Origin of the sequence: Tetragenococcus halophilus subsp. halophilus DSM 20339 (assembly GCF_003841405.1) — a bacterium.
GTDB classification, from domain to species: Bacteria; Bacillota; Bacilli; order Lactobacillales; family Enterococcaceae; genus Tetragenococcus; species Tetragenococcus halophilus.
This window is the reverse complement of record NZ_PXYA01000001.1, coordinates 807,400-1,038,085: the sequence shown is the minus strand read 5'-3', so window position 1 is coordinate 1,038,085 and position 230,686 is coordinate 807,400. Positions and strand designations below refer to the sequence as shown.

Genomic DNA, 230,686 nt, shown 5'->3' with positions numbered 1-230,686 from the left:
TTATGAAAGGAGAAACACAAAATGAGCGTTTTAACAGAAGAATATACTTTATCTAATGGAGTGAAAATTCCTAAAATTGGCTTTGGTACTTGGTTAGTAGACGATGACAAGGTGGTAGAACCGGTAAAAGATGCAATTAATGCTGGTTATCGTCATATCGATACGGCCCAAGCTTATGAAAATGAACATGGTGTAGGCGAAGGGATTCGTAATTCAGGCGTAGCGCGTGAAGATATTTTTGTCACAACAAAATTAGCAGCTGAAATTAAAAACTATGATGAAGCTGTAGAAGCCATTAATCAATCACTAGAAAGAATGGGCGTGGATTATATAGATATGATGATTATTCATAGTCCACAACCTTGGAGTGATTTTAAAAAGGGAGAACATTACTTTGAAGGTAACTTAGCAGCTTGGCGTGCAATGGAAGAAGCCTACAATGATGGTAAGATACGTGCTATTGGGGTTTCAAATTTTGATCAAGAAGATGTAGAAAACATTTTAGAAAATGGTACGGTAAAACCAATGGTCAACCAAGTTCTTGCACACGTAAGCAATACTCCTTTTAATTTAATCGAATATTGTCAAAAAAACGATATTCTAGTAGAAGCTTACTCTCCAGTAGCTCATGGAGAAATATTAAATAACCAAGAAATTAAAGATATGGCCGAAAAATACAATACGAGCGCAGCGCAATTGAGTATTCGCTATTGCTTACAATTAGGCCTATTACCTCTACCTAAGTCAGAAAATCCGGATCATATTCGCAGTAATGCTGATTTAGACTTTGAAATTTCTGCAGAAGACCTAAACAAACTAAAACAAATGGATCGTATTAAAGACTATGGCGATTCCAGCGGTTTTCCAGTATTTGAACAAGATCAAGACTAATTGATTTTTCATTTGAAAGGAGCTTTTTTATGAGTGCTTGGACAAAAGAAGAATTAGAAGCTATTTTTAAAGATGATAATCTCTATATATCGATTCCTAATGTAGACGGGTCAATGCACAAACCTACTTGGATTTGGATCGCTCAAGCTGGAGATGATCTATATTGTCGCGGATATGCTGGCACTTCTGCACGCTGGTATCAATCAGCCAAAAGAGCAGGAGAAGGGCATATTTCTGTAGGTGGTGTAGAAAAAGATGTGCGTTTTGAATTTCCTACAGATAAAGAAACGAATGATGAAGTAGATGAAGGTTACCGTCAAAAATACGAAGGTAGTCCTTATTTACCACCTATGATTAATGAACGAGCTCGCCAAGCAACGGTGCGGCTTATCCCGAAAGATTAAAATGTTTAATTAAAGTTAAAAGGAAGCTTCTTTCTAGGCCATTGCCTTTAAAAGAAGCTTCCTTTTTTATTCGTAGTAGTAACGAATTGTATTGTTCGTTTTGACGATACTATAAGGCGTTTGATCATTAAATTCATTATCAGTTTCTATATTTAATTGATCAGAAAACATCGACTCATACTCTTCAATCGACAATTTTGTCCGCTGGTCAAATTGTTTTTTATGCAAATCAGATAACAAATGTTGTTGATAACCTTCAACCAAACGCATACTAAAAAACTCTGCGACTGAACCCGACCCATAACTGAATAGTCCAATCCGTTCATTTGCTTGTAGATTTTGCTCATTTTCTAAAAGGGATATCAGTCCGAGATACAGTGAACCAGTATACATATTGCCCGTTTTTCTACTATAAGTTGTGCTTTGTTCATAACGTGTAAGCAAACGTTTCTTTTCCTCTTCAGAAACATCTTCTAAGATGGAACTTAAAGCTTTTTTTCCCATTTTTGTATAAGGAATATGGAAAACAAGAGCTGCATAGTCAGAAAGTAAAGCATGATTTTTTCGAATATTTTCCTTCCAAACTTTCTGAAAAGATTGGATATAAGTTTCATTTGAAAGCGGTCCGTCTACTAATGGGAAATCATAACCGATAGGACGCCAAAAGTCATAAATATCTTGAGTCAACATGACATTATCATTTTCAAAAGCTAAAATTTTAGGTTGCGCACTTACTAACATTGCTACAGCACCAGCGCCTTGTGTTGGTTCTCCTCCAGAAGCCAGACCATATTTTGCGATATCACTGGCAATGACTAGTACTTTTTTATCGGGATGTAGGCTAACATGTTCTTTGGCAAATTGTAGACCCGCTGTTGCTCCATAGCATGCTTCTTTAATTTCAAATGAACGAGCAAATGGTTGAATACCTAAAAGACGATGCAGTATGACCGCTGAAGCCTTAGATTCATCGATTCCAGATTCAGTAGCTACAATAATCATATCGATTTGAGCTAAATCATCAGCATTTAAAATATGCTGGGCTGCATTTGCAGCAAAAGTAACAATATCTTGTGTTTTAGGGTTTATAGCCATTTGGTCTTGGCCAATACCAATATGAAATTTGGCTGGATCGACTCCTCGCGCATTCGCAAGTTCAGTCATGTCAATGTAATAAGAGGGGATAAAAAAATTAAGTTTATCAATACCAACGTTCATCTTTGCTTCTCCTTTGTGTTATCTATATAATAATAAATTTAACACACTTTATATGAATTTAGATAGTTTAGATGTATAATTTAAAGTTTGTTAAAGAATGCTCAGTAGTTTATAAGACTCTAAAAGAACTATTTGTTTTTTTAACAAAGAATGCTATAGTTCATTTTGGAGGTGACGATGTGAAAGATGTTGTAATTATTGATGCTTTGAGAACGCCTGTTGGTAAATACCAAGGATCTTTAAGTCAATTATCAGCTGTAGACCTGGGGGCAGCTGTGTCTAAAAAACTTATAAATAATAACAAAAAAGCGGCTGCTGCAATCAAGCAAGTTATTTTTGGCAATGTGTTACAAGCAGGAAGCGGGCAAAACCCAGCCAGACAAATTACCTTAAATAGTGGATTATCGGAAAGTGTATATGCCTCTACGATTAATGAAGTTTGTGGCTCGGGAATGAAGGCCATTTCGCTAGCTTCACAAGCTATTTTATTAGATGAAGCAGAAGTGGTATTAGCTGGAGGTACTGAAAGTATGAGTCAGGCGCCTTATTTAAGCTATTATAACCAACAAGAAGATACATATTCACAACCTAAACCAGTCATGCTTTCTGATGGTTTAACCGATGTTTTTAGTGGCCAACATATGGGTCTTACTGCTGAAAATGTAGCAGAAAAATTTAATATCACAAGAAAAATGCAGGATGCATTTGCGCTACGTTCACAAGAAAGAGCTGCTAATGCTCAGGAAAAAGGGTATTTTTCTAATGAAATACTGCCTCTTGATATCGCTGGAAAAATGGTAGATAAAGATGAAGGTGTGAGAAAAGACACTTCTCTGGAAAAACTAGCAAAATTAAAAACGGTATTTAAGAAAGAAGGAACAGTAACAGCGGGGAATGCTTCTACGATTAATGATGGAGCGTCAGCTGTACTTCTTGCTTCCAAAAATTTTGCTTTAGCAAATGATCTTTCCTATTTAGCGGTTCTTAAAGATGTGGTGGAAGTAGGAGTTGATCCTAAAGTTATGGGAATTTCTCCTATCAAAGCTATTCGTCAGTTGTTAGAAAGAAATGCATTAGCAATAGAAAATATCGATCTTTTTGAGATCAACGAAGCTTTCGCATCCTCTTCTATTGCTGTGGAACAAGAATTAGAGATACCTGAAGATAAAGTCAATGTTTGTGGAAGTGGGATTTCTATAGGACATGCGATTGGAGCTAGCGGTGCTCGTATTATTACAACAGCTTGTCATCAGTTAGAACGTGTGGATGGCCGTTATGCTGTGGTGTCATTATGTGTAGGTGGAGGTCTTGGACTGGCGGCTTTAATTGAACGACCTAAAGCTAATAAATCTCATAAGTTTTATCAACTAACGAGAAAAGAAAGACTAGATTTCTTAGTCTCTCATAATAAAATAACTAGTAAAACCGTTGATGAACTAGAAAGAACCGTTTTGCCAGAAAGTATTGCGGGCAATTTAACGGAAAATCAAATGAGTGAAATTTCACTTCCTATGGGACTAGTTTCCAATATGTCTGTTAACCAAAAAGATTATTTTGTTCCTATGGCAACCGAAGAACCCTCGGTAGTAGCGGCTTGTAACAATGGTGTACAAATGGCTAAAAGTTCAGGTGGTTTTACCGCTGTAATGAAGAAAAAGGAAATCCGTGGACAAATTGTTTTAATGAATGTCACAGATAAGAGCACTGTTATTGAACAAATCGAAAAAAATGAAGCAGAGATTATTTCTACTGCGGAACAATCTTATCCTTCTATCGTGAAACGTGGTGGTGGAGTGAAAAGAGTTGTAGTTCGTGAGTTTGCGGAAGATCCCAATTTTTTAAGTGTGGATTTAATTGTAGATACTCAAGATGCCATGGGAGCAAATATGCTAAATACAATGTTAGAGGCTGTGGCCACGCTTTTTCGCCAATGGTTTTCTGAAGAAATTTTATTTAGTATTTTAAGTAACTATGCTACTGATGCTTTAGTAAGTGCTGAATGTTATATTTCATTTGCTAGCTTAGGAAAAGGCGATGCTGAAAAAGGAGAAAAGATAGCTGAAAAGATTGCTGCTGCTTCAAACTTTGCACAAATTGACCCTTTTCGCGCAGCTACACATAACAAGGGAATTATGAATGGTATCGATGCTGTGGTTCTTGCAACCGGAAATGACACCCGAAGTGTAAATAGCGCTGTTCATGCGTATGCGGCAAAAAATGGAAAATATCAGGGATTAAGCCAGTGGGAGATTGTAGATAATCAACTTAAAGGTAGCATTGAACTGCCACTTGCTGTAGCTACTGCTGGAGGTGCAACGAAAGTTTTACCTAAAGCCCAAGCAGCACTGCAAATATTGGATGTAAATGACGCAAAAGAATTGGCTGAAGTTATTGCTTCTGTTGGATTAGCCCAAAATTTAGCTGCTCTTAAAGCCTTGGTTACTGAAGGCATTCAAAAAGGGCACATGGCTTTACAAGCACGCACCTTAGCGCTAAGCGTTGGGGCGAAAGATTCCGAAGTCCAAAAAGTAGCTAACCGACTGAAAAGACAACAAATGAACGAAGAAAATGCTCGAAAAATTTTACAAGAACTGAGAAATAGATAAAATCCGAAAGTGTTTGCTTTCGGATTTTTTATAGATTGGAGGGACATCGTAAGAGTTGGCACCGATAATTTATAGATTGGAGGGACATCGTAAGAGTTGCCACCAATAATTTATAGATTGGAGGGACATCGTAAGAGTTGGCACCGATAATTTATAGATTGGAGGGACATCGTAAGAGTTGCCACCGATAATTTATAGATTGAAGGCACATCACAAAAGTTGCCACCAATAATTCGTTATTGAAGAACGAAATAGAAAAGCACTAATCAATAATATGATATTGGTTAACGAAAAGGTTATTCAATAAAACGATAAGTTCTCCCTCTAAAACAGTCTAACCTTTCATCTTTTAAAGAGCACTACATACGATTAATAATTTCTTCCACGTTTTTAATCGTAACAGAAATTGTGCCATCTGGATTGTTAATAAATTCAATAAGTTCAGGATCTCGATATACATCAAGTGGAACAACCAGTTCAATACCATTGGAGAGTTTTAATTTTTGCTTGCCATATTTTTTCTCAGAGACTTCACGTACTTCACGCATCATTGGTGTTTGACTGCTAAGTCCTTGTTCTTCAACTTCTTCTTCAAAAGACATTCTCGCTGTAACATTGTCTTTAAAAACTTGTTCGGCTACTTGTTTTGTATCGATTTGTCCATGTTCTTCGATTGTATCATAAACAGCCTCTTTAACGTCTGCTACTAGATCATAGCTTGGGGTATTGAATTTTTCGCCGATTTCTTCGGCCGTTTTTTTAATAACTTTAACATTGTCTTCTAAAGAAGGGGCAGGTTGGGATTCAATGACTTTATTAGAAAAGTAATTCATTTTCTCACCGGAAAAAGTATATTTTTTCTCAACGAGCTCATAAGTTAAATCTGTTAGATTGATCGTGATCCCTTCGTCCGCTTTTTGCGCTTTGCCTGCTAGTATTGCTCGGTTAATAATGAGATCATTTTGAATACCGTGTTCGTTAGTATCAACGTAATGCGTATAACCTTCAGTATATTTAACTTTCAAAAAAGCAATGTACATTGTAGTATCAAGTTCATATAACACGACAAAGACATCACTGTCAGGTGCGTCCTCACTTTGTTGATAGCTTTCATACCAGCGAGTTACAAAAGATTCGCTAAAACTGATGAAATTTTCCTCAGCTTGTTGACTTAATTGTGCAATTTCTGAATCTTCTGCTAAAGTTCCTGTTTTTGTTTGAGAACTGGTTAATTTTTGTATTTTTTTGATCAAATAATCTCGAATGTATTCCGTGCTTAGATCTAATTCTACTTGAGAAAAGACAGGATCGCCTGACTTTCTATCAATAATATGCATGATTGCTTGTTTTAAATAAATATCCATAAGTGATGTCTTCCTTTCATTTTCCATTTTATAGTGTACAAAAAAATTACCTGTAAAGAAAGACAAATTGCTAAAGCAAATCTACTTCTTAGTTATGAAATGGTTTTAATTGAATATTTTCAAAACTTTTTTTCAAAAGTCTCTGTTCAATGTGGTCTTTTTTTCTTATAATCAAATAGTATTTTTGAAAGGGGAACATTATGAAAAAGAAAAAATTAGCCAAATTACAACAACAATTTCAACCGTCTTTTAAATCTATACAGTCTAACCTATTTCATAAAATGCAAGAAAAGGTTACTGCTAAGTATGGTTTCAAAGTAAAAGCATTTACGCAAACAGATCGTCCGAATGTATTGATTGTTCGACGCTTAGATTTAGATGAGGATGCGCGAAACAAAGAAATAAATTTATCTTTAGATGAAAATTTCACGAATATGGTTCAACGAATCCAAAACGGAGAAAAAGATTTAGGAGAACTTTTTAGTGATAATTTAGCGCAAGAAGTTGCTAGCCATTGGACTTCTGTTAACGAAACAATTACGCAAAATGATAGTGTTGTAACTGAAAATGAAACAGAAACAAAAGATCAAATGACCTTAAGTGCTTTCGAAGATGAAGTGGCAAGTTACACTAACTTCTATGTAGAAACAACTGACGATCGCTATGAAGTTAAAGAACAAACGAAAACTGAATCTCGCCTTTTAGCAACAATTTCAACGCAAAGTGAAAATGAGTATACAATCGAAACTGCTTTAAAAAGAAAATATAAATTAAAACTAGCACTTATTCCAATTATTGAAGCATTTGCTAATACGCCAATTGAGAATCGTTAATACACTGAAATTAGAGATTTTATTACAGCAAAGTGTTATAAATTAATGACAAAGAAAGTCCAACCAAACAAATGTTAAAGGAATTCAAAGAAAGCTTACTTTTTATTAAAGATTATATTTTTTACGCTTGTTTTATAGACAGTTTTTTCAAGAAATAGTAGGCTAAGTTTTGATCTTAAAAAGGGTTGGATGACAAATTCATGAAAAAAAAGCAGAAGTCGATATTGAAAAAAGTACTATTGTTGATTTCGATAATAATACTTACCCTGGGTGGTTATTATTTCTATAGAAATTATCAAATTTTAAAACAGGTACATCAATATGAAGGTCAAGTCGCAAAAGCGGTACAAAAAGAAAATATTCCACAGCATAAGGATTTAGTACTGGGAATCATTTTTACAGAAACCAAAGGTGAACATGATGATCCTATGCAAAGTTCTGAAAGTAAAAGCGGCTATCCTAATCAAATTGATGAATCACAAGAAAGTATTGAACAAGGCGTGGCTTTTTTAGCAGAAGCGATTGAAAAAGCAGATGCTAAAGGTTGTGATTTGTGGACTGCTGTGCAAGCCTATAATTTTGGTTTAGATTATATTGATTATGTGGCGGAAAATGGGAAGAAACACAGCTTGGAACTTGCAGAACAATATTCAAAAGATACGCTATCACCTCAACTTGGAAATACCTCACAAACAAGATACCGCTATTTAAGTTTACATTCTGTGTTTTACAATGGTGGTTACTTATATCATAACGGAGGGAACTTCTTTTACTCAGAACTGGTAAAAGACAATGAGAAAAAAATAAAACAAACTGACTTTTTATTTTAAAATCAATTAGAAACAGGAGAAAAAGCTAATGAAAAATGAAACTCGGCCAGCGCAATTCGGTACTAAAGACTGGATTTTACGTTTTGTTAAAGGAATGTTTATTGGCTCTGGTTTTATTTTACCAGGTGTTTCTGGTGGTGCTTTAGCCGCAATATTTGGTATTTATGAACGAATTATTGGTTTTTTAGCTCATATTACAAGAAATTTCAAAGAAAATGTTTTATTTTTTCTTCCCGTTGGTTTAGGTGGACTTACTGGAATATTTATCTTATCTTTTGCCGTTAGTTTTTTATTAGGTAGTTATGCAAGTATTATTTTATGGTTTTTTGTTGGTTGCATCGTCGGAACCGTCCCAGCTCTATGGAATGAAGCAGGAAAAAAGGGACGTTCTAAGCGAGAAATTATTATCTTAACCATTAGTTTTATAGCAGCAACTATCTTTTTATGGAAAGGTGCTAGTTTATTTACAGAAGTTCCGCAAAACACATGGACCTGGATGCTTGCAGGTTTTCTGATTGCTTTAGGCGTAATTGTCCCTGGTTTAAGTCCGTCCAACTTTCTTATTTACATGGGTATGTATAAAGCGATGGCAGATGGTTTTAAAACTTTAGACCTTAGCGTCATTATTCCTATTGGCATTGGTGGTGTTATCACTGTTTTGAGTTTATCTAAGGTGATTGATTATATATTTAGTAAAGCTTACCCACAGCTGTTTCACTTTATTATGGGTGTCGTTTTTGCTTCCACGATTATGATTATACCCACAGATTATAATGATTTTGGTGTTTTAGACTATGGCGCTTGTGTATTAATGCTAGTGTTGGGAGCAGCTTTGGGTGCTTGGATGAGTCGGTTAGAAGAGCGGTATAAATAGTTGAAATCAAGCTAGCAACTGTGAGCAAAAGATTTGTAAAATGTGGAGAATATGATATAATAGTACATGTAGAAAACTGTCTATTTTTTAATCGCACTGATATAATGTTGGTGCGATTTTTTACCGATAGAACAGCTCATCGATTTCTATAGGAGGTGAGTAAATGTGGCGAGAATTCCGCAACAAGTGATTGATGACGTCCGTGAAAAAACGAATGTCGTTGATGTTATTGGACAATATGTGCAACTGAAAAAATCTGGCAGTAAAAATTACTCGGGGCTTTGTCCGTTTCATAATGAAAAAACGCCATCGTTTTCTGTTGCTGAGGATAAGCAGTTTTATTATTGTTTTGGTTGCGGTCGTGGTGGTAATGTTTTTTCTTTTATTCAAGAGATTGAAGGTCTTTCTTTTGTTGAATCAGTCATAAAAGTGGCTGAATTAGAAGGTATTGAAGTTGCGGAAAAGTATCAAGATGTTTCAGGTGAAAATGAGGTAAATTCCAAGCAACAACAATTGATTCAAATGCATGAAAAAGCAGCTGAAGTTTATCATCATATGTTGGTAAATACTGCTGCAGGTGAAGCGGCGCTCGATTATTTGCATAAAAGAGGCTTGGATGATCAGTTAATAGAAGAATTTAATATCGGTTTTGCTCCTAATCAACGTGATTTTTTGTCTCGTGTTTTTCAAAATGAGTCATTAAATACGGAGGCTTTCCCTGAAACTGGGTTATTTGTAGAACGCGAAAATGGAGATTTAGCCGATCGTTTTTATCAGCGAATTATGTTTCCTATTCGCAATTATCAAGGAAAGACTGTTGGGTTTTCGGGGCGTTTTTTTGCAACTGAAGATTTTGATGATAAAGAACAGCCAAAGTATTTAAATTCACCTGAAACAACGCTGTTTAACAAACGTGAAATTTTATTTAACTTTGATAAGGCACGTAGTAGTATACGTAAAAACGGCACAGTTTACTTGTTTGAAGGTTTTATGGATGTACTCGCAGCTTATCGTTCAGGAGCAACAAACGGGATTGCTTCAATGGGAACTAGTTTAACAAATGAGCAAATTGCTGCAGTGACCCGACTTGCGCAAGAGCTAGTTCTTTGTTATGACGGTGATGAAGCCGGTGTTGCTGCAACAGATCGAGCGATTGGTCATTTACAAGAATCAAGTCACATTGATCTATCAGTGATAAGTGTTCCAGAAAAACTTGACCCAGATGAATATGTAAAAAAATATGGGCAAGAGGCTTTTATGAAGTTACTTGAGCATGGAAAAGAAACTGTATTTTCTTTTAAAATGCGTTATCGACGTATGAATAAAAATATGTCAAACGAAAAAGAACAAGTTGACTATGTACAAGAATTACTCCATGACTTATTAAATGTAGATTCTTTGATTGAGCAAGACCGATATTTAACACAGTTGTCTACGGAGTTTCAGATTTCTAGAGAGACTTTACAACAGCAGTTACGTGATTTAAGGCAACAACAAAGAAGTAAAAAACAAACACCTAAGCAAGCAGATGTTCCTCCTGTGCAAGAAGCGTCTCAAAGTTCACAAAAAAAGACGCAAGTACAAAAAGCAGAGGAATTATTACTATATCGTTTGTTTAATGATGAAACACTTAATCAGCGTTTTAAACAGGCGCAAGTCACATTTGTTCACGAAATTTATCAAGAGTTATATATGCTTTTTGATGCTTATATAGAAAGCGAAGGTGAATTTGTTCTAGCAAAGTTTTTGGATTTTCTAAAAGATGATCAGCGTTTGCGCAATATTGTTAGTACAATCGCCAGTTTAGATGTGCCAGAAGAAGGAAGTCAACAAGAATTTGAAGACTTACTGACAGTTATACAGTCATCAAGTCTGGTAGAAGAAATTAAAGACAAAAGAATTAGACAGCAAGAAGCTAGCCAAAAAGGTAATCAACAATTAGAATTAGATTTAGCGGTTGAAATTATCAATCTTACTAAAAAGTTAAAGCAAGCCAAGTAGCAGCATCGAAGGAGGACTTCTTTTATGGCAGAAGAAACAAAAGTTAAATACGAAACAGCGGTTAAGGATTTTATTAAACAAAACAAAACAAAGGGACAAGTCGTTTATGATGAATTATCTAATGCCTTAGCTACTCCTTATTCATTGGGCGCTGAAGGTATGGATAAACTGATTCAACAAGTAGAAGATGCAGGAATCAGTGTAGTAGACGAAAATGGTGAACCTTCATTACGAAGCTTAAAAACTACTGAAAAAGTGGAAAAAGAAAAACCTAGAGATGATCTATCAGCTCCCACAGGTGTAAAAATTAATGACCCTGTTCGTATGTACTTGAAAGAAATTGGCCGTGTTTCATTATTAACAGCTGAAGAAGAAGTTGATCTAGCCCTAAAAATCGAAGAAGGCGATCAAGAAGCAAAACAACGCTTAGCAGAAGCCAACCTTCGTTTAGTCGTTAGTATTGCAAAACGTTATATAGGACGTGGCATGCAATTTCTTGATTTGATACAAGAAGGTAACATGGGCTTGATGAAAGCTGTAGAAAAATTTGATTATCGTAAAGGATTTAAATTTTCAACCTATGCAACTTGGTGGATTCGTCAAGCTATTACACGAGCAATCGCGGATCAAGCAAGAACAATTCGTATTCCAGTCCATATGGTAGAAACGATCAATAAATTGATCCGTATTCAACGTCAATTATTACAAGACTTAGGTCGCGAACCCACACCAGAAGAAATTGGCGCGGAAATGGATTTGCCAACGGAAAAAGTTCGAGAAATACTAAAAATTGCTCAAGAACCAGTTTCCTTGGAAACACCAATTGGTGAAGAAGACGATTCTCACTTGGGAGATTTTATCGAAGACCAAGAAGCAACAAGCCCTTCTGACCATGCGGCATATGAGTTGTTAAAAGAACAATTGGAAGACGTTTTAGATATGTTAACCGACCGAGAAGAAAATGTTTTGCGTTTGCGTTTTGGTATTGATGATGGACGTACACGTACATTAGAAGAAGTAGGCAGAGTATTTGGCGTAACACGCGAAAGAATTCGTCAAATCGAAGCAAAAGCTTTACGTAAATTACGTCATCCATCTCGTTCAAAACAGTTGAAAGATTTTCTAGAATAATAAGTAAAGACTTTTAAAAGCTTATCAGGCTTTTAAAAGTCTTTTTTTTATAAAAATAGGAAAGCTATGTTGAATAAGCGGCAATGTCTCATATAAAATGAAAACGGTAGGCTATCAGCGAGGTCCTTTTAACGTATTATAATTATTTGTTCTTCACTTAATGAAAATAAGCAGAAACCCTCTTGTTTATCCTCTTTAGTTTCGATATGATGTTAAGAAAATAAAGGGTAAAACTAGAAAGGGCATTTTTATGGAAGAAGTGAAATATGAAACGTTTGTAGATGGGATGAAAGCTTGTGTACCTACGATTTTGGGCTATCTGGGGATCGGATTTGCTTTAGGTGTTGTGGGTAAAGGTGTTGGTTTATCTGTTTTTGCTATTTTTTTAATGTCTGTCATTGTTTATGCTGGCAGTGCTCAATTTATCATTTGTGGTTTAATAGCGATTCAAGCCCCTATTACTTCCATTATTGCTACGGTCTTTTTAGTAAATCTTCGTCATTTTTTGATGAGTCTTTCGGTGGCTCCTTATTTTCGTCAAGCTTCATTATTGGAAAATGTAGGCATCGGTACATTACTAACAGATGAATCTTATGGTGTTTTGACAATGGCATTAAAAAGAATGGGAAAAGTAAGTGTTGCTTGGACAAATGGATTAAATATTTGTGCTTATTTGACGTGGATTGTCGCAACAGTATTGGGAGGTCTATTAGGAAACTTTATCCCGGAACCAGAGATTTTTGGATTAGACTTTGCTTTGGTGGCAATGTTTTTAGGGCTTTTTTTATTTCAAGTGGAACTACCATTAAAAACTAAAACTAGACAAACTTTGCTTGTTCTACTGAGTGTTATTCTAGTATTATATATATTGATGTGGCTGACAACTCCTGAAATTGCAGTGATTGTTTCGGCTCTTGTAGGCTGCTTGGTGGGGGTGATAACACATGATAAGTATTGAATATTTGTATTTGATGCTAGGTTGTTTTGTCGTTACCTGGATACCTCGAATTTTACCCTTTGCTTTTGCTAAAAAAATGCAATTTCCAGAAAAATTTCGTTTGTTTCTTGATTATCTACCATTGTGTATCTTGGCGGCTTTACTCGTTCAAAACTTATTAAGTGTCCCAACAGGTAAAGCGCCTATATTAAATATTCAAGAAACAATTGCATGTATCCCTGCTCTAATTGTGGGAATTTATACAAAAGATTTGATGAAAATCGTTGTCACAGGTATTATAGCAATAGCACTTATTCGTTTTTTTGTTTAAAGGAGAAAAAATTTTATGAATGAATTACTTGCAACTGTCTTTACTGGGATCGTTACTGATGAAAATGATCATCATTACTTTGTCCAAAAAAACGGTCAAACTTTTAAGTTAAATAAAGAAGAAGGAAACCACGCTTTAGGAGAAGCAGTTGAGGGTTTTGGTTATTTGAATCAAAAAAAGGAAGCTTCTTTTACTACTGAAATCCCTAAAATTAGAAAGGGTCACTACGCTTTTGCGCCAGTGACTGATGTGCGTCGTAATTTAGGGGTGTTTGTTGATATTGGCTTACCTGACAAGGATATTGCTGTTTCTTTAGATGAACTTCCTACAATGCACGAGCTATGGCCAAAAAAAGGTGATCGTTTGATGATTGCTTTAGTTGTTGATAAAAAAGAGCGTATTTGGGCATCTTTAGCAGAGGATAAGAATTTTCAATCATTGAAAAAAATAGCGAATGAAAATATGCATAATAAAGATATTTCAGGTACAGTTTATCGTCCCAAAATTGTGGGTACTTATCTGCTAACAGATGATTATTATATAGGCTTTGTTCATCCTTCTGAAAGATATATGGAACCTCGTTTAGGAGAACATGTTTCAGGGCGGGTCATTGGTGTGCGACCAGATGGTGTATTAAATATCTCGTTAAAACCTAGAGCCTACGAAGCGATTCCTGATGATGCGGCGATGATATATGCTTATTTAAAACAAAGACCTGGACAAGAAATGCCTTATACAAACAAAACGCCTCCAGAAGATATTAAGCAATTATTTGGTATTAGTAAAGCACAATTTAAACGTGCGTTAGGACATTTGATGAAACAAGGTTTAATTGTGCAAGAAGAGGGTCTAACAAAAATGGTACAAAATTCTAATTGAGAACGCTTGTTTATTTTCTCTTTCTATTTTATACTTATTTTAAAGTTTCACTAGCTATTCTATTTTTAGATTATAATAATTATAAATAGTGGAGGTTATTATGAGTACCGTAGAAACATTGAAAAAGACCAAAAAACAACTTCATGAATCAGGATTTAAACTGACACCGCAAAGAGAAGCGACTTTACTTGTTTTGTTAGAAAATGAAAAAGATCATTTATCAGCAGAAGAAATCTTTTTCTTTGTTAAACAAAAAAATTCAGATATCGGTTTAGCTACGGTATATCGAACACTAGATATCTTAGTTGATCTAAAGATCGTAGATAAAATTAGTTTTGACGATGGGGTTGCGCGTTATGATCTTAGAAAAGAAGGAGCTAAACATTTTCATCACCACTTGCTCTGCCTTGAATGTGGAAATATTGAGGAAATTAATGAAGATCTATTAGGGAATGTGGAAGAAATTGTTGAAAAGAATTTTCATTTTGTTGTAAAAGATCATCGCCTTACTTTTCACGGAATATGTCAAAACTGTCAAAATAAAGCCAAAGAAAGCTGACATTCAGCTTTCTTTTTTGCTGTGAATCACTACGATTTAGCGACCAAGGGGAGCTAAAAGTAGATGATGAACAGTACTAGGGCGAGCGAAAGCGAGGCGTAGTGTCCTTTATTTTAGAATAAGATTTATGTCTAATGTAATTTTATTTGAAGATGAAACATATAAAGTGATAATTTTTTGCTAAATTGATTGCAGTTTCGCTTTGTTTTGTGAGATAATTCAAAAGCAAACTGAGAAGGTGGGAAATCAATGGATGAACAAGTAACAGATTATTTACACTACCTTTTGATCGAACGAGGTCTTTCTAGTAATACTAGGAAGAGTTATCAGCGAGATTTAGAGCAGTATCTTGCATTTTTACATGAAAAAGAAATTACGGATTGGCAGAATGTGGATCGTTATACGATTGTTTCTTTTTTACAGCTTTTACAAAATGAAAAAAAATCTGCAGCGACTCTAACTCGTATGGTAACAAGCTTACGGCGTTTCCATCAATTTCTTAGACAAGAGCGCTATACTGATCATGATCCGATGCAACATATTGATTCACCTAAAAAAACACAGAAACTACCTGATACACTAAGCCTTAGTGAAGTGGAACGTTTAATTGAGACACCTGACACTAAAAAAGTACTAGGTATCAGGGATCGTACAATTTTAGAAGTAATGTATGCAACAGGACTACGTGTAAGTGAATTAATTGGTTTGAAATTAAATGATTTGCACTTGGCCATGGGATTAATGCAGACTACAGGAAAAGGCGATAAGGAGCGAATTGTCCCCTTAGGTGATATGGCGATTCATTGGTTGGAAACTTACTTGGAAGAAGCACGGCCAATATTGTGCCAAAAACATCCTGAAGAGGAATACTTATTTGTGAATGGGCATGGAACAAGTCTTTCTCGTCAAGGGATTTGGAAAAACTTAAAAGCCTTGGTCTTAAAGGCAGGGATTATGAAAAATGTTACGCCCCATACTTTGCGCCATAGTTTTGCTACTCATTTGTTGGAAAATGGTGCAGATCTTCGGACCGTTCAAGAACTTTTAGGTCATGCGGATATTTCCACAACCCAGATCTATACACATATCACCAAAAAACGAATGACTGATGTGTACAAACAATATTTTCCCCGTGCTTAAATAGTTAAATGTATAAAGATAACGGATGAGGAGCAATCATGGAAGAGATTAAAGTGAAATTGGATGTATTTGAGGGACCTTTGGATCTATTATTACATTTGATTAAAACATTAGAAATAGATATTTACGATATTCCGATTGCACAAGTTACTGATCAGTATATGAACTATATTCATGCAATGGAAAGTTCGCAACTGGAAGTGGCAGGAGATTATCTTGTGATGGCAGCTACATTAATGTCTATCAAAAGTCAGATGCTTTTGCCCAAACAAGAACTAGATGATGATGAGGATACTTATGAAGAAGATCCTCGAGAAAACTTAGTTGCGCAATTACTAGAATATCGAAAATACAAATATGCAGCAGGGGAACTTTTTGAAAAAGCTGAAGAACGAAGTCATTACTTTACCAAAGAACCCATGGATATGGATGAATATAAAGACGAGGATACATCGCTTGAGGCAAATCAATTTAATACGATCGATTTATATCTAGCTTTTCAATCTATGTTAGAAAAAAAGAAAAAAAGAAAAGTGCTAAAAACAACGATCGCTGCTGATGAAACGAGTATTGATGAAAAAATACGTACAATCGAGACACAACTTTATCAGCGAAAAAATGCGCGTGGCGGTTGTTTGCTGGATAGCTTTATGGATAATTTTGAAACCAGTGAAATTGTGGTAACATTTATTGCATTATTAGAATTAGTTAAGAGCCGAAAAGTTAATGTGACGCAAAATGTTAATTACAAAGACATCCTGCTTTATCCAGTGTATGAAGATGAAGGAGAGCGTTTAAATGGATAACATGGGGAAATTAGAAGCCTTGCTTTTTGCAGCAGGTGATGAAGGGGTACGTTTAGAAGAACTGAGTTTTCTGATTAATCAGCCTGCGGCTAAAGTCTATCAGTTAATTCAGACATTAAATGAAAAATATCAAGATGATCGCAGTTCTTCCTTAAACGTTCTTGAGCTAGGGAATCATTTTGTTTTAACGGCTAAAAAAGAGTATGCGCCAATTTTAAAAGAATATGCTAAATCTCCGATAGCCAATCGCCTTTCCCAGGCAGCACTTGAAACTTTGTCGATTATTGCTTATAAACAACCTATTACTCGCATGGAAGTAGATGATATAAGAGGTGTGCAATCTTCTGGATCTGTACAAAAATTAGCAACCAATCGTCTAATTGAAGAAAAAGGACGGGTAGAAGGTCCTGGTAGGGCTATTTTGTATGGAACTACGGAATATTTTATGGATTATTTTGGATTAAAATCTATGGAAGAATTACCAGATATTCAAGCGATGGAAGAAGAGTTATCAGCTGATATACCACTTGATTTATATGCCGATCGTTACGAAGAACCAACAGAAGAAAAAGGAGATAGTTAAATGCAACGATTACAAAAAGTGATTGCCCATGCTGGTATTGCTTCTAGAAGAAAAGCAGAGGAATATATCACACAAGGGCGTGTGAAAGTTAACGGAGAAGTGGTCAAAGAGTTGGGGGTTCAGGTAGCTAAAAAAGATCAAGTTGAAGTTGATCAAGTACCTATCTACCAAGAAGAACCTGTTTACTTTATGTTTTATAAACCACGGGGCGTTATTTCTGCGGCTTCAGATGATAAAAATCGTACGGTTGTCACAGATTATTTTACAGAAGTAAAAGAACGGATTTATCCGGTTGGCCGCTTGGACTATAATACTTCTGGATTGTTGCTTTTGACAAATGACGGTGATTTTTCTCAAAAGTTAATGCATCCCAAATATGAGATAGACAAAGTCTATATTGCTAAAGTAAGTGGCATTGCAACAAACAAAAAACTATCACCTCTTAGCAAAAAAATGCATATCGAGGGGAAAACATTAGCTCCAGCAAAATTTGAAATTTTATCAAGTGATAAAAAAGCACAAACGAGTATTGTTCAATTGACCATTCATGAAGGTCGCAATCACCAAGTAAAAAATATGCTAAAAGCTTGTGGTTTTCCAGTTGAAAAATTAAAGCGTGAACGTTATGGACATCTGACACTAGAAAACTTACAAGTTGGAAAATATCGCGAATTGAATAAAAATGATGTTAATCGTTTAATTGAAGAAACAAAAATAAAATAGTTGAAATTATTGTTCGTTCATGTATAATGAAGTTGAAAAAAATAATAAAGGTTCGTCTTCAGGGGCAGGGTGCAATTCCCGACCGGTGGTAAAAGTCCACGAACTGCTTGTTACAAGTGGTTGAATCGGTGCAAATCCGATACCGACAGTACAGTCTGGATAAAGAAGATAGAGCATATTTGGTTTAGCTGACTTTTGTTAGTACAAATACTCTATTCTCCCTTGGGAAAATAGAGTATTTTTTTATTAACAATATAAAAACCAATAGGTTCGATTGAAGATGAATCCTTGAAATAGGAGGATTTATATGCACAGTAACGCTCGAAAAATGGTGACAGTAGCGATGTTTGCAGCAATGGGTTTGGTGTTACAATATATTGCGTTTCCAGTTATGCCAGCTTTTGGATTTTTAAAGATAGATTTTAGTGATATCCCAGTGATTTTGAGTATGCTTTTATTTGGACCGGTTAGTGGAATCTTGACTGCTTTTCTTCGCTCGTTTTTGCACCTTATCACAACTGGTCTTGCGCCACAAAATATTGTAGGGGATGTTGCTAGCTTTTTAGCAACAACTGTTTATTGTCTGCCAGTTTATTACTTCTTTAATAAAGGAGCAAACTTACGAAACAAAATTTCAGGAACCCTTTTAGGTATACTTTCCATGACCTTGTTTATGAGTGTTGCTAACTACTTTGTTATTACACCTTTATACTTGAGGTTTTTCCAATTATCAGTAGATGAAATGCTGGGTATGCCATTGGCAAATTATGTAGTGTTAGGAATTTTACCATTTAATTTAGTAAAAGGTGGACTGGTAAGTGCTGTATTCTTAGTTCTGCACGCTAAGTTACTCCCATGGATCAGTAGAAAACAAAATCATTCAACGCCTCATTCCTCAACCATTAAATAGAAAAAATCTTATAAAACTAACTAGCCAGTTAAACAAAAACAATGTTTAGCTGGCTATTTCTATCTATTATCAACTTGTTTCATAATGAGTAGAGAAAGAAGGTATTACTAAAAAAGGGAGACACCCCCTTAAAAAATAAATAACTAAAGGAAAATTTACTTTGACTTTATTTCAGAGAAGAAAATTTTGTGTATAATAGATATAGGATTATTTTTCTAACAAAATTGCTCTTACTGGGCATCGCTTATAAGCTTTAATGACATCTTCTTGATCTTTAACAGCGATAAACTGTTGATAGGCTTTGGGCTCTTGAGAAAACAAGACAACACCGTTATCATCATAATCAAAAACTTCTGGTGCGTATAAGGCGCATAAGCCGCAAGCGATGCAGCGTTCTGGGACAATTTTACATAATCGTGACATTTGCTCACATTCTTTCTGGAGGATTATATGGATGAATTTATTTTATCGTTGTTTATAGCAGATAACAAGTTGAAAAAAACTACTCTTTACCAGCTGTTAGTGGGAAAACACACGACTTCTGTCTTATGTTATGCTTATTTTCACGACCTTTTGCCTTTTTTTTCAGTCTTTCCTAGTTTAAAAGAAGAAGAATTTTACCAAATATTAGCAAAAATAAATAAACAAGGCTACATAAAAGAAGAAAAGCAGCAAATAAGTCTAGTAAAAAATTTGTATTCGTCTAATTTGTTACAAACGCCTGCTTTTCAACCATTGAATTTTTTTAAATTTGGAAGAAAAGAAGAAGTATGCTGGCGTTCTGTACGTTTTCTATTACAGGCGGTATCATTTTTGGGAAAAGAAACAAACTATGTTCCTCTAGAAAACGCGCCTATTTATACGCAAAGAGTTCGGACAGTCATTCACCAGTATAATGGCAATTTAGCTGATACTTTGTATCAGGAAACAGCAGAAATACTAGAAGTTTTATCAGAAGAACATGCGGATTTATTAGCACAAACACTTTCAGGTTACCAGCAAGAAGGGGCGGCCTTTTTTCAATTAGTGGCGGATAAATACACACAATATCCATGGTTGGATCTATATAAATCGGCAGCGATCCATCATTTTTTAGCTCAAATGATTAAGCATCCAGAGTATTTATTATATAAGTTTTTACGTCCTTTTCTTTTGCAAAATTATAACCAAAGTATGTTAAAAACTCGCAAGTTAATTCAGCAAGGATGGTCTCTTGATAAAGTGATGCAACAGCGAAAATTAAAAAAAGGTACGATTCAAGATCATCTGATAGAATGGGCGCTAGCAGATTCAGCCTTTCCTTTTTCCAACTTTTTCTCACAAAAAACTCAAAAAGAGTTAGAAAAATTGCCCATAAATTCTTTTGCTTATCCCTTTAAAGAATTAAAAGGGGACTTTAATGCAAGTTTTTTGGAAATTCGACTCTATCAAATATGGAGGAAAAAAGAATCACTATGTTAGAAGAAACATTATATCGTTACTTTCGCTATAAAAGTTTTCGTCCTGGTCAAAAAGAAACGATAAATTCATTACTAGAAGGAAACGACAGTTTAGCTATACTTCCAACTGGTACAGGAAAGAGCCTTTGTTATCAGCTGCCTGCATATTTAAGAGAGGGCACAGTACTGATCGTTACTCCTTTAATTTCTTTGATGGAAGATCAACTGGCTTCTTTACAAAGAAATGGTGAAAAACGAGGCGTGCTTTTAAATGGTAATTTGAATGAACAAGAGAAAATGTATGTATTGGACCATTTTTCTAGTTATAAATTTGTTTTTTTAAGCCCGGAAATGCTTATGCAGGAAAAAATATTATCAAAATTACAACTTTATCATATTGCTTTATTTGTTGTTGACGAGGCCCATTGCATTTCGCAGTGGGGAATTGATTTTCGACCTGAATATAGGAATTTAAAACAAGCTAAAAAACGTCTACATAACCCTGTGACGCTAGCTTTGACAGCAACAGCTACTGATGAGGTAAAAACAGAAATAAAAAACTTATTGTTAAGTAAAAATACTGTAGAACACTGCTATTCTGTCGATCGTCCTAATGTCTCCTTGTCTGTCATACATACACAGGCAAAATTGACGGATTTGAAAAAACTGCTGGATAAAGCTTACGGTTCAGTACTTATTTATTGCGCAACAAGAAAAAAAGTAGAGGAAGTCTATGATCGCTTAAAAAACGATTATATTATCGGCTACTATCATGGTGGATTGGATAGCAGCCAGAGAAGACTTCTGCAGGAACAATTTATTAATGATCAGCTACAAATCTTAGTCTGTACAAATGCGTTTGGTATGGGCGTTGATAAATCTGATATTCGTTTAGTGATTCATTATGAACTACCTGATAGCTTAGAAAATTATATGCAAGAGATTGGTAGAAGTGGTCGCGATCAAAAACCTAGCAACGCAGTTCTTTTATATCAAGAAAAAGATGAAAAAATTCATCATTTTATGCAGCAACAAGCACAACAAGAGCGTCAATTTTTTGAATTTTATTTAGATCAGCAATTACTGAGCAAATTAACCGAGCTGCAAGAAAAATGGTTACAACAAATTAAAGTTTCAGACCAAGATAGTTTTCTTACACAATTGAGACAAAACGAAACAGAAAAGCAGAAAAAACTTAAACAAATGCTTGATTATATTTATTTTGATGGCTGTAGGCGAGAATTTTTATTGAGTTATTTTGGAGAAACATTAACAAAAATTCCTGAAAGGTGTTGTGATTTTCATGGAATAAAAGAAGTAATTGATGATAAAAAGGAATACTGTTTTTCGGTAAATAAAACACACTGGCAAGAAATTTTACTAAAAATGTTTAAAGAAGAAAATTCACAACAATTTAGGAAGACATAAAGAGACAACATATGGTATAATACAGCGGAAAGATAGTGAGTGGGAGGTCATTTAAAGTGAGTAGAAGAGATAGAAGAAATAAAGAATCACAAGGGCAAGAACCATGGGAACAACCCATCTATGATACAGAAAATGAGGATGAAAATTCATCGCGTTCTCAACAACGTCAACAAAAGAAAGGAAGTAGCGGCTTTTTAACGATTGTTGTCGTTTTATTGGTTTTAATTATTGCTGTACCAACTGTTGCTGGTTTATGGGTGATGAGTCGTAATAATGATACTGAAACTGTTGCTAACACCGAACAGACTTCGACAAGTACAACTGAGTCAACGACATCAACAACTACAGAAGAGTCTTCGACAGAAAGTAGTTCCACTGAGGAAAGTTCTTCTGAAGAGCCAGAAGAAAACGAAGATGAGCAAGTTGCTGAAGATGACCAACAAGCAGCTGGGAATCAAGATCAACAACAAGCTGCAGAAGATGACCAACAAGCCGCGCAAGATCAAGGGCAACAAGGCCAAGGGCAAGAAGGTCAAAATCAACAAGATCAAAATCAAGGACAAGGTCAACAGGGCCAAGGACAAGGTCAACAAGCTCAAAATCAAGGACAAGGTCAACAAGACCAAGGCCAAGATCAAGATCAACAAGGCCAACAAGATGATCAAGAAGGCGGCGAAGGTTATGCGACAGTTCAATCTGGGGATGGATTACAACAAGTAGCTGAAAGAAATGGAATGAGCGTAGAAGAACTTGCCGAATTAAACGGGATGGATCCAAGTAATTTCCATATAAATCCTGGACAAGAGTTAAGAACTAGATAAAAAAGCCGCTCATGCGGTTTTTTTATCTATCTATAAACTTTAAAATTTTCAAGTTTAGGCGAGGAGAAACGACATGCATGAAATCAATATAGCTATTGACGGTCCAGCATCTTCTGGAAAAAGTACAGTTGCTAAAATTATCGCACGAGATTTTGGGTTTATTTATACGGATACAGGGGCGATGTACCGCAGTGTTACTTATTTGGCTTTAAAATATCAAGTATCTTTTACAGATGAAATGGCCCTGGTTGAATTAATTAAAAATTATCCAATTACTTTTAAGCAAACAGAATACGGACAACTAGTATTTGCAAATGGTCAAGATATTACAAAAGCGATTCGTGAACCTGAAGTAACCAATAATGTTTCTGAGGTTTCAGCTTTTCCTAGCGTCCGCGCTCATTTAGTTAAAGCACAACAAGAGATTGCTAAACCAGGGGGTGTGGTGATGGATGGAAGAGATATTGGCACAACGGTCCTTCCAGAGGCTGAGGTAAAAATTTTTTTAGTTGCTTCAGCTCGTGAGCGAGCAAAAAGGCGCTATAAGGAGAACCAATCCAAAGGAATAGAAAGTGATTTTGAAACCTTAAAAAAAGAAATTGAACAACGTGATTATACTGATTCACACCGCAACGCTTCTCCATTGAGACAAGCTGAAGATGCCATTTTAGTTGATACAACTGGGATGTCCATCGATGAAGTGGTGACGGCGATCAAAAGCGTGGTAAAAGAAAAAAAGTGTAAGGGGGAATTTGGATGAAGAAAAAGTTTGTCGCAGGTATTGCTTTTTTCAGTGCTTTGTTTATCGTTGGTTGTTCAAACGAACAAGATGCAGCTGACACAAGTGAAGCCACAAGCCAAACAAGCCAAGCACAAGAAGAAATTACCGCGACAGTTGAGATCGAAGATGAAGATCAAACGGTCGATGAAAAAGAAATAGAGACAACAACAGATGAAACACTCATGGAAGTTATGCAAGATAATTTTGATATTGAAGAAGATAGTGGTATGATTACAACAATTGAAGACATCGAACAAGATGAGGGCGAAAACATGTATTGGACATACACTATCAATGATGAAATGGTCAATACTGGCGCTGATGAAACCACGCTAGAAGATAACGATCAAGTTGTCTTTACTTACGATAAAATGGAATAGTTATAAGTGATAAAATTATTTCAGATAAATGATGTGATTAATTTGTAAGAAGCCTGTGAAATGTAAATTCAGACTTTCAATAAAAATATACAGAAATCGCTTTATTTTTTTATTATTATAGCATAGACTAAAGAGTGAAGTGTTTTTTAAATCGTTGGTTAGGAGGACATAAGTTATGACAGAATTTGAAAATAATAACTTTGAAGAAAACGGTGGAACGATGGAAGATGCGTTAAATGCTGTTCACGATGTAAAAGTTGGGGACATTGTAAAAGGTGAAGTGCTTGCTTTAGAAGATAGACAAGCGATCATCGGAATTGAAGGTACAGGTGTTGAAGGTGTAGTTCCTGCTAAGGAATTATCGACTTTACCTGTCGAAGACATCAATGAGGTAGTAAAAGTTGGAGATGTGCTTGATCTTGTCGTTATTTCATCCATTGGAAAAGACAAGGAAAATGGTAGTTATTTACTTTCCAAACGTCGTCTTGATGCGAAAAAGGTTTGGGAAGAAATTGAAGAAAAATACCAAAATGGTGAAACAATTGAAGCCCCAGTAACAAACGTTGTTAAAGGTGGTCTTGTTGTTGACGTAGGTGTACGTGGTTTTGTGCCAGCTTCTATGGTTGAAGACTACTTTGTTGACGATTTTAATGAATATAAAGGAAAAACATTAGAATTCAAAATTATCGAAATTGAACCTTCAGAAAATCGCTTGATTTTATCACATAAGGCGATTGTCGAAGAAGAAAAAGAACAGAAGAAAGCAGAACTACTTGCTTCTATTTCAGAAGGTGATGTCATCGAAGGGACAGTGGCTCGCTTAACTGATTTTGGCGCCTTTATCGATCTAGGTGGCATTGATGGCTTAGTTCATGTTTCTGAAATTTCACACTCACATGTGGGTAAACCTAGTGATGTGTTGAGTGTTGGCGATAAGGTGAATGTAGCAGTTCTATCAGTCGATCCAACGACCGAACGTGTTTCTTTATCCATTAAAGATACATTACCTGGTCCTTGGACTGATATTGAAGAAAAAGCACCTAAAGGAGCTGTTTTAGAAGGCACTGTAAAACGTTTAACAAGTTTTGGTGCTTTTGTCGAAGTATTCCCAGGCGTAGAAGGCTTAGTTCATATTTCGCAAATTTCGCATAAGCATATTGCGACACCGCATGAAGTGTTATCAGAAGGCGATCAAATCCAAGTGAAAGTCTTAGATGTTAACCCTGAAGAACACCGTATTGCTTTAAGCATTAAGGCACTGGAAGAAAAACCGGAAGAAACAGAAGAATCATATGAACCTGAACCTGAAGATTATCAAGACACTGAAGATGGATCAGGATTTACTATGGGCGATATTTTGGGTGAAACATTAAAGGATGACGAAGAAGAGTAGCTATCACGCTCTTATAAAAAGGCTGTTTTAAACAGTCTTTTTTTTATGAAAAAATGAAATATTTAAGAATGCTTGCAACTTTAAGTTTCATTGGGTACACTGGTTAAGTTAAAAAAGTTATCGCATAACGAAAAAGGAAGTTGCGTATTTTTATCGTTTCGGCTATAAGTGCTAGCTATTTTCGTATACAAAATTCGTTGTGCAGTTCAAGATGGAGGGAAGAAAATGGCAAATCCAACGATAGCGATTGTTGGCCGACCAAATGTTGGAAAGTCAACAATTTTTAACCGAATTGCTGGAGAACGTATTTCGATAGTAGAAGATACACCAGGCGTAACTCGAGATCGTATTTATACAAAAGGTGAGTGGCTAAACCAGGAATTTAACATTATCGATACAGGTGGTATTGATTTAAGCGATGAACCGTTTAAAGATCAAATTAAACACCAAGCAGAGATTGCTATTGAAGAAGCTGATGTCATCCTTTTTGTCACGAGCGTTCGTGAAGGGGTAACAGATGCAGATGAAACAGTAGCGCGTATTTTATATCAAAGTAATACACCAGTAGTATTAGCAGTTAACAAAGCAGATAATCCTGAACTGCGTAACGATGTTTTTGATTTTTATACCTTAGGGCTAGGAGATCCCTATCCAATTTCAGGTAGTCATGGTATTGGTTTGGGCGATGTTTTAGATGAAGTTGTCAAGTATTTTCCTGAAGAAGAAAGCAACAAAGATGAATCAATGATTTATTTTAGTTTAATTGGTCGACCAAATGTGGGGAAATCTTCTTTGATCAATGCGTTATTAGGGGAAAATCGCGTTATTGTTTCAGAGATCGAAGGGACAACGCGTGATACGGTTGATACTCGCTTTGTCAGCGAAAGTGGCCAAGAATTCACTATGATAGATACTGCTGGCATGCGTAAACGCGGAAAAGTTTATGAAAAAACAGAAAAATACAGTGTAATGCGTGCGATGACAGCTATTGATCGTTCAGATGTGGTTTTAATGGTCTTAAATGCAGAAGAAGGGATACGAGAACAGGACAAGAAGGTTGCTGGCTATGCGCACGAAGCAGGCCGTGCGATTATAATTGTCGTAAATAAATGGGATTTATTAAAGAAAAAAACGGATACCATGCAGAAATTTGAAGAAAAGATTCGAAATGAATTTTTATATCTAGATTATGCGCCAATTATCTTTGTCTCAGCAGAAACAAAGCAAAGATTAAATCAGCTTCCTGATTTAATTGAACGCGTCGGGATGAATCAGAACCTTCGTGTCCCGTCGTCTATCTTAAATGACGTCATTATGGATGCTGTAGCAATTAATCCAACACCCACTGATAAAGGTAGGCGTTTGAAAATCTTTTATGCAACACAAGTGGCAGTGAAGCCACCAACTTTTGTGGTTTTTGTGAACGATGAAAATCTGATGCATTTTTCTTATGCTCGCTTTTTAGAAAATCAAATTCGTCGAGCATTTGAATTTGAAGGAACCCCTATACGGATTATTCCACGTAAGAGAAAGTAAAGATTCTACCACAGTTTTTGGCTTTTGGCAAAAGAATATCTTTTTTTCTAAATAAATAGCAAAAAAAGAAAAAAATAGCCTCAAAATGGCGAAAATCCTTGATATTAAAAGGTTCTTATGATAACTTTATAACAGAATATTGATCGAATATATCAATATTTGTCACGGGATTTTGAGTTATTCAAATGAACGTGATTTATACCGAAACATCATTATATTTTCAGGAGGTGATTCCATCCATGGCAAATAAAGCAGAATTAATCGAAAAAGTTGCAGAAGCGACTGATTTGACTAAAAAGGACGCAACTGCAGCAGTTGATGCTGTGTTCACAACGATTCAAGATTCTCTAGCTAGCGGCGAAAAAGTTCAATTGATCGGTTTTGGTAACTTCGAAGTACGTTCTCGCGCAGAACGCAAAGGACGTAACCCACAAACTGGTGAAGAAATTAAAATCCCAGCAAGCAAAGTACCAGCATTCAAACCTGGTAAAGCTTTAAAAGACGCTGTAAAATAAAACTTGTATCTTAAAAGACCCTTGATCTCTCAAGGGTCTTTTTGTTAACCAAATTTGCAGACTCAAGTCCTGCCAAAAAAAGGGTAAAACTTTGGCTTTTGTCCATCAATTAAGAAAATGAAGGTGTACCTTTTTTATCTAAGTTTCCCTGCCTTTTTGTTTAAATGATGAAATTTCTCAAACGAACTATATTCGTGATATAATAAATATACGTAAACAAAGGCGGGGAAGACCTATGCAATTAACCTACCAAAGACAAGATTTAACCACACAGATCACTTATGGCAAGCCTCTTGCAAGGAGTATCGATGATGTACTGCCAGATAATAGGCATGTGATTATTTTAACCAATCAACGTTATTATGATCAATTCTTTCAAAAGATTCAGCAGGCATTTCCTACAAATGATATTGATTGGTATATTGCACGCAATCAGCTATATTGTAATCATTTAGAAGAAATGACGGAATTCTTGCAGTTTTTAGGTAGGTTTCCTTCATCAGAAAGATACCTTTTCATTGCTTTTGGTAATGAAGGCGTTGTACAATTAACTGGCTTTTTACAGCGTACCGTAATGTTGTCGGGAGAATTTTGGGTTATTCCACCATCTTTTCGCTCTTTTTTCAGTGCATTGGTCGAAAATAAAATGATTTGTAAAGAGCCTTATAATGAGTTGTTACAACAAAAAAATTTACCAACACATATTTTTTTAGATCAAACGATTATGCAAAAACAAAATGATGGGAAACTGGTTGATTTACAAATGTTTATTCAAGCTGGCTTAGTTAGTGGTTATGCATTTTTACATCAATTGTTTAAAAATTTTCCGTCACAAAAACAATTACATACTGCCTCTTTTATGGCTTTTGTTGAACATATGACAAGATTATATGAAACGCAGGCTTTAGCCATAACTTCTTATGGCACTATATTTGAAAAAGCTTTTTATTTAACGGAAAATGGACATCTACTGTCGGCTTATATGAAACGCTTTTTAGGCTTGCTTTTGCAATTATTTTGGAATTTAGAAATTAATGACTCGACTTTTCGAGTAGAAAATTTTATGGTTTGGTTAAAAAAACTTGGGTATCCCATTGAGTTGCCTGAACAGTTGTCGATTAGTGAATATTTAGAAAATGTACTTACGTTACAAGAAGATCAGAAACTGTCCGTTCTATCGGAAATTGGGGAAACTGGTGCTTCTTGTTTTGCTAATGAAAAGACAATGATAAGGGCGGTAGAACGTTATCAGAAAATTATTTCAAAGATTTGAGGAGAATATATGACATATAGTGAAAAAATGTTAGATGCTTTAGATCAAGAGGACTTTGCTGAGGCACAGTTACAATTAAATCAAGCAATCAAAGAAGATAATGAGGATATTTTAGAAGAATTGGGAGAGTCATTACTTTCAATTGGATTTTTAGAAGAAGCAAAACAGGTTTTTGAAAATTTAAAATCACGCCATCCTGAGCAAAAAGAAAACAATCTGCCGCTAGCTGAAATTGCTGTTGAAAATAATGAGACAGATGCAGCGTTGGAACTATTAGAAGAAATTGGTTCTGATAGTGAATTATATCCGCAAGCTTTGTTGGTTACAGCAGATTTATATCAAGTTTTGGGCATTCCGGAAGTCAGTGAAAGCAAGTTAAAAGAAGCTTCTCGTATTCTTCCTGATGAACCACTGATTCAATTTGCTTTAGCAGAGCTATATCTATCTATGGATCGTTTTAACGAAGCAGCATTTATCTATCAACATTTATTAGAACTTGGTGAAGAAGAAATCAATAATGTGTCAATTAAAGAACGCTTGGGAACAACGCTTAGTTTAGAAGGAGATTTTGAAAATGCTGCTGAGTATTTGGAAGCTTCTCTAGAAGAAGGAGAAACTGACGAACGTCTTTTCCAAACGGCTTTTGTTTATCGGCAGTTAAAAGATAACGACAAATCGATACGTTATTTGCAAGAATTGCGTGAATTAAATCCGCAATATCGAGCTTTGTACCTTCCATTAGCTGAAAGCTTACAAGAAGAAGAATTGGTTGAAGAAGCACAAACGGTTATTGAAGAAGGCATTCAAGAAAATCCTTATCAAGTGGATTTATACCATTTTGCTTCTGAGAATAGTTATAGGTTACACGATGCTAAAAAAGCAGAAGATTATTTATTACAGGCTTTAGAACTAGGAGAAAAGACGGAAGAAACACTTTTAACGCTTAGTAATTTGTATATCAATGAAGAACGTTTTGAAGAAGCGATAAAAACAGTGAAGCAAATGGAAGACACGCAAAATCCATACGCTTTATGGAACTTAGCTCATGCTTATAATGAATTGGAAGATTTTGAGCAAGCTGGTCAGTATTACGAACAGGCTAGCGTTGAATTAAAGCACGAGCCTGATTTTATGAAAGAATACGGTATTTTCTTGCGTGAAGAAGGACGCTTAGAAGAAGCAAAATCTTATCTTTCACATTATCTTGAACATGAACCTGGAGATATGGAAGCTGAATCAATTTTGGATGATTTATCAGAAAGATGGTGAAAGTATGGAAATTCCTACACTAGATAAAAGACGTTTTTTAAATTGGCTAGTTTCTCATGAGTTTTTTGCAAAAAGAGAAGTTCCTTGGATATTAAACTACTTAGCCAATCACGAACCTATCTTAAAACATGTTCACTTTGTTGAAAAAGCTAGACGGACGCCTAGAGGAATCTCGATTTGTTCTCGTCATTTTTATGGTGAGCCTATCGCTTTATTTATTGATGGGGAAATGTTTAAAGATAGTGATCAGATTTTTCATGAAATACGTTTGAATTGGCAAGATCCCCTCTATCTTGAAATACAGTTTGATAATGCCTGGAACAATGAACTGTACTTAGGCGTGTTGGAAGACAATCCATATTACCGTTGGAATGATAATATGGACGATCAAACCTTGACTAGAATAAAACATTATTTTAGAGAAGAAACTATCCAAGCAGAAATAACAGAATTGTATCAGCAAATTGATCTAGCACTAGAAAGTGACGATCAAGCGACCTTTATGGAGCTTTCGCAAAAAGTAAATCATTTAATTGCACAAAAGCAAAAGGGAGTAAATAATCATTCATAGCAAATAAAGCTCTTGTCACGCTGGATAAAAGGTGGGAATGAGCTTTTTTTGTATTTTGATAGACTTTCCTTTTCTAGGAATTTTAAAGTACTTTTGCTAAAATAGAAAAGAAAACATTAAAAGGAGGCCTTCCATTGTCTGATAATTACACTTTAACAGCTATGCAAAAAGAAGTAGATCAATATATCCAACAATTCAAGTCAGGTTATTTTACCCCTTTAGCGCAAATGGCGCGTCTTACTGAAGAGGTTGGTGAACTGGCCAGAGAAGTGAACCATTATTATGGCCAAAAGCAAAAAAAGCTTTCGGAAGCACCGAATACTGTCGAAGAAGAATTGGGCGATATATTATTTGTTACAATGATTATGGCAAATTCATTAGATGTTGATTTAACTGAAGTGTTTGAAAAAAATATGGCAAAATTCAATCATCGAGATCATAATCGTTTTGAAAGAAAAGATGAAAAACAAGAATGAAAGTATGTAGGAAAGGGCTAAGAAATGAAACTAAGAGAAATTCCAACTGAGTATCAACAAGCATTACCGATTCTAAAAAAGATCGAAAAAGCGGGACATGAAGCTTATTTTGTGGGTGGTAGTGTGCGTGATGTTTTATTAAATCAGCCCATTCATGACGTTGATATCGCAACAAGTGCTTTTCCGGCCGAAATTAAACAAATTTTTCCTAAGACAATTGACGTAGGAATCGAACACGGGACAGTTTTGGTGTTAGAAAAAGCAGGACAATATGAAATCACAACTTTTAGAACAGAATCAGCTTATCAAGATTTTCGTCGTCCAGACCATGTTGAATTTGTTCGTTCGTTAAAAGAAGATTTGAAACGTCGTGATTTTACTATTAATGCTTTTGCTATCAGAGAAAATGGTGAAATCATTGATTTATTTGCTGGTCTAAAAGACTTAGACCAGCATGTTTTACGAGCAGTGGGCGATCCTCACGAGCGCTTTTTTGAAGATGCTTTACGTATGATGCGGGGGTTGCGCTTTGTCAGCCAATTAGGGTTTGATTTAGAAAACGAAACTTTTACTGCCATTAAAGAAAACCATCAACTATTAAAAAAAATATCTGTTGAACGTATTAATGTAGAATTTGTAAAGTTTTTACTAGGAGACTACAGAAAAAAAGGTTTACAAGCTCTTGTCAAAAGTCAATGTTTCGAATATTGTCCTGGTTTAGCAGGTATGGGCGAAAGACTGTTGGCTTTTTCCAAATTACCAGAAAAAGTTATAAAAAATGAGAGCCAAGCTTGGGTTTTGTTGATCGACCAATTAGCTATGGAAGAAAAAGATATCCGTCCTTTTTTGAAAAGCTGGAAATGCTCAAATGAATTAATTAAAACCGTTCAAGCGGTGTTTTATGGCTTACAAGCTCGAAAAAAAGCAAACTTTTCAGTTGATTTGTTATACGAGTTAGGTGAAAACTATGCTATCTTGGTAGAGGAATTACTTCCATTTTATGGTTTGACAGCAGATCTTGCAAAAGTACAAGCTGATTATCACATGCTAGCGATTCATTCTTTAAAGGATTTAGCTGTTAATGGAAATGACTTGATGAATTATTTTGCTAAAAAACCGGGAAGTTGGTTGAAAGAGCAGTTAACTTATCTAGAAAGTGCTGTCTTACACCGTCATGTTTCAAACACAAAAGAAGAATTATTACATTTAGCTAAAGAAAAAATGGAAAAATAGTAATGAATCAAGTAAAAGACTAGTTTTAGATAAACGTCTAGTCTTAACCGCTGTATTTACCTTGACTGAGCTTTGTGCTAAACTTAGATTGTAAGATTATTAACAAACAAGATAAGGGAGGATTTGGAAATGGCAAGACAAATGAAAGCTTTAAAATTATTCTTTCGTAATGGCGAAACTTGGACGATCGATCGTCGGCACATCGGAGATTTATGGATCAAGCAAGTAACGACTAGTTATGGGAGAATTAACGGTAGTGATTTTGTAGAAATTCATCCTTGTGCTGCTTTTAAAATGGAGGTTTACCAAGAAGGAGATCATGTTGCGACTTCTGATATCAACTTAGGTGGCCTAGAAATGGGAATGTTTTCTCGCGCATTAAAATATGAAGATATTGAATATATGCGAATTGTATATCAAAACGGCGAACCTGATACAGTATATTTCCCATATAAGGATAAAGATGAAGAAGGATTAGACAATGTAAATCAAACAACAAAAGTCAGTGAAACGACAAAAAATCTTTATGTTGTCATTGATCCTGAAAATACAGTGGATGATATCTACAGTGATTATTTAGTTTAAGTACTTTAAATGGCGAGAATCTATCAATAGATCCTCGCTGTTTCTTTGTAAAATATATTATGTTAATTGAAAGAGAACAAAAATGGCATACAAACGGAAAAAAACAAGACCTAAAACAGTTAAAGCACTGCTTAGCTCGCTAGTGCTTCTTCTATTATTTACGGCAACTGCTGGCAATGTTGACTTGTCAAAGATTGATTTTAACGATTTTGGTTCCGTAGTTGAAGCATTTGAAACGCAAAATAACACGGCTGATTATTCGCAATTAGAGAATTTACCTGAATATAATGGAGAAGACGAGCTTGTTACTTTAAATAAAGATCAACCATTTTTTACTGAAGAAGAGTTGTCGCTAGAAGAAGGCGCTTGGCAAAGTTTTTCTAATTTAGATAGGATGAACCGAGTTGGACCAGCAAACGCTATGCTACATAAGAAAATGATGCCTGAACAAGAGCGGGGCGATATTTCAGAAGTCTATCCTTCAGGTTGGAAGCAAAAGAAAATCGCTGGCGGACAGTGGTTGTATAATCGCTCGCATCTCATTGGTTTTCAGCTAACAGGAGAAGACGATAACTGGAAAAATTTATTTACCGGTACCCAACAAATGAATCAAGGGCCAATGAGAGAATATGAGAAAGAAGTAGCAGATTATTTAAAAGAAACGCAACATCATGTTCGTTATCGCGTAACACCTTTATTTAAAGAAAATGATCTGGTACCTAGAGGAATTGAGATGGAAGCACAAAGTATCGAAGATGATCAACTTCAATTTAATGTTTATATCTACAATATACAAGATAGCTACCAAATTAATTATGAAACAGGTACTTCTAAAAAAGATTCATAGTAATGCAATAAAAAAAGTTTCAAAAAGATAGTAAAAAAACATTTTTTTGAAACTTTTTTTATGATTAATGTTACAAGAAATATAATATAAAATATATAAATTAAAATAAAATTCCTTTAAGATTTTTTTATAAAAACATTAATTAATTAGCGTTTTATTGAATTATAATTGTTGAAAACAGTTCGGTAAAAATAACATAGTTATTTTTTAATTTATAGTTTTTGTCATCTTTTTTAACAAATTGTAATGAATTGTTACGATTTTTTTACACATGAAATACAAATCAATGGTAAATTATCAATTGTAGCGCAAAGCACAACATTAATTAAAAAAATTTTGGAGGACAATGAAAAATGAAATTTAGTAAGACTTTAGTTTTTAGTACAGTATTGGCAGCAGGAGCAACATTAGCATTTGGCGCAAGCGATGTAAATGCAGACGAAACTTACACTGTTAAACCAAACGATTCATTATCAAAAATTTCAATGAAGTTTGCTGGTGACAACAGTTTAGTGAATAAAATTGCAGAAGACAATGATATTGAAAACTCAAATATGATTTTTGTAGGGACTCAATTAACCATTGCAACAGATGGTTCTTCTAGCAATGAAGCTCCTGTACAACAAGAAGCTCCTAAGCAAGAATCAGCGCCTAAACAACAAGCTGCACCTAAACAAACATCAAGTTCAAAACAATCTTCAGGAGAATCATCTTCTGCAAAAGCTTGGATTGCAAATAAAGAATCTAGTAATTCCTACTCAGCTACTAATGGACGTTACATTGGTAAATATCAACTGGATTCATCTTACTTGAATGGTGACCACTCTCCAGCAAACCAAGAAAAAGTTGCTGATCAATATGTTAACAGTCGTTATGGTGGCTGGGATGCTGCTAAAACTTTCTGGCAAGCAAATGGCTGGTACTAATAAGTCGAATAAATAATCATTTTAAAGTCTTATCTTCGGGTAAGGCTTTTTTTATTACATAAAAATATGAAATATCCATAAGGGTTTATTACTTTTGTTAAATATATCCAGTTAATGTTGAATGAGAAGCAATAGGCATAGAAATAGAAAATCACTGTTGTATTAGAGGAAAAATATTACGTACTAGTTATCTATATTAAAAAAAAACTGCTAAATAACCAGGAGTGATTATTTAGCAGATGAATGTTTTTTTATTTTGTTTCGCGATGCAAAGTAACTTTTCTTTCACGTGGGCAATATTTTTTCTTTTCCAAACGGTCTGGATTATTGCGTTTGTTTTTACTTGTTAAATAATTGCGTTCTTTGCATGAAGTGCATTCTAATGTAATGTTTACACGCATGACATTTCCCTCCTATAAATAACTAGATACTCCATTTTTTTGGACTTAACTATCATATCATGTTTGTAGGTAAAATTCTAGAATTTTAGATAAAAATGTTAAGTAAGTTTGCTTGACGCAAAATTTTGTATATCTGTATCTATTTGAACATGGTAGAATAGAAACATATTGTCTTAAACAAGTAGAATAATTTTGAGATATTGGAGTGGAAACAATGGATAAAAGCATACTACGACAAGAAGGAAAAAAACAATTAGAAGAGTTAGCTAAACATATAGATAAGAAACGAAAAAAGGAACAACAAATTACCACACTTTTGTTCCATTCTAAATTATGGAAAGAGGCTCAAACAATTGGGATGGTCCGCGCGCAGTCGTTTGAACTCAATACTGAACCTATTATGAAAAAAGCTTTAAGTCAGGGGAAAAAAATAGTAGTACCTAAAACCTTACCTGAACGTCAGTTAAATTTTTATGAAGTAGATGAAAATACAACTTATCAGTTATCTGATTTTGGGATTGAAGAGCCTATGAATAACTTAGTTATAGCAAAAAAAGATATTGATTTAATATTGGTTCCTGGATTGATATTTTCGAAGAAAGGCTATCGTATTGGTTTTGGTAAAGGTTACTATGATCGTTTTTTGGAAGATTTTTCTGGCAAAACGTGTGGTTTGGCCTTTTCTGAACAGCTAAATGATGATTGGCAAGCAGAAGAGTTTGACCAAGCAGTGACGCGCATTTATACTGACACTCTTGAAGGGAGTTATGTCTATGAATAATATTCAACTTCGTCGGTGGCTTAATCAACCGATTATTACCTACTTCTTTTTGGGCATACAGATATTGGTGTTTATCATTTCCTATCTTTTTCCCGGGCTAATTGAATCACAAGGTGCGATGTTTGGTCCCTTTGTAGTGTATTATTCGCAATATTGGCGATTTATCACGCCTATATTTATACATTACGGGTTAATGCATTTTGCTGTAAATTCAATTGTGCTATATTTTATGGGGCAGCGCTTAGAAGCTATGTATGGCCATATGCGTTACTTTTTCATTTATCTTCTCAGTGGAGCTGCAGGAAACTTGTTAAGCTTTGCTTTTAATTCACCAGGGGTACAATCGGCCGGTTCCAGCACAGCACTATTTGGTTTATTTGGTGCTTTTGTTGTTTTAGGTGTGCACTACAAAAATAATTATGCCATCCAAGTTCTAGTACGGCAATTTACTTTATTCATTGGAATTAGTTTGCTTTTTAGTCTATTTGATCGTTCGATAGACATTTGGGGACACGTTGGAGGTTTACTTGGCGGCGCGTTGTTGGGTAACTTATTTGGTTTACCCCAACGCTTACGTGATTATTCAATCCATGTTCGCATAATTTCGGGTATTGCGCTAGTATTTTTACTAGGCTTTTGTTTGTTCTATGGTTTTAAAAAATATCAATTACTAGTATAATATTTAGGAAGTGTATATATGGATAGTTTATATGACGTGCAACAATTATTAAAACGTTTTGGCATATTTGTATATGTAGGCAAGCGGATCTATGATATCGAACTGATGAGTATTGAACTCAAAAAGCTCTTTGAAGCACGACTGATAGATCAAGAAACTTACCTAAAAGCTAGAAATATATTAATAAGAGAACATCGAATTGAAGAAAGCTGGGGGGGTAATTGAATGGCTGAAGAAAAAATTATGGGAATCGATTTAGGTGGTACGACTGTCAAATTTGCTATTTTGACAACTGAAGGTGAGATTCAGCAAAAATGGAGTATTCAAACGAACACTTTAGATGAAGGTTCGCATATTGTTCCTGATATTATTGCATCAATTAATTATCATTTGAATTTATATGATATGCAGCCTAAAGATTTTATTGGTATTGGTATGGGGACACCAGGTAGTGTTGACCGAAAAAAAGGAACAGTTATTGGTGCTTATAATTTAAACTGGAAGACAACTCAACCTGTCAAAGAACAAATTGAAAAAGAAACAGGAATTTCTTTTACACTAGATAATGATGCTAATGTTGCAGCGCTAGGTGAACGCTGGAAAGGAGCTGGTGATAATGAGCCCGATGTGGTTTTTATAACATTAGGAACTGGCGTTGGTGGCGGTATCGTTATGGAAGGTGAACTTTTACATGGAATTGCTGGATGTGCTGGTGAAATTGGGCATATTACCGTAGATCCTGATGGTTTTGAGTGTACTTGTGGTAAAAAAGGTTGTCTTGAAACTATTGCTAGTGCTACAGGAATTGTGCGGATTGCGCGTAAATTAGCTGAAGAGTATGCTGGTACTTCTGTATTAAAACAACGGTTGGATAATGGCGAAGAAATTACAAGTAAAGACATTTTTGAATTAGCCGAAGAAGATGACCGGTTAGCAATGATGGTTGTAGATCATATTTGTTATTATTTAGGTTTAGCATGTGGTAATATCGGTAATCTGTTAAATCCGTCTTCTTTAATACTTGGCGGTGGAGTATCTGCTGCCGGTGAATTTTTGCGTACAAAAGTGGTAAACTATTTTAAAGAATTTACATTTCCACAAGTAAGAGAAAGTACAAGAATTAAATTAGCACAGTTAGGTAACGATGCTGGAATTATTGGCGCGGCTTCGTTAGCTTTGAAACTAAAAGATTAGAAAGGTGACAGAACATGAATTTTTTGCAAACTTTGACGCTTATTTTAGCTGCTATATTAATTGCTATGGGGATTAATTGGTTATATTTTTATATACAAGGAAAGCGTTCAGCAAAGGTCATTGATCAAGAGACATTTCGTCAAGGAATGAGAAAGGCGCAAGTCATTGACGTTCGTGAGAAAAAAGAATTTGACGGCAACCATATTCTAGGTGCCAGAAATATTCCTTATACTTTGTTGAATAATTCAATAGGATCTATTCGTAAAGATCAACCAGTTTATTTATATGATACTGGAAAAACACTAAGCGTACGAGCTGCGAATAAATTACGTAAGAATGGCTATAAAGATATCTACATCTTAAAAGAAGGATTTAACGGCTGGGAAGGTAAGAAAAAGTCTAAGAAAGTAACCTAAAAAAAATAAGACCTTATGTATATCGAACTTTTCAATTGCTTTAAAAAGTTCATACATAAGGTCTTATCTTTTTTATCTAGCAAAACTTTTACGACGTGCTTTTTTGCGATTTTCATCAATCATCGCTTCTTTTTCTTCGATTGGTTCAATCACTTGTTTTTTTACTGATTGTACTAAACAAGCAGTTGCGGCAGTAGTCGCTAAAGAACCTACAATAAATCCAAGAGTAAACTTCTTCATTATTTTTCACCTCATTTATTTATCTTATCTTTATTATGAATGAAATGACTAGATTTGAAAAGAGATATACTTATATTTGTTAAAGAAACTTTTGTCTTTTAGTTTTATTATAATAAAAGACTGTTTCAAAATTTAGTTAACAGAATTCAATATGAAAGCATTTTAATAATAAATTGAAATTATTTACTAAATGTTTTATAATAGTTTTACTAAAAAATTATTTCTAAGGCTTAGTTTAAAGTAATTTATGTATTTATTTTAAAGGAGCGAAAAATATGGAAAACAAAGTAAAAAAAGTATTTTCTGAAATTTTTGATCATCCGGCACAAGGGACTTACTTTGCCCCAGGCAGGGTAAACTTAATTGGTGAACATACAGATTATAATGGCGGTTATGTATTTCCAGTACCAATTACGCTAGGTACATATGCTGCAGTTAGAAAACGTGAGGATCGTTTAGTTCGACTCTATTCGGAAAATTTTTCTGAAAAGGGAATAATTGAGTTTACCTTAGGAGATTTAACTTATAAAGAAATAGATGATTGGGCAAACTATCCTAAAGGCATGCTATTTTTCTTAAAAGAAGCAGGTTTTTCTATTAATTCAGGTTTAGATATTGCTTTTTATGGCAATATACCTAATAGTGCTGGACTTTCTTCTTCAGCTTCAATTGAATTGTTAATGGGTGTTATCCTACAAGATTTATTTGAGTTATCTATTACTACACTCGATTTAGTCAAGTTAGGACAAAAAACAGAGAATCAATTTATTGGAGTAAATTCAGGTATTATGGATCAGTTTGCTGTAGGGATGGGACAGTCAGATCATGCTTTATTGCTAGATACTAATACCTTGGATTATGAAGTGGTTCCAGCTGAATTTGGGGAATATGTCATTGCAATTATGAATACGAATAAATCACGAAAATTAGCAGATTCAAAATATAACGAGCGCCGTAAAGAATGCGAACAAGCTTTACAATATTTACAAAAGGAATTATCGATTCAATCATTAGGAGAACTGGAAAACAAAGACCTTGTGGCCAATGCAGCTTTGATTGAAGATGAGATATTATTTAAGCGTGCAAAACATGCAGTGACAGAAAATGAACGAACCAAAAAAGCAAAAATAGCCTTAGAAAAAGGGGACCTGGTTGAGTTTGGAGAATTGTTGAATGCTTCTCATACTTCGTTACAAAATGACTATGAAGTGACAGGAAAAGAACTGGATACGCTAGTGTTTGTGGCGCAACAACATCCTGCTGTCTTAGGGGCGCGAATGACTGGTGCTGGTTTTGGGGGTTGTGCCATTGCTCTGGTGAAAAAAACATTCTGGCAAGACTTTGTAAAAGATGTTTCTCAGACATATTTGGATAATATTGGATACGCAACCGATATTTATCAAGCGAGTATTGATGATGGCGCTAGAAAGCTATAAAATGAAACAGATAATATTTATAGAAAATGACCAATTTAAGGAGAGAATCGTATGACAATTTTAGTATTAGGCGGCGCGGGTTATATTGGCTCGCACGCCGTTGATCAGTTAATTAACCAGGAGTATAAAGTGGCTGTTATTGATAATTTATTAACAGGACATCAAGCTGCAATTCACCCTGAAGCTCACTTTTATCAAGGAGATATCCGCGATAAAGCTTTTGTCAGCGAAGTATTTGCAAAAGAAGATATTGAAGGAGTCATTCATTTTGCTGCTAGTTCTTTGGTAGGTGAATCTGTAGAAGATCCGTTAAAATATTTTAATAATAATGTTTCAGGAACTGAAATAGTATTAGAAGTTATGCAAGAATTTAATGTGAAAAATATTGTCTTTTCTTCAACAGCAGCAACTTATGGAGAACCAGAAGAAGATCCGATTACTGAAGAAACCCCAGCTAATCCTAAAAATCCTTACGGAGAAAGTAAATTAATGATGGAAAAAATGATGCGCTGGTGTGATGAAGCCTATGGAATAAAATTTGTTGCCTTGCGTTATTTTAACGTTGCTGGAGCTAAAAAAGATGCTTCTATCGGAGAAGATCATCGACCAGAGACGCACTTGATTCCTATTATTTTAGAAGTAGCTTTAGGACAAAGAGAGCAATTAGCCATTTTTGGTGATGACTATGACACTGCAGATGGAACTTGTGTGAGAGATTATGTCCATGTAGAAGATTTGATAGCAGCTCACATTTTAGCTTTGGAATACTTAAGAGCGGGAAATCCAAGTAATATCTTTAACCTAGGAAGTAATTCAGGTTATTCTGTAAAACAAATGCTAGAAGCGGCTAGAGAAGTAACAAACAAACAAATTCCGGCTAAAGTGGCCCCTAGACGTGCAGGTGATCCTGCTACTTTAGTTGCTGCTAGTGACAAAGCTAAAAGAATTTTAGGTTGGCAGCCACAATATACTAGTGTGAAAAAAATTATCGAAACTGCTTGGAATTGGCATGTAAATCATGCAAATGGATATGAAGAGGAGGAAGCGGAATGATCAGTCAAACAATTTCCGACTTTACAACCTTAGCTATTGCATCCGGTGGTTGGATGGAAATGGATCGCATCTATTTACAAAATCGTATTTTGGGTATGATTGGTGAAACGGAATTTGAAGAAGCTGAGAATCGTTTATCCTATAAAACCTCGACACAATTAATGGACGAGTTAGTCGAAGTAGCTAAAAATAACCATATAGTTGGGGAATCACTTTCGGAACAAGAAATCTTTGCCTCGCAATTAATGGATTTTTTAACGCCACCACCGTCAGTTGTGAATGCCTTTTTTGCACAATACTATGCCAAAGATCCTAAAGAGGCTACGGATTATTTTTACGATTTGTGTAAAACGAATGACTATGTAAAAACTCGTGCGATAGCTAAAAATATTGATTTTCCAGTAGAAACGGAGTACGGCAGCTTAGAAATCACTATTAATTTATCCAAACCTGAAAAAGATCCTAAACAAATTGCTTTAGAGAAAAATACGGAACAAGGGAACTATCCTCAGTGTCAATTATGTATGGAAAATGAAGGCTATAAAGGTCGCTCTAATTTTCCTGCCAGGGCTAATCATCGGATTATCCGGATGAATTTAGATGGAGAATCTTGGGGTTTTCAATATTCTCCTTATGCTTATTATAATGAACATTGTATTGTTTTGTCCGAAAAACATCGCCCGATGGAAATTACGAAACAGACCTTTGACCGATTGTTAAAAATTATTGAAGTATTACCTCATTATTTTATGGGTTCTAACGCTGATTTACCGATTGTAGGAGGTTCAATCCTCTCTCATGATCATTATCAAGGCGGCCGTCATACTTTTGCCATGGATAAAGCACCGATTGAATTTTCTTTTTCTTTAAATAAATTTCCTGATGTTACTGCTGGTGTTGTAAAGTGGCCGATGTCTGTGATTCGTTTGCAAAGTAAAAATAAAGCAGAACTGGCAAGAGCTGCTCATGAAATTTTTGCCAAGTGGGCGGTATATTCAGATGAACAATTAGATATCTCTGCTTATTCACAAGACGGTACACTACATCATACGGTAACACCTATTGCTAGAAAAAAAGATGATTTTTTTGAAATGGATATTGTATTGCGGGATAACAATGTTTCAAAAGAACATCCTGATGGTATTTTCCATCCACATAAAGATGTTCAACATATTAAAAAAGAAAATATTGGTTTAATTGAAGTGATGGGATTAGCTATACTACCGCCACGTTTGAAAACTGAACTAGAAGAAGTAGAAAAATATTTATTAGAAGAAGAAAATAAAATGGCTTCTTATCATAAAAAGTGGGCTGATTCTATTAAAATGAATCATCAGTTAACAAAGGAAAATGTCAATGAAGTCATTCAAAAAGAGCTTGGTCAAGTATTCAAACGGGTATTAGAAGATGCCGGTGTATTCAAAAGAGATGAACAAGGGCAAGCAGGTTTTAAACGTTTTATCGATACTCGTCTTATTAACTAATTTGGATGTTATCTACTCGAGGAGGAGGAACTTTGGCAACTATTAAAGATATAGCAGATAAAGCAGGAGTTTCTCCTGCTACAGTTTCACGAGTTTTAAATTATGATCCTCAGTTATCTGTAGGAGAATCTACGAAAAAAGAAATTTTTGAAGTGGCTGAAAGTTTAAACTATACAAAATATAAGCAAAAACAAAACGCACAACTAACGATACGCTTAGTACAGTGGTATAACAAGGAAGAGGAATTAGAAGACTTGTACTATTTAGCGATTCGCTTGGGAATTGAAAAAAAAGCAGAAGAATCAAATGTTCAATTGCTTAAAGAACCACTAGAGCAGTTATCTGAGACGAATGTACAAGCGACGATTGCACTGGGAAAATTTGACCAAAATCAAGTAAAGGAACTAGAAAAACATTCTGAAACATTGTTATTTGTAGATTCCACTGGAACAATTTCGGGACATAATGCGATTGTGATTGATTTTGAGCAAGGCGTCGAATTAGCCATTGATCATTTTATCCGTGAAAGGCACCAAAAGATTGGTATTCTTTCAGGAATTGAATATACTAAAGAAAGCCAACAACAGGTTAAGGATATTCGGTTGAAATTTTTTAAGGAACAATTGCAACAACTAAAAATGTATCAAGAAAAGTATCATGTTGAAGGTAGTTTTACTGTTGCGGGTGGTTATCAAGCGATGAAAGACTACTTGGTCTCAACACAGGATATACCAACAGCTTTATTTGTCTCTAGTGATGCATTAGCTATAGGGGCGATGCGTGCTATCAATGAACGAGGGCTTTTAGTTCCAGATGATATTTCGCTGATCGCATTTAACGATTTGAGCGTATCGAAATATGTGAATCCAGCGCTTTCTACTATCCGCGTTTATACAGAATGGATAGGAGAACTAGCGATAACGACTATGCTAGAACTAGCCAAAGAAACAGCGCCAGTTGCTCGTAAAATTACAGTTGAGACTGAATTGATATTACGAGAATCAACGATGATGGAACAGAAATGAACGAAAAACACCTAGTGATCGCACAATGATTACTAGGTATTTTTAAGAAAAAATAATAGCATAGTTTGAAACTTTTTTATGTAGTGTTATGAGGTGAAATAGGTGGACACAAATGAAATAAAAAGACGAATGAATTCTGGAGAAATTTATTATGAGAATGCAGAGATTGAAGAGGAAAGCTTAAAATACAGTATGATTCTTCATTCTTTCAATCAATTAGAACCAGAGAAATCACAGAAAAGAAGAGAATACCTGGAAAAACTATTTGGTGAAATCGGGGCAAATACCTATATTGAACAACCGCTTCACGCGAATTGGGGGAAAAATACATTTCTAGGAGATAATGTCTATGCTAATTTCAACCTAACATTAGTTGACGACACTCGGATCGAAATTCATGATGATACAATGATTGGTCCTAATGTAACAATCATCACAGGTACTCATCCTCTTGATTCTTCATTAAGAAGAAATAATGCGCAATACAATTTACCAGTAACAATAGAAGAAAATGTTTGGATCGGTGCAGGCGCTATTATACTGCCTGGGACTCATATAGGGAAAAACTCTATCATCGGTGCGGCTAGTTTGGTTACCCAAAACATTCCGGAAAATGTCTTAGCTTATGGATCTCCCTGCAAAGTAATAAAGACAATTAACTAATTAATCGAAAATCATGACAAAATAAAAACCGTAATAAGTTAGTAATAGCGTTAATAAGCAAATTTGATAAATTTTGTTTATTAGCGCTATTTTTAAGTAAAAACTATTCGATACTAGTGACTACATTTTTAAAGAACCCTCGCTTATCCCAGCAATAAAGTATTTTTGTAAAGAAATGAAGAGGAGAATCACTGGAATAATCGCCAATAATAAGCCGGTTAATGCTAGTTCCCACTGCGTGGTGAATTCACCGAAAAATGAATATAATTCTAACGGTAATGTACGCATTCCCTGCTGATTAACCACTAATGAAGGTAATAGATAGTCGTTCCATATTTTCATTCCATTTAAAATAATAACAGTTACAGTGGTAGGTTTTAAAATGGGTAAGATTACGCGAAAGAAAATACTTATACGATTTGCGCCGTCAATGTTTGCTGCATCATCCAAATCCGTTGAAATACTACGCATAGCGCCGTAATAAAGATAAACCGATAAACTGACCGAAAAGCCAATATTCATGATAGTTAAGCCTGTACGGTTCAATAAATTGATTTGTCCAAAAAGGTTGATTAAAGGAATCATGATCGCTTGAAAGGGGATCAACATTGTAACCCCACAAAAGTAGTAAATGAAGGTGCTTAATTTTGAGTCGCGACGATGCAATACATAAGCCGCCATGGCGCTAAATAATACTGTTAAACCTACACTAGCCACAGTGATAATCACTGAATTGCCAAAACCTGATACATAATTCATAGCCTGAAATGCATTGGGGTAGTTAGCAAGTGTGATTTCTTCAGGTAAACCAATAACGTTAGACAAAATCTCGGTACGTGTTTTAAATGAATTAATGAAAATTAAAAAGAAAGGATATAACCAACTAAGTGATAATACGATAGCTAAAATAATAACTAGTAATTTATTGAAATCGAGTTGTTTTTTCATATATCCATCTCTCGCTTTCTAGTTAAATTCAATTGAATCACTGTTACGATCGTTACAATAATAAAGAATATTACACCCTTTGCTTGGGCATATCCTTGGCTATATTCTTGAAAAGCTGTGTTATAAATGTTCATTGCTAACATTTCTGTGGAACCAAAAGGCCCACCATTTGTTAAAGTTAAGTTTAAGTCGTAAAGTCGAAAAGCATTTGTTAATGTTAAAATAGACTAATAGTAAAAGCGGGAGCTACTGTCGGAAATTTGATATACCAAAACATTTGCCAAGCATTGGCACCATCCATTTTGGCTGAATCAAGTACGGTTTGACTAATTGAAGTTAAAAATGAAATATAAATCAGCATGACATAGCCGCTCATTTGCCATACAAAGACAATGACTAGTGCCCAAAAGCCAGAAACGCTAGTTGCTAGCCAGTTGTCAAAAAAAGGGATACCAGTTGTACTTCCAATAGCAGAAAAAGCTTGGATGAAAATAAATTGCCAGATAAATCCTAAAATGACACCACCGATTAAATTAGGAACAAAGAAAGTGGTTCGTAAAAAGGTGGCAAATTTCCCCTGAATCGTTGTTACTAATAAGCCAAGACCTAGTCCGATAATGTTGACTAAAATAACTGAAAAAATCGAAAACCAAAAGGTAATATTCATACTCTCTAAAAAGCGTTGATCGCTAAATAACTGTTTATAGTTTGTCAGGCCAATAAAGGACATCGTTAAGCCATTAGAATTGGTAAATGAGGTATAAATACCGTAAATAAATGGCAGAACGATAACGAGAAATAAAGTAATTAACACGGGTGCTAAAAAAAGCCAATAAGTTTTTTTCATGTGCTTGTAATGGTTCATTGACATCATCTCCTGCAAAAATAATGAGTTAATCAACAGTTTGCACTTGTCTCATTTGTTTGAAATCAGCTGAGGTTCGCTTTGTTAATTCTTCCCAGGAAAGCTGACCGGCGAGATATTTTTGGAAATTAGGCGCTAAGGAGGCTCGTAAAAAACCATAAGGCTCTTGTTTGTAAGTCATAGGCGCAGCTGTATCGTCTAAAACTTCTTGATATAATTGGCGAGAGACTGGTGCAGAAATGTCATCAATATCCACATCTTTTGTCGGCGGAACTAATTGAAATTCGTCAGAGACGATTTCTTTTCCTTTTTCGCTTGTATATAAGAAATTCAAAAATTCAACCGCTGCTTGTGTTTCATCTTTAGATTTTGTTTTGTTAATACCGATCACCCAATTGGAACCAGCGACATTTCTTCCTGGTAAGTCATCATCAGCAAACACCGGTAAAATCCCTAATTTTTCTTGGACGAAGGAAGGGTCCATATCATCTAAAGCAGGAACAATCCAATTTCCCTGATGAATCATAGCGACTTCATCATTAAAAAATAAATCTTCTACAGAATGGGGATTAGTCATGGTAACTACTGGTTGTACGGTGTGTTGATTGATTAAATCGGTATATTCTTTCATACGATCGCCATTTTTCCAATTTAGTTCTTTGGCGTTAAAGGCGACATTGTTGTCATCGTCAAATTCCGAAGCTGCAAAGTTGGCAAAAAAATGGTTAGCTACATTTTCGTCTTCTCCTTCATAAGCAAATACTTCAGCTAAGCCCAGTTCTTCTTTTTTATCATCCAATGTCTCAACAACTTGCTTGAAATCAGCAAAATTCTGTATTTTTTTTTGGATCAATACCAGCTTTAGCAAAAATTTCTTTATTATACATAAAACCAAAACCTTCAATACCCATAGGTAATGCTAAAATCTCATCATCTAACGTTCCAGCTCCTAGAAGTTGTGGGAGCATTTCGTCTGTAAGTTTGAGATCGCTCATTTCAAGTAGATAATCTTTGTAAAAATCAATATCTGGTAAACCACCCAACATCATCATTGTGGGAGCATTCCCTGAGGTAAACTTTGACAATAATGCAGCACCACCATCTCTTGAGGTTACAGTAGTAATGGTGACTTTTACATTAGGATGCTCTTTTTCAAAAGACTTACCAGCATGGCGCAACCCTTCAGCAATTTCTGATTTTTGATTAAAAAATTCAATCTCTACTTTCTGCTTATCCTCGGAACGATTGAAAAAACTAAAACCACTTAAAAATAAAAAAATGAGACTGATAAAGATACTGAATAAAAATTTTTTCTTTTGTCTCATATTATTTTCCGCCTTTCTTTTTTTATAAGACTTTTTAACAAGCCAGGGTTACTAAATAAGAAAACTGATAAATTAAAAACAATGAGTTTATAATATAATTGTAAGGCCATCTTCTAATTAAACGCTAATGAATGCGCTTTATATTTAATTGAAAAATAACATATAAGTTTTGAAAAAGCCACTAAAACAGTTTCTGTTAATATATTAAAATTGCATTATGGAGAAATTGTTTTATTTTTTTAAGTCATTTGTGAGCAAAGGATGTTTTCTTTTTTTACTAGTTCAATAGGTTAATAGATAATAACAAAAAAAGTTCTACTATTTTTTACATTTCATTCTAAGTTGTCAATCCTAGTTTCTTTTACAAATTCGTGATAAGATATGTAAGGATTTTAAAAGAAGGGAACAGACAAATGAAAGTACTGGCAATGGACACATCTAATCCGACGATGGCAGTTGCTATTATGGAAGATCAGGAAATTTTAGGTCAATTACAAACGATGGTAAATAAAACACATAGTAAAACGTTGATGCCAGCGATAGATTTTTTAATGGAAAGTGTTGGTCTAGTACCTGCTGATTTGGACCGTATCGCAGTTGCTCAAGGACCGGGGTCTTACACAGGTTTACGCATTGGTGTAACAACAGCAAAAACATTAGCAAATACCTTGTCTATAGATCTGGTAGGTATTTCAAGCTTAAAAACGATTGCGGCCAATTGTATCAATGAGCAGGATTGGATTGTTCCACTTTTTGATGCTCGTAGAGAAAATGTTTACGCTGGCGTTTATCAATGGAAAAAACATAAACTAATAAATATTTTAGAAGATCAGCATATTTCCCTTGAGAACTTATTGGATCAGTTAAAAGATCAACCGTGTCGCTTTGTGGGAGCTGATGTAAAAAAATTTCAGCCGCAGATTTCTGAAAAACTTCCTTTAGCAAAGATTAATTCGATTGTACAATGGGATTATCCTAATGGCGTAGTGCTTAGCCAATTAGCTCAAGACGAAAGCCCTGTTCGTGATATTCATCAATTTTTACCGAATTATCTGAAACGTGTAGAAGCCGAAGAAAAATGGTTAAAAACGCATCAAAATGGGGTGCAAAATTATGTTGAAAAAATTTAGATCTGCGTTTTCAACTTTTCATCACAAAGAACGTTATGTCACGCATGAACAAGAAATTGCGGACAAAAAATTTATAATACGTGAAATGAGCACAGAAGATATTAAAGAACTACTCCAATTAGAGCGGACGGTTTATGCCGGCGAGCTTCCTTGGACACGTAGTGCTTTTTTAGCAGAATTGTATTCACGTTATGCTCATTTGTATTTGTGTGTCTTATATCAAAATAAGATTATTGGTTTTGTCGGTAGCCGAGCTTCTTTAGATGACTTACATATTACACATATAGCCATACATCCAGATTTTCAAAAAAAAGGTATTGCTTCATTTTTGCTAAAAGAAGTTGAGGCTTTTGGTTATAGACAGCATTGTCAGACAATTTCATTAGAAGTGCGGATAAGTAATATCGATGCCAAAAGATTGTATCGTAAACTAGGATATGAGGCTAAAAAAAGAATGGCAAATTATTATAGAATAGGAAATGAAGACGCACTTTTTATGGTAAAGAAGGTTAAGTGATGCGTTTAATTAATGAATGTTTTTTTCCGCCAAAAAAATTAGCGCAGCAGCTATTTGTGTTGTCTAGTAAAAGTTTTGCTGCAGGCTCTCCCTGGACAAAAGAACAATTTGAAGCAGAAATTCGCAATAAGCATTGTGGGTATCTGATCCTTGAAGATGAAGAGATTGTAGCCTATCTTTGTTATCATCAGTTTTTGGATGAAATGGAAGTCTTTAATCTGGCGATTTCACCCGATGAACAAGGAAAAGGTTATGGACATCTTTTATTGCATCATTTAAATCAAATAGCTTTAGCTGAACAGGTGGAGCAAATTTTCTTAGAAGTAAGAGTATCCAATCAGGCGGCTCAAAATTTGTATTTAAAAAATGGTTTTAATAAGACAGGCCATAGAACCGGATATTATTCAAAACCGGTAGAAGACGCGTTAGTAATGGTAAAAAAAGTGAGGCCAGAAAAAGATAATGAGCGAATTGATATTAGGTATTGAAAGTAGCTGTGATGAAACAAGTGTTGCTATTGTTAAAGATGGTAAGACGATTTTAAGCAATATTGTAGCTTCACAGATTAAAAGTCACAAACGTTTCGGTGGCGTGGTTCCAGAAGTTGCCAGCCGTCACCATGTAGAACAGATTACCCTGTGTATTGATGAAGCCCTGCAAGAAGCACAAATAGATAAAAAAGATTTAACAGCTGTGGCTGTAACTTATGGACCAGGTTTAGTGGGCGCTTTGTTAATTGGCGTACAGGCAGCTAAGGCTTTTGCTTGGGCTAATCATTTGCCCTTAATTCCAGTAAATCATATTGCAGGACATATTTATGCTGCGCGTTTTGAAGAAGAATTGCAGTTTCCTTTACTAGCTTTAGTTGTCAGTGGCGGGCACACAGAATTAGTTTATATGAAAGAAGACGCTTCTTATAAAATTATCGGAGAAACCAGAGATGATGCAGCAGGAGAGGCTTATGATAAAGTTGGAAGAGTGTTGAATTTGAGTTATCCAAGTGGTAAAGAAATTGACCAGTTAGCTCATTTAGGAAAAGACAATTATCATTTTCCTCGTGCGATGTTACAAGAAGATAACTTTGACTTTAGTTTTAGTGGACTAAAAAGTGCTTTTATTAATCTTGTCCACAATGCCCAGCAACGTCAGGAAACATTATCGCAAGAAGATTTAGCGGCTAGTTTTCAAGCAAGTGTGGTTGAAGTGTTGGTAAAAAAAACAATACATGCTGCTAAGGCTTATCCTGTTAAACAGTTGGTTCTAGCAGGAGGAGTAGCTGCAAATCAAGGATTGCGCGAAACAATGAAACAAAAAGTGGAAGAACAATTACCTCATTCTACTTTAATCATTCCAAGTTTACGTTTATGTGGGGATAATGCGGCGATGATCGCAGCAGCAGGACAAACTGAGTTTAATAAAAATAACCTAGCGGATTTAAGCCTAAATGCTTGTCCAGGCCTAAGTTTCTAGTTTTTCCACAAGCAATAGAAGATTAGCTAGTTTAAGAATAAAATAGTTGAAAATATAGTGAAATTATAGTATACTGCTTAAGGTTTCTGAAAAGAGACTAAATCCACATCTTATCGTGATCAGCGAAGTGGTGCTGATACTGTTCAGTTCTTCAATGAGACGATCGATAGGAGAGGAAAATAAAACCACATGGAGGAATTAAAATGGCAGTATTAAGTATGAAACAATTACTAGAAGCCGGCGTACATTTTGGTCACCAAACACGTCGCTGGAATCCGAAGATGAAGAAATACATCTTCACAGAAAGAAATGGTATCTACATCATTGACTTGCAAAAAACAGTTAAGTTAGTAGATGCGGCTTATGAATATATGAGAGAGGTTGCTGAAGAAGGTGGCGTTGCTCTATTTGTAGGTACTAAAAAACAAGCACAAGATTCAATAAAAGATGAAGCAATCCGTGCAGGTCAATACTACGTTAACCATCGTTGGTTAGGTGGAACTTTAACGAACTGGCAAACAATTCAAAAACGCGTGACACGCCTAAAAGATATCAATCGTATGGAAGAAGATGGTACTTTTGACGTACTTCCTAAAAAAGAAGTTGTAGGATTGAATAAAGAACGCGATCGTTTGGAAAAATTCTTGGGTGGTATTGCTGATATGCCTAGAATCCCAGATGTTATTTACATCGTAGATCCTAGAAAAGAACGTATTGCTGTTCAAGAAGCGCATAAATTGAGTATCCCAATTGTTGCAATGGTTGATACTAACTGTGACCCAGATGAAATTGATGTTGTTATCCCTTCTAATGATGATGCAATTCGTGCCGTTAAGTTGATTACTTCAAAAATGGCTGATGCATTGATTGAAGGTAATCAAGGTGAAGACGAAGTCGCAGAAGAAGATTTTGTAGACGAAGAAAATGTAACTGCAGAAAACGCTCCTTCACTTGAAGAAATGGTAGATGTAGTCGAAGGTAATAATCAATCAGCTGAATAAGATTGAATAGCGGAGCTGTTTCAAAGGCTGGGCGAAAAGCTGCACTCTCCTTTGAAACAGCTTTTTTTCAAAAATATTATACAAATGAAGCAGGAGGAATAAATAAATGGCTAATATTTCAGCAAAATTAGTAAAAGAATTACGTGATAAAACAGGCGTCGGTATGATGGATGCTAAAAAAGCACTAGTAGAAGTTGAAGGCGATATGGAAAAAGCTGTAGACTCTTTGCGTGAAAAAGGAATGGCTAAAGCGGCTAAAAAGAGTGACCGCGTGGCAGCTGAAGGACTAGCTTCTGTTGCTGTTGCAGGAAACACGGCTGCTATTGTCGAAGTAAACTCAGAAACTGACTTTGTTTCTAAAAACGAAAAATTCCAAAATCTAGTAAAAGAAATTGCCGAAGTTGTTGCAAAAAACAAACCAGCTGATATGGACGAAGCAATGAAATTAAAAACTTCTAATGGCAATATTGAAGCAGCTTTAATTGAAGCAACGCAAGTGATTGGTGAAAAAATCAGTTTCCGTCGTTTTGAAGTCCTTGAAAAAACAGACAACGCTGCGTTTGGTTCTTATTTGCATATGGGTGGTAGTATTGCTGTTTTATCTGTTGTTAATGGTACAACTGATGAGTCAGTTGCTAAAAACATAGCTATGCACGTAGCAGCAATCAATCCTCGTTATATCGATGAAAGTCAAATTCCACAAGATGAATTAGAACATGAAAAATCTATTTTAACCGAACAAGCACAACACGAAGGTAAACCTGAAAAAATTGTTGAAAAAATGGTTGAAGGTCGTTTGAACAAATATAAAGCAGAAATTTGCTTAGTTGACCAACCTTATGTAAAAGATCCTGATATGACAGTTGAAAAATATGTTAGTGGACAAAATGCTACAGTAAATACTTTTGTTCGCTATGAAGTAGGCGAAGGTATTGAGAAAAAAGAAGAAAACTTTGCAGACGAAGTAAAGAGTCAAGCTAACCAATAATCGTTAGTTCCTTAAAAATAGGAACGCATGCAGATGCGCTCCTATTTTTTGTGAGCCGTGTGTTAACATTTCACAAATAAAACAGTATATAAAATTATTCAAAAATAAAAAGTTATTATTTAAAGTAAAAAATAAACAAGCGCAATTTTTCAACTGCGCAAATACAATGAATATGCTACAATGATAACAGAGAATTTACGGAGGAATCGTGAGGATGAAACCAAAATATCAACGTGTGGTACTAAAATTGAGCGGTGAAGCATTAGCTGGCGAAGATGGCTTTGGCATCAATCCGCCAACGATCCAAAAAATCGCTGAGGAATTAAAAAAGGTTTATGAGTTAAATGTTGAATTAGCTATTATAGTTGGCGGTGGAAACATTTGGCGAGGACAAGTTGGTGCCCAAGTTGGCATGGAACGTGCGCAAGCCGATTATATGGGAATGCTAGCAACCGTGATGAATGCTTTAGCATTACAAGATACTTTGGAAAACGTGGGTGTACCAACACGGGTACAAACTTCTATTGAAATGCGTCAAGTGGCTGAACCTTATATTCGTCGTCGTGCTGAACGACATCTTGAAAAAGGAAGAGTTGTTATTTTCGCTGGTGGTACAGGCAACCCTTATTTTTCAACGGATACTACAGCTGCCTTGCGCGCTGCTGAGATTAAAGCAGATGTTATTTTGATGGCTAAAAATAATGTTGATGGTGTTTATTCAGCAGACCCTAAAGAAGATGAAACAGCTGTTAAATTTGAAGAATTAACGCATTTAGAAGTTATCTCAAAAGGGTTGGAAGTCATGGATTCAACCGCAAGTTCTTTAAGTATGGATAATGATATTCCAGTGGTAGTATTTAATTTAAATAAAGCTGGAAATATCGAGCGCGCCGTCATGGGTGAAAATATCGGAACAACTGTAAAGGGGAAATAACACATGGCAGATAAAGTTTTTCAACAAGCAAAAGAAAATATGGAAAAAGCTACAGACAATCTGCAATATCAACTTGGACAAATACGCGCAGGTCGTGCAAACGCAAGCTTATTAGATCGTGTGAATGTTGTCTATTATGGTGTGCCAACACCGTTGAATCAACTAGCTTCTATTACCATTCCTGAAGCACGAGTATTGATGATCAAACCATTTGATAAAACAATGCTGCAAGAAATTGAAAAATCGATTTTGGCTTCTGATGTTGGCATCACGCCAACTAACGATGGTTCAGTCGTTCGTTTAGTCATTCCTCAGCTGACTGAAGAACGTCGGAAAGAATTAGCAAAAGAAGTTGGTAAAGATGCAGAAACAGCAAAAGTGTCGGTAAGAAATGCTCGTCGTGAAGCAATGGATGAATATAAAAAGCAAGAAAAAAATAGCGACATTACCGAAGATGACTTGCGAACTGCTGAAAAAGATATACAAGATTTGACAGATCAAAATATCAAAAATATCGATGATATATCTTCTGATAAGGAAAACGAATTATTAGAAATGTAAATCTTACTTTAAAAAAACAGAACTCTAGCCGGTTCTGTTTTTATTTTGCTTTTTTATGAAAAATCGGAAATAAATACAAAGGAAATAGCAAATCGATGTCGAAAAAGAAACGATAGCATATAAAAACGGTAAACTTATGTTGAATAAGAACAGATAGCACATAGAAACGCTTATGTTGAATGAGAAGGAATAGCTCAAAAAAACAACAAACCTTTGTGCTAGCAAAAGAGCAAGGATTATAAAATTAGTGATGACCTTCTTTTATTTTCAGTGGATAGTAATTTTTAAAAAATTCTTTTGTTCTATTAATATTTTCAATCATATTTTCAATTATTATAGGCAATGAGTTTGTTTATTGTTATAATAAGAAAGATAAAATTTTGTTTCTTTCCCATACATCTAGGGATGAATGAAGTTAGGAGATAAAAACAATGTTGCGTTTTTTTCCAGAAAAAAATAAAACTTTTCAAGAAGAACAAGAGTACACTTTTGATTCAGAATTACCTGTGCCTAAACATATAGCAATTATTATGGATGGTAATGGACGTTGGGCACAAAATCGCAGATTGCCCAGGGTAGCTGGACACAAAGAAGGTATGGAAACAGTAAAAAAGATCACGAAGCATGCTTCTTATTTAGGCGTTAAAGTGTTAACACTTTATGCTTTTTCGACAGAAAATTGGAGAAGGCCTGAAGAAGAAGTCAATTTTTTGATGCAATTACCAGTTGACTTTTTTGATACTTTTGTGCCAGAGTTAATGAAAGAAAACGTTCGTGTAAATGTAATGGGAGAATATGATGTCTTACCAGCGCATACACAAGATGCAGTCAATCGAGCGGTAAAGCAAACAAGTGAAAATACAGGAATGATTCTAAACTTTGCTTTAAATTATGGCAGTCGTGCAGAAATGGTTTCGGCAGTAAAAAATATTGCAACAGATATTAGCGCAAAAAATATTGAAGTTGAGCAGATCGATGATGATTTTATCGCTGACTACTTGATGACAGGATTTTTGCCCAAAGAAATTCGTGATCCAGAAGTTCTCATACGCACCAGTGGCGAAGAACGTATCAGCAATTTTTTATTGTGGCAAATCGCTTATAGCGAGCTACTATTTACAAAAGAGTTATGGCCGGATTATAGCGAAGCCTCTCTTGAAAACTCGATTGCAATTTTTCAACATCGAAATCGTCGTTTTGGCGGTTTGAAAAACAAGGAGGAAAATAAATGAGACAACGGGTCATTACAGCTGTTATCGCTTTGGTACTTTTTTTGCCCATTATCTTTTTTGATTTCGGTGGAATTTCAGTACAATTATTAGGCGCTTTGCTAGCAGTCGTGGGTGTTTACGAACTCTTTAGAATGAAAGGCTTAGCAATTATCAGTTTTGAAGGGATTTTATCAATTATTGGGGCACTCGTGTTAGTATTACCCAATAATCCGTGGTTTTCGTATTTGCCTGATACAACGGATAAGTTAATCCTATTTTATTTCATTGTTATGCTTTTATTAGGGGTATCAGTGTTATCGAAAAATATGTATACTATTGATGAAGCGGGTTTTCCTGTATTAGTTAGTTTATATGTAGGCGTTGGGTTGCAAAATTTTGTAGAAGCAAGATCTACTGGTTTATTGCTACTTTTGTTCGGGCTTTTTATTGTATGGGCTACTGATATCGGTGCTTATATGGTAGGAAGAAAATATGGTAAACGAAGTCTTTGGCCAGCGATATCTCCTAATAAAACAGTTGAAGGTGCTATAGGCGGTATTTTAAGCGCACTTTTTATCGCAATTGTCTTTTTGATTATTTATCCAGGAAGCCTTTATTTTGAATACGGTTCTTTTATCATGCTTTTTTGGACAATCATTTTATCGGCGGTCGGTCAATTTGGCGATTTAGTCGAGTCAGCGATTAAAAGACATTATCAAGTGAAAGATTCAGGTAACATTTTACCAGGGCATGGTGGCGTTTTAGACCGCTTTGATAGTATGTTGTTTGTTTTCCCTATTATGCATCTGATTGGCTTATTCTAATATTAGAAAAGTTACTGAGCATTTTCGAAATGATCGGAAATGCTTTTTTAAATTCTTATTACAATCAATCTCATTGATTGTTAATTACATAAGATATGATAAAATAATGAGTAATCTTTGAGATACTTTGACGAAAGAGAGGAAACATACCATGAAGACATTGATTACATTTTTAATCGTCTTTTCAGTAGTTGTGGTAATACATGAATTTGGACATTTTTATTTTGCTAAGAAATCGGGCATTTTAGTCCGTGAATTTTCTATCGGCATGGGTCCTAAGCTATTCAGCCACCAAGCTAAAGACGGTACGACTTATACCATACGAGCCATACCGATGGGTGGTTATGTTCGGATGGCAGGCTATGAGGATGAAGAAGAACTAAAAGCTGGAATGCCGGTATCTTTGGAAGTAAATGAGAATAACGAAGTCATTAAAATCAATACAAGTTCAAAAGTACAGTTAGAAAATGCGATCCCTTTAGAAGTGACTCGTTATGATTTGACTGAGGCGCTTGAAATTACAGGATTTGTTAATGGAAATGAAGATAATGTAGCAAGCTATTCAGTAAATCATGAGGCAATGATTATTGAAGAAGACGGTACACAGCTGCGTATTGCACCTAGTGATGTACAGTTTCAGTCTGCTAAGTTATGGCAAAGAATGTTGACAAATTTCGCGGGACCTATGAATAATTTCTTATTAACGATTGTGTTATTCATTGCCATTGTATTTTTACAAGGTGGAGTTCCTAATGAAGACTCAACAGTACTTGGTGAAGTAGATTCTGAAGGTGTAGCAGCAACAGCCGGTTTAAGGTCGGGGGATGAAATTGTAGCGATCGACCAAGAAGAAGTATCAAGTTGGCCTGAACTGCAACAAACGATTCAACAACAACCTGATGAAGAGTTATCGCTTGAAGTTAACCGGGATGACCAAACTTTTTCTGTAGATGCAACGCCTGAAAGCGTAGAATCGGGTAATCAAGATATTGGGCAATTGGGCGTACAAGCATCGCTTAAAACTGGTTTTTGGGACAAAGTAGTAGGCGGTGTGAAAGAAAGTTGGGACATGCTTGTCCAAATTTTAGCTGCCTTAAGAAACTTGGTAACTAATTTTAGTTTGGATCAATTAGGCGGTCCAGTTGCTATTTTCCAAATGTCTGATCAAGCTGCTCAACAAGGCGCTATGACTGTCTTACTTTTGACCGCTATGATATCAGTCAATTTAGGTATCGTGAACTTACTACCCATTCCTGGTTTGGACGGTGGAAAATTACTACTTAATATAGTCGAAGCTATACGTGGAAAACCAATTAGTGAAGAAAAAGAAGGGATGATTACCTTAGTAGGTTTTGGTTTGTTGATGTTATTAATGGTATTAGTCACTTGGAATGATATCCAGCGCTTTTTCTTTTAAACCCAGGCCCTTAATTTAGACAGATTGGCCGTTATTTCAAATTCGTATAGTAAAGAAAAGTGTTGTTTAAATGAGGAGTGTATTATGAAACAATCAAAACTTTTAATTCCGACAATGCGAGAAATTCCCAACGATGCAGAAGCTAAGAATTTACAGCTGCTGTTAAGAGCTGGTTTTATTCGACAAGTATCAGGGGGGGTTTACGCTTATTTACCTTTAGCTACTCGTGTATTAAAAAAAATGTATGCGATCATTGGTGAAGAGTTTGAAAAAATTGGTTCAGTAGAAATCAAAATGCCAACATTGTTACCGTCATCTTTATTAGAAAATACTAGTGAAGTTAGTTATGACGATAAAGCTTATAATTTAAAAAATCGTACAGGAAAAGAGTTTGTCTTAGGCTCTGCTTATGAAGGGCTAATTAGTGAATTGATCGGTGATGAAATTTCTTCTTATAAACGATTGCCATTAACCCTTTTTCAAATCGCTACTAAATACCGTAATGATAAACGTTCACGCTTTGGCTTATTGCGCAGCCACGAATTTATCTTAAGCGATGCCTATTCTTTTCATGCAACAGAGGAAAGTTTAAATGAAATGTATCGTGCTTACCAAAATGCCTTTGAACATATTTTTGAACGTTTAGGCGTTAAAGTAAAAGGTTTATTGGGAGATAGTCAAATTGATGAACAAACCGATGCTTTTGAATATATGGCTCTTTCAGAGTCAGGAGATAAAATTGGCGCTTTTTCAACGGGAAGTAATTATGCATCTGACTTGCAGGCGGCAACAAGTGCTTTTATTTCAAAAAAATCTCACGAACCTAACAAGGAAATCGAAGAAGTTACTTTTGAAAAAAAAGAAAATCTAGAAGAAGCAGCACAAGCTTTATCTATTCCTTTGCAAAAAACAATTAAGACTCAACTTTATTTAGCAGATGATAAGCCAGTTCTTGTTTTAGTTCGGGCAGATCAGAAAGTAAATGAGCTAAAGATTAAGAAACATTTGGAAGTAGCACAATTAATTGCTGCTGATGAAACACAAAGCCAAGCGTATTTTCAAACATCTCTAAGTTATTTAGGTCCCGTCGATGTGCCAGATAAATGTAAGATCTATGCAGATTTACAAGTTCAAGATTTGGCAAATGCTTTAGCAGGCGCAAATAAAGAAAATGCTTATTTGAAAAATGTCAATCCGGACAAAGACTTTCCGGTGGACCAGTATGCTGATTTACGTTTAGTACAAGAAGGTGATACCTCACCTGATAATTTAGGAACTTTAGAACTAAAAAAAGGTGTCGAAGTCGGACGTATGATAAAAGTCGGTACTTATTTTAGTGAAAGATTGAAAACAGCTGTATTAGATGAAAATGGACAACATGTACCAGTACAAATGGGGTGTTATGAGCTGGGAATCAGCCGTTTATTAGCGACCATCGTGGAACAAAATAGCGATGAAGAGGGAATTAATTGGCCAGCAGAGATTGCGCCTTTTGACTTGCATATTGTACAAATGAATATGGAAGATGAAGAACAAACAGCGCTAACTAATAGCGTGGAAGAAATAATGTTAGCAGCTGGTTATCAAGTTTTAGTAGATGATAGACAAGAAAGAAGCGGCGTGAAATTTGCTGATGCGGATTTAATTGGTTGCCCAGTTCGTATTACTGTTGGGAATAAAGCCAATGAAGGAGCTGTCAGTATTAAATTTAAACAAACGCAAGCAAAAATTGAAGTGAAAAAAGAAGAATTAGTTTCAACACTTGCAATTTTATTGAATTCAGAAGGCTGATAAAGGGCTGTGACATAAGAAAAGAACCGAACTATATTTGATAAGTTTTGTTTAGCTTAAAATTACGATGTGTGTCTATTAGAGCGTAAAACAAACTTTTTATAGTTCGGTTGTTTTGTCAGCAAAAAATCTTATGAAGTAGTCACTTTCATTGTCTTTTTAAAACGCGTATACTAGTAAAGAAAGATTGTTACATTAAGGAGTGTATAAACTTGTCAAAGGAAGAAGAAACATTTGAAATTCTCTTAGATCAAATCCAACTTGATGAAACTATGCGAGAAAATCCTTTGATCAAACAAGGAAAAATCAAACAAGTTATTGTCCATAAGCAATCACAAAATTGGACCTTTGTTTTAAGCTTTGCAAAAATTTTACCAGCGATGATCTATCAAAGTTTTCGGCAAAATTTAGAAATGGCTTTTCAAGATATTGCTTCAGTTGATATGGTCATTGAAGCAGATGATAATCAATTTGATGAGCAGTTATTACAGGAATATTGGCCACTGATTCTGGCAGATCAAAAATGTGCAACACCTTTTGTACAGCAAGTATTAAAAAGCCAGCAACCCTTTATGAACGGTTCAAAAGTTATCTTGCCGATTTCTAATGAAGCAGTGATACCCAATTTGCAGCAACAGTATTTGCCTATGGTAGAAAAAATTTACCAATCTTTTGGTTTTGCTAAATTTCGTATTAAACCAGAATTTGATCAAAAACAAGCAACTGAAAATAAAGAACAGTTGGAAGCTTTTCAAAAAGAACAACAAGAAGCGTTTATGCAACAAGCAGCAGAATCGATTGCTTCACATAAACAACAAAAGAAAGAGAAAAAACAAGAAAGTCAGCCACTGGACGGTCCGATCGCACTAGGAAGAAATATTTCGCAAGATGAATTAGTTACACCTATGGATAATATTTTAGAAGAAGAGCGTCGGATGACGATTCAAGGTTATGTTTTTGACAAAGAAGTTCGTGAACTTCGCTCAGGTAGACAATTGTTGATTTTGAAAATTACTGACTACACTTCTTCTTTTGTTGCTAAAAAATTCTCAAATGGCGAAAAAGATGAACAAGTCTTTGAAGCGATCCAAGCAGGGAGTTGGCTAAAGGTTCGTGGTAGTATCCAAGAAGACACTTTTATGCGGGATCTAGTGATGAATGCGCAAGACCTAGTTGAAGTCAAACATGAAAGTAGAAAGGATTACGCTAAAGAAGATGAAAAACGAGTGGAGCTTCATTTACACTCTAATATGAGTACCATGGATGCCACAAACAGCGTTAGTGAATTAGTAGAACAAGCGGGAAAATGGGGACATAAAGCAGTTGCTGTGACTGATCATGGTGGTGCTCAATCATTTCCAGAAGCGCACCAAGCAGGCCAAGATAATGGCGTGAAAATTATTTATGGTGTTGAAGCCAATGTAGTAGACGATGGTGTTGCAGTTGTTTATAATCCTCAAGATGTTTCTTTGTCTGATGCAACTTATGTGGTCTTTGACGTGGAAACTACAGGATTATCGGCAGTTTATGATTCAATTATCGAACTAGCAGCGGTCAAGATGCATAAAGGAAATGTAGAAGATTCTTTTGAAGAGTTTATTGATCCAGGTCATTCACTATCTAGTACCACGGTTAATTTGACCGGTATTACTGATGAAATGGTGAAAGGTTCCAAGTCTGAAGAAGAAGTACTGCAAGCTTTTGAACAATTTTCTGAAGGTTGTGTTTTAGTCGCTCATAACGCTTCATTTGATATGGGATTTTTAAATATGAGCTATAAACGGAATAATATCGCTGAAGCTTCTAATCCGGTAATCGATACTTTAGAATTAGCACGTTATCTATACCCAGAATTTAAGCGTTTTGGCTTGGGCGTATTGACGAAAAAATTTGGCGTATCCTTAGAACAACATCATAGAGCGGTCTATGACGCTGAAGCCACGGGACACTTGGCTTGGATTTTTGTAAAAGAAGCGATGGAAAAACATGAAATGTATCTACATAAAGATTTGAATCGTCATGTAGGAAGCGCCAATTCAATCAAAGCTGCTCGTCCTTTTCATGCTTCGATTTTGGTTAAAAATCAAAAAGGGTTAAAAAACTTATTTAAATTAATTTCAATGTCGAATGTAAAATACTTTCACAATAAACAACCGCGCATTCCTCGTTCTGAACTTGTGAAGTTTCGTGAGGGTTTAATGATTGGAACGGCTTGTGACAAAAATGAGGTTTTTGTTGCGATGATGCAAAAAGGCTACGAAGAAGCCAAAGAACTAGCTAAGTTTTATGATTATATTGAAGTCATGCCTAAAGCTGTTTATGCTCCTTTAATCGAACAAGAATTAATTAAAAGTGAAAAAGATTTGGAAGATATCATTGCCAAATTGGTAAATATCGGTAAAGAATTGGACAAACCAGTTGTTGCTTCTGGAGATGTTCATTATATAAATGATGAAGAAGCGATCTACCGTAAAATTTTGATCAATTCAATGGGAGGCGCGAACCCATTAAATCGACATGCTTTACCTGATGTTCATTTTCGTACCACAGATGAGATGTTAACGGAATTCCAATTTTTAGGTAATGAAAAAGCTAAAGAAATAGTAGTAGATAGTCCTAATCAATTAAATGACAACTGTGAAGTTGTCATTCCAGTAAAAGATAAGTTGTATACGCCGAAAATTCCAGGCTCAGAAGAGGAGATTACCGACTTAAGTTACACACAAGCAAAAAAACTTTACGGTGACCCATTACCTGAAATCGTGGAAAAACGTTTAGAAAGAGAACTTGAATCGATTATTGGAAATGGCTTTTCTGTTATCTACTTAATTGCGCAAAAATTAGTGTTAAAAAGTAATAAAGATGGCTATCTGGTAGGTTCAAGAGGTTCTGTTGGATCTAGTTTAGTAGCGACAATGACGGGGATTACTGAAGTAAATCCATTATCTCCACATTATTATTGTCCAGAATGTCAGTATTCAGAATTCTATGAAGATGGCTCTTATGGTTCAGGCTTTGATATGCCGGAAAAAGATTGTCCGAAATGTGGGACTCGTTTGAAAAAAGATGGACACGATATTCCTTTTGAAACCTTTTTAGGGTTTAACGGTGATAAAGTGCCCGATATTGACTTGAACTTTGCTGGTGAATATCAACCTGAAGCTCATAATTATACTAAAGTATTGTTTGGTGAAGATTACGTTTATCGTGCTGGAACGATTAGTACGGTAGCTGATAAGACGGCTTTTGGTTTTGTTAAAGGTTATGAACGAGATTATAATTTAAACTTTAGAAACGCAGAAGTGGATCGTCTAGCCAAAGGTGCTAGTGGCGTCAAACGTACGACAGGGCAACACCCGGGTGGGATTATTGTTATTCCAGATGATATGGATGTTTATGACTTTACACCGATACAATACCCAGCTGATGATTTGAACGCAGAATGGCGTACAACTCACTTTGATTTCCACTCTATTCATGATAATGTTTTGAAATTAGATATTTTAGGACACGATGATCCTACAGTTATTCGGATGTTACAAGATTTGTCGGGGATCGATCCGCTAACTATTCCGACTGATGATCCTGAAGTGATGCGCATTTTTGAAGGCACGGAAGTATTAGGTGTAACTTCTGATCAAATTTATTCCAAAACAGGAACATTAGGAATTCCTGAATTTGGGACACGTTTTGTTAGAGGAATGCTTGAAGAGACCAATCCAACGACTTTTGCGGAATTGCTACAAATTTCTGGTTTATCCCATGGGACTGATGTTTGGTTAGGAAATGCTGACGAGCTGGTACGTCAAGGAATTGTTGATCTAGCGCATGTTATTGGTTGTCGGGACGATATTATGGTGTATTTAATGCATGCCGGTCTTGATGCTGGAATGGCTTTTCAAATTATGGAACATGTCCGTAAAGGTAAAGGAATTCCAGATGAATGGCAAGCGGAAATGAAAAAAAATGATGTTCCTGACTGGTACATTGATTCTTGCTTAAAAATTAAATACATGTTTCCTAAAGCCCATGCTGCAGCTTATGTGCTAATGGCCTTGCGGGTTGCTTATTTTAAAGTATATTTTCCTATTCTTTACTATTGTGCTTATTTTTCGGTTCGTGCAGATGATTTTGACTTAGTTACCATGTGTAAAGGAAAAAATGCGGTAAAAGAACGAATGAAAGAAATTACTGATAAAGGAATGGACGCTTCTGCTAAGGAAAAAAATCTATTAACAGTACTTGAGTTATGCAACGAAATGTTGGAACGTGGTTATGAGTTTGGCATGATTGATTTATACAAGTCTGATGCTGTTAACTTTGTTATTGAAGATAATAAATTGATCGCACCATTTCGTGCGGTGCCAAGTTTAGGAACAAACGTAGCCAAGCAAATTGTAAAAGCGCGAGAAGACGGACCATTTTTATCAAAAGAAGATCTTGCAAATCGTGCGAAGGTTTCAAAAACACTAATTGATTATATGTCTGATAATGGCGTTTTAAATGATTTACCAGATGAAAACCAATTATCTTTATTTGATATGATGTAATAAAAAAAGCTTTGACCGGTGGGTTAAAGCTTTTTTAGCATTAATTGTGCTTATGTGTTAAATTAGCTAGCATTTTATATACTGAGTGTTACTAAGCACACTAGATTTTAAAAGTAATGCGATTAATTTCTTTTAAGAACAGTAATTTTAAATAATAATGTGCTAATTTAACTTGTCCTTAAAATTCTAATATAAGATAGTTTTCTATGTTAAAATAAACGGGAAGTGTAAGAAGGAGTGAAAAGATGTTTACTGTCACAAGTATCCGTAAATTAAAGGGTATTTTTTATCAGGTAACGATTGATAACCAAGAGAAAATTAGAGTTTCGGAAGACTTATTAGTTCGTTTTCGTTTATTAAAAGGTAGCGAATTATCAGAGGAAAAGCTAGCTGACGTCAAGGAACAGGCTAGTTATGATTATGGCTTGCAAGAAGCTTTAAACTATATTAGTTATCAATTACGTACAGAAAAAGAAACACGGACTTACTTACAAAAAAAAGAAATACCATTAGAAGATCGTCATAAAATTGTCGCTCGTTTAAAAGAACTTGATGTTTTAAATGATCGAACATTTGCGATGAGTTATGTGCGTACGCAAATTCGTTTAAGTGATAAAGGGCCGTCTAATTTATATCAACAATTGCGTAAAAAAGGAGTACAAGATGATTTAATTGATGAGGCGTTGGAATTATATACGCCAGAATTACAGGAAGAAATTGCTGCACGCACTGCGGCAAAAGGTGTAAAGAAAATTCGCGGTAAGAGTTATCGCGAAACTTTACAGAAATTGCGAATGAATCTGACCAAAAAAGGATTTAATCAAGATATTATCCAGCAAGCTGTTGACCAACTTGACTATGAAATGGATGAGGCTCAAGAGTGGGAAATACTACAAAAAGAAGGACAGAAGTTATTACAGCGAGATCGTTCAAAAGATAATGGCAAGAAAAAGATGAAAATCAAGCAAAAGTTGTATCAGAAAGGATTTACGACTGACTTGATTCAACAATTTATTGATAAGGAAGAATTAAATGAAGAGTAAGATGTGGGATCATCAAAAGATCCAGGACTTTCAAACAAGCTTGTTGGATTGGTATTATAAAAACAAGAGAAATTTACCTTGGCGCGCGGATACCGATCCATATAAAGTATGGATTTCAGAAATTATGTTACAGCAAACGCGTGTAGATACAGTCATTGATTATTATTACCGATTCATGGAAGAATTTCCTACAATTCAGGATTTAGCAGAAGCTGATGAAGAAAAACTATTAAAAGTTTGGCAAGGTTTAGGCTACTACTCTAGAGCTAGGAATTTAAAGGTTGCTGCAAGTCAAATCCAAGAAGATTTTAATGGCAAATTCCCTGATACAGTTGCAGGAATTCGCAGTTTAAAAGGAATCGGGCCCTATACAGCAGGAGCGATTGCAAGTATTTCTTTTGGTTTAGCAGAACCAGCTATTGATGGTAACGTGATGCGAGTCATTAGTCGTCTTTTTGGCGTTGAAGAAGATATCGCCAAATCAAGTACGTATAAAATATTTGATGGAATTCTTCGTACCATTATTTCATACGAGCATCCTGGAGATATGAATCAAGCTTTGATGGAAGTTGGAGCGACAGTTTCCACGCCCTCGGCTACTGAATGTCCTCCATGGTTAAAGCCGTTTTGTTATGCTTGTGCGCATGACGCCCATGATAAGTTTCCGGTAAAAACTAAAAAGGCAAAGCCCAAAGATATCTATTATTTAGCCGCAGTTATTGAAAATAATGCGCATGAACATTTATTGATTCAACGTCCGGAAAATGGCCTGTTAGCAAAAATGTGGCATTATCCTTTAAAAGAGATTGACGTAAAAGAGTATCAAGCGTTAAAACAATATTGGCAAAAAGAAGACACAAATCAATTAACATTGGATTTAGTTTCTGAAGATGAAGCACCAGATATTTTTAGTGAATGGCCAGTAGTATGGCAAAAAAGACATCTTGGTGAAGTAACTCATACATTTACACATTTAAAATGGCATATTCTTATTTTTTACGGTCGTACACAAAATGATTTTTCACCGGAAAATGGTAAATGGTTAGATGAACAGTCTTTTTCAACCCTCGTTTTTCCAAAAGTGCAGCAAAAAATTATCCAACAGTTCAATAAAACTCATAAAGTTAGATAACATTTATAGCAAACAATCAAAATTATTGCTATAATAATTATGGTGCCGGTGTAAAACACCCAAGCAAATACGAGTTTCGTAAGGTGAGGGTTGCTATGAGAATGCCTAAAGAAGGCGAGTTTGTTAGTATTCAAAGTTACAAACATGATGGCAATTTGCATCGAACGTGGCGCGATACGATGGTATTGAAAACCAGTGAGCAGTCGTTGATCGGATTAAATGATCACACTTTAGTTACCGAATCAGACGGCAGACGCTGGGTCACCCGCGAACCAGCTATTGTTTATTTTCATAAAAAATACTGGTTCAATATAGTAGCAATGATACGAGAAAAGGGGGTTTCCTATTATTGTAATCTAGCTTCCCCGTTTATTTTAGACGAAGAAGCGCTGAAGTATATTGATTATGATTTGGATATCAAAGTTTTTCCCGATGGTGAAAAACGATTGTTGGATGTGGATGAATATGAACTACATGGTAAATTGATGCATTATCCAAACAATATTGATTATATTTTAAAAGAAAATGTCAAAATTTTAGTTGATTGGATCAATAATGGAAAAGGACCTTTCTCAGAAGGGTACGTCGATATTTGGTATGAACGCTACAAGCAATTGTCGCATAAATAAAAAGCTGCCGATTTTTCGGCAGCTTTTTAACGTTAAAGAAGATATATTCTGTTGACGGATATGGATAGCAGAATCAATTTTTAATGAACAACGATAGCACATAGAAACGAAAAACAATGAGCTATGAAGTGATCTGCTAAATTTTTAAATAGAAATTATAAAAAGCAGCCGTTTTCAGGCTGCTTTATCTACTTATTTATCTGGTATTACAGCTATAAATCAATAAGAGACAATTATATTTTTTAAAATAAATTTTTTGTCATTGTAATATGTTCAATACCTGCATCCAAAAAGATGTCTCCTTCTTCTTGATAGCCTAAATTTCGATAAAAGTTTCGCGCGCTGATTTGTGCGCCTAAAGTCATTTGTTGATAATCATGATTACTTGCGTAGTTTTCTGCTTCTTGCATAATAACTTTTCCATAATGATGACCTCTAGCTTGTCTTACAACAGCCATACGTTGTACTTTGACAATATTATTACCAGAAGGTAGTAAACGAACAGTGGCTAGGGGTTCATTCTGCTCATTATATAAAACAAAGTGAATGGCTTGTTGTTCGTTTTCATCAATTTCTCTTTCGACAGGAACCTCTTGTTCTTTTATAAAAACTTCTTTTCTAATAGCTAACGCGTCGGCATAAGTACGACTTTGCGTGTCTTTTGTATGAATTACATGCATTTTATCACCTCGATAAGATTATATCTTTTTGCTAAAAAATTAGCTAGTTAAAAATTCTGGAAACAAAAGATAAATATTTTTGTAATGTGAATCGGTTTTCATTGAAAAGAAAAAAGCTTTGTGGTAGCATTTTATTGTGGTTGAAAACCACGTTTTTTTTATAAAAATTGAAAATCTAAGGAGCGAATGCAACTATGAATGCTGACCCCGGGAGTCAGTCGCTGATAGCCCAGCTGTTGCTATTACTTGTTTTAACAATAGTGAATGCTTTTTTAGCAGCATCAGAAATTGCTGTGGTTTCGATCAACAAAAGTCGGATCGAACAACAAGCCGAAGAAGGAGATAAAAAATCTCAGAAACTTTTACACACGCTAAAAGACCCAACGAATTTTTTATCGACCATTCAAGTTGGAATCACATTAGTTAATATTTTATCTGGTGCTTCTCTTGCTTCACAATTAGCACAACGTCTTTCGCCTTATTTAGGTGGAGGAGCTGCTGCAACAAGTATTGCACACATCATTATGGTTATGCTTTTAACCTATATTTCGATTGTGTTTGGTGAATTATATCCAAAACGTATCGCCATGAGTAAGACCGAAGAGGTAGCGAAATTTGCTTCTGGAATTATTCGTGTTATCGGAATTGTTGCAAAACCATTTGTATGGTTGCTATCAGCATCGACAAATCTACTCGCACGAATTACCCCAATGGAATTTGATGACGAGGACAGTAAAATGACGCGTGATGAGATGCGTTATATGATGGAAACAGAAGGTGTCTTTGAAGATGAAGAGTTATCCATGCTTCAAGGTGTTTTTTCGTTAGATACTAAAGTAGCACGGGAAGTGATGGTACCTCGTACGGATGCTTACATGGTTGATATTAATGACAATGTAGGTGAAATCATCGAAGATATCTTAAAGAAAAATTATTCCCGAATTCCAATTTTTGATGAAGAAAAAGATAAAGTTATTGGCATTTTGCACACAAAAAATTTATTGAAAGGAGCTTATAAACAAGGTTTTGCTAATATTGATTTACTTACTTTATTACAAGAACCTTTATTTGTTCCAGAGACGATTTTTATTGATGATCTATTATACGAAATGAAAAAGACACAGAGCCAAATGGCAGTTTTATTAGATGAATACGGCGGTGTCGTTGGTATCGTAACACTAGAAGACTTGCTAGAGGAAATTGTAGGCGAAATTGACGATGAGTCGGATGAAGTCGAAACGCTTTATAAAAAAGTTTCGGATTCTGAATATATTATTCAAGGCGGTATGCTGATTGAAGAATTTAATGAAGCCTTTGATACCAACCTTCATATGTCTGATGTGGATACCATGGCAGGTTATTTAATTACAGCTTTAGGAGAAATTCCTGAAGAAGGTGAAAAATTAACTTTTGAAGTGGATAACTTAACCTTGGTATCAGAACAAACTGTTGGCCCACGTATTTTAAAGATTCGCGTCATCTTTCATGACCCAACAAAAAAAGATGAAGTAGAACCTGAAGAAGACCGGCGCTTTTTCCATAAGGAATTTGCAGATGATGAACCAAGGAGATGAGAAAAGTAGGATCTTAATGGGTCCTGCTTTTTTATTATCTTTATTTAATAGGGGGCCTTTAGCTATTTTTATTTATTTTTGCTCAGCAAGATGATATACTGGTCAAGTTCATACATAAAAAATTATTGATAAGAAAGTTTGAAACGAAAGGAGAGACTGTAAGAATAGCAGTCTTGCAGTATAAGAAATGGATAAACAAGAATTAAAAAAAGAAGTCGATTCTAGACGCACCTTTGCAATTATTTCTCACCCGGACGCAGGTAAGACGACCATTACTGAGCAACTTTTGCTTTTTGGTGGTGCGATTCGTCAAGCAGGTACGGTTAAAGGGAAAAAAACAGGAAATTATGCTAAATCTGATTGGATGGATATTGAAAAACAACGTGGGATTTCAGTAACCAGTTCGGTAATGCAATTTGACTATGAAGGAAAACGGGTAAATATCTTAGATACGCCGGGACACGAAGACTTTTCTGAAGATACTTATCGTACATTGATGGCTGTTGATAGCGCAGTTATGGTAATCGATAGTGCCAAAGGAATCGAAGCACAGACAAAAAAACTTTTTAAAGTTGTAAAACAAAGAGGAATTCCGATCTTTACTTTTATTAATAAAATGGATCGCGACGGTCGTGAACCGCTGGAATTATTAGAAGAACTAGAAGATTTACTCGATATTGAATCTTATCCTATGAATTGGCCTATTGGTATGGGAAGAGGATTAGAAGGAATTTATGACATTCATAATCAACGCGTAGAATTATCTCATCCCCAAAATTATGATGGGCAACGTTTCCTTTCATTAGATGATAATGGAGATATCGCTACTGAACATCCATTAAAACAAAATAGTGTTTATCAACAAGCACTCGAAAATGTTGAATTGCTACAAGAAGCCGGCGATGATTTTGATTTAGAAAAAGTGGAGCGAGGAGATCAAACGCCTGTATTTTTCGGTTCTGCATTGACTAATTTTGGTGTGCAAACCTTTTTAGAGTCCTTTTTAGAATATGCGCCTAAACCTCATGCCCATAAAACTAAAGAAGAAGAAAAATTAGATCCTTATGAAGAAGATTTTTCCGGATTTGTATTTAAAATCCAGGCCAATATGAATCCTGCCCATCGTGACCGTATTGCCTTTTTACGTATTTGTTCAGGAACTTTTACTCGTGGAATGGATGTTACCTTAGAACGAACCGGCAAGAAAACAAAATTAAGCAATGTCACCCAATTTATGGCCGATGCGCGGGAAAATATTCAAGAAGCAGTAGCTGGAGATATCATAGGTATTTATGATACTGGTACTTATCAAGTGGGTGATACCCTTTATGAAGGAAAACTTAAAGTTGCTTATGAAGACTTACCCGTTTTTACCCCAGAATTATTTATGCAGGTGAACGCTAAAAATGTAATGAAACAAAAATCGTTTTATAAAGGCATACGTCAGTTAGTGCAAGAAGGGGCGATTCAAATGTATCAAACCTATATGACGGATGATTTTATTATCGGTGCTGTTGGGCAACTACAATTTGAAGTTTTCCAATATCGTATGAGAAATGAATATAATTCTGAAGTGATTATGAAGCCATTGGGCCATAAGATTGCTCGCTGGATCGATCCGAAAGACTTAGATGAAAAGATGCATTCCAGCCGCAATATTTTAGCCAAAGATCGTTTTGGGCAACCGTTGTTTCTATTTGAAAATGAATTTGCTATGCGTTGGTTTAAAGACAAGTATCCCGATGTTGAATTGAAGAGTTTATTATAAAATACAAAAACAGCTTAAAAAGCACAGTTTAGGGTAAGGACAGTGCTTTTTAAGCTGTTTTTTAATATAAAAACTAAGGAGCTTCACTTATTATTTTTGGAATAGAGATCTCAACAATAGCGTCATCGTCATTGTCAATTTCTGTGATATCTTCTTCATTATAGGAATCCGGAGAAAGTTTTTTCAAGAAGTGTTCCTTAATTTCGGTAATTTCTTCAGAACGGATGGCTCTTTTTTTGTTTACTAATAAAAGTTCATTATGTGTAGGAGCCTCAGTGTATACAATCGAAATATCTCCAGCAGTGTAGACTTTTACTAACACCGCATCTGTATGTTCTAATTGTTGCCTGACCAGTCTTGAATGACTATTTGTAACGTTTACTAGCTTCATATTGATTCACCTCACAATCTTTAAAGCTGATTCTTCCTTCGTATCTATTATATTTTTAATTAAAAAAAAGATAAAGTATAAGGTGTTAAAAAACTGGAAAAGTACAGTAAAAGTACTTTTCCAGTAAAACAGTGGACTTATATTTATTTATTTTCATCTTCTTGTTTATTTTCTACATAGGCACTTTCTGCTGCTTCAATCTTAATTTGTCCATTGTCGTCAAGAACTGCCTTAAGTTCTGAACTTCCTGGATTATCGAGGTAGTATTCAGCGATGCTATCTTCAATTTGTTCTTGAATTGTGCGACGTAGTGGACGTGCACCCATTGCTGGATCGTATCCTAATTCAACCAGTTTTTCTTTTACATCTTGAGAAACATCAATATGAATTTTTTGATAAGAAAGCATATTGTTGACATCATCAAGCATCAAAGAAACGATTTTCATCAAGTTTTCTTTGCTTAATTCCTTAAATTCTACAATACCGTCAAAACGGTTTAAGAATTCAGGGTTAAAGAAGTCTTTTAGATGACTCATTACTGAATTTGTTACACCTTCACGGGCAGGGCCGAAACCAACATTGGCTTCAACATTACCAGTACCAGCGTTACTTGTCATGATAATGAGTGTATCTTTAAAGCTTACGGTACGTCCTTGAGCATCAGTTAAGCGTCCATCTTCAAGTATTTGCAAGAACATATGCAATACATCAGGATGTGCTTTTTCCACTTCATCTAATAAGATCAAGCTGTATGGGTTACGACGAACTTTTTCGGTCAATTGACCTGCTTCTTCATAACCAACATAGCCTGGCGGTGAACCGATTAGCTTGGATATACTGTGTTTTTCCATATATTCAGACATATCAAAGCGAATCATCGAATCAATAGAACCGAATAGTTCATAAGACAACTGTCTAGCAAGTTCTGTCTTACCAACACCCGTAGGTCCTACAAATAAGAAAGAACCAATTGGACGATTTTGTTTTCCTAATCCTACTCGATTACGTCGAATAGCTTTAGAAACTTTATCGATTGCTTCGTTTTGACCAATAACTTGTTTTTTCAAGTCGTCACTTAAGCTACGTAATTGATTTTGTTCTTTTTCTTTTAATTCACCTACAGGAATACCTGTTTGTTGTTCGACAATTTGTTCCATTGTTTTTTCAGTGATTACAGGCATTTGTTCATCATTGACTTGTTTTTCTTTCATTTTTTCAAGTTTATTGATTTGGTCTCTGTAGTAAGCAGCTTTTTCGTAATCTTCTTCTTTAGAAGCTTGGCTTTTTTCTTGTTGCGCATCTTCTAATTTTTTATCGATCGTCTTTGGATCAACGTATTGAATGGTCAAGTTTTCTTTAGAACCTGATTCATCCAACAAGTCGATTGCCTTGTCAGGTAGGAAACGATCTTGAATGTAACGATTTGATAAATCAGCTGCTGCTTGAATCGCCTCGTCGGTATATTTTACATGATGATAATCTTCATAGCGTGGTTGTAAACCTTTTAAAATCGAAACTGTCTCTTCGATTGTTGGTTCATCTACGCGTACTGATTGCAAACGACGTTCTAAAGCAGCGTCTTTTTCAATGGTGCGGAACTCATTTAAAGTTGTTGCGCCTACCATTTGCAAATCGCCGCGGGCTAATGCTGGTTTTAAGATATTGCCAGCATCCATGCTACCGTCGCCAGCTGTACCAGCACCTACAATTTCATGGACTTCATCGATAAACAGGATGATATTTTCTGCTTCTCTGATTTCGCTGATCAACTGTTGCATTCTTTCTTCAAATTGACCACGGATACCAGTTCCTTGTACAAGTGAAGCTACATCAAGTCGTACCACTTGTTTGTCCATCAATTTTTGAGGTACATCGCCATCGACGATTTTTTGTGCCAAACCTTCAACGACAGCTGTTTTACCAACACCAGCTTCGCCAATTAAAACTGGATTATTTTTTGTACGACGATTTAAAATTTCGATGACACGTTTAATTTCATCATCACGTCCTACAACGGGGTCGATTTGGCCATCTTTGGCTTGTTGGGTGATATTAATGCCATATTCACCTAAAAGACCAGATAGACCGGAATTGTTTGAGGATTGACCACCATTTCCGTTATTTCCGCCACCAGCTTGTGTTGGAGGCGTTTGTGAGTAATAGGAATTACCACCTTGCATTTGCGACATTTGACGGAAGAAATCATCTAAATTCCCAAAGCCAAATGGATCTTGTTGCATACCTTGCATGCCCCCCATTGGGTTTTCTTGTTGATTTTTTAATTTTTGATAACAATTTTGACAAAAGTCGATTTGTCGTCTTTGTCCACCTACATTTGCATATAAATGAATGGTTGCTTCATTTTTTCCACAGTTTTGACAAAGCATCAAATCTCACAACCTTTCTTTATGTTCAAGTTCTTTTATCTTTATAAAAGGTAAAGAAAAAAGTCAAAAAACATTGACCAACTTTGACCTTTCAAATTCTATTATACAATCTTTACTATATTTTTCAAGGATTTGAACTGGAAAAGCGAAATTTTCTTAAAAAGCTTTACCTTCTTATATTAGGAAAAATTTTTACTGGAAAATTGAGTAATGTCGAATAAAATAACTATTAAAAAAGAAATATCTGATAAATGGTTCTTATAAAGCTTGCAGAAATTTTTCTTTTTATTATAATTTTTTTAGGAAGATAAAGGAGAGAAAAAATGACACAAGAAACATTTGTTGAACTATTACAACAATTAAAAGAGGGTAAGATTGATAAGTTAACAGTTGAACAGCCAGACTTTTTAGAATTTCGTAAAGCTTGGTTATCTTTTTGCGACCGTACGTCTTTTGTAGGTAAAGCAGGCTTACAAGGGACGATCAGTTATAGATACGAGCCAAGTGAAAAAGAAGCTTGAATTTTCACCTAATTCTTCGATTTGTGGTGGAAAACGGTTGTCTAAACAGCAAAAAAATGGTAATCTTATCAATTGAAAGGGTTATTCGCTACTTTTTTTTGTTTATATTTAATTTTAGAAAACCCTCACAAAATTTGATAACTCAAAGGAGATCGATCGATATGGAAAAGAAAGATTTTAATGTAACTGCTGAGACAGGAATTCACGCACGTCCAGCAACTTTATTAGTACAAACTGCAAGCAAATTCAACTCTGATATTAATTTAGAGTATAAAGGTAAATCAGTAAACTTGAAATCTATTATGGGCGTTATGTCCTTAGGCGTAGGCCAAGGTTCTGATGTTACGATTTCAGTAGATGGTGCTGATGAATCAGATGCAATGGCAGCAATTGTAGAAACAATGAAAAAGGAAGGATTGTCTGAATAATGTCTGATATGCTAAAGGGAATCGCGGCAAGCGATGGAGTAGCTGTTGCAAAAGCCTACCTGTTAGTGGAACCAGATTTAACTTTTTCAAAAAAGAATGTCGATGATACTGAACATGAAAAAACACGCCTTGACGAGGCATTAAAAACTTCCGAAAAAGAATTGCAAAAAATTCGCGATAATGCTGCTGAAACTTTAGGTGAGTCAGAAGCACAAGTTTTTGATGCGCATTTAATGGTTGTTGATGACCCAGAAATGACGGGTCAAATCAAACAAAACATTTCAGATAACAGCGTAAACGCTGAACAAGCATTAAAAGATGTTACTGATATGTATATCGGTATGTTTGAAGCAATGGAAGATAATTCCTACATGCAAGAACGTGCAGCTGATGTTCGTGATGTATCAAAACGTATATTGGCTCATTTACTAGGTGTAACTTTACCTGATCCTTCAATGATTAACGAAGAAGTTGTCGTTGTTGCTCATGACTTGGCGCCTAGTGACACTGCACAGTTAGACCGTAAATATGTTAAAGCTTTTGTTACAGATGTCGGAGGACGTACGTCGCACTCCGCAATTATGGCTCGTTCTTTGGAAATCCCAGCAATTGTTGGGTCAAAACAAATTACTGATATAGCTCATGAAGGCGATATTATCGCTGTAAATGGTATTGAAGGAACGGCTGTTGTTAATCCTACAGAGGAGCAAAAATCAGAGTACAAAGAAGCAGGTCAAAAATTTGCTGAACAAAAGAAAGAATGGGAAAAGCTTAAAGATGCCAAAACCGTTACTGATGACGGCAAACATTTTGACTTAGCAGCAAATATCGGTACGCCAAAAGATTTAAGTGGTGTTCATAGCAATGGTGCTGAAGCTGTTGGTTTGTATCGTACTGAATTTTTATATATGGATTCTTCTGATTTTCCTACAGAAGAAGATCAATTTAACGCTTATAAGAAAGTGTTAGAAGGTATGGACGGCAAGCCTGTTGTCGTACGTACAATGGATATTGGCGGTGATAAGGAGCTTCCTTACCTAGATCTTCCTGATGAAATGAATCCATTCTTAGGTTATCGTGCATTGCGTATTAATCTTTCACAACTAGGTGAAGGAATGTTCCGTACGCAATTACGTGCTTTATTGCGTGCTTCAATATATGGTGAGTTGCGAATCATGTTCCCAATGGTAGCAACCTTGCAAGAATTCCGTTCTGCTAAGAAAATATATAATGAAGAACGTGAAAAGTTAATTAACGAAGGCTATGGTGTTTCTGACTCAGTTCAAGTAGGTATTATGATTGAAATTCCTGCTGCTGCAGTTTTAGCTGATCGTTTTGCTAAAGAAGTTGACTTCTTCAGTATTGGAACAAATGATTTGATTCAATACACAATGGCAGCCGATCGCATGAATGAACAAGTTTCTTATCTTTATCAACCATATAATCCTGCCATCCTACGTTTAGTTAAAAACGTAGTTGATTCAGCGCACAAAGAAGGCAAATGGGCTGGTATGTGTGGAGAAATGGCTGGAGATCAAACTGCGGTTCCATTATTAATGGGAATTGGTTTAGATGAGTTTTCAATGAGTTCATCTTCCATTTTGAAAACACGTAGCTTAATGAAGAAATTAGATACGACAAAAATGCAAGAACTTGCTGATCGTGCATTAAACGATTGTGATACAGCAGATGAAGTAATAGCGTTGGTTAATGAATACGCTGGTTAATTTCTTCGATTGAAAAGGACCAAGACATTTGATTGTCTTGGTCTTTTTTCTGTGAATCACTACGATTCAACAACCAAGAGGGGCGTTGAGCCAGTACTAGGGAGCGAAGCGAACGTAGTGTTCTTTATTTCCCGCTTTTCAATTAAGATGGGTGAAAACAGCAAGAGATGGATAAAGAAACAGACAAAACATTATCCAAGAATGCAAAGATGAATAAAGAAGAGTCAAAAACATTATCCGAAAATAGCAAGATGAACAAAGAAATAAAGCAAACATTATCCAAAAAGTATTCTCAAACCGATCTTTATAAAAAAACCGAGAAGTTTATCTCGGTTTGGGTGTTACTTATTCCTCTGCTAAGATGAGCTTTTTTTAAATTAGGAAATCTTGATAGAGACGTAAAATATTTTTGTTAAAAATTTGATCTACTTGTTCGCTAGAAAAGTCTGATTTTCTTAATGCATCATAAATTGTGGGTAAAATTGTTCCATCTGGTAAATCTTGATGAACAGTAATACCATCAAAATCAGAACCTAAAGCAACCGCTTCAATGCCGCCTACATTATAAAGATGTCGGGCATGACGACAAATGGCATTGATTAAAGAGCCTTTTTCCTTAGCATCTTGTAAAAAGCGATCGGAGAAGTTGATACCAATTACGCCACCACGTTCGGCTATTTTTTTAATAAGATCATCTGATAAGTTACGATAGTGGGAATGAACTTTGCGTGCATTAGAATGGCTAGCAACAAAAGGCCGATCAGTATATTGTAATACATCGTTAACCAATGCATCTGAACCGTGGGAAACGTCAATGATCATTCCAAGTTCATTCATCCGTTGAACGATTTCAATGCCTTTATGGGTTAACCCTCTTTGTGTTTTTTCCGTGAGCTGTTCATTACCATCAGCAAAAACGGCGTTAGGATATCCAATCTCATTTGGGTAATTCCAAGTTAAGGTCATCATACGCACACCCAAGTTGTAAAACTCTTCTAGTTTTTCAACACTACCTTCAATAGGCGCGCCTTCTTCCATAGTTAAAAGAGCGCTCATTCGTTCGTTTAAGCCGTTGTCTAAAATTTGCTCGTAACGAGTAACAGGACGAATTTCTTCTGCATTTTCGTCCATTTCATTATAGAAACAATCAATCATTGCCTTAGCTTCTTCATAAGGTGAATCAACAGCTTCTTTATCAAGAAAAATGGCGAAGTTTTGTAATAAATAATCACCTTGTTGCATTTTTGGAATATCTAATTGAAAATTATTTTTCTTTAAATGTCCTGGTTCATTTATTGGTGACTGATAAATTTTCATAATCGTATCACAGTGCATATCTACAACATTCATAAGCTAACCTCCATTTTTAAGCTTGTGTGCTACTCTAAAGATATCATTTTTTGTAAAAAGAAACTAGTAAAATAAAAGCGGTTTTTAGAAAGTTTATCTCATAACCACTTTAAATAATCCTTTGCAAATATAAAATAGCGTAGCGTTATTTATGCTAAATATTTAATCCAGCTTAATTTAAGCCCTTAGTTGGAGTTAAGAATAACGTAAAATATGATATACTATAATTGAAAAAAGAAAGGGGAATGAATCCTTGAAAGTGCTGCTTTATTTTGAAGGACAAAAAATGCTGGAAAAATCAGGGATTGGACGTGCATTCGAACATCAAAAAAAGGCATTAGAAAGTGCTGGAATTGATTATACGACTGATGCTAGAAGTAAGGATTATGATATCTTACACATCAATACCTACGGAATAAATAGCCGAAAAATGATAAAGCAAGCTAAAAAACAAGGAAAAAAAGTTATTTATCATGCGCATTCCAATGCGGAAGATTTTAAGAATTCATTCCTTGGAGCAAATACAATTACGCCATTATATAAAAAATATGTGGTCAGTCTATACTCCTTAGGGGATCATTTAATTACACCAACACCTTATGCTAAAAGGGTTTTACAAACATATGGTATTCAAAAACCTATTGATGCAGTATCTAATGGTATTAACCTGGAGCAATTTCAACCAGATGAAAAAAAAGAGGAAGCATTTCGTGAGTATTTTAAACTAGCAGCTGAGCAAAAAGTGATTATTTCTGTCGGACTTTATTTTCGTCGCAAGGGAATTATTGATTTTGTTGAAGTGGCCAGACGCTTTCCGCAATATAAGTTTATCTGGTTTGGGCATATCTCCTTATATTCAATTCCCAAAGATATTCGTCGTATTGTACAATACGATCATCCCGATAATGTAATCTTTCCTGGTTATATCAAAGGTGATATCATTGAAGGAGCTTATTCTAATGCCGATTTGTTTTTCTTCCCTTCTTATGAGGAAACAGAGGGAATTGTAGTATTAGAAGCTTTGGCAAGTTTACAAAACGTACTTGTTCGTGACATTCCTGTATATGACGGCTGGTTAAAAGATAGGAAAAACTGTTATATGGGAAATAACAATACAGAGTTCAGCCAATTACTAGAAGGTATTGTTGAAAAAAAGTTGCCTGATCTTTCTAAAAATGGTTGGCAAACAGCACAAGCAAAAAGTATCCCGCACATCGGAAAAAAATTACAAAATATATATGAAACGGTACTTTCTTAAAAAAAGATAGATTCGTAGTTTGGAGGGAATTTTGTGAAAATCGGGTTTTTCACAGATACTTACTTTCCTCAAGTAAGTGGAGTTGCTACATCAATCAAAACATTAAAAGATGAATTAATTAGGCGCGGGCATGAGGTTATTATTTTTACTACTACCGACCCTAATGCACCAGAATATGAAGAGGGAATTGTTCGCATGCCAAGTGTTCCTTTTATATCCTTTAAGGACCGCCGCGTTGTCGTACGTGGCATGTGGGATGCGTACATGATCGCTAGAAATTTTGAATTGGACTTAATTCATACACATACTGAATTCGGAGCCGGCTTTTTGGGAAAAGTAGTGGGAAAAAAACTGCATATCCCAGTGATTCACACTTATCATACGATGTATGAGGATTATCTACATTATATTGCCCGCGGAAAAGTGGTACGTCCAGCGCATGTAAAAGTTTTTTCGCGTGTTTTTGCCAATCATACATCCGGGGTCGTTTGTCCTAGTGAACGAGTGATTACTACTTTAAAAAAATATGGAGTAGTCTCGCCGATGTGTGTAATTCCAACAGGTATTCAAACGAAAAAATTTGAAGTGGGAGAAGATACAGCTGCTAAAAGTAAACAGTTACGTGCTCTTTTAGGAATACATGAAGATGAGATATTCTTACTTTCTTTAAGTCGAGTTTCTTATGAAAAAAATATACAAGCTTTGATAGAAAGGTTACCTGAGGTTTTACAAGTAAAACCTAACGTGCGCTTAGTCATCGTAGGAAAAGGGCCTTATGAAGAAGCATTAAAACAATTGGCTTATGATAAAAAAGTAAGAAATAAAGTCATATTTGTCGGAGAAGTTCCTAATGATCAAGTGGCTTTATATTATCAATCTGCTGACTATTTTGTTTGTACTTCTACTTCAGAAAGCCAGGGGTTAACTTATTTAGAAGCTATGGCTTCAGGTACACAACTTGTGGTTGAAGGCAATGAATATTTGGATCATTTAATAGATGATCCTTCGCTTGGGGTTACATTTCCAACAGATGACGATTTTGTACCCGCACTACTTTCTTATATGGCAGAAAACCCTCCCAAGAATCAAGCGATTTTAGATAAGAAAAAATATGAAATTTCGGTAGAAAACTTTGGAGAATCCATGCTAGCTTTTTATAATGAAACGATTGCTTATTATAAAAAAATACAAGCAACAGAAAAACAACGAAGCACTTTTGACGAAGATAGCAAAACAAAAAAGCATAGACGCCTATTTAAAGGAATCTTTCACTAAGTGTAAAATTTATTGAGATTTTCTAGTGGACAAATAAATAGTGAATAACGGATAAAAGTTCGACAATCTATTGTCTGAAAATGAAATCACGGATAATAATTTAGAAAACCCTTATCTGAGAATCCAAACATGAAGAGCGGAATGAAAAAGTTTTATCCGAAAAACAGAAATATAACCTTTATTTTTACTAAACCGGGAGCTCTTAATGTTTGATTCTCTATCTTTGCCCATAGCCTTAAATTGCTTAGCGTTTTCCCTTGAAGACTTTATAATCTTTCATTAATCATTTCATAAATCTGTATTTTCACGTATACTGAAAGTACAGACTTTTTTATTTAGGAGGTAATAAAATGAAGATTGGTTTTATTGGAACAGGTGTCATGGGACATGCAATTGTTGGACATTTAATGGATGCAGGACATGAGTTGTTTGTTTATAATCGGACGAAAAGTAAAACAGACGATTTAGTAGCAAATGGCGCAATTTGGAAAGATACGCCTAAAGAAATTACCGATGCAAGTGAAATCGTATTTACTATGGTGGGCTATCCACAAGATGTAGAAGAAGTCTACTATGGAGATGCAACAGGTATTTTTGCTAGCGATGTAAATGGAAAAATTTTAGTCGATTTAACGACCAGTGCGCCATCTTTAGCCGAAAAGATTAGTCAAACTGCAAGTGATAATGGTGCTGATAGTTTAGATGCTCCAGTTTCTGGTGGAGATTTAGGTGCAAAAAATGGCACATTAACCATTATGGTAGGCGGTGAAGAAGCTGTTTACGAAAAAGTGTTGCCACTTTTTGAAAAAATGGGAGAAAGTTATACCCTACACGGAGCAGCGGGTAAAGGACAACATACAAAAATGGCCAATCAAATTATGATCGCTGGAACAATGACGGGGATGACTGAAATGTTAGTTTATGCCGATAAGACTGGGCTGTCTTTACAAAAAGTGATGGATACACTAGCAGGCGGTGCTGCTGCGAACTGGTCTATGTCTAATTATGGTCCGCGGATCTTAAAAGAAGACTATTCCCCAGGCTTTTTTGTAAAACATTTTATTAAAGACTTGAAAATTGCTTTAGATGAAGCACAAAAATTGTCTCTGGAACTGCCTAACACACAATTAGCTACACAATTTTACGAAAAACTAGCTGATCAAGGAAATGAAAATGATGGTACGCAAGCTTTAATTAAACTTTGGTGGACAGACCAAACAAATTCTTAAAAAGCGAAAAAAATTGAAAAAAACATCCACAAGTCTTCTTCTTTTTGTTAGAATAAAACAGAAATGTGAATAATAGAGGAGGCACTTAGGATGCAAAATTCCCAATTAGTTGCTATCATTAAACGACTTGAAGCAATGATCGAAGCGCAAGATAGTGAAGTACAAGTACGTCGCTTTGAAAAAGAAGGCGTTGAAAAGTGTATAGTAACCTATGATAACGCCACTGAAACATTTGAGTTAACTGAAGCCCAAACAAATCAAGCTTACCAATTTGATAATATTGATATTGTAGCCATGGAAATTTACGATTTAATTCAATAAAAAAATTCGAGAAACAGTTATTTTAACTTGTTTCTCGTTTTTTTGTTGAGAGGGCTTCACATTATGGAAAATCTATTGTAAAATTTAAAAGGACTATAAACACTATATATTGCAAAATAAGATGCAAAAAATACTATATATTGTATATTTTGCATAAATTAAGGAAGGCGATCGAAATCGTGATAGTAATGGCAGGAATGATTGGTGCAGGAAAAACAACTTATACAACTAAAATAGCAGCTGAACTACAGACAGAACCTTTTTATGAAGCTGTGGACGAAAACCCTATTTTAAATAAATACTATGAGGATCCAGGAAAATACGGATTTGCTTTGCAGATATATTTTTTAAATAAACGTTTCAAAAGTATTAAAGAAGCTTTTTTTGATCAAAACAATGTTTTAGACCGTTCGATTTATGAGGATGCATTGTTTACCAAAATTAATGTAGAAAACGGTAATATCAGTGAGGAAGAATATCAACTTTATTTAGAACTATTAAATAATATGATGGAAGAACTATCAACATTACCTAAAAAAGCACCTGATTTAATGATTTATTTAGACGCTAGTTTTGATCATATATTATCCAATATACAAAAACGAGGCAGATCATTTGAACAACCAACAAAAGAAAATGGTTTGTTAGATTATTATAGACAATTACATACAGCTTACGGTGATTGGTTTGAACAGTATAACTATGGTCCCAAGTTAAAAATTGATGCAGATCGTTATGATGTGACCCAAAGAGCAGATTGGCAAGATGTATTTGCACAAATTCAGACAAAACTTAATGGAAAGGAAGTTATGGTTGGCTAAAGATAGACAAAGCAAGGCGCTTACCAAAATTTATTTAGGAACTCCTTATTTTAATGAAGAACAAAAACAAAGGGTCGAAAAAGCAAAAGACGCTTTAGAAGACAATGATACTGTAGCGGTGGTTCATTTTCCTTTTGACTTTCAATATCAAGAGGCTACTTTTGACGATCCAAAAGAAGTATTTGGTACACTTATTTGGCAAAACGCTACTTACCAAAATGATTTGTCTGCTATGAGCACCGCTGATTGTGGTGTGTTTTTATATGATTTAGATCAAATTGACGATGGTTCCGCCTTTGAAATGGGATTTATGCGAGCACTACACAAACCTGTTTTAGTACTACCTTTTAGTAAAAATTTGGATCAAAAACAATTAAACTTAATGATTGCCCAAGGCACGACAAGTTTTATTGAATCATTTGAGCAACTCAGCAGCTATGATTTTAATCATTTTCCAAGCGAACCCCAAACACCTATTGATGTTTTTTAGCTAAAAATATAGTAACGCTCGATTAAAGCAACCAGTTTATAAAAAAGCTGGTTGTTTTTTTATCAGGGAGTAAATCAATCATACGTTCCCCATGTTTTGAATATGAGGGATTATTATTCAAGTTTAACCCCTATCTTTTCAATCTCAGGGGTCAAATCGCTAAGAAGACTCCCCATGTTTATCTATTTTCTTTGAATTTTCTACAATTTTCTTAAAAGATAGGGACTCTTTTTATAATACATTCCCCATGTTTTGAATATGAGGGATTATTATTCAAGTTTAACCCCTATCTTTTCAATCTTAGGGGTTAAATCGCTAAGAAGACTCCCCATGTTTATCTACTTTCTTTGAATTTTCTACAATTTTCTTAAAAGATAGGGACTCTTTTTATAAGACGCTCCCCATGTTTTGAATCTCAGGGAGTGTAAACCAACTTTACTCTCTGTTTTTTATCCTGCTATGATTGATCAATAGTAAAGAAAATTAATAAAAATTAAAAGGGAGACTTAAAGCTATTTACACCACAGCTGATTATGTTAAAATTATTTGAAAATCAAAGTAAATTCGATTGTTTGATTTGTTATTTGAAAAGTAAATGAGTGAAAAAATGAAAAAATAAACTTGCATTTTTTCAGAGTTTCATTTATAGTTTGATTATCAAATCGTTTGATAATCAAACTATTCGGATGGTGTTAGTTAATGGAGCCCAATTTTGGACGGATCAATACATTATTAGTTGAGGCTTTTAATGATATTTTAGTGATCGAAGAATCAGAATTAAAAAAATCGCAGTTTAAAGATTTGTCGATTACTGAGATGCATACAATTGAAGCAATTGGTATGTATAAAAAAAAGACCACTTCTGAAGTGGCCAAAGAACTTTCGATCACTGTTGGGACATTGACGATCGCGATCAATCGATTGGTTAAAAAAGACTATGTTGAACGTCTTCGTAGCGAAGATGATCGACGAGTTGTCAAATTAGGTTTGACCAAAAAGGGGAGATTAATCTTCCGTGTCCACCAACGCTTCCATATGGAAATGGTAAAAAGCATTTTACAGGGCATGGATAACGAAGAATCTGTAGCCTTACAAAAGGCCTTAGAGAATCTTCACAGTTTCCTACAAGATTATAAGTGAGTGTAATGCAATGAATAATTTTGGACAAATCACACAAACTGCCAGCTTCGTTCCTGACAAAGCTGTGACCAACGATCAGCTTGCACAGATCATGGACACTAGTGATGAATGGATTCAATCTCGCACAGGGATTAAAGAACGTCGCATTACAACAACGGAAAATACGTCAGACCTTTGTATTAAAGTAGCAGAAAAATTGTTGGAAAAAAGCCAGTATTCTGCTGAAGAGTTAGACTTTATCATTGTTGCTACGATGTCTCCTGATTACTATAGTCCTTCAGTAGCTTGTTTAGTACAAGGTACAATTGGAGCAAATCATGCAATGTGCTTTGATTTAAGTGCTGCTTGTTCGGGTTTTGTTTATGCATTATCAGTGGCGGATAAGTTAGTACGCACGGGTGCAAAAAAAGGATTGGTCATCGGCGGCGAAGTTATCTCCAAAACCTTAGATTGGACAGACCGTTCGACGGCAGTGTTGTTTGGTGATGGTGCAGGCGGTGTTTTATTAGAAGCTTCAGAAACAGAGCATATTACGGCTGAAAACTTACAAGCAGATGGGAAGCGAGCGATGTCGTTAACATCTGGTTTTACTGCTGTAAATAGCCCTTATTCCGAAAATGAAACAAGTCAAAGTTCATACTTGTCTATGGAAGGGCGAGAAATTTTTGATTTTGCAGTTAGAGATGTCGTAGAGCAAATCAAAAAAGTGATGAACCAACAAAATAGAGAAATCGATTATTTCTTGCTTCATCAAGCAAATGCGCGAATTTTAGATAAGATCGCGAAAAAGGTCAATGTTTCTAGAGACAAATTTTTACAAAATATGGATAGATATGGTAATACTTCAGCGGCTTCTATTCCGATTTTATTGGATGAAGCGGTCGCTAGTAAAAAGATTGTCCTTGGAAACCAACAAAATGTGATACTTTCAGGTTTTGGTGGCGGATTAACTTGGGCAACCCTATCGGTCATTTTATAAATCTGTAGTGATAATAATAATAGAAAAAATATTGGAGGAATATATTTATGGTATTCGAAAAAATTCAAGAAATCGTAGCAGAAGAACTAGACAAGGAAAAAGACGACATTCAGTTGTCAACAAATATCCAAGAAGACTTGGAAGCAGATAGTTTAGATCTATTCCAAATCATTAACGAAATCGAAGATGAATTTGATGTAAAAATCGAAACAGATGAAAATATTAAAACTGTTGACGATTTAGTAAAATATGTAGAAAAACAACAAGCTTAATTTTCAAGTCTGGGCCAAAAGCCTAGCCTTTGCTTTTTGCTGTAAATCACTACGATTTAGCGACCAAAGGGAGCTAAAAGTAGATGATGAACAGTACTAGGGCGGGCGAAAGCGAGGCGTAGTGACCTTTACTTTCGAATCACTACGATTCAGCGACCAAAGGGAGCTGAGAGTAGCTGATGAACAGTACTAGGGCGAGCGGAAGCGAGGCGTAGTGTCTTTTACTTTCGAATTTTTTGCAGATAATGGCGTTACATACTTTTTTCAATTGTTATGTAGTTATTTGAAATCCATAAGTTTTAAAGGAGAAACGGATGAAAACAGCTTTTTTATTTAGTGGTCAAGGAGATCAATATCCTGGTATGGGAAAAGATCTTTATGATCAGTATGAGATTGTCCAAAAAACATTTGAACAAGCATCCAATGTCTTAAATTACGACATGGCAGAATTATGTTTTACTGAAAATGAACAACTGGATTTAACCGAATATACTCAACCAGCGATCTTAACGGTAAGTGTTGCTTTTTTACGTTTATTAAAAGAAAAAGGAATTCAGCCGGATGCAGCAGCCGGACTGAGCCTAGGCGAGTATTCCGCTTTAGTGGCGAGTCAGGCCCTGAGTTTTGAGACAGCTGTAGATTTAGTTGCAAGGCGTGGGAAATACATGGCAGAAGCTGCTCCTTCTGGTGTGGGGAAAATGGTTGCTGTAATGAATATGCCAGCTGATACAATTGAAAAAGCTTGTCAGCAAGCTAGTGAATATGGGATCATCTCACCAGCCAATTATAATACACCAAAACAGATTGTCATTGGCGGAGAAGAAAAAGCGGTTGATTACGCATTGGATTTATTAAGCCAAGCAGGCGCGCGCCGAATGATTCCTTTGAATGTCAGTGGTCCCTTTCACACAAAACTTTTAGAACCAGCTTCAAAACAATTAAAAGAAGTACTAAAAGAAACAACTTTTAATGAAATGCAGATCCCCGTTGTTAGTAATACGACAGCCAAAGTCATGAAACAAGATGAAATCAAACATTTATTGGAACTACAGGTTAAATCACCCGTTCGTTTTTATGAAAGTGTTGCAACACTAAAAGAGCTGGGAATTGAACGTATCATTGAAGTTGGGCCAGGAAAAACAATCAATGGATTTATGAAAAAAATTGATAAATCCATAAAAACAGACCGGATTTCGGACTTGAAAACTTTACAAGCAACGGAAGAAACGATTTAGTTAATGGAGGAATCTATGGAACTTCAAAATAAAAATGTATTTGTTACAGGGAGTACGCGTGGGATTGGTTTAGCGATCGCTAAAGCTTTTGCGCAAAATGGTGCAAATATTGTACTTAATGGACGTAAAGAAATTCCTGCTGAATTAATTGCTGAAATTGAAGCCTTTGGTGTGAAATGTATCGGAGTATCTGGAGATATTTCTGATTTTTCAAGTGCCAAAGAAATGATAAAAAGTGCGCAGGATCAATTAGGCGAAATTCAAGTTTTAGTAAATAATGCGGGTATGAATAATGATAAGTTATTACTTCGTATGAAAGAAGAAGATTTCGCAAGTGTTTTACAAGTGAATTTAACTGGAACATTTAATATGACACAACAAATTTTAAAGAAAATGATGAAACAAAAAGCAGGCGTCATTATTAACATCTCCAGTGTTTCTGGTTTGATTGGTAATGTTGGTCAAGCAAATTATGCTGCAAGTAAAGCGGGCGTTGTTGGTTTTACCAAAACAGTAGCCAAAGAAGCAGCCCCTCGCGGAATCACTTGTAATGCGATTGCGCCTGGTTTTATTGCGACTGATATGACAGATGTTTTGTCAGATAAAGTGAAAGCACAAATCAAAGAAACGATTCCACTCCAACACTTAGGAGATCCAGAAGATGTGGCTCAGACCGCAGTTTTCTTAGCCAAAAGTCCATATATTACAGGACAAGTGATTAGTGTGGATGGCGGGTTAGTCATGCAAGGATAATCAGATACGATTGATTTTTTGCAAAATGGAAGGAGAAGCAAGATGAATCGAGTAGTTATTACAGGTTATGGTGTCGTATCGCCAATTGGCAATGATCCAGAAACCTTCTTAGCAAGTTTAAAAAATGGAACAAACGGAATTGATAAAATTACAAAGTTTGATGCAGAAGATACTGGTGTTTCAGTAGCCGGTGAAGTGAAAGATTTTCCTAGAGAGAAATATTTTAAGAAAAAAGATACGAAACGAATGGATCTTTTTTCACTTTATGGCGTTTACGCTGCACTTGATGCTCTTGAAATGGCAAAATTAGATACAGAAAAAACGGACATGGATCGTTTCGGCGTTATGGTGGGTTCAGGTATCGGCGGATTACCGACAATCCAAGAACAAGTAACGCGTATGAACGAAAAAGGAGCAGATCGAGTTTCACCAATGTTTGTACCTATGTCGATTGTAAACATGGTGGCGGGAAATATCGCGATGCGCGTGGGCGCTAGAGGTATTTGTACATCTACCGTTACAGCGTGTGCTTCTGGTAACAACTCTATTGGAGAAGCTTTCCGCAATATCAAACACGGCTATCAAGATGTGATGCTTGCTGGTGGATCTGAATCAACCATTTGTGAAATCGGAATCGCTGGTTTTGCTTCTTTAACTGCTTTGAGCCGTAATGAAGATCCAGATCATGCTTCAACCCCATTTGATACGAATCGTTCTGGATTTGTTATGGGCGAAGGTGCAGGCGTTCTTTTGCTGGAATCATTAGAACATGCGCAAGCTCGTGGGGCAAATATTTTAGGTGAAGTTGTTGGCTATGGCGCAAATTGTGATGCTTACCATATGACAGCACCTAATTCGGATGGTTCTGGTGCTGGAAAAGCGATGAAATTGGCTATGGAAGAAGCACAAATAGCACCTGAACAAATTGACTATATTAATGCTCATGGTACAGCAACGCCAGCTAATGATGTTTCAGAAGCAACAGCTATCCATTATGGATTAGGTGAACGTGGTAAAGATATTTATGTTAGCAGTACAAAATCAATGACTGGACACTTATTAGGAGCGGCCGGTGGTATTGAATCAGTTGCTTCATTATTAGCACTACAACACCAATTTGTTCCTGCTAGTATTAATATTGAAGAAAAAGATCCGGAAATTGATTTAAATGTGGTGCAAAATCAAAGTATTGATGCTAACTTAGAATATGTATTGAGCAATTCAATGGGCTTTGGTGGCCATAATGCGGTATTATTGATGAAACGTTGGGAGGCATAAAGATGCAACAAGAAGAATTAAAAGAATTGCTTGCGATCTTTGATCAATCGACTTTGACAGAATTTGATTTAAAAGATGGAACTTTTGAGCTATACTTTAATAAAACAGCAGCGGCAAGAAGCCAAGCTGGGCAAGTAAATAATACAGGACAGACGCAGGCGGCTGAACCTACGGTAGAACCAACAGCTAACACACAAACAACAACACAACAAACAGTCCAATCTGTTCAAGCGCAAACAACAGAAACTGCAAAAGAAACAGTTGCAGGAACCGATATCGTTTCGCCAATTGTGGGTGTGGTTTACTTGCGACCTGCTCCAGAAAAAGAAGACTTTAAAAAAGTTGGCGATCACGTCGAAGCGGGTGAAGTCGTTTGTATTGTTGAAGCGATGAAAGTAATGAATGAAATCACTAGTGATGTGTCTGGTGAGATTGTTGAAGTATTAGTAGAAAATGAACAAGTGGTCGAGTTTGACCAACCGTTGTTCCGCGTGAAAGAAGGCTAAATATGTCAGTAATGAATATTCAAGAGATCAAAGAAATTATTCCTCATCGTTTTCCTATGCTTTTAATTGACCGTATAGAAGAACTCGAAGAAGGAGAACGAATTGTAGCTAAAAAAAATGTTACAGTGAATGAACCTTTTTTCCAAGGACATTTTCCGCATGAACCAGTAATGCCAGGGGTGCTTATTATTGAAGCTATGGCACAAGCGGGCGCTGTTTCTTTACTAAGTTTAGAACAGTTTCGAGGAAAAACTGCTTATTTTGGCGGAATTGACAAAGCGAAATTCCGTAAAAAAGTAACCCCCGGCGATACATTAATGCTAGAAGTTGAACTTTTGAAGGTAAAATCTTCTGCTGGTGTAGGTAAAGGTGTTGCTCGCGTCGATGGAAAAAAAGTGGCGGAAGCAGAATTAACGTTCATGATTGGATAGGTGGATTATGTTTTCAAAAATTTTAGTTGCAAACCGTGGAGAAATCGCGGTACGAATTATACGTGCTTGTCGTGAATTAGGTATTCATACAGTTGCTGTTTATTCAGAAGCTGATAAAGATGCACTACATGCAGAATTAGCGGATGAGGCGATCTGTATTGGTCCCGCTCGTTCTTCAGATTCTTATTTAAACGTTCAACAAATTCTTAGTGCAGCAATTGTTACTAAGGCCGAAGCAATCCACCCAGGGTTTGGTTTTCTTTCTGAAAATGCTCGTTTTGCTGCAATGTGTGAAGAAATGAATGTCGTTTTTATCGGGCCTAAAAGCAAAACGATCGATGATATGGGAAATAAAATCAATGCTAGAAAATTGATGCGAGAAGCTGGTGTACCGGTTGTGCCGGGAAGCCCAGGCGTCATTCATGATGTAGAAGAAGCCGTTCAGATTGCTGATGAAGTGGGCTTTCCAATTATGCTAAAAGCTGCCGCAGGTGGTGGCGGAAAAGGAATCCGCAAAGTTTATAATAAAGAAGATTTACCGCATCATTTTTCTTCGGCTCAACAAGAAGCCAAAGCAGCCTTTGGTGATGATTCAATGTATATTGAAAAGATTGTTTATCCTGCTCGTCATATAGAAATTCAAATTCTAGCCGATAATTTTGGACATGTGATACACTTAGGAGAAAGAGATTGTTCTTTACAACGTAATAATCAGAAAGTTATGGAAGAATCTCCTTCTGTAGTGATCGATGAGCAAAAAAGACAAGAGATTGGGATGACAGCTGTTAAAGCAGCACAGGCTGTTGATTATTGCAATGCAGGTACTATCGAATTTTTAATGGATGAAAAAGGCAATTTTTACTTCATGGAGATGAATACTCGTATTCAGGTTGAACATCCTATCACTGAAATGGTTACAGGAGTGGATATTGTTAAAAAACAATTGGAAATCGCTAGTGACCAAGAACTGACGATTGAACAAAAAGATGTGCAATTTAATGGGCACGCGATTGAATGTCGTATTAACGCTGAAAATCCAAGCTTTAACTTTGCTCCTTCACCTGGAAAAATCGAAAATTTATTATTACCAGCAGGTGGCATGGGTATTCGTGTAGAAAGTGCGATGTATTCAGGTTATACTATACCGCCTTACTATGATTCAATGATCGCTAAAGTGATTGCCTATGCAGACACACGCTTAGGTGCGTTAATGAAAATGCAGCGCGCATTAAGTGAACTTGTGACTGAAGGAATTGTCACTAACGCTGAATTTCAGTTAGACTTGATCAGTCATCCTAAAGTACTTTCTGGCGATTATAATACTGCCTTTTTGCAAGAAGAATTTTTACCAAACTGGACACCTGAAGATTAGGAGGCGCAGCAAATGGCATTGTTTAAAAAGAAAAAGGACTATATCAAAATTAATCCTAATCGAAATGCGACACCTATGAACGAACCCACTGTCCCTGATGACATGTGGGCAAAATGTCCAAGCTGCAAACATATTTTATATACTAAAGAAATTGGTGAAGAAAAAGTTTGTCCTAACTGTGGATATAACTTTCGAATCAGTGCTAGCCAACGTTTAGCACTGATCGCCGATGATGATACTTTTGAAGAATGGGATACAGACATAAGTACCAAAGATCCCTTGAATTTTCCTGGCTATAAAGAAAAAGTCAAAAAGATGCAAGAAAAAAATGACTTGCATGAGGCTGTTTTGACTGGTCTTGCAGACATATTCGGAGAGAAAGTAGCGCTTGGTATAATGGATTCTCATTTCATTATGGCAAGTATGGGTACAGTCGTAGGAGAAAAAATCACCCGTTTATTCGAAAAAGTGACGGAACAACAACTACCAGTGGTTTTATTTACCGCTTCAGGCGGCGCTCGTATGCAAGAAGGAATTTTTTCTTTGATGCAGATGGCCAAGGTCTCTGCAGCAGTCAAAAAACATAGTAATGCTGGACTTTTCTACCTAACCGTTTTAACAGATCCAACTACTGGTGGCGTCACTGCAAGTTTTGCGATGGAAGGAGATATTATTATCTCTGAACCACAAGCCTTGATTGGATTTGCAGGTAGACGTGTCATTGAAAACGCGATTAAACAAGAACTACCAGAAGATTTTCAACGAGCAGAATTTCTTTTGGAACATGGGTTTATCGACCAGATTGTTGCACGTAAAGATTTAAAAACGCGCATCTACGAACTGGTAAGCATGCATACAATGAAAGGGTGGCGTTAAGATGGAAAGATCTGCACATGAGATCGTTCAACTAGCTCGTGATCAAAAACGCCTCACTTCACTAGATTTTATTGAACAGATCTTTGATAATTTTCAAGAATTTCATGGAGACCGCTACTTTGCAGATGATCAAGCTGTGGTAGGTGGTGTTGCTTTGTTAGATGGCAAACCGGTGACTGTAATTGGTATCCAAAAAGGAAAAAATTTACCAGAAAATTTAAAACGTAATTTCGGTTCGGCTAATCCAGAAGGTTACCGAAAAGCATTACGTTTGATGAAACAAGCAGAAAAGTTCCAACGTCCGGTGGTAACTTTTATTAATACATCTGGCGCTTATTCTGGCATTAGTGCCGAAGAACGTGGCGAAGGAGAGGCTATCGCTAAAAATTTATATGAAATGGCTGATTTAAGCGTTCCTATTATCGCTACCATTATTGGTGAAGGCGGTAGTGGCGGTGCATTAGCACTGGCAGTCGCTGATGAAGTTTGGATGCTGGAAAATTCTATTTATGCGGTTTTGCCTCCAGAAGGCTTTGCTTCGATTTTGTGGAAAGATAGTAGTCGAGCAGATGAAGCCGCTGATTTGATGAAAATTACAGCGCAAGAATTAAAAGAATTGGATGTTATCGAACAGGTAATTCCTGAAACATTTAGAGGCGAATCTGTATCAGATGAAGCGATTTTACGCCGTGTCAAAGCTGACTTAACTTGGAAGTTAAAAGATCTTGCGAAAAAAGATCCTACTCAACTAGTTCAAGAACGCTATGAACGATTTCGTAAATTTTAATAAAAATCACCGGCTATTTGAAGCTCGGTGATTTTTTATTATGATATTACATTTTTTAAAAGTTAGTTATTTGAGATAAAAAGGGAAGTTATGTAAAAGTCCCTTCATTTTATAAAGAATAGAGGGAAGTTTAGAAGATGTCCCTTCTTTTTTTGGTATAATAAAAGGAACTTATGTGTAAAAAGCTTTATTTTTCGAACAAATTTGTTTAGTAATCGTAATTATTTGTTTGCTAATTGTTAAAATAGAAGAATTAATTTAGAAACAGAGGTAGAAAAACATGGAAGAATTTCGGTATTGTCGAGAATCAAAAGTGGTCCAAACTCATCGGATCTTTCCTTCAGATTTGAATCCTTTTGGCGCTTTATTCGGTGGAAAATTAATGACCTTTATTGATGATGCCTCATCAATTTCAATTACCAGACATTGCAGACGAGGCGCAGTCACAGCTTCTATCGATCAAATGAATTTTTTAAAGCCATTGGAAAATAATCATTCGGTTTGTGTAGAGTCGTATGTTTCAGGTACGCATCATAAATCTATGGAAGTTTTTGTGAAAGTCATTGGAGAAAATCTGGTCACAGGTGAGCGTTATCTAGCAGCGACTTGCTTTACGACATTTGTTGCTGTTCCTTCTCATATGAATGAGGAAAAAGAATTCACTGTGCCAAGAGTTTTCCCAGAAACAGAAGAAGAAAAATTAATTTGTCGTGATTATGAAAAAAGAAGGAGGCAACGACTTGCTGAGCGTAGTGAATATAAAGAATTTGCTGCTAAACTTTCAACAGAATTGCCATGGGGGCAATAATAAAGAAAGTGGAGAAACTAAGTTAGTTTCAATTATGAATGTTTTTATTGTTGATACGTGCTGCACGTGTTAACATATGGTTGTCAGGAGGTATAGTGCACATGCCGATGACATAAAAACAAATGGTCAAATATCTGACCAAAAATGGTTGGACAATTGTTCCTAAACAAGGAAAGGGATCACATGTTAAAATGTGCAAATCAAATAGTCGTCCAATCATTATTCCTCATGGTGAGTTGAACGAATATACCGAAAGAGGAATTTTAAAGCAAGCTGGGTTTTGTTAGCCCACTTGCTACTGACGAAAGGAGCATGCAATGATGTTAATCGTTTATCCTGCTTTATTTTATTACGACGCTGCAGCTCAAGCAAAATATTTTGTTACTTTTCCAGATTTTGAAAATAGCGCTACCCAAGGGAAAAATATCCAAGACGCACTTGAGATGGCTTCAGAATATCTAGGGATCATTGTTGCTGATTTGATTGATACACAGAATCATGTTCCAAGGCCCTCAGATATCAATATACTTGATTTAAAAGAAAACAATCCTTTTAAAAATGATGATGATTTCCAATTGGAATATGATCCAGAAAAGTCTTTTGTTACGTTGATATATGTAGACATAAATAACTATTTAGGTTCACAAAACCCTGTTAAAAAAACTCTAACGATCCCTAAATGGGCAGATGATTTAGGTAAGAAGCACTCTCTTAATTTCTCAAAAACGTTAGAGGATGCTATTGTAGAAAAAGTGAATCATTAGCATAGCAGCGATTTAACTATATTAACTACACAGTCCAGTAAACAATTTTTACATTTTTGTTTGCTGGATTTTTTTGTGCAAAAAAAATTTAATAAAAGCTGTGTCATTTTTATATGCAAGCTCGTTTATAGATTCCTTCAAAATAGATGGAAGTTAGAATATTTGCGGTCAGTAAATTCATTTAGTAAGCTTAATATATAAATAACAATTACTTGAGGTGATACTAAATGAACTTTCAAAATATTCAGCTTGATACAACAAATCATTCTTCGCTAGATATTTATCAAAGCAATACGGATACTTCCTTACCGGGGATTGTCGTTGTCGGTGGTGGAAGTTATAAACAATTACGCGAACGCGATACTGAACGAGTTGCGTTGCAATTTGCGACACAAGCCTTTCAATCTTTTGTCGTAAATTATCCGACGGAAGAACAAAAAAGTTATGTCGAAGCTAAAGAAGCCATTGTAGAGGCTTTTGATTATATAAAAAAACATGCTGATCAGTTAAAAGTAGATTTAAATAAGTTAGGAATCATTGGTTTTTCTGCCGGCGGGCAACTTGCTGCTGATTACTCTAACCAAATAGATACGCAAGCGAAATTTGCTTTGCTCGGTTATCCAGTGATCAAGCCTACTTTGGATGAAAAGATGGGTGTTCAAAGCACTGATGTTTCAAAGCTAGTTTCACCTAATACGCCGCCAACTTTTGTATGGGGTGCGATGAATGATGAACTAACGCCGTTTTTAGAACATATTGATGTTTATACGCAAGCTTTGGCACAAAATAGTGTACCATTTGAAGTGCACGAATTTAGTACAGGTAATCATGGAATGGCTCTGGCAAATAAGTGGACAGGCGTTGTAAATGATGGACGAGTCGATCATCATATGTCTCGTTGGTTTCCTTTAGCGGTAGAATGGCTAGATGAAATGATCGGCATTAAATAAAATAAACGAATAAGAAATAACTACTTAAGGATCTCTAACATCTATAACTGTTAGTGATCCTTTTTTTATATTAAAATAACAAAATTATCTATAACCAATTGCGATTTGTTATAAGGTAAGGTAACATTAAATGACACAATTGTTGTAAAAAGGGACTGGAAAGAAAAACGATAAAAGGAGTGAGAAAAGTGTTAGAAGTAAAAAATTTGTCAAAATCCTTTGGCGATTACAAAGCCTTAGACGACTTAACCTTTTCTATTAATGAAGGACAAATTATGGGGTTAATTGGACAAAATGGGGCTGGAAAAACAACGACCTTTCGTTTAATACTTGATTTTTTACAAGCAGATCAAGGTGAAATTTTATGGAAGGGACATTCATTAAGTGCAAAAGAGTACAATATTATCGGGTATTTACCCGAAGAGCGTGGCTTGTACCCGCGTATTACAGTACAAGATCAATTGATCTATTTTGCGCGATTAAGAGGAAGAAGCAAAAAAGAAATTGTTCCTAAGATTGACGAATGGATGGATAAATTTCAGGTGAAAGGTAAAAAGACAGATAAAGTAAAAACTTTATCTAAAGGAAATCAACAAAAAATTCAATTGATTGCGACGCTCATTCATGAACCAGAGCTTATTATCTTGGATGAGCCTTTTAGTGGCTTAGATCCAGTAAATGTAGAGTTACTGAAAGACGGCATTATGGAGCTCAAAGAAAAAGGTTCTTGTGTCATATTTTCGAGTCATAATATGGATAATGTGGAAAAGATATGTGACCATTTGATTATGTTAAACAATGGAAAAACTGTTTTACAAGGAGATGTACATGAAATTAGAGAAAAATTTGGACGAACCAAAGTTTTCTTAGAATCGGACTTGTCCCAAGATGAAGTGGCTCAAATACCTGATGTTTCAAGTGTTACAGTACAAGATCATCGTTATTTGGAAATCACATTAGAAAATCCAGAAGCAGGTAAAACCATTTTTGAACAAGCGACAGCACAAGGTTATATCCCGATGTTTAATCAGCAACCACCAACATTAGAAGAAATATTTAAAATGAAAGCAGGTGAAGACCATGAATAAATTTTGGGTTATTGCCGCTGATGTTTATAAGAAAAATGTTCGCTCCATTTCATTTTTAATTATGTTGCTTGTTCCTTTTATCTTAGGAGGCATTGTTTATGTGGCCGGCTATTTTGGAAGTCAAAGTGGTGAGGTCGATACGATCGGCATCACTTCTTCTTCAACGGAGTTGGCTGAAAGCATGAGCGAAGCTGCACCTGAGGACTATGAATTTCAAGTTGTCGATTCTCAATCGGCGGGAGAAGAAGATTTATCAGATGAAAAAATCGATGCTTTGTTTGTTGTAGATGTTGGAGATGATAACCAACTAAATGGCGCTTTATACAGTGAATCGAATATGGGACAGTCCGTTGAGCTAACCTTACAACAAACGCTTAATACGATACAAACGAATATGCGAGCCCAAGAGTTAGGTCTGACAACAGAGGAAGTTGGTAGCTTAAATCAACCAGCAAGTTTTGAACAACAATCTGTTAATTTCAACGACGCAGAAGAGATGGAGATGGGTGGAGACGATGAGGACTTCAACTATGCTATTAGTTTTGCTTCGACAATTATTCTCTTCGTCTTTATTATCACTTATGCAGGAATTATCTCGCAAGAAATTGCCTCAGAAAAAGGGACCCGAATTATGGAGGTTATTTTGTCCAGTACTCGTGCGCAAGTCCACTTTTACGGCAAACTTTTAGGAATACTACTTGTGGCTGTAACACAGATGGTTGTTTACGCTGCAGCTTTTGCGATTAGTTACCAATGGGTAAAAGATATTGATGTGATTAAAAACTTTATAGACTCGATTTCCTTGCAAGGGATCTTTGGAACTTTCTTGCTGTTTACTTTAGTTTTCTTAGTTTTGGGAGTATTTATCTATGCAGTTTTGGCTGCACTTTGCGGCTCATTAGTCACAAAGACAGAAGATACATCTAAAGTGATTTTACCTGTAACTTATTTGTCTTTAATCGGTTACTTACTAGGGATCTCTTTAGCGTCCTTTGATCCAAGCAATATTATCATCCGTATTACTTCTTATATCCCATTTCTATCTTCTTATCTAATGCCTATTCGATTGGCTAATGAAACGGCTAGTATACAAGATGCGATGATTTCATTAGGTATCTTAGTCGTTTCGACAGTTCTATTGACAATGGCTTCAGCTAAGATGTATAAATCAAATGTTTTAGTTTATAATGATAAAGGACTACTTGCGACATTGAAACAGTCATTTACTTTGATGAAGAATCAATAAGTGTAAACAGTTAAAACATGTAATTTATTTCGAAAATGCCGGAATAAATTGCATGTTTTTTTAGGTAGCCGCTATTTTCCATCCGTAAAAGTACGTTTTGAAGGAACGGCTACAAAAACGATGTTGAACAGGCAAGTTTTGCAACGTTTTAGAGATGAACCAAGTATTGAGTTGGTAGGTACGAAATTACACCTTACAGAAGATAAATAAAGCAAACATGATGTTTGCGCTTTAGTTGCTGACTATTATAACGTTAAGGTAGAGACAAATTTAACTTTATATTGGAGGCATATAAATGGTTCAACAAAAAGAAATGAAAACAATCGCAGTATTAGGTACAGGTATTATGGGAGGACCTATGGCTAGCAATTTAGCCAAAAGTGGTTTTGCTGTACATGTATGGAATCGAACACGAGCTAAAGCTGAAAAACTAATACCAGATGGCCTAAGCGTTTATGATACGCCGCAAGAAGCGGTCAAGGATACAGATGCTGTACTCACGGTTTTAAAAGATGCGCCAACTGTTTTAGAAGCCATGAACTCAGCGCAAGAAAATTTATCTAAAGATGCTATCTGGATTCAAATGACGACAGTGGGCAAAAAAATAGATGAGTTAATTCAATTTGCCGAAAAACACGAGTTAACTTTTTTCGATGCACCTGTACAAGGGACTAAAGCGCCAGCTGAAAGTGGTGAATTGACGGTTATGCCTTCAGGACCTAGCGAATATAAAGAAGTTCTTACACCTATTTTTGATGTTATTGGTAAAAAGACGATCTGGGTTTCTGAAGAAGCAGGAAAAAGTAGTCGCTTGAAACTAGCATTAAATAGTTGGGTATTTGCTTTAACGCACGGTGTAGCTGAAAGTTTAACAATCGCAAAAGAGCTAGGAGTGGATCCGCAACTTGTCATGGACGTGATTACTGGTGGCCCTATGGATACACCTTATTTCCAACAAAAAGGCAAAGCGATTTTAAATGATGATTATACCGCTAGCTTTGCAGTTAAAAATGCGGTAAAAGACGCGCAATTAATTGTAGATGCTATGGAAGACGAAGACTTGCAAATTGATATCACAGCTGCGGGCTTACAACGTTTCCAACGTGCGCTAGAAGAAGGACACGGAGATAAAGATATTGCGGCTTCAGGTTTAGCCGGGAAGAAGGAAGAATAAGTATTACGAAATAAACTGAAATTTTCATTTAATAGATAGAATTTACTAAAAAGCAAAGAAGTACTGACGCTTCTTTGCTTTTTTAGTATAAGAAAACTTTCTAAAAAAAATGGACAATTTGCTTATAGAGATCCGAAAAGACACTGTCTTTACGCCAAACAAAATAAAAATCATGGGTTTTTTGTAAGTCTTCGATCTCGATTCTGCATAATTGATTATCAGCCAGCTCTTGAGTGACTGCGGTTTTATAGAGCGTTGTAATCCCAAGATTGTTTATAACCAGTTTTTTTAAAACGTGAATATTTCCTATTTCAATCAGTTGTTTAAAATCACTTAATACGAAGTTTTGATTTTCTAAGTTCTTTTCTAAAATTGCCCGCGTGCCTGAACCTTTTTCTCTAATGATCAATCTTTCAGTTAACAAATCTTCCAGTAAATGTGGTGTTTGTTTGAAAGGGTAATCTGGTGTTGCGACGCAGATGTATTCTTCTCGTGCATATGGTAGGAAACTATATTCAGATTTTGGGAAATATCCTTCTAATAAAGCAAAGTCAATTTCACCCCTTTGTAATTTATCTAAGAGATAAGCAGTATTTTCTATAATCAACGATAATTGCATACTAGGGTTTTCGTTTAAAAATTGAGTTAACTTATCCGCTAAATAAAATTCACCAATCGTGCGAGTAGCGCCAAAGTTTAAATGCATGATAGACTTGTTATCTTGTAACATTCTTTTTCTTAAAGTTTGGTCATCATAAGCAATTGTTGAAAGTTTTTTATAAAATAATTCTCCTGCAGGTGTTAATGCTAATTTTTTTCCTTCATAGTAAAAAAGCTTTGCTTTATAGTCTGTTTCTAAAAATTTAATATGCTGGGAAACTGCAGGTTGAGTAATACATAGTTTTTCAGCTGCTTTAGTGTAATTCATATATTTACACACGGTTAAGAAAGTACGTGTTCTAAAATCAAGCATGTTTTTCTCCTTTGTCATAACATATTTTTATGTACATATAATAATAAATAATTTTTTGTTATATAAGTAGTATGATAATATATTTTTAACGATATTAACAAGGAGATTAAAAAATGAGTTTTGTAAAGAAAAATTATCAGGGAATTTTGTTATCTTTTTTTATTGCATTAATCGCCACTTTCTTAGGACAACGCTTTTCCATTATAGGAGGTCCTGTTTTTGGTATCCTTTTAGGGTTGATTATTGCTTTATTTCCACGAAAGCAGATGTTTGAACCAGGCATTGCTTTTACTTCTAAAAAAATTCTGCAATATGCGATCGTTTTATTGGGCTTTAGTATGAATCTTTTTCAAATTTTTGCGGTAGGGAGCCAATCCTTACTCATTATTATTACTACTATAGCTACAGCACTCATTGTTTCTTATTTTATCAGTAAATGGTTAAAAGTTCCGACCGATGTTTCTATTTTAGTAGGTGTAGGTTCTTCCATTTGTGGCGGTTCTGCGATTGCGGCAACCGCTCCTGTGATTAAAGCCAAAGGAGAAGATATCGCGACATCTATTTCTGTTATTTTTTTGTTTAATGTATTAGCGGCTTTCTTATTTCCTATCTTTGGAAATATCTTAGGGATGAATGATATTGGTTTTGGGATGTGGGCAGGAACGGCAATCAATGACACTTCTTCGGTAGTGGCTGCTGGGCAAACCTGGGCAGTCAGTCATGCCAGTGATGTGGCTTTAAATTATGCGACGATTGTTAAACTAACTAGAACACTGGCGATTATTCCTATTACCTTAATCTTGGCATTTTATCGTTCGAAAAAAAGTAGCGCAGTTTCCGTTCGGATGTCAGAAACATTTCCTTGGTTTATTCTCTTTTTCTTACTAGCGGCGATTTTTAGTACGGTTTTTCAACTCAATGAAAATATTGTTGATTTTTTAACAACATTGAGTAAGTTCTGTATTACAATGGCACTTACAGCAGTAGGTTTAAATACTAATTTGGTGCAGTTAGTTAAAAGTGGCGGCAAACCTATTTTGCTTGGCTTTAGTTGCTGGGTAAGTATTATGTTGGTTAGTCTTTTGATGCAACAAGTATTAGGCATTTGGTAATAAAAAAATATTTATATAATTAGTACAGAAAGAAATAGCTTTTACAACAGTTGCTGTAAAAGCTATTTCTTTATTTTATTTGGTATATCAATTATTTAACCGTTGACAACTTACTGATAGATAGTATAATAGCTTTAAAAGAGTGGAACAGATTTATTTTCTGTATTAATTTAGGAGGTCGGAAATGAAGAAAAGGCGTTTATTAGGAAAATTGACAGCATTAGCGGCTGTGTCCTTGGTATTTTTAACTGCTTGCCAAAACCAGGAAGCTTCAGAAGAAGATTCAGCGGCTACGGATTCTTCCTCAGATCAAGAGACTGAAGTCCTTCGATTTGGGATTACGGGTGGCTACCCACCAAGTAACTATCATGATGAAGATACCGAGGAGTTAGTGGGTTATGAAGTCGATATGGCTAAAGAGCTCGTCAAAGACTTAGATGGTGATGTAAAAGCAGAGTTTGTGGAGATGTCTTTTGGTTCCATTTTGGAAAGTTTAAATAGCGATCGTATTGATGTAGCGATGCATAGCTTAAGTGAAACACCTGAACGAGCAGAACAGTATGATTTCACTGTACCTTATTTTGACAAAGTGTGGGGCGTTATCGTCGCTGAAGATAGTGACATTCAAACATTGGACGATTTAGATGGCAAACGAGCAGCACAAAGTGTATCAACTTTCTCTGGACAAGAGGCAGAAAAACTTGGGGGCGAGCTTGTTCCTATTGATGATGTGGACGAAGCCATGAAATTAATTACAGAAGATCGGGCTGACTTTTATTTAGGTAGTGATGTCGGGCAACAAGATTATTTAGATAAACAACCGGAACCATTATCTGTGCGTGTGTTAGATGAGACCGTACCCGATGTACCTGCATCACTGGTTGTACCTAAAGGTTCGGATGAGTTAAGAGAAGACTTAAATGAAGTAATTATCGAAAATACGGAAGATGGCACCCTAGCTGAAATCTATGATGAATATCTAGGCATGGATAAATCTATCGAAGATTTTGATGAATATTTAGACGAAGATGAATAAGAACAATTCAAGCGAGGTTAAAAAATCTCGCTTGTTTATTTCATGAGGAGTAGACAGATGTATTTATTTGACCAAAAGCGTAACGGACAAGAGGTACGTGATCCCAAATATAATTATGCAATTGCCAGTTTTTTAGCTAATGAATTACAGCTAGATGAACCGATTATGCGTTTTTATATTAATCAGCCAGCCGTTATTATAGGCAAACATCAGAACGCTTTTGCAGAAGTTGATTTGAACTATTTGGAAGAACAACAAATTGATTTGGTTCGTCGTTCTTCAGGTGGAGGTTCTGTTTATCATGATCAAGGGACATTGATTTATGGTTTTATAGGAAAAAACGATCATGCTTCTTACCAAGATTTTTCCCGTTTTACTCAGCCTATTGTACGAGCGCTGCAGCACTTAGGTGTCAAAGAGGCGCAATTTGGGGGACGTAATGATTTATTAATTCATGGAAAGAAATTTTCTGGCACTTCAATGTTAGTTAATGATAGCAAGGTGATTGTTGGTGGAACTTTACTATTAGACGCTGATTATAAAACTTTGGAACAAGTATTAACGCCTAACAAAAAGAAGCTAGCTGCTAAAGGCGTAAAATCTGTTCAGAGCCGTGTCACTGCTTTAAGACCTTATTTAGCGAAAGAGCATCGAGATATTACGATTGAAGCTTTTCGCAAATTATTAATTAAAGAACTAAAACTTGAAACCTACTTTTCGATACGTATCCCTTGGTATACCAAGGATCTCATGCACAAAATTAACTTCAACCTGCTTGCTTGAGCTGTTTTTGTATAGAGGAAGGTAGTTTTTCAAGGAACTGTTCGATAATGTTATTTAATACGGCTTCATCCAAAACATATTCATCCGCAAAAGCTTCTTGGAATAAAACGAGTAATTGCAGAATGGCTTCCGATACAGAAAGCTCGGAAAGCTCATCAATGAGAAGATAAAATAACTCGCCAAGCGTTCGGTCGTCTTTACTTTCACGTTCTTGCACCGCTAGGATCATATAACCGATAGCTACCAGTGTCGTATGCGCAAAGATCCCGTCATAAGAAATCCCTTGGTACTTGGCTAATTTTAAGTATTGTTTGCACATCTTGAAGTAGACTTCCACCGACCAGCGTCTAGCATAGAGCTGAATGATCTCGTCTTCGGTCAGATCGATATCGGTCGAAGCTAAGACCAAATAGTCGTTTCGTTTATTGCGATTGCGAATATATACCAACTTAATGGGAAGGACTTCCCCTTCTACGACAGCTTCTACTTGGACACTCAAAAGATAGCGAGAACGACCGCGGCGTTTCTTGTTTCGTTTGAAGATTTCTTTGACATCCATCTTTTGGCCTTGATAACGGTAGTAGATCTTTTGACTACGTTTAACCATCGCTACGCAGTGGCATTTCAGGTCACGGATCTGTTGGAACATTTTGGGACTGGAAAACCAAGTATCGAATAAGACATAATCCGCATGGATCCCTTGGTTCAAAGCCGATCGAAGCAGTTCCAGTGTCACTTCCGTGCCTTTACGAAGCGCTTGAGCTTTACGTTTCCCCCTATTCGTGCGTTGATCCCCGATATCAAGGTCAGATTGGAGCTTTCTTTTCCCGGAGAGCAAGGAAAAAGCGACGGGGACAAAGCTGTTGCCATCACTCCAGCCTAATTGTAAATAACGAAATCCTTTGAAATATTTTTTCTTGGCATGGTCGTATTGTAAAGCGGCACACTCCACTTTTTTCGCATTCAAGCGAGAATACATGGAGTCATCCACGATAAACGTGGTCTTTCGGGCATCATCCGTCAATGGACGTAGGAAAGTAATGACGGATTCAGCCACTAAGATCAGTAATTTTTGCCAATGAGTGTGCGGATCATTCAAAACGTTGCGAAATGTTTTATCTGAAAATGATAGCTGTTCCTTTTGCTTTTGGTAAAACCGATAGGTAGAACCGTTGGTAAAGATCGAAGCTAATAGGAACGAAAAAATAACAGAAACGGAGAAACCCTTCCTGTGCACGGCATTCGATTTTTTAAGAGCAGAAGCTACATGGAACTGATGAAAAAAATCAGACACAGAGGTAGAAATTTTTTCTGAGTTTGGCGTTGTTTGTGTTATAATTGACATGGCATGAACACTCCTTGGTTAGTGGTTTTTCGTTGATTCTATTATACCAGGATTTGAGTGGTTCATGCTATTTTTGTATCAAAAAACGTTTATTTATCAAGGGATGAACTGTATTTTTGAACTTTCAAGTTTTAGTTTATAATATAAAACTCTAGAATTAATTATACATAATGTATAATTTAGGTTATACTTTATGTATAATTTATGCTATAATAAATAAAAGAGGTGAGCAATCATGGAAATTATGAGAAAACGCGGTAAAATTAAGAAGTGGGGAAATACTAAAGGAATTGTTTTACCTAAAGCGATTTTGTCTAATGCCGATTTAAAAAATATTGAAAATGTCAATATAACAGTGGAAACACAGCCTGATGGGAAAAAGCGAATTGTTATTGAAGATGTGACAGAAGATAAAAAAGAATTATTAGAAGATTTAGTAGGTACTGTTAGTTTACCTAAGGATTTAGATGTGAAAACAGAAAGAGCAGAAAGAAAACAGAAACGGTTGGTAAAACATGAATTGCATCATTGACATTAATGTAATATTAGATGTACTAGCAAAAAGAGAAGAATTTTATAAACAATCGAAAGAAGTTTATATGTTATCTGTCTATGGCGTGATTAAGGGATATATAACCGCAAATATGATCACAGATATCTATTATATTCTAGAAAAATATGGTTCGGAAAACGCAAAGAACGAAGTTAAAAAGTTATTACAATTAAATGAAGTGCTTTCTGTAACAGAATTGGATTGTATCAATGCGTTGGAATTAAGCGGGGAAGATTATGAAGATAATTTGATTATAGCTACGGCAACTCGTAACGGTGTAGAAAGCATTGTTACTAGAAATGTTGATGACTATCTTAACAGTGGATTAATTGTCTATACGCCTGAAGAATTAATTCATAAGTTTAAATAATATGCTTTATTAGAAGCGTTGTGCATTCTAAAAAGCATATTATTTTTTTAGTGTTGTTTTGTTAAAAAATTTAGATAAACTTCATTTAAAGTTCAGCGTGTGTTAAAACTGATTTGGGAGGTGTTGGCATGGTATTAACTTCTTTATATTTTACAGATGAGCAATATCGAGAAATTAAAGAATTAGCTGAGTTTGAGAGTGTTTATGTAACCGAATTCATGAAACAAACGATTTTAGATCGAGTACAAAATGAGAATGATTATTATGAAGCGGTTCAAAATTTAAAAGAGAGTCATGGTGAAACTGTATCTAGAGGTGAGGTTAAACGGAGATTAGATTTGATATGATATGAAGACATATAAACACTAGCCGAGGACTATTAAAGACTTATAGCTTATTAATAGTCTATTTTTTGAGTTGTTATTTAGTCTAATAAATTTATTAATGAATTTATCTTGAAAAAGAGTCTAAAAACGAAGGGAAGTCAATAAAAAGTCCCTTCATTTTGTGGTAAATGAATGTAAGTACATAGAACTTCCCTTCCTTTTATTTACAATAAAGGGAAGTTTGCTGAAGTTACCTTGGTTTGGACATTTTTGTTAAAATTCAGAGGAAAAAAGATTTCGGAGAATATGGTAAAATGGACGCAAAGGAGTGAGTGATAGTGATGGAAGAAGAAGCAAACGTTGAGGAGATAAAAAAGCAGAACAAACAGCTACTAGATGAATTTGAACAAGAGTTGATTGATAAAAAGCTTAGTGCGAAAACTATTTATAAACATGTGAATAATATTGATTTTTATATTAATACTTTTCTGCTTTACGATGAGTTCGTGGAAGCCAAAAAAGGAACTTTGTTTATTGGAGAGTTTCTGGGTTACTGGTTTATTAAAAAAGCGATGTGGTCAAGCGTTAAACAAATCAATGAAAATGCTACAAGTTTAAAAAAGTTCTATACTTTTCTGTATAAAAGAGGAGATATTAGGAAAGAAACGTTGGATTCACTTAAGGAAAGAATTAAATTGGAAAAACCGCAGTGGCATGTTGAGATGCGACGTTATGATTTTCCGTTTATATAAATTGTGGTTAAAAAATTTAGAAATTTTGTAGTCAATATTTGGATATCAAGGACATAAGGAGTGAAATTCATGGTAGAGAAATACGATACTGTTGTGATTGGTGCGGGCCCAGCTGGCACGGCGGCTGCTTCTTCTTTGAAAGCTCAGGGACAAAAAGTAGCTATTGTGGAAGAAGATCTGTGGGGCGGTACTTGTCCGAATCGTGGCTGTGATCCTAAAAAAATCTTATATGCTGCAGTAGAAGCAAAAGAAAAAGCGGATCTTTTAGCGGGGCAAGGATTAAATACGCAAAATTCAATCAATTGGTCAGATTTAATGGAAAATAAACGAGAGTATACAAAACAAATAAGTCCGGGTACCCATGATAGCCTTGCAAATAATGGCATTGAAACAATTACCGGTCACGCGTATTTTGTCGATCCCCATACATTAAAAGTTGGTCAACAAACAATTGAGACTCAAAACGTCATTATCGCTACTGGCTTGCGTCCACGAATTCTAGACATCAAAGGCAAAGAATTTTTACAAACAAGTACAGACTTTTTAGATTTAGATGAAATGCCAGAACGTATTACGATATTAGGTGGCGGATATGTTGCTTTTGAACTTGCCGGAATTGCCTCTTCTGCCGGAGCAAAAGTCACATTGATTCATCATAATAATCGTCCTTTGAAGGCTTTTCCAAAAAAATTAGTGAAGAAACTTTGTGATCAGTTGTCCGAAAATGGCGTGGAAATCGTTTTTGATAAAGAAATCACGGAAGTTCAAGAGGACAATGCAAGTTATCGAGTAATAGGCAATGATTTTGATAAGAAAACAGACAAGGTATTTGCTGCAGTGGGTCGGATTGCCAATGTGGATCAACTAGGGCTAGATCAGATCGGCGTTGACTATTCAAGTAAAGGCGTTAAGGTAAATGAACATTTACAGTCAGACGTGTCACATATTTACGCAGTCGGTGATTCGGCAGCTTCTCCCGTGCTTAAATTAACACCAGTTGCCGGATATGAGGCGAACTATGTAGTCGGACAAATTTTAGGAGACCACGCGGAAATTGAGTATCCATATATTCCAACCATCATCTTCTCCTTGCCGAAATTGGCTCAAGTAGGCGTAACGGTAAATCGAGCGCAAGAAGACACAGAGCGGTATGAAGTAAAAACTGTTCCTATGGAGGATTGGATTACCTATAAACGACAACATGAAAAACAACCTCTGGTACAATTAGTTATCGATCAAAAGAACGATCAAGTAGTAGGTGCTGCTTGTTTGAGCATGGAAGCTGATGAGATGATTAATTATCTAACGTTGTTAATTAAACACGGATATTCCGCAGAAGATGTCAGCCAAACGCCTTTTGCTTACCCAACAATAGCAAGTGACATTCAGTATTTGTATTGAATTATTTGAGATAAAGTATATAAAAAAGGTAAAGATAGGGGGAATGCTATGAAGCTTCCCTCTATTTTTTCATAGATAAAGAGAACTTCCGCCAGCCCTTATTATCCATAAATGTATTAATTAGACTGCTTGTATTTTTAAAATTACAATATAAAAACCAAATGATTAGAAATATATAGAAAAATTATAATATATTCGAATTAATTTGAAATACATGGTAAAATATATATGAGTTTCGAATTAATTCGAAAGTAGGTGGAAATATGATACAAAGAACGAGTTATTTAGAAAAATTAAATCGAGTCAAAGATAAGCAAATTATTAAAGTATTGACGGGTGTACGTCGTTGTGGAAAATCGACAATCTTACAAATGTTTCGACAACAATTGCTTGATGAAGGAGTTGAACAATCGCAGATCATTTTTATTAATTTTGAAGACTTAGCATATGAAAAATATTTAGACTATTACGAGTTATACCGATACTTAGATAGCTTAATGAATAAAACGCAAAAATACTATATTTTTTTGGATGAAATTCAAGCAGTGACTCATTTTGAAAAAGTATTGGATAGTTTCTTTATTCGTCCTAACGTGGACCTTTATGTTACTGGTTCTAATGCATTTATGTTGTCTGGGGAGTTAGCTACATTACTTTCTGGACGCTATATTGAAGTACGTGTTCATCCTTTATCCTTTAAAGAATATCATAGTGCCTTTAACGGAGACCTAACTACAGATTTTCAAAATTATCTTAACTTTGGAGGTTTTCCTTTTGCTGTCCAATTAGAAGATGAAAAAACATTTGAAGATTATGTTGATGGTATTGTCAATACTGTATTAATTAAGGATGTCCTACAACGTAAGCAACGCAGCGATAGCGCTTTGGTCGAACAAATCGCTCGTTTTTTAACAGATACCGCTGGCAACTTAGTTACTGTTAGAAAGATTGCGAGTACGTTAACTTCGATGGGAGAAAAAACAACTAGTGATACAGTTTTGTCTTACTTATCAGCATTTCTCGATGCCTATTTGTTTTATCGGTGTGATCGCTATGATATTTCCGGGAAAAAGTACCTATCCATTAATTCCAAATATTATCCTGTCGATATGGCTCTACGCTATGCACTTTTAGGAACAAAACGTGTAAACATTGGTAGTCGGTTAGAGACTGTTGTATTTTTAGAGTTATTACGTCGAGACTATGAAATTTATGTAGGAACGATTGAAAATGCTGAAGTTGATTTTGTGGCAATTAAGCAAGGTGTTAAGGAATACTATCAAGTTTCTTATACAGTAGTTGACGATGAAACGTATAATCGGGAAGTTTCTGCATTGAAGAAAATCAAAGATGATTACCGAAAAATTTTATTAACGGCTGACCAAGGCTATGCAAATGATGAAGGCATTGAACAAGTCAATGTTATTAATTGGCTTTTGGATGAAGAATAGTAAAAGAGTAAGAAATTTAATAGAACAGCAATCTTGTTAAAATTATTACAGAATAATCTAAACCTCTTTGCTAAAAAGTAAGTATAATTTCGGTTGTTTATTCAAAATCAATTGTATTTTCAGTCGTTTTATTTTACAATTGAAAGCGTTAAAATTATAACAGTTAAAAAAACTGTTTAAATATAAGGAGGGCAATTAGTGAAAAAGAACTTTATTGTTTTATTACTGCTTTTAGGAGGAGTATTAACCGCTTGTACTAACAACGAAGAAAATAGTGCAGAAGAGGATAACAGTTGGCAAAATGTGGAAGAAGAAGGTCAATTAACAGTAGCAACATCAGGAACCTTATACCCTTCTTCATTTTATAACGATGATAACGAGTTAGTAGGATACGATGTAGATGTTGCGAAAGAGGTAGCTGATCGGTTAGATGTTGATATTGAGTTTGAAGAATACAACGTTGATGGACAAATCTCATCTCTTCAAAATGAAAGTACCGATTTTGCAGCGAATGACTTTAGTTTAAACAGTGATAGGGAAGAAAATTTTCTTTTATCTTCACCAATAAAGTATTCATTTGCAAGTTTAATTGTGCGAGAAGAAGATGATTCAGGAATTGCTTCTTTAGAAGATTTAGAAGGAAAGAAAGCTGCGGGTGAGCCCAATACTAGTTATATGAGAGCAGCCGAGCAATACGGGGCTGAATTAGTTACTTATGATAATGCTACAAATGAGCAATATCTGACTGATGTTGCTAACGGACGAACTGATACGGTCGTTAATGATTATTATCTGCAAAAAATGACGACAGAAGCCTTACCTGACGTTCCAGTAAAAATTTTAGATGATGTTTATTTTAACTTAGACCATAATGGTTTTTTGTTTGAAAAAGAACATGAGGCTTTGCATGAAAAAGTAAATGAAGTATTGGCTGAAATGAAAGATGACGGCACACTTAAAGAAATTTCAGAAGAATATTTTGATGCGGATGTCTCGGAAAAGCCGGATGTAGAAAATATTGAACAGGTAGATGTTGAATAATGTATATTCCAGGACTTGATTTTGCGTTGATGTGGGAATCGCTCCCTTTTATCTTACAAGGTTTATCTTATACTTTGGGGATTGCTCTTATGTCGTTACTATTGGGAAACTTTTTTGGTCTTTTGCTAACATTACTTGGTTTAATTCCTAGTGAGATTTTACGAGGGATCGTTCGTTTGTGGCTTTCTTTTTTTAGGGGTGTGCCGGCTTTAGTGCTATTGTTTATCCTTTATTTTGGTTTACCTTATCAACTTCATCCCTTAACTGCTTCGATCATTTGTTTTACTTTGACAGGCAGTGCATTTATGGGGGAAATTTATCGGGGCTCTATTTTAGGAATTGACTCGGGCCAATGGGATGCTGCTTATGCTTTAGGTTTTAATTTCACGAAAACGATGCGTTTGATTATTATGCCACAAGCCTTCCGAATTTCAGTACCAGCGTTAAGCAATGTGGCAATGGATATATTAAAAGGAACTTCACTTGCTGCGATGATTACCATACCTGATATTTTTCAAAATGCTAAAATTGTTGGAGGACGTTCATTTGATTTTATGTCGATGTATGTCTTAGTGGCTATTATATATTGGGTTCTATGCTTGGTAATTCAGGCGATTCAACAACGTTTGGAAGGATATTTTGCTAAGCGATATGGGATGTCTTTTAGGGTGAAAAAAATGTAAAATAAACTTACTAATAAAGAGTGGGAAGACTGACAAAAGTTCCTTCACTTGATATGGTCAGTAGTGATATTTAAAAATAGCTCAGCTATGTTTCTTTTTTAGAAATAGTTGAGCTATTTGTTACATTTTGATAATTTTTTGTATCTTTATCAAATTAGTTTTATTTAAAAACTAGTTAAATGATTGATGATTAACAATAAAAGACGGCTACAAAACTTTATAATTTGGGGATTTTTATTAGTAAAAACTATTTTTGATAAACGTTTGACATTTTATATCGGGTATAGTATAAATATAAAAGCGATTTCGTTTTAACGAGAAATTTAGTAGATTACGTTATTTAATTTTATATAACAAAAAAGAGGAGGTATTAATAAAGCGCTTTAAAAAAGAGATTTAAGTGAATTTAGTAGCATGTTATAGGTTTATAGATAATAATTATTATAGTAATTTACACTAGTGGTGCATTAATATGATCAGAATATTCAGATTTTAACTTTTTTCTAAAAAATGACAAAAAAATCAAATGCTTGCGCAAAGGATGACTTTTCCAGAAAAAAATTTTCATTATTTATCTGAATACTATTGCAACAACGACAAATGCTATTTCGTCACGTAGGAACGAGCAACACCCATAATTCTTCAAAAGGTTGAAAAAGCAAGTGTTTCAATAGACGCTTGATTTGAAAAGGAGATTTCTTACTTCCTGTCTCCACTTTGAGTAAATACGTCAGTAGACTGGCAATCATGGCGAGAATGATTTGATTGCTTACCCCTTTTTCACTGTGGGAAAATAGCTTTTTTATCGTCATATGTTGCTTGATGTGCTTAAAAAATAGTTCAATTTGCCAACGAGCTTTGTACATGTCGGCCACTTCTTGGGCGGTCACATCAAAACGGTTAGTGACAAAACGTAATTGTTTTCCCTTTTCATCCTGAATCGTCACTAAGCGAAACGGGGAGGTTAAATAAACCTGCGTACCTAACACCACCATTTGGTCACGCAAAATGTTTTTACTCTGAGAAGTATCATAAGTTTCTCTGACATGGATTTTGGTGTTTTTCTTCACTCTTGTGACGAAAAAATAGCCATCGGCTTCCATTTCATCCAGTCGCTCGTAATCAATATAACCACGGTCAAAGATATAGGTCGCTTCCGGTTGATTGACAAAAACTTCTAAGTGATTGTCATCATGTTCAACCGCATTCGTGACTTCAAACTGATCCGGATACAAGTGTTCTTTATCCATAAAACAAAGTTTTAAGTGAAGCTTGATCCCCGCTTTGGTTGAGCGAAAGTCCGCCCAAGGATATCGAGTGGTATTTAACGGAAAGGTAGAAGAATCCACGAGATAGAGCGCATTTCGTTTAGTCACCGGTGTTTTTGACCGTGCTTTTTCCAGTAACTGTGCGAAAATCGCCCACAAAATTTCGTCATCCATCTGGGCGAGCTCACGGGAAAGCTGCGAATGGCTGATGGCATCTAACGCCATGGTCTGTTGTAGATCAGGGGAAACAAATGCCGTATCCATTTCACGTAAACTTTCACACTCATGATCGATGCCATAGAGAAACACCTTCAAAAAGTGTTCAAAAGCAAATTTTTTATGATACTTGTCGGCTTGAGAAATTTTCTCACGAATAGAAAAAGGTAATTTTTTGAAATTTATGTTCGAAAACCATTTATTAAAAGCTGAAATTGTTTTATACTTATCCATATTAAGTTCCTTTGTATTGGTCTTGGATAAGTCATCCAAGCTCAGTATAAAGGATTTTTTTATGAATGAAAATAGTGTGAAACATAAAGAGCTAATTTAAAATGTTTCATGCACCACTAGTGAGTAATTTATTATTTTAGCAGTGTTTATATGAGTTATTTGTTCAAATATATCGATCGCAATAAATTTTTGTTATTTATTGTACGAAAAAGGGAGTTAAATAAAAATGATGCAAAAGATTCAGCGTTTCGGAGGAGCAATGATCGCTCCAGTTTTATGATTTGCTTTTAATAGTATTGTATTAGCATTTGCTATTGTATTTCAGGATCCTGAAATTATGGGTGGATTAGCGGCTGAAGGGACTTTTTGGACGGATCTTTGGTCCGTTATTGAAGCTGGAGGTTGGGTTGTCTTTGACCACATGGAACTACTATTTGTTATAGGCTTACCTATAGGTTTAGCAAAAAAAGCCAACGCACGCGCGTCTTTAGAAGCTTTTATCATTTATATGACTTGGAATGCATTTATTAATGCTATATTACAAGTTTGGAACTTTGGTGTAGACCTTAATGATACTGAAGCTCTTGGTGTAAAAGCAATCGGAGGTATCGAAACATTAGATACCAATATTATTGGTGCCCTTTTAATTTCTGGTATGGTTATCTGGTTACATAATAAATTTTATGATACACCACTACCTGAATGGATTGGAATTTTCTCAGGATCTGCTTTTGTGGTTATCATAGGTTTCTTTGTGACACTGCCTTTAGCTTTTTTAACTGCTTGGTTATGGCCGATGTTACAAGGTTACATGTTCCAATTACAAGACTTGCTAGCAGGCAGTGGCACAGCTGGTGTTGGATCTTTTGTTTTTCTAGAAAGAATACTTATTCCAACGGGACTTCATCACTTTATTGCTCAACCGTTTAAATATGGGCCAGCTGTTGTTGATGGTGGACTCACCAATTTTTGGTTTGAAAATTTAGCTGATATTTCAGATTATAGCGGTACCTTAAGAGATCTTGTACCTCAAGCTGGTTTTGGTTTAAATAGTATGCCGAAAGTGTTTGCTCCGATTGGAATTGGCGCAGCATTTATTGCAACATCTAAACCTGAACAAAGAAAACAAACGATCGCTTTAGTTGTACCAACAGCAGTTACTGCTGTTTTAACTGGAATTACAGAGCCTTTTGAATTTACCTTCTTGTTCTTGGCACCGCAATTGTATGTTGTTTATTGCTTACTAGCCGCGGCAATGGCAATGACAGTATATGCTTTTGGTGTTTCATTAGTCTTAGGTGGTGGACTAATTCGTTTTTCCCAAGGTTCATTATACCTTTATCAACCAATCATATGGACGCTATTATTATATTCTTTATTGTTGGTTTAGCTTTTTCAGCGTTGTACTTTCTTATTTTCCGCTGGTCAATATTGAAGTTTGATATCAAGACGCCTGGCCGAGATGTCACTGGGGAAGTGAAGTTGCATACCAAAAAAGACTATAAAGCGAAAAAGGCTGCAGAAGCCAGTAACGATCAAGAACCAGTAGCTAGTGGAACATCGCCGGTAAGACAAAGTAATAACCCTAACGCTAAAAAAGCGACGCACTTTTTAGAAGGACTGGGCGGTTCGGAAAATGTCACAGATATTAATAATTGCGCAACTCGTCTTCGTGTATCAGTTGCTGATGAAAGTAAGATTTTGGATGACGCATTCTTTAAAAGTGGTGGTGCTCATGGCGTTGTTCGTAATGGTACGGCTATTCAGGTAATCGTGGGATTAGATGTGCCGAAAGTAAGAGAATTCTTTGACGAGATAGTTGAAGATGAAAGTTAATGAAATGAATTTTTATGATAGTATATACTTGAAAACAAAAATTAGAAAATTATCGTTGTTAGAGGTGCAATATGAAAATACTTTTGCTATCAGATATTCATAGCAATGCTGTTTCGTTACGTAAAGTTTTAGAAAACGAAAAAGATGTAGATAAAATTTTATGTGCTGGAGACCATGTGGATTATGGGCTTTATCCCAAGGAAGTATTGTCAATGGTTGCTGAGTACAATATTACCAGTGTTAGAGGGAACCATGATGATCATATGCTTAAAACTTGGGAAGAAATAAAACAAGGTGTAAAGCAAGATGAATTTAAATGGATTCATCATAACGCGGATATTTTAAATCAAGCAGATATTGACTTTTTAAGAAGTTTTCCTAAAACAATTTCTTTTGATTTAGGTAACATAGGTTACGTACTTCAACACCAATGGAAAGAAAATTCCTATGAAACCATTCAAAGCGAATATCATTTTGATCAATTTTGGGAAGAGCATTATACAGGAAGACTTCAGGGAAATTTCGAAAAAAGAATTATTTTTGGTCATACTCATAGACAAGGCATACATTACGTTAATAATAATAAGCTTTGGCTTAACCCTGGGAGCTTGTCGTACAGAAGACCTGATGATCCTACAAAAGATGCTCATTATATGATTCTGCAAGATGAAAATATTATATTTAAACAAACCCCTTACGAAAAAGCTGAATTGATGAATGAAGTAAACAAGTGGAAAGGAAAAATTAAGCAAAAAGATATGGACGTTGCTTTGTTTTTCTTTGGGGAAGATGAGAGATAAATTAAAAAGTTGAGATGGATCCTTAAAAATCCATCTCAACTTTTTTGTTAATTATTGATAAATAGTTTTTTAGGATTATCTTTGGTCTTTCTTCCAAGTACTAATAACGTTTGATATAATAGCGTTATTATATGAAAAAAATTAGGAGGGGACTAAGTGAAAACTTTATCTTCACCAGTAGTTTATGAATTTGATTATTCTAAACATGCTTTCGATGAAATTACAAAAGAAATTCCAAATAACAAATTGAAATACATATTAAACTACCCTACAGTTTATTTAATCAATGATAAAATAAATAAAGAAAACTTCTCTGTCTATGTTGGAGAAACAACAGATGTTAAACGTAGAACGATTGAGCATATTCATAGAGATGTTCAACAAAATAATAGCTGGGAGAAATTTGCAAGTTCTGAAACATCGAAAATGTTAGTGATCGGTCATGATCATTTTAATAAATCCCTTACATTAGACATTGAAAATAAATTAATGCAATACATGTCAAGTGTTAATGCTGTAAATTATATTTTTAATAGACGTTTAAACCAACAAAATGAATATTATACATCGGATGAAGTAGATGATATTTTTTCTAAAATATGGCAAAAACTTCATCATAAGAATAAAAAGCTGTTTCCTGCAGAAAATATTATTCGCGATTCAGCTATTTTTAAAGCTTCTCCATTTAACAAATTAAAAGAAGAACAATTGGATGCTAAAAATAAAATTATAATGAAAGTCGAAGAAGCGATGAATCGGCAAGAAACTGGTCAATTGATTTTAGTAGAAGGAGAAGCAGGGACTGGGAAAACAGTTTTAATGAGTAATTTATTTTATGAACTTGAGCAAATTTCCAATGGGGAAGAAGAAAATATTTTATTGAATCAAATTTCTTGCCATTTATTAGTAAACCACGAAGAGCAACTAAAAGTTTATAAACAGATCGCAAAAAAACTTGGTTTAATAAAAAAAGAAGACTCAGATATTGTTTCTAAACCAACACGATTTATTAATAATCATGAACCAAAGGAAAAAGTGGATGTGGTAGTGATTGACGAAGCGCATCTTCTTTGGACTCAAGGAAAACAGTCTTATCAAGGAAAAAACCAACTTGAAGATATTTTAGAAAGAGCTCGAGTAGTTGTAGCAGTCTTTGATAAAAACCAAATACTTTCTAGAGAGCAATTTTGGGAAGAAAAACAGCTTTTGGAAATGGCACATCAAGCTAATTTAAAGGGGAATTATATTGAATTACAAAATCAATTAAGAATAAACGCTAATCAGCATACTATTAATTGGATAAGAGAAATAATAGATAAACAAAAAGTAAAAAACATCCCTAATGATGATAATTATGACTTAAAAGTCTTTAATACTGTTGAAGAAATGTATGAAGCAATAAAAGAAAAAGCTAAGAATGAAGATTATGGTATTTCACGGATATTAGCGACTTTTGATTGGGATTATAAAGATAAGACAAAACCCGAAAATGAAGATTATTGGAGAGTTAAGGTCGGGAAATGGTCGTTACCGTGGAACTTACAATTAAAATCTGATAAGCGTAGAGGAATTCGTCATAAAGATTTATCTTGGGCAGAACAAGCTCAAACGATCAATGAGGTGGGTTCAACCTTTACTATTCAAGGTTTTGATTTGAACTATGCTGCTGTTATTATTGGTCCTTCAGTCAAATATAGAGATGGTCATCTTATATTTGATAAAAGTGCTAGTAAAAATAAAAAAGCAATACAACGACGTAAGTTAAATAATGAAATGCAAGATGTTTCAAAATCATTGCTAAATAACGAATTGAACGTGTTGTTAACTCGAGGAGTTAATGGTTTATATATTTATGCTGTTGATCCAGAATTGCAAAAAGCTCTATTAAAAGCACAAAAGGGAGAGATTTAAATGAACGATGATGAAAAAAGATTGAATAAAATTAATCAATTTAGGGACGATCGAAATTGGCGACAATTTCATAACGAAAAAGATTTAGCGATTTCAATTTCCTTGGAAGCATCGGAATTATTAGAACTATTTCAATGGAAAAGTTCATCTGAAGTAAAAGAAAATAAATTAGATAGAGTTCGAGAAGAATTGGCGGATGTTTTAATTTATGCATATATGATGGCAGATAATTTGGATTTAGATATTGATAACATTATTAATGAAAAATTGAAGCAAAATGAAGAAAAATATCCTATTAGTAAAGCTAAAAATAAAAATGACAAATATACAGAGTTGTAAAGAGCGTATTAAAAATTAATAGTTTCTATTGTTTAAAGGGTAATAGAGACCTTATGAAATAATAAAAAAATTATAATAAGTCGTAATAGGGAAGTGGGAGAAAAATGGACAATTTGTTTGTGTTGTTATTGTTGGTAAGTTTTATATGTTTAATACTTGGTTGTTATCGTCTAATAAGAGAGGTTATAAAAAAAGATGGGAAGTATTTAAATAATAAGCGGTTAATTCTTTGTTCTTTGTCTGCTGGAGTTATTGCGTTAGTTGGAGTAGGAATTACTGCACCTGAGGAAGTAGAAATTAGCTCTACCGAAAAAACTATAGAAACTACGAAAATGAGTACACAGTCGTCATCCGAAATACAAGCTTCGGAAGAAAAAAGGCAGGAAAAGTTAGCTGAAGAGAAAAAGCAAAAAGAAGAGGAAGAGAAACAGAAAAAGCTAGCTGAAGAGAAAAAGCAAAAAGAAGAGGAAGAGAAACAGAAAAAGCTAGCTGAAGAGAAAAAACAAAAAGAAGAGGAAGAGAAACAGAAAAAGTTAGCTGAAGAGAAAAAACAAAAAGAAGAGGAAGAGAAACAGAAAAAGTTAGCTGAAGAGAAAAAACAAAAAGAAGAGGAAGAGAAACAACAAAAACTAGCTGAAGAAAAACAAAGAAAAGAAGATGAGGAAAAGCAAAAGCAGGTTGAAGCACAACAAAAAGAAAATGAACAAGCTCAGCAAGTACAACAGGAAGATGACGTTGCAGAAATGGTTTATGTAACTCCAACTGGAGAGAAGTATCATACTCATCCACACGGCAATGGAGATTTTTCTCAAACTACTCTAGAAAACGCTAAGACGAGAGGGCTAGAACCTTGCAAGGTTTGTTATTAAGAGTGAAAGGAGGTATTAGTGTGAAATTTGGCGTTAGAAAACCTAATATTAAAAAATTAGTAGCCTCAAAGACTAGCGGCAAATCAAAGCTCAAAGCAAAGAAATCCATTACGCCTACATATGGCAAAAAAGGTACAGGAGCTATAAAAAGCCCAACACGTTCTACAAGAAATAGAATCTATAATAAAGGAACAAAAAATTTTTTTTAAATAAAAACTATGTGGATTTAATCTAATAGTAAATGTAATTAACAAAGAAAGGGTATTTAAAATGAAAAGGTTTATAAAAGGGTTATTGTTGGGTACGTTAGGTTTAACATTTCTAGTTGGTTGTAGTTCAAAGGTCTCTGAGGATGATTTAAAAGAAAATAACTGGTCTATTGAACCTGATGAAGAAGATGTACCCAATATGATCGCATCTTTTTCTGATCATGTGATGACGTTAAAAGTTGATGTTGACAGCATGGAATCAACGGCTACTGATGAATGGGAACAAATGGGTGAAGATTTTGCTAAAGAATTAGCTAGTGAGATGGATTTTAAATTTGAATATACATTAGATGATGATCAAATTACGTTGCAAGATACAGATAACGAAGATGAAAGTAATACATTTGACGTTTCTGAGGAAGACGATAATATTACTTTTACGCCGACAGATGGTTCAGACGAGGATGTTGAAACGATAACGTTGCAACCTAGAGAAAGCGAAGAGGATTAGGAGGTGAACGTGGGAAATATCGACGTAAAACCGCATAGGATATAAAGCAAAGTAAAAGAAGACCCAGTATTCTTTAGCTTTTTGTCAAATAGCTATATAAAATAGGCATCGATAGAGTCTTGAAGTGGAACTCTATCGATGCCTATTTTTATTGTAATTATTAACACAAAACAGAAAAAATAACCGTTTTAATTCTCTAAATAAACTCAAGACAATTTATAGTATACAAGCTAACAAATTTTCTTGTTTGACTAATTCAAACTCAATCATCATAAGTATCAAGAATTTCATTAAAAGCTTTTATCAAAGTTTCTTTTTTAGGATTGCGCTCAATTTTTTGAAGTAGCTCATTTGTTTGTTCATCATTTTGTTCAAAGGCTTGAAAAAGTGTTGTAAGGTTGACATCTAGTGCATTGGTAACCCTTATTAAAGTACCGAGCGTCCAATTACGTTGTCCTCTTTCTAATAACCCTATTTGGTCCGAGGTTAAGCCAGTTAAATCACCAATTTTTTGCTGGGTCAAGCCAGCTTTTTCTCGATAAGCTACAAGTTGTTTGCCGATTTCCCTTTCTTGTTTTAACTTCATCAAAATTCTCCTGTTATTTTATTTATAATGAGTGCTAAATAGTCACGTATATAATTAAGTTAATTATAGTTTTTTTAACTCAGTTGTTACACATATTAATAATACGTTTTTTTAAATATATATTGATTAATAATATATTTAAGGTTATAATTAGTTCGTAATTATATCGGTTAACTAATTATTAGTTCGTTTGCATATGAAAGCGGTAAAAATATTAATAAGGGGAGTAACTGAAATTAGCGGGCTTAACCAAGCTTTTTCTTTAGTTTTAGCTAGAGAAAGGTTTGGGTTTATTTTTTATGCAAAGACAATAAGTTAAGAATATATATATGAATTAATAGTCATTAACTGATAAATAAAACAAAAGGGGGGAAGGCGGAGACCATCATAGTTTAGGTTATATAACCTAATTTAATTTACGTGAACTAATATAAATTTTATAAAAAGGAGAAAAATTATGAACAAATTTAAAGTTGTAGCTACTACAGTTACTTTTGGAAAGTTTAACGATGCACCTGTAGAACGATTAAGAGAAGCAGGTTGTGAAATCACTACAAACAAGAAGGGCAGACCCCTAACTGAAGAGGAAATTATCCAACGATCAAAAGGAGCAGATGCTTTGATTGTTGGAACGGACAAGGTAACAAAAAATGTAATAAATAATCTGGATGATTCGGTTAAAATTATTGCAAAACATGGCGTTGGTTTTGACTCAATTGATTTAGAAGCTGCTAAACAGAGAAAGATATTTGTCACAAATGTTCCAGGTGCTAATAGTAATGAAGTTGCAGATTTAGCTATTGGTTTTCTTATTTCCTTAGCTAGAAATATACCAATTGGAAACAAAGAAGTTCGTGAAGGTATCTGGAATAAACGACCTGGAATAAGTATGAAAGGTAAAACAATCGGTGTGGTTGGTACGGGGGCTATTGGTTCAGAAGTAATTAAAAGAACTACAGGTTTTGACATGAAAGTACTTGCTTATGATTTAATACAAAATCCTGAAGTTATTGATTTGGGAGCGGAATATGTGGACAAAGAAAAATTACTAAAAGAATCTGATTTCATTACATTGCATATTCCTGATACGCCAGAAACACATCATTTTATTGGAAAACATGAATTAGAAGTAACGAAGGAAAATGTGCTTATTGTTAATGCTGCTCGCGCTGGATTAGTAGATCGTACAGCAATAGATAAAGCATTAACAGATGAAAAGATTAGAGGATATGCTATTGATGATTACGAAGAAGAACCAACGCCGTACTTAGAGATCTTTAACCATGATAATGTAATTGCTTCTCCGCATATTGGTGCGACTACAATTGACGCAAATTTAACTATGGGCAATGGAGCTGTTGATTGTGTCTTAGCAATAAAGGATGGGAAACGCCCTCCTGAAAAGAACATTAGAAACGGGATGTGATTAAGTATGAAATTTGACAAAAAAGATCTTTTTGAAATGAATAGATGTTACACGATCGCTCCTGTAAACATAGATAACAAAAATGGCTTTGCTTTTGCAAGTGACGGCAAAGATGCCAAAGGAATAGCGTTTTTAGGGGATAACTTTGAAGAAAGAGAAACGCTTTGGGAAAACGCTGGTGGTTGTATGAGCATTAAACAAATACCAGATAAACAAAACGAATTTTTAGCTATTCACGAATTTTATCTAAAGAAGTCTCCTAGTATATCTAAGATTGTATGGTTAAAAAAGATAAATGATGTTTGGATGAAAAAAGATTTAATCCATTTTCCCTTTATTCATAGGATGGATATTGTAGAAATAGATAGTACCAAATTTGTTATTTTTGCAACAATTTCTCATTTTAAAAAGAACAAAGAGGATTGGCAACTTCCAGGAGCTGTCTATGCATTTGAACTTCCTGATGACTACTCAAAGGATTTTTATATTAATCCAAGTTTGGTATTTGAAGGTTTATATAAAAATCACGGCTACTTTAATAATGGCATGGGAAAGTTATATTTTTCTGGTGTTCAAGGAGTAGTTGAATTAAACTTAATCGATTCTCGAATAGAAAATTGGCAAACTTCTATGATTTACAATGGGCCAACCAGTGATTTACTTTTGTATGACCTAGATAAAGACGGTAAAGAAGAGCTGGTTAAAATTGATGATTTTCATGGTAATACAGCAAGGATCCTTAAAAAAAATGGACAAAATGAATATAAAGAACAATTTTCATATTCCAACGGAGCAGAAATTATTCATGGTCTATCAGTAATAGAAATTAATGAAACTCCCACACTGATAATTAGTGCCAGGAAAGGCACAGCAGAGTTAATAATTATTCAATATCGGAAAGGAGAATATATAAAAGAAGTTGTCGATTCTGGATTAGGTCCAATTAATGTTGCTGCAGCAAACTTCAATGATGAAATCTACATTGGTGCAGCCAATCATACAACGAATAAAGCGACTGTTTATAAATTAGCTAAGGATTAAGCATCTACGTTTATTACTTAAAAATAAGGGAGGAAATATAATGTCATTAATTCCGTCTATCCTATTTAATAATGTCTTTGATCCTATTTCCAGAAATGAAGCAGAGATTATGAGTTATTATAGAGATTTATATGATATTTACGAATATAAATCTCTAGAAACAAGACTGATTTTTGATAAAGAAATTAGAAAAGAATTTGCTGAGTTTGTAAGTAGAAAAAATGTTAGCGTAACCATCTGGTCCACCAGTAATTTAAACAATAAAAAGCTATATCTGGCTGATCCAGATGAAGAAAAAAGACAAGAAGCTGTCCGGTATATGAAAGAGATTATTGACTTATCAGTTGAATCCAATGCAGAATTTATTGGTTTTACTAGTGGTAAGAAAATATTATCCAATTTAGAAATGAACAAACAGATTCAGAACTTTGAAAAATCAATCATAGAGTTAATAGATTATGTTGAGCAATATGAACAAATTGAACTTCTTCTGGAACCTCTAGATACGGATGCAGATAAAAAGTTTGTTGTAGGAAGTACAGATTATGTGCTGGATTTATTCGAACGATTAGAAGAACAAGATAAACTAAATAAGTTATCAGTTTGTATAGATACTGCACATATTGTTTTGAATAATGAATGCGTTATCAAAAGCATGAAAAAATTAAGTAAATACTCGCAAAGAATTCATCTAGCAAATGTTGTGTTAAATCAAGAGAGTGAACTGTTTGGTGATAAACATCTTCGGGTGGGTACCCCAGGTTTTTTAACTCAAAATTTTGCTACTCAAATGTTAGATGAAGCTGATGGATTAAAGTTTAGATCTGAAAAAGTATATGTAGCTATCGAAGTTCGAGGACAGGAAACTGATGATTTATTTAAGTTGGAAAAAGAAAATCGAAAATTCTTATTTCAAGCATTAACGAATAAAGCTAATAATAAATAATAGATGGAGTGAAAAACATGGCAAAAAGATTAGAAATTTTAGTAGTTTGTGGAAATGGAGCAGTAACATCTACTGTTGTATTGAATAAAATAAAGGACGCCTTACAAAAAGAAGGGATACAAGCAAAGATTACTCAAAAACGTGTAGCAGAAGGTGCACAAGCATTAGAATCAAAAAAATTTGATTTAGCAGTTTCTACCGCAGGACAAAATTTTGCTCAAGATTCTGATATTCCCGTATTGAACGGTGTGCCATTTTTGACGGGAGTAGGGCAAGAATCTGTAATTTCCCAAATTGTAGAATTAGCTAATGATTAAGTTAAAAGTTAAGGAGGATAATAATGGGATATTTTATGGACATATTTGAACAAATTATGGGGACATTTGGCGCAGCAATTATCCTACCAATTTTTATCTTTATAGTTGAACTTTTACTTAAAATTAAGCCTGGACAGGCATTTAAGTCAGCTATTTATATTGGGGTAGGGTTAAATGGGTTAATTTCAATATTGAATCCATACTTTTTAGGCGCCATGGGCGAAGCGCTTACCGAAATGATAACTACACAAGGTATACAGCTTCCTTATATTGATACAGGATGGGGCGTACTATCTGCTTTATCTTATTCCACAACGATTGGCGCAGCGATCATCCCGGTAGGCTTGATTGTAAATTTCATACTTATTCGGTTTAATCTCACGGATACACTCGATATTGATGTATGGAATTACTGGCAATGGGCGTTTATCGGTACATTAATTTTTTACCAAACAGGAAACTACCTAATGGGCATAACAGTTGCAGTTTTAATGGAACTTATTTGTATTGCTTTAGCAGATTTTGCGGCACCAAGGATGCAGGAATTTTTTGATTTACCTGGAATTTCATTTCCACACGGCTCACTTATTAGCGGTACACTGGTGGCTATGATTTTAAGGTGGCCTTTGGAAAAACTAGGTATTTTTAGAATTAAAATAAATTCTGAATCAATTCAAAGACGTTTTGGAGTTTTCGGTGATTCTGTAGTTGTAGGTTTTATTATTGCATGTGTCATTGGTTTAATTGCTTATGCTGGACAGTATGGCACGATGGAGACTTGGGCTAATATTTTAACAATGGGTATTGCAACAGGTTCTTTCATTTATTTATACCCTAAAGCAACTGGAGCGCTTTTAGAAGGATTTAACGTATTGAATGAGCGCGCACGAGATATTATTACAGCTAGAGGCGGAGATAGAGAATTAGACTTTGGTATGGACGGAGCTTTAGCTATCGGTCATCCAGATACGATCACTACTGGTTTACTTTCAATGGTCATTACTGTCGCAATGATTTTTTTCCTTCCGGGAAATGAGTTCCTAATGTTAGGCGATTTAGGAGTGACTCCATTTTTCCTAGCTGCAGGTACTGTCGCAGTGATGAATGGTAACCTTATTGCTTCAGTAATAACCAATATTGTTTCCCTCGGGATTACTTTTTACTTTTCCACTTGGATTTCTCCTGTCTTTAACGGTATAGCACGTCAAATTGGAGGAATTGATGTAGAAGCTGGGTCAGCTTTAGTAGGGGCCGATATTAGACCAGTTGCGGGAGTTGCTTATTATTTAGGACAAAATTGGATTCTAATTATAGTATCAATTATCGCCATAATAGTATTGATGAAATATGTACGAAATAACAACAAAGTTCGTGAAATTCTAACAGGACACAAATTTTCAAAAGAATAATAAAAATGAATAGAAAGGAAAACCGTATGGACACATTGAATCATTATATAAACAAAGATTTGTTGTTTTTAGATTTAGAGGTTAATAGTCAAGAAGATTTGTTACTTTATATGGCAAAAGAACTAAATAGACATGAAAACGTTAATGAAGAATTTATCAAAAAAGTTATAGAAAGAGAGAAGAAATTTCCAACAGGCTTACAAATAGAAGAAATAGGCGTAGCTATTCCTCATTCTGACGTAGAATATGTTAATGAGCCTGCTGTTGCACTAGCAGTACTGAAAAATCCAATAAATTTTTATAGTATGGAAGATGGTAAAAAAATTATTCCAATAAACGTAGTCTTTATGTTAGCGGTTGATGATGGTAATAAGCAATTAAAATTACTTCAAGAAATAATGGGTTTAATACAGTCAAAAGAAACATTAAAAAATATTATCGAAGCGGACACGAAAGAAGAAATATTAGAATTAATAGCTTCTTGACTTTATAAAATAAGGAGGAAGTGCATTTTTGAAAATCGTAGATTATAAAATTTATGCAGTAAAACCTCGCTGGATTTTTCTCAAACTTAAAACAGAAGATGGTTTAGAGGGTTGGGGAGAGATGGTATCTGGCACAAGGACAGAAACAGTGATCCAAGGCGCAAAGGAAATGTGTGAGCGAATTCTAGGGGCAAATTCAAATGAGATCGAGAGAATTTGGCAACGTTTATACAGGCACTTCTTTAGAGGCGGTCCTGTTTCCATGACCGTTATTTCTGCTATTGAAATTGCATTATGGGATATTAAGGGAAAAAGGCTCGGAGTTCCTATTTATGAATTACTAGGTGGAAAAGTACGTGATTCATTAAAAGTATATTCATGGATTGGAGGAGACCGGCCTAATGACATATTGAAAGAAGCAAAAACGAAATATGAGTCCGGTTTTAGCGCAATTAAAATGAATGGGACAGAAGAGCTACATTATATTGATACTTATAAAAAAGTTGATGAGGTGTTAGAAAGAGTAGAATTATTACGTAATCACTTTGGAAATGATTTAGATATAGCAGTAGATTTTCATGGAAGAGTTCATAAACCAATGGCTAAAGTGTTAATGGAAGAATTGCGTCCATATCGATTAATGTTCATAGAAGAACCCGTACTACCAGAACACAACGAAGCTTTAGAAAATTTGTATCAAATAGCTAGTATGCCTATCGCAACAGGCGAGAGGCTTTATACTAGATGGTCTTTTAAAGATATTATAAGTAAAGGAGTAGCAGATATCATTCAACCTGATGTCATTTTAACAGGAGGGATATTAGAAACAAGAAAAATAGCGGCAATGGCTGAAACTTATGATTTTGGTGTCGCGCCACATGCTCCTTATGGACCAATTGCACTTGCAGCAACTTTCCAAGTAGATGCTTGTACTCCGAATGTATTTATACAAGAGCAAAGTCTGAATATTCACTATAACCAAGGCAATATAGACCTGCTAGACTTTGTTAAAAATAAAGAGATTTTTAAATATAAAGATGGTTTTGCTGACGTACCGAAGCTTCCTGGATTAGGTTTAGAGCTGGAAGAAGATTTAATTTATGATGTTAGTAAGGAACCTTTAAATTGGCAAAATCCTTGGTGGAAAAACTATGATGGTACGATTGCTGAATGGTAAATCACTGCTGAATAAAAATATTTATAGGAATTTTTGAAGAGGCACCTTGTATAAAGGAGATAATAAAATGGATGATCAAGAAATAATATCAGTAATAAAAAAAGAAAAAATATGTTCAATAATTCGAGGGATAGAGGAAGAAAAAATTGATAATATTGCTCATGCTTTGGCTAAGGGTGGAATTAAAGTTGTTGAAGTAACATTTAATACAGCTGGAGCTAGTAATATGATATCCTATATGACAAAAAATTATAGTGAAGACTTTTTGATAGGGGCAGGAACAGTTCTAGATACTGAAACAGCAAAAATTGCAATTGATGCAGGGGCTAAATTTGTTTTAGCTCCCACATTGAACATAGAAGTAATTAAGCTATGTTTAAGGTATAATGTTCTTCCGGTCCCTGGTGTAGCAACAGCAACTGAAGCATTAATGGCATGGGAAAATGGGGCTCGGATGATCAAAATGTTTCCTGCTGGTGTTTTAGGAGCAAATTATATTAAACAATTAAAGGGGCCATTGTCACAATTATCAATTATGGCAGTAGGCGCTATTAACAAAGGTAATGTCCAAGAAATGCTCAATGCCGGCGCAGATAGTGTAGGCATAGGCAGTGAGATAGTTGATAAAAATAGTATAATGCATAATAAATTTGAAAATATTGTAGAAAAAGCGAAAGTAATAAAAAGTCAATTAGAAAAAAAGTGAGATGAATTATTTATTAGATACATAAAAAGCGTTAACTTTTGTTTTTTATGTCTATGATTTTAATTTGTCACCAATCAATAAAAAAATAGAAGAGTTGGTTCTTTCATTTTGGATTTAAGAAGTTTCTAATGAAATAGAAAAACAATTTTATAGTTTGAATAAAAGGGGCTACGTCATAAGCCTCTTTTTTTGAGTTGATTTAAAAAATAATCATTAATAAATAATTGCTTGAGACTCAATTCATTAAACTTACTTGTTCAAAAAAAAAACAGAAGCAATATAACAGCAACACAAGAAAGAACACACTTTACATATTTGTCGACACACTCTGTTATAACCCTGTATTTATTTTATTTTAAAAAATTGTGTACCTACGTAGCGACATTCTTTATAAGTCTTTTATTTGGCATAAACTTTGCTTTTAGTCAGTATAAGGAGGTGGAAAAATGATAGGAATTTTAATACTGACACATGGTGAATTAGCTAACGGATATCTCTCTGCTTTAAATTTAATTTCAGGAGAAGAAAAGCAAATGGATAGTATAGGGCTATATCACGAATCAAGCATTGAAGAGTATAAAAAAAATGTGACACATAAGATTAAAGAACTTGACGAAGGTGATGGGGTGCTAATTTTTTGCGATATATTTGGTGCTAGCCCTTATAGCGCGACAGCCCAGAGTTATAAAGAGCTTAAAGACTATGTCGATTATCGTTCAATAACTGGTGTAAATTTGGCTATGGTTATTGAAGCAGTGTACTGTAGGAAAAATATGTCACTTGATGACCTTTCACAACATGTTCAAAAAATTGGAAAAGAAGGAATTAAAGAATTATTTGATATAACAGAAAGGATTGATCAAAATGGGTGAGATTGTTTTGACAAGGATTGACGACCGATTGATTCATGGACAAGTAATGACAGCGTGGGTTAAAAAAACGAGAGCTAACCAAATTTTAATAGTTGATGACGAGGTTGCAAAAGATGAATTTATGAGAGAAGTTTTAAAAATGTCTGCTCCTAGTGGAATTAGCATTTTTGTAAAAGGCTTGGAAGATTCAGTCGCTTTTATAAAAGAGCAACTAGATGCTGATAGTCGTTTAATAATTTTGACTAAAGGACCTGAAACTATTGACGCATTAGTAAAAAGCGGTATTAAAATAGAAAAACTAATTGTCGGAGGAATGGGGGCGAGATCCGATAGAAAAGCTCTATATAAAAATATTTCTGCTTCTAAAGAGGAAAGAAGGATATTTAAAAATTTAATAGATCAAGGAATGGATATAACTATCCACATTATACCTGATCAAAAAGAAACAAATTTAGAAAAATACTTATAAAAGTAAGGAGGAGTAACAATGCTAATATCTGCAATATTAGTTGCTATTATATCAACTATTTGTAATTGGTGGCCCAACCATTTAATTACTCGTTCTTGGTTATATCCAGTATGGTCAGGGTTTTTAGTTGCGTTAGCCATGGGAGAACCAATGATAGGTATGCAAGCAGCTGCTTATATTAATTTAGCTTATCTAGGATGGATTACTGCTGGAGGAACTATGCCAGGTAATTTACCAGTAGCTGCGGTGTTTGGTACAGCTATGACAATTTTATCCGGTGCTGATCCAAGTTTGGCTGTTACATTTGCGGTACCATTTAGTTTATTTGGGATTTTAACTTTTCAACTAACTATGTCATTAAATGCTCTTTGGGTGCATAGAGCGGAGAAGTTTTTAGACAATGGGAATATAACAGCTATGCGAATGATGAATTATATCCCGTCAGGTATTCTTAATTTTATAGTCACAGGTATCCCTGCGTTTATTCTAGTCTACTTCGGAGCAGGTCCTATGCAACAATTACTAGATGCAATTCCAGATCCATTTGTTAGTGCGATGCAGGTTGTCGGTGCAATTATGCCCGCTTTAGGGATTGCGATGTTGATTAGTTTTATGGGAAGTAAAAAGATTATGCCCTTTTATTTTTTAGGATTTATTCTAGCTGTATACCTTAATTTAGACATTATGGCAGTTACGGCTATTGCAGCAGTGCTTGGAATTGTTTTTTATAATACAGGATTTTTAGATATGAAACCTAAAGGAAAGGAGACAAATTAAAATGGATGTAAAATTGACACGTAAAGAATTAATAAAAAACTGGGCGCTAACTTATTCCAGTGAATCTGCCTATAATTATGAAAGACTCCAAGCTTTGGGACAAGCGAATGCAATGGTTCCTGTCATCCGTAAATTATACGCAGATGATAAGGAAAGGCAAGTCCAAGAATTAAAAAAGTATTTTGTTTTTTATAATACTGAGCCTTCTTTTATAGGAACTATGATTCCTGGTGTTGCTTCAGCAATGGAAGAACAACGAGCAAATGGAGCTGAAGATATTACAGATGAAACAATAAATTCTTTAAGAACAGGGCTGATGGGGCCTGTAGCCGGCATTGGAGATACTGTTAGTCAAGGGATAGTATATCCAATTTTAGCTGGGATCGCGTGTTCTTTAGCTATTGATGGAAGTTATGTTGGTCCTATATTTTTTGAAATCGCTTATAAAATACTATTAATTGGCTTTGGCTGGAACATGTACCGGCTAGGTTATCAAAAAGGGAAAACATTTCTTTTAACAATGTTAAAAGAAGGTACTATTTCAAGGCTAACTGAAATTTTTAGTATGATCGGTTTAATGGTTGTAGGCTGTATGACGGCTGAGAGAGTTGATATCGAATCACCCTTTATTTTAAATATTAGAGGAGTTGAATTAAATATTCAAGAAGATGTACTTGATGCGTTAATGCCTGGACTCATCCCTTTAGGAATAACAATGCTTGTATACTGGTTAGTACGTAAAAAAGTCAATATAAATTTAATTATACTTACAATATTTGTATCAGGGATTTTATTGTCATACTTAAATATCTTGGGTGTACCAGCGGAATAACTTAAAGTAAGGAAGAGGATATTATGAAAGCAGTAGATTTACTTGAAATAGGTAATTTACAATTAGTAGAAAAACAAAGACCCACTCCAAGCGGAGGAGAAGTATTACTTCGTATCAAAGCTTGTGGAATTTGTGGTTCAGACATCCCGCGAGCGTTTATTAATGGATCTTATCATTTCCCGACAGTACTAGGGCACGAATTTTCTGGAAAAATTGTTGAATTAGGAAAGAATGTTTCTAAAGAATACTTGGGGAAAAAAGCAGCTGTCTTCCCATTAATACCTTGTGGGCAGTGCGAATACTGTGAAACAGGAAATTATGCTCAATGTAAAAATTATAACTACTTTGGTTCTCGAACAGACGGTGGTTTTGAGGAATATTTAGCAGTTCCTATATTTAACCTAGTGATGTTAAAAGATAATGTTCAGTTTGAAGAAGGAGCGATGCTTGAACCCGCAACTGTTGCTCAACATGTAATCAATAAAGCCCAAGTTGATATTGGAGATAATGTTGTCATATTTGGAGCAGGTCCGATTGGTATGTTAGTAGCTCAATGGGCTAAGATAAGTGGAGCTAATAGAGTAGTATTAATTGATATTGATGAGGAAAAAGTAAAATTTGCAAAAAAGATTGGCTACGAATTTGTTTATAATAGTTTAAATGAATCTGCGGAGGAGATTATTAGAATAAATTTTGGAGGAGAATTAGCTGACATTACCATAGAGGCAACAGGCTCAAGTAGCGGATTTAATAGTTGTGTAGAAGCTATGAAAACTTTTGGAAAAGTGGTTCTTTTGGGAAATCCGCATTCAGATATGACATTGGAAAAGAAAAGTTATGACCAATTTATGCGAAAAGAAGGAACGATTAAAGGAATGTTTAACAGCGTCTATGTATCTTATCCAAAAAATGAGTGGCAAGTGACAGCAGAAGCAATCGCACAGAGAAAACTAAATTTACAACCTTTAGTTACTCATCGTGTATCTATTGACGAATTAGTTGAGGCATTTCAAATGATTTATAATAAGAAAGAAAATTATTGTAAGGTGTTGATGGTTGATGACGACTTATTATAAGAATACAAGAAGTATTATAGAAGAGCTTTCTGACCTGCTTTTAAAAGTAAATCAGAAAGATGTGGAGAATTACATGACTGAAGTGACAAAAGCCGAAAAAATTTTCTTTGTTGGTGTAGGTAGAGTGGAATTAGCGTTAGAAGCAACAGTCAAAAGATTCTCACATCTCGGATTAAATTGTTATATGGTAGGCGCTTTGGATGAGCCTCCAATCGGCGATAAAGACTTACTAATCGTGGGAAGTGGCTCAGGTGAATCTATTTTTCCATTGGATATTACTGACAAAGCAAAACAATATGGTGCAAGAATTGTACATTTGACTTCTAGTCCTAATAGCTCTATTGCTCAAAATGCGGATATAATCGTACGTTTTGAAAGCCCGTCTAAATCAAATCCTGATATTAAATCTATTCAACCTATGACGACTGTTTTTGAACAAGGCTTATTCATTTTTCATGATATTTTAACTCTTGAGCTTATGCGAAAAATGGAACTGAGCTTTGAGGATTTAAAAAATAGACACGCAAACTTAGAATAGGAGGCTATCAATGTCTATGGAAAGAAAAATAGCTTTTGTAACAGGAGCTGCAGGAGGTCTAGGCAAGGCCGTAATTGATAAGCTAATAAGTGAAGACTATATTGTATTGATTAATGATAAAGATGATAAAGAACTTGAAAAAATTGCTAACCATTACTCAGCAGGAAGTGTATACCCGTATAGCTTTGATGTAACGTCTGAAGAAAATTGGAAGTTAGTCTCAAAAAAGGTTAAGAAAGATTTTGGCTCGCTTGATGTACTTTTAAATATTGCTGGTATATTTAAAATAAAAACAATTGAAGAGACCAGTTTGGATCTTTGGTATAGCACTATGGAGGTCAATGCTACTAGTGCATTTCTTGCTCTTAAAGAGATGCTGCCTGTATTAAAAAAGGGGAGTTCTATAGTCAATATAAGTTCAATCGCTTCTTTTCTGGGTTCCAAAAATAGAATTGCTTATGCAGCATCAAAAGGAGCAGTGGCTTCTTTAACAAAAGCCGCTGCAATAGAACTAGCTCCAAGACAAATACGAGTTAATTCAGTTCATCCAGCTTATATTCAGACACAGATGGCTGATCATGCTGCTGATGCGACTGATCGTACAACTGCAGAGATGGGAAGTCGAATACCATTGTATCAACGAATAAGTACGCCTGAAGAGGTAGCTGATGTAGTAGTTTTTGCAGCTTCAGAAAAGGCTCGATTTATGACTGGTGCAGAAATTGTTGTCGACGGTGGTCAATCAGTAAACTAGAAAGGACTGTTTTTATTGAAAGTATTACCATCTTTAATGTGTATGAATTTAAATAGATTTAGTGAGCAAATTAAATATTTAAATAATGTAGTTGATGGTTATCACATAGATATTATGGATGGCCATTATGTTCGAAATATGACTTTATCTCCATGGTTTATTGAACAATTACAAGAGGTTTCGGAAGCACCTATAGATGCCCATTTGATGGTAACTAATCCCTCAGAATACGTGGATGAATTACTAGATTTAGATGTGGAAAGTATAAGCATCCATGCTGAACTTTTAAATGGACAAGCATTTCGCATAAACCAAAAGATTAAAAAACAAGGAAAAAGGCTAGGTGTTGTGTTAAATCCTGAAAGTTCTATAGAGACTATCAAAGATTATATTCACCATATTGATGTAATAACAGTTATGACAGTTGATCCTGGTTTTGCAGGGCAACCGTTTATTGAAGAAAGTCTTACAAAAATACATTTACTAAATGAATATAAAATAAAAAATAATTTATTATATGAAATCCAAGTTGATGGTTCATGTAACAAAAATACTTACCGAAGTTTGGCAGAAGCGGGAGCGGATAGCTTTATAGTTGGTACTAGTGGACTATTTGGTTTAGATGAAGATATAAGTAAAGCATTTGAAAAAATGAAGATACAAATGGGGTCTGAGATATAGGTGAAAAGTAGTTATTCGATAAATAGAAGTTACATTTTTTTATTATCGAACAGGGTTAGCAAGTGACAGTTAGGGTTGGTTTTACAAAAAGAATCTTTCTTTTTGTAACCAACTTTTTTATTAATCATTTTATTAGAAATTACTCATAGCTTGAAAGAATTTAAAATTATAGGAATATTTTTATTCTTAGTTTTCAATAAAGCACAGATACTACATACAAAAACGAAATAAACCAGTAATTAAAAATATTCAGTCTGGAGAAAAATAACAAAAGATAATAAATAAAAAAAATAATTCAAGTTTATTTTACTAGATAACCGGCTTCCGTTATACTTAATTCAAAGTAGAAAGTGATTTAAAATAATCATATAATTGCATTAGGAGATGTTAAAGATCAAAAGAAAAGAATTAATATTAAAAACCTTAGATAAAAATACTAACGTTTTTTTGAATGATACTAAGACAATAAAGCTTGATGCCACGGAACTTTCTGTAGAGCTTGGGATAGCGCGATATAATGTTAGTAGAGATTTAAATCAGCTTTTTGAAGAAAATAAAGTAATTAAAATAACTGGCCGTCCAGTATTATTTATCTCTAGACAATTAGCGGAAGAAAAGTTAGAAGCAAGAATACCATTCCAACAATTTGCAAATTTAGAACAATTTATGGATATTTTTATTGGAGCGAAAAGGAAGTATTCTAAAGATTACCCTTTTAGTGAGCTGGTAGGTTATAGTGGTTCACTCGCTAATGCTGTTCGACAAGCAAAAGCTGCCTTACTTTATCCACCAAATGGGCTACATACATTGCTTTCAGGGCCCTCAGGATCAGGAAAGACTACTTTTGCACGGTTTATGTATCAGTACGCAGTACAAGTAGGACAGCTTTCTTCAAACGCGCCATATATTGTTTTTAATTGTGCAGATTATTCGAATAACCAACATTTACTTTTAGACCACCTTTTCGGACATTCTAAACATGCCTTTACAGGAGCCGAAGAAAGTAAAAATGGGCTAGTCGAAGCAGCTGATGGAGGGATATTGTTTCTTGATGAAATCCATCGTTTACCTCCGGAAGGCCAAGAAATGTTATTTTCGATTATAGATCGGGGCGAATTTTATCGTCTTGGAGAATCAGAGAAAACGCGAAAAGTAAATGTATTAATTGTTGGCGCAACGACAGAGAATATTCAAGATAATATTTTGACTACTTTTTTAAGGAGAATTCCTTTAACAATTAATTTACCCAGTATTAACGATAGAGATTTGAGTGAAAGGGTACAATTAATTTACTTTTGTTTTAAACAAGAAGCAAAAAACATTGATAAAACTCTTCAAGTAAACGAAGATGTTGTTCGTTTCTTTCTTCAATATGAACCCAAAGGGAATATTGGTGAATTAAAAAATGATATACAATTATTGTGTGCTAATGCTTTGGTAGATAATATTTCTCATAATGTAAAAATAATAAAAGTTAAATTATCTCATTTATCACCGTATTTAATTGATCAGTTCTACTTTAGCCATTCTGATGAAAAGTCAGATTCGGGAATGAGAAAAAAATTGAAATCTGTGAAAATTGGTGATTTAGAATTTACCCCCGATGAGAATAATAAAAAAGATCCCTTTTTATTGGTTAATGAAGACAACGATCTATCTACAAATATTCCAAATATATACCAAGAGTATATTGAAAATGAAGGAACTTTAGCTTCTCTGAAGGGACAAATTCAAAGGCAGGTACAACAAAGAAAAAAGAGCTCTGAGATAAATCAGCAACCTATATTTAAAATCGTTTCTAGACAGAATTTTGCAATTACCTTAAATATTTTAAAAAAAGTAGCACAACAAGAAAATTACTACTTTGATGATAACAACATAGAAAGCCTCGCCTTACATTTGGATACTCTAATAGAAAAAGTTAATGAAGGCTATTCTTTTCATGACGAAAGATTTCTTGAACATAAAAAGAAAAGTCAGGTAGAAAAAGAACAAGAGTTTCAAATTGCAAAAAAATTTATCGAGAAGTTTCTAGTAGTTTACAAGTAGAGTTACCAGAGAGTGAGACATACTTTATCTCACTTTATTTGAAGGCGATGAATGAAAAACATACAAAACAAAAAATAGGTGTATTAGTTTTAATGCACGGAGAAAGTGCGGCAAGTGATTTAGCCCAAACTGCTAATGAATTGTTAAATGTTAACCATGCGGTAGGGGTGAATATGCCTTTATCACAAACTGTAGGCGATACGCTTGAATCTGCAACAAAAATAGTAGAAGAAATTGATCAAGGAAAAGGTGTTATCTTACTGAGTGATATGGGATCGTTAAATATGTTTGGAGAAATAATAATGAGTAAATTGGGTATACAAACAAAAACAATTAAAATGGTGACAACTCCCATGGTGGTTGAAGCAACAAGAAAAGCAATGTTGCCTGAAATGACTTTAGCAAAATTAGAACAAGATATTATTGAACAAAGTACGTTTATAGGAAATAGTGTACAAGCATCAAATGAACAGAGTTCAACAAACATCGTAGTAGAATATGAAAATAGCCGAAGAGAAAAAATAATATATATTTTAGAGGAAAATTTAATTTTTTTAGATGGAACTACGATTTATGACTTATTAGAGGAGCAAGCTAAGATCATTGTTAGTCATTTCCCGATTGAAAGTTATGAGGATTTTTGGATTAAATTTTTATTTCATACAAGTAATATGGTAGAAAGAGCTATACGAAAAGAACAATTCGAACGAAAAAAGATATCCAGTATTATTGATCAATCTCCCGAATTATACCGCTTTTTAAAAAGTAGCTTTTCATCAATCGAAAATAGATTTGCAATCGATATCAAAGACAGTGAAATTAGTTATTTAATGGAATTAATAAATATTTGTATGAAAAGCACAGTTAAGTAGCACGTTTCAAATGTAGAATAACACACTAAGAAAGCCTTAATATGATAGTCAAGCTAATTACTGTCTTATTAGGCTTTTTTAATTGGTATAAATATTGCTAGTAATTCAATAAACGAAGAAAGAAATGTTTGCTATTTTTAGTAGAAAGAAGATAGTAATTTATAACGGTTAATAATCTTTAAATAGAGTTACTTTTCGACGTAAAGATTAAGTTTGGATGTTGTAAAAGGAAGGAGGGCAAGTTTTTATTGATGTTGAAAACATATTTGTTGTGAAACCAGTATTTTATAGTATTAATTTTTATTTGATAGTTAAAACTAGCTAGGTAATTTTTTATGAGGAGAGGAAATAATGGAAAATACATGTAAAGCAGCGGTATTCACCGGGAAAGAGAAAATTGAATTACAAAATATTAAAAAGCCTAAACCAAAATCGAATGAGGTTCTAGTTAAATTAAAAACATGTGCTTTATGTACATGGGAACAGAGAGTTTATCAAGGGATTAATAAGGTAGACTTTCCATTTATCGGCGGACACGAGCAGGCAGGAATAATTGTAGAAATAGGCTCGGATATTGATAAAACACTATGGGATGCTGGAGACAATGTGGTTGTTGGTCTTCTAACCTCTTGTGAGGAATGTGAAAAATGTAGAATCGGTGAAGAAGGTAATTGTGAAAATTTCAGTTATGAAAGTTTCGTTGGAGGCTTGGATATAAGAGGAATGGGAGGCCTGTCTCAGTATTTGGCTGTTCCTATCAGTAAAATATTTAAAATTGAAGGGGATTTGAGTTATCAAGAAGCAGCTTTGACAGAGCCTTTGTCTTGTGTTGTACACAGTATTGAAATTGCTGACATACAATTGGGGGAAACGGTAATCGTTATTGGGGCCGGAATTATGAGGGCGTTTCATGCGGTATTAGCCAGAAATAAAGGCGCACGAGTGATTATTAGTGAACCTAATCAAAGTAGAATTGATTTAATGAAGACTCTTGGCTTTGAAGAGTTCATAAAACCTGATTTTGAAGATGCGATCGACCAATCGTTAGAATTAACAGATGGAAAGGGTGCCGATGTTGTTTTAAGCACAGTCGGGATTTCAAAACTGGCAGAAGAAGCTGTTCAAATGAGTTCTCTTTATGGTCGAGTTGTTTTGTATAGTTCTTATCATCCAGATACTCCTATTTCAATTAGTCCTAATCGTATTCACAAAAGGATGACTAAACTGATGGGAAGTGCCAATTCTAACACTCGTGACTTTATTACCGCTATGAAGTTATTAAATGAAAGAGTGATCGGTGTCAAACCATTTATATATGGAACATACGAATTAGATGAAATTGAAGAAGCAATACAAAAAGCAATTGACCCTAATAATTATCGTGTTATTGTGCAAATGACGTAATTAATGTAGAAGAAAATATACAATCTCATCAAGTATTCAATCTAAATTTGGAGGTGCTATTATATGCTAGTGAATATGAAAGAACTTTTGGCGGAAGCAAAGAAGAACAAAAAAGCGGTAGGAGCTTTTAATGTTCCCACCTTGGAGAATATACGTGCCATCATTGAGGCAGCTGAAGAATTAGACTGTCCGGTGATTCTAGCACACGCGCAAGTGCACGAAAAACTGATTAGTTTACCAGATATTATACCTATTATGCTACATTACGCAAAAAAAGCGAAAGTACCCGTAGCTGTTCATTTAGACCACGGTTCTTCTTTTGATATATGTGTGCATGCCATTAGAGAAGGGGTTACTTCGATTATGTATGACGCTTCAGATAAGGATTTTGAAACAAATTTAACGGAAACAAAGGAAATGGTCAAAATTGCTCATGCGGCGGGAGTTTCTGTTGAAGCCGAGTTAGGACACATTTTTACTTCGGAATTTGGCGGTGAAGGGACAGATGAAGGACGTGTTTCTTATGCAGAAAAAGATAACATTGACAATAATTTTTATACAGATGCGGGTTTAGCTAAAAAGTTTGTAGATGAAACAGGTGTAGACTTTTTAGCCATAGCATTTGGAACTGTACATGGCGTGTATGTCAAAAAACCTAATTTAAATATGGATGTAATTTCTGAGGTAGTAAATAAAGTAGATATTCCTCTTGTTATGCACGGAGGTTCTGGTGTCTCGGCTGAAAATTATAAATTAGCTATTGAAAGAGGTATTACAAAAATTAATTATTTTACTTATATGAACAAAGCAGGTGGACAAGCTGTAAAAGAATATATAGAAGATAATCATGAGATGCCATTTTTTGATGAAATTTCAACAGTGGCAATTGACGTGATGAAAGAAAATGTTAAAGAAGCGATGAGAGTTTTTAACAATTAATTAGTTTTGATGAACTTGAGGCATTTATTGACGATTTGCAAGAAGCAGTAAAACAATTTATAGATTTCGGTAAAAAGAGCAGCAGTTAGACCATATCTAACTGCTACTCTTAATATAATTAAGTAAAAGGCATTTATGTCCGCTTGTCCAAAAACCGCAACAGCACGGCGGCGACACCTGCTGTGGCGAGCCCTGCGACTATGGCTTCTGGAACACCTTGAGCAAAAATGATCGAAAGGATAGCGACGTAAACAGCATTCCCTGCTTCGCCGATGATTTGTGCGTATTCTGTTTGAAACAGAAAGTAAACCATATTCATTACAACAACGGTATTTACAATGCCGCCTAATAAGCCAGCGATGAAAAGTCCTAAGCCTGCTTTACGATTTTTCATTCGCTTTTCAAACCAACGGTAGAAATAATAAGGGACGATGCCGATTAAGATTCGTGGAATAAATGTGATCAATAATGCTTTCCAACTGCCATATCCGCTTTCACCAAAAGGAGCAATAAAAGGAGAGAAGATAAAAGACATCGGGGTTACAATAATTGTCGAACGAATCATACTAATTAAACCGAAACTAGCTCCTAAGAAAGCTCCTAAGCGTGGGCCTAAAACGATCGAAGCGATAATTACAGGGATATGTAAGGTCGTCGCGTTGATAGGTCCAATAGGAATGAAGCCAAGAAAAGGAACGGTGGCTAGTAATAACAAAATCGCTAGGAAGAATGCGGTTAAAACTAGCCGAAAAGTCTTTTGTTTTTGCTGCATAGGGTCTTAAGCCTCCTCGCCCTCAAGTGTATTCACCACTTTTTCTATAATTGTATCAGCGGTAGCTAATGCACCAGAACCAAAGTCACCGCAAGCTAACAATGATTCACGTGGTTGAATTTCTTTATAACCAATTTCTTTTAATGTTTGTAAATTTCTTTGGACGATAGGATGATCGTACATATTAGTGTTCATTGCCGGAGCGATTAATTTTGCTCGATCACTAGGCAAAGCAAGGGCTAGGGTACTGATTAAGTCATCGGCAATACCATTTGCTAATTTCCCTATAATATTAGCCGTTGCGGGAGCAACTAAAAACAAATCAGCTGGCTTGGTCAATTCGATATGGTTAATCTTACTAGGATTCGGTTCATCCATAACGTCAGTATGTACTCTGCGTTTTGTTAAAGACTGTAAGGTCAGCGGCGTAATAAATTCCAGACTGCTTTTTGACATCAGGACATCTACTGTATAGCCTTTTTTTGTTAATTCGTTTGCAATATCAGCTGATTTATAAGCAGAGATACTGCCAGTAACTGCTAATAGAATATGTTTTCCCATTTTTTTGCCTCCTATAAAATTAACGATGATGTTTCATCACTGTTTGTGCGATTAGTTGTGCAATTCCTTCTTTATTTTGTTCTTCTCCAACGATTTCTCCATCTTTATTAATAAGGTAGCCCGGATGTTGGTTATTCTTAATTTTTGCTAGATCGTTAGCTAAAATATAATCTGCTTGGCTAGCTGCAAGGCTTTGTTTGGCTGTTGTCAGTAATGTTTGTTTAGAAACATCGACGAGTAATTTAAACCCAATCAGTAGTGTTCCAGCTTGGATCTTTTTAATTTTTTGGATAACTTTAGGCGTTTTTTGCAAAACCAAATAGAGCTGATCAGTATTAGAAGAAATTTTATTTTCATTCGTTTTTTCTCCTAGACTTAAAGATGCAAGATCATCTTTGTCTAAAGGTCCATTTTTTTCTTGAAATAGCTGATTGATTGCCTCTAAAAAGGCTTCTTGGGAGTAGCTTTGGCTAGGTGCAAAATCGCTAACTGCCATACTGTGAATAACGGCATCATAAGAAAATTTCTGCAACAATTCTTGTAATTGATCGGCTAAATCCTGCGTTCCTGCAATTTCATAAAGATTTAGCTGTTGATTTTCTGTTGGATGTTTGGCCTGTGTTGTGGTGACATAATCGACAGTGATTTGATTTTTTAAAAATTCTTCTGCTAAAAAACAACCTAATCGCCCGGTAGAATGATTTGTAATGGAGCGCACATCATCGATTTTTTCTGAAGTGCCGCCAGCTGTAATTAATACTCTCATTTCTTTCCTCCTATATCGACAATGGTACGACCTATATGGCTACCATTTAGTAAGGATTCGATTGTTTCATCCAAGTCGGTTAAAGCAACTTCGTGATAAGTCTGTTTTTCTAACACGTTTTTATTTTCAGCTAAAAATTGCCAAACTTGCTTTCTTTTTTCCATTTCCACATAAACAGAATCGATGCCAATCATCTTGATACTACGTAAGATAAAGGGTAGAACAGTTGTTTTCAAAGCTATACCGCTAGCGTTTCCGCAAAGAACAGCACAACCATTGTATTGGATAAGAGGAAGCAGGCTTGCTAAGATATCGCCACCTACTGTATCAATGATAGCTGCAAATTTTTGCTTAGCTAAAGGACGTTTCTTTTCTGGTAGGATTTCTTCTGGCGTATTAATAGCCCTAGCTCCAAGATTTGTTAACCAATCGGTCTGTGTTTTTTTCGATGAAAGAGCTGTGATATTACTATAACCTAATTGCTGTAAAAGTGAAATTGCGGTACTGGAGACGCCGCCTGTTGCTCCGGTTACAAGTATAGGGGCATCTTTTGCGTTAATTTCTTGATCTACAGCTTGGACTGCTAAAGCTGCTGTAAAGCCGGCTGTGCCAAACACCATCGCTTCTTTACTATTTAATTTTTCGGGGATTTCGACTAACCACTCAGCGGGTACATCTTGAATTTGGCTAAAGCCACCGTCTAAATCTGTTCCTAGACCGTAACCTGTGACCAAAACTTTTTGACCAATATCCCAGTTTTCGGAATTCGTTTCAAGAATGGTTCCGGCTAGATCAATCCCGGCAATTTTGGGATAATCTGTAACAACGCCACCATTTTTGCTAGCTGCAAGAGCGTCTTTGTAATTAATATCAGAAAACTCTACTTGAACGCGAACATAATCTTTCTTTAATTTTTCATTTTGTTTTTTGACAATCCCACGTGAAAATACATTTTCTGTTTGTGTGACTTCAAAAGCTAAAAAATCTTCCATGCTTATCCTTCCTTTGCCAATCATATTTTATGTAATTTTTTACTAATTTTTATATAGTATTATCATAACATATTTTCTAATTTTGCTGATAATATTTAGAGCTCAGTCGCTAGTAAAAGAAATGATACAAAAGGTAAAAATTAAAAATAGTATTTATATTATCTAAAGGAGCTAAACTCTGGTAAGATAAAAGCAGGTTAATATATTTTTATTTTGATGAAAAAAGGGGAGAAGTTGCATGAAAGTAGAGCATATCGCTATTTGGGTAGAAGATATTGAAAAAATGAAAGCATTTTATCAGAAATATTTTAATGTTGGCAGTACGGAACTATACCATAATCAAAAAACGGACTTTCGTTCTTATTTTTTAACTTTTGAAGAGGGTAGTCGAATTGAGTTAACAACAAAGCAGCACTTATCAAATCGTGTAGCAGATAGTTTAGGCTATTCACATATTGCACTTGCAGTAGGTGATAAAAGCGCAGTGGATGATTTTGCTGAAAGATTTGTCAAAGATGGCTATCCACTTTTAAATGGACCACGAACCACAGGAGATGGTTACTATGAAGCTGTTATTCAAGATCCCGAAGGAAATTTAATCGAACTAACGACAAATTGAGTTTGTGATAACTTTTTATACTATATTGAAATAAAAAAAAGAGGACAACTTTTTGCTGTCCTCTTTTTGCTGTGAATCACTACGATTCAGCGACCAAAGGAAGCTGAGAGTAGATAATGAACAGTACTAGGGCGAGCGAAAGCGAGGCGTAGTGTCTTCTATCTTCGAATCACTACGATTCAGCGACCAAGGGGAGTTGAGAGTAGCTCCTTCAAGACCTTAGTAACTTGTTGCTTAGACCTTGATGAGATCGAAGTGTAAGCGAAGTGATGAACAGTACTAGGGCGACCGTAGTGTCCGAAGTATTTATAATAAATTCTTTAATGGTGTATGTTCAATTGCTAAATCTTCAGCGACGGCTGGATGTACCAGTTGACCTTTATAGGTATTCACGCCACGGTATAATGCAGCTTCATTTTGTAGTACTTCTTCAATTGGCGCTGCAACTAGCTTTTTAGCAAAAGGTAGGGTAGAGTTGCTCAAGGCGATAGTAGCTGTTTGCGCTACAGCTCCAGGCATATTAGCAACTGCGTAGTGAGTGACACCTTCTTCAGTGTAAGTCGGGTCATCGTGGGTAGTTGTTCTTGTTTCCGTTTCGAAAATGCCGCCTTGGTCAATCGCAATATCTACAACAACAGAATGGTCTGGCATATCTTTTACCATATCTCTTGTTACTAAAGTGGGCGCCTTACGTCCAGGCAAAAGGACAGCTCCGACAACTAAATCAGCAGTTTTTATTTGTTGACTAATATTGAAACTGTTAGACATTAAGGTTTGAATTTTTCCGTTAAATTCGGTATCTAATTCTTTCAAGCGATCGATGTTAACATCTAAAATCGTTACATTGGCACCCAGTCCGTAAGCGATTTTTGCGGCATTCGTACCAGCAACGCCGCCACCGATGATGACAACATTTCCTTTACGCACGCCCGGTACACCCGCTAAGACGATTCCTTTACCACCTTTAGGGCTTTCCAAAAATTCAGCACCAATTTGGGCTGCCATCCGACCAGCGATTTCACTCATAGGTGAAAGCAAAGGTAGCGTGCCATTGTCTAATTGGACATTTTCATAAGCAATTGAAGTAACATTAGCTTTTTGTAGTGCTTGAGCTACTGGTTTATTTGCTGCTAAGTGTAGATAAGTAAATAAAATGAGTCCTTGGCGGAAATATTGATATTCTTCTTCCAATGGTTCTTTAACTTTCATTACCATATCTTGTGCCCAAACTTCTTCAGGAGTTTCAACGATTGTCGCCCCTACATTTTTATAGGCCTCATCTTTAAAAGCCGAACCATAACCTGCGTTTGTTTCCACTGCAACTTCGTGCCCGCTTTGAACCAGTTCATAAACGCCGGAAGGGGGTAGAGCCACTCGATTTTCATTATTTTTTATTTCTTTCGGTATTCCGATTTTCATAAAAATCACTCCATCTATTAGAATACTTTAATTATACAAAAAAGCCGACGATTATACAAAAATTTTTTTATTTAAAATAAAAAAAATAAGCTTTCTCGACTGATTTGATCGAAAAAGCTTATCCTTGCTTTATGAAGTTTTTGTTTCTAATTCTTCTAATTGTAGACTTAAGTGTTCCCATTGTTCCATAAGATCATCTTGTTGTTTTTGCGTACTTTGTAAAGACTGGTCTAGTTCGGTTAATTTCACGTGGTCATCTAGATTTTCTGGTAGCGTCATTTCTTCTTTAAGCTGGCTGATTTTTTCATCTGCTGTGTTTAGTTCTTCTTCAATTTGGGACACTTTTCTTTGTAATGATCGTATTTGTTTTTGTTGCTCTTTTGACTGCACAAAATTTTGCTTATTTGTTGTTGTCTTTTTTTCTTGGCTTGTTTCATTTTGTTCTCTTTCGTATTCAGCCAGTTGTTCTTCTTCCTCTTTTTTCTCTAAGTAGTAATCATAATCTCCTAAATAAAGGCGAGAACCATTTTCTGAAAGCTCGACAACCTTGGTAGCAAGCCGATTAATAAAGTAACGATCATGTGATACGAAAAATAAGGTACCTTCATAATCAATCAAAGCATTTTCTAATACTTCTTTATTATCTATGTCTAAGTGGTTAGTCGGTTCGTCTAAAACTAAAAAGTTTTTTTGATCCATCGCTAGTTTTGCTAAAGCGACACGCGCTTTTTCGCCTCCACTTAATAAAGAGATCGGTTTATCGACATCATCACCAGAAAATAAAAAACTACCTAACATTCTGCGAATTTCAACTTCAGGTGTTGCAGGATGTTCATCCCATAGTTCTTGTAAGATCGTTTTGTTCTGGTTTAGCTCGGCTTGGCCTTGATCATAGTATCCAATCGAAACATTAGTTCCATAGCGTTTTTCTCCTTTGATAAAGGGAATTTCGCCGATCATCGATTTTAATAAAGTAGATTTTCCAATACCATTAGGACCTACTAAAGCAATCGCATCTTGCCGTTTGATATCTAAATTGACAGGTTCAGAAACGACGCTTTGATCATAGCCAATTGCACCGTCTTCTAGTTGAAAGACAATGTTTCCTGAAGCTTTTGTGATTTGAAAAAGAAAATGAGCTGATTTTTCTTTTCCTTGTGGTCGTTCGATACGTTCCATTTTGTCTAATTGCTTTCTCCGACTCTGCGCTCGTTTGGTGGTCGAGGCACGAACAATATTTTTAGCAACAAAATCTTCTAATTTATTAATTTCAGCTTGCTGCTTTTCGTAAGCTTTCCACTCACTGGCCAGTTGTTGACTCTTTAAGTCCAAATAACGGCTATAGTTTCCCTTGTAGTGACGCATCTTACTTCGACTAATTTCATAGATTTCTGTGACGACTTTGTCTAAGAAATAACGGTCATGAGAAACAATCAATAAGGCGCCGCGATAATTTTGTAGGTAACCTTCAAGCCAACTAAGTGTTTCAATATCCAAGTGGTTGGTCGGTTCGTCTAAAATTAAAATATCGGGGCTTTGTAAAAGCATTTTAGCTAAAGCTAGACGGGTTTTTTGTCCGCCAGAAAGGGTTTGGATCGCTTTGTCATAAAAAGACTCATCGAATTGAAAACCATTTAAAACTGCGCGCATTTCATTTTCATAGCCGTAACCATTTTTTTCGATAAATTCTTCTTGTAATTGATCATACTGCTTAAGAACAGCTTCATAATTCTCATCTTCTGGAGAAATCTGACTGATTTTTACTTCTAATTCGTGCATACGTTTTTCTGTCTGTCTTACATCTGAGAAAGCTTCTAGCATTTCTTCCCACACTGTTTTATCAGAGTCTAAACCAGTATCTTGTGCTAAATAGCCTAATGTAATATTTTTATTTTTAGCGATGGTTCCCTTATCAGGCGCCTCGATTCCAGCCAGAATCTTTAACAAAGTCGACTTGCCGGCACCGTTACGTCCTACAAGGCCAATACGTGCTCGACTGCTGATTTCTAGGTGAATGTTTTCAAATAAAGTATCTGCACCAAACTGGCGTGCAATTTGGTTGGCTTGTAATAAAATCATAGTATCCTCTCTTTAAATGTTGATTGACGTTTACCGATTTTTTCTGTTTTTTGTGTAAATGTTAGTTTATCACAATTTAATGATCTTAGAAAGAAAGAGCAGCTTAGGCTTTTTTAGTTATTTTTTATAAAATTTTGCAGTAAACTGAGCAATCAAATTGCTTTTTTTTGTTTTCATCTGTTATGATACTACATGTTATAAGTGAAATGTTCACAATGGAGGGCTAGAAAGTGAAAGAAAATAATATTCCTAAAGCAACTGCCAAACGGTTGCCTTTGTATTATCGTTATCTACGAATTTTAAATGACGCCGGAAAGGCTAAAGTTTCTTCAACTGAATTAAGTGAGGCGGTCCAAGTGGATAGTGCCACAATTCGCCGTGATTTTTCTTATTTTGGCGAATTAGGTAAACGTGGTTATGGTTATGACGTGGAAAGTTTAATGCAATTTTTTTCCAAGACTTTAAGTGATGACGAAATGACAAACGTTGCCCTTGTAGGTGTAGGAAACTTGGGGAGTGCCTTGTTAAAATATAAGTTTCACCAAAGCAATAGCATTCGTGTAAGTGCTGCATTTGACGTAAATTCAGATATCGTGGGACGTATTGTTGATGGTATTCCAGTTTATCCCATGTCTGATATGGAAGAACAAATAGAGATTCAACGGATTGAGATTGCTATCTTGACAGTTCCAGCTTCTACTGCACAAGATGTGGTAAATAATTTAGTTGAGTCAGGGATTAAAGGAATTCTCAATTTTACGCCAGTACGTATTTCAGCACCATCCGATGTTTTAATTCAAAACGTTGATTTGACCAATGAGTTACAAACCTTGATTTACTTTTTGCACAGTGATGATCGTTTGGATGTATCAACTGAAGAAGTGGAATGAACCATAGTCTTGATTTTTTCTTTACTTGCTTTTGGCAATGGATAGAAAAAATCAGGACTTTTTTCTACTAAAATAAATGAAAAACTACTTATAATTCACAAAATAGTCATAGATTTTAGGTAAACTTGTCATAATTGAATGTATATGTTTGTAGTTTGGCAGTTTGTTTAGTACAATATAAAAGAGAATGTGTGAACAACTAGGAGAAAGAGGTGTCAAGTGAATGGGGTATAAAGACGAAACGGTACGTTTTGATTTTGATGACAGCCGCAAAAAAGAAGTTAGCGAAACACTTGCGATCGTACACCGTGCGCTTGAAGAAAAAGGATACAATCCGATTAATCAAATCGTAGGGTATTTGTTGTCGGGCGATCCGGCGTACATTCCGCGTTATCGCGATGCGCGTAATTTAATTCGTCGCCATGAACGAGATGAAGTATTAGAAGTTTTGATACGTTTTTACTTAGAAAATCATGGAGTTAACTTATAATGCGCACTATGGGATTAGATGTCGGCTCAAAAACAGTCGGTGTAGCAATAAGTGATCCGTTAGGATGGACAGCACAAGGGATTGAAATTGTTTCAATTGATGAAGAAGAAGGCGAATTTGGTTTTGCTAGAATCAATGAATTGATTGAACAATATGAAGTTGAACAGTTCGTTGTGGGTCTGCCTAAAAATATGAATAATTCAATTGGGCCTAGAGCTCAAGCTTCCATGAGTTATGGCAAAAAATTAGAAGAGTACTATCAACTACCGGTGATTTATCAAGATGAACGTCTAACAACGGTTCAAGCTGAGCGGATGTTAGTTGAACAAGCAGACACTTCTAGGAAAAAACGAAAAAAAGTCATTGATAAGTTAGCAGCAGTAGTGATTTTACAGAATTATTTAGATACAATAATGAATTAAACAGGTAATTTTTAAAGAGGAGAATGAATTAATGGCAGAACATACACATGATCATGACCATGATCACCAAGAACATGAACATATTACACTAGTCGATGAAGAAGGAAATGAAACACTATACGAAATTCTACTTACTATCGATGGACAAGAAGAATTTGGTCGCAACTATGTACTATTATATCCTGCAGGTGCTGATGAGGACGAAGAAGTTGAATTGCAAGCTTATGCCTATGTTGAAAATGAAGAAGGTACCGAAGGCGATTTAGAACAAATCGAAACGGATAAAGAATGGGATATGATTGAAGAAGTATTTAATACATTTATGGCTGAAGAAGAAGAATAGATAGTTAAAACCAGGCTAAACTCTTGCTAGATAGGAGTTTGGTCTTTTTTAACTGGGTAAAAAATAACGAGGAGGAAAGTTGATGAATAAAACAAAAGTTGTGAGTGAATTTGCGCCTTTAAAAGCAACTGTTTTAGCTCAATCTCAGTTTTGTTTCCCAGAAGACCCGAAAAATAGTATGGATACATCTTTTTTAACCAAAGAAAACGTGGAATTTGTTAACAACAGCGGAGGAAAAGATGTAGCAGAAGCAGATGAAAAACTACAAAGGGATTGGGAACAAGAAAAGATAGCAATGCAGTCCCTTCTTGAGTCTTATGGTGTCGAGGTTTTAAGGCCTCGTTTACTTACACAGCATGAAAAAGATTATGGGAAAGAACAGGGCGTTGGCTATAGCAACTTTTTTTCACGGGATCCTTTTTTTACTATAGGGTCGTTTATTATCGAAGGGAATTTACGCTTTATGCATCGTCGTAGAGAAATATTTCCTATTCGACCCGTTTTAAATGAATGGGTGAAAAATAATGCAGGCTATTATTTTGCCGCTCCTCAGCCTGACTTAGCAGAAGGTGAAAATAGTGAGGTTGGACCATTTATCGAAGGTGGAGATGTTGTTGTTTTAGGAAAAACTGTTTTTGTCGGTCATTCTGGTTTGGCTAGTAATTTAAATGGCATTTATTGGTTAAAACAACTGCTGGAGCAATTTGATTATAAAGTGGTCCCGGTTCGCTTACATCCATCGATTTTGCATTTGGATTGTGTGCTTAGTATGCTAAAAGAAGGATTAATGATCACCTGTGAAGAAGCTTTCTTAGATGGCATTCCTGAAGAATTGAAAGATTGGGAAAAAATCAACGTTTCGTTAACAGAAGCTGCCAATTTGATAGCTAACGATTTGCCAATTAACGAGCAGGTATATGTTACCGACCAGGCTTTTACTGATCTGATCGCAAAAATTAAAGCCAAAGGGATAAAAGTGGAAACACTTGATTACCATGTTTCTAGAATGTTTGGTGGTTCTTTTAGGTGCACAACACAAGCCTTAATTAGAGAGTAAGATGAGATGATAAAGCACTTGACAACTCTTGTTTTCTAGTGTAAATTACAATACAACAAAACACATGAGAATTCCGTTGATGAGAAGAGTAGTTTCTGATCTTTTTTTTAGAGAGACCTTGTAAGGTGAAAAAGGTTATAAGATAAGAAATGAAGATGGTCTCGGAGGATAAGTCATCGATAGGTAGATGATTTCGAAAGGTTCAATCGTTATCTTGAATGCCATTTCTTTGATTTGAGATGGGTTAAGAGAAGCTTTAGCTTCTAAAACAAGGTGGTACCGTGAAAATTTCGCCCTTTTATCAGTTTACATTGATAAAAGGGCTTTTTATTTGCATTATTGAACTTTTTGTTCGAATGAAAAAAATTTGGAGGGGTTAAAATGAGAGCAAGTTTGAAAAAAACATTATATGCCGGTGTACTAGGACTAACGATTTTTGGTTTAGCGGCATGTTCAAGTGGTAATGATGAAGGCAGTGGTTCTGGTGATGGTGATGAAACATTAACGGTAGGGGCCAGTTCTACGCCTCATGCGGAGATTTTAGAACAGACAAAAGATGATTTGGCAGAAAAGGGCTATGAGTTAGACGTTGAGGTTTTTGACGACTATGTATTACCTAACCAAGCACTGGACGAAGGAGATCTTGACGCTAGTTTCCACCAACATAAACCCTACTTGGATAACTTTAATGAAGAAAACGGTACGGATTTGGTTTCTGCCGGCGAAGTTCATTTTGAACCTTTAGGATTATACCCTGGTAAAACCGAGACAGTTGACGACTTACAAGATGGGGCCGAAATTGCGATCCCTAATGATGCGACAAATGGCGCTCGTGCTTTATTATTACTTGAGGAAACTGGGTTAATCAAATTGGATGCCGATAAGGGAATTGAAGCAACGACCAATGACATTGAAGAAAATCCTAAAGATTTAGAAATAACAGAACTAGAAGCTTCGCAAATTCCTCGTACGGTGCAAGATGTAGACTTATCTGTAATTAATGGAAACTATGCGGTGGATGCAGGTTTTGACATAGCAAATGATTCTTTAGAAATTGAAGATAAAGATTCTGAAGCGGCGCAAACTTATGCAAATATCGTTGCTGTTCAAGAGGGGAACGAAGATGATCCTGCCATTGAAGCCTTGATGGAATCATTGCATAGCGATGACGTGAAAGACTTCATTGATGAAGAATACCAAGGTGCAGTTGTACCACTATTTTAAAAAAGCGCTCGTAAAGCTAGTTCATCCTAACTTTACGAGCATTTTTATATACTTTTTCCAGTATTCCGGTACAATAAAATAAAAAGGAGCTTTATTATGAAACAGGCTTTGTTTCTTTTGCTAGATGAATTTGCCGATTGGGAAGGTGCTTATTTATCTTCGACTTTAAACCAAAGTGAGTTTTGGACGGTAAAAACTATTTCGGTTGAAAAAAAAGTTGTTTCTTTAGGTGGTTTTTCAGTTTTGCTTGATTATGTTATTGGTTCTGAGCCTAAAGATTATGATTTACTGGTGATGATTGGCGGGAATTCTTGGGGTAACAGTAGTGCAGAGCTTTTAAAATTTGTCGAAGAAGCTTTCAATAAAGGTATTGTAATAGCTGCTATATGTGGTGCTGTGGATTATCTGGCGAAAAATGGTTTTTTGAATGATCATAAACATACTGGAAATTTTGTGGATTCTTGGAAGAATTATGAGTTTTATACATCTGCAGATAATTATTTAAAAAAGCAAGCAGTAAAAGATGGGCAGTTGGTTACTGCTAATGGTACGGCGCCACTTGAGTTTACTGAGCTAGTTTTGGACTTAATTGCGTTTGATACACCTGAAAATATTGAAAAGATGATGTTTATGAATAGATATGGTTTTTACAATTATTGTGAGAAATATGGCAATCCGTTCTAATAAAGGGGGAGTTAGTCTTGCAGAATTTAGAAGATTATATTGCAAGTATTGAAAAGAAAGAACATAAGGAAAAATTTACTACACTTATCGAAGCTGTTCAAAGCAAGTTTCCTCAGTTGCAGTTAGTTTTTAAGTGGAATGAACCCATGTTTATTTACAAAGAAACATTTATCATTTCTTTTATCAAAACCAAAAAGCATATCACGGTATCCCCTGAAGTCGCTGGTATAAAAAAATTCTTTGATAAGATAACGGCTTGTGGCTATCCAATGGGAAAAAGTACTTTTCGTATAGAGTGGGATAAAGCGATAGATTATCAACTGCTTTATGACATTATTCAATTTAATCTTGATGAAAAACAAGATTATACAACTTTTTGGCGTAAAGCAGATAAATAAAAAAAGCAATCGAAACAGAGTGTTGTGAACTGCTATTTCGATTGCTTTTTTTAAAAAGAGTGGGGTTGGATATAGTTATCTAACGTTTTTTGATAATCTTTGGTAGACCAATTTCCTTCATTGAAATATTTTGCTAATAAATAACCTATATAAGGACCGGTTGTTAAACCAGAAGATCCTAGTCCACTGGCGACAAAAAGTGTTGGATCATCGGGTAATGAACCGAAAAAAGGAGCAAAATCTGAAGTATAAGCGCGTGTTCCTACGCGATAAGTAAAAGAGTTTTCTAAAAGTTTTTCAGGAGTTTGTAAAAAATCTTTACTATTATTGGTTAATTTTTCAAAGGCTGCAGAAGTGGGGTGCAGATCCCACTGCGCCTCGTCTTCATGGGTTGCACCGATGATCATTTGTCCATCATTTGCGGGGATCAAGTCGGCTTCATTATCCAACATAGCGACTGGCCATTGCTTACTTTGACTTTGTTGCGTTTTAAAAACAATAAGTTGTCCTTTTTGCGGGCGAAGATCCACTTGGTAACCAAGAGGATCTAGAAGTGTTTTACAGTTAGGACCGGCAGCTAATATAATATAGTCTGCTAGAAATTGTTGTGCTTTTGTTTTAATTTGCCACAGGTTATTTTCCTTATTTATCGTTACTTTTTCTTGAACTAAATGAACTTGTTTTTGTTTTGCTAATTTTTTCATATGATTTAAATATAATAAACCATCTAATCTAGCGCCGCCCGAAATATACAAAGATTCTTGGGGTGCCAATAAAGGCAGCTTGTCCGCTGTTTGCTTAGCCGAAAGTAAGTTGATCTCGCCAATTTCAGGGGCATCTTTCTTTCTTTGTTCGGCCAAGTTTGCTAGGTCTTGCAATCCATTTTTTCGTAAAAGGATCGTACCATTTTTGGCATATATCTTCTCAGAAATCTTCATGTCAGAAACTAGTTTTTGGAAAAAAGCTGCTCCATCTCTAGCTAAACGATACCATCGTTTGTTCCGACGTTTAGATAACCAAGGGGAAATAATACCTGCGCTAGCTTTGGTTGCTTGCCCACTTTCATCATCAAATAAAGTTACATCATATTTGGTTGTATCTAAATAATTGGCCAAAGTAATACCAATGGCGCCACCGCCAATAATGGCTATTTTTTGCATAAAATAAGCCTCCTTAAATTTTATTATCCTTTAGTTAATAGATTTTTTCAATTGTTCATTATATCAAAGTTCAATACGAATGATTGACTAAGTGTAAAATTTATTGAGGTTTTCTAGCGGAGAAATCAACAGTAAATAACGGACAAAAGTTTGATAATCTATTATCTGAAAACGAAATCACGGACAACAGTTTAGAAAAACCTTATCTGAGAATTCAAACATGGAGAGAGGAATAGAAAAGTTTTATCTAAAAAACAAGGATACAACCTTTATTTTACCAAAACGGGCGTTTCTCAACGTTTTATTCTCTGTCTTTGCCTAATAGCCTTGAATTGCTTAGCGTTTTTCCTTAAAAACTTTATAACAATTAAATATTATTTGCTTTTTAATCCTGTTAACTATATATTTAATAGTATAACCATTAAGCAGTTGTTGCTTGTAATGTGCAAATTGTTTGTTACTTAAGAAAAGGGATATAATATGAGAAAGGAGGAGGTTGCAAGAATTGAAAAGTTGTATCAATAAGCTTGTCGTTCAAAAAGCTCCACCTGCAAAAATATCCAAATGTGATTTTATTTTTCCTTTTTCTAAAACTTTCTAAAAATTAAGGGTTTAAGTCTAACAGTTATTATGATATCATTTTGCAAAGTTTATCTGAACTGCCCACTCAATTTAAGTAGTCTGTTGTCAGTTCTTGACAAAAGTAAAGAATTTTTCTTCTTATCTTGTGTACGAAATACAGCTTAAGGCCCCCCTTAGTGTCAGTTAGTTAAGAATACGAACTTTTCTAATGATAGGAAGTTTTTAGTAGGAAATAAGAAAAAGTATGATTCTTTTTTGACAAAGTGACAACATGATGATACTATAATATGGTCAATTTCATGGTAGTTTTCTGAAAAAAAGGAGAAAAGAAGGAGTGTTAACTTTTGAGTAAAAAAGTTCGCGTAGAACATTTAACCAAAATATTTGGTCGAAGAACCCAACAAGCGCTCGAACAAGTAAAAGCGGGGAAATCAAAACAAGAAATCTTAAAAGAAACTGGCGCTACTGTCGGTGTACATGACGTAAGTTTTGATGTTAACGAAGGAGAAGTCTTTGTCATTATGGGCTTGTCCGGAAGTGGGAAATCGACTTTAGTACGAATGATCAATCGTTTGATTGAACCTACTTCAGGTTCTGTTTACATTGATGATGAAGACGTAGCGAAGATGTCTAAAGAAGACTTGCGTGAAGTTCGTCGTACAAAAGCGAATATGGTCTTTCAAAACTTTGGACTTTTCCCCCAACGGACCATTTTACAAAACACCGAATATGGTCTAGAAGTAAGGGGTGTATCTAAGGAAGAACGCCGTAAAAAAGCGGAAGCTGCTTTAGATAATTCCGGTTTACTTTCGGTTAAAGATCAATATCCTAACCAATTATCCGGTGGGATGCAGCAACGGGTTGGTTTAGCACGTGCTTTAGCGAACGATCCAGAAGTGCTGCTTATGGATGAGGCATTTTCTGCTTTGGACCCCTTGATTCGTCGGGATATGCAAGATGATTTGATGGACTTACAAGAACGTGTACAAAAGACCATTATTTTTATCACCCACGATTTGAACGAAGCTTTGCGTATCGGCGATCGAATTGCTTTAATGCGTGATGGTGAAGTGATGCAAATTGGTACCGGTGAAGAAATCTTAACGCATCCAGCCAATGACTTTGTTCGCGAGTTTACCGAAGATATCGACCGTTCCAAAGTTCTAACGGCGGAAAATATTATGGAACCCGCTTTGACCATCAATGCAGAAGCTGATGGCCCTAATGTGGCTTTACAACGTATGCGTAAAGAAGAAACCAGTATGTTATTAGCGGTTGATCGTAAACGTTATTTAAAAGGAAGTTTAACCGCTGAAAATGCTTTGGATGCACTTAAAAATGAAAAACCACTTAAAGATGTAGTAGATAAAAACGTACAAAAAGTGGAAAAAGATACCTTAGTAACGGATATTTTCAATATAATTCAAAATTCCGCTGCGCCTTTGGCTGTTGTTGACGAAGAAGATCGTGTTGTCGGTGTCGTAGTTCGTGGTAGTGTAATTGGCGCGATGACGGATACCGATACTGGACAATCAGATGAAAAAGAAGCTGCAGATGAAACAACAGAGTCAGCTGATAAGGAAGAGGTGAATGCAAATGCTTGATTTTTTACAAAATGAGCTTCCCTTTTCGGATTGGGTCGACAATGGCGTTGATTGGCTAACCGAGCACTGGGCTGCCTTTTTCTCATTCTTACAAACTGTAGGACAAAATATCATGGATGCTATGACTAATGGATTGTCCATGATTCATCCCTTACTATTTATTTTGATAGTTACAGTCGCTGCTTTTTTCCTTGGTGGAAAAAAATGGCAATTACCTACATTTACATTGCTAGGTTTGCTATTGATTTATAACCAGGATTTGTGGTCTGATCTGCTAAATACATTGACATTAGTTATTGTTTCAAGTTTGATTTCAGTCATTATTGGTGTACCAGCCGGCGTTTTAATGTCGAAAAGTGAAATGGCAAGAAGTATTATTACGCCAATTCTTGACTTCATGCAGACGATGCCAGGTTTTGTATACTTGATTCCAGCCGTGGCCTTCTTTGGTATCGGTATGGTCCCTGGGGTTTTTGCGTCAGTGATCTTTTCATTGCCGCCAACTGTCCGTATGACAAACTTGGGTATTCGTCAAGTGCCAACGGAATTAGTGGAAGCTTCCGATTCTTTTGGGGGCACCGGTTGGCAAAAATTATTTAAGTTAGAAATGCCTTTAGCTAAAGGAAATATCTTTGCTGGTATTAACCAAACGCTAATGTTGTCCTTATCTATGGTTGTTATTGCTTCTATGATCGGAGCTCCTGGTTTAGGACAAGGGGTATTATCTGCAGTACAACGTTCACAAGTAGGTAATGGTTTTGTTTACGGTATAGCTATCGTTATTTTAGCGATTATTATGGACCGCTTTACACAAAACTTAAATAGTAGTGGAAATAGTTCAAATGATTAAAAAAGGCATATAAAAAATAGCAAGTTATGTCTAAAATTTTAGTTTTTTAATCTAATTTCACTAAAAGAAATATTATGTTTAATAGTGAAAGATGATTAAGAAAATTTGAGACATTTGAAAGATGGATAACGTGTGATCACTTTGTTTATCTTTCGGGGTCTCCTAATGATTAGTGAATAAAAATTGTTATTCAATTTTTAAAAAATTAAGAAAGGATGTTTTATTTTGAAGAAGAAGTTAGTAGGTATGTTGGCACTAAGTTCAGCATTTTTATTAGCTGCCTGCAGTAATGGCGGCGGCGATAACGACGCAGAAGGTGGCGGCAATGGCGGTGGAGACACTGTTGAATTATCCTATGTTGAATGGGATACAGAAGTCGCTTCCACCAACGTTGTAGCGCAAGTATTAGAAGATATGGGTTATAATGTAAACATTACACCTTTAGATAATGCTGTGACGTGGGAAGCAGTAGCTAATGGCGAATCAGATGGTATGGTCGCAGGATGGTTGCCAGTAACTCACGAAGCACAATATGAAGAGTTTGGTGATCAAGTAGAAGACTTAGGTCCAAACTTGCCAGACGCAGCAAAATTAGGACTTGTTGTTCCCGAATATATGGATGTTGATTCTATTGAAGATCTAGATGATCAAGTGCCGGAGCAAGAAATTATTGGTATTGAACCAGGTGCTGGTGTGGTTGCTGCGGCAGAAGAAACAGTCGAAACCTATGATAATTTATCGGATTGGGAAGTGACACCATCTTCTAGTGGTGCGATGACTTCACAATTAGGCAGTGCGATTCAAAATGAAGATCCGATTGTCATTACTGGCTGGTCTCCACATTGGATGTTTGAAAGATATGACCTTAAATATCTAGATGACCCAGAAGGAACAATGGGAGATGCTGAAAGTATTCATACAATGGTTCGTGAAGGATTAGAAGATGATATGCCAGAAGTATACAGCATATTGGATAACTTCGAATGGACGGAAGAAGATATAAACACTGTAATGTTAGACATTGAAGACGGTGAAGATCCAGAAGATGCAGCAAGAGACTGGATTGAAGATAACCAAGACAAAGTAGATGAATGGACAGCAGATGCTGAATAGTATCTATTAAAGAGGTGGAGATCAGATATTACTGATCTCTGCTTTTTTTATTCACTGCCATTAGATTTCAGGGAGTGAATGTATAAAATACAAAAAATGAAATCCTTTCTTTTCTGTATTTTTTTGATTAAAATAGTGCAATATATTTTCTTTTTATTATTTTTGCTAGTAAAATTTAAAACTGAGGTGTTTATAAATGGAACGAAATAACCGAAGCGAATTAACATTTACTCTATTTCATCATGATATAAAAATTGATGCCTTCTATAATTTTTTGTATCAAATGAATGATATTATTTTAGCTTTATTTTTTATTGTAGGTAGTTTCTTATTTTTTAAAGAATCAACGACTTTTTATGGAACAGTTCTATTTGTTATCGGTAGTTTTCAACTTTTGATAAGGCCCTTAATTTTGATCAGTAGAGAGGTACATATATATACACTAAAAAACAAATAAATTTTATCCCAATGTCTATTGTGTAATATATTGCATTGAGCTATAATAGTTCTTGTTATGCGGGTGTAGTTTAGTGGTAAAACAGAAGCTTCCCAAGCTTCCGTCGCGAGTTCGATTCTCGTCACCCGCTTAGTTATGTAAACCTTTGTAACAGGATTTCGCTAACCTATAAAAGTTAGCGATTTTTTATTTTTTGTTTCGAATGTCTTTTGACCTTTAATTTTATATCATGGCTGATTCTAGTTTTTATGATAATTTTAATGAATATATGATCTACTTCTCTTATATTTTCTGGTCTTGTTGTTATCTTAATGTTAATATATCATTTAATAGAGCTTTAGCGCTTTGTCGTATTTATATATTAATATTAGCGTTTGAGGAGGAGAATATGAATATATTCATTGATTTGTTTTTAACTTTTAGCCGCATTGGTGTATTAACCTTTGGTGGCGGTTATGCGATGTTACCTATCCTTCAAAGGGAAGTTGTGGAAAATAAAAACTGGGCAACAGATGAAGAACTTGTTGATTATTATGCTATAGGGCAGACAACCCCTGGCATTATAGCAGTTAATACGTCTACTTTTATTGGTCAGAAACAACGAGGAGCACTTGGGGGAATTGTGGCTACGCTGGGTTTTGTTTTTCCTTCTTATATTATTATCACACTAATTTCCATGTTTATGCAAAATTTTTCTGAATTAGCCATCATACAGAATGCTTTTGCTGGTATTCGTGTGAGTGTATATATTCTGATCTTAAATGCTGTGTTGAAGCTTTGGAAAAATTCAGTGGTAGATAAAATAGGGATTTTTATTTTTGCGCTTGTTTTTATCTTATCTGTGTCTACAAGTTGGTCTCCTGTAATACTTATCATTTTAGCAGCTTTTATTGGAGTTGCTGCTAAGCTGCAAGAAAGGAGACATCAACAAAAATGATCTATTTGCAACTTTTTTATGAATTCTTCAAGACGGGCCTATTTTCCGTGGGTGGTGGACTTGCGACTTTGCCGTTTTTATATGATATGTCCGATCGAACAGGTTGGTTTAGCAATGATCAGCTAGCTGACATGATCGCTATTTCTGAATCAACCCCAGGAGCGATAGGGATTAATATGGCAACCTATGCTGGAAATTTAACAGCTGGTGCTTTCGGGGGCATTGTAGCTACGGTAGGACTGGTTACGCCTGCTATGATTCTTATTATCATTATTGGTCGCTTTTTAACCAAATTTAGGAATAATTTTTATGTCGAATCGGTATTTTATGGTCTAAGACCTGCGTCGACTGCACTGATTGCAGCAGCTGGATTTTCTGTGGTATGGATGGATTTATTTGATGTTTCAAGCTTGCTTGATGCAGGGGACTGGCTGGGATTTATTAACTGGAAGTCGCTCATTTTAGCTATTTTCTTATTTTTCATCATGCGCCATAGGCTATTTAAAAATCTGCATCCAGTGATTTTTATTGCTTTATCTGCTTTGGTGGGCATTGTTTTCCAATTTGCCGGGTAATAAAAATTATTATAAGAAGGGGACCTATTTCGTGTTTTATCGAGATAGGTCCATAAATTTAGCGCATTAATTTTGTTTTTGTGCGATTTTTTGTGCTTTTTCTGTATTTTTAAAATGAAGCTTTGCGTAGTTTGCTAATAATTCAATGCCGCCTTTTTTGATGATTTTGGCGGCTTGTTTGTCAGACTGTGAACCGGCGCCTGAGGGAAGTTCAATCCCCACTTCTTGTGATTGTTGTTTAAGAGAATTTAGAAATTCAGCGCGACAAATAATTGAAGCCGCCGCAACAGCTAAATGGTATTGTTCTCCTTTGGTAATAAAATAAAGATTTTGCGTTATCGGATTTTTTTCGCTTTTTAAATACTTGCGATAAGTTGTTTCTTGGGCGAATTGGTCGATTAGAATGGCTTCAGGCTTTTGCGGACTCATTTTTTCTAATAGTAAATGAATACATTGGTTATGTAATGCTACTTTCATGCCCACGGCATTATATCGCGGTTGTATCTGATTATATTTTTTTGGCGTCACCACTAGTTTTTGAAAAGGAATAGAGGATTCCAATTGAGGAGCAAGCTTTAGAATTTGCTTGTCATCAAGCATCTTTGAATCTTTTACCCCTAGTTTTTTTAATGTATCTAAATGGTTTTTATCAGCATAGGCAGCACATACAACTAATGGACCAAAATAACTGCCGTTACCTACTTCGTCACTACCCATAATACTTTTTCGGGCAAAACCAGCTGGTAAAGTCGCTGTTTTTTTAGTACTTTCTGTTGGCATACTTTCCCATAGTAAGGCTTCTTGTTTTTCATTATCCCCTTGAAACATGACTTTTCCCGAGTTGTAAGCTGTGATTGTGATGCCGTCTTTTTTTGCAAAAAAAGCAGCATAGGGGATTTTACGTGAGCTTATGTAAGCTTTATAATACTGCTTTACTTCTTTTAATTTTTCTTTATTTAGTTTAACAACGGTTGTTCCCATGAAAAATTTCCCTTCTAATATTATTGCTTTATTTTAGCATAATGCGTTTCTGATTGAAATGTAGTAAAATAAGTGAATACGTAGAAAAAATTAATATTTTCCTTTATAATAGAAAGGTATTTTTAATAAAAAACATTGAAAGTGTTATAATAAAAAAATACTTGTAGATATAGGAGGCTGAGCCAAGTGGTCAAGCAAAAGAATCGTTTTAAAGCGACGATTGAAAATCAAAACTACACCATTATCAGCAAAGAAGACCCCAAACATTTAAAGATGGTGACTGAACTTGTCAACGATCAGCTAAAAGAAATTAAAGGAATGTCTGCCGAGATAGACAGTGAGCAAGCGGCTATTTTGCTTGCTATTAATGCGGTGTCTGATCAGTTAAAAAAACAAAAAGAGTTACTAGATTTAAAAGAAGAAAATGAGACGTTACATAAAAAAGCCAGTGAAGTAACGGAACTTAAGGAACGTATTCAACGCATTGAAGAAATAGAACAAGAAGCAAAAAAAGTGCTGAAAGATCAAGGAAATAGTGAGGCACAAATTCATGATCACTTGCAAGCACAACAAATCTTAAATGAAAAGCGCAAGCAGAGTATTCAAAAAAAGGCAACTCAAGGCTAGCAGAAAGGAAGACTGAATGATCGGTTTTATCATATTTTTATTACTATTATTTTCATTTTATACTGGTGCAAGACGGGCAACAGCTTTACAACTAATCTATACTATAGGTGGTATTCTTTCCTTTTTTCTTGCCATGGGTCTTTATGAACAATGGGGACAAAAGATTGAGCTATATATCCCTTATTTATCAGTAACGCCAGAAACAGAGATGGTTTATTATAGTCAAGAGCTATCTTTTGACTTAGACAAGGCTTACTATGCGGCTGTTGCTTTTATTGGCTGGTTGCTTATTGGCTGGCTAGTTACAAAATTGGTTATGATTTTTCTTAGAAACCTTCGCTTTACACGGATTCTGGAAGACGACTGGTTAGCTGCAGGTATTTTAAATACAGTGTTGATGTATATAACGATTTTATTATTTTTGAAAGTTTTAACGATGTTACCAGTGGATGCCATCCAAAATATGTTTAATAGAAGTTTTACTGCTGATTTTATTGTAGATAAAACACCGTTTTTATCTAATATGTTGGATAAACTATGGATAACTAACATTATCTAAAAATTGTAGAGCAGTTTTTGCGACTTGATGCAAAACTGCTCTATTTTCACGCTGATAGAAAATGTTGCGAAAGCAGGTGAAAAAATGAAGGAATTAAATCACGATATTTTAAATACCTTAGAATTTAATCAAGTTAAAAATCAAATCGCACAATATTTAGTGACTGATCAAGGGAAAGAAGAGCTGCGTTACTTGCTGCCGGTAAGTGATATGTCATCCATTACTTCTTATCTAGAAGAAACAGATGATGCGATGAAAGTGCTTCGTCTACGTGGAGGAATTCCAATTCCCAAAATTGAAAATATCCAAGCTCACATGAAAAGAATAGAGATTGGTGCTGATTTGAATGGTGTCGAATTAGCTCAGATTTCAAGGGTGTTAACGACTACAGCAGAAGTCAACACTTTTTTGGAAGAGTTTAAGGAAGATGAAACACCATTCAACCGTTTATACGCTTGGCAAGAACAATTAACTGCCTTGCCAGCTTTAAGAAAACGTTTGAAAAGCGCAATTGATGAAGATGGACGCGTTACAGATGAAGCTTCAGAAGAACTTAAAAATATTCGTCGGAATATTACGCGCAGTGAACAAAGTATCCGAGAAAATCTAGATGGTATTATTCATGGGAAACAAGCTCGTTATCTTAGTGATGCGCTAGTAACGATGCGAAATGAGCGTTATGTCATCCCGGTAAGGCAAGAAAACCGCAATGTATTCGGCGGTGTGGTTCATGATCAAAGCTCTTCTGGTCAAACCCTTTTTATCGAACCTGGACAAGTTGTGGAAATGAATAATCGTTTGCGGCAATATCAAATTGCTGAAAGAGATGAAATTGCCCGTATTCTTTCAGAATTATCGGCAGCGTTGGTGCCTAGTCGTAAAGAGATCATGCATAATGCTTATGTTATCGGAAAATTTGACTTTATGAATGCTAAAGCTCGTTTTGCTAAAGATTTAAAAGCGGTCGTACCTTTGGTCAATCAAGACAATCATGTGTACTTTAAACAAGCTAGGCACCCTCTTTTGGATCAAACACAAGTGATTGCTAATGATATTATGATTGGCGAAGATTACCAAGCCGTAGTTATTACAGGCCCTAATACAGGGGGGAAGACCATCACATTAAAAACACTAGGTTTATTGCAACTAATGGGGCAAGCAGGTTTGCCTATACCAGCTGGTGAGGATAGTCAGATGGGGATTTTTAATGAAGTGTTTGCTGATATTGGCGATGAGCAATCTATTGAACAAAGTCTGTCCACCTTTTCTTCTCATATGACGACTATTGTGGATGTATTGAATCAAGTGGATAAAAACAGCTTAGTCTTATTTGATGAATTAGGTGCAGGAACTGACCCGCAAGAAGGGGCAGCTTTAGCGATTGCGATTTTAGATGATTTGGCTGCTAAACAAGCCTATGTGATGGCAACAACCCATTATCCAGAGTTAAAAGTCTATGGTTATAATCGGCCAAAGACCGTAAATGCCTCGATGGAATTTGATGTTGATACACTAAGCCCTACCTATAGATTGTTAATTGGTGTTCCCGGTCGAAGTAATGCATTTGAAATCTCACGTCGGCTAGGGCTTGATCAAACACTTATTGATTCTGCTAAGCAAATGATGAATGGTGAAAGCCAAGACTTAAATGAGATGATCACTGATTTAGAAAATCGGCGCAAAATGGCTGAAACTGAGTATTTAGAACTAAGAAATTATGTTAGCAAAGCCAAACAGCTGCATGAAGACCTACAAGAAGCTTATCAATATTTTTATGAGCAAAAAGAAAATGAATTTGATAAAGCACGCAGTAAAGCCAATGACATTGTAGAGCAGGCGAAAGATCAGTCTGATGAAATTATTGCCAATCTACGTAAAATGCAACAACAAAGTGGTCAAAAGAATGTGAAAGAAAATGAATTGATTCAAGCCAAAGGAGAATTAAATCAATTACAACAACCAGAAGATCACTTAAAAAAGAACAAAGTCTTACAAAAGGCGAAAAAAGAAAAACAATTTAAAGCTGGCGATGAAGTGCTGGTTATTCCATATAACCAGCGAGGGGAGCTATTAGATAAAATTGGAAAAAATCAATGGCAAGTACAGTTGGGTATTTTAAAAATGGATGTAGATGAAGAAGATTTACAAGCTATTGCGCCTACTAAAGAAGCTGCAGGTCCCAAACGTCATGTCTCTACTTTAAATTCTTCTGGTCCTCATGTTTCCAGTCAGTTGGATTTACGAGGTAAACACTATGAAGATGCTTTAAGTGAGTTAGACCAGTACTTAGATGCTGCTATTTTAGCTGGATATCCGCAAGTTACTATTGTTCATGGTAAAGGAACAGGTGCTTTACGCAAGGGAGTATTCAATTATTTGAAAAAAAATCCTAGTGTAAAAAATTTCGATTTCGCACCAGCTAATCAAGGCGGTAACGGAGCCACAGTGGTTAATTTTAAATAAAGGTATTAAATGAGCAAGTTAGTTTGCAAGCAGTGACGAAGGTGCTATACTTTGTCTATTGAATTGGAGGTACAAAAAAACATGGCACAAACAGTAACAGATAAAGACTTTAATGTAGAAACAGAACAAGGGTTGGTTATGATCGATTTTTGGGCGACTTGGTGTGGTCCTTGTAGAATGCAAGCACCTATCTTAGAACAAGTTGAACAAGAATACGACGAAGATGAATTTCGCGTAGTAAAAATTGATGTTGACGAAAATCCAGAAGTACCCGCAAGTTTTGGGATTATGAGTATTCCAACATTAATTTTGAAAAAAGACGGAGAAGTTGTGGATAAAGCAATTGGCGTGCAAACAAAAGACCAATTAGAAGAAATGATTTCTTCTCATATGTAAGATTCTGCTAAAAAGATTCCAGGTGATTGATTTCATCTGGATTTTTTTATTTTAAAATTTACATAAAAAGAAGGGAAGATGAGCATACTCCCCCTGATTTTATACATAATGAAGGAAAGTCAGCTATACTTCCCTCGATTTTATACAAAAAGAAGGTAACTTTAGTAGACTTCCCTTCATTTTTCTAAAATCGAGGGAAGTTTTTACGATGTCCCTTGATTTTTTAGGAACCTTTTCTTATTAAAATATGATCTAAAGAGATGATTGCCTATGTTATAATTAAACTTAAGAAAGTGGTATTAGTGAAGGGAGGAGAAATTTTGAAAAAGAAAAAGACTTTGCTTAAAAGTAGCTTACTGAGTTTAGGACTTGCTAGTTATTTATTATTTAGAAATCAGCCGGAAACGATTGTCTTAAAAGAACCGGTATCAGAAAAAATGAGCTCGGCAGTTTTTGATGATACGACACAAGAAGATACCTACTTGATTACAGAAGATGGATTACCACTGGCTTTAACAATCATCCAACCTAAAAATCAAGCAGTGAAAGCTGTGGTTCAAGTAGTCCATGGCATATTAGAGCATCGCTTACGTTATCGACATTTAGCTTTCTTTCTAGCCAAAAATGGTTTTGCCGTTGTTTTGAGCGATAATCGTGGACATGGCGATTCGGTTGATAAAAAGAATCCCTTAGGACAAATGCCGAGTGTAAAACGAATGGTAAAAGACCAATTAAAGATTACACAATTTATTAATGATCGTTTTCCAAGTGCAGCGGTTTATCTATATGGACATTCTTATGGTTCGGTATTAGCTCGTCTATATTTGCAAAACAATGATGACAAAGTTACAAAATTGTTATTAACGGGCACACTTCAATATCAGAAAAAAGCTAAATACGGTGTTATGCTTGCGCTTTTTGCGGATATGTTGGCAGGCAAAAAAAGTTATTCTTGGATTTTAAAAAAATTATCGAATTTTGGCTCAACAGATAAAACGTGGTTGACAAATGACGAGATAGAAATAGCAAAAGCTTTACGTGACCCACGTATGCTTCCAGGTTATAACAATATTGGCGTGACAACACTTTGGGAGAGCATACGGCGGTTAAACGATATCAGTTTTTTTGCTTGTCAAAATCCTGAGTTACCTATCTTAAGTATTACTGGTGCAGAGGATGTAGCGATTACTGGAGGAAAAAGGGGACTCGTTGACACTAAAAAAACTTTAAATAAGATTGGTTATCGGAAGGTTGAGATGCTTGATTTTCCTCATATGAAACATGAAGTTATTAATGAAGTCGACCAAGATCTAGTTTATCAAGCGATTTTAGATTTTTTTGTTAAATAAAAAAGTTCTGCAGTTTTTTTGCTGCAGAACTTTTTAAAACCCAAAATTAATCTTCTTTGATTACCTCAATTTTATAGCCATCTGGATCTTTAATGAAATAATAAGATGGAGGAACGCCTGGCAGTCCCTTCAGCTCTGTGACATCGAATCCAGCAGCTGCATGTTTGTCATGTAAAGCTTGAAGATCTTCAGTGGCAATTGCGATATGTCCGTAACCATCCCCTAGATCATAAGCGCCGTGGTCGTAATTATAGGTAAGCTCTAACTCATAGTCATCATTTGGTAAAGATAGATAAACTAATGTGAATTCTGCTTCAGGAAAGTCTTTGCGGTTGTTTTCAACAAAACCAAAAGCTTTTTGATAAAATTCAATTGAAGCATTTAAATCTTTTACACGTACACAAGTGTGCGCCATTCTCATTGTTTGCGTCATCCTTTCTGTTTAGATAAGGGTATTATAACATATTGAATTTTTATATTTAAATAAAAATGATAAAAAGTAAATAAAACTTGTTTCTTTTTGTGAAATCAAGTAAAATGCAAAGAAAACTACTCATGGAGGCAAAAATGAAAGAAGCTGTTTTTGGCAAAAAAGAAGAAGGAAAGAAATATCAAGCACGTTATGGCGCCTATATTGTTATCCATCGTAACGAAAAAAAAGAAGTTATCTTAGTACAAGCACCTAATGGCGCCTTCTTTTTACCTGGCGGGGAAATTGAAAAAGGCGAAACGCATGCGCAAACCATCGCACGTGAAATGTTAGAAGAGCTTGGTTTTAAGATAAAATTGGGGGCTTATTTGGGAGAAGCTAAGGAATATTTTTATTCTAGCCATCGTGATACTTATTTTGCGCATCCGGGATATTTTTATCTTGCCGATCAGTGGGAAGAAGTAGCTGAACCGACTGAAAAAAATAATCAGCTTCATTGGGTCACGCCAGATGATGCTATGCTTTTACTAAAAAGAGGAAGTCATCGTTGGGCACTACAAAAATGGATGAAAAATAATTATTAGATAAAAAAAGAAGCTCTGTCAAACTATATATGATGACAGGCTTCTTTTTTTGGTTAAATTAATTCGCCATTATGAATGTGAGAAGCAAATAAGCGGTAAGTTTCGCCAAACAGATCAGAATCGTTTTGCAATTTTGGATCGATCATTTCTTTAGGAAAGTAAAAGCGATGATCTCCTTGCTCTTGTCCAGCTAAAGCAGCTACCAACTGACTCACCTGGGATAATTCGGTTAGAGTCCCGTCATTTTGTTGCAACTCAATTTGTGTACGATGTTTTTCTAACTTAGGCTGATAAAAATCATAAGGTAGATCATAGCTTGAGTTAATCGCTGTATAGTAATTAGGATTAAAGCCAGCTTTTTCCACAATATGCCCCATTGTTTCTATTAAATTTTCCTGTGTTTCTGGTTCAAAGCGACAAGATTTTAACGGTTTACGATTTAAGAAACGGCGGGAAAGATCGTTTAAAACTGGATCATTAGCCTCTGTCCAAAGATTAAAAGCAGTATTTAATACCCCATCGTCTAAGCGTAAATAATCCTCTAATGTAAAATTTTCTCTAAAAAAGGGAATGAGCAATTGCGCTGTATTTTGAAACATTTCTTTTTCTGCAAAAAAAAGTTCATGCGCACGGTTTAATAAATGTTCAAGACCAACTTCCATACCTCTTGAACTCGGGTGGAAATAGACTTGAATATGCATTTGATATCTTGATACGATATAATCTTCTACAGCATGCATACCCTCCATTGCAAAAACAATACCGCTCTTACAAGGACGAATCATCTGCAATATTCTTGTTAAATCAAAGGTGCCGTATTTTGTGCCTGTATAATAAGCATCACGCAGTAAATAATCCATCCGATCTGCATCAATTTGACTAGAAATCATTTGTACAACTTGTGGGTTAGGGTAAGTTTTAGTGATGACACTAGCTACTTTTTCAGGAAAACCAGCCTCCACACGATTCAATATTTGATAAACTTCAGTTTGCGGTGAAGTAATGATCGCTTCAGTAATTTGTTCGTGATCTGTATGAAAAATATGCTCAAAAGTATGCGAATAAGGGCCGTGGCCAATATCGTGTAAAAGAGCTGCACATAAAGCAATTAAACGTTGTGAATCATCCCAGCCTTCTTCTCCGATTTTTTCTATGGAATAGGTTTGTTTAAAAATGTCACAAATTTGCCGAGTGATTTCATAAACGCCTAAAGAGTGTGAAAAACGACTATGCTCGGCGCCATGAAAAGTAAAAGAAGAAGTACCTAGTTGCTTGATTCGACGTAAACGTTGCACTTCTTTTGAATTAATTAAATCAAGAATCACTTGATGATTGACGTGGATATAATTATGCACCGGGTCACGAAAAACTTTTTCAACCGGTAGCATTTGATATTTATAAGCTAGGGACATCGTTAAGCTCCTCTAATTGTTTATTTCGTTTGGTCATATTTACCAATTTGTTCTCAATTTGTGTTTCTTGTTTATTTTCCTTTACCCAATCTAGTGCATTTTGGGCGACTTCGTCAATATTTAAAGCTTGGAGAAAGCGCCTCTTAGTTTCAGAAATAGAGATCGTTTTATGTAAGACATCCGAAAGAGTAGTCATCGTTAGTGGCCAGACTTCTGGATAACCGTTTTTCCCGTAGTTTTCTGTTAAACTTTTTTGATAGAACGCTTGAACGATTTCTCCACGCTTATTTTGATCTCCGGAAACACTTAAATACATCATGACTGCAATGCCTTCTTTTACTCGACGTTGGGCAATACCTGCAATTTTTTTACCATCTACACTTAAGTCAAATTTTCCTGGGCAATAGGAATGGCTGATTTCATATGCCCGAATCGTTAATTCAGGAAAAGCATTTTGTATGAGGGTCAACATTTTTTCATAACCTTGGTCGATAGAAGTATTACTCTTAGGAAAAATCCAAGAAATATTCAATATCCCCTTATCGGATATGACACCTAAACCGCCAGCATTACGGATCACTAGGTCATAATGATTTTCTTTTAAGACCTTCACGCCAGCCTTTAGATGATCGACACGAGTATCTTTCATTCCTAGAATAAATGTCTGTTCAAATTGCCAAAAATGGAGCAAATTGCTATTGGTTTTACCTGCAGTTTCGGTTAAAACGTCTGTTAATGCAAAAGGAAGCAATGCATTTTTTTTAGTAAAAGTTTCTTGATCAAGTAGTTTTATTTCCATTTATATATCCTTTTCTAATAATAACCTTATTATATACCACAAAGAAAGATCAGCAAACGGTTTAGACTATTTTTATTGCTAATTTATGTTAAAATAAGTCGTTTGATTGACAAATTAAAAAAAATGTGAAAAATAAAATAGAGGAGACTGGTATTTTTGTCCTTTTCTAGCAAAAGTTATTTTATTGCTTGTGACTTAATTCAGTCTTGATTTGTCGTAAAGGAGAATGGAAGATGGAATCAAAGCGAGGTATTCCTGTCTCAATTCATTTAAAAACAGAAGTAAGACAAGAAAATGAAGCTGAAGAATTTTTGTTTGATATTAGTGGACAAGTGATTAGAATGGGAAACACTCTTTATATTCGTTACAAAGAAGAACAAGAAGATGGCATGTCGCCAGTACCTGTTACGATGAAAATTTTCCCTGATGGAGCTGTTCAACTGACACGCTCAGGAGAAACGCATTCACGATTAAAGTTTATCTACGGAAAAAGTTTTGAAACAACTTATAAAACTCCCTATGGTACAATTTTTTTAACGACTTATACTAAAGATTTGCATTTTACTTTAAATGATCATCCAATGTCTGGGAAAGTTACAGTTGCATATGATTTATTTATGGCAGAACAAAAAGTGGGTAGTTATGATTTGCTATTAGAATTTTCTGCTTAGTTTCGTAAATTTTTTTCATAAAAAATTGCTTTTTTTAAGACAGTTTTGTATGATTGACTTTAGATTTGAAAGGACGTGTCCTGTTTGAAAATTAATGTATTTGAAAATGTAAATAAAAGTGATTTATCGATGGTTGAAGTTGCTCATGCTATTTTAGAACAAGAAGGCGAAGTCATGGACTTTTCTGATATAGTAAATGCTACTCAAGAGTATTTAGGTATTCCAGATGGTCAAATTCGGACTTCTTTGGCTCAATTTTATACGGATTTGAACACAGATGGAAGTTTTATTTCATTAGGTGAGAACCGTTGGGGTCTGCGTTCATGGTATGCGCTTGATTCGATTAACGAAGAAGTTACTCATGGTCTAGAAGATGAAGATGAAACGCGACGTCGTGCGCCTAATAAGGTTAACGCCTTTGCTGGTGGCGATCAAGATGTTATTGACTATAACGCTGACGATCCTGAAGATACTGATTTAGTAGCAGCTGACGACGATGATCTTTTTGATGATGACGATGATGATGATGAAGAAATTGCCGAATACAATTCGGACTTACAAGAAATCGGTGCTGATAATTCAGATGATTATGAAGAAGAATTACCAGGAAATATCGAAGAGGATTTAACCGTTGTTGATGATGACGACGAAGAAACAGACGATGATGAGGATGAAGAACAAGTCTAGTAAATTATCGTTTTTCTTTTAAAATTTCAAACGCTAAGATATAATCCGTAAAGTTTATATCTTAGCGCTTTTTTCTATAGAAAAAAGGATCAAGCAAAGTAGATATAAAATTTTATTGCTTGATCCTTTCATGTATATAAACTAACTATCTAAGCCATAGCGGCCAACGCTATTATGTTGCAATGACAAGCTAAAATATTAAAAAAATATAATCGTTTTTTTAACTACTAAAGCCTTTACTCTTCATTGATTGGGAGATTTTTTGCTATCTATAATTATCTTCTATGGTTAATGCTTTAGCCGTGTAATTAGTAAAATAGCTATCAACATTTAAATCAATTGCTTTTTTTATTTCATCTGTACTATTTAAAGTCCAAACATTGAAATCTTTATCGTTATCATGCGCTTTTTTTACGTTGTCTTTATTCATTAAGTCCGCATTTGCACCTATAATATCTACATAATCTTGTTTTAAAGCATTGTCTAGTTCATCATCGTTATTTACCAATATTAGCTTTGGCATGCCTGGGAAACTAGTGTTTAATGATTCTAGTACCCCTTTGTTACGAGCCTGTACAATAATTTTGTCTTCTAAATCGTATTTTTTTACGAGATTTTCAAAAGGCTTTATGGCTCCTGAATTATCTTTTTCTTTTAGCTCAATTGCATAATACGTACTATCTTCATACTTTTTAAAAACATCTTCTAATTTCAAAATATACTGATCATCATCAGTTCGTAGTTTGGCGATTTCATCATCTGTCATGTCTTTGTAATTTTTATCTACACCAGTTAAGCGCTCTGCATTTTCATCATGTGATACATACAATGTACCATCTTTAGATGTTACTAAATCTTGTTCAATGTACTTCGTGCCATAACCAAGCGCTAGGTCATAAGATTTAAAAGTATGTTCTATTTCCTCACCGCTTGCTCCGCGATGGGAGATAACATAATCATTTTTTGGTGTTGGCTTAAAAGCTACAAATAAAGAAACAACTAGCAAAACAAATAGTGACAAAGAAAGTGGCTTAAAAATATTTCGTTTTGTTCTGTGCATGATAAATATTAGATAATCCTTATAAAATAACTGCATCAATCTTATCATAATTGAAGCGGAATATCTAAAAAATAGAGAGGATAAATAAAAATTATATCACTTTACATCAAACCATTTTATATCCTCGTAAAAATCTACATTGCTTATACTTTCATACGCCACAAAATCGTGTCTTACGTATAAATCTAGTTCATTATATCCGTTAATATATCCGACGATATCAGGCGGAAAGCTATCATCTACGATTTCGCTCGTCTGTATCTCAATGGATTTACCCTTTATTCTAGCTTCCGTGAGCACGCCATTAATTTCTTCTGGTGTCATTTCTGACTTAGGTTGGATAGGAATATCTTGTTGCTTCATTGCTGCTAAGTTAGCTGTATGTTCCAATAAATAAAATTTCATCCATTGTAACCTATTATGGTCTTGATAAGGGTGGAGAGTATTCATAAAAATCATCTCCTTTACTTTATAACGCGAATTGACGTTCGAAAAGCAAAGCGAACAAAAGATAAAAAAATAAACCTACCTTGAAAAGATAAGTTTGCCATTAAATTGCCTGCCACAGTCCCACAAAATTTTAAGAAATATCGCAAAACCCACGAAAAATCCACATTTTTTTGTTAACTATAATCATTCATATAAAGCGATTTTGCTATTTTATGTTGTATAAAGTATACTGTAATCAGTTACATGAACGCACCATGAGGGAGTCGAACCCCCGTCTCAAGAACCGGAATCTTGTGTGATATCCACTACACTAATGGTGCAAAGCCACCTTACATAGTTTAGCGAATTTTAAGAAAAAAAACAAGGGGTAATAAAAATGAAATTTGAACAACAATTTTCTCAAAAACAAACCCAGACACAGAAATTAGCAATGACGCAAAAATTACAGCAGTCGATTCAAATTTTGCAGTATAATACAGAAGATTTAATTGATTATATCGATAACAAAGCTTTGGAAAATCCTTTATTAGAAGTTATGGAACCATCGTATTCTTCAAACTATTCTAAACCTCGTAAATCTTCAGGAGAAGAGATGAATTATCTTAGCCAGATCCCAGATAACTCTATTTCTTTGTTTGAACACTTAATTGATCAAGTTCATTTAAACTATCGAGATACGTATTTACGTCAACTGGTTTTGTATTTAGTTGAGTATATTGATTTGAACGGTTTTTTAAAAATTTCATTAAAAGAGGCTGCTGAAAAAACGGGTGGTTCTGCGATCCAATTACTAGATGCATTGACATTGATTCAGCAGCTAGATCCAGCCGGAGTAGGGGCGCGTAATTTGCAAGAGTGTTTAATGTTACAAACAGAACGGGATAATTCTGCTCCGCATTTAGCTTACGTTGTATTAGAAGAAATGTTTAAAGAATTAGTAGATCGTAAATGGGAAAAAATCGCAAAAAATTTCGACATTTCTCTAAGCGATGTACAAGAGATTTTTGATTATATTCAAAATTTAACGCCCACACCAGGAGCTATCTACGGCGCTACTGAAGGATTGTTTATTATTCCTGATTTAACTGTGAAAATAGACGATCAAGAGCTTAAAGTATTATCAAATCGAAAAAGTATTCCAGAAATCAAATTTCAACAAAATTATTTTGAACGAATGGAAAAAAGCCAAGACCCAGAAGTTCTCAAGTATTTAAAAGATAAGCAACAAGATTATGAATGGCTAAAAAAAACGGTCCAACAACGTGGTGATACCATTTATCGTGTAGGAAAGGCGATCGTTTCTCATCAAAAGGACTTTTTTCTAGATAAGGATCGTCCGCTAAAACCTTTAACCTTAAAAGATATTTCTGAGGAATTAGAAATCCACGAGTCCACGGTGAGTCGTGCTGTAAATGGAAAATATTTGGAAACTGTGTTTGGTGTATTTGAATTAAAATCTTTTTTCAGCAAAAAAATAGGCGAAAATTCTAATGAAAGTTCTGCCAATGATGCTAAACATTTATTGCAACAATTGGTAGAGCAAGAAGATAAGGCAAAGCCACTCTCTGACCAAAAACTTACAGAATTGATGAAAGATAAAGGCATCGCGATCTCTCGCCGGACAGTTGCTAAGTACCGGGACGCATTAAATATTGCTGGCTCATCAAAACGAAAAAGATACGATTGAACCCACAAAAAGCTATGTAATTAAAACATGGCTTTTTGCTGTGAATCACTACGATTCAGCGACCAAGGGGAGCTGAGAGTAGCTGATGAACAGTACTAGGAGAGCGGAGCGCATGTAGTGACCGAATTATTAGAAATATAAACGACAATTAGTTGCCAAATAATGCAGAAAATGATAGTATAAAAACGTAAGGAATTGAGTTTTGACACAAGCTTGATTTTTTTTACAATATACGGGTCGTTTTAAGTCTATACTGGTCGATTAATGTCCCACGGAGGGATTATATGCTTAGTGAACTACAATTGATTGAAGCAATCGCGCCAGACATATTATATGTACTGCAGGAAAGATATCGGATTCTACAAAGTATCTATTGGATGCAACCTATCGGTAGAAGAAGTCTTTCGGAAAGTTTGGCTTTGACAGAACGTGTATTGCGAACAGAAACCGACTTGTTGAAAAAGCTTGATTTAATTGCCACTTCCAAAAGCGGAATGCGCTTGACGGAAAAAGGCGAAGAAGTCTACGAACAATTAGGCGATACAATGGATCAGCTTTTTGGCATGCAACAAAATGAAAGACGATTAGCTGAAATTTTCGGTATTGCACGTTGTATCATCGTAAGCGGCGATTCAGACCAACAAAAAAAGGTTGTGGATGAATTTGGTCGTTTGTTAGATGAAGCTTTGCATAATTATTTACCTAATGGTGAAAATATTATTGCAGTGATGGGTGGTACAACAATGGCGCGCGCCGCTAAGCAATTAACCAATCTTAAAAGCGCTAAGCGTAAAAATTTGTTTGTCCCTGCCAGAGGCGGAATCGGTGAAGCGGTGAATGTGCAAGCTAATTCAGTAAGTGCTGAAATGGCAACTCGTTCACAAGGTGATTATCGGGCGCTTTTTGTCCCAGAACAATTGAGTGCTATAACCTATGATTCATTGTTAAAAGAACCTTCCATCGTAGATGTTCTTAACTTGATCAACCAGGCGAAATGTGTGATTCACAGCATCGGGCGAGCTTTACATATGGCGGCCCGCCGTAAAATGACGGAAGAAGAAATTCTTATGTTGAAAAGAAAAAATGCAGTCGCGGAATCTTTTGGGTATTTTTTCGATGAAGATGGCAAAGTAGTTTACAAAATCCCTAGAGTTGGTCTACAATTAAAAGATATAAGGGACATTCCTTATATATTTGCTGTTGCCGGAGGAAAGTCTAAGGCAAAAGCAATTCGGGCGTATATGGAAAATGCGCCGCAACAAACGTGGCTCATCACTGATGAAGCCGCAGCAAATGAGATTTTAAGAGGGGTAACCCTTTAAAATAAATTTTTTGGTTTTCATAAGGAGGAAATCACATTATGTCAACAAAAGTAGCAATTAATGGTTTTGGACGTATTGGTCGTTTAGCTTTACGTCGTATCTTAGAAGCAAGCGATGAATTAGAAGTTGTCGCAATTAACGATTTAACTGACAACGAAGACTTGGCTTATCTTTTGAAATATGACACAGCACAAGGTCGTTTCCCATACAGCGTAGAAGTTAAAGAAGACGCGCTAGTTGTAGATGGTAAAGATATCAAAGCATATGCTGAAAAAGATCCTAGTCAATTACCTTGGAAAGAAAATGGCGTTGACTTAGTATTAGAATGTACTGGATTATTCACTGATGCAGCAGACGCTCATGCTCATATTGATGCAGGTGCTAAAAAAGTGTTGATTTCAGCACCAGCAAAATCAAAAGATACTAAATTAGTTGTTTATGGTGTAAACCATGAAACAATCACTGCAGAAGATAACATTGTTTCAGCTGCTTCATGTACAACAAACTGCTTAGCACCAGTTGTTAAGGTGTTAAATGATAAGTTTGGCGTTGACCGTGCGTTAATGACAACTGTTCACTCTTATACTTCTACTCAAAACTTGCAAGATGCTCCAGGTGGACGTAAGAGCCGTGCTGGTGCTGCAAACATTATACCTGCAACAACAGGAGCAGCTAAAGCAGTTGGTAAAGTTATTCCAGAAATCAATGGTCGTGTTGATGGTACTGCTTTGCGTGTGCCAACAATTACTGGTTCAATCACTAACCTATACGGCGTATTGAACAAAAAAGTTTCAGTTGATGAAGTAAACGCAGCAATGAAAGAAGTTTCATCTGATGCATTTGCTTATAACGAAGACGATATTGTTTCTTCTGATATTATCGGCTATGCTGCTGGATCTATCTTTGACGCTACCCAAACTGCTGTTATGGAAGGCGAAAATGGGGAACAATTAGTTAAAGCTGTTGCTTGGTACGATAATGAATATGGATTTACTTCAAACATGGTTCGTACGTTAGAATATTTTGCAACAACTTTATAAGCCGTTGTTGAATAAATTCACTTGCTAATATGATTCATTTGAATTTAAGAAATAAAAGCGGGGAAGCGACGCGCTTCTCCGCTTTTTTTAAGAAATTGTTATTTAGGAGGCAGATCCATGGCTAAAAAAACAGTTGAAGATGTTGATTTAAAAGGAAAAAAAGTATTGGTTCGTGCAGATTTTAACGTGCCAGTAAAAGATGGTGCCATCACAGATGATACTCGAATCAAAGCAGCACTTCCAACGATTAAATATGTATCTCAACACGGCGGTAAAGCCATTTTGTTTTCACACTTAGGCCGTGTGAAGACAGAAGAAGATAAAGAAGGCAAATCTTTAGCTCCAGTTGCTGATCGCTTAGGTGAACTTTTAGACCGTAATGTGACATTTGTTCCAGAAACGCGTGGGGAAAAATTAGAACAAGCAATCGATAACTTGCAAAACGGAGAAATCGTCGTTTTCGAAAATACTCGTTTTGAAGATATCGAAGGTAAAAAAGAAAGTAAAAATGACCCTGAGCTTGGAAAATACTGGGCTTCATTAGGAGACGTTTTTGTAAATGACGCTTTTGGTACAGCGCACCGTTCTCATGCTTCAAACGTAGGAATTGCTTCTACAGGCATTCCAACGGTCGCTGGTTTCTTAATGGAAAAAGAAATCGAATTTATCGGCGAAGCAGTAGACAACCCTAAGCGTCCAATGGTTGCTATTTTAGGTGGCGCAAAAGTTTCAGATAAAATTGGCGTTATCGAAAACTTAATCGAAAAAGCTGATAAAATTTTAATCGGTGGCGGCATGACTTATACTTTCTATAAAGCAAAAGGCGAAGATATTGGAAATTCAATGGTTGAAGAAGACAAAGTTGACTTAGCCAAGTCTCTAATTGAAAAAGCTGGAGATAAGTTAGTTTTGCCAGTAGATTCTGTAACAGCTAAAGAGTTTTCTAATGATGTAGCTACTGAAACTTATGAAGGGGCTATTCCTGAAGGTCAAATGGGCTTAGATATCGGACCCAAAACAGTCGAGAACTTTAGCAACATCTTAAAGGACGCAAAAACCGTCGTATGGAATGGACCTATGGGCGTATTCGAAATGTCCAACTTTGCTAAAGGAACCATTGGCGTTTGTGAAGCAATTGCTAGTTTACAAGACGCAACAACAATCATCGGTGGCGGAGATTCTGCTGCAGCTGCAGAAAGTTTAGGTTTTGCTGATAAATTTACACATATCTCAACTGGCGGTGGCGCAAGCCTTGAATTATTAGAAGGTAAGGCTCTGCCAGGACTAGCAGCTATTAATGATAAATAAATTTTAACTTTTAGTTAGGTTAAATAAAGGAGTGTTCATATATGCGCAAACCGATTATTGCGGGAAACTGGAAAATGAATTTAACAGCAAAAGAAGCAAAAGATTTTGCTGAAGCTGTAAAAAACAAAATCCCTTCTAATAAAGAAGTGGATTCTGTTGTAGGTGCACCCGCGCTATTTTTAGAAACATTGGTTAATGAAGCTCAAGGAACTGAATTACAAATTTCTGCACAAAATTGCTATTTTGAAAATTCAGGAGCATTCACAGGAGAAACTTCTCCTTATGCTTTAGCAGATTTAGGTGTTGACTATGTTATTATTGGTCACTCTGAACGTCGTGAATATTTCCATGAAACTGACGAAGAGATCAATAAAAAAGCAAAAGCAATCTTTGATAATGGCATGCTTCCTATCCTTTGCTGTGGAGAAACTTTAGACACTTATGAAGCAGGTAAAACAAGCGAATGGATCGAAGGCCAAATCAACAAAGATTTAGCTGGACTATCTAAAGAACAAGTAGCTAATATGGTTATCGCTTATGAGCCAATTTGGGCAATCGGTACTGGTAAATCTGCAGACGCTAAAATCGCGGATGAAATCTGTGGCGTTGTTCGTAAAAAGGTAGCGGACTTGTTTGATGAAGATACTGCTGAAAAAGTACGTATTCAATACGGCGGTTCAGTGAAACCAGAAAACATTGCTGAATATATGGCAAAAGAAAATGTTGATGGTGCATTGGTCGGCGGTGCTAGCTTGAAAGCTGATTCTTTCTTAGACTTAGTTAAGGCAGCGAAATAATACAGAGTTTATAAATCTTTTAAATTATAGTATTATTAAATAAAGTCATAAGAGGTAACTCTTAGATTAATCATACTCAAAAGGAGAGACAAGTATATGTCAATTATTAGTGATGTTTATGCACGCGAAGTCCTAGACTCTCGTGGAAACCCAACTGTTGAGGTAGAAGTATTTACAGAATCCGGTGCTTTCGGAAGAGGTATTGTTCCTTCTGGTGCTTCAACAGGTGAACATGAAGCTGTAGAACTACGTGATGGCGATAAAGACCGTTACGGAGGTAAAGGTGTAACAAAAGCAGTTGATAATGTAAATAACATTATTGCTGACGCAGTTATTGGTTTTGATGTTCGTGACCAAACGGCGATTGATAAAGCAATGATCGCACTTGATGGTACCCCAAACAAAGGAAAATTAGGTGCTAATGCCATTCTTGGTGTATCACTTGCTGTTGCACGTGCAGCTGCTGACTATTTAGAAATTCCTTTATATCACTATTTAGGCGGATTCAATAGTAAAGTATTGCCTACACCTATGATGAATATCGTTAATGGTGGGTCTCATTCTGATGCACCAATCGCTTTCCAAGAATTCAAAATTTTGCCAGTAGGCGCTAAAACTTTCCGCGAAGCGCTACGTTGGGGTGCAGAAACTTTCCATGCTTTGAAAAGTTTGTTAAGTGAACGTGGCTTAGAAACAGCTGTTGGTGATGAAGGTGGATTTGCTCCTCGTTTTGAAGGAACTGAAGATGCAGTTGAAACAATTGTTGCTGCTATCGAAAAAGCTGGTTTAACACCTGGTAAAGATGTTTATTTAGGTTTTGACGTGGCCGCTTCTGAATTTTATGAAGACGGCGTTTATGACTATACAAAATTTGAAGGTCCTAATGGTGCTAAACGTTCTGCAGCTGAACAAGCAGATTATATTGAAGAATTAGTAAACAAATACCCTCTTCTTTCCATTGAAGATGGAATGGACGAAAATGACTGGGATGGTTGGAAATTACTTACAGATCGCCTAGGTGATAAAGTTCAATTGATTGGAGACGATTTGTTTGTTACAAATACTGAAATCCTTCAAAAAGGAATTGATATGGGTGTTTCCAATTCAATCCTAATTAAAGTTAACCAAATTGGAACATTGACAGAAACCTTTGATGCTATTGAAATGGCTAAGGAAGCTGGCTATACTGCTGTTGTTTCTCATCGTTCTGGTGAAACAGAGGATACAACAATTGCTGATATTGCAGTGGCTACAAATGCTGGCCAAATCAAGACAGGTTCATTGTCACGTACTGATCGTATTGCTAAATACAATCAATTACTACGCATTGAAGACCAATTAGGTGAAGTTGCACAATACAAAGGACTAAAATCCTTTTACAACTTAGCTAATAAATAAATTAAAGAATTAGAGAAGCTGGGACTAAAATGTCTCAGCTTTTTTTAATGAGAAGAAAGATCTGGATTTCATTATTTTATAAAGCAGCTAAAAACCCTTATGTTTAGGATTTTAGGTAGCGTAGCAAAGAAATACACCCCACCTTTTCAAACATGGAAAGTGAATTTCGGATAGACGCCCTATGTTGGACTGTCAAAAATTTAAGAAAGCTAGCACTTGAAAGAAATATTCTTTGACTAAAGGGAGATCAAGTAGATTTCCACTTTCTATCTTTGAACAATTATCTAACACTAGCCAAGCGCATAAAATTATGCTAAAGTGTACTAGACGATAACAAACGAAGGTGAGGGATAAGAGCTTGTACAGTTTAATATTAAGTGCAGTATTAGTGCTTTCTGTCATTTTAGTTATCACAATTATGCTGCAACCAAGTAAACAAAATAGTGCAGCCAGTGCTTTTACTGGCGGTGCAGATAATCTTTTTGGCAAACAAAAGGCTAGAGGTTTTGAGGCGGTTATGAAACGTTCAACAGCAATACTAGGTACAATTTGGATGGTTTTGTTATTTGTTTTAGTATTGTTATCTTCTCAATAGAAAATAGTTAGCAAAGGGTTTGAGCATTATTCTCAAACTCTTTTTTTATGGTAAAATAAAAAAGAGGTGTTAAACAATGCAGATGAATTTACCTAAACCATTACTAGAAGAACATGGGAAAAGAGCGGTTATTTTTTTACATGCCTACTCTGGAAGTCCTAATGATGTTCGTATGCTTTGTCGTTTTTTAGAAAAAGTAAACTACACAGTTTATGCGCCAATGTTTAAAGGTCATGGAACATTGGACCCGCAAGATATTTTAGACCAAGAAGTTGATGCTTGGGCACAAGATACCCAAACTGCTATTGATTATTTGAAAAATAAAGGCTATAAACAGCTTGCTGTATTTGGATTGTCTATGGGTGGTATCATGTCAATGGATGCATTAACGAAAAATGATTCTGCGATTATTGGTGGCGGAAGTTTTTGTTCTCCAATATTTAAAACAGAGACAAATGTGCCAGAAAACTTTTATCTATACGCAAAAAATGTTTTAAATTATGCGGGGCTAGCGCAAGAAAAAATTAATGAAAAGCTGCCAAAAATCGCAGATAGTGCAAAAAAACAATTAAAAGGAATAGAGAGCTTTTCAGAAAGCGTCAGTAAAAAAGTGAGTGCGGTTAAAGTTCCAGTCTTTTTGGCTCAATCGGGTCAAGATCGGATGATCGATGCTTCGACAGTTTTTAAAACTGCGCAAGCTTTGGAACAAAGCAAAATGACTTTACAATGGTATCCACAAAGTGATCATGTGGTCACTGTAGGGCCTGAAAGAAAAGCATTTGAAAAGGACGTGCTTGCTTATCTGGAAAGCTTACCCTGGAATGAGGAATGAAGATGAAAGAGACGATAAAAACTAAGGTTTTGCATTTTATGGAAAACAGTTCTAAAAAAAGTTTTTCCATAGAAGAAATTGCAGAAAACCTAGGATTAGGTAAAAGCAATGATTTCAAAGCTTTAGTGCAAACCGTAGCAACAATGGAAAGAGAACAATTAGTTGTTTTCAATAAAAAAGGAAAAATAAAATTGCCGCCCAAGCAGGTACTAGTGGAAGGAACATTCCGAGCGAATGAGCGTGGTTTTGGTTTTGTGACGATTGATCCAGAAGAAGATGACGTTTATATTGCTAAAGAAAACACTGCTTATGCTATGGATGGGGATTTGGTGGCTATTGATATTACTAAACTGTCAGATCCTGCTGATGAACTGGGAGCTGAAGGTCGTATTGTGGAAGTACGTCAAAGAAATCTCACACAAATCGTTGGAGAGTTCCATTTGTTTTCTGAAGATGAAATTGCAGATACTGATTTGTATGGGGTAATTTCACCTAAAGATAAAAAACTTTCCGGTTTTAAAGTATTTATTTCCGCTACAGGCATCCGTCCGGTAGAAGGAAATATTGTGATTGCTGAGATCACTCATTATCCTGAAAAAGGTTATGAAGATAGTTTAGAGGGAATCGTAAAAAATATTATCGGTCATAAAGATGAGCCAGGAATGGATATTCTAACAGTTTTAGCAGCTCATGATGTGCCTACAGAATTTCCTGAAGAAGTCATTGAGCAAGCTGAACAAGTTCCTGACTCGATTGATCCTAAAGATTATCCTGACCGAAAAGATAGACAGGATCAAATGATTGTAACGATTGATAGTGAAGAAGCCAAAGATTTGGATGATGCAGTTTCAGTGAAAAAATTAGAAAATGGACATTTCTTTTTAGCTGTGCATATCGCAGATGTTTCTTACTATGTTACTGAAAATAGTCCATTAGATAAAGAAGCCTTAAAACGTGGTACAAGTGTTTATCTAACTGATCGTGTTGTTCCTATGCTGCCGCAACGCTTGTCTAATGGAATTTGTTCGTTAAATCCTCAAGTCCCACGACTTGCCATGAGTTGTGAGATGGAAATTGATGAACAAGGAAGTGTCGTTTCTTATGATATATTTCCAAGTGTCATTAAAACCAGTGAACGTATGTCTTACACGGCGGTTAATGAAATTTTGGAAGATGAAAATCCAGAAACGATGGCGCGCTATAAAGAACTTGTACCGATGTTTCAAGCGATGAAAGAATTACATGAATGTTTAGAAACGATGCGTGATAAACGAGGAGCTTTAACCTTTGAAGATAACGAAGCACAAGTCGTTGTTGATGAAAATGGCCATCCTCTAGATATTATTTTAAGGCAAAGAGGCATAGGTGAACGTATTATTGAGTCCTTTATGCTTTGTGCCAATGAAACGATCGCTAAACATTATCAACAAGCAAATTTACCTTTTATTTATCGTATTCATGAAGAGCCAAAAGAAGAAAAGCTGCAGCAGTTTTTTGATTTTGCAGCGACTTTAGGAATTTTAGTTAAGAGTAAAAAGGGTTCGATCAGCCCTAAAGATTTACAAAAGGTAGTGGAAGATGCGGCTGAAAGACCAGAAAGTAAAGTTATTAATACGATGTTGTTACGTAGTATGCAACAAGCACGTTATTCAGAAGAAAATGTAGGTCACTACGGTTTAGCAGCAGAACATTATACACATTTTACTTCTCCTATTCGTCGTTATCCTGATTTGTTGGTTCATCGTTTGATTCGTTCATACAGTGAAGATAAATCAGAAAAGAAACAAGAGAAATGGGCGGAAAAAATTCCTGAGATCGCACAGCATAGCTCTGATATGGAGCGACGTGCTGTAGAGTGTGAACGCGATGTTGATTCGATGAAAAAAGCAGAATTTATGCAAGATCATATTGATGAAGAATTTGAAGGTGTCATTAGTTCCGTTGTTAAATTTGGTTTTTTTGTTGAATTACCTAATACCATAGAAGGCTTGATTCATGTAAGTGAATTACAAAACGATTATTTTCAATTTGTTGAAAGTCAGCTTGCTTTGGTTGGAGAACACACAAACCAAACCTTTAAAATCGGTCAACAAGTAAAGGTACGGGTGACAAAGGCAGATCCTGATACTAGAGAAGTGGATTTTGAATTGGTAGATGCGCAAGAAGTTACGCCCGTTCAAACGAATAAACAACAAAATCATAAACAAGCTAGGAAAAATAAGGAAGGTACAAGCAGAAGGAAAAAAAGTAAAAAAACTAAAAATAAAGGAAAGAAGCCATTCTATAAAGATGTTCCAAAAAAGACAAAGAAAAAGAAATAAGTTAAGACAGGGAGGCCAGCTATATGCCAAAAGGTGATGGAAAACTAGTTGCTCAAAATAGAAAAGCAAGACATGATTATACCATTCTTGATACGATAGAAGCCGGCGTCTCATTACAAGGAACAGAGATCAAATCGATCAGAAATAGTAGAATCAATCTAAAAGACGGCTTTGTCCGTTTTCGCAATGGTGAAGCTTATTTATTCAATGTGCATATTAGCCCTTATGATCAAGGGAACTTATTTAATCATGATCCTCTAAGAAGTCGTAAATTGTTAATGCATAAAAAACAAATTGCTAAATTACAGGAGGAAACGCAGAAAAAAGGAATCACTGTTATTCCATTGAAAGTATACATTAAAAATGGCTACGCTAAAGTACTTGTTGGTCTAGCAAAAGGGAAAAGAGAACATGATAAACGTGAAACACTAAAACGGAAAGATCAAGAACGTGAAATACAACGTGCATTAAAAGACTATTGACTTTGTGCTGTCAATGGTCTTTATTGTGTGCCAGGCATGGCATTTATCTAGCTAGTGAAAGTCTAGTCACGGGTAGTTACCGCCAAGTGTAGCGAGCCACAAGCCGAAATCAGTGATGATGGGGTGAAGGAAGTGGTGGCGCAAATCTCTTGAGCCTACGTACAGGAACTTGATGAGGCTAAATGGGGGAAAAGGCTGCAATACAAGCCGAAGTCCAAAAGGTAAACGTAAAACCAAGACAGTAAATCAAGAGGTTGTGGAGAGAAAGATAAATGTCTTACCCTGGGAGATCTTACGGACGTTTGTGAACGGTCGAAAAAGGTTTGTCGTAAGAAGTCAGCTGAGGCCATAGTAGCTACTGCCTCATGTAGTGAAGGGCTGAATGTTTGTATAGTGTGAATCGCTAGAAGAAAATATCCAAGCAGTCTGGAAATGAGGATACCCTAGAACGGTAGAACGTAACTATCGATGGGAAAAGTAGTGAGGGCGATCTTGGATCCATCTACGTCTAGAGGAGGAACAGCGCATGAGATTCATTGAAAAGATCACGAGTCATCAAAATATGAGACAAGCCATCGAGCAGGTCAGAAAGAATAAAGGCGCTCCGGGTGTTGATAAAATGACAGTCGACGAACTTGACCATTACTTCAATCAACACGGACATTCTCTTGTTCAAGAGATTCGATCGATGACTTACCGTCCGAAAACAGTCAAACGAGTTTATATCCCTAAACCCGATGGAAAACAAAGACCTTTAGGAATTCCAAGCGTGGTAGATCGTGTGGTACAACAAGCAACCGCGCAACAGCTGAGTCGCATTTTCGATGTTCACTTCAGTGAAAGCAGTTATGGTTTTCGTCCCCATCGAAGTGCACATCAAGCGATTGAAAAAGTACTTGATTACTTGAATGAAGGTTATGAATGGCTCATTGATATGGACATTGAGAAATATTTTGATACGGTTCATCATGATAAATTAATCTCGACCCTTAGAGAACGGGTCAAAGATAGAGAAACACTTCACTTAATACGTGTTTTCTTAAAAGCAGGGATTATGGAAAATGGCTTTGTTCGTCCGAATGAAACAGGCGTTCCGCAAGGCGGCCCTTTAAGTCCCCTTTTAGCGAATATTTATCTGAATAAATTGGATAAAGAGTTAGAAGCAAGGGGGCTACGTTTTGTTCGTTATGCGGACGACGCGGATATCTTTGTCAAAAGTGAGCGGGCAGCCAATCGTGTAATGAAATCTATTACGAATTGGATTGAAAGAAAGCTTTCCTTACGAGTGAACGTCACAAAAACCAAGGTTGTACGACCGATACAGAGTCAATTTTTAGGGTTTACCTTTTGGAAGAACCAAAAGGGGTGGCAGTGTAAACCGAGCAAAGTCAGTAAAACAAAGCTCTATGACAAAACCAAAGCCATCCTTAAAAGAAAACAGGCGGTGTCGCGACCTTTAGCGGTGACATTCACGAAACTAAACCAAACGATAAGAGGCTGGATCAATTACTACCGTATCGGGCGTATGAAAACCTATCTAGCAAAGTTTGGACAATGGCTACGACATAAAGTCCGAGTGATCATCATAAAGCAATGGAAACTGCCACAACGAATCTATACGAATCTACAACAATTAAACCGATTATTCAAATGCCATTTTACCAAAGAGAATATTTATAAGGTGGCAAATTCGAGGTTAGGTTGGTATAGGAAATGTGGTATGGACGTCGTCAATTTTATCCTAAGTCCGAAAGTTTTAGCCATAAAGAAAAAGGATCGACCTGGATTGGTCAATCCTTTAAATTACTATCTTAATCAAGCGTGAAAACAATACAAATGGAGCGCCGTATACGAGAACCGTACGTACGGTGCGACGGGAGGGGCGGAAATTTATTTCCCCTCTACCCTATTTGATTTTAAGATAAGATTTGGTATAATTGATTGTAAGAATCCCTTTAGTAAAAAAGAAATAGCGACTTATTTTTTGTCATTGATAAAACTTTGGCATTCTAAGTTTTCAATTTGTTTTTTCAATGACCTATTTGTAGGGATTATTGATGAAAATCTTTTGAAATTTTCTTTTTATGGTGGTATGATATCGAATGTTGAATAAATCATGGTGATTTGGTTTTGGCTGTGATTTTGGGATTTTATGGGAAAGAAGGTGAGAGTATTTGGATGAACGTTCGCTCTTGTTTCATATTGGTCCCATTTGGTTTGATGGTACAATCATTTTAATGACGCTGCTGACTTGTATTATTGTTTTTGCAGTCGTTTTTATTTGTACAAGAAATTTACAAATGAAACCAAAAGGTAAACAAAATTTCATTGAGTGGGTAATTGATTTTGTACGCGGAGTTGCTTCTTCGCAGTTGCCTAAAAGAGAAGCAAGAAACTACGATTTCTATGCATTTGTTTTATTTTTATTTATTTTTGTGGCAAACGAATTAGGACTTATTACAAAAATTGTTATCCATGATGATTTAACTTTATGGAAAAGTCCTACAGCTGACCCTGTTGTTACCTTAGGAATGGCTTTTATGGTCATTTTATTGACACACTTTTTTGGTGTGAAAAAGATGGGAACAAAAGAGTATTTAGTCAATAGTTATCTTCGTCCTGTAGGCATTGTTTTGCCGATGAAGTTATTGGAAGAATTTACTAATGTGGTAACCCTGGGACTACGTTTGTATGGTAATATTTTTGCAGGTGAAGTTCTTCTAGGGTTGATTGCTTCGATGGTAAACAATTTGGGCTGGTTGTCTTTACCTTTAGCTGTACCGCTTGAAATGATATGGATTGGATTTTCCTTGTTTATCGGTGCTATTCAAGCGTACGTCTTTGTTATTTTAGCAATGGTTTTCTTAGATAATAAAATTGAAGAAGAGTAAGAATATTAATATATTAGGAGGAAAAGTATTATGGCATTTATTGGAGCAGGATTAGCAATTATAGGGGCAGCTATTGGAGCTGGTTATGGAAATTCAAAAGTTATTGCTCAAACCATAGAATCAATGGCTCGTCAGCCAGAGATGTCAGGTCAATTACGTTCTATGATGATTTTAGGGATAGCTTTCATTGAAGCTCTACCAATTTTAGGGATCGTCATTGCTTTACTTATGATCTTATAAAGAGTGAAAAAGCGGAGGTGATCGTCTCTTACGTCCTCCTGCTTTTTTGTCATAAAAGTTTTTAATTATAAAATAATTTGTAAAGGAGTTACAAGCATGCTAAATCAATTGGTTTTGTCAGTTGCTGATGTGCAAAATACGACTATTTCAAATATTGTTGTGGTTACCGGCTCATTTGTTTTATTATTGGCGCTTTTGAAAAAATTTGCGTGGAATGCAATTGCTGACATGATGAATAAACGTGAAAAAAAGATCGCCAATGATTTAGATTCAGCCGAACAATCACGCCAGAAAGCGCAAGAATTAGAAGACACGCGACAAGAACAATTGTCAGCTTCTAAATCTGAGGCTTCAGATATCATCAAAAACGCTAAAAGTACTGGAGAATCAAGCCGCCAAAAAATCGTCAACGATGCGCAAGATGAAGTATCACAGATGAAAGAAAAAGCTAGAGATGATATTTCTGTTGAACGTCAAGCAGCCCTATCTTCGGTTAAAGGGGATGTCGCTGATCTTTCGGTTCAAATCGCAGAAAAAATCATAAATAAAGAACTTTCTGAAGAGGCGCATGAATCGTTGATCAATCAATATATTGAAAGTTTAGGTTCAGAAGATGAAACTAGATAAGAACACAGTAGCTAAACGTTACGGCAAAGCCTTATACGAATTGGCGGCAGAAAAAGGGCAAGTCGAAGATATTTATCAAAAGTTACTTGTATTACGTGAGATTTTTGAAGCTGCTCCTGATTTGGGAGACATATTAAGCGATCGACGCTTAAATATGCAAGAAAAAAGAAGCATTATGGATGAATTGGTCAAAAATTTTGATGGAATGATTTATAATGCCTTAGAAGTTATTTTTCAGTATGGTCGGATGTATGATTTACTTCTGATTATCGATGAATATGAAAAAAGATATGATGAAAGTATGGGCGTTCTTTTAGGAAGTATAACCACAGCCATACCTTTGAAAAAAGAACAAAAAACCAAATTAACAACAAATATTGCACAAAAATTTGGTTATAAAATCGCAAATTTGCAAGAAAAGGTTGATCCTGCAATTGTAGGTGGGATCATCGTTGAAACAAATGGAAAAGTTATCGATGGAAGTTTAAAAACACGTATTGAAAATTTGCGTAATGAATTGAGCAAATAGAAAAACAGAGGTGAATTAGATGGCCATTAAAGCAGAAGAAATCAGTGCTTTAATCAAGGAACAAATCGATAATTACCAAAGTAAGTTAACTGTAGAAGAAGTTGGTACAGTAACTTACGTTGGTGATGGGATTGCTCGAGCACATGGTTTAGAAAATGCAATGAGCGGAGAACTACTTGAATTCGCCAATGGTTCTTATGGAATGGCGCAAAATTTAGAGTCTAACGATGTCGGAATTATTATTTTGGGAGATTTCGACGATATTCGTGAAGCCGATAGAGTGAAGCGAACAGGACGTATTATGGAAGTTCCTGTCGGAGAAGAAATGATCGGACGTGTAGTCAATCCGCTAGGTCAAGCCATAGACGGCTTAGGGGAAATTAAAACGGAAAAAACACGCCCTATGGAAGGTTCAGCTCCTGGAGTAATGGATCGTCAATCTATTTCTCAACCTCTACAAACAGGCTTAAAAGCAGTTGACGCTTTAGTTCCTATTGGTCGTGGACAAAGAGAATTAGTTATTGGGGATAGGAAAACTGGGAAAACGACAATTGCCATTGATACTATCCTTAACCAAAAAGACCAGGATGTTATCTGTATTTATGTAGCTATTGGACAAAAAGATTCCACTGTTAGAGCGCAAACAGAAACATTAAGACAGTATGGTGCTTTGGATTATACCATCGTTATGGCTGCAGGTGCTTCAGAACCAGCACCACTATTATATATCGCACCTTATACTGGAACGGCAATAGGAGAAGAGTTCATGTATAATGGCAAGGACGTCCTTGTAGTTTTTGATGATTTATCAAAACAAGCGGCTGCTTATCGTGAAATTTCCTTATTATTGCGCCGTCCACCTGGTCGTGAAGCTTATCCAGGGGATGTCTTTTATTTGCATTCACGTTTGTTAGAACGTGCCGCAAAATTAAATAATTCACTGGGGGCTGGTTCTTTAACGGCCTTACCATTTGTTGAGACACAAGCAGGAGATATTTCCGCTTATATTCCAACCAACGTTATCTCGATTACAGATGGGCAAATCTTTTTAGAAAGTGATCTGTTTTATTCAGGGGTAAGACCATCTATTGATGCTGGCCTTTCGGTTTCTCGTGTAGGTGGTTCAGGCCAAACTAAAGCGATGAAAAAAGTTTCTGGTACTTTGCGTGTAGACCTTGCAAGTTACCGTGAATTAGAAGCATTTACACAATTTGGTTCTGATTTAGATCAAGCGACACAGGCCAAATTAAATCGTGGTCGACGTACAGTGGAAATTTTAAAACAAGGTCTGCATGAGCCATTAGAAATGTCTAAACAAGTATTGATCTTATATTCATTGACTCATGGTTTTCTTGACGAAGTACCAGTGGACCAACTTTTAAATTTTGAACACGAACTATTTGATTACTTTGAGGCAAATCACCAAGATGTTTTGGATAAAATTAAGCAAACAGAAGATCTTCCAGCTGAAGAAGAAATGGATGAACCTATCAAAGAGTTTATACAAACATTCTTAGATGAAATACAAAATGGTTCACTAAGAGACAGTGTGCAATCACTTTAATAAGCAAAAGAGGTGAAGGTCTATGGCTGAGTCTTTAAATGAAATAAGAGACAGAATTGCTTCGACCAAAAAAACAGGACAAATTACTAAGGCGATGCAAATGGTTTCGGCTTCTAAACTTACTAAATCACAAGCCCATTCTAAACAATTTCAAATGTATGCGAATAAAGTCCGTGAATTGGTCACTCATATTGTAGCTGGCCAATTAACGGAAGGACATTCAGCTGAAGAATTAAAGCAATTAAATCCGATGTTGGTCAATCGACCAGTAAAAAGGACAGCTTACATTGTTATTACAGCCGATGGTGGACTAGTAGGAAACTATAATAGTTCTATTTTGAAGCAAATGATGACGATGTTACAAGAAGATCATGATTCTTCAGATGAATATGTAATGATTACCATTGGGGCTACTGGATCGGATTTTTTCAAAACTAGAGGGATCGATATCGCTTATGAATTACGGAATTTATCGGATCAACCAAGTTTTGATGAAGTGAGAAAAATTGTTAACTTAACAACTTCTATGTATCAAAATGAAGTTTTTGATGAGTTGTATGTTTGTTATAATCACCATGTAAATTCCTTAACAAGTCAATTTCGAGTGGAAAAAATGTTACCTATTTCAGATTTAGACCCTTCAGAGGCTACAGAATATGAGCAAGAATATATTTTTGAACCTTCTGAAGAAGAAATTTTAGATCAATTGTTGCCGCAATATGCTGAAAGTCTGATCTACGGAGCTATTGTTGACGCGAAAACAGCAGAACATGCTGCAGGAATGACAGCGATGCAGACGGCTTCAGACAATGCCGATAATATTATTAGTGATTTATCGACTTCGTACAATCGGGCTCGGCAGGGGGCTATTACCCAAGAAATTACAGAAATCGTTGGTGGCGCAGCCGCTTTAGAATAATTTCATAAATGAATGGAGGAAGAAATATGAGTTCAGGCAAGATTGTTCAGGTCATTGGTCCGGTCGTTGACGTAGAATTCTCGTTAGATGATACTTTACCAGATATCAATAATGCATTAGCCGTATATAAAAATGATGAGAACAAGACGCGTGTTGTATTGGAAGCTACTTTAGAACTTGGAGATGGGGTAATTCGTGCCATTTCTATGGGGTCTACTGACGGCTTGCAACGTGGCATGGAAGTTGTGGATACACAAGAACCTATTTCTGTTCCGGTAGGAAATGATACTTTAGGTCGTGTATTTAATGTGTTAGGAGAAACAATAGATAATCAGGAGCCATTTCCTGAAGATGCTGAAAAAAGTGGTATTCACAAAAAAGCCCCTAGTTTTGATGAATTAAGTACTAGTTCGGAAATATTAGAAACAGGGATCAAAGTGATTGATTTATTAGAACCTTATCTAAGAGGCGGTAAAGTCGGATTGTTTGGAGGCGCCGGTGTTGGAAAAACGGTGCTAATTCAAGAATTGATCAATAATGTTGCCCAAGAACACGGGGGTATTTCCGTGTTTAATGGTGTAGGTGAACGTACTCGTGAAGGTAATGACTTGTATTATGAAATGCAGGATTCAGGCGTTATCGAAAAAACAGCCATGGTGTTTGGTCAAATGAACGAACCACCAGGTGCTCGTATGCGTGTTGCTTTAACTGGCCTAACACTGGCAGAATATTTTCGAGATGTTGAAGGTCAAGACGTATTATTATTTATTGATAATATTTTCCGTTTTACACAAGCAGGTACCGAAGTTTCCGCTTTACTTGGTAGAATGCCATCTGCTGTTGGCTATCAACCCACACTAGCAACTGAAATGGGGCAACTGCAAGAACGGATTACGTCAACGGATAAGGGATCTATTACTTCTATTCAAGCAATTTATGTACCCGCGGATGACTATAGTGACCCGGCACCAGCAACAGCTTTTGCCCACTTAGATGCTACGACAAACTTGGATCGTAAATTGACTGAGCAAGGAATCTATCCAGCAGTGGATCCACTAGCTTCTACTTCAAGTGCTCTAACACCTGAAATTGTAGGACAAGAGCACTATGACGTTGCAACAAAAGTACAACGTACAATGCAACGCTACCATGAATTGCAAGATATTATTGCTATTTTAGGAATGGATGAGTTGTCTGATGATGAAAAAACTTTAGTATCACGGGCACGTAAGATTCAAAACTTTCTATCACAAAACTTCAACGTGGCTGAACAATTTACCGGACAACCTGGTTCTTATGTTCCAGTAAAAGAAACGGTCAAAGGTTTTAAAGAGATTTTGGATGGCGAACATGATGACTTACCTGAAGAAGCTTTTAGAAGTGTAGGTAGAATTGAAGAAGCCGTTGAAAAAGCGAAAAAAGTAGGTAGCTAGAAAGAGGTGCCTTATGGAGCAATATTTAACGGTCAATGTCGTAACGCCTAATGTCTTGGTTTTTGATCATCATGCAACGATGGTTGTTGCGATCACGACAAGTGGTGAACTGGGAATTTTAGTAAATCACGCACCGATTGTTGCCCCCTTAGAAATTGATGAAGTTCGAGTCAAACGGACGGATGCAGAAAACCATGTGAATTGGGTAGCTGTTAATGGGGGAATCATTGAAGTTCGTGATAACGTAGTAACAATCATTGCAGATAGTGCTGAAAGAGCACGGGATATTGACATTTCACGTGCTGAAAGAGCCAAGCAAAGGGCAGAAGAGACGATTGAACAAGCAAAACAAACATCTGATATCGATGAACAACAACGTGCTGAAGTTGCACTCCATCGTGCAATTAACCGTATCAATGTTTCAAAACACAGGTAAAAAAGGTAGTCAGAATAAATCTGGCTACTTTTTTATAGAATGCCATACATTTGTTAGTCTATTGAGTGTATGGCACTTTTTTTGTTAAAAAGCAACATATACTTTATAAGAGGCTAAATGTAAAATTTATTGAGGTTTTCTAGCGGACAAGTAAATAGTAAAACACGGACAAAAGTTCGACAATCTATTATCTGAAAACGAAAACACGGACAACAGTTTAGAAAAATTCTATCTGAAAATCCAAACATGGAGAGAGAAATGGAAAAGTTTTATCTGAAAAACAAAGATATAACTTTTATTTTACTAACGCAGGAGCTTCTCAATGCTTTATTCTCTGTCTTTGTCCAATGCTTAGCGTTTTCCCTTGAAGATTTTATAAGGTGATTATTTTTTATTTTGCTCTTTTTATGTTAACATAATTGTAATAATTGTTATGAGATTTAGTAAGCGAGGTTATTTTATGCAAACGTTCGGAATTGATGCTATTATACGTTTAGTTAGTCATTTTGCTTTTATTTATTTAGCATTTTGGTCTTTAGGCGCTTTACGCATCGAAGCTTTTTTTAAATCTCTTCATACCGCACAAATAAGGATGATCATTGTCCTTTTTTCCATTGTGATCGGTTATATAGCAAGTAGTTTTTTCTTGGAAATTATTACATTAAGTAAAAATATATTCTTAACATTTCTTTAATAAGCAATTCACTATATTATCAAAAACGAATGTGGTATACTTTAAAAGAATTTTGTCAAAAAAGTAACACGTTTTATTTGGAGGGAACAACATGGAAGAGATTATCGTTTATGGTGATAATCCATTAAAAGGAACCGTAGAAATTGAAGGGGCAAAAAATGCAGTTTTGCCAATTTTGGCTGCTAGTTTATTAGCAGAAGAAGGAACAACTAAATTCAGTAGTGTTCCGATTCTTTCAGATGTATTTACTATGAAAGAAGTTATTCATCATTTGAACGCAAAAGTGGATTTTGATTTGGATAAAAAAGAAATAACCGTTGATGCTTCATATCCTTTAGAAATTGAAGCACCTTATGAGTATGTTAGTAAAATGCGCGCTTCAATCGTTGTTTTAGGACCGTTATTAGCACGCAACGGACATGCAAAAGTAGCAATGCCTGGTGGGTGTGCTATTGGTAAACGTCCTATAGATCTTCATTTAAAGGGATTTCAGGCCCTTGGTGCTACTATTCATCAAAAGAATGGTTATATTGAAGCAGTTGCTGATCAACTTGAAGGCAATAGTATTTATCTTGATTTTCCTAGTGTTGGTGCAACACAAAATATTATGATGGCAGCTGTTAAAGCTAAAGGGACAACTACAATTGATAACGTAGCAAGAGAACCTGAAATTGTTGATCTAGCAAATGTACTTAATAAAATGGGCGCGAAGATTCATGGTGCTGGTACAGAAACAATGCGTATTGAAGGTGTAGAACAGTTGCATGCTGTAAATCATGCAATCGTACAAGATCGTATTGAAGCAGGCACATTTATGGTGGCTGGCGCAATGCCAAACAATGATGTTTTTATTAAAGATGCTATTGCAGAACATAATCGCCCATTGTTGTCTAAAATAAAAGAGATGGGTGCAGAAGTGACAGAAACCGAAGAAGGAATCAGAGTACAAGGTCCTTCACAATTACAACCTACTGATATTAAGACACTGCCGCATCCAGGGTTTCCAACAGACATGCAGGCACAAACTAGCGTGTTACAATTATTGGCAAATGGAACTAGTGTTACTACAGAAACAGTTTTTGAAAATCGTTTTCAACATTTAGAAGAAATGCGGAAAATGAATGCTCATATGAAAATCGACGGGAATGTAGCCATTATGCAAGGCAATGATTCACTTCAAGGCGCTTTGGTATACACAACTGATCTAAGGGCTGCGGCTGCATTAGTCCTAGCTGGGCTAAAAGCTGAAGGTATTACTCGCGTACGTAACTTAAAATATCTTGACCGTGGTTACTATCAATTCCATGAAAAGTTACAAAAGTTAGGCGCTAATATCGAACGAGTGAACGATAATCCAGTAAAAGAAGAAGTCCAGGTATAAAATTAGGAGGTCATGATGTATTTAAGTCGTGATGTATTAATTTCATTAATTAAAGTTTTATCAGTTATTGCATTAGCCGTGGTCTTGTTTTTTGTTGGTTTAATGATTGGTTATAGTGGAATTGGCGATGGTTCACCGTTACATGTTTTCAGCCGAGCACTATGGCAGCATATTTTTGAGTTTGTTCAATTTTAAGAGATTGTGGTAAGCATCTCTTTAATAATAAAATAACCGAACTATGAAGAGATGGCTTTCGTCTGGATGTAATGCAGAATTAGCGAATCTCATCCGGTGTAGTTCGGCTATTTTGCTTGTTTCTCAAAAAGGAGTCCAGAGCTTATGCAAAAGATTTTTTTAATTTTAATCAGAGGATATCAACGGTTTATTTCTCCTTTATTCCCTCCGAGTTGCCGTTATTATCCTAGCTGTTCTAGCTATATGCTAGAAGCTTTAAAGGTTCATGGAACATTTAAAGGTTTGGTGATGGGGATTGCACGTATTTTACGTTGTAACCCATTTGCCAAAGGTGGTATTGACTATGTACCTAAAGAGTTTTCTTTAAAGAAAAATACTGTGGATCAAGAAAAGCCAATCTACAGCTATAAAACCCATTAAAAAACGTAAAACTATTTAGTCCTCAGGTGCTTGCGCCTGAGGTTCATTGTATTTAATATGTAAGTGAAGATGAATATACAGTTTTTAGTATTTTACACAAGATATAAATGTAAATATAAGCTAGTTTTAGCTTGATTTTTGTATTTTATTCTAGCGTTACATAGAAAATATGCTAAAATGAATTTCGAGGTGAGAAGTTTGAAGAAGAATAAAGAGATTGAAGTTCACAGTGAAGAAACTAGTAGAAATATCAAAGGGCAGACTTACCCAGTAACTGAGTTATATATTGGTAAAAAGCAGATTGGTGAAGTGCTTAGTTTTGGACCAAAAGAATTTCAAAGTTTTGCGGATGATGAAGATTTAGGAACTAGTAAAACTTTGGATCTAGCGATTGAAACAATTATTCGTCGTTGGAATTTACATGAAAATTAAAATTTATTGCCAAAAATTATTGCAAAAATATAAAATATCTTGTATTATATCTAAGTCAGGTTTTTACCGGACTTTTTGGAGGAGTAGCGAAGTGGCTAAACGCGGCGGACTGTAAATCCGTTCCTTCGGGTTCAAAGGTTCGAATCCTTTCTCCTCCACCATTGGGATATAGCCAAGCGGTAAGGCAATGGACTTTGACTCCATCATGCGCTGGTTCGAATCCAGCTATCCCAGTTTTGCGGGCATCAGATTTTTTCTGGTGCTTTTTTTGTTGATTTCATTTAATTTTTGCGATAGTCTAAGAGAAAGCTTACATTCAGTGAAAAAATAAAAAGATCAAATAAATCAATAAGGGAAGTGTTAAGATGAAGCTTGGAAAGAATCTAAAAGGAAAACTTACTGAAGCAGCGGAGACCATTTACGATGTGTCTAAAAAAGATGTGGAAGTAAATGTTGGAAAAAAAGGGCTGGCAGTTAAGGAAAAACGCCCAACTCGCCAACGCATTAAATGGCAGGCCAAAATTCGTTAGTTTATGAATATGATTGTCTTTAAACTTAAGTTAGCGTATTTGACTTTCATTTTTCGATTAAAAAATGTTTTAGAAGGAGGTGGCATCTTTGCCAGAAACCTTACCTGTATATCTCCAAATTCATGATAAAATCAAAGATAAAATTGAAGCAGAATATTGGAAAATCGGTGATCGACTTCCTTCTGAAAGAGAATTGTCTGAAGCATTCGGTGTCAGTCGGATGACATTAAGACAAGCCATTCAAACTTTGTCTGATGAAGGTATATTAGAAAGAAAGATTGGTTCAGGTACTTATGTAGCGCGGCAAAAAGTACAGGAAAAAATGAGTGGTACTACAAGTTTTACTGAAATTATGCTTTCTCAAGGACGTAAGCCTTCGAGTAAAGCTATTTCTTATTTTTTCACGCAACCAAGCTCCAGTGAGATGGAACGTTTAAGTTTAACTGAGCATGAAGCCATCTTACGAATGGAAAGAGTTCGTCTAGCAGATGGTATTCCTATATGTTTTGAAGTTGCAAGTATTCCGGAAAAAATTATCCGTGATTTTAGTAAAGAGGAGATTTCTGCTTCTTTATATCGTACCCTAGAAGAAAAAGGACAACACAAAATTGGAAGAGCGAATCAAACCATTTCTGCTGTTGTTGCATCAGAAAAGAAAGCTGAATACTTGCAAGTTAAAAAGGGCGATGCGATCTTACTAATGCGACAAGTATCTTATTTTGAAGATGGTACACCGTTTGAGTATGTGCGCAGCCAGTATGTAGGCAATCGTTTTGAATTTTTCTTAGAAAAATAAGCTAAGCACTGCAAAGCCCGATATAAAAGGGGCTTTGCAGTGCTTAATTTTTTATCAAATGTTCATGATAACGTTTCTCACCTTTTTCAAAACTGGCTTGATTGTTTAATAATTCTGTGACTGCTTCAATAAAAGTATCCAAATTTTTGACAAGTACACATAAAGTCACTTTTTCTAAAAATTCTGTGTTAGCAACCATATACTCCTGCTGTTCCAAAAAGTTTTGTAATTTACCTAGCAGTGGGTAATCAATTGTGACATAAATTTCTTCTTGTAAAATACCTTGGACGATCTTTGTTTCTTCTAGGGCATGGCTAACAGAATGAGAATAAGCACGTATCAAGCCTCCTGCGCCTAATTTTGTGCCACCAAAATAGCGAGTAACGACTGCGCAAACATTAATCAGCTCCTGTTTTTTTAATACTTCTAACATGGGATTACCCGCTGTACCAGAAGGTTCGCCATCATCGCTGGAACGCTGTATCTCAATTTCTTCGCCTATGAGAAAGGCACTACAATTATGATTAGCTTTCCAATGTTTCTTTTTTAATTCTTGTATAAAAGCTTTAGCTTCATCTTCGGTGTATACTCGTTTTAATGAACAAATAAAGCGTGATTTTTTAATTTCTAATTCCGCTTGTCCATCTTTTTGAATCGTACGATAACTTTCAAGCATTAATTTCACCTCTGTTTTTTACTTTCATTTATTAGTATAATATAGTTGGAAGTTAGATGGCAGTATTTCGCTTAAAAGTTGCATTTTGTTCTTTCAGGCGTGATAATGGAAATAAGGAGGGGTTGGCATGGCAGGAAGAAGAAAAAAATATGATGTGATCACTACATATCTTAAAAATAATGGTGGCACACAAGTCACATTAACTTTTACTCAATTTGATGAGTTATTGTTTCCTGCTCGTGGACTTCCGAGGTCTGCTCGCACCTTCGTTGACTGGTGGACAAATGATTATTTACATCCTGAAAATGGTGCTTATGCTTGGTTAAATGCCAATTACGAAGTTGTTCATGTTAACTTAGAAAAAGAGTTTGTTGTTTTTCGACCACTGCTTAAATCAAGTTGGATTAGACCGATGGATTAAGGAAACGTTGACAATGGTTGCAAAAACTTTATAATTAAAGATATACTTTGTTGTTTTTAGTTTTAAAAGTGGAGGGGAGATTTATCATGGCAAAAAAAACAATTATGCTCGTATGTTCTGCTGGGATGAGTACAAGTTTGTTGGTGACTAAAATGCAAAAGGCTGCTGAAGAAAAAGAAATTGACTCAGATATCTTTGCAGTATCTTCATCAGAAGCAGATACACAATTAGAAAATAAAGATGTAAATGTTTTATTATTGGGCCCACAAGTTCGCTTTATGAAGGCTGATTTTGAAAAGAAATTAGCATCTAAACAAATTCCGGTAGATGTAATCGATATGTCAGATTATGGAATGATGAATGGTGAAAATGTTTTAAACCAAGCACTTAATTTACTTGATGAATAAAAAATATTGAAAAAGGCAGGAGTCAAAAAAAGACTTCTGCTTTTTTTGCGTATTTATCATTGAGGTGATAAATATGGAAGAATTATATGGTCGACAAAAAGGTATGTTAAAAGACGAACTTTCTCAACTCGATGACTCTTTTCAGTGTCGTAAAGCTTTGTTGATTACAAATAAGGTGAGTTGCCAACGCTGCGGGAGTCATTTTTCCAAAAATGAAAATCAGCTATCCAGTAAAGAATACTATTGTCCTTATTGTATTCAATTTGGTCGTCTAAGTACACAGACTTATTTAGTAACGCAAAATGAGACAAAGAAGACGCCGCGCGAGGTTTGTTTTACTTGGCGAGGAAAGTTAACGCCAGCACAACAAAAGGTGTCAGACAATATTTTAAAGAATTATCAAAAGGGTAAAAATACACTGATATGGGCCGTTACAGGTTCAGGAAAGACGGAAATGATTTTTTCAGTTGTGCGTGATTGTTTACAAAATGGTGGGCGCTTAGCAATTTCTTCTCCTAGGATTGATGTTTGCCGAGAACTGTACCCACGGATCAATGAAGTTTTTCCAGAGGAAGAAACTTTACTTTTATATGGTGATTCTGAGCAAAAGTACCGTTATAATGCTTTGACTATTTGTACTACTCATCAGTTGCTGCATTTTTATCAGGCTTTCGATTTATTGATCATTGATGAAGTGGATGCTTTTCCTTATGAAGGAGATAAAACATTGGCATTTGCTCAGAAAAACGCCTTAAAAAAAGATGGAAAATATATTTATTTAAGTGCGACCCCACCTAATCATCTATTAAGTTCTTTAAAAAAGACTTTTTGTATTGAAAAATTACCTATTCGCTTTCACGAACGACCCTTAGTTGTTCCTCAATTAATTTGGTATGAAAGTTGGCAGCATTGTTATTACTCAAATTGGAAGATAAAGAAATTTGTAGCTTATTTAAAAAAACTATTAGAAGATAATGATGTACTCGTTTTTTGTCCTAGCATTAGCTACATGCAGAATTTATACAAAAAGGTAAGTCTCTTTTTTTCCTCAACAAAAATGGACTGTGTCTCTTCTTTGGATAAACAAAGAGAAGAAAAAGTTCAAAATATGCGCGATGGCATCTACCGTGTTTTATTTTGTACTACGATTCTTGAGCGTGGTGTGACTTTTGAACATATTTCTGTCATAGTTATGGGAGCAAATCATAAAATTTATAGTAAATCAGCTTTGGTACAAATTGCAGGTCGTGTTGATCGTAAGGGAAGCTATCAACATGGACAGGTGGTCTTTTTTTATAATCAACAAACACAAGCTATCCGAGATGCTTGTGAGGAGATCAAGAAAATGAATCGCTTGGCTAAGGAGTGGATCGCGTCATGAGATGTAGTTATTGCCAGTGTGAAATTATTCGTAATCTGACTGTTAAAGAACTACTTTTTCCTTTTTCTATAAGTAGTCAGCGTTGTTATCTTTGCCAAGAAAAATTTGAGCAAATCACAAGTCCTGCTTGTCCTACTTGTGCTAATCCAGGATGGACAAGTATGTGTGATGAGTGCCAACAATGGCAACAAAGATATCCGTACTATGATTTTTGCCACCAAGCTTTATTTTCTTATGATGAAGCTTTCAAAGAGTGGATTTACCAATACAAATTTTTAGGAGATTTTCGTTTAAGAAAAACATTTATAACTGAAATTCAACACTACTTTTCTCATAAAAAAGATTGGATCGTGTGTAGTGTTCCTTTGTCTGAAAAACGATTTTTCCAGCGAGGATTTAATCAAGTAGAAGCTTTTTTGCAAGCAGCCGGCATTAAAACGCAAAAATTATTAGTAAAAAAATTAAATAATGCGCCACAATCTGAAAAAAGCCGGCAAGAGCGCTTAGCGGCGCCTCAAGCCTTTAGAGCAACAGAAAATATGACTAAGATAAAAAATCAAAAAGTATTATTGGTAGATGATGTTTATACGACTGGTAGAACGCTCTTTCACGCTGCTGAAATATTACAAACTTATCAACCAAAAGTGCTTCATACTTTTTCTCTTGCTCGTTAAAAAGAAGTTAAAATTGTTAACGATTTCTTTTGCATTTATACCAAAGTTCGATATAATGAATATAAGAAGAGGAAAAAGAACTTTTTTATCTTCTTTAATTGGCAGATGAAAGGGGCAATTGTTATGTTCAGTTACAATGTTCGAGGAGAAAATATAGAAGTTACTCAGGCGATTCGCGATTATGTGGAGAAAAAAGTTGGTAAATTAGAACGTTATTTTAATGACGTGCCTGAAGCAACAGCTCATGTAAATTTAAAAGTTTACACGGAGAAAACGGCTAAAGCGGAAGTAACGATTCCACTACCTTATCTCGTCTTGCGCGCTGAAGAAACTTCGCCTGATTTATACGGAAGTATCGACTTAGTTGTTGATAAATTGGAACGCCAAGTCCGTAAATTTAAAACAAAAATTAATCGGAAAAAACGTGAAGCATCCAAACCTGAAGCTAATCAAGAAGTCTTTTTTGAAGATGAAGAGCCAGAAGAAAATAATGGCTCCGACCTTGACATCGTTCGTACAAAACGTCTTTCATTAAAACCAATGGATAGTGAAGAAGCTGTTTTACAAATGAATATGTTAGGACATAACTTTTTCATTTTTGAAGATGCGGATACGACAGGAACCAGTATCGTTTACCGTCGTAAAGATGGGAAATACGGTTTAATTGAAACAGACTAATATTTAAATACGCAAAGACTTCAGTTAACTGAAGTCTTTGCGTACTTTTTGAAATTTTTACTAATATAAGGCTCATAGAATTGTTCTATGAGCTTTTTCATGTTAGATTATTAAAGTATATGAAAATCGTTGTTAAGCTTTCACAAAACGGTAGCAATCAAATAAAACAAATGCTAAAATATAGTGAAGACTTTCTAGTAAATGATAAGTAAATGAGTCATTTAAAAACAGTTTTCACTGTTTTTAAATTGTTTTTAATAAAGGAGATTTTAATAAGAATGGCCAACTTTTTTAAAACATTGATTGAAAATGATAAAAAAGAAATCAAACGCCTCGGCCGTATGGCTAACAAAATCGAAGCGTTAGCGGACGAAATGAGTGCTTTGTCTGATGAAGAAATACGACAAAAAACAGATGAATTTAAGCAACGTTACAATAATGGTGAAACATTAGATGATTTGTTAACAGAAGCTTTTGCTGTTGTACGTGAAGCAGCTAAGCGAGTACTAGGTTTATACCCTTTCAGAGTACAGTTGATGGGTGCTATTGTTTTGCACGAAGGAAATATTTCTGAAATGCGTACAGGGGAAGGAAAAACGTTGACAGCAACGATGCCTGTTTATTTGAATGCCTTATCGCAAAAGGGTGTTCACGTGGTAACTGTCAATGACTATCTAGCTTCTCGTGACTCTACTGAAATGGGCGAATTGTATAACTTTTTAGGGCTTACAGTAGGTTTAAATGTTAACTCTAAAACCACAGAAGAAAAACGAGCTGCTTATTATAGCGATATTACCTATAGTACAAACAGTGAAATAGGTTTTGACTACTTAAGAGATAACATGGTGGTTTATCCTAAGCAAATGGTTCAGCGTCCACTTAACTATGCAATCGTGGATGAGGTTGATTCGATTTTAATCGATGAAGCAAGAACGCCGTTGATCATTTCTGGACAGGCAGAAAAATCAACCGCTCTTTACTTACGTACTGATAATTTTGTTAAACGTTTGAAAGAAGAAGATGACTATAAAATTGATGTACAATCAAAAACAATCAGTCTTACAGAAGACGGTATAGAAAAAGCAGAAGAAAATTTTGGCTTGGAAAATCTTTATAATATCGAAAATGCTGCTTTAACTCACTACTTAGATCAAGCCCTACGCGCAAATTATATCATGATTCGGGATAATGATTATGTTGTACAAGATGGAAAGGTAATGATTGTAGACCAGTTTACTGGACGTATAATGGAAGGGCGTCGTTATTCCGATGGTTTGCATCAAGCGATTGAAGCTAAAGAAGGCGTAGATATTGAAGATGAAACTAAAACAATGGCTTCAATCACTTTCCAAAACTTTTTCCGTATGTATAATAAGCTTGCAGGGATGACAGGTACAGCTAAAACTGAAGAAGAAGAATTCCGCGAAATTTATAATATGGAAGTTATCCAAATTCCAACAAATGAAGCGGTCATTCGTGAGGATCGATCAGATTTATTATATCCGACTTTAAATAGTAAGTTCAAAGCTGTAACGCAAGATATCAAAGAGCGTTACCGTAAAGGACAACCTGTACTAGTAGGGACTGTAGCTGTTGAAACTTCAGAGTTGCTTTCTAATATGTTGGATAAGGAAAATGTGCCCCATGAAGTTTTAAATGCTAAAAACCACTTCAAAGAAGCAGAAATTATTTTAAATGCTGGACAAAAGGGTGCTGTAACTATTGCAACGAACATGGCTGGTCGTGGAACAGACATTAAACTAGGGCCAGGTGTTGCAGAAGTAGGTGGCTTGGCTGTTATTGGTACAGAGCGACATGAATCACGCCGAATCGACAACCAATTGCGTGGCCGTTCAGGGCGTCAAGGAGATCCAGGTATTTCTCAATTCTACTTATCACTAGAAGACGATCTGATGAAGCGTTTTGGTTCAGAACGAATTAAAGTCTTCTTAGATCGGATGAAAGTTGATGACGAAGATGCTGTTATCCAAAGCAGAATGTTATCAAGACAAGTTGAATCAGCGCAAAAACGAGTTGAAGGAAATAACTACGATGCACGTAAAAATGTTTTACAATACGATGATGTGATGCGCGAACAACGTGAAGTCATCTATGGACAACGGCAACAAGTGATCTTAGAAGACCAATCATTATCAAAAACCTTGATGCATATGGTAAAACGTACGATTGAACGGGCGGTTGCTGGTCATACTCAATTTGAAGAAAATCAATTGAACTACGAAGGTATTGCTGATTTTGCCGGAAGTGTCTTGGTGAATGAAGATGCAATCACCGTAGACGATTTAAAAGGTAAAACAGCCCAAGAAGTAACAGATTATTTATACCAACTTGCTCAAGAAAAATTTGATGAAAAAACGGAGCAATTAAACAGCTCGGAACAACTGTTAGAATTTGAAAAAGTTGTGATTTTACGTGTTGTTGATACGAAATGGACGGATCATATTGATGCGATGGATCAATTGCGTCAATCTATTGGCTTACGTGCTTATGGACAAAATAATCCTTTGGTTGAGTATCAAAGCGAAGGTTTTACCATGTATGAAAATATGATTGGTGCTATAGAATATGATGTTACTCGTTTGTTTATGAAAGCTGAAATTCGCCAAAATGTACAACGCGAACAAGTTGCTCAGGGCGAAGCAGAACAAACAAATACAGAAAATACGAATAGCGCTAAAAAACGGCCTGTAAATGTAAAAAAAGTAGGACGTAATGATCCATGTCCTTGTGGTAGTGGGAAAAAATACAAAAATTGCCATGGCAAAAAATAAAAACAAATAAGACTGGACAATATTGCCCAGTCTTATTTTGCGCAATGCAGCAAAAAATGGTATGATAGCCACGTTTGAAGAAAGAAGGTACATTCATGGAACTTAAAGAAATCCGTAAACAAATTGATGAGATGAAAGAACAAATCGCTAGCTTTAGGGGGTCTCTTTGACCTTGATCAGTTAGAAGAGGATATTGCACAAGCGGAAAATCAAATGGCAGATCCTTCCTTTTGGGACGACCAGGAAAAAGCACAAAGAATTATTAATGAAAATAACCGTAAAAAAGAAACCTATGATAATTTTAATCACTTGGCTAAAGGCGTCGAAGATGCTGAAGTCTTGCTTGAGATGTTGCAAGAAGAAGCAGATAGCGACTTAGCCGCTGAATTGGATGACAAAATGGTTAAACTACAAAAAGAAATGGCGGACTATGAACTGGCATTACTTTTAGATGAACCATACGATCGTAATAATGCAATTGTTGAGCTTCATCCAGGAGCAGGTGGTACTGAGTCGCAAGATTGGGGGAGTATGCTGTTACGGATGTATACTCGCTGGGCTGAAAGTCATCATTTTCAATTAGAAACGATTGATTATCAAGCAGGTGAAGAAGCCGGTATTAAAAGCTTGACACTTTTGATTAAAGGTCATAATGCTTACGGGCTTTTAAAATCAGAAAAAGGTGTACACCGGCTGGTCCGTATTTCTCCCTTTGATTCAGCTAAAAGACGTCATACATCATTTTGCTCGATTGAAGTAATGCCAGAAATGGATGAATCTATTGCTATTGAAATCAATCCGGATGAACTGAAAATAGACACCTATCGTGCTAGTGGGGCTGGTGGACAACATATCAATAAAACAGAATCGGCTGTACGGATTACCCACTTGCCGACCGGTACGGTGGCAGCCAGTCAAGCGCAACGTTCTCAAATAAAAAATCGAGAACAAGCGATGAATATGTTAAAAGCGAAATTGTATCAACAAGAACGCGAAAAACAAGAACAAGAGCAAGCTGCCTTGCGTGGAGAACAGCTTGAAATTGGTTGGGGATCGCAAATTCGTTCCTATGTTTTTCACCCATATCAAATGGTCAAAGACCATCGTACAGATCATGAAACAGGCAATACCGAAGCAGTTATGGATGGTCAAATTGATGAGTTTATCGATGCCTATTTGAAGATGGAGTTAAACAATAAAGATTGAGAAAAGTCATTAAATTGAAAAGAAAATGTAACTTCAAGAAAAACCAATGAAATATTTACATGCTATAATGAAGCGGTGTGACTAAAAATGTTTAGGAGAGATAGCCATGATTGAAATGAAGGATGTAACCAAAAAATATTCGAATGGCACAGCAGCTATCCGTGGGCTTTCGATTTCGATCGACCAAGGGGAATTTGTCTATGTTGTTGGTCCTTCTGGCGCTGGGAAATCAACATTTGTTAAATTAATATATCGGGAAGAAAAACCGACTAGCGGCGATTTGCAGATTGCAGATTATGATTTGATGAAAATTAAAAATCGTGAAGTGCCTTATTTACGTCGTGAAATTGGCGTAGTATTCCAAGATTATAAATTGTTGGAAAGAAAAACAGTTTATGAAAATGTTGCTTATGCTATGCAAGTGATTGGACGTAGACCTAGAGAGGTAAAAAAACGGGTTAATGATGTTTTAGAGATGGTCGGTTTAAAACATAAGGCTCGCGTATTTCCAAATCAGTTATCTGGTGGAGAACAACAACGTGTTTCTATTGCACGTGCGATTGTAAATACACCTCAAGTTTTGATTGCTGACGAACCGACGGGAAACTTGGATCCAGAAATTTCCTGGGAAATCATGAGATTATTAGATCGTATTAATGCTCAAGGAACAACCGTTGTTATGGCTACGCATAACAGAACCATTGTAAATACGATTCGACACCGAGTGATCGCTATTGAAAATGGTAAAATCATTCGAGACCAAGCGGAAGGGGAGTATGGATACGATGCTTAGGAATTTTTTCCAACATGTTTTAGAAAGCTTAAAAAGTTTACGGCGTAATGGTTGGATGACTGTTTCTTCTGTTACAGCAGTAACTGTGACATTGGCCTTACTGGGCGCGTTTCTTGTTATTATTTTAAATACTGTAAAATTGGCCCAAGATATGGAAAACAATGTCGAAGTATCTGTTTATGTTAACTATGAAACAGACGAAGATGAGAAAAAAGAATTAAGAAATAATTTGGAAGAAATTCCTCATGTGGAATCCATTGATTTTTCCAGCAAAGATGAAGAGCTAGCAAGAGTTCAAGCTTCATATGGCGATTCTTGGGACTTGTTTGACCAAGATAATCCTTTACTCGATGTCTTTATTGTTAGAGCTGATGATCCACAATATGTAGAAGATATCACTGAAGAAGCCAATGGTATGACCGAATATGTTCATGATGCCTCTTATGGCGAAGATCTTTCCGACAGAATTTTTAGCATTGCGCAAAGAACACGGACTTGGGGCTTGATTGGTTCGATTGTTTTAATTATCGTAGCGATCTTTTTGATTTCTAATACGATTCGAATGACGATTCTCACACGGAAACAAGAAATTCAGGTTATGCGCTTAGTGGGTGCTAAAAATGGTTACATCCGTTGGCCGTTCTTTCTTGAAGGTGGGTGGATCGGTTTGATAGGATCCATCATACCGATTATTTTAATGTATACCGGATATAATAAAGTTTACGAGCTCGTCAACCCAATATTAGAACGATCAAACTTTAGCTTGTTACAACCAGGATCATTTAACTGGCAAATGAACCTTTTACTTGCCGTTATTGGTATTGTCATTGGTTCGGTCGGTTCTGCGTTTTCAATGCGCCGTTTCTTGAAATTTTAGAAAAAGATATAAAAAAAGCAGCTGGTTCATCTAGCTGCTTTTTTTGCGTTATGGTATTATAATTCTTCATGAGTACGTGGGTCTTGTGCTGAAACCCGGGCCTCTTTTTGATCTAAAGCAATGATTTGTTGCAATTCGTCTGTTGTTAATTCAAAATCAAAGATATCAAGGTTTTGCGTTTGCCTTTTTGGATTACGAGATAATGGTAAAGGAAGCGCCCCTAGTTGGTATTCCCAGCGTAAAATAATTTGTCCCACATTTTTATGGTATTTTTCAGCTAAATCAACCAATAGTGGTAGCTCAGTAATAGGTTTGCTTAACTTATGATCAATACCGCCTAGCGGACTCCAGGCTTCTGTTAAGATCTGATGTTTTTTGTGATAGTCTCGTTGTTCGGGCTGGCTAAACAAAGGATGTAGTTCAACTTGATTTACAGCTGGAAGAATCCCAGTTTCTTTTTTTAACTTGTCCAAGTGTTCCGGCAAGAAATTCGATACACCGATTGAACGAACAAGGCCGAAACGTTGTGCATCGATCAGTGCCTGCCAAGCTTCGACGTATTCATCACGTTTAGGATTTGGCCAGTGAATAAGATAAAGATCATAATAATCCAAACCCGCACGATATAAAGATTCTTGAATAGCAGAAATTGCTGCATGGTACTTGTGATGACGTCCAGGTAGTTTAGACGAAAGTAATAATTCTTCTCGTGCTACACTTGATTGCTTGACTGCTTGACCTAGTGTTCCTTCATTTTCATAATTATAGCCAGTATCTAGTAAGCGGTAGCCATGATCGATAGCAGAAGAGATTACGCGAATGCCTTCTGAACCTTTTAAGCCCGAAGTACCAAACCCGACGGCAGGTAGTAAGGTTCCATCACTTAGTTGAAATGTTGGTATTGCCATCAATTATTCCTCCTTATTTAAAAGTTACTATACAACAACCGTATCGTGGGGGAAAATAAAAGTCAAATAAAGTAGTAACATGGAAGTCTTCAAGGGAAAACACGAAGCAATTCAAGGCTATTGGACAAAGAATAAAACGTTGAGAAGCGCTCGGTTTAATAAAATAAAGGTTGTATCCTTGTCTTTCAGTTAAAACTTTTCCAATTCTCTCTCCGTGTTTGGATTCTCAGATAAGGGTTTTCTAAACTATTGTCCGTGATTTCATTTTCAGATAATAGATTGTCGAACTTTTGTCCGTGATTTACTATTTACTTGTCCACTAGAAAATTTAGAGTAACATGTGAACAAATAGATTGATTAAGGAGAAGTAATAAGAGTTTCACTCCCTATGTTCAAGATATCAGGGAGCTTTTTTTTAGCCTATTTTAAGGAATTTTTAATTTAAAAATTACCAATTAAAATTCTGCAATGGCAGTTTAAAATATAAAACGCTTTAATTCAGCAGAACAGTAAAATAAGGTTTTTAACTAAAATGAAACATGCTAAAATAAAGAAGATCATATTTGTCATTAGTCATGAAAACGGCAATTTTGTCGTATAACACGATTCAAATAAAGGAGTACACTAATGAAAAAAAGTTAATGATATTGTTGACAATTGCTTTTACGATGATCCTTTCTGGTTGTAGTAAATGGATCGATCAAGGAGAATCGGTAACAGCCGTTGGATCCTCTGCTTTGCAGCCTTTGGTTGAGACAGTAGCTGAAGAATTTCAACAAGATCGACCCGGCCAATTTGTGAATGTTCAAGGTGGCGGCAGCGGTACTGGTTTGAGTCAAGTGCAGTCTGGTGCAGTGGATATCGGAAACTCTGATATGTTTGCAGAAGAAAAAGATGGTATAGATGCAAGTCAGTTAGTCGATCATCGCGTAGCGGTTATTGGTATTACACCTATTATTAATAAAGAAGTAGGTGTAAAAAATTTATCTAAAGATGAATTGAAACAAATATTTCTAGGAGAAATTACTAATTGGAAAGAGCTTGGGGGGGAAAATCAGGACATCGTTATTTTGAACCGCGCTTCTGGTAGTGGCACTAGAGATACTTTTGAAAAATGGATACTTGATGATGAAAATGCAGTTTCCGCTCAAGAACAAGATTCAAGCGGAATGGTTAGGCAAATCGTCAGTGATACCCCAGGAGCAATTAGTTATATTGCTTTTTCTTATGTCACCAATGACGTGGATACCCTATCCATTGATAATGTTGAACCTACAGATGAAAATGTGACCACCAATGATTGGCCGATTTGGTCTTATGAACATATGTATACAAATGGTGAACCTAAAGGCTTAACAAAAGAATTTTTGGATTATACTCTTTCAGAAGAGATACAAAAAAATCTAGTAGGAGAACTTGGTTATATCCCGGTATCACAGATGGAAGTTGAACGTGATGCTAACGGAGATATTGTAGAGTAGCATTTACATAAACTTTACAAACTTCGTGTGAACTTTACAAGCTCTTCATTAAAAATTGATATTGTAACGTTAGACTTAAAAGGGTAATAGGAAATAAGGAGGAAACCTTTTGGAAAACGTAAAAGAAGTGCTAACCAAAAAATCGAAAAAATCCAAGCTAGAACGACGTGGAAAACTACTTAGTTTTTTGTGTATTTCTATTATCGTACTAGTTGTATTATCCATCTTTTATTTTGTCGCTAGCAAAGGACTGGCTACATTTTTTGTTGACAATGTAAATGTTATGGACTTTTTATTCGGAACAGAATGGAACCCTGGGCAAGTAGGATCGGACGGGCAACCAATGGTAGGAGCACTACCCATGATTATTGGTTCCTTTATGGTGACTTTTTTATCGGCAATCGTTGCTACACCCTTTGCCATTGGCGCAGCGGTCTTTATGGTTGAGATCTCGCCTAAAAACGGGCAAAAGTTTTTACAACCTGTTATCGAATTACTTGTCGGTATTCCTTCCGTTGTTTATGGTTTTATCGGCTTGTCTATTATTGTACCTGCTATTCGTTATATTTTTGGCGGTACAGGATTTGGTATTTTAGCTGGGACCTTTGTTTTATTTGTTATGATTTTACCAACGGTAACGACAATGACAGTAGATGCCTTAAAAGCTGTACCGCGTCATTATCGTGAAGCTTCACTTGCCTTAGGCGCGACACGTTGGCAAACAATATATAAAGTGGTACTACGAGCAGCTATTCCCGGTATTTTAACGGCCGTGGTTTTTGGTATGGCGCGTGCTTTTGGAGAGGCTTTAGCTATTCAAATGGTTATTGGAAATGCTGCATTAATGCCAACTAGTTTAGTAACACCCGCTTCAACATTAACTTCAATTTTGACAATGGGGATTGGAAATACCATTATGGGAACTGTTGAAAACAATGTACTTTGGTCGCTTGCTTTAATTTTACTATTAATGTCATTGATATTTAATATAGCTATTCGTATGATCGGTAAGAAGGGAGCGATGAAATAATGAAAGCAAAACGTTGGGATAAAATTGCGACAGGTGTACTTTACGCGATTGCTGCTTTTCTTGTTTTGATTCTTGCCTTTTTATTATTATATATACTTATTCGTGGCCTGCCTCATATTTCATGGGAATTTTTAACTCAACCCGCAAAAGCCTATCAAGTAGGCGGGGGAATTGGTATTCAATTGTTTAACTCTTTTTATTTATTGTTGATTACGATGCTAATTAGTTTTCCGATCTCTTTGGGTTCAGGAATTTATTTATCTGAATATGCGAAGAAAAATTGGTTAACCGATGTCATTCGGACTTCAGTAGAAATTTTAAGTTCTCTACCTTCTGTTGTTGTCGGTTTATTTGGCTTCTTGATTTTTGTTGTCCAGTTTCAATATGGATTTTCCATTATTTCGGGTGCTTTAGCCTTAACCTTTTTCAATTTACCACTATTAACTAGAAATATTGAAGAATCCTTGAACGCTATCCATCATACACAAAGAGAAGCCGGTTTAGCTTTAGGACTTTCTCGTTGGGAAACCGTGCTGCATGTGATCTTGCCAGCAGCGACACCAGGTATTTTGAGTGGTGTCATCATAAGTTCTGGTCGTATTTTTGGAGAAGCAGCGGCTTTAATTTATACAGCGGGACAAAGTGCGCCTGCTTTGGATTTTACCAATTGGAATCCACTGAGTGTTTCAAGCCCAATTGGTTTATTCCGTCAAGCGGAAACATTAGCTGTACACATTTGGAAAATAAATTCGGAAGGAACTATGCCTGATGGAGATGCAGTTTCTGCAGGTGCTTCAGCCGTTTTAATCCTTGCAGTATTACTATTTAATTTTAGTGCACGCGCTGTGGGAAAGAAATTATATAAAAAGATCACATCTGCTTGATTGTCTACTATTTATTAGCCTTTAACTAAGGGAGTTTAAATCATTATGGAAGAGTATAATTTACAAGATAGAAATATTATTCAAATGAAAGATCAAGATGTCATTTTGAATACAGAGGACTTACATGTCTGGTATGGAAATAATGAAGCGATTAAAGGCATTGATCTTGCATTTGAAAAAAATAAAATCACTGCTTTAATTGGTCCATCTGGTTGCGGAAAATCGACTTATCTTCGTTCACTCAATCGTATGAACGACGAGATCCCTAATACAAAAGTAACGGGGAATATTATGTACAAAGACGTCGATTTGAATTCAAAAGAAGTTGATGTTTTTGAAATGCGCAAACGAATCGGTATGGTTTTCCAACAACCTAATCCTTTTAGTAAATCTATTTATGAAAATATTACTTTCGCGCTTGAACGTCATGGTGAAAAAGATAAGAAAAAACTAGATGAAATTGTTGAAACTAGCTTAAAACAGGCGGCTTTGTGGGATCAAGTCAAAGATTCCTTACACAAGAGTGCATTGGCATTGTCTGGGGGCCAACAGCAACGTCTATGTATTGCTAGAGCGATCGCTATGAAGCCTGATGTTCTTCTTCTAGATGAGCCAGCAAGTGCTCTAGATCCTATATCAGCCGGAACAGTGGAAGAAACGCTCATTCAACTGAAAGAAAATTACTCTATTATTATTGTAACGCATAACATGCAACAAGCTGCTCGTATTAGTGATTATACAGCTTTCTTTTATTTAGGAAATGTCTTAGAGTATGATGTAACGCGTAAAGTCTTTACCCGACCGAAAATAAAAGCGACTGAAGACTACGTTTCCGGACATTTTGGTTAGCTAAGAAGAAAGGATATAGACAAATGGCAGAAACAATTATAACCACAGAAAATCTCCATTTATACTACGGACAAAATGAGGCGTTAAAGGGTATCAACCTTGTTTTGAATAAAGGTGAAATTACTGCTTTAATCGGTCCCTCTGGTTGTGGAAAATCTACCTTTTTACGTTGTTTAAATCGTATGAATGATTTAATCCCCAATGTGACAACAACCGGCAGTGTGCTTTATAAAGGACAAGATATTTTTGGCCCTAAAACAGATACGGTGGAATTGAGAAAAGAAATTGGTATGGTTTTTCAACAACCCAATCCTTTTCCTTTTTCTGTCTATGAAAATATCACCTATGGTTTAAAATTAAAGGGGATAAAGGAAAAAGACGAATTAGATCGGATTGTTGAAGAAAGCTTAAAGGCTGCTTCTGTCTGGGATGATGTTAAAGATAAATTACATGAAAATGCTCTTGCACTATCGGGTGGCCAACAACAACGTGTTTGTATCGCTCGTGTTTTGGCAGTAGATCCTGATATTATTTTATTAGATGAACCTACAAGTGCTTTAGATCCAGTATCTTCTGGTAAAATTGAAAATACCTTATTGGAGTTAAAAGAAAAGTACACGATGGTCATTGTTACGCATAATATGTCTCAGGCTTCTAGGATTTCAGATAAAACTGCCTTTTTCTTAAATGGTGATTTGATTGAATTTAATAAAACAAGAAATATCTTTTTAAATCCACAAGAAAAACAAACAGATGATTATATTTCTGGTAGATTTGGCTAAAATTTCATATAATAGAGGATGAAAGGGTGAAAACATTATGTTACGTTCCCAGTTTGAAGAAGATTTATTGAATTTGCATAATCAATTTTATGAGATGGGGATGCTGGTTAGCGATGCTGTCTCTAAATCTGTTACTTCTTATATCACACATGATAAAAACTTGGCAAAAGAAGTTATCGATAATGATGAGCATGTGAATGAACATGAAGTAAAGTTGGAGAAAAAAAGCTTTGAAATGATCGCACTACAGCAACCTGTTACGATTGATTTGCGTACCATTATTACGGTGATGAAAGCCAGCTCTGATTTAGAACGAATGGGGGATCATGCGGTTTCTATTGCTAAATCCACGATTCGCGTTAAAGGAACAACACGTATTTCCGAAATTGAAAAAATCATTTCTGATATGTCAGATTATATCAAAAAAATGGTAGACAATGTTTTGATTGCTTATGTTAAAACGGATCAAAAAGATGCTAAAATGATCGCCAAAATGGATAAGCAAATCAATCAATATTATCATGAGATTTATTCTAGTACCATTAAAACCATGCAAGAGCGACCGGAAACAGTTGTTAGTGGAACTGATTATCTAAATGTTGCGCAATATTTGGAACGTATAGGTGATTACGTGACAAATATCTGTGAATGGATTGTTTATTTAGCGACTGGAAAAATTACGGAGTTAAATTCAAATTGTCAAATTGATGAACCATAAAAAGGCGTCGATTCTGTTAAAGGATCGGCGTCCTTTTATAAAATAAAAAATTTGGTACTTAAGACCTATGATAATTCAGATAAAAAAAGGCATAATAATATTGTAAGGAAAAACTTTTGAAGGAGGCAATTTTCCATGACTGAAAGAGAACGAATTATGGACTTAGTGAAAAAAGGTGTACTTTCCACGGAAGAAGCCTTGGATCTGTTAGAAGAAATGGCTAAGGAAAAAGACGAAGCACAAATTCAAAAAGACGATGATAGATTAAATGCACAAAAGCAAGCAGAACAACAGACAGATGCTGATGCCTCATTTGAACAAGCAACGAAAGACAAAAGCGCGGCAGATAAAAAACGCCTAGAAGAAATGTTAGATGAATTAGCAACTAGAGCAAATAAAGCGTCTGCCGAATTGGATGAAGTAAACGCCGAAATCAAAGGTGTAAAAGAAGAAATTGCAGAAAAAAGAGAAGAATCGATGCAAATCGATACAAAAGAAGAGCTAGATGAGTTAGACGAACAAGAACAAACTAGACGAGAAGAATTAAAAGAAGAAATTGATGACCTGCAAGCTTCTTTAGATGAACTAAATGAAGAGCGTAGTCATTTAGAAGAAAAATTAAAAACGATCCGAAAAGATCAATGGCAGCAAAAGAAAGAAAAATGGAATGAAAAAATGGATATACCGGATGATTGGAAAGAACAAGCCGGTGAAACATGGAATCAATTCGGCGGGAAAATGACTGAAGCTGGTAACCAGCTAGGAGATTTTCTAAAGAAAACCTTTGATAATGTATCCGAAACAGTCAACGAAAATGTTGAATGGAAAGATATCAATCTTCATGTACCAGGTGTTTCTACGACGAAATTTGAAAAAACTTTTGAATTTCCACAATCTGAGGCAAGTATTTTAGATATTAAGGTTGCTAATGGAAGTATGACATTTAATATGTGGGATGAAGATGATATTAGAATTGATGCTAAGATCAAATTATATGGAAAAATGGATGCTGCTACCCCAGAAGAAGCATTTGAACAACGTAGTCAGATTGTAGAAGATGGAGAACGCCTATCATTCCAAGTACCGAATAAACGCATTCGTTGTGATCTAGTCTTTAATTTACCAAAACGAACTTATGACCATGTTTCAATCAAGTCGTTAAATGGTGCGATCAATATTAATGAATTAGATGTAAAAGATATTTATCTAAAAACAACGAATGGTCAAATCGATATTGCTTCTATCAACGCATCTATGTTGGAAATTGAAGGTGTGCATGGCGCGATTAATGTAGCCGACGGCGAAATTATCGATTCGGTCATTGAAACCGTCAATGGAAATGTAACAATGAATGCTAGTCCGCAAAATATTGGTGTTTCTATTGTGAATGGTGATATTCGTTTAACCTTGAATGAAGATAAAGTAAATCGTTTAGATGCAAATTCAATTAACGGAAATATCAAAGTAGCTTTTCCAGCACAATTAGGTTTAGAAGCGAAAGCTAAAACCAACCTAGGATCCATCAATAGTCGTTTATCAGATTACGAAATCGTACGACAAAAAGATGAACGAACGAATCAATTGCTCCATTTCCGTCGTAGAAAAGATCCTACAGCGCAAGTTGATTTAACTACGACTACTGGAAATATTTATTTGAAAGATTCTGGGAAATAAGTGTAAAATAGAGTGAAGGATATTTATTTGAAGGTGGTGACTGGCGTGAAAAAGAAATTAACAAAGTCAAGAAATAATGTAGTACTAACAGGTACACTAGCAGGAATAGCAGAATATTTTACTATCGATCCAACGATTGTTCGTATTATTTATGTTTTTATTACGTTAACAGGAATTGGTGCCCCCGTGTTCTTATACATTGTAATGGCCCTGATTATTCCGGGAGATCATTCAAAACGTGGCGGCTATTATCATAAAAATTCTGGAAGTCAACAAAGACAACGTAAAGAAGCAGAGAAAGTAGATGAAGACGACTGGAGTGATTTTTAGTGAGCTATTTTGAGCGACTTATCGTAAATATGCTGACTTTTATCAGCTTATCGGTATTGCTGCCACAAATGGTTCATGTTCAGAGTCTTTTGACAGCACTTCTAGCAAGCTTTGTTTTGTCAATTTTAAATCTGTTGATCAAACCCATTTTGACACTCTTATCTCTTCCGCTAACGATTTTAACGATGGGGCTTTTCAGTTTTTTGATTAATGCTGTGATGCTGCAAATGACATCAAGTTTAGTTGGACCCGATAATTTCGGTTTTTCATCATTTGGTGCTTCTTTATTAGTTGCAGTGATTATGTCGGTGGTCAATTTAATTGTGACCGATCATAATATGCGTAAATATGTAAAATAGAAATAACCGTTTATTTGGATATTTTCAAATAAGCGGTTATTTTTAAATGATGATGGAAGTAAAAACTAGAGAAAGATCGCTAAAGAAGTGCTCTAGGGATTATAAAATTATGTTCTTTTTTGTAACGACGGTCTTTTAAAAACAGAGTTCATATAAACTTTACATAGATTGTCCAAAGCTTTACATAAAATTTATCTGTGATTTACATTCGCTTGTTAAGCTTAAGTTGTCAAAGGAAAGAATGACAATTTGAGCTTAATTTTTTATAGAAGAGAGGGGAACAATATTCATGAAAAAATTAACCAGTATGTTTTTAGTAGCTGGGATTTTATTAGCAGGTTGTGCTGGAGGAAATGCGGAAAATGGCGCTGGTGCTAATCAAACGGGTGATTCTTCACAGGGACATAAAATTGTTGCTGTTGGTTCCACTGCTTTACAACCATTGGTAGATGCAGGGCAAGAAGAATTTATACAGGAAAATCCTGATTATAATATTTCTGTTCAAGGTGGTGGAAGTGGTACTGGACTAAGTCAAGTAGAAAGCGGCGCAGTTACAATTGGTAATTCTGATGTATTTGCTGAAGAAAAAGAAGGTGTTGACGCGGATAAATTAGTAGACCATAAAGTGGCTGTGGTAGGTATGGCGCCTGTTGTCAATAAAGATGCAGGAGTGAAAGAACTATCCAAAGAAGAACTGATTGATATTTTTACAGGGGAAATTACAAACTGGAAAGAAGTAGGGGGAAATGATCAGGAGATTTCAGTAGTCAACCGCGCTTCAGGAAGCGGCACGCGAGATACATTTGAGAAATGGGCATTAGATGGTGCTGAAACGGTTCAAGCACAAGAACAGGATTCTTCAGGAACTGTAAAAAAGATTGTTGGTGAAACACCAGGGGCAATTAGTTACTTGGCTTTATCGTATCTTGATGATTCCTTACAGGAATTAGCTATTGACGGTGTAAAACCTACAGAGGATGCTATAAAAACGAACAATTGGGAAATTTGGTCTTATGAGCATATGTATACGCAAGGAAAACCAGATCCAGAGGTAGAAAAGTTTCTTGACTACATGGTTTCAGATGGTATTCAAAATGGTCCTGTCAAACAATTAGGTTATCTACCAATTACAGAGATGCAAGTAGAGCGTGACGCGCAAGGAGAAGTAACAGAAATAAAATAGAAGTAAAAAAACAAGCAGCCAAATATACTGCTTGTTTTTTGCAAGTTATAAAAAGGGCAGGCGAACGGTAAATGTGGACCCTAGGTCTGGATAACTATCTATTTTTACCTGACCGCCCAAAATTTTACTATAGTCTTTTACAATAGCTAATCCTAAACCATTGCCGCCAGAATTACGAGCACGTGCTTTATCTATGCGGTAAAACCGTTCAAAGATACGCTCTTGTTCTTGTTGACTAATACCAATGCCAGTATCTTCCACCAAAAGAATGAGTTCGTTAGCTTCTTTATAAAAACGAATGTTAATTTTACCTTTAGATGAAGTATAATGAACTGCATTTTCAATTAAATTTTTACAGATAGCTGTAAATAACTCAATTTTGCTATTGAACGTGAGATCTTTAGGTCCATCGATTGTCACTTGTATATTTTTTTCTTGAATGATTATACGATAATCATCAACAATCTTTTCAAGGAGATTTGTTAGATTTATTGGGGTGATGACATCGTTTGTATCAGTGCTTTTTGATGATTCTATGATTTCTTGGACTAAATCTTGCAGGCGATAAGCATCTTTTTGCATAATTTCTAAAAATGATTTAAGCACTTCAGGATCATCCTTTGCACCGTCAAGCAAGGTTTCAGTAAAACCAATCAGAGAAGTGACTGGTGTTTTAAGCTCATGAGAAACATTGCCAATAAAGTCATTCTGAAGTTTTTCTAACTCAGAAATACGAGTCATATCGTAGGAGATACCAAAAATGTAACCAGTATCTTGGAATAACCGGATCGTTACATCCAATAAATACTTTGTATCCGTCGTCCGTATTTTCTTGTTTATCAGCTTTGCATCATGGGTCTGATAAATTATTTGGATAAATTGCGGATCTGTAATCACAGCAGTAAAGGGCTGATTGATTTTTTGGGCATTAATATTTAGTTGTTGCGCTAGTGTTTCATTAATAAATATAACATTTCCTGTTTCATCAATAATAAATACACCTACAATCAAGTCATTCAATAAGGTATAAAATTGTCTTTCAGAAGTAGTAAAAGCATAATAAGTATCGCTCATTTGCTTACTCAAAGTATTAATACTCTGGTAAAGCTCTTGCCAGCCAGGAGAATTTTGTAAAATCTTTTTTTGCTGTTCAGGTTCTTTAATCATCTGTTTAATCACAGGCAATATGGTTTCTACAGGACGATTTTGTCTACGTAAAATACTTAGAATAATCAGGGTTAGTATGAGCCAAAAAACAAAGTTAACCCAGAAAATAGCTTGTTTCATTTGGTTTGCTGCAGGCAAAAAATTTTTAGTAGGCTCTGCCATACGGATAATTTGCGTGATTTCTCCGTTTTCTTTTACGGGAATAGCTATATATAAGACTTCTTGTTCTAATGTTGAACTCCTGCGTACCGATTGTCCTGAAACATTTCCTTCTAATACAGCTTTTACTTCAGGCCGTCTAGAACGACTGCCAGAAAGTTCAGTATCAAAGGTGTCAAAAATAATTTCTCCCGTTTTTGTTAGTTGAGTAATTCTTTCATCTGAATCTTTTACATAATCCAAAGCCGTTTGAGTAAAATCTTCATTTTCATTCTTGGTTAAACGAATAAAAGAAGAAGTTTTCTGCTGTAAAAAATCTTCGTGTTGGCTTAAAACTTGTTGATCATAAAAATTACTGATAAGTTGCCAACTAGCAAAAAATAGAAAGAATAAAGCAATTAGCCATGTAATATATTTACCTTTATTTTTTATCATAGCGTCTTACTCCGAAAACTTATAGCCAAAACCTCGGACAGTCTGAATGTGCTTAGGTTGTTTAGGATCTTTTTCAATTTTTTCTCTTAAATGACCGATATGAACATCAACAATTCGATTTTGACCATCAAAATCAAAATGCCAAATACAATCAAGTAGCATATCACGAGAAATGACACGTCCCTTTCTTTTCATAAAGTATACAAGCAGTTCAAATTCTTTGGGCGTTAATTCGATGGTTTCCTCACTTACCGTTACTCGATAATCATCCATGTTACAAACAATATTTCCGGCTCGTAAAATCTCGGAAGGTCCTTCGTCATTACTTGTTGTTTGTCGTACTTCTAGTCGACGAGAGATTGCTTTGATGCGTGCTATAACTTCTCTAGGGCTAAAAGGCTTGGTTAAATAATCATCTGCGCCAATTTCTAGACCTAAAATTCGATCAATTGATTCATCTTTTGCCGTTAAAATTAAAATAGGGGTATCAATTTTTTCTTGTCTTAATTTTTGCGTCAAATCGATACCGTCGATAAAAGGAAGCATGATATCTAAAATAATAAAATCGAACGTTTGATTCGTTGCTAATTCATAAGCTTTCTTGCCATCTTCAGCACTGGTGACTTGATATCCTGCTTTTTCTAGGTTAAAAGTCAATAGAGTAACAATAGAAGGTTCATCATCCACAACTAAAATTTTTTTCATAATATACTCCTACTTTTGCATATATAGTAATGATAAGCCGCAGTATGGCTTACCTTATTTTAGCATGAAGAAGGACAAAGCACTATTGAAAAATGTTTTAAATGTGCATGCAAAAATTATTTCTCAACTTCAATTCCCATTACCGTCAAATGACCGTTACCGATTAGTTTAATCACTAAGCTAGCTAGTTCTTCTGAAGTCATCGCGTTATCATTTTGTATCCACCAATGAAGCGTACTAATATAAATGGAAGACATAAATTCAATAATAAAACTGATAGGGATCTCGACATCATTTTCAGTAATACGTAAGCAAGCAAAAATATCAATATATTTTTCATAAGTAATACTTGCAAGTTTCTTACGGAAAGTTTCTAATGAATTACCGCTTAAAAGGATTGCAAAAAAATCTCGATTATCATAAATGACATCGTGCAGCTGTGTTAAGATTTGCTTAATTTTTTTAAGTTGTATTTTATTATCTTGCAGCACTTGAACAGGATCTAGAAGAGGTGTTAACGCATTCAAAGATTGGTCAAAAATTGACTCATATAGATCTTCTTTATCTTTGAAGTGAGCGTAAAAAGTTGCTCTGTTAATCATCGCTTCTTCTGCGATATTTTGAATCGTTACATTATTGTAGCCTTTTTCACTAACCAGTTTCATAAAAGCCTCTAAAATCATTTTTCGAGTGCGAATCACGCGAAGATCGGTCTTACTTTTCATAAAAAATCCCTCACTTATTCAACGGATATCTCATCTTTGTTGTTTATATCACAAATGTTACAAGATTGTTTGTTGCAAACAAAAAGAAAGCATTTTAAACTATACACAAAGATTATATCAGACTTCTTGTTAGTTATTAAACAAAGTGTTTGATAAGAGGGAAGGGAATTAAGTGGTTTTACGGGCAGGGATTGATGTAGGATCTACAACTATAAAGCTTGTTATAATAGATCAAAAACAAAACGCCATCTTTTCTAAGTATAAGCGTCATTATTCGGATGTAAAAAAAGCAACCGAAAAGATTTTAAGACAAGCCAAAGAAGTTATTGGTAAAAAAGCGCTAACAATATCCATTACTGGTTCTGGAGGAATGTCTCTAGCAGAAGTGATGAAAATTCCTTTTATCCAAGAAGTTATCGCTTGTACAAAAACTGTTGAAGAAGTGATTCCTAAAACAGATGTTGCGATTGAATTAGGAGGCGAAGATGCCAAAATCACTTTTTTTGAGAGATCTTTAGAACAACGTATGAATGGCAGTTGTGCAGGTGGAACAGGCGCTTTTATCGATCAGATGGCTTCTTTGTTAGAAACAGATGCTAATGGCGTTAATGAGTTGGCTAAAAGCCATCAACAGATTTATCCGATTGCTTCTCGTTGTGGTGTTTTTGCCAAAACAGATGTTCAACCATTACTCAATGACGGTGCTGATAAAGAAGATATTGCTGCAAGTATTTTTCAGGCGGTGGTCAATCAAACAATCGCAGGTTTAGCTTCGGGGCGTAAAATCAGAGGAAAAATCGCTTTTTTAGGCGGTCCTCTTTATTTTATGTCGGAACTACGTCAACGTTTTATTGAAACCTTAGAAATCGCAGAAGAAGATGTTATTTTTCCGCAAAACCCGCAACTTTATGTAGCAATGGGCGCTGCATTTTATTCAGAAACAAACAAAATGACGTCGATTGATCAATTGCTGGATTGTTTAATAAACGGAAATGGACAACAATTGATTCCCACAGAAACTTTACCTCCTTTATTTGCCACAGAAAAAGAGTTAAGTGAATTTCAGCAGCGTCATCAAAAGGCAACAGTGAAGGAGTCCAGTTTAACAGAATTTAGCGGGAATGCTTTTTTAGGCATTGATGCAGGTTCGACCACCACTAAAATTGTTTTAATCGATGGTAAAGGAAGTATTTTATACTCCTTTTATGGCAATAACGAAGGCGAACCACTACAAAAGACCATCGATGTGTTAACCAAGCTTTATCAAAATATGCCAGCAGATGTTTTTATCGCTAAAGCATGTGTGACAGGCTATGGGGAAAAGCTTATTAAAAATGCTTTAAAAATTGATATTGGTGAAGTGGAAACAATGGCTCACTACAAAGCTGCTGATTTCTTTTACCCAGGTGTTGATTTTATTTTGGATATCGGTGGGCAAGATATGAAGGCGATGACGATAAAAGACGGCGCGCTTTCTTCTATTCAGCTAAATGAAGCTTGTTCTTCAGGCTGTGGGTCTTTTATTGAAACATTTGCTAAGTCCTTAAAATATGGCGTTGAAGATTTTGCGAAAAAAGCCCTAAGCGCAAAGGCGCCGGTTGATTTAGGCTCAAGATGTACAGTATTTATGAATTCAAAAGTAAAACAAGTACAAAAAGAAGGCGCTACCGTTGCTGATATTTCCGCTGGTTTATCCTATTCCGTGATAAAAAACGCTATATACAAGGTTATCAAAGCACGTCGGCCAGAAGCGTTAGGTGAAAAAATTGTTTGCCAGGGGGGCACGTTTTATAATCAAGCGATTTTACGCGCATTTGAACTAGTGACAGGCCGCCAGGTAGTTTGCCCCTCAGTTGCGGGTTTAATGGGAGCCTATGGTGCCGCTTTAATCGCGGCGGATGATTATCAAAAAGGCACAAAAAGTAGCCTGCTTTCTTTAGATGAATTGCAAAATTTTCATGCTGAAAAAGAATTTACTCCTTGTGGTTTGTGTGAAAATAACTGTATGCTGACTGTTACCTTATTTTCTGATGGCAGGCAATTTATTACTGGCAACCGTTGTGAACGTGGTGCAAGAATAAAAATAAAAAAAGAAGATCGCAAAGTAAACTTGGTCAATGATAAATATAAACGTCTGTTCAAATATCGTCCGCTAAGAAAAAAAGAAGCTTTCCGAGGAGAAATAGGCATTCCTCGTGTTTTGAATATGTATGAAAATTATCCATTATGGCATACATTTTTTACTGATTTAGGTTTTAGAGTAAAACTATCTCCTCCTTCCAATAAGGAGTTGTTTGAAAAAGGTATCGAGACAATTCCAAGTGATACGGTTTGTTATCCCGCAAAAATGGCACATGGTCATATTCAAAAATTGATTGATAAAGGAATTCCACGAATTTTTTATCCGGGAGTCATTTTTGAACGAGCGGAAGATCAAAAAGCGGATAATCATTTTAACTGTCCGATTGTTCAGAGTTATCCTGATGTTATCAAAAATAATGTCGATGACATTCGAGCAGGAAAAGTGATTTACTATCATCCTTATTTAAATTTAGCCAACGAAACAACTATGGTTGAATCATTAACTGCTACATTTAACGATCTGAAGATTCCAAGAGAAGAAATTGCGCAAGCATTGCGACATGGTTATGAAGAATTAGATAATTTCAAGCAAGATCTTCAGCAAAAAGGTGAAGAAACATTGGAAATGTTGATGCGAAAAAATGCGCGTGGGATAGTTTTAGCCGGACGACCTTATCATTTAGATCCGGAAGTTAATCATGGGATTTCAGAGCTGGTTACACAAGAAGGTTTTCATGTGCTGACAGAAGATAGCATTTCCCATTTAAGTGATGTGGGAAATCTTCGAGTGGTTAATCAGTGGGTGTATCACTCACGATTATATGCAGCTGCTCGTTTAGTCGCAAAAACACAAAATTTAGAATTAGTACAATTAAATTCCTTTGGATGTGGATTGGATGCAGTGACCACTGATCAAGTAGAAGAAATTCTAAGACAATATGGAAGAATTCATACCGTATTAAAAATTGACGAAGGATCTAATTTAGGAGCGATCCGAATTCGTTTACGTTCATTAAAAGCTGCTGTTAATGAGCGCGAGAAAAATCATTTTGTGGCAGAAAAAAGATTTGAAGAACCCGAAAAGATTGTTTTTACAAAAGAGATGAAAAAACGTCATACTTTGCTTTTACCGATGTTAAGCCCCATTCATCAAGAAGGTTTGGTAGATGTCGCACTGCAGGCTTCTGGTTATAATGTTGTTTGTCTGCCAGCACAAGACAGAAAAGCCATCGATGTAGGATTACAATATGTAAACAATGATGCTTGTTATCCAGCGATTATTTCCATTGGTCAATTGGTTGAGGCGTTAAAAAGCGGTAAATACGATTTAAATAATACTAGTGTAATGATGTCACAAACTGGTGGAGGGTGTCGAGCTACAAATTATATTCCGCTTTTAAGAAAAGCCTTAAAAGATGCCGGTTTTTCCTATATACCTGTTGTTTCTGTTTCTATGGGAAATCAAGGTGTGGAAAGTAATCCTGGTTTTAAATTAAGCTTACCTTTAATGAAACGAGCAGCTGTTGCTTTTATGTATGGGGATTTATTTGAACGAGTCGTTTATCGTACAAGACCTTATGAACTAGAAAAGGGTGCTGTTGACCGTCTGCATCAAACTTGGCTGAAAAAAGTCGAAAAAAATGTAGGAAACGGTTCATTTGCACAGTTCAATCACAATATGAAAGCTATTATTGCAGACTTCGATAAGATTCCTATCACAGATGAAATTAAACCAAAGGTAGGTGTTGTGGGTGAAATTTTAGTGAAGTACTCGCAAACGGCTAATAATGATATCGTTCATCTATTGGAAAAAGAAGGGGCAGAAGTGGTTGTTCCAGATATCGTTGGATTTATGAACTATTCCTTATATAATCAAACTTGGAAATATGAAAACTTAGGCGGGGCTAAGAAAAGTAAATATCTGGCGGAATTTGCGATCAAAGTAATTGAAAAAATCCAAAAGCCTATGGATAAAGCCTTACGCCATTCCAATCGTTTTACAGGATTAACGCCTATAGCAGAACTTGCTGAAAGTGCCAGCAAAATTTTATCAATTGGTAATCAAACCGGAGAAGGTTGGTTTTTGACAGGCGAAATGATTGAATTACTAAAAACAGATGTGAACAATATTATCTGTATGCAGCCATTTGGCTGTTTACCTAACCATGTGGTCGGTAAAAGTGTTTTTAAAGAGTTACGTCAGCAATATCCAAAAGCCAATATTACGGCCATCGATTATGATCCAGGCGTTTCAATGGTTAATCAATTAAACCGTATTCGTTTAATGCTGGCTACAGCCAATAAAAATTTAACTTCCAAAGTATCTATTTGATAACAAAAACCTTCAAATTGTGGAGAAAAATCTCTACAGTTTGAAGTTTTTTTATACCCAGCAATGTTGACTTTGTATCTTTTTTCAAGTAAGTTCATTTCTACTTCTTGAATTGTAATATCTTGATTCGTCGTTACATCTTGGCATATTTGTTTCATTATCAAATATCGATGCTCGATATTTCGTTATTCATACTAAGTGAAAATGAAAATCATAGACATTCTTTCTTGTTTTTACTAATATGTGTAAGCTTCTTAACGGCTTATATTACTAATATATGTGAACGCTTTAATAATATATGTTATTATTAATATAAGATGAAGGAGGTGAACGTAGATGTATAAAGGAATTGAATGTAAGATTTATCCCAATCAACAACAAGCTGATATCATACAAATGACTTTTGGCCATACAAGATTTATTTGGAATCAAATGTTAGGGATGTTAAACGAACGTTATCAAAATAATAAAGCCTTAAAAATGCTTTCTTATTGCACATTATCCTCACTGATTCCTCAGTTAAAACGTGAACACACTTGGCTTAAAGACGTTGATAGTGTAGCGATTCAATGTTCAGTCAAAACCTTATCTGAAACCTTCGAACGTTTCTTTAAAGGATTTTGTCGTTATCCTAAATTCAAATCAAGAAAGCAACATCAACAGTCTTATTTAAGCACGATTCGAGGGCAGAATATTCGATTGAATTACAATCAGAGATATATCAAATTGCCTAAATTAGGTTGGGTGAAGTGTAAACCCAGTGTGCAGCATATTGAAAATGAACGGATCCAATCTGTGACGGTGAAACAACGACCTAGCGGGAAATACACTATTTCTGTTTTGGTTACGAGCGAAAATCAAGCACTAACTAAAACAGGGAAAAGCGTAGGCATTGACTTAGGTGTCTCAGATTTTGCGATTACGTCTGACGGACACAAATACCCTTCGCAAAAATTACACTTAAAATATCAACGTCAACTTCATTATTGGGAAAAACGCATGGCGAGACGACGATTGAAAGCCAAAGCTGCAGGCATTGACTTAAAAGATGCCAAAAACTATCAAAAATCACGCCAACATGTGGCACGAATCCATGAAAAAATCACTAACACACGTAAGAATGATATCCATAAAATCACAACAGATTTAGTTGAAAACTATGATGACATCGTGATTGAAGATTTGAAAACATCAAACATGTTAAAGAATCATAAGTTGGCACGAAGTATTGCGTCGCAGTCATGGCACCTCTTTAAAACGATATTAACATATAAATGTAGGATATACGGTAAACAACTTCGCTGTGTGAATCCGTATAAAACGTCGCAATATTGTTCAAACTGTGGCTATGATAGTGGCAAGAAGGCCTTGGCTATTCGACATTGGACTTGTCCATCCTGTCATACAAATCATGATAGAGATATTAACGCAGCGCAAAATATAAGAAATATTGGCTTGGAACAAGCCTTAGTCAAATAGCTTAGACCGCTGTTTTGTTTTGAAATAAACAAATCAAGTCATAGGTGTTCCTAGAAACTCGTTGCTTTAGTAACGATGTAGTTCATTCCAGTGATATGAAACGTTCAATAGATACAGCTGAAGCTGTTTTAGACGGTTTAGGGCAAGACAATGAAGCAGTCCATGAAATGAAGGGCCTACGTGAAGCTGGCTCTGGGCAATTTGAAGGGGAATCATTAGACACTATTGATGAAGAGCAAGCAAAAGAAGCAGGTTATGACTCTTATGATGAATACGAAGACGACAAACGAAAGACAGATGAAGACGAGTGGACTTGGTTAGCTAACGCTCACTATTATGCAGATCAATCCGGTTATGCTGAAGGTGCCGATAAAGTACAAGAGCGAATGACAGATGCTATTGAAAAAATTGCTGAAAAACAAAATGAAGAAGGTGGTGGTAATGTTTTAGTTGTAAGTCACGGCATGTCTATCAATGTGATGTTAGCGGATATGACTGATAAATATGAGGGGGATTCTTTAGAAAATGCCAGTGTGACTAAAATTCATTATCAAAACGGAGATATGGAAGTAGAAAGTATTGGAGATACTTCTTATCTAGAAGAAGGCGAAGAATAAATAGTTAGTGACGATGAATCAAGTAGGGGAAGTTTTGTTAGTAAGTAAAAATATTTCATTCGTCTAATCAATGAACAGTAAGATACTAGAAATTTTTTCTTTTCTAGTATCTTTTTGTTTTCAATGATAGAATAGAAAAGAAAATAAGGTTAGAAAAGAGGGAACAAAATGGTGGAAACTATCAAAGTAGGTGATTTAGCTCAAGCTTTGGACTTAGAAGTTGTCAGTGGCGATGAACAAGCCTTGTCGCGCGAAATTATTACTGGTGATGTTTCTCGCCCTGGACTTGAACTAACAGGGTATTTTAATTATTATTCTCATGATCGCCTGCAACTTTTTGGTAGCAAAGAAATTACTTTTTCACGACGTATGATGCCTGAAGAACGCTTGATCATTATGCGACGTTTATGTGCAGAGGACACACCAGCTTTTATTATTTCAAGAGGTTTAGAAGTACCTGAAGAGATGCTTACTACTTGTACGGAAAATCAATTACCTATTTTACGTTCTAAAATTACTACTTCACGCTTGTCAGGGCAAATTTCAAGTTATTTAGATGCTCGTTTAGCGGTTAGAGAGAATGTACACGGGGTGTTAGTTGACGTTTATGGCTTGGGTGTCTTGTTGCAAGGAGACAGTGGTATAGGAAAAAGTGAAACAGCGCTTGAATTGATCAAAAGAGGACATCGCTTAATTGCAGATGATCGAGTAGATATTTATAAGCAAGATGAATTAACTTTAATGGGAGAACCGCCACAAATTCTTGAACATTTGATTGAAATTAGAGGGATCGGCATTATTGATGTGATGCATTTATTTGGCGCAAGTGCCGTTCGTGGACAGATGCAAATTCAATTAGCCGTTTATTTAGAAAGTTGGGAAAAAGACAAAAAATACGATCGTTTAGGTTCTTCTGATGAAACAGTAGAGCTCAACAATGTCTCTATCCCGCAAGTGAAAATACCAGTAAAAACAGGACGGAACCTTTCGATTATTATTGAAGTTGCCGCGATGAATTTCCGCGCAAAAACGATGGGATATGATGCAACAAAATCTTTTGAAGATCGATTGACACGTTTGATTGAAGAAAATTCTGATTTATAGAAAAGAGGCAGGTTAATGACAGGAGTAGTCAGCCGAACGGCATTTGAAATTTTCGGGGTCGATATTTATTGGTATGCGATCATTATTATTTCGGGCCTTGTTATCGCTATGTGGTTAAGTTCTAGAGAAGCTGTGCGAGCCGGGCTAAGGGAAGAAGATGTGACCGATTTTATGTTAGCGGGGATACCGATTGCTTTTATCGGTGCGCGTCTTTATTACGTTTTATTTAATATCGGTCCTTATTTGAATGACCCTATTCAAATATTTAATCTTCGTTCCGGGGGTTTGGCGATATATGGTGGATTAATTGCAGGAGGATTGTGGCTGCTTTTCTTTTGTCAAAGAAACTTCATACCCACTTGGACCTTTTTGGACATTGCAGCACCTAGTGTATTATTAGCGCAAGCTATCGGACGTTGGGGAAATTTTATGAATCAAGAAGCTTATGGTCCAGTCACTACAAGAAGCTTTTTAGAAGGTCTACACCTTCCCGATTTTATTATTAATAATGTGTATATTGAAGGAGCTTATCGGCAGCCAACCTTTTTATATGAGTCTGTGTGGGGCGTTTTGGGCTTTATAGTATTAGTCATATTACGTAAGAAAAAAGGCTTATTCAAAGAAGGGGAAGTTGCTTTAAGTTATGTCATATGGTACAGTTTTGGCCGCTTTTTCATCGAAGGATTGCGTACGGATAGTCTCTATTTATTTGGTTCTATTCGTGTCTCACAACTTCTTTCTCTCGTCTTATTTTTAGGAAGTTGCTTCCTTTTAGTATGGCGTCGTAGGAAAAAGAAACAATTAAAAGATTATGATCGAACAGAAGGCAAAAATCAATATATTATTTAGTAAGCTTTAAAAAATAAATTATGGTAAAATCTAAAACAGTTAGCTGCAAGAAAATAAAAGGAGGTTTCATCGTTGAAACAAAAAATTACCGTGTTAGGCCCTGGATCTTGGGGAACAGCTTTAGCACAAGTGCTAGCAGAAAATGGGCATGAGGTGAATCTGTGGGGAGATAATCCCGCTCAAATTGACGAAATTAATACTTATCATACCAACCGGCACTACTTACCGGATTTAAAAATACCAGAAAGTGTTAAAGGGCAAAAAGATTTAAAAATAGCAGTAAAAGATGCGGATGCGATTCTTTTAGTGGTCCCTACTAAAGCGATTCGTAGTGTAGCTAAACAATTAGCTACACTCGTTGAAAATAATCCTTATATCATTCATGCTTCAAAAGGTTTGGAACAAGGAAGTCATAAACGTATTTCTGAAGTGATCAATGAAGAGATCCCTGCCGAAAAAAGAAAGGGAATGATTGTATTATCCGGACCCAGTCATGCAGAAGAGGTGGCTGTTCACGATATTACCACGATTACTGCTGCAAGTCCGGACAATGAGGCGGCGAAATATGTGCAACAAACTTTTATGAATCATTATTTACGTATTTACACCAATAATGATGTTGTCGGTGTTGAAACGGGCGCTGCTTTAAAAAATATTATCGCTATTGGCTCAGGTGCAATTGCAGGTCTTGGTTTTGGCGATAATGCAAAAGCGGCTATTATGACAAGAGGCTTAGCCGAAATTAGTCGTTTAGGTGTGGCTATGGGGGCTGAAGCTCTAACATTTAGCGGTTTAAGTGGTGTAGGTGATCTGATTGTTACTTGTACAAGCGTGCATTCAAGAAACTGGCGCGCGGGTAATATGTTAGGAAAAGGACAAAAGCTACAAGATATTTTAGATAATATGGGCATGATTGTAGAAGGTGTTTCTACCACAAAAGCAGCGATGGAACTAGCGCAAAAATTAGAAGTTGAAATGCCGATAACTGAAACGATTTATCGGGTCCTTTATGAAGATAAAGACATCGATCAAGCAGCCAAAGAAATTATGATGCGTGATGGTAAAGTAGAAAATGAATTTTCTTAAGAAATAAGATAAAAGGAGACTTCTTTCATGAAAGTAAGAAAAGCAGTGATCCCAGCAGCAGGTTTAGGTACCCGCTTTTTGCCAGCGACTAAGGCAATGGCTAAAGAGATGCTTCCTATCGTTGATAAACCAACCATACAATTTATTGTGGAAGAAGCGTTGAATTCAGGGATTGAAGATATTTTAATCGTTACAGGTAAAGCTAAACGACCGATTGAAGATCACTTTGACGCTAATTTAGAGTTGGAAATGAGTTTAAAAGAAAAAAATAAAACAGACTTATTACAATTAGTTGAAGAAACGACGGATGTTAACCTCCATTTTATTCGTCAATCTCATCCAAGAGGGTTGGGTCATGCTGTTTTACAGGCAAAAGCTTTTGTGGGCAACGAACCATTTGTTGTGATGCTAGGCGATGACCTAATGCAAGGAAGAGTACCACTAAGTAAGCAATTGATGGAAGACTATGAAAAAACACATGCTTCTACAATTGCTGTAATGAAAGTTCCTCATGAGGATACATCTAAATATGGGATTATCAATCCAGATGCTCAAGTAGAAGATGGCTTGTATAATGTAAACAGTTTTGTGGAAAAACCTGAACCGGAAGTAGCGCCGAGTGATTTGGCGATTATTGGTCGCTATCTATTGACACCAGAGATTTTTTCCATTTTGGAAAATTTAGCGCCAGGTGCCGGTGATGAGATTCAATTGACGGATGCTATTGATATTTTAAATAAAACACAGCGTGTATTTGCGCGTGAATTTAGAGGTAAGCGATTTGATGTAGGGGATAAATTCGGTTTTATGCAAACAAGTATTGAGTATGGACTTGCTCATCCGCAAATCAAAGATGATTTGACGGATTATATTATTAAATTGGGGAATGAATTAAGTAAAAAAAGACAATTGACTGAAACGAAAACTAGAAAAACGGATACAAAAGAAAAATAAGAATAGCTTTTTGCTATTCTTATTTTTCTAAAATGGAGGTTAGTAATGGTTCCCGATAGTACAATTATTGTAAACGCATTGGCGCTTTTTATCTTAATTGCCTTACTTTTAGCTACCTTCTTCATTTTAAGACGAAAAGCCAGTATACAAGTTATACCACTGCTTGTGGGAATTGCTTTTTTTATCATTTTTTCTTTGGTCTTAGAACAAGGGTTGCATAGCATTGTTTTACAACCAAATGCCCAAGGACAAATTTCTTTAATGAATACTCATCCTTTGCTTTATATCCTTTATGGGATATTTGCTGCAGGAATTTTTGAAGAGCTAGCAAGGTTTATCGCTTTTAAGCTTTTAAAACAAGGTTATGCAAATTTTGGCACTAGTCTGGCCTATGGGCTAGGACATGGGGGTATTGAAATGCTGATTATTGGTGGCGGATCTTTACTTGGAAATTTGGTTATCAGTATTTTACTACGTAACCCCAATGGTCAACTCGCCCAAGAATTATCACCAAGTATTATACAAGCTTTACAAAATACTTCTGCTGGGGAGATATTTTATGTTGTAATCGAACGTTTTCCAGTATTATTAGTACAAATCTGTCTGTCGGTACTGGTGTGGGTTGCAGTGAATAAGACAAAACAGCTTTGGCTTTTTCCATTAAGTATTACAATCCACGCACTCATTGATTTACCCGGCGCCATGGTGCAAGTAGGCTTTTTAAGTAACTATGTTGTTTTATATGGTTCATTATATCTAATGACTGCAGGATTGATCTTTTTTACTATGCGTATATTAAAAAACAATGAACTTTATCCATTAAAAAAAGGGTTGCCTTAAATTTAGCTTATATTATGATAAAAAATCAGCATTTAGAACGATTATTATTTGTTTTAAAATTTTGAAAATGATATGCTTATATATATTAAAGAATACGAAAGGGGTTTTGGTATGACTGCTGGAGGTATTGCTGGTTTAATTGCCGCTATTGCATTTGCAGTGCTAGTTATCTTTCTGGTAAAATTATTGCTGAAAGTGGAAAAGACGGTAGCTTCCGTTGAAAAAACAGTAACAGAAGCGAACAATACAATAGAAGTAGTAACAAAAGATGTAGATTTACTTTCACGAGAAGTGGAAGGGCTACTTACAAAAAGCAACGAACTATTTTCAGATGTAAATAAAAAAGTTGCTACGATCGATCCATTATTTACTGCGATTGCTGATTTAAGTAGCAGTATTTCAGAGCTGAATGCTTCTGGAAAAAATCTTGTCTCAAGAATTGGTGATTTAGGAAAAACAACAGCACAAGCGACAGTTGCTGGAAAAGTAGGACAAACTGCAATGAAGTTTTTTAAACAACGTAATAAAGAAGAATAATTGGAGGGATCCTTATGGGAAAAAAAGATGGATTTATATTAGGCGCTATGATTGGTGGTACAGCAGCTGCAGTAACAGCTTTGCTACTGGCGCCAGAATCTGGGAAAGAACTACGCGATAAATTGGCGAAACAAGTGGACCATGCACTAGATGCTGCTTCAGATTATACTGATATTGCAAAAGACAAGGGCAGTGATTTAACAGATTTAGCTAAAGAGAAGGCTGATGATCTTAGCAAACAAGCAAGTGATCTTGCTGACTCAATGAAAAGCAAAACTAAAGATACAGCTGAAGATGTTAAAGATACAATGTCAGATGCTGCAGAAGACTATAGTGATTTAGCTAGTGACATCGCAGAAGATGCTAAAGCGACAGCGTCAGATGTTTCTGATGAAGTACAAGATACGGCTGAAGATATTATCATTGATGTAAAAGACACTTCAGACGCGGTACAAGATACAGTTTCTGAAGCTGCCGACCAAGGAAGCTCGATCGCACAAGATGCCAAAGATCAAGCAGATGATGTTACTGCAGAGACAAAAGCAAACATGGCTGATGAACACGAAGATATCAAAGAATACTTTGACGATTCAGTAGAAGATTTAAAAGATCATGTTGAAAAAAATAATCCAGGCGAAGAATAGTGAGAACCAATTAAACCGAGCAAAGTAGTGTTATATTACTTTGTTCGGTTTTTTCTTTGGACAAAAGTCTGAGTCCGAAAGT

The 230,686-nt window shown here is 35.6% G+C and carries 238 protein-coding genes, 4 tRNA genes, 2 pseudogenes, 1 riboswitch and 1 other annotated feature; of the genes and pseudogenes, 208 read left to right on the top strand and 36 right to left on the bottom strand.

Translation table 11 applies throughout. The annotated features are described in order from the left end of the window. Positions 1–21 precede the first annotated feature (21 nt). Together C7K42_RS04960 and C7K42_RS04955 are read left to right on the top strand one after the other, a co-directional pair. Entirely contained in the window at positions 22–891 is an 870-nt protein-coding gene (locus C7K42_RS04960) for an aldo/keto reductase (RefSeq protein ID WP_103083809.1), read from the top strand. 29 nt (positions 892–920) lie between these two features. Then, the gene (locus C7K42_RS04955) at positions 921–1,295 is read left to right on the top strand and encodes a DUF2255 family protein (protein ID WP_103083810.1); all 375 of its coding nucleotides are present in this window, start codon (positions 921–923) and stop codon (positions 1,293–1,295) included. A gap of 66 nt (positions 1,296–1,361) precedes the next feature. On the opposite strand, the gene C7K42_RS04950 is transcribed toward C7K42_RS04955, so the two are convergent. Beyond that, the gene (locus tag C7K42_RS04950) at positions 1,362–2,513 is read right to left on the bottom strand and encodes a hydroxymethylglutaryl-CoA synthase (RefSeq protein ID WP_103083811.1); all 1,152 of its coding nucleotides are present in this window, start codon (positions 2,511–2,513) and stop codon (positions 1,362–1,364) included. A 179-nt stretch (positions 2,514–2,692) separates the two neighbouring features. On the opposite strand from C7K42_RS04950, the gene C7K42_RS04945 reads away from it, so the two are divergent. Further along, positions 2,693–5,119 (top strand): hydroxymethylglutaryl-CoA reductase, degradative, encoded by a 2,427-nt coding sequence (locus tag C7K42_RS04945; RefSeq protein WP_103099696.1) that lies wholly within the window; start codon positions 2,693–2,695, stop codon positions 5,117–5,119. Positions 5,120–5,478: 359 nt separating this feature from the next. On the opposite strand, the gene C7K42_RS04940 is transcribed toward C7K42_RS04945, so the two are convergent. After that, positions 5,479–6,483: a nucleoid-associated protein gene (locus C7K42_RS04940; RefSeq protein WP_014125390.1), complete on the bottom strand. Its 1,005-nt coding sequence runs from the start codon at positions 6,481–6,483 to the stop codon at positions 5,479–5,481. Positions 6,484–6,683: 200 nt separating this feature from the next. Here C7K42_RS04940 and C7K42_RS04935 point away from each other — a divergent pair, with 200 nt between their 5' ends. The 14 genes from C7K42_RS04935 to C7K42_RS04870 all read left to right on the top strand — a co-directional run bounded on the left by C7K42_RS04935 (position 6,684) and on the right by C7K42_RS04870 (position 19,020). Beyond that, a complete protein-coding gene (locus tag C7K42_RS04935) occupies positions 6,684–7,316 on the top strand; it encodes a hypothetical protein (protein WP_014125389.1) in 633 nt (210 codons plus the stop codon). A gap of 200 nt (positions 7,317–7,516) precedes the next feature. Then, the gene (locus tag C7K42_RS04930; protein WP_069029118.1) at positions 7,517–8,146 is read left to right on the top strand and encodes a lysozyme family protein; all 630 of its coding nucleotides are present in this window, start codon (positions 7,517–7,519) and stop codon (positions 8,144–8,146) included. Between the two features lie 28 nt (positions 8,147–8,174). Continuing rightward, positions 8,175–9,020, top strand: a complete 846-nt coding sequence (locus C7K42_RS04925) for a DUF368 domain-containing protein (protein ID WP_014125387.1) — start codon at positions 8,175–8,177, stop codon at positions 9,018–9,020. 165 nt (positions 9,021–9,185) lie between these two features. After that, positions 9,186–11,021, top strand: a complete 1,836-nt coding sequence (gene dnaG / locus C7K42_RS04920; RefSeq protein WP_014125386.1) for a DNA primase — start codon at positions 9,186–9,188, stop codon at positions 11,019–11,021. 24 nt (positions 11,022–11,045) lie between these two features. Continuing rightward, on the top strand, positions 11,046–12,152 hold the full coding sequence (rpoD, locus tag C7K42_RS04915) for an RNA polymerase sigma factor RpoD (RefSeq protein ID WP_103083813.1): 1,107 nt from the start codon (positions 11,046–11,048) through the stop codon (positions 12,150–12,152). A 250-nt stretch (positions 12,153–12,402) separates the two neighbouring features. Then, positions 12,403–13,110, top strand: coding sequence for an AzlC family ABC transporter permease (locus C7K42_RS04910; RefSeq protein ID WP_014125384.1), 708 nt, complete (start codon positions 12,403–12,405; stop codon positions 13,108–13,110). Beyond that, positions 13,097–13,420 (top strand): AzlD domain-containing protein, encoded by a 324-nt coding sequence (locus C7K42_RS04905; protein ID WP_014125383.1) that lies wholly within the window; start codon positions 13,097–13,099, stop codon positions 13,418–13,420. The genes C7K42_RS04910 and C7K42_RS04905 overlap by 14 nt, the downstream gene beginning before the upstream one ends. A 15-nt stretch (positions 13,421–13,435) precedes the next feature. Beyond that, positions 13,436–14,299 (top strand): CvfB family protein, encoded by an 864-nt coding sequence (locus tag C7K42_RS04900; protein WP_014125382.1) that lies wholly within the window; start codon positions 13,436–13,438, stop codon positions 14,297–14,299. 100 nt (positions 14,300–14,399) lie between these two features. Then, on the top strand, positions 14,400–14,858 hold the full coding sequence (gene fur / locus C7K42_RS04895; RefSeq protein ID WP_014125381.1) for a ferric iron uptake transcriptional regulator: 459 nt from the start codon (positions 14,400–14,402) through the stop codon (positions 14,856–14,858). Positions 14,859–15,107: 249 nt separating this feature from the next. Beyond that, positions 15,108–15,998 carry a site-specific tyrosine recombinase XerD gene (xerD, locus tag C7K42_RS04890; protein WP_014125380.1) on the top strand — a complete coding sequence of 297 codons (891 nt, stop codon included), beginning with the start codon at positions 15,108–15,110 and terminating at the stop codon, positions 15,996–15,998. Positions 15,999–16,036: 38 nt separating this feature from the next. Beyond that, on the top strand, positions 16,037–16,804 hold the full coding sequence (locus C7K42_RS04885; protein WP_014125379.1) for a segregation/condensation protein A: 768 nt from the start codon (positions 16,037–16,039) through the stop codon (positions 16,802–16,804). Further along, positions 16,797–17,387, top strand: coding sequence for an SMC-Scp complex subunit ScpB (gene scpB / locus C7K42_RS04880; RefSeq protein WP_014125378.1), 591 nt, complete (start codon positions 16,797–16,799; stop codon positions 17,385–17,387). Before C7K42_RS04885 ends, scpB begins: the two co-directional genes overlap by 8 nt. Continuing rightward, on the top strand, positions 17,388–18,110 hold the full coding sequence (locus tag C7K42_RS04875) for a pseudouridine synthase (RefSeq protein WP_014125377.1): 723 nt from the start codon (positions 17,388–17,390) through the stop codon (positions 18,108–18,110). It abuts the gene before it with no gap. A 50-nt stretch (positions 18,111–18,160) separates the two neighbouring features. Next, a riboswitch (FMN riboswitch) is annotated at positions 18,161–18,284 on the top strand. A gap of 133 nt (positions 18,285–18,417) precedes the next feature. Beyond that, positions 18,418–19,020, top strand: coding sequence for an ECF transporter S component (locus tag C7K42_RS04870; protein WP_103099695.1), 603 nt, complete (start codon positions 18,418–18,420; stop codon positions 19,018–19,020). Between the two features lie 207 nt (positions 19,021–19,227). On the opposite strand, the gene C7K42_RS04865 is transcribed toward C7K42_RS04870, so the two are convergent. Beyond that, the gene (locus C7K42_RS04865; RefSeq protein WP_014125375.1) at positions 19,228–19,443 is read right to left on the bottom strand and encodes a ferredoxin; all 216 of its coding nucleotides are present in this window, start codon (positions 19,441–19,443) and stop codon (positions 19,228–19,230) included. Between the two features lie 27 nt (positions 19,444–19,470). Between C7K42_RS04865 and C7K42_RS04860 the strand changes: the two genes are divergently transcribed. The 16 genes from C7K42_RS04860 to apf all read left to right on the top strand — a co-directional run bounded on the left by C7K42_RS04860 (position 19,471) and on the right by apf (position 34,493). Beyond that, positions 19,471–20,481, top strand: a complete 1,011-nt coding sequence (locus C7K42_RS04860) for a YpbB family protein (protein WP_014125374.1) — start codon at positions 19,471–19,473, stop codon at positions 20,479–20,481. Next, entirely contained in the window at positions 20,475–21,887 is a 1,413-nt protein-coding gene (locus tag C7K42_RS04855) for a RecQ family ATP-dependent DNA helicase (RefSeq protein ID WP_061840633.1), read from the top strand. The genes C7K42_RS04860 and C7K42_RS04855 overlap by 7 nt, the downstream gene beginning before the upstream one ends. 56 nt (positions 21,888–21,943) lie before the next feature. Then, positions 21,944–22,708, top strand: a complete 765-nt coding sequence (locus C7K42_RS04850; protein ID WP_061840632.1) for an SAG1386/EF1546 family surface-associated protein — start codon at positions 21,944–21,946, stop codon at positions 22,706–22,708. A 73-nt stretch (positions 22,709–22,781) separates the two neighbouring features. After that, positions 22,782–23,468: a (d)CMP kinase gene (cmk, locus tag C7K42_RS04845; RefSeq protein ID WP_014125371.1), complete on the top strand. Its 687-nt coding sequence runs from the start codon at positions 22,782–22,784 to the stop codon at positions 23,466–23,468. Next, the gene (locus tag C7K42_RS04840; protein ID WP_014125370.1) at positions 23,465–23,869 is read left to right on the top strand and encodes a DUF4430 domain-containing protein; all 405 of its coding nucleotides are present in this window, start codon (positions 23,465–23,467) and stop codon (positions 23,867–23,869) included. Before cmk ends, C7K42_RS04840 begins: the two co-directional genes overlap by 4 nt. Positions 23,870–24,044: 175 nt before the next feature. Further along, positions 24,045–25,262 (top strand): 30S ribosomal protein S1, encoded by a 1,218-nt coding sequence (gene rpsA / locus C7K42_RS04835; RefSeq protein WP_014125369.1) that lies wholly within the window; start codon positions 24,045–24,047, stop codon positions 25,260–25,262. A 225-nt stretch (positions 25,263–25,487) separates the two neighbouring features. Next, positions 25,488–26,798: a ribosome biogenesis GTPase Der gene (der, locus tag C7K42_RS04830; RefSeq protein ID WP_103099694.1), complete on the top strand. Its 1,311-nt coding sequence runs from the start codon at positions 25,488–25,490 to the stop codon at positions 26,796–26,798. Between the two features lie 185 nt (positions 26,799–26,983). Then, positions 26,984–27,313 carry an HU family DNA-binding protein gene (locus C7K42_RS04825; protein ID WP_157978101.1) on the top strand — a complete coding sequence of 110 codons (330 nt, stop codon included), beginning with the start codon at positions 26,984–26,986 and terminating at the stop codon, positions 27,311–27,313. A 235-nt stretch (positions 27,314–27,548) separates the two neighbouring features. Next, positions 27,549–28,586, top strand: coding sequence for a hypothetical protein (locus C7K42_RS04820; RefSeq protein WP_014125366.1), 1,038 nt, complete (start codon positions 27,549–27,551; stop codon positions 28,584–28,586). Between the two features lie 9 nt (positions 28,587–28,595). Continuing rightward, positions 28,596–29,855 (top strand): tetratricopeptide repeat protein, encoded by a 1,260-nt coding sequence (locus C7K42_RS04815; RefSeq protein ID WP_014125365.1) that lies wholly within the window; start codon positions 28,596–28,598, stop codon positions 29,853–29,855. A gap of 4 nt (positions 29,856–29,859) precedes the next feature. Continuing rightward, on the top strand, positions 29,860–30,426 hold the full coding sequence (locus C7K42_RS04810) for a YpiB family protein (protein WP_014125364.1): 567 nt from the start codon (positions 29,860–29,862) through the stop codon (positions 30,424–30,426). 161 nt (positions 30,427–30,587) lie between these two features. Then, positions 30,588–30,902 carry a nucleotide pyrophosphohydrolase gene (locus tag C7K42_RS04805; protein WP_178891833.1) on the top strand — a complete coding sequence of 105 codons (315 nt, stop codon included), beginning with the start codon at positions 30,588–30,590 and terminating at the stop codon, positions 30,900–30,902. A gap of 24 nt (positions 30,903–30,926) precedes the next feature. Continuing rightward, on the top strand, positions 30,927–32,135 hold the full coding sequence (locus tag C7K42_RS04800; protein ID WP_103083625.1) for a CCA tRNA nucleotidyltransferase: 1,209 nt from the start codon (positions 30,927–30,929) through the stop codon (positions 32,133–32,135). A 129-nt stretch (positions 32,136–32,264) separates the two neighbouring features. Continuing rightward, on the top strand, positions 32,265–32,720 hold the full coding sequence (locus tag C7K42_RS04795; protein ID WP_103083624.1) for a hypothetical protein: 456 nt from the start codon (positions 32,265–32,267) through the stop codon (positions 32,718–32,720). Positions 32,721–32,802: 82 nt separating this feature from the next. After that, positions 32,803–33,567 carry a DNA/RNA non-specific endonuclease gene (locus C7K42_RS04790; RefSeq protein ID WP_103099693.1) on the top strand — a complete coding sequence of 255 codons (765 nt, stop codon included), beginning with the start codon at positions 32,803–32,805 and terminating at the stop codon, positions 33,565–33,567. 353 nt (positions 33,568–33,920) lie between these two features. Then, positions 33,921–34,493 (top strand): aggregation-promoting factor, encoded by a 573-nt coding sequence (gene apf, locus C7K42_RS04785; RefSeq protein ID WP_061840623.1) that lies wholly within the window; start codon positions 33,921–33,923, stop codon positions 34,491–34,493. A gap of 251 nt (positions 34,494–34,744) precedes the next feature. On the opposite strand, the gene rpmG is transcribed toward apf, so the two are convergent. Next, positions 34,745–34,894, bottom strand: coding sequence for a 50S ribosomal protein L33 (gene rpmG / locus C7K42_RS04780; protein ID WP_010753318.1), 150 nt, complete (start codon positions 34,892–34,894; stop codon positions 34,745–34,747). Positions 34,895–35,108: 214 nt separating this feature from the next. Between rpmG and C7K42_RS04775 the strand changes: the two genes are divergently transcribed. Genes C7K42_RS04775 through C7K42_RS04755 form a run of 5 tightly spaced genes read left to right on the top strand, consistent with a single transcriptional unit; the run spans position 35,109 to position 37,964 of the window. Continuing rightward, positions 35,109–35,675, top strand: a complete 567-nt coding sequence (locus C7K42_RS04775) for a 5-formyltetrahydrofolate cyclo-ligase (protein WP_103083435.1) — start codon at positions 35,109–35,111, stop codon at positions 35,673–35,675. Then, positions 35,668–36,354 carry a rhomboid family intramembrane serine protease gene (locus tag C7K42_RS04770; RefSeq protein ID WP_103083436.1) on the top strand — a complete coding sequence of 229 codons (687 nt, stop codon included), beginning with the start codon at positions 35,668–35,670 and terminating at the stop codon, positions 36,352–36,354. The genes C7K42_RS04775 and C7K42_RS04770 overlap by 8 nt, the downstream gene beginning before the upstream one ends. An 18-nt stretch (positions 36,355–36,372) precedes the next feature. Beyond that, entirely contained in the window at positions 36,373–36,579 is a 207-nt protein-coding gene (locus C7K42_RS04765; protein ID WP_103083437.1) for a YqgQ family protein, read from the top strand. Continuing rightward, complete coding sequence (locus C7K42_RS04760; protein WP_103083438.1) at positions 36,580–37,548, top strand: ROK family glucokinase; 969 nt, start codon at positions 36,580–36,582, stop codon at positions 37,546–37,548. Between the two features lie 14 nt (positions 37,549–37,562). Further along, positions 37,563–37,964, top strand: a complete 402-nt coding sequence (locus C7K42_RS04755) for a rhodanese-like domain-containing protein (RefSeq protein WP_014125354.1) — start codon at positions 37,563–37,565, stop codon at positions 37,962–37,964. Positions 37,965–38,036: 72 nt separating this feature from the next. Here the strand turns inward: C7K42_RS04755 and C7K42_RS04750 are convergent, their stop codons facing one another. Then, entirely contained in the window at positions 38,037–38,204 is a 168-nt protein-coding gene (locus C7K42_RS04750; protein WP_014125353.1) for a DUF3042 family protein, read from the bottom strand. A gap of 275 nt (positions 38,205–38,479) precedes the next feature. Between C7K42_RS04750 and C7K42_RS04745 the strand changes: the two genes are divergently transcribed. The 5 genes from C7K42_RS04745 to C7K42_RS04725 all read left to right on the top strand — a co-directional run bounded on the left by C7K42_RS04745 (position 38,480) and on the right by C7K42_RS04725 (position 43,865). Beyond that, positions 38,480–39,640, top strand: coding sequence for a galactokinase (locus C7K42_RS04745; RefSeq protein WP_103097117.1), 1,161 nt, complete (start codon positions 38,480–38,482; stop codon positions 39,638–39,640). Between the two features lie 51 nt (positions 39,641–39,691). Continuing rightward, entirely contained in the window at positions 39,692–40,693 is a 1,002-nt protein-coding gene (gene galE / locus C7K42_RS04740; RefSeq protein WP_014125351.1) for a UDP-glucose 4-epimerase GalE, read from the top strand. Continuing rightward, positions 40,690–42,177, top strand: a complete 1,488-nt coding sequence (galT, locus tag C7K42_RS04735) for a UDP-glucose--hexose-1-phosphate uridylyltransferase (RefSeq protein WP_103083439.1) — start codon at positions 40,690–40,692, stop codon at positions 42,175–42,177. Before galE ends, galT begins: the two co-directional genes overlap by 4 nt. Before the next feature lie 32 nt (positions 42,178–42,209). Continuing rightward, complete coding sequence (locus C7K42_RS04730) at positions 42,210–43,202, top strand: LacI family DNA-binding transcriptional regulator (RefSeq protein WP_103083440.1); 993 nt, start codon at positions 42,210–42,212, stop codon at positions 43,200–43,202. Positions 43,203–43,304: 102 nt separating this feature from the next. Next, positions 43,305–43,865, top strand: a complete 561-nt coding sequence (locus tag C7K42_RS04725) for a sugar O-acetyltransferase (protein ID WP_103083441.1) — start codon at positions 43,305–43,307, stop codon at positions 43,863–43,865. Positions 43,866–43,985: 120 nt separating this feature from the next. Here the strand turns inward: C7K42_RS04725 and C7K42_RS04720 are convergent, their stop codons facing one another. From C7K42_RS04720 to C7K42_RS13280, 4 genes and pseudogenes are all read right to left on the bottom strand, one after another. Further along, the gene (locus C7K42_RS04720) at positions 43,986–44,813 is read right to left on the bottom strand and encodes a carbohydrate ABC transporter permease (protein WP_014125344.1); all 828 of its coding nucleotides are present in this window, start codon (positions 44,811–44,813) and stop codon (positions 43,986–43,988) included. Continuing rightward, positions 44,810–45,678 (bottom strand): annotated as a pseudogene (locus tag C7K42_RS04715) (carbohydrate ABC transporter permease). Before C7K42_RS04715 ends, C7K42_RS04720 begins: the two are co-directional and overlap by 4 nt. A gap of 28 nt (positions 45,679–45,706) precedes the next feature. Continuing rightward, entirely contained in the window at positions 45,707–46,477 is a 771-nt protein-coding gene (locus tag C7K42_RS13285; RefSeq protein ID WP_232510094.1) for an ABC transporter substrate-binding protein, read from the bottom strand. Between the two features lie 22 nt (positions 46,478–46,499). Beyond that, positions 46,500–47,003 carry an ABC transporter substrate-binding protein gene (locus C7K42_RS13280; protein WP_014125341.1) on the bottom strand — a complete coding sequence of 168 codons (504 nt, stop codon included), beginning with the start codon at positions 47,001–47,003 and terminating at the stop codon, positions 46,500–46,502. A 413-nt stretch (positions 47,004–47,416) separates the two neighbouring features. On the opposite strand from C7K42_RS13280, the gene tsaB reads away from it, so the two are divergent. The 16 genes from tsaB (at position 47,417) to ntdP (ending at position 66,201) form a co-directional block, all read left to right on the top strand. Continuing rightward, positions 47,417–48,133: a tRNA (adenosine(37)-N6)-threonylcarbamoyltransferase complex dimerization subunit type 1 TsaB gene (tsaB, locus tag C7K42_RS04700; protein WP_014125340.1), complete on the top strand. Its 717-nt coding sequence runs from the start codon at positions 47,417–47,419 to the stop codon at positions 48,131–48,133. Beyond that, positions 48,117–48,650 (top strand): ribosomal protein S18-alanine N-acetyltransferase, encoded by a 534-nt coding sequence (gene rimI, locus C7K42_RS04695; protein ID WP_014125339.1) that lies wholly within the window; start codon positions 48,117–48,119, stop codon positions 48,648–48,650. The genes tsaB and rimI (C7K42_RS04695) overlap by 17 nt, the downstream gene beginning before the upstream one ends. Further along, positions 48,650–49,138, top strand: coding sequence for a ribosomal protein S18-alanine N-acetyltransferase (gene rimI, locus C7K42_RS04690; RefSeq protein WP_061840610.1), 489 nt, complete (start codon positions 48,650–48,652; stop codon positions 49,136–49,138). Before rimI (C7K42_RS04695) ends, rimI (C7K42_RS04690) begins: the two co-directional genes overlap by 1 nt. After that, the gene (gene tsaD, locus C7K42_RS04685) at positions 49,113–50,120 is read left to right on the top strand and encodes a tRNA (adenosine(37)-N6)-threonylcarbamoyltransferase complex transferase subunit TsaD (protein WP_014125337.1); all 1,008 of its coding nucleotides are present in this window, start codon (positions 49,113–49,115) and stop codon (positions 50,118–50,120) included. Before rimI (C7K42_RS04690) ends, tsaD begins: the two co-directional genes overlap by 26 nt. 203 nt (positions 50,121–50,323) lie before the next feature. Beyond that, entirely contained in the window at positions 50,324–51,121 is a 798-nt protein-coding gene (gene rpsB, locus C7K42_RS04680; RefSeq protein ID WP_014125336.1) for a 30S ribosomal protein S2, read from the top strand. A gap of 106 nt (positions 51,122–51,227) precedes the next feature. Continuing rightward, positions 51,228–52,109 (top strand): translation elongation factor Ts, encoded by an 882-nt coding sequence (gene tsf, locus C7K42_RS04675; RefSeq protein WP_014125335.1) that lies wholly within the window; start codon positions 51,228–51,230, stop codon positions 52,107–52,109. A 214-nt stretch (positions 52,110–52,323) separates the two neighbouring features. Next, positions 52,324–53,043 (top strand): UMP kinase, encoded by a 720-nt coding sequence (pyrH, locus tag C7K42_RS04670; RefSeq protein WP_041591846.1) that lies wholly within the window; start codon positions 52,324–52,326, stop codon positions 53,041–53,043. 3 nt (positions 53,044–53,046) lie between these two features. Further along, on the top strand, positions 53,047–53,604 hold the full coding sequence (gene frr, locus C7K42_RS04665; protein ID WP_014125333.1) for a ribosome recycling factor: 558 nt from the start codon (positions 53,047–53,049) through the stop codon (positions 53,602–53,604). Between the two features lie 431 nt (positions 53,605–54,035). Beyond that, positions 54,036–54,836: an undecaprenyl pyrophosphate synthase gene (gene uppS / locus C7K42_RS04660; protein WP_014125332.1), complete on the top strand. Its 801-nt coding sequence runs from the start codon at positions 54,036–54,038 to the stop codon at positions 54,834–54,836. Further along, a complete protein-coding gene (locus C7K42_RS04655; protein WP_014125331.1) occupies positions 54,833–55,639 on the top strand; it encodes a phosphatidate cytidylyltransferase in 807 nt (268 codons plus the stop codon). Before uppS ends, C7K42_RS04655 begins: the two co-directional genes overlap by 4 nt. A 151-nt stretch (positions 55,640–55,790) precedes the next feature. After that, the gene (rseP, locus tag C7K42_RS04650; protein ID WP_103083442.1) at positions 55,791–57,056 is read left to right on the top strand and encodes an RIP metalloprotease RseP; all 1,266 of its coding nucleotides are present in this window, start codon (positions 55,791–55,793) and stop codon (positions 57,054–57,056) included. Positions 57,057–57,140: 84 nt separating this feature from the next. Next, the gene (locus C7K42_RS04645) at positions 57,141–58,847 is read left to right on the top strand and encodes a proline--tRNA ligase (RefSeq protein WP_069029107.1); all 1,707 of its coding nucleotides are present in this window, start codon (positions 57,141–57,143) and stop codon (positions 58,845–58,847) included. A 212-nt stretch (positions 58,848–59,059) separates the two neighbouring features. Then, positions 59,060–63,397: a PolC-type DNA polymerase III gene (locus tag C7K42_RS04640; protein WP_014125328.1), complete on the top strand. Its 4,338-nt coding sequence runs from the start codon at positions 59,060–59,062 to the stop codon at positions 63,395–63,397. A 245-nt stretch (positions 63,398–63,642) separates the two neighbouring features. Beyond that, positions 63,643–64,440, top strand: a complete 798-nt coding sequence (gene recX / locus C7K42_RS04635) for a recombination regulator RecX (RefSeq protein WP_103097113.1) — start codon at positions 63,643–63,645, stop codon at positions 64,438–64,440. Then, positions 64,430–65,572, top strand: a complete 1,143-nt coding sequence (mutY, locus tag C7K42_RS04630; protein ID WP_103097111.1) for an A/G-specific adenine glycosylase — start codon at positions 64,430–64,432, stop codon at positions 65,570–65,572. Before recX ends, mutY begins: the two co-directional genes overlap by 11 nt. A 95-nt stretch (positions 65,573–65,667) precedes the next feature. Continuing rightward, entirely contained in the window at positions 65,668–66,201 is a 534-nt protein-coding gene (gene ntdP / locus C7K42_RS04625; RefSeq protein ID WP_014125325.1) for a nucleoside tri-diphosphate phosphatase, read from the top strand. Between the two features lie 242 nt (positions 66,202–66,443). Here ntdP and C7K42_RS04620 read toward each other — a convergent pair whose 3' ends face one another. Beyond that, positions 66,444–66,881, bottom strand: a complete 438-nt coding sequence (locus C7K42_RS04620; RefSeq protein WP_103099553.1) for a GNAT family N-acetyltransferase — start codon at positions 66,879–66,881, stop codon at positions 66,444–66,446. Positions 66,882–67,075: 194 nt separating this feature from the next. Between C7K42_RS04620 and C7K42_RS04615 the strand changes: the two genes are divergently transcribed. Then, complete coding sequence (locus tag C7K42_RS04615; protein WP_103083447.1) at positions 67,076–68,455, top strand: hemolysin family protein; 1,380 nt, start codon at positions 67,076–67,078, stop codon at positions 68,453–68,455. A gap of 187 nt (positions 68,456–68,642) precedes the next feature. Then, the gene (locus C7K42_RS04610; protein WP_103083448.1) at positions 68,643–70,223 is read left to right on the top strand and encodes a peptide chain release factor 3; all 1,581 of its coding nucleotides are present in this window, start codon (positions 68,643–68,645) and stop codon (positions 70,221–70,223) included. Between the two features lie 73 nt (positions 70,224–70,296). Here C7K42_RS04610 and C7K42_RS04605 read toward each other — a convergent pair whose 3' ends face one another. Continuing rightward, positions 70,297–70,614, bottom strand: a complete 318-nt coding sequence (locus C7K42_RS04605; RefSeq protein ID WP_061841338.1) for a DUF1827 family protein — start codon at positions 70,612–70,614, stop codon at positions 70,297–70,299. A gap of 143 nt (positions 70,615–70,757) precedes the next feature. Next, positions 70,758–73,001 carry an ATP-dependent Clp protease ATP-binding subunit gene (locus C7K42_RS04600; RefSeq protein ID WP_094243355.1) on the bottom strand — a complete coding sequence of 748 codons (2,244 nt, stop codon included), beginning with the start codon at positions 72,999–73,001 and terminating at the stop codon, positions 70,758–70,760. Positions 73,002–73,324: 323 nt separating this feature from the next. Here C7K42_RS04600 and C7K42_RS04595 point away from each other — a divergent pair, with 323 nt between their 5' ends. The 4 genes from C7K42_RS04595 to C7K42_RS04580 all read left to right on the top strand — a co-directional run bounded on the left by C7K42_RS04595 (position 73,325) and on the right by C7K42_RS04580 (position 76,042). Next, entirely contained in the window at positions 73,325–73,522 is a 198-nt protein-coding gene (locus tag C7K42_RS04595; RefSeq protein WP_014125319.1) for a hypothetical protein, read from the top strand. 161 nt (positions 73,523–73,683) lie between these two features. Further along, positions 73,684–73,950, top strand: coding sequence for a phosphocarrier protein HPr (locus C7K42_RS04590; RefSeq protein ID WP_014125318.1), 267 nt, complete (start codon positions 73,684–73,686; stop codon positions 73,948–73,950). After that, entirely contained in the window at positions 73,950–75,677 is a 1,728-nt protein-coding gene (gene ptsP, locus C7K42_RS04585; RefSeq protein WP_103099552.1) for a phosphoenolpyruvate--protein phosphotransferase, read from the top strand. Before C7K42_RS04590 ends, ptsP begins: the two co-directional genes overlap by 1 nt. Before the next feature lie 167 nt (positions 75,678–75,844). Continuing rightward, entirely contained in the window at positions 75,845–76,042 is a 198-nt protein-coding gene (locus C7K42_RS04580; protein WP_014125316.1) for a hypothetical protein, read from the top strand. Between the two features lie 7 nt (positions 76,043–76,049). On the opposite strand, the gene C7K42_RS04575 is transcribed toward C7K42_RS04580, so the two are convergent. Then, positions 76,050–77,027: a dipeptidase gene (locus C7K42_RS04575; RefSeq protein WP_061840952.1), complete on the bottom strand. Its 978-nt coding sequence runs from the start codon at positions 77,025–77,027 to the stop codon at positions 76,050–76,052. Between the two features lie 253 nt (positions 77,028–77,280). On the opposite strand from C7K42_RS04575, the gene C7K42_RS04570 reads away from it, so the two are divergent. The 24 genes from C7K42_RS04570 to C7K42_RS04455 all read left to right on the top strand — a co-directional run bounded on the left by C7K42_RS04570 (position 77,281) and on the right by C7K42_RS04455 (position 98,080). Beyond that, positions 77,281–78,285: an LTA glycolipid anchor biosynthesis glycosyltransferase, IagA/BgsA family gene (locus C7K42_RS04570; protein WP_103099551.1), complete on the top strand. Its 1,005-nt coding sequence runs from the start codon at positions 77,281–77,283 to the stop codon at positions 78,283–78,285. A 33-nt stretch (positions 78,286–78,318) separates the two neighbouring features. Then, on the top strand, positions 78,319–79,560 hold the full coding sequence (locus C7K42_RS04565; protein WP_014125313.1) for a glycosyltransferase family 4 protein: 1,242 nt from the start codon (positions 78,319–78,321) through the stop codon (positions 79,558–79,560). A 350-nt stretch (positions 79,561–79,910) separates the two neighbouring features. After that, the gene (locus tag C7K42_RS04560) at positions 79,911–80,789 is read left to right on the top strand and encodes an NAD(P)-dependent oxidoreductase (protein WP_014125312.1); all 879 of its coding nucleotides are present in this window, start codon (positions 79,911–79,913) and stop codon (positions 80,787–80,789) included. 90 nt (positions 80,790–80,879) lie between these two features. After that, positions 80,880–81,110 carry a YkuJ family protein gene (locus tag C7K42_RS04555; protein ID WP_069029101.1) on the top strand — a complete coding sequence of 77 codons (231 nt, stop codon included), beginning with the start codon at positions 80,880–80,882 and terminating at the stop codon, positions 81,108–81,110. Between the two features lie 179 nt (positions 81,111–81,289). Further along, on the top strand, positions 81,290–81,931 hold the full coding sequence (locus tag C7K42_RS04550) for a deoxynucleoside kinase (protein WP_014125310.1): 642 nt from the start codon (positions 81,290–81,292) through the stop codon (positions 81,929–81,931). Further along, the gene (locus C7K42_RS04545; protein ID WP_014125305.1) at positions 81,924–82,421 is read left to right on the top strand and encodes a nucleoside 2-deoxyribosyltransferase; all 498 of its coding nucleotides are present in this window, start codon (positions 81,924–81,926) and stop codon (positions 82,419–82,421) included. The genes C7K42_RS04550 and C7K42_RS04545 overlap by 8 nt, the downstream gene beginning before the upstream one ends. Before the next feature lie 699 nt (positions 82,422–83,120). Then, positions 83,121–83,561 (top strand): fatty acid biosynthesis transcriptional regulator FabT, encoded by a 441-nt coding sequence (gene fabT, locus C7K42_RS04540; protein WP_014125304.1) that lies wholly within the window; start codon positions 83,121–83,123, stop codon positions 83,559–83,561. Positions 83,562–83,571: 10 nt separating this feature from the next. Further along, complete coding sequence (locus C7K42_RS04535; RefSeq protein WP_061840949.1) at positions 83,572–84,540, top strand: beta-ketoacyl-ACP synthase III; 969 nt, start codon at positions 83,572–83,574, stop codon at positions 84,538–84,540. Positions 84,541–84,587: 47 nt separating this feature from the next. Continuing rightward, positions 84,588–84,812, top strand: a complete 225-nt coding sequence (locus C7K42_RS04530; RefSeq protein WP_014125302.1) for an acyl carrier protein — start codon at positions 84,588–84,590, stop codon at positions 84,810–84,812. 314 nt (positions 84,813–85,126) lie between these two features. After that, positions 85,127–86,047 (top strand): ACP S-malonyltransferase, encoded by a 921-nt coding sequence (gene fabD / locus C7K42_RS04525; protein WP_014125301.1) that lies wholly within the window; start codon positions 85,127–85,129, stop codon positions 86,045–86,047. A 15-nt stretch (positions 86,048–86,062) separates the two neighbouring features. After that, positions 86,063–86,800: a 3-oxoacyl-[acyl-carrier-protein] reductase gene (gene fabG / locus C7K42_RS04520; RefSeq protein WP_014125300.1), complete on the top strand. Its 738-nt coding sequence runs from the start codon at positions 86,063–86,065 to the stop codon at positions 86,798–86,800. Between the two features lie 42 nt (positions 86,801–86,842). Then, positions 86,843–88,078, top strand: a complete 1,236-nt coding sequence (gene fabF / locus C7K42_RS04515) for a beta-ketoacyl-ACP synthase II (RefSeq protein WP_103099550.1) — start codon at positions 86,843–86,845, stop codon at positions 88,076–88,078. 2 nt (positions 88,079–88,080) lie between these two features. Beyond that, a complete protein-coding gene (gene accB, locus C7K42_RS04510) occupies positions 88,081–88,584 on the top strand; it encodes an acetyl-CoA carboxylase biotin carboxyl carrier protein (protein WP_014125298.1) in 504 nt (167 codons plus the stop codon). 11 nt (positions 88,585–88,595) lie between these two features. Continuing rightward, positions 88,596–89,015, top strand: coding sequence for a 3-hydroxyacyl-ACP dehydratase FabZ (fabZ, locus tag C7K42_RS04505; protein ID WP_180991148.1), 420 nt, complete (start codon positions 88,596–88,598; stop codon positions 89,013–89,015). Positions 89,016–89,022: 7 nt separating this feature from the next. Further along, positions 89,023–90,387, top strand: coding sequence for an acetyl-CoA carboxylase biotin carboxylase subunit (locus C7K42_RS04500; protein WP_014125296.1), 1,365 nt, complete (start codon positions 89,023–89,025; stop codon positions 90,385–90,387). 12 nt (positions 90,388–90,399) lie between these two features. Next, positions 90,400–91,263, top strand: a complete 864-nt coding sequence (gene accD, locus C7K42_RS04495) for an acetyl-CoA carboxylase, carboxyltransferase subunit beta (protein WP_103099549.1) — start codon at positions 90,400–90,402, stop codon at positions 91,261–91,263. A 1-nt stretch (position 91,264) separates the two neighbouring features. Further along, on the top strand, positions 91,265–92,050 hold the full coding sequence (locus C7K42_RS04490; RefSeq protein WP_014125294.1) for an acetyl-CoA carboxylase carboxyl transferase subunit alpha: 786 nt from the start codon (positions 91,265–91,267) through the stop codon (positions 92,048–92,050). Between the two features lie 280 nt (positions 92,051–92,330). Further along, positions 92,331–92,858: an acyl-CoA thioesterase gene (locus C7K42_RS04485; RefSeq protein ID WP_103099548.1), complete on the top strand. Its 528-nt coding sequence runs from the start codon at positions 92,331–92,333 to the stop codon at positions 92,856–92,858. Positions 92,859–92,980: 122 nt separating this feature from the next. Then, the gene (locus C7K42_RS04480) at positions 92,981–93,145 is read left to right on the top strand and encodes a type II toxin-antitoxin system HicA family toxin (protein WP_232510095.1); all 165 of its coding nucleotides are present in this window, start codon (positions 92,981–92,983) and stop codon (positions 93,143–93,145) included. A 33-nt stretch (positions 93,146–93,178) separates the two neighbouring features. Then, positions 93,179–93,622 carry a type II toxin-antitoxin system HicB family antitoxin gene (locus tag C7K42_RS04475; RefSeq protein ID WP_170157599.1) on the top strand — a complete coding sequence of 148 codons (444 nt, stop codon included), beginning with the start codon at positions 93,179–93,181 and terminating at the stop codon, positions 93,620–93,622. Positions 93,623–93,849: 227 nt separating this feature from the next. Then, a complete protein-coding gene (locus tag C7K42_RS04470) occupies positions 93,850–94,572 on the top strand; it encodes an alpha/beta hydrolase (protein WP_103099547.1) in 723 nt (240 codons plus the stop codon). Between the two features lie 188 nt (positions 94,573–94,760). Continuing rightward, the gene (locus C7K42_RS04465) at positions 94,761–95,660 is read left to right on the top strand and encodes an ABC transporter ATP-binding protein (RefSeq protein WP_014125289.1); all 900 of its coding nucleotides are present in this window, start codon (positions 94,761–94,763) and stop codon (positions 95,658–95,660) included. After that, the gene (locus C7K42_RS04460) at positions 95,653–96,906 is read left to right on the top strand and encodes an ABC transporter permease (RefSeq protein WP_103099546.1); all 1,254 of its coding nucleotides are present in this window, start codon (positions 95,653–95,655) and stop codon (positions 96,904–96,906) included. Before C7K42_RS04465 ends, C7K42_RS04460 begins: the two co-directional genes overlap by 8 nt. A gap of 295 nt (positions 96,907–97,201) precedes the next feature. Then, positions 97,202–98,080 carry an NAD(P)-dependent oxidoreductase gene (locus tag C7K42_RS04455; protein WP_061841384.1) on the top strand — a complete coding sequence of 293 codons (879 nt, stop codon included), beginning with the start codon at positions 97,202–97,204 and terminating at the stop codon, positions 98,078–98,080. A gap of 100 nt (positions 98,081–98,180) precedes the next feature. On the opposite strand, the gene C7K42_RS04450 is transcribed toward C7K42_RS04455, so the two are convergent. After that, entirely contained in the window at positions 98,181–99,053 is an 873-nt protein-coding gene (locus C7K42_RS04450) for a LysR family transcriptional regulator (protein ID WP_014125285.1), read from the bottom strand. 113 nt (positions 99,054–99,166) lie between these two features. Here C7K42_RS04450 and C7K42_RS04445 point away from each other — a divergent pair, with 113 nt between their 5' ends. The 3 genes from C7K42_RS04445 (at position 99,167) to C7K42_RS04435 (ending at position 101,984) form a co-directional block, all read left to right on the top strand. After that, positions 99,167–100,165 carry a YeiH family protein gene (locus C7K42_RS04445; RefSeq protein WP_061841383.1) on the top strand — a complete coding sequence of 333 codons (999 nt, stop codon included), beginning with the start codon at positions 99,167–99,169 and terminating at the stop codon, positions 100,163–100,165. Positions 100,166–100,349: 184 nt separating this feature from the next. Further along, positions 100,350–101,201, top strand: a complete 852-nt coding sequence (locus C7K42_RS04440) for a transporter substrate-binding domain-containing protein (RefSeq protein ID WP_103099545.1) — start codon at positions 100,350–100,352, stop codon at positions 101,199–101,201. 57 nt (positions 101,202–101,258) lie between these two features. Then, positions 101,259–101,984 (top strand): lipoate--protein ligase family protein, encoded by a 726-nt coding sequence (locus C7K42_RS04435; protein ID WP_069029097.1) that lies wholly within the window; start codon positions 101,259–101,261, stop codon positions 101,982–101,984. Here C7K42_RS04435 and C7K42_RS04430 read toward each other — a convergent pair. Then, a complete protein-coding gene (locus tag C7K42_RS04430; protein ID WP_124175397.1) occupies positions 101,968–103,329 on the bottom strand; it encodes an IS4 family transposase in 1,362 nt (453 codons plus the stop codon). The two genes, C7K42_RS04435 and C7K42_RS04430, sit on opposite strands and share 17 nt — an antisense overlap. Before the next feature lie 235 nt (positions 103,330–103,564). Here C7K42_RS04430 and C7K42_RS04425 point away from each other — a divergent pair, with 235 nt between their 5' ends. The 8 genes from C7K42_RS04425 (at position 103,565) to C7K42_RS04390 (ending at position 109,906) form a co-directional block, all read left to right on the top strand. After that, positions 103,565–103,861, top strand: coding sequence for an AbrB/MazE/SpoVT family DNA-binding domain-containing protein (locus tag C7K42_RS04425; protein WP_014125279.1), 297 nt, complete (start codon positions 103,565–103,567; stop codon positions 103,859–103,861). Further along, entirely contained in the window at positions 103,845–104,252 is a 408-nt protein-coding gene (locus C7K42_RS04420; protein WP_014125278.1) for a type II toxin-antitoxin system VapC family toxin, read from the top strand. Before C7K42_RS04425 ends, C7K42_RS04420 begins: the two co-directional genes overlap by 17 nt. Positions 104,253–104,380: 128 nt before the next feature. Further along, entirely contained in the window at positions 104,381–104,599 is a 219-nt protein-coding gene (locus tag C7K42_RS04415) for a DUF6290 family protein (protein WP_014125277.1), read from the top strand. A gap of 320 nt (positions 104,600–104,919) precedes the next feature. Continuing rightward, on the top strand, positions 104,920–105,330 hold the full coding sequence (locus C7K42_RS04410; RefSeq protein WP_014125276.1) for a hypothetical protein: 411 nt from the start codon (positions 104,920–104,922) through the stop codon (positions 105,328–105,330). A gap of 69 nt (positions 105,331–105,399) precedes the next feature. Continuing rightward, entirely contained in the window at positions 105,400–106,731 is a 1,332-nt protein-coding gene (locus C7K42_RS04405) for a dihydrolipoyl dehydrogenase family protein (protein WP_103099756.1), read from the top strand. A gap of 263 nt (positions 106,732–106,994) precedes the next feature. Further along, the gene (locus tag C7K42_RS04400; protein ID WP_103099755.1) at positions 106,995–108,182 is read left to right on the top strand and encodes an ATP-binding protein; all 1,188 of its coding nucleotides are present in this window, start codon (positions 106,995–106,997) and stop codon (positions 108,180–108,182) included. Between the two features lie 198 nt (positions 108,183–108,380). Then, positions 108,381–109,223, top strand: coding sequence for a transporter substrate-binding domain-containing protein (locus C7K42_RS04395; RefSeq protein ID WP_103092058.1), 843 nt, complete (start codon positions 108,381–108,383; stop codon positions 109,221–109,223). Then, complete coding sequence (locus tag C7K42_RS04390) at positions 109,223–109,906, top strand: amino acid ABC transporter permease (protein WP_103099754.1); 684 nt, start codon at positions 109,223–109,225, stop codon at positions 109,904–109,906. Before C7K42_RS04395 ends, C7K42_RS04390 begins: the two co-directional genes overlap by 1 nt. Before the next feature lie 611 nt (positions 109,907–110,517). On the opposite strand, the gene C7K42_RS04385 is transcribed toward C7K42_RS04390, so the two are convergent. Continuing rightward, complete coding sequence (locus C7K42_RS04385; protein ID WP_014123848.1) at positions 110,518–111,624, bottom strand: IS4-like element ISTeha5 family transposase; 1,107 nt, start codon at positions 111,622–111,624, stop codon at positions 110,518–110,520. A 337-nt stretch (positions 111,625–111,961) separates the two neighbouring features. On the opposite strand from C7K42_RS04385, the gene C7K42_RS04380 reads away from it, so the two are divergent. The 8 genes from C7K42_RS04380 (at position 111,962) to C7K42_RS04350 (ending at position 118,099) form a co-directional block, all read left to right on the top strand. Next, positions 111,962–113,014 (top strand): PTS transporter subunit EIIC, encoded by a 1,053-nt coding sequence (locus C7K42_RS04380; protein WP_307718928.1) that lies wholly within the window; start codon positions 111,962–111,964, stop codon positions 113,012–113,014. A 41-nt stretch (positions 113,015–113,055) separates the two neighbouring features. Further along, the gene (locus tag C7K42_RS13360; protein ID WP_307718927.1) at positions 113,056–113,460 is read left to right on the top strand and encodes a glucose PTS transporter subunit EIIB; all 405 of its coding nucleotides are present in this window, start codon (positions 113,056–113,058) and stop codon (positions 113,458–113,460) included. Between the two features lie 71 nt (positions 113,461–113,531). After that, positions 113,532–114,260: a metallophosphoesterase family protein gene (locus C7K42_RS04375; protein WP_061841378.1), complete on the top strand. Its 729-nt coding sequence runs from the start codon at positions 113,532–113,534 to the stop codon at positions 114,258–114,260. 156 nt (positions 114,261–114,416) lie between these two features. Continuing rightward, a complete protein-coding gene (locus C7K42_RS04370) occupies positions 114,417–116,171 on the top strand; it encodes a DUF2075 domain-containing protein (protein ID WP_061841377.1) in 1,755 nt (584 codons plus the stop codon). Then, positions 116,172–116,510, top strand: coding sequence for a nucleotide pyrophosphohydrolase (locus C7K42_RS04365; protein WP_061841376.1), 339 nt, complete (start codon positions 116,172–116,174; stop codon positions 116,508–116,510). Positions 116,511–116,614: 104 nt separating this feature from the next. Beyond that, on the top strand, positions 116,615–117,379 hold the full coding sequence (locus tag C7K42_RS04360; protein ID WP_103099963.1) for a hypothetical protein: 765 nt from the start codon (positions 116,615–116,617) through the stop codon (positions 117,377–117,379). A 20-nt stretch (positions 117,380–117,399) separates the two neighbouring features. Then, positions 117,400–117,588, top strand: a complete 189-nt coding sequence (locus C7K42_RS04355) for a hypothetical protein (protein ID WP_061839854.1) — start codon at positions 117,400–117,402, stop codon at positions 117,586–117,588. 61 nt (positions 117,589–117,649) lie between these two features. Beyond that, positions 117,650–118,099: a hypothetical protein gene (locus C7K42_RS04350; protein WP_061839855.1), complete on the top strand. Its 450-nt coding sequence runs from the start codon at positions 117,650–117,652 to the stop codon at positions 118,097–118,099. Between the two features lie 262 nt (positions 118,100–118,361). Here the strand turns inward: C7K42_RS04350 and C7K42_RS04345 are convergent, their stop codons facing one another. Beyond that, positions 118,362–118,685, bottom strand: a complete 324-nt coding sequence (locus tag C7K42_RS04345) for a helix-turn-helix domain-containing protein (protein ID WP_061839856.1) — start codon at positions 118,683–118,685, stop codon at positions 118,362–118,364. Positions 118,686–119,142: 457 nt separating this feature from the next. Between C7K42_RS04345 and C7K42_RS04340 the strand changes: the two genes are divergently transcribed. The 20 genes from C7K42_RS04340 (at position 119,143) to C7K42_RS04250 (ending at position 137,455) form a co-directional block, all read left to right on the top strand. Continuing rightward, on the top strand, positions 119,143–120,111 hold the full coding sequence (locus tag C7K42_RS04340; RefSeq protein ID WP_061839857.1) for a phosphoglycerate dehydrogenase: 969 nt from the start codon (positions 119,143–119,145) through the stop codon (positions 120,109–120,111). Between the two features lie 6 nt (positions 120,112–120,117). Then, a complete protein-coding gene (locus C7K42_RS04335) occupies positions 120,118–121,152 on the top strand; it encodes a hypothetical protein (protein WP_061839858.1) in 1,035 nt (344 codons plus the stop codon). Between the two features lie 40 nt (positions 121,153–121,192). After that, complete coding sequence (locus tag C7K42_RS04330) at positions 121,193–122,098, top strand: sugar phosphate isomerase/epimerase family protein (RefSeq protein WP_061839859.1); 906 nt, start codon at positions 121,193–121,195, stop codon at positions 122,096–122,098. 17 nt (positions 122,099–122,115) lie between these two features. Next, positions 122,116–122,415 carry a PTS sugar transporter subunit IIB gene (locus C7K42_RS04325; RefSeq protein WP_082786879.1) on the top strand — a complete coding sequence of 100 codons (300 nt, stop codon included), beginning with the start codon at positions 122,116–122,118 and terminating at the stop codon, positions 122,413–122,415. A 23-nt stretch (positions 122,416–122,438) separates the two neighbouring features. After that, positions 122,439–123,824 (top strand): PTS transporter subunit IIC, encoded by a 1,386-nt coding sequence (locus C7K42_RS04320; RefSeq protein ID WP_200811718.1) that lies wholly within the window; start codon positions 122,439–122,441, stop codon positions 123,822–123,824. 26 nt (positions 123,825–123,850) lie between these two features. Then, on the top strand, positions 123,851–124,309 hold the full coding sequence (locus C7K42_RS04315) for a PTS sugar transporter subunit IIA (protein ID WP_061839861.1): 459 nt from the start codon (positions 123,851–123,853) through the stop codon (positions 124,307–124,309). 28 nt (positions 124,310–124,337) lie between these two features. Further along, on the top strand, positions 124,338–125,486 hold the full coding sequence (gene dgoD / locus C7K42_RS04310; protein WP_061839862.1) for a galactonate dehydratase: 1,149 nt from the start codon (positions 124,338–124,340) through the stop codon (positions 125,484–125,486). A 67-nt stretch (positions 125,487–125,553) separates the two neighbouring features. Then, entirely contained in the window at positions 125,554–126,192 is a 639-nt protein-coding gene (locus C7K42_RS04305) for a bifunctional 4-hydroxy-2-oxoglutarate aldolase/2-dehydro-3-deoxy-phosphogluconate aldolase (RefSeq protein ID WP_061839863.1), read from the top strand. A 446-nt stretch (positions 126,193–126,638) separates the two neighbouring features. Further along, entirely contained in the window at positions 126,639–127,064 is a 426-nt protein-coding gene (locus tag C7K42_RS04300) for a PTS sugar transporter subunit IIA (protein ID WP_061839864.1), read from the top strand. After that, on the top strand, positions 127,057–127,533 hold the full coding sequence (locus tag C7K42_RS04295) for a PTS sugar transporter subunit IIB (protein WP_061839865.1): 477 nt from the start codon (positions 127,057–127,059) through the stop codon (positions 127,531–127,533). The genes C7K42_RS04300 and C7K42_RS04295 overlap by 8 nt, the downstream gene beginning before the upstream one ends. Before the next feature lie 18 nt (positions 127,534–127,551). After that, positions 127,552–128,310, top strand: coding sequence for a PTS mannose/fructose/sorbose/N-acetylgalactosamine transporter subunit IIC (locus tag C7K42_RS13355; protein ID WP_061839866.1), 759 nt, complete (start codon positions 127,552–127,554; stop codon positions 128,308–128,310). Between the two features lies 1 nt (position 128,311). Then, entirely contained in the window at positions 128,312–129,142 is an 831-nt protein-coding gene (locus tag C7K42_RS13350) for a PTS system mannose/fructose/sorbose family transporter subunit IID (protein WP_061839867.1), read from the top strand. A 23-nt stretch (positions 129,143–129,165) separates the two neighbouring features. Next, complete coding sequence (locus tag C7K42_RS04280; RefSeq protein WP_061839868.1) at positions 129,166–130,218, top strand: galactitol-1-phosphate 5-dehydrogenase; 1,053 nt, start codon at positions 129,166–129,168, stop codon at positions 130,216–130,218. Continuing rightward, the gene (locus C7K42_RS04275) at positions 130,202–130,756 is read left to right on the top strand and encodes an SIS domain-containing protein (protein WP_061839869.1); all 555 of its coding nucleotides are present in this window, start codon (positions 130,202–130,204) and stop codon (positions 130,754–130,756) included. Before C7K42_RS04280 ends, C7K42_RS04275 begins: the two co-directional genes overlap by 17 nt. Positions 130,757–130,766: 10 nt before the next feature. Then, a complete protein-coding gene (locus tag C7K42_RS04270; protein WP_061839870.1) occupies positions 130,767–131,510 on the top strand; it encodes an SDR family NAD(P)-dependent oxidoreductase in 744 nt (247 codons plus the stop codon). Positions 131,511–131,516: 6 nt separating this feature from the next. Next, positions 131,517–132,191, top strand: coding sequence for a D-allulose 6-phosphate 3-epimerase (gene alsE / locus C7K42_RS04265; RefSeq protein ID WP_200811719.1), 675 nt, complete (start codon positions 131,517–131,519; stop codon positions 132,189–132,191). Between the two features lie 384 nt (positions 132,192–132,575). Then, the gene (locus C7K42_RS13045) at positions 132,576–134,240 is read left to right on the top strand and encodes a sigma 54-interacting transcriptional regulator (protein ID WP_234976249.1); all 1,665 of its coding nucleotides are present in this window, start codon (positions 132,576–132,578) and stop codon (positions 134,238–134,240) included. A 47-nt stretch (positions 134,241–134,287) separates the two neighbouring features. Then, on the top strand, positions 134,288–135,112 hold the full coding sequence (locus tag C7K42_RS13040) for a PTS sugar transporter subunit IIA domain-containing protein (protein ID WP_234976248.1): 825 nt from the start codon (positions 134,288–134,290) through the stop codon (positions 135,110–135,112). 351 nt (positions 135,113–135,463) lie between these two features. After that, complete coding sequence (locus C7K42_RS04255; RefSeq protein ID WP_061839872.1) at positions 135,464–136,516, top strand: zinc-dependent alcohol dehydrogenase; 1,053 nt, start codon at positions 135,464–135,466, stop codon at positions 136,514–136,516. Positions 136,517–136,579: 63 nt separating this feature from the next. After that, positions 136,580–137,455: a class II fructose-bisphosphate aldolase gene (locus tag C7K42_RS04250; RefSeq protein ID WP_061839873.1), complete on the top strand. Its 876-nt coding sequence runs from the start codon at positions 136,580–136,582 to the stop codon at positions 137,453–137,455. Between the two features lie 133 nt (positions 137,456–137,588). Here C7K42_RS04250 and C7K42_RS04245 read toward each other — a convergent pair whose 3' ends face one another. From C7K42_RS04245 to C7K42_RS04230, 4 genes are read right to left on the bottom strand one after another with little or no spacing between them, the layout of a single operon-like run. Next, complete coding sequence (locus C7K42_RS04245; RefSeq protein WP_014125248.1) at positions 137,589–138,227, bottom strand: ECF transporter S component; 639 nt, start codon at positions 138,225–138,227, stop codon at positions 137,589–137,591. Positions 138,228–138,233: 6 nt separating this feature from the next. Further along, positions 138,234–138,788 carry a phosphopantothenoylcysteine decarboxylase gene (gene coaC / locus C7K42_RS04240; protein ID WP_014125247.1) on the bottom strand — a complete coding sequence of 185 codons (555 nt, stop codon included), beginning with the start codon at positions 138,786–138,788 and terminating at the stop codon, positions 138,234–138,236. A 19-nt stretch (positions 138,789–138,807) separates the two neighbouring features. Continuing rightward, a complete protein-coding gene (coaB, locus tag C7K42_RS04235; RefSeq protein ID WP_061839874.1) occupies positions 138,808–139,554 on the bottom strand; it encodes a phosphopantothenate--cysteine ligase in 747 nt (248 codons plus the stop codon). Next, positions 139,551–140,546 (bottom strand): YhdH/YhfP family quinone oxidoreductase, encoded by a 996-nt coding sequence (locus C7K42_RS04230; protein WP_103099962.1) that lies wholly within the window; start codon positions 140,544–140,546, stop codon positions 139,551–139,553. Before C7K42_RS04230 ends, coaB begins: the two co-directional genes overlap by 4 nt. A 238-nt stretch (positions 140,547–140,784) precedes the next feature. Here C7K42_RS04230 and C7K42_RS04225 point away from each other — a divergent pair, with 238 nt between their 5' ends. Further along, on the top strand, positions 140,785–141,165 hold the full coding sequence (locus C7K42_RS04225) for a VOC family protein (RefSeq protein ID WP_061839876.1): 381 nt from the start codon (positions 140,785–140,787) through the stop codon (positions 141,163–141,165). A gap of 306 nt (positions 141,166–141,471) precedes the next feature. On the opposite strand, the gene ald is transcribed toward C7K42_RS04225, so the two are convergent. Continuing rightward, positions 141,472–142,584 carry an alanine dehydrogenase gene (gene ald, locus C7K42_RS04220; protein WP_103099961.1) on the bottom strand — a complete coding sequence of 371 codons (1,113 nt, stop codon included), beginning with the start codon at positions 142,582–142,584 and terminating at the stop codon, positions 141,472–141,474. 129 nt (positions 142,585–142,713) lie between these two features. Further along, entirely contained in the window at positions 142,714–144,663 is a 1,950-nt protein-coding gene (locus C7K42_RS04215; RefSeq protein WP_103099960.1) for an ABC-F family ATP-binding cassette domain-containing protein, read from the bottom strand. A gap of 230 nt (positions 144,664–144,893) precedes the next feature. Between C7K42_RS04215 and C7K42_RS04210 the strand changes: the two genes are divergently transcribed. From C7K42_RS04210 to C7K42_RS04175, 8 genes are all read left to right on the top strand, one after another. Next, positions 144,894–145,553, top strand: coding sequence for a redox-sensing transcriptional repressor Rex (locus C7K42_RS04210; RefSeq protein ID WP_014125241.1), 660 nt, complete (start codon positions 144,894–144,896; stop codon positions 145,551–145,553). A 223-nt stretch (positions 145,554–145,776) separates the two neighbouring features. Then, a complete protein-coding gene (locus C7K42_RS04205; RefSeq protein WP_103099959.1) occupies positions 145,777–146,043 on the top strand; it encodes an IreB family regulatory phosphoprotein in 267 nt (88 codons plus the stop codon). After that, complete coding sequence (gene ruvX, locus C7K42_RS04200; protein WP_014125239.1) at positions 146,043–146,465, top strand: Holliday junction resolvase RuvX; 423 nt, start codon at positions 146,043–146,045, stop codon at positions 146,463–146,465. The genes C7K42_RS04205 and ruvX overlap by 1 nt, the downstream gene beginning before the upstream one ends. A 31-nt stretch (positions 146,466–146,496) precedes the next feature. Continuing rightward, positions 146,497–146,808, top strand: coding sequence for a DUF1292 domain-containing protein (locus tag C7K42_RS04195; RefSeq protein ID WP_061839881.1), 312 nt, complete (start codon positions 146,497–146,499; stop codon positions 146,806–146,808). An 82-nt stretch (positions 146,809–146,890) separates the two neighbouring features. Then, positions 146,891–147,865, top strand: a complete 975-nt coding sequence (locus C7K42_RS04190; RefSeq protein WP_014125237.1) for a dimethylarginine dimethylaminohydrolase family protein — start codon at positions 146,891–146,893, stop codon at positions 147,863–147,865. Between the two features lie 67 nt (positions 147,866–147,932). After that, positions 147,933–148,166 (top strand) — a binding site (T-box leader). 80 nt (positions 148,167–148,246) lie between these two features. Continuing rightward, the gene (locus C7K42_RS04185; RefSeq protein ID WP_103099958.1) at positions 148,247–149,089 is read left to right on the top strand and encodes a MetQ/NlpA family ABC transporter substrate-binding protein; all 843 of its coding nucleotides are present in this window, start codon (positions 148,247–148,249) and stop codon (positions 149,087–149,089) included. 96 nt (positions 149,090–149,185) lie between these two features. Next, the gene (locus C7K42_RS04180; protein ID WP_014125235.1) at positions 149,186–149,773 is read left to right on the top strand and encodes a type 1 glutamine amidotransferase family protein; all 588 of its coding nucleotides are present in this window, start codon (positions 149,186–149,188) and stop codon (positions 149,771–149,773) included. A gap of 17 nt (positions 149,774–149,790) precedes the next feature. Next, a complete protein-coding gene (locus C7K42_RS04175) occupies positions 149,791–150,171 on the top strand; it encodes an iron chaperone (RefSeq protein WP_014125234.1) in 381 nt (126 codons plus the stop codon). Between the two features lie 50 nt (positions 150,172–150,221). On the opposite strand, the gene C7K42_RS04170 is transcribed toward C7K42_RS04175, so the two are convergent. After that, a complete protein-coding gene (locus C7K42_RS04170) occupies positions 150,222–151,331 on the bottom strand; it encodes an NAD(P)/FAD-dependent oxidoreductase (RefSeq protein ID WP_014125233.1) in 1,110 nt (369 codons plus the stop codon). Between the two features lie 926 nt (positions 151,332–152,257). Between C7K42_RS04170 and C7K42_RS04165 the strand changes: the two genes are divergently transcribed. The 6 genes and pseudogenes from C7K42_RS04165 to C7K42_RS04135 all read left to right on the top strand — a co-directional run bounded on the left by C7K42_RS04165 (position 152,258) and on the right by C7K42_RS04135 (position 157,449). Continuing rightward, positions 152,258–153,517, top strand: a complete 1,260-nt coding sequence (locus tag C7K42_RS04165) for a quaternary amine ABC transporter ATP-binding protein (RefSeq protein ID WP_103099956.1) — start codon at positions 152,258–152,260, stop codon at positions 153,515–153,517. Beyond that, positions 153,510–155,480, top strand: a pseudogene (locus C7K42_RS13455) (ABC transporter permease/substrate binding protein). The gene C7K42_RS04165 and the pseudogene C7K42_RS13455 overlap by 8 nt, the downstream one beginning before the upstream one ends. Before the next feature lie 196 nt (positions 155,481–155,676). Then, positions 155,677–155,937 carry a YrhK family protein gene (locus tag C7K42_RS04150; RefSeq protein ID WP_061839885.1) on the top strand — a complete coding sequence of 87 codons (261 nt, stop codon included), beginning with the start codon at positions 155,677–155,679 and terminating at the stop codon, positions 155,935–155,937. A 59-nt stretch (positions 155,938–155,996) separates the two neighbouring features. Continuing rightward, positions 155,997–156,067, top strand: a tRNA-Gly gene (locus tag C7K42_RS04145). Positions 156,068–156,325: 258 nt separating this feature from the next. Beyond that, entirely contained in the window at positions 156,326–156,874 is a 549-nt protein-coding gene (locus C7K42_RS04140) for a chromate transporter (RefSeq protein WP_103099954.1), read from the top strand. Further along, entirely contained in the window at positions 156,871–157,449 is a 579-nt protein-coding gene (locus C7K42_RS04135; RefSeq protein WP_103099953.1) for a chromate transporter, read from the top strand. The genes C7K42_RS04140 and C7K42_RS04135 overlap by 4 nt, the downstream gene beginning before the upstream one ends. Positions 157,450–157,515: 66 nt before the next feature. Here the strand turns inward: C7K42_RS04135 and rnhC are convergent, their stop codons facing one another. Further along, complete coding sequence (gene rnhC, locus C7K42_RS04130) at positions 157,516–158,430, bottom strand: ribonuclease HIII (protein WP_103097589.1); 915 nt, start codon at positions 158,428–158,430, stop codon at positions 157,516–157,518. 186 nt (positions 158,431–158,616) lie between these two features. Between rnhC and C7K42_RS04125 the strand changes: the two genes are divergently transcribed. From C7K42_RS04125 to C7K42_RS04105, 5 genes are all read left to right on the top strand, one after another. Then, the gene (locus C7K42_RS04125) at positions 158,617–159,057 is read left to right on the top strand and encodes a cell division protein ZapA (protein WP_061839887.1); all 441 of its coding nucleotides are present in this window, start codon (positions 158,617–158,619) and stop codon (positions 159,055–159,057) included. 16 nt (positions 159,058–159,073) lie between these two features. Then, a complete protein-coding gene (locus tag C7K42_RS04120; protein ID WP_061839888.1) occupies positions 159,074–159,616 on the top strand; it encodes a CvpA family protein in 543 nt (180 codons plus the stop codon). Between the two features lie 84 nt (positions 159,617–159,700). Next, a complete protein-coding gene (locus tag C7K42_RS04115; protein ID WP_103099964.1) occupies positions 159,701–162,079 on the top strand; it encodes an endonuclease MutS2 in 2,379 nt (792 codons plus the stop codon). Between the two features lie 63 nt (positions 162,080–162,142). Continuing rightward, positions 162,143–162,475, top strand: a complete 333-nt coding sequence (gene trxA / locus C7K42_RS04110) for a thioredoxin (RefSeq protein WP_327796031.1) — start codon at positions 162,143–162,145, stop codon at positions 162,473–162,475. A 320-nt stretch (positions 162,476–162,795) separates the two neighbouring features. Further along, positions 162,796–163,824, top strand: coding sequence for an alpha/beta hydrolase (locus C7K42_RS04105; protein WP_103083877.1), 1,029 nt, complete (start codon positions 162,796–162,798; stop codon positions 163,822–163,824). Positions 163,825–163,870: 46 nt separating this feature from the next. On the opposite strand, the gene gloA is transcribed toward C7K42_RS04105, so the two are convergent. Then, on the bottom strand, positions 163,871–164,245 hold the full coding sequence (gene gloA / locus C7K42_RS04100) for a lactoylglutathione lyase (RefSeq protein WP_103083876.1): 375 nt from the start codon (positions 164,243–164,245) through the stop codon (positions 163,871–163,873). A 146-nt stretch (positions 164,246–164,391) separates the two neighbouring features. Here gloA and C7K42_RS04095 point away from each other — a divergent pair, with 146 nt between their 5' ends. Beyond that, positions 164,392–164,838, top strand: coding sequence for an NUDIX hydrolase (locus tag C7K42_RS04095; protein ID WP_094243435.1), 447 nt, complete (start codon positions 164,392–164,394; stop codon positions 164,836–164,838). Positions 164,839–164,891: 53 nt separating this feature from the next. Here the strand turns inward: C7K42_RS04095 and C7K42_RS04090 are convergent, their stop codons facing one another. Together C7K42_RS04090 and C7K42_RS04085 are read right to left on the bottom strand one after the other, a co-directional pair. Next, positions 164,892–166,250, bottom strand: a complete 1,359-nt coding sequence (locus tag C7K42_RS04090; RefSeq protein ID WP_103099952.1) for an HD domain-containing protein — start codon at positions 166,248–166,250, stop codon at positions 164,892–164,894. After that, positions 166,234–167,049, bottom strand: a complete 816-nt coding sequence (locus C7K42_RS04085; RefSeq protein WP_103099951.1) for a lipoate--protein ligase family protein — start codon at positions 167,047–167,049, stop codon at positions 166,234–166,236. The genes C7K42_RS04090 and C7K42_RS04085 overlap by 17 nt, the downstream gene beginning before the upstream one ends. 233 nt (positions 167,050–167,282) lie before the next feature. Between C7K42_RS04085 and C7K42_RS04080 the strand changes: the two genes are divergently transcribed. Next, positions 167,283–167,720 (top strand): YwiB family protein, encoded by a 438-nt coding sequence (locus tag C7K42_RS04080; protein WP_014125150.1) that lies wholly within the window; start codon positions 167,283–167,285, stop codon positions 167,718–167,720. A gap of 84 nt (positions 167,721–167,804) precedes the next feature. Then, positions 167,805–168,407, top strand: coding sequence for a DNA-directed RNA polymerase subunit delta (gene rpoE / locus C7K42_RS04075; RefSeq protein ID WP_041591841.1), 603 nt, complete (start codon positions 167,805–167,807; stop codon positions 168,405–168,407). Positions 168,408–168,672: 265 nt separating this feature from the next. On the opposite strand, the gene C7K42_RS04070 is transcribed toward rpoE, so the two are convergent. From C7K42_RS04070 to C7K42_RS04060, 3 genes are all read right to left on the bottom strand, one after another. Then, positions 168,673–169,467, bottom strand: coding sequence for a glycerophosphodiester phosphodiesterase (locus C7K42_RS04070; RefSeq protein WP_041591840.1), 795 nt, complete (start codon positions 169,465–169,467; stop codon positions 168,673–168,675). 96 nt (positions 169,468–169,563) lie between these two features. Then, entirely contained in the window at positions 169,564–169,917 is a 354-nt protein-coding gene (locus tag C7K42_RS04065) for a hypothetical protein (RefSeq protein WP_014125147.1), read from the bottom strand. A 248-nt stretch (positions 169,918–170,165) separates the two neighbouring features. Next, positions 170,166–170,237, bottom strand: a tRNA-Arg gene (locus C7K42_RS04060). 56 nt (positions 170,238–170,293) lie between these two features. On the opposite strand from C7K42_RS04060, the gene rpoN reads away from it, so the two are divergent. The 28 genes from rpoN (at position 170,294) to C7K42_RS03920 (ending at position 194,786) form a co-directional block, all read left to right on the top strand. Beyond that, positions 170,294–171,604 (top strand): RNA polymerase factor sigma-54, encoded by a 1,311-nt coding sequence (gene rpoN / locus C7K42_RS04055; RefSeq protein WP_014125146.1) that lies wholly within the window; start codon positions 170,294–170,296, stop codon positions 171,602–171,604. A 284-nt stretch (positions 171,605–171,888) separates the two neighbouring features. Continuing rightward, the gene (locus tag C7K42_RS04050; RefSeq protein WP_014125145.1) at positions 171,889–172,926 is read left to right on the top strand and encodes a sugar-binding transcriptional regulator; all 1,038 of its coding nucleotides are present in this window, start codon (positions 171,889–171,891) and stop codon (positions 172,924–172,926) included. Between the two features lie 38 nt (positions 172,927–172,964). After that, entirely contained in the window at positions 172,965–173,966 is a 1,002-nt protein-coding gene (gene gap / locus C7K42_RS04045; protein ID WP_014125144.1) for a type I glyceraldehyde-3-phosphate dehydrogenase, read from the top strand. Between the two features lie 117 nt (positions 173,967–174,083). Then, positions 174,084–175,274 (top strand): phosphoglycerate kinase, encoded by a 1,191-nt coding sequence (locus tag C7K42_RS04040; protein ID WP_014125143.1) that lies wholly within the window; start codon positions 174,084–174,086, stop codon positions 175,272–175,274. 41 nt (positions 175,275–175,315) lie between these two features. Further along, on the top strand, positions 175,316–176,071 hold the full coding sequence (tpiA, locus tag C7K42_RS04035; RefSeq protein WP_014125142.1) for a triose-phosphate isomerase: 756 nt from the start codon (positions 175,316–175,318) through the stop codon (positions 176,069–176,071). 96 nt (positions 176,072–176,167) lie between these two features. Then, positions 176,168–177,469 (top strand): phosphopyruvate hydratase, encoded by a 1,302-nt coding sequence (eno, locus tag C7K42_RS04030; RefSeq protein ID WP_069029054.1) that lies wholly within the window; start codon positions 176,168–176,170, stop codon positions 177,467–177,469. A 358-nt stretch (positions 177,470–177,827) separates the two neighbouring features. Next, positions 177,828–178,064 carry a preprotein translocase subunit SecG gene (secG, locus tag C7K42_RS04025; RefSeq protein WP_014125140.1) on the top strand — a complete coding sequence of 79 codons (237 nt, stop codon included), beginning with the start codon at positions 177,828–177,830 and terminating at the stop codon, positions 178,062–178,064. Between the two features lie 76 nt (positions 178,065–178,140). Further along, positions 178,141–178,896, top strand: coding sequence for an alpha/beta hydrolase (locus C7K42_RS04020; protein WP_069029053.1), 756 nt, complete (start codon positions 178,141–178,143; stop codon positions 178,894–178,896). A gap of 2 nt (positions 178,897–178,898) precedes the next feature. Then, entirely contained in the window at positions 178,899–181,217 is a 2,319-nt protein-coding gene (gene rnr, locus C7K42_RS04015) for a ribonuclease R (protein WP_103099950.1), read from the top strand. 23 nt (positions 181,218–181,240) lie between these two features. Next, entirely contained in the window at positions 181,241–181,699 is a 459-nt protein-coding gene (gene smpB / locus C7K42_RS04010; RefSeq protein WP_103097691.1) for an SsrA-binding protein SmpB, read from the top strand. A 526-nt stretch (positions 181,700–182,225) separates the two neighbouring features. Then, positions 182,226–183,524, top strand: coding sequence for a group II intron reverse transcriptase/maturase (gene ltrA, locus C7K42_RS04000; protein ID WP_124175396.1), 1,299 nt, complete (start codon positions 182,226–182,228; stop codon positions 183,522–183,524). 349 nt (positions 183,525–183,873) lie between these two features. Continuing rightward, positions 183,874–184,590: a F0F1 ATP synthase subunit A gene (gene atpB, locus C7K42_RS03995; protein ID WP_103083995.1), complete on the top strand. Its 717-nt coding sequence runs from the start codon at positions 183,874–183,876 to the stop codon at positions 184,588–184,590. 30 nt (positions 184,591–184,620) lie between these two features. Beyond that, entirely contained in the window at positions 184,621–184,830 is a 210-nt protein-coding gene (gene atpE / locus C7K42_RS03990; RefSeq protein WP_014125134.1) for an ATP synthase F0 subunit C, read from the top strand. 96 nt (positions 184,831–184,926) lie between these two features. Continuing rightward, a complete protein-coding gene (gene atpF / locus C7K42_RS03985) occupies positions 184,927–185,457 on the top strand; it encodes a F0F1 ATP synthase subunit B (RefSeq protein ID WP_014125133.1) in 531 nt (176 codons plus the stop codon). After that, entirely contained in the window at positions 185,444–185,986 is a 543-nt protein-coding gene (locus tag C7K42_RS03980) for a F0F1 ATP synthase subunit delta (RefSeq protein ID WP_014125132.1), read from the top strand. Before atpF ends, C7K42_RS03980 begins: the two co-directional genes overlap by 14 nt. Before the next feature lie 19 nt (positions 185,987–186,005). After that, complete coding sequence (gene atpA, locus C7K42_RS03975) at positions 186,006–187,550, top strand: F0F1 ATP synthase subunit alpha (RefSeq protein WP_103099946.1); 1,545 nt, start codon at positions 186,006–186,008, stop codon at positions 187,548–187,550. 22 nt (positions 187,551–187,572) lie between these two features. Next, the gene (locus tag C7K42_RS03970; RefSeq protein ID WP_103083997.1) at positions 187,573–188,469 is read left to right on the top strand and encodes a F0F1 ATP synthase subunit gamma; all 897 of its coding nucleotides are present in this window, start codon (positions 187,573–187,575) and stop codon (positions 188,467–188,469) included. A 26-nt stretch (positions 188,470–188,495) separates the two neighbouring features. Next, positions 188,496–189,902, top strand: coding sequence for a F0F1 ATP synthase subunit beta (atpD, locus tag C7K42_RS03965; protein ID WP_014125129.1), 1,407 nt, complete (start codon positions 188,496–188,498; stop codon positions 189,900–189,902). Between the two features lie 13 nt (positions 189,903–189,915). Further along, positions 189,916–190,338, top strand: a complete 423-nt coding sequence (locus C7K42_RS03960; RefSeq protein ID WP_103099945.1) for a F0F1 ATP synthase subunit epsilon — start codon at positions 189,916–189,918, stop codon at positions 190,336–190,338. Between the two features lie 460 nt (positions 190,339–190,798). Next, entirely contained in the window at positions 190,799–191,032 is a 234-nt protein-coding gene (locus C7K42_RS03955; protein ID WP_103083999.1) for a DUF1146 family protein, read from the top strand. Positions 191,033–191,123: 91 nt separating this feature from the next. Next, the gene (gene murA / locus C7K42_RS03950) at positions 191,124–192,413 is read left to right on the top strand and encodes a UDP-N-acetylglucosamine 1-carboxyvinyltransferase (RefSeq protein ID WP_103099944.1); all 1,290 of its coding nucleotides are present in this window, start codon (positions 191,124–191,126) and stop codon (positions 192,411–192,413) included. Positions 192,414–192,428: 15 nt separating this feature from the next. Beyond that, positions 192,429–192,608 carry a DNA-directed RNA polymerase subunit beta gene (locus C7K42_RS03945; protein WP_103099943.1) on the top strand — a complete coding sequence of 60 codons (180 nt, stop codon included), beginning with the start codon at positions 192,429–192,431 and terminating at the stop codon, positions 192,606–192,608. A 144-nt stretch (positions 192,609–192,752) separates the two neighbouring features. Continuing rightward, the gene (gene yidD / locus C7K42_RS03940; RefSeq protein WP_103084002.1) at positions 192,753–193,028 is read left to right on the top strand and encodes a membrane protein insertion efficiency factor YidD; all 276 of its coding nucleotides are present in this window, start codon (positions 192,753–192,755) and stop codon (positions 193,026–193,028) included. Positions 193,029–193,226: 198 nt separating this feature from the next. Continuing rightward, the gene (locus C7K42_RS03935; RefSeq protein ID WP_103084003.1) at positions 193,227–193,460 is read left to right on the top strand and encodes a DUF2969 domain-containing protein; all 234 of its coding nucleotides are present in this window, start codon (positions 193,227–193,229) and stop codon (positions 193,458–193,460) included. A gap of 77 nt (positions 193,461–193,537) precedes the next feature. Then, positions 193,538–193,621 (top strand) — tRNA-Tyr (locus C7K42_RS03930). A gap of 1 nt (position 193,622) precedes the next feature. Continuing rightward, a tRNA-Gln gene (locus C7K42_RS03925) sits at positions 193,623–193,694 on the top strand. 131 nt (positions 193,695–193,825) lie between these two features. Further along, positions 193,826–193,990, top strand: coding sequence for a hypothetical protein (locus C7K42_RS12850; RefSeq protein ID WP_170157594.1), 165 nt, complete (start codon positions 193,826–193,828; stop codon positions 193,988–193,990). An 88-nt stretch (positions 193,991–194,078) separates the two neighbouring features. After that, positions 194,079–194,786 carry a GntR family transcriptional regulator gene (locus C7K42_RS03920; protein ID WP_103084004.1) on the top strand — a complete coding sequence of 236 codons (708 nt, stop codon included), beginning with the start codon at positions 194,079–194,081 and terminating at the stop codon, positions 194,784–194,786. Positions 194,787–194,829: 43 nt separating this feature from the next. Here the strand turns inward: C7K42_RS03920 and C7K42_RS03915 are convergent, their stop codons facing one another. Further along, on the bottom strand, positions 194,830–195,462 hold the full coding sequence (locus C7K42_RS03915) for a YigZ family protein (protein WP_103091652.1): 633 nt from the start codon (positions 195,460–195,462) through the stop codon (positions 194,830–194,832). Between the two features lie 127 nt (positions 195,463–195,589). On the opposite strand from C7K42_RS03915, the gene C7K42_RS03910 reads away from it, so the two are divergent. The 9 genes from C7K42_RS03910 to ftsX all read left to right on the top strand — a co-directional run bounded on the left by C7K42_RS03910 (position 195,590) and on the right by ftsX (position 204,691). Then, complete coding sequence (locus tag C7K42_RS03910; RefSeq protein ID WP_103084006.1) at positions 195,590–195,883, top strand: DUF7662 domain-containing protein; 294 nt, start codon at positions 195,590–195,592, stop codon at positions 195,881–195,883. Positions 195,884–195,969: 86 nt separating this feature from the next. Continuing rightward, positions 195,970–196,290, top strand: a complete 321-nt coding sequence (locus C7K42_RS03905) for a PTS sugar transporter subunit IIB (protein ID WP_103084007.1) — start codon at positions 195,970–195,972, stop codon at positions 196,288–196,290. A gap of 73 nt (positions 196,291–196,363) precedes the next feature. Further along, the gene (locus tag C7K42_RS03900; RefSeq protein WP_103084008.1) at positions 196,364–197,671 is read left to right on the top strand and encodes an ATP-dependent helicase ComFA; all 1,308 of its coding nucleotides are present in this window, start codon (positions 196,364–196,366) and stop codon (positions 197,669–197,671) included. Then, on the top strand, positions 197,668–198,345 hold the full coding sequence (locus C7K42_RS03895; RefSeq protein ID WP_103099942.1) for a ComF family protein: 678 nt from the start codon (positions 197,668–197,670) through the stop codon (positions 198,343–198,345). Before C7K42_RS03900 ends, C7K42_RS03895 begins: the two co-directional genes overlap by 4 nt. Positions 198,346–198,468: 123 nt before the next feature. Continuing rightward, entirely contained in the window at positions 198,469–199,023 is a 555-nt protein-coding gene (gene hpf, locus C7K42_RS03890; protein ID WP_014125115.1) for a ribosome hibernation-promoting factor, HPF/YfiA family, read from the top strand. A gap of 278 nt (positions 199,024–199,301) precedes the next feature. Beyond that, positions 199,302–201,815, top strand: coding sequence for a preprotein translocase subunit SecA (secA, locus tag C7K42_RS03885; protein WP_103091653.1), 2,514 nt, complete (start codon positions 199,302–199,304; stop codon positions 201,813–201,815). A 95-nt stretch (positions 201,816–201,910) separates the two neighbouring features. After that, positions 201,911–203,021, top strand: a protein-coding gene (prfB, locus tag C7K42_RS03880) for a peptide chain release factor 2 (protein ID WP_103083741.1) whose coding sequence is annotated in 2 segments (ribosomal slippage) — positions 201,911–201,982 and positions 201,984–203,021 — 1,110 coding nt in all. Because the reading frame shifts where the segments join, the coding sequence is not laid out codon by codon here. Between the two features lie 106 nt (positions 203,022–203,127). Then, on the top strand, positions 203,128–203,814 hold the full coding sequence (ftsE, locus tag C7K42_RS03875) for a cell division ATP-binding protein FtsE (protein WP_014125112.1): 687 nt from the start codon (positions 203,128–203,130) through the stop codon (positions 203,812–203,814). Beyond that, positions 203,807–204,691 carry a permease-like cell division protein FtsX gene (gene ftsX / locus C7K42_RS03870; RefSeq protein WP_014125111.1) on the top strand — a complete coding sequence of 295 codons (885 nt, stop codon included), beginning with the start codon at positions 203,807–203,809 and terminating at the stop codon, positions 204,689–204,691. Before ftsE ends, ftsX begins: the two co-directional genes overlap by 8 nt. Before the next feature lie 56 nt (positions 204,692–204,747). Here the strand turns inward: ftsX and C7K42_RS03865 are convergent, their stop codons facing one another. Beyond that, positions 204,748–205,599 (bottom strand): aldo/keto reductase, encoded by an 852-nt coding sequence (locus C7K42_RS03865; RefSeq protein ID WP_014125110.1) that lies wholly within the window; start codon positions 205,597–205,599, stop codon positions 204,748–204,750. Positions 205,600–206,240: 641 nt separating this feature from the next. Here C7K42_RS03865 and C7K42_RS03860 point away from each other — a divergent pair. From C7K42_RS03860 to C7K42_RS03815, 10 genes are all read left to right on the top strand, one after another. Next, complete coding sequence (locus C7K42_RS03860) at positions 206,241–207,080, top strand: phosphate ABC transporter substrate-binding protein PstS (protein ID WP_103099941.1); 840 nt, start codon at positions 206,241–206,243, stop codon at positions 207,078–207,080. A 109-nt stretch (positions 207,081–207,189) separates the two neighbouring features. Further along, a complete protein-coding gene (gene pstC / locus C7K42_RS03855) occupies positions 207,190–208,110 on the top strand; it encodes a phosphate ABC transporter permease subunit PstC (protein ID WP_014125108.1) in 921 nt (306 codons plus the stop codon). Beyond that, positions 208,110–208,994, top strand: coding sequence for a phosphate ABC transporter permease PstA (pstA, locus tag C7K42_RS03850; protein ID WP_014125107.1), 885 nt, complete (start codon positions 208,110–208,112; stop codon positions 208,992–208,994). The genes pstC and pstA overlap by 1 nt, the downstream gene beginning before the upstream one ends. A gap of 45 nt (positions 208,995–209,039) precedes the next feature. Continuing rightward, entirely contained in the window at positions 209,040–209,843 is an 804-nt protein-coding gene (pstB, locus tag C7K42_RS03845) for a phosphate ABC transporter ATP-binding protein PstB (protein ID WP_014125106.1), read from the top strand. Between the two features lie 23 nt (positions 209,844–209,866). Further along, entirely contained in the window at positions 209,867–210,625 is a 759-nt protein-coding gene (gene pstB / locus C7K42_RS03840; protein WP_014125105.1) for a phosphate ABC transporter ATP-binding protein PstB, read from the top strand. Positions 210,626–210,662: 37 nt separating this feature from the next. Continuing rightward, positions 210,663–211,343, top strand: a complete 681-nt coding sequence (gene phoU / locus C7K42_RS03835) for a phosphate signaling complex protein PhoU (protein WP_014125104.1) — start codon at positions 210,663–210,665, stop codon at positions 211,341–211,343. Between the two features lie 135 nt (positions 211,344–211,478). Next, positions 211,479–213,017, top strand: coding sequence for a daptomycin-sensing surface protein LiaX (liaX, locus tag C7K42_RS03830; RefSeq protein WP_094243448.1), 1,539 nt, complete (start codon positions 211,479–211,481; stop codon positions 213,015–213,017). A 45-nt stretch (positions 213,018–213,062) separates the two neighbouring features. Beyond that, on the top strand, positions 213,063–213,347 hold the full coding sequence (locus C7K42_RS03825) for a PspC domain-containing protein (protein ID WP_014125102.1): 285 nt from the start codon (positions 213,063–213,065) through the stop codon (positions 213,345–213,347). Further along, a complete protein-coding gene (locus tag C7K42_RS03820) occupies positions 213,347–213,706 on the top strand; it encodes a phage holin family protein (protein ID WP_103099940.1) in 360 nt (119 codons plus the stop codon). Before C7K42_RS03825 ends, C7K42_RS03820 begins: the two co-directional genes overlap by 1 nt. Before the next feature lie 289 nt (positions 213,707–213,995). Then, on the top strand, positions 213,996–214,889 hold the full coding sequence (locus C7K42_RS03815) for a phosphate ABC transporter substrate-binding protein PstS family protein (RefSeq protein WP_103099939.1): 894 nt from the start codon (positions 213,996–213,998) through the stop codon (positions 214,887–214,889). 45 nt (positions 214,890–214,934) lie between these two features. On the opposite strand, the gene C7K42_RS03810 is transcribed toward C7K42_RS03815, so the two are convergent. The 3 genes from C7K42_RS03810 to C7K42_RS03800 all read right to left on the bottom strand — a co-directional run bounded on the left by C7K42_RS03810 (position 214,935) and on the right by C7K42_RS03800 (position 218,080). After that, on the bottom strand, positions 214,935–216,650 hold the full coding sequence (locus C7K42_RS03810; protein WP_061839928.1) for a sensor histidine kinase: 1,716 nt from the start codon (positions 216,648–216,650) through the stop codon (positions 214,935–214,937). A 6-nt stretch (positions 216,651–216,656) separates the two neighbouring features. Continuing rightward, positions 216,657–217,355 carry a response regulator transcription factor gene (locus tag C7K42_RS03805; RefSeq protein ID WP_014125098.1) on the bottom strand — a complete coding sequence of 233 codons (699 nt, stop codon included), beginning with the start codon at positions 217,353–217,355 and terminating at the stop codon, positions 216,657–216,659. A gap of 116 nt (positions 217,356–217,471) precedes the next feature. After that, positions 217,472–218,080 carry a TetR/AcrR family transcriptional regulator gene (locus C7K42_RS03800; RefSeq protein ID WP_103099938.1) on the bottom strand — a complete coding sequence of 203 codons (609 nt, stop codon included), beginning with the start codon at positions 218,078–218,080 and terminating at the stop codon, positions 217,472–217,474. 172 nt (positions 218,081–218,252) lie between these two features. Here C7K42_RS03800 and C7K42_RS03795 point away from each other — a divergent pair, with 172 nt between their 5' ends. The 10 genes from C7K42_RS03795 (at position 218,253) to C7K42_RS03750 (ending at position 230,604) form a co-directional block, all read left to right on the top strand. Further along, complete coding sequence (locus tag C7K42_RS03795; protein ID WP_103099937.1) at positions 218,253–222,494, top strand: 2-hydroxyacyl-CoA dehydratase; 4,242 nt, start codon at positions 218,253–218,255, stop codon at positions 222,492–222,494. Between the two features lie 336 nt (positions 222,495–222,830). Further along, on the top strand, positions 222,831–223,973 hold the full coding sequence (locus tag C7K42_RS03790; RefSeq protein WP_014125095.1) for an RNA-guided endonuclease TnpB family protein: 1,143 nt from the start codon (positions 222,831–222,833) through the stop codon (positions 223,971–223,973). Between the two features lie 44 nt (positions 223,974–224,017). After that, entirely contained in the window at positions 224,018–224,590 is a 573-nt protein-coding gene (locus tag C7K42_RS03785) for a histidine phosphatase family protein (RefSeq protein ID WP_257789726.1), read from the top strand. Between the two features lie 168 nt (positions 224,591–224,758). Continuing rightward, entirely contained in the window at positions 224,759–225,694 is a 936-nt protein-coding gene (gene hprK, locus C7K42_RS03780; protein WP_014125093.1) for an HPr(Ser) kinase/phosphatase, read from the top strand. Between the two features lie 15 nt (positions 225,695–225,709). After that, positions 225,710–226,543, top strand: a complete 834-nt coding sequence (gene lgt, locus C7K42_RS03775; RefSeq protein ID WP_061839933.1) for a prolipoprotein diacylglyceryl transferase — start codon at positions 225,710–225,712, stop codon at positions 226,541–226,543. A gap of 72 nt (positions 226,544–226,615) precedes the next feature. Continuing rightward, on the top strand, positions 226,616–227,629 hold the full coding sequence (locus tag C7K42_RS03770) for an NAD(P)H-dependent glycerol-3-phosphate dehydrogenase (RefSeq protein WP_103099936.1): 1,014 nt from the start codon (positions 226,616–226,618) through the stop codon (positions 227,627–227,629). A gap of 27 nt (positions 227,630–227,656) precedes the next feature. Beyond that, the gene (gene galU / locus C7K42_RS03765; protein WP_061839935.1) at positions 227,657–228,583 is read left to right on the top strand and encodes a UTP--glucose-1-phosphate uridylyltransferase GalU; all 927 of its coding nucleotides are present in this window, start codon (positions 227,657–227,659) and stop codon (positions 228,581–228,583) included. A gap of 45 nt (positions 228,584–228,628) precedes the next feature. Next, entirely contained in the window at positions 228,629–229,423 is a 795-nt protein-coding gene (locus C7K42_RS03760; RefSeq protein ID WP_094243452.1) for a YhfC family intramembrane metalloprotease, read from the top strand. A 111-nt stretch (positions 229,424–229,534) separates the two neighbouring features. After that, complete coding sequence (locus C7K42_RS03755) at positions 229,535–229,960, top strand: DUF948 domain-containing protein (RefSeq protein ID WP_061839937.1); 426 nt, start codon at positions 229,535–229,537, stop codon at positions 229,958–229,960. A 14-nt stretch (positions 229,961–229,974) separates the two neighbouring features. Further along, positions 229,975–230,604, top strand: a complete 630-nt coding sequence (locus C7K42_RS03750; RefSeq protein WP_069029028.1) for a YtxH domain-containing protein — start codon at positions 229,975–229,977, stop codon at positions 230,602–230,604. Positions 230,605–230,686 lie beyond the last annotated feature (82 nt).

What these genes read in the sequence shown, in the direction of transcription:
- C7K42_RS04960 (WP_103083809.1), top strand. Translation starts at nt 22, where the DNA reads ATGAGCGTTTTAACAGAAGAATATACTTTATCTAATGGAGTGAAAATT.
- C7K42_RS04955 (WP_103083810.1), top strand. Translation starts at nt 921, where the DNA reads ATGAGTGCTTGGACAAAAGAAGAATTAGAAGCTATTTTTAAAGATGAT.
- C7K42_RS04950 (WP_103083811.1), bottom strand. Translation starts at nt 2,513, where the DNA reads ATGAACGTTGGTATTGATAAACTTAATTTTTTTATCCCCTCTTATTAC.
- C7K42_RS04940 (WP_014125390.1), bottom strand. Translation starts at nt 6,483, where the DNA reads ATGGATATTTATTTAAAACAAGCAATCATGCATATTATTGATAGAAAG.
- C7K42_RS04935 (WP_014125389.1), top strand. Translation starts at nt 6,684, where the DNA reads ATGAAAAAGAAAAAATTAGCCAAATTACAACAACAATTTCAACCGTCT.
- C7K42_RS04930 (WP_069029118.1), top strand. Translation starts at nt 7,517, where the DNA reads ATGAAAAAAAAGCAGAAGTCGATATTGAAAAAAGTACTATTGTTGATT.
- C7K42_RS04925 (WP_014125387.1), top strand. Translation starts at nt 8,175, where the DNA reads ATGAAAAATGAAACTCGGCCAGCGCAATTCGGTACTAAAGACTGGATT.
- rpoD (WP_103083813.1), top strand. Translation starts at nt 11,046, where the DNA reads ATGGCAGAAGAAACAAAAGTTAAATACGAAACAGCGGTTAAGGATTTT.
- C7K42_RS04910 (WP_014125384.1), top strand. Translation starts at nt 12,403, where the DNA reads ATGGAAGAAGTGAAATATGAAACGTTTGTAGATGGGATGAAAGCTTGT.
- C7K42_RS04905 (WP_014125383.1), top strand. Translation starts at nt 13,097, where the DNA reads ATGATAAGTATTGAATATTTGTATTTGATGCTAGGTTGTTTTGTCGTT.
- C7K42_RS04900 (WP_014125382.1), top strand. Translation starts at nt 13,436, where the DNA reads ATGAATGAATTACTTGCAACTGTCTTTACTGGGATCGTTACTGATGAA.
- fur (WP_014125381.1), top strand. Translation starts at nt 14,400, where the DNA reads ATGAGTACCGTAGAAACATTGAAAAAGACCAAAAAACAACTTCATGAA.
- xerD (WP_014125380.1), top strand. Translation starts at nt 15,108, where the DNA reads ATGGATGAACAAGTAACAGATTATTTACACTACCTTTTGATCGAACGA.
- C7K42_RS04885 (WP_014125379.1), top strand. Translation starts at nt 16,037, where the DNA reads ATGGAAGAGATTAAAGTGAAATTGGATGTATTTGAGGGACCTTTGGAT.
- scpB (WP_014125378.1), top strand. Translation starts at nt 16,797, where the DNA reads ATGGATAACATGGGGAAATTAGAAGCCTTGCTTTTTGCAGCAGGTGAT.
- C7K42_RS04875 (WP_014125377.1), top strand. Translation starts at nt 17,388, where the DNA reads ATGCAACGATTACAAAAAGTGATTGCCCATGCTGGTATTGCTTCTAGA.
- C7K42_RS04870 (WP_103099695.1), top strand. Translation starts at nt 18,418, where the DNA reads ATGCACAGTAACGCTCGAAAAATGGTGACAGTAGCGATGTTTGCAGCA.
- C7K42_RS04865 (WP_014125375.1), bottom strand. Translation starts at nt 19,443, where the DNA reads ATGTCACGATTATGTAAAATTGTCCCAGAACGCTGCATCGCTTGCGGC.
- C7K42_RS04860 (WP_014125374.1), top strand. Translation starts at nt 19,471, where the DNA reads ATGGATGAATTTATTTTATCGTTGTTTATAGCAGATAACAAGTTGAAA.
- C7K42_RS04855 (WP_061840633.1), top strand. Translation starts at nt 20,475, where the DNA reads ATGTTAGAAGAAACATTATATCGTTACTTTCGCTATAAAAGTTTTCGT.
- cmk (WP_014125371.1), top strand. Translation starts at nt 22,782, where the DNA reads ATGCATGAAATCAATATAGCTATTGACGGTCCAGCATCTTCTGGAAAA.
- C7K42_RS04840 (WP_014125370.1), top strand. Translation starts at nt 23,465, where the DNA reads ATGAAGAAAAAGTTTGTCGCAGGTATTGCTTTTTTCAGTGCTTTGTTT.
- rpsA (WP_014125369.1), top strand. Translation starts at nt 24,045, where the DNA reads ATGACAGAATTTGAAAATAATAACTTTGAAGAAAACGGTGGAACGATG.
- der (WP_103099694.1), top strand. Translation starts at nt 25,488, where the DNA reads ATGGCAAATCCAACGATAGCGATTGTTGGCCGACCAAATGTTGGAAAG.
- C7K42_RS04825 (WP_157978101.1), top strand. Translation starts at nt 26,984, where the DNA reads ATGAACGTGATTTATACCGAAACATCATTATATTTTCAGGAGGTGATT.
- C7K42_RS04820 (WP_014125366.1), top strand. Translation starts at nt 27,549, where the DNA reads ATGCAATTAACCTACCAAAGACAAGATTTAACCACACAGATCACTTAT.
- C7K42_RS04815 (WP_014125365.1), top strand. Translation starts at nt 28,596, where the DNA reads ATGACATATAGTGAAAAAATGTTAGATGCTTTAGATCAAGAGGACTTT.
- C7K42_RS04810 (WP_014125364.1), top strand. Translation starts at nt 29,860, where the DNA reads ATGGAAATTCCTACACTAGATAAAAGACGTTTTTTAAATTGGCTAGTT.
- C7K42_RS04805 (WP_178891833.1), top strand. Translation starts at nt 30,588, where the DNA reads ATGCAAAAAGAAGTAGATCAATATATCCAACAATTCAAGTCAGGTTAT.
- C7K42_RS04800 (WP_103083625.1), top strand. Translation starts at nt 30,927, where the DNA reads ATGAAACTAAGAGAAATTCCAACTGAGTATCAACAAGCATTACCGATT.
- C7K42_RS04795 (WP_103083624.1), top strand. Translation starts at nt 32,265, where the DNA reads ATGGCAAGACAAATGAAAGCTTTAAAATTATTCTTTCGTAATGGCGAA.
- C7K42_RS04790 (WP_103099693.1), top strand. Translation starts at nt 32,803, where the DNA reads ATGGCATACAAACGGAAAAAAACAAGACCTAAAACAGTTAAAGCACTG.
- apf (WP_061840623.1), top strand. Translation starts at nt 33,921, where the DNA reads ATGAAATTTAGTAAGACTTTAGTTTTTAGTACAGTATTGGCAGCAGGA.
- rpmG (WP_010753318.1), bottom strand. Translation starts at nt 34,894, where the DNA reads ATGCGTGTAAACATTACATTAGAATGCACTTCATGCAAAGAACGCAAT.
- C7K42_RS04775 (WP_103083435.1), top strand. Translation starts at nt 35,109, where the DNA reads ATGGATAAAAGCATACTACGACAAGAAGGAAAAAAACAATTAGAAGAG.
- C7K42_RS04770 (WP_103083436.1), top strand. Translation starts at nt 35,668, where the DNA reads ATGAATAATATTCAACTTCGTCGGTGGCTTAATCAACCGATTATTACC.
- C7K42_RS04765 (WP_103083437.1), top strand. Translation starts at nt 36,373, where the DNA reads ATGGATAGTTTATATGACGTGCAACAATTATTAAAACGTTTTGGCATA.
- C7K42_RS04760 (WP_103083438.1), top strand. Translation starts at nt 36,580, where the DNA reads ATGGCTGAAGAAAAAATTATGGGAATCGATTTAGGTGGTACGACTGTC.
- C7K42_RS04755 (WP_014125354.1), top strand. Translation starts at nt 37,563, where the DNA reads ATGAATTTTTTGCAAACTTTGACGCTTATTTTAGCTGCTATATTAATT.
- C7K42_RS04750 (WP_014125353.1), bottom strand. Translation starts at nt 38,204, where the DNA reads ATGAAGAAGTTTACTCTTGGATTTATTGTAGGTTCTTTAGCGACTACT.
- C7K42_RS04745 (WP_103097117.1), top strand. Translation starts at nt 38,480, where the DNA reads ATGGAAAACAAAGTAAAAAAAGTATTTTCTGAAATTTTTGATCATCCG.
- galE (WP_014125351.1), top strand. Translation starts at nt 39,692, where the DNA reads ATGACAATTTTAGTATTAGGCGGCGCGGGTTATATTGGCTCGCACGCC.
- galT (WP_103083439.1), top strand. Translation starts at nt 40,690, where the DNA reads ATGATCAGTCAAACAATTTCCGACTTTACAACCTTAGCTATTGCATCC.
- C7K42_RS04720 (WP_014125344.1), bottom strand. Translation starts at nt 44,813, where the DNA reads ATGAAAAAACAACTCGATTTCAATAAATTACTAGTTATTATTTTAGCT.
- C7K42_RS13280 (WP_014125341.1), bottom strand. Translation starts at nt 47,003, where the DNA reads ATGAGACAAAAGAAAAAATTTTTATTCAGTATCTTTATCAGTCTCATT.
- tsaB (WP_014125340.1), top strand. Translation starts at nt 47,417, where the DNA reads ATGAAAGTACTGGCAATGGACACATCTAATCCGACGATGGCAGTTGCT.
- rimI (WP_014125339.1), top strand. Translation starts at nt 48,117, where the DNA reads ATGTTGAAAAAATTTAGATCTGCGTTTTCAACTTTTCATCACAAAGAA.
- rimI (WP_061840610.1), top strand. Translation starts at nt 48,650, where the DNA reads ATGCGTTTAATTAATGAATGTTTTTTTCCGCCAAAAAAATTAGCGCAG.
- tsaD (WP_014125337.1), top strand. Translation starts at nt 49,113, where the DNA reads ATGAGCGAATTGATATTAGGTATTGAAAGTAGCTGTGATGAAACAAGT.
- rpsB (WP_014125336.1), top strand. Translation starts at nt 50,324, where the DNA reads ATGGCAGTATTAAGTATGAAACAATTACTAGAAGCCGGCGTACATTTT.
- tsf (WP_014125335.1), top strand. Translation starts at nt 51,228, where the DNA reads ATGGCTAATATTTCAGCAAAATTAGTAAAAGAATTACGTGATAAAACA.
- pyrH (WP_041591846.1), top strand. Translation starts at nt 52,324, where the DNA reads ATGAAACCAAAATATCAACGTGTGGTACTAAAATTGAGCGGTGAAGCA.
- frr (WP_014125333.1), top strand. Translation starts at nt 53,047, where the DNA reads ATGGCAGATAAAGTTTTTCAACAAGCAAAAGAAAATATGGAAAAAGCT.
- uppS (WP_014125332.1), top strand. Translation starts at nt 54,036, where the DNA reads ATGTTGCGTTTTTTTCCAGAAAAAAATAAAACTTTTCAAGAAGAACAA.
- C7K42_RS04655 (WP_014125331.1), top strand. Translation starts at nt 54,833, where the DNA reads ATGAGACAACGGGTCATTACAGCTGTTATCGCTTTGGTACTTTTTTTG.
- rseP (WP_103083442.1), top strand. Translation starts at nt 55,791, where the DNA reads ATGAAGACATTGATTACATTTTTAATCGTCTTTTCAGTAGTTGTGGTA.
- C7K42_RS04645 (WP_069029107.1), top strand. Translation starts at nt 57,141, where the DNA reads ATGAAACAATCAAAACTTTTAATTCCGACAATGCGAGAAATTCCCAAC.
- recX (WP_103097113.1), top strand. Translation starts at nt 63,643, where the DNA reads ATGTTTACTGTCACAAGTATCCGTAAATTAAAGGGTATTTTTTATCAG.
- mutY (WP_103097111.1), top strand. Translation starts at nt 64,430, where the DNA reads ATGAAGAGTAAGATGTGGGATCATCAAAAGATCCAGGACTTTCAAACA.
- ntdP (WP_014125325.1), top strand. Translation starts at nt 65,668, where the DNA reads ATGAGAATGCCTAAAGAAGGCGAGTTTGTTAGTATTCAAAGTTACAAA.
- C7K42_RS04620 (WP_103099553.1), bottom strand. Translation starts at nt 66,881, where the DNA reads ATGCATGTAATTCATACAAAAGACACGCAAAGTCGTACTTATGCCGAC.
- C7K42_RS04615 (WP_103083447.1), top strand. Translation starts at nt 67,076, where the DNA reads ATGAATGCTGACCCCGGGAGTCAGTCGCTGATAGCCCAGCTGTTGCTA.
- C7K42_RS04610 (WP_103083448.1), top strand. Translation starts at nt 68,643, where the DNA reads ATGGATAAACAAGAATTAAAAAAAGAAGTCGATTCTAGACGCACCTTT.
- C7K42_RS04605 (WP_061841338.1), bottom strand. Translation starts at nt 70,614, where the DNA reads ATGAAGCTAGTAAACGTTACAAATAGTCATTCAAGACTGGTCAGGCAA.
- C7K42_RS04600 (WP_094243355.1), bottom strand. Translation starts at nt 73,001, where the DNA reads ATGCTTTGTCAAAACTGTGGAAAAAATGAAGCAACCATTCATTTATAT.
- C7K42_RS04595 (WP_014125319.1), top strand. Translation starts at nt 73,325, where the DNA reads ATGACACAAGAAACATTTGTTGAACTATTACAACAATTAAAAGAGGGT.
- C7K42_RS04590 (WP_014125318.1), top strand. Translation starts at nt 73,684, where the DNA reads ATGGAAAAGAAAGATTTTAATGTAACTGCTGAGACAGGAATTCACGCA.
- ptsP (WP_103099552.1), top strand. Translation starts at nt 73,950, where the DNA reads ATGTCTGATATGCTAAAGGGAATCGCGGCAAGCGATGGAGTAGCTGTT.
- C7K42_RS04580 (WP_014125316.1), top strand. Translation starts at nt 75,845, where the DNA reads ATGGATAAAGAAACAGACAAAACATTATCCAAGAATGCAAAGATGAAT.
- C7K42_RS04575 (WP_061840952.1), bottom strand. Translation starts at nt 77,027, where the DNA reads ATGAATGTTGTAGATATGCACTGTGATACGATTATGAAAATTTATCAG.
- C7K42_RS04560 (WP_014125312.1), top strand. Translation starts at nt 79,911, where the DNA reads ATGAAGATTGGTTTTATTGGAACAGGTGTCATGGGACATGCAATTGTT.
- C7K42_RS04555 (WP_069029101.1), top strand. Translation starts at nt 80,880, where the DNA reads ATGCAAAATTCCCAATTAGTTGCTATCATTAAACGACTTGAAGCAATG.
- fabT (WP_014125304.1), top strand. Translation starts at nt 83,121, where the DNA reads ATGGAGCCCAATTTTGGACGGATCAATACATTATTAGTTGAGGCTTTT.
- C7K42_RS04535 (WP_061840949.1), top strand. Translation starts at nt 83,572, where the DNA reads ATGAATAATTTTGGACAAATCACACAAACTGCCAGCTTCGTTCCTGAC.
- C7K42_RS04530 (WP_014125302.1), top strand. Translation starts at nt 84,588, where the DNA reads ATGGTATTCGAAAAAATTCAAGAAATCGTAGCAGAAGAACTAGACAAG.
- fabD (WP_014125301.1), top strand. Translation starts at nt 85,127, where the DNA reads ATGAAAACAGCTTTTTTATTTAGTGGTCAAGGAGATCAATATCCTGGT.
- fabG (WP_014125300.1), top strand. Translation starts at nt 86,063, where the DNA reads ATGGAACTTCAAAATAAAAATGTATTTGTTACAGGGAGTACGCGTGGG.
- fabF (WP_103099550.1), top strand. Translation starts at nt 86,843, where the DNA reads ATGAATCGAGTAGTTATTACAGGTTATGGTGTCGTATCGCCAATTGGC.
- accB (WP_014125298.1), top strand. Translation starts at nt 88,081, where the DNA reads ATGCAACAAGAAGAATTAAAAGAATTGCTTGCGATCTTTGATCAATCG.
- fabZ (WP_180991148.1), top strand. Translation starts at nt 88,596, where the DNA reads ATGAATATTCAAGAGATCAAAGAAATTATTCCTCATCGTTTTCCTATG.
- C7K42_RS04500 (WP_014125296.1), top strand. Translation starts at nt 89,023, where the DNA reads ATGTTTTCAAAAATTTTAGTTGCAAACCGTGGAGAAATCGCGGTACGA.
- accD (WP_103099549.1), top strand. Translation starts at nt 90,400, where the DNA reads ATGGCATTGTTTAAAAAGAAAAAGGACTATATCAAAATTAATCCTAAT.
- C7K42_RS04490 (WP_014125294.1), top strand. Translation starts at nt 91,265, where the DNA reads ATGGAAAGATCTGCACATGAGATCGTTCAACTAGCTCGTGATCAAAAA.
- C7K42_RS04485 (WP_103099548.1), top strand. Translation starts at nt 92,331, where the DNA reads ATGGAAGAATTTCGGTATTGTCGAGAATCAAAAGTGGTCCAAACTCAT.
- C7K42_RS04480 (WP_232510095.1), top strand. Translation starts at nt 92,981, where the DNA reads ATGGTCAAATATCTGACCAAAAATGGTTGGACAATTGTTCCTAAACAA.
- C7K42_RS04475 (WP_170157599.1), top strand. Translation starts at nt 93,179, where the DNA reads ATGTTAATCGTTTATCCTGCTTTATTTTATTACGACGCTGCAGCTCAA.
- C7K42_RS04470 (WP_103099547.1), top strand. Translation starts at nt 93,850, where the DNA reads ATGAACTTTCAAAATATTCAGCTTGATACAACAAATCATTCTTCGCTA.
- C7K42_RS04460 (WP_103099546.1), top strand. Translation starts at nt 95,653, where the DNA reads ATGAATAAATTTTGGGTTATTGCCGCTGATGTTTATAAGAAAAATGTT.
- C7K42_RS04455 (WP_061841384.1), top strand. Translation starts at nt 97,202, where the DNA reads ATGGTTCAACAAAAAGAAATGAAAACAATCGCAGTATTAGGTACAGGT.
- C7K42_RS04450 (WP_014125285.1), bottom strand. Translation starts at nt 99,053, where the DNA reads ATGCTTGATTTTAGAACACGTACTTTCTTAACCGTGTGTAAATATATG.
- C7K42_RS04445 (WP_061841383.1), top strand. Translation starts at nt 99,167, where the DNA reads ATGAGTTTTGTAAAGAAAAATTATCAGGGAATTTTGTTATCTTTTTTT.
- C7K42_RS04440 (WP_103099545.1), top strand. Translation starts at nt 100,350, where the DNA reads ATGAAGAAAAGGCGTTTATTAGGAAAATTGACAGCATTAGCGGCTGTG.
- C7K42_RS04435 (WP_069029097.1), top strand. Translation starts at nt 101,259, where the DNA reads ATGTATTTATTTGACCAAAAGCGTAACGGACAAGAGGTACGTGATCCC.
- C7K42_RS04430 (WP_124175397.1), bottom strand. Translation starts at nt 103,329, where the DNA reads ATGTCAATTATAACACAAACAACGCCAAACTCAGAAAAAATTTCTACC.
- C7K42_RS04425 (WP_014125279.1), top strand. Translation starts at nt 103,565, where the DNA reads ATGGAAATTATGAGAAAACGCGGTAAAATTAAGAAGTGGGGAAATACT.
- C7K42_RS04420 (WP_014125278.1), top strand. Translation starts at nt 103,845, where the DNA reads ATGAATTGCATCATTGACATTAATGTAATATTAGATGTACTAGCAAAA.
- C7K42_RS04415 (WP_014125277.1), top strand. Translation starts at nt 104,381, where the DNA reads ATGGTATTAACTTCTTTATATTTTACAGATGAGCAATATCGAGAAATT.
- C7K42_RS04410 (WP_014125276.1), top strand. Translation starts at nt 104,920, where the DNA reads ATGGAAGAAGAAGCAAACGTTGAGGAGATAAAAAAGCAGAACAAACAG.
- C7K42_RS04405 (WP_103099756.1), top strand. Translation starts at nt 105,400, where the DNA reads ATGGTAGAGAAATACGATACTGTTGTGATTGGTGCGGGCCCAGCTGGC.
- C7K42_RS04400 (WP_103099755.1), top strand. Translation starts at nt 106,995, where the DNA reads ATGATACAAAGAACGAGTTATTTAGAAAAATTAAATCGAGTCAAAGAT.
- C7K42_RS04390 (WP_103099754.1), top strand. Translation starts at nt 109,223, where the DNA reads ATGTATATTCCAGGACTTGATTTTGCGTTGATGTGGGAATCGCTCCCT.
- C7K42_RS04385 (WP_014123848.1), bottom strand. Translation starts at nt 111,624, where the DNA reads ATGGATAAGTATAAAACAATTTCAGCTTTTAATAAATGGTTTTCGAAC.
- C7K42_RS04380 (WP_307718928.1), top strand. Translation starts at nt 111,962, where the DNA reads ATGGGTGGATTAGCGGCTGAAGGGACTTTTTGGACGGATCTTTGGTCC.
- C7K42_RS04375 (WP_061841378.1), top strand. Translation starts at nt 113,532, where the DNA reads ATGAAAATACTTTTGCTATCAGATATTCATAGCAATGCTGTTTCGTTA.
- C7K42_RS04365 (WP_061841376.1), top strand. Translation starts at nt 116,172, where the DNA reads ATGAACGATGATGAAAAAAGATTGAATAAAATTAATCAATTTAGGGAC.
- C7K42_RS04360 (WP_103099963.1), top strand. Translation starts at nt 116,615, where the DNA reads ATGGACAATTTGTTTGTGTTGTTATTGTTGGTAAGTTTTATATGTTTA.
- C7K42_RS04350 (WP_061839855.1), top strand. Translation starts at nt 117,650, where the DNA reads ATGAAAAGGTTTATAAAAGGGTTATTGTTGGGTACGTTAGGTTTAACA.
- C7K42_RS04345 (WP_061839856.1), bottom strand. Translation starts at nt 118,685, where the DNA reads ATGAAGTTAAAACAAGAAAGGGAAATCGGCAAACAACTTGTAGCTTAT.
- C7K42_RS04340 (WP_061839857.1), top strand. Translation starts at nt 119,143, where the DNA reads ATGAACAAATTTAAAGTTGTAGCTACTACAGTTACTTTTGGAAAGTTT.
- C7K42_RS04335 (WP_061839858.1), top strand. Translation starts at nt 120,118, where the DNA reads ATGAAATTTGACAAAAAAGATCTTTTTGAAATGAATAGATGTTACACG.
- C7K42_RS04330 (WP_061839859.1), top strand. Translation starts at nt 121,193, where the DNA reads ATGTCATTAATTCCGTCTATCCTATTTAATAATGTCTTTGATCCTATT.
- C7K42_RS04325 (WP_082786879.1), top strand. Translation starts at nt 122,116, where the DNA reads ATGGCAAAAAGATTAGAAATTTTAGTAGTTTGTGGAAATGGAGCAGTA.
- C7K42_RS04320 (WP_200811718.1), top strand. Translation starts at nt 122,439, where the DNA reads ATGGGATATTTTATGGACATATTTGAACAAATTATGGGGACATTTGGC.
- C7K42_RS04315 (WP_061839861.1), top strand. Translation starts at nt 123,851, where the DNA reads ATGGACACATTGAATCATTATATAAACAAAGATTTGTTGTTTTTAGAT.
- C7K42_RS04305 (WP_061839863.1), top strand. Translation starts at nt 125,554, where the DNA reads ATGGATGATCAAGAAATAATATCAGTAATAAAAAAAGAAAAAATATGT.
- C7K42_RS04300 (WP_061839864.1), top strand. Translation starts at nt 126,639, where the DNA reads ATGATAGGAATTTTAATACTGACACATGGTGAATTAGCTAACGGATAT.
- C7K42_RS04295 (WP_061839865.1), top strand. Translation starts at nt 127,057, where the DNA reads ATGGGTGAGATTGTTTTGACAAGGATTGACGACCGATTGATTCATGGA.
- C7K42_RS13355 (WP_061839866.1), top strand. Translation starts at nt 127,552, where the DNA reads ATGCTAATATCTGCAATATTAGTTGCTATTATATCAACTATTTGTAAT.
- C7K42_RS13350 (WP_061839867.1), top strand. Translation starts at nt 128,312, where the DNA reads ATGGATGTAAAATTGACACGTAAAGAATTAATAAAAAACTGGGCGCTA.
- C7K42_RS04280 (WP_061839868.1), top strand. Translation starts at nt 129,166, where the DNA reads ATGAAAGCAGTAGATTTACTTGAAATAGGTAATTTACAATTAGTAGAA.
- C7K42_RS04275 (WP_061839869.1), top strand. Translation starts at nt 130,202, where the DNA reads ATGACGACTTATTATAAGAATACAAGAAGTATTATAGAAGAGCTTTCT.
- C7K42_RS04270 (WP_061839870.1), top strand. Translation starts at nt 130,767, where the DNA reads ATGTCTATGGAAAGAAAAATAGCTTTTGTAACAGGAGCTGCAGGAGGT.
- C7K42_RS13045 (WP_234976249.1), top strand. Translation starts at nt 132,576, where the DNA reads ATGTTAAAGATCAAAAGAAAAGAATTAATATTAAAAACCTTAGATAAA.
- C7K42_RS13040 (WP_234976248.1), top strand. Translation starts at nt 134,288, where the DNA reads ATGAATGAAAAACATACAAAACAAAAAATAGGTGTATTAGTTTTAATG.
- C7K42_RS04255 (WP_061839872.1), top strand. Translation starts at nt 135,464, where the DNA reads ATGGAAAATACATGTAAAGCAGCGGTATTCACCGGGAAAGAGAAAATT.
- C7K42_RS04250 (WP_061839873.1), top strand. Translation starts at nt 136,580, where the DNA reads ATGCTAGTGAATATGAAAGAACTTTTGGCGGAAGCAAAGAAGAACAAA.
- C7K42_RS04245 (WP_014125248.1), bottom strand. Translation starts at nt 138,227, where the DNA reads ATGCAGCAAAAACAAAAGACTTTTCGGCTAGTTTTAACCGCATTCTTC.
- coaC (WP_014125247.1), bottom strand. Translation starts at nt 138,788, where the DNA reads ATGGGAAAACATATTCTATTAGCAGTTACTGGCAGTATCTCTGCTTAT.
- coaB (WP_061839874.1), bottom strand. Translation starts at nt 139,554, where the DNA reads ATGAGAGTATTAATTACAGCTGGCGGCACTTCAGAAAAAATCGATGAT.
- C7K42_RS04230 (WP_103099962.1), bottom strand. Translation starts at nt 140,546, where the DNA reads ATGGAAGATTTTTTAGCTTTTGAAGTCACACAAACAGAAAATGTATTT.
- C7K42_RS04225 (WP_061839876.1), top strand. Translation starts at nt 140,785, where the DNA reads ATGAAAGTAGAGCATATCGCTATTTGGGTAGAAGATATTGAAAAAATG.
- ald (WP_103099961.1), bottom strand. Translation starts at nt 142,584, where the DNA reads ATGAAAATCGGAATACCGAAAGAAATAAAAAATAATGAAAATCGAGTG.
- C7K42_RS04215 (WP_103099960.1), bottom strand. Translation starts at nt 144,663, where the DNA reads ATGATTTTATTACAAGCCAACCAAATTGCACGCCAGTTTGGTGCAGAT.
- C7K42_RS04205 (WP_103099959.1), top strand. Translation starts at nt 145,777, where the DNA reads ATGGGGTATAAAGACGAAACGGTACGTTTTGATTTTGATGACAGCCGC.
- ruvX (WP_014125239.1), top strand. Translation starts at nt 146,043, where the DNA reads ATGCGCACTATGGGATTAGATGTCGGCTCAAAAACAGTCGGTGTAGCA.
- C7K42_RS04195 (WP_061839881.1), top strand. Translation starts at nt 146,497, where the DNA reads ATGGCAGAACATACACATGATCATGACCATGATCACCAAGAACATGAA.
- C7K42_RS04190 (WP_014125237.1), top strand. Translation starts at nt 146,891, where the DNA reads ATGAATAAAACAAAAGTTGTGAGTGAATTTGCGCCTTTAAAAGCAACT.
- C7K42_RS04185 (WP_103099958.1), top strand. Translation starts at nt 148,247, where the DNA reads ATGAGAGCAAGTTTGAAAAAAACATTATATGCCGGTGTACTAGGACTA.
- C7K42_RS04180 (WP_014125235.1), top strand. Translation starts at nt 149,186, where the DNA reads ATGAAACAGGCTTTGTTTCTTTTGCTAGATGAATTTGCCGATTGGGAA.
- C7K42_RS04170 (WP_014125233.1), bottom strand. Translation starts at nt 151,331, where the DNA reads ATGCAAAAAATAGCCATTATTGGCGGTGGCGCCATTGGTATTACTTTG.
- C7K42_RS04150 (WP_061839885.1), top strand. Translation starts at nt 155,677, where the DNA reads ATGGAACGAAATAACCGAAGCGAATTAACATTTACTCTATTTCATCAT.
- C7K42_RS04140 (WP_103099954.1), top strand. Translation starts at nt 156,326, where the DNA reads ATGAATATATTCATTGATTTGTTTTTAACTTTTAGCCGCATTGGTGTA.
- C7K42_RS04135 (WP_103099953.1), top strand. Translation starts at nt 156,871, where the DNA reads ATGATCTATTTGCAACTTTTTTATGAATTCTTCAAGACGGGCCTATTT.
- rnhC (WP_103097589.1), bottom strand. Translation starts at nt 158,430, where the DNA reads ATGGGAACAACCGTTGTTAAACTAAATAAAGAAAAATTAAAAGAAGTA.
- C7K42_RS04120 (WP_061839888.1), top strand. Translation starts at nt 159,074, where the DNA reads ATGATCGGTTTTATCATATTTTTATTACTATTATTTTCATTTTATACT.
- C7K42_RS04115 (WP_103099964.1), top strand. Translation starts at nt 159,701, where the DNA reads ATGAAGGAATTAAATCACGATATTTTAAATACCTTAGAATTTAATCAA.
- gloA (WP_103083876.1), bottom strand. Translation starts at nt 164,245, where the DNA reads ATGAGAATGGCGCACACTTGTGTACGTGTAAAAGATTTAAATGCTTCA.
- C7K42_RS04095 (WP_094243435.1), top strand. Translation starts at nt 164,392, where the DNA reads ATGAAAGAAGCTGTTTTTGGCAAAAAAGAAGAAGGAAAGAAATATCAA.
- C7K42_RS04090 (WP_103099952.1), bottom strand. Translation starts at nt 166,250, where the DNA reads ATGTCCCTAGCTTATAAATATCAAATGCTACCGGTTGAAAAAGTTTTT.
- C7K42_RS04085 (WP_103099951.1), bottom strand. Translation starts at nt 167,049, where the DNA reads ATGGAAATAAAACTACTTGATCAAGAAACTTTTACTAAAAAAAATGCA.
- C7K42_RS04080 (WP_014125150.1), top strand. Translation starts at nt 167,283, where the DNA reads ATGGAATCAAAGCGAGGTATTCCTGTCTCAATTCATTTAAAAACAGAA.
- C7K42_RS04070 (WP_041591840.1), bottom strand. Translation starts at nt 169,467, where the DNA reads ATGCACAGAACAAAACGAAATATTTTTAAGCCACTTTCTTTGTCACTA.
- C7K42_RS04065 (WP_014125147.1), bottom strand. Translation starts at nt 169,917, where the DNA reads ATGAATACTCTCCACCCTTATCAAGACCATAATAGGTTACAATGGATG.
- rpoN (WP_014125146.1), top strand. Translation starts at nt 170,294, where the DNA reads ATGAAATTTGAACAACAATTTTCTCAAAAACAAACCCAGACACAGAAA.
- C7K42_RS04050 (WP_014125145.1), top strand. Translation starts at nt 171,889, where the DNA reads ATGCTTAGTGAACTACAATTGATTGAAGCAATCGCGCCAGACATATTA.
- gap (WP_014125144.1), top strand. Translation starts at nt 172,965, where the DNA reads ATGTCAACAAAAGTAGCAATTAATGGTTTTGGACGTATTGGTCGTTTA.
- C7K42_RS04040 (WP_014125143.1), top strand. Translation starts at nt 174,084, where the DNA reads ATGGCTAAAAAAACAGTTGAAGATGTTGATTTAAAAGGAAAAAAAGTA.
- tpiA (WP_014125142.1), top strand. Translation starts at nt 175,316, where the DNA reads ATGCGCAAACCGATTATTGCGGGAAACTGGAAAATGAATTTAACAGCA.
- eno (WP_069029054.1), top strand. Translation starts at nt 176,168, where the DNA reads ATGTCAATTATTAGTGATGTTTATGCACGCGAAGTCCTAGACTCTCGT.
- C7K42_RS04020 (WP_069029053.1), top strand. Translation starts at nt 178,141, where the DNA reads ATGCAGATGAATTTACCTAAACCATTACTAGAAGAACATGGGAAAAGA.
- rnr (WP_103099950.1), top strand. Translation starts at nt 178,899, where the DNA reads ATGAAAGAGACGATAAAAACTAAGGTTTTGCATTTTATGGAAAACAGT.
- smpB (WP_103097691.1), top strand. Translation starts at nt 181,241, where the DNA reads ATGCCAAAAGGTGATGGAAAACTAGTTGCTCAAAATAGAAAAGCAAGA.
- ltrA (WP_124175396.1), top strand. Translation starts at nt 182,226, where the DNA reads ATGAGATTCATTGAAAAGATCACGAGTCATCAAAATATGAGACAAGCC.
- atpE (WP_014125134.1), top strand. Translation starts at nt 184,621, where the DNA reads ATGGCATTTATTGGAGCAGGATTAGCAATTATAGGGGCAGCTATTGGA.
- atpF (WP_014125133.1), top strand. Translation starts at nt 184,927, where the DNA reads ATGCTAAATCAATTGGTTTTGTCAGTTGCTGATGTGCAAAATACGACT.
- C7K42_RS03980 (WP_014125132.1), top strand. Translation starts at nt 185,444, where the DNA reads ATGAAACTAGATAAGAACACAGTAGCTAAACGTTACGGCAAAGCCTTA.
- atpA (WP_103099946.1), top strand. Translation starts at nt 186,006, where the DNA reads ATGGCCATTAAAGCAGAAGAAATCAGTGCTTTAATCAAGGAACAAATC.
- C7K42_RS03970 (WP_103083997.1), top strand. Translation starts at nt 187,573, where the DNA reads ATGGCTGAGTCTTTAAATGAAATAAGAGACAGAATTGCTTCGACCAAA.
- atpD (WP_014125129.1), top strand. Translation starts at nt 188,496, where the DNA reads ATGAGTTCAGGCAAGATTGTTCAGGTCATTGGTCCGGTCGTTGACGTA.
- C7K42_RS03960 (WP_103099945.1), top strand. Translation starts at nt 189,916, where the DNA reads ATGGAGCAATATTTAACGGTCAATGTCGTAACGCCTAATGTCTTGGTT.
- C7K42_RS03955 (WP_103083999.1), top strand. Translation starts at nt 190,799, where the DNA reads ATGCAAACGTTCGGAATTGATGCTATTATACGTTTAGTTAGTCATTTT.
- murA (WP_103099944.1), top strand. Translation starts at nt 191,124, where the DNA reads ATGGAAGAGATTATCGTTTATGGTGATAATCCATTAAAAGGAACCGTA.
- C7K42_RS03945 (WP_103099943.1), top strand. Translation starts at nt 192,429, where the DNA reads ATGTATTTAAGTCGTGATGTATTAATTTCATTAATTAAAGTTTTATCA.
- yidD (WP_103084002.1), top strand. Translation starts at nt 192,753, where the DNA reads ATGCAAAAGATTTTTTTAATTTTAATCAGAGGATATCAACGGTTTATT.
- C7K42_RS12850 (WP_170157594.1), top strand. Translation starts at nt 193,826, where the DNA reads ATGAAGCTTGGAAAGAATCTAAAAGGAAAACTTACTGAAGCAGCGGAG.
- C7K42_RS03915 (WP_103091652.1), bottom strand. Translation starts at nt 195,462, where the DNA reads ATGCTTGAAAGTTATCGTACGATTCAAAAAGATGGACAAGCGGAATTA.
- C7K42_RS03910 (WP_103084006.1), top strand. Translation starts at nt 195,590, where the DNA reads ATGGCAGGAAGAAGAAAAAAATATGATGTGATCACTACATATCTTAAA.
- C7K42_RS03905 (WP_103084007.1), top strand. Translation starts at nt 195,970, where the DNA reads ATGGCAAAAAAAACAATTATGCTCGTATGTTCTGCTGGGATGAGTACA.
- C7K42_RS03900 (WP_103084008.1), top strand. Translation starts at nt 196,364, where the DNA reads ATGGAAGAATTATATGGTCGACAAAAAGGTATGTTAAAAGACGAACTT.
- C7K42_RS03895 (WP_103099942.1), top strand. Translation starts at nt 197,668, where the DNA reads ATGAGATGTAGTTATTGCCAGTGTGAAATTATTCGTAATCTGACTGTT.
- hpf (WP_014125115.1), top strand. Translation starts at nt 198,469, where the DNA reads ATGTTCAGTTACAATGTTCGAGGAGAAAATATAGAAGTTACTCAGGCG.
- secA (WP_103091653.1), top strand. Translation starts at nt 199,302, where the DNA reads ATGGCCAACTTTTTTAAAACATTGATTGAAAATGATAAAAAAGAAATC.
- ftsE (WP_014125112.1), top strand. Translation starts at nt 203,128, where the DNA reads ATGATTGAAATGAAGGATGTAACCAAAAAATATTCGAATGGCACAGCA.
- ftsX (WP_014125111.1), top strand. Translation starts at nt 203,807, where the DNA reads ATGCTTAGGAATTTTTTCCAACATGTTTTAGAAAGCTTAAAAAGTTTA.
- C7K42_RS03865 (WP_014125110.1), bottom strand. Translation starts at nt 205,599, where the DNA reads ATGGCAATACCAACATTTCAACTAAGTGATGGAACCTTACTACCTGCC.
- C7K42_RS03860 (WP_103099941.1), top strand. Translation starts at nt 206,241, where the DNA reads ATGATATTGTTGACAATTGCTTTTACGATGATCCTTTCTGGTTGTAGT.
- pstA (WP_014125107.1), top strand. Translation starts at nt 208,110, where the DNA reads ATGAAAGCAAAACGTTGGGATAAAATTGCGACAGGTGTACTTTACGCG.
- pstB (WP_014125106.1), top strand. Translation starts at nt 209,040, where the DNA reads ATGGAAGAGTATAATTTACAAGATAGAAATATTATTCAAATGAAAGAT.
- pstB (WP_014125105.1), top strand. Translation starts at nt 209,867, where the DNA reads ATGGCAGAAACAATTATAACCACAGAAAATCTCCATTTATACTACGGA.
- phoU (WP_014125104.1), top strand. Translation starts at nt 210,663, where the DNA reads ATGTTACGTTCCCAGTTTGAAGAAGATTTATTGAATTTGCATAATCAA.
- liaX (WP_094243448.1), top strand. Translation starts at nt 211,479, where the DNA reads ATGACTGAAAGAGAACGAATTATGGACTTAGTGAAAAAAGGTGTACTT.
- C7K42_RS03815 (WP_103099939.1), top strand. Translation starts at nt 213,996, where the DNA reads ATGAAAAAATTAACCAGTATGTTTTTAGTAGCTGGGATTTTATTAGCA.
- C7K42_RS03810 (WP_061839928.1), bottom strand. Translation starts at nt 216,650, where the DNA reads ATGATAAAAAATAAAGGTAAATATATTACATGGCTAATTGCTTTATTC.
- C7K42_RS03805 (WP_014125098.1), bottom strand. Translation starts at nt 217,355, where the DNA reads ATGAAAAAAATTTTAGTTGTGGATGATGAACCTTCTATTGTTACTCTA.
- C7K42_RS03800 (WP_103099938.1), bottom strand. Translation starts at nt 218,080, where the DNA reads ATGAAAAGTAAGACCGATCTTCGCGTGATTCGCACTCGAAAAATGATT.
- C7K42_RS03790 (WP_014125095.1), top strand. Translation starts at nt 222,831, where the DNA reads ATGTATAAAGGAATTGAATGTAAGATTTATCCCAATCAACAACAAGCT.
- hprK (WP_014125093.1), top strand. Translation starts at nt 224,759, where the DNA reads ATGGTGGAAACTATCAAAGTAGGTGATTTAGCTCAAGCTTTGGACTTA.
- lgt (WP_061839933.1), top strand. Translation starts at nt 225,710, where the DNA reads ATGACAGGAGTAGTCAGCCGAACGGCATTTGAAATTTTCGGGGTCGAT.
- galU (WP_061839935.1), top strand. Translation starts at nt 227,657, where the DNA reads ATGAAAGTAAGAAAAGCAGTGATCCCAGCAGCAGGTTTAGGTACCCGC.
- C7K42_RS03760 (WP_094243452.1), top strand. Translation starts at nt 228,629, where the DNA reads ATGGTTCCCGATAGTACAATTATTGTAAACGCATTGGCGCTTTTTATC.
- C7K42_RS03755 (WP_061839937.1), top strand. Translation starts at nt 229,535, where the DNA reads ATGACTGCTGGAGGTATTGCTGGTTTAATTGCCGCTATTGCATTTGCA.
- C7K42_RS03750 (WP_069029028.1), top strand. Translation starts at nt 229,975, where the DNA reads ATGGGAAAAAAAGATGGATTTATATTAGGCGCTATGATTGGTGGTACA.